Raw genomic sequence first — 228,447 nt, forward strand, 5'->3', positions numbered from 1 at the left:
CAAAGTGTAACGGAGGCGCGCGATGGTGGGCTCAGGTCGGTCGGACATCGACTGTTGAGTGCAATGGCATAAGCCCGCCTGACTGTGAGAGTGACAGCTCGATCAGAGACGAAAGTCGGCCATAGTGATCCGGTGGTCCCGCGTGGAAGGGCCATCGCTCAACGGATAAAAGGTACTCTAGGGATAACAGGCTGATCTCCCCCAAGAGTCCACATCGACGGGGAGGTTTGGCACCTCGATGTCGGCTCATCACATCCTGGGGCTGGAGCAGGTCCCAAGGGTTCGGCTGTTCGCCGATTAAAGTGGTACGTGAGCTGGGTTTAGAACGTCGTGAGACAGTTCGGTCCCTATCTGCCGTGGGTGTTGGAGACTTGAGAGGATTTGTCCCTAGTACGAGAGGACCGGGATGAACAGACCTCTGGTGCACCGGTTGTCGCGCCAGCGGCACAGCCGGGTAGCTAAGTCTGGACGGGATAATCGCTGAAAGCATCTAAGCGAGAAACCCACCTCAAAACCAGGTCTCCCCGAGGGCCGTGATAGACCATCACGTCGATAGGCCAGATGTGAAAGCGCAGTAATGCGTGCAGCTAACTGGTCCTAATCGCCCAAAAGGCTCACTCACACAGCCCGCTTAAACGCAGGCAACACACATGCACAGCAATCATCCACTCAACACTCAATACACACTCCTCAGCACCAACCTCTCACGCCCACTACACCCCATCAGGGTGGACTGGACGACCTGGTGGCCATGGCGGGGATAGCTCCACCCGATCCCATCCCGAACTCGGCCGTGAAATGCCCCAGCGCCTATGATACTGCGTCTCAAGACGCGGGAAAGTCGGTCGCCGCCAGGTCTTCCAATCCACCTACACCACCGCGGGGTGGAGCAGCCCGGTAGCTCGTCAGGCTCATAACCTGAAGGCCGCAGGTTCAAATCCTGCCCCCGCAACCATGAATTAAGCGACTGATATCGCACAGGAAAATCCGCCCTCACCGGCGGGTTTTTTGTTGCCTGAAATCCCACGCAGGAAACACATAAAAAACAAACGAAAAGGCTGATCCCTGCATGGTCGACATGGCAAGGTAGGTTGAAATTCTCGCCGCCGCCGGTCGCGGTCACCACGTTCCAGCCCGCGCGCCCACCGCTCAGTCGGTCCAGAGAGGCGATACGCCGGGCAAGGTTGTAGGGCTCGTTGAAGGTCGTGCTGGCCGTGCCGATCTGGCCGATATGACGCGACGTGACGGCCAGCGCCGTCAGAAGCGTGAATGTATCCCAGCGCGGCAGGCCCGGGCTGTTGGCCACGGCTGAGGGACCAGGCACCGGCAGGACGTTGTCGTAGAGGAAAAGGCTGTCGAATCGACCCTGTTCCAGAAGATCGGCATACGAGCGGTAGCGTGCGAAGTCGATATCCGCGTCGATATCCTCGCCCGGTGCGCGCCACGCATCCCCGTTGGTGGCAGAGCCGGTCAGATAGGCGCCGAGGACGAAGGAGCCTCCGGGAGGAGACATTGGGCGGATGCCGTTCAGGGTTGGAAGGTGAAACTGGAATCGACGATGCCGGCGGTATCGAGCCGGCGCGGGACCATGCGGGTCTCGGCCATGAAATCGGAGACCTGCTGCTGTTTGGCGATGATGTCGGGGGTAAGGGGCACCACGGTACCGACCAGGCCTCTGACGACATCACGGGCGACGGGAAGGGGCAGGCCGACATCGCGGCCCCAGACCTCGGCATAGGCGTCCTGATGCGTCAGCATCCACCGATGCGCGGCGCGGAAGCGGCGAAGATACGCCGTCAGGTCGTCCCGTCTGTTCCGTAGCGCCGCTTCGGTTGCCACGACGTAGCTGAGGCCACTCATCAGCTTGCCACCATTGACGATCTCGCGCGCGCCATCGGCGATCTTCGCGTCCGAGATATAGGGCCCCCAGGTGGCCCAGGCGTCGACGGCGCCGCTCTGCAGGGCCAGCTTGGCCGAAACCGGCGGAATGAAGACGAACGGTAAGCGTGAGCTGATCCCCACATAGCATTTGTTCGGTTGCTGGGCGGATGATGCTGTCGATTTCCGCAGGGTGGGCGACGGTCATGACACACGATGATTTTGGCAACGACGGTTTCGAGCCAGATATTTCAACTACCACTGGTATTATTGATAGTCATATGACGGGTCGTAATGACGGTCATATGACCAGTTCTTACGGGGCTGGACCGCGCGAGGAAATTGAAATCCGGCGCCGCGTCATCCGTCGTCGTCGCTGGAGCGATCAGGAAAAGGTTCGCATCCTCGAAGAGGCCTTTGCGCCGGGAGCAAGCCGCAGGGCTGTCGCGGAACAGTATGGGATCGCGCAAGCCCAGCTTTATATATGGCGCAAGCAGTTGATGATGTTTCCTGCCGCCGAGGGATTTATGCCGGTTCATGTCGGGGGCTTGGCGATGACGGCACGGCAGCCGGGCGCGTCGTCGCCTGTGGCGGCTGTCGAGATTGTTCTGCCGAACGGCATCAGCATCCGGACGGGCACGACGTTTGATCCCGACGCGGTGTGTCGGCTGGTTCTTGGCCTGGGACGGCCATGATCTGGCCATCGGGAGAGGTCAGGATCTGGCTGGCCTGCGGGGTGACAGACATGAGACGCGGGATCAACTCCCTGGCGTTGCAGGTGCAGACTACATTGGGCCGGGATCCTCACGATGGATCGATCTACATTTTCCGTGGGCGCAAAGGCGACACGATAAAAGTTTTGTTTTGGGATCGGCAGGGCATGTGCCTTGCGATGAAACGCCTTGAATCCGGGAAGTTCGTGTGGCCCCAGGCCAAAGATGGCTCGGTGTCCCTGACGACGGGTCAGATGGCGATGCTCGTTGAAGCCATCGACTGGCGCGCCACGGCCTGGACGGCAAGGCCGCAAGTGGTGGGGTGATGATGCGGTTTTTCTTGTACTGATCCCTTGCCTCCCTTACGATCGGGTCATGTCCGACCCCACGACAGATCCTGCTGAGGAATTGGCTGCGTTACGTGCCGAACTTGCGGCGACCCGTGAGGCTCTGGCCCGCGCGGAGGACAAATGCACGGCCCTGCAGTTACAGATCGAGCGCACACGGGAGCAGCTGGCCCTGATGCGGCGGCAGAAATACGGGCAGAAATCCGAGCGTCACCAGAAGGAGATGGACCAGCTCGAACTGGTGCTCGACGAATTCGAGGAGACGCTGGCCGAGGCCAGTGCCGAACGGGCGGCCCGGGAACGCGAAAAGGGCGAGACATCCACGCCACGCCGCAAGGCCATCCGCCGCCCGCTGCCCGAGCACCTGCCGCGCGAAGTGATCGAACTGGCGCCGGCGGTCGTGTGCGACTGTAGACGATGCGACCCCGAGCGCCTGGTGCGCATCGGCGAGGACGTGACGGAAGTGCTGGAGAAGATCACGGCGCCGCTGAAGGTTTTGCGCTATGTCCGCCCCCGCGTGGCCTGCCGCTCGTGCGAAAAGATTTTCCAGGCGCCTGTGCCGGATTTACCGATCGAGAAAGGGCGCGCCTCCGCCAGCCTGATTGCAAGCGTGATTGTCGCGAAATACTGGGACGGCCTGCCGTTGCATCGTCAGTCGGCGATCCTCGCACGCGACGGCGTGGAGATCGATCGCAGCACGCTCGCCGACTGGATCGGACACGGCGCGTGGTGGCTGGAACCGCTGCGGGATCGCATCCAGGCCTACGTCATGAACCGCGATGTCCTGTGGACGGACGACACCCCCATCAAGGTGCTGGCGCCGGGGCGCGGAAAGACGAAAGAAGCGCGGATCTGGTGCTATGGCCACGATCCCGCCACCTGGGGAAGCAACGAGCCGCCGGCGATGTTGTATTGTTACAGCGCCGACCGCAAAGGTGAGCGGCCTCGAACCCATCTTGAGCATTATGCCGGCTGGCTGCACTCGGACGCCTATGTGGGATACGAAAAACTGTTTGGCAACAAGGGCGGCAAGCCGTCACCGATCCGGCCGGTGGCCTGCATGGCCCATGCGCGCCGCTACTTTTTCGATGTCTACGCCACACAGCCGGCCCCCTTGGCCGAAGAGGCTGTGGCCCGGATCGGTCTGCTCTATGACATCGAACGTGAGATCGGAGGACTGCCGCCGGAACAGCGCCTGGCCGTCCGGCAGGCCCGGGCAGTTCCCATCCTGAAGGATTTCCATACCTGGGCAACGGCCCAGAAAGCACGGGTCTCCGGCAAATATGCTCTGGGCAAGGCGTTCCGTTACGCTCTGACGCGCTGGGATCGCCTGTGCGCCTATACGCTCGACGGCCGCCTCTCCATCGACAATAATTTCTCCGAACGTTGTCTCAGAAATATTGCGGTGACACGGAAGAATTTTCTGTTTCTGGGATCGGACCGGGGTGGAGAGCGAGCCGCGATCTTCTATACTCTCCTGACCACGGCAGCCCTCAACGGGCTGAATCCGGAACGCTGGATGGCTGATGTAATCGACCGCCTCGCGCGTGGGCATCCGATCAACCGGATCGACGAACTTTTACCCTGGAACTGGTCGCCACAGGCAAAGCAGAAACCCGCCTGAAAAGGCTTGATCCTGGCTGCCGGGAATGCTGCGCTACTACGCAGCATGCCGCCACAGACAAGACTCCCTCCCTATCTGCGTCAACTCGAACGCGTCCTCGCACGGCTCGAGACAGCCATGCTGTTGAGCGAACTGGACGGGTTCCTCGCCGGCGTCATCGTCTGTCCTGAGATGATCCTGCCCTCCGAATGGCTGCCCGTGGCGCTCGATCCCGACGAGGAGGGGGATCCTGTTCTCGAACACGAGAACGATGCTCGGTTGATCCTGCGCCATTACAACGCCGTGCTAAGGGATCTCGATCGCGGGCGTTATGCGCCTCTGTTCGATATCGACACAAGGCATGACGAAATACTCTGGGAACTGTGGATCGAGGGGTTCGAGCGCGCCATGACGCTGCGGCCTGAAGCGTGGGACAGCTTTTTGCTCGATCCCGACGAGGCGGTGCTCCGGGCCCTTGTCGGTCTACGCAAGCTCGTCGCCATGACCGATGCCCCAGCCGACAGCAGCGATGAACTCGGCGCCCTGCTGACGGAGACCGCGCCGGATCTCATCCCCGACTGGGTGCAGACACTCCATGCCGAGCGCCTGTCAAATTCCATGGACCACTTCTCGAACGCACCAGCCCTGTCGACAAAGGTCGGCAGAAACGAGCCCTGCCCCTGTGGCTCCGGCAAAAAATACAAGAAATGCTGCGGCATGAACTGAGCCAATCCAGCCCATAGAATGATGGAATGCAAGCGTGGGGATCAGCTCACGCTTACGACGAACGCGACGTCGTCATCCTTCATACCCGCCGCGCGCAGGGCTGCCAGGGTCAGGTAATGGCCGGTCTGGGCACGCAGGGTCGCCACACGCTTCCCCTTCAGGTCGCGCACGCTCCGAAGCGGGCTATTCTTCGCCACGACGATGGCGGTGGTCGTGCCGTCGGTCTGGATACCGGCAATCGCCTTCACCGGCACCCCACCCGCCTGGGCGAAAACAAGAGGCGCGTCCCCAATCACCCCGGCGTCCACGGCGTTCGCGGCCAGAGCCTGGATCAGCATCGGCGCGCCGGCGAACAGGCTCCATTGCACGGGCAGGGCTCCATCGGTCGTCATCCCCGCCGCCTCCAGCAGCGAACGCGCGCCGCCTTTCTGGTCACCGATCCGCAGCGGCGTATCCGCCCATGCCCGAGGGTGGTTCAGTCCCAATGAGGAGAGCAGGCCGGATGCGACACCCAGGGCACCAAGGACATGCCTGCGGCTTGGGCCAATGGGTTCCGGTAGTTCGGCCGTGTCCGTTCCAGTCGCGTCCTGCATGGTCATCCGGCCTGTTTCCCTTTGTCCGCCGCGTGACGGTTGACCGGGTAGGCCAGGCCGAGATTGCCGCGGAGAGTCGTCTGTTCGTAGTCACTGCGCAGCAGCTTGCGTTCCTGAAGGATCGGGACGACCAGATCCACGAAGGCTTCCAATTGCCCAGGCAGAGTTTCGAACAGATTGAAGCCGTCAGCACCGCCCTGCTCAACCCAGCGTTGCAGGGCGTCGGCCACAGTCTGCGGACCGCCGACGAAATCGCCCCGTGGGGTTGCCAGTTCCCTGGCGATCTGCCGGATGGAGAGATTGCCGCGCCGCACGCGTGCCAGGATGCGCTGCGCGGCGCTCTGGTTGCTCTGTTGTCCGATTGCGGCAACGTCGGGAAACGGACCGTCCAGGTCGTAAGCGCGAAAATCATGGTCGCTGAACGCCCGCGACAGGAAACCAAGCCCGGTGTCCAATGAGGTCAGTCCGACCAGTTCCTGGTAGAGCCGTTCGGCATCCGCGTCCGTCCGTCCCACGATCGGCGCGATCCCGGGCAGGATCAGGGGCAGGCCGGCTTCCCGTCCCAGCCGCGCGGCCCTTGCCTTGACGTCATGGTAATAGGTCTGGGCTTCCTCCAGGTCCTGCGGGCCGCAAAAAACGACTTCGGCATGCCGAGCGGCGAAATCGCGCCCATCTTCCGACGCCCCCGCCTGGAAGATGACCGGTTGCCCCTGGGGCGACCGGCCGATATTCAGCGGGCCCCGTACCTGGAAATACGGGCCGGCATGGTCCAGGCGATGCAGCTTGGCGGGATCCAGAAAGATGCCGTGTTCCTTGTCGCCGACCAGTGCATCGTCTTCCCAACTGTCCCATAGCCCCTGCACCACGGCCAGATGCTCGGCGGCAATGCGGTAGCGTTCATGGTGGGGCGGATGGGCGGTGCGGCTGAAATTTGCGGCGGTGTCCCCCAGCCAGGAGGTCACGACATTCCATCCCGCCCGGCCGCCGCTGATATGATCCAGCGAGGCGAATTGTCGGGCCACGTTGAAAGGCTCGGAATAGCTGACGCTCAGCGTGCCCACCAGGCCGATATGCTCCGTCGAGGCTGCCAGCGCCGAGAGGATGGTCAGCGGTTCGAAGCGGTTGAGGTAATGAGGGCTGGATTTTTCGTTGATCGACAGACTGTCGGCAACGAAGAGGAAATCGAACTTCCCCCGCTCCGCTGTCTGCGCCTGCTGGCGGTAGAAACGGATATTCGTGCTGGCGCGGACGTCGCGATCAGGGTGGCGCCAATCATCCCAGGTGCGCCCAACTCCGTGAAGGATCAAGCCGAGCTTGATGTGTCGATCCTGCGTCATGTCCCATCCTGGTCTTTCGTTGTGCGCAGCGTGGGCGGCGGGTGACGGCAGGACCAGCGAGAAATCATCAATTGGATGATGGATGAAACTAATCGATCATGATGTTGTCGCATGGGGAACAAAGGTATCGTCTTAAATTAACGAAAAAATCGACCATTGAGAAACCGTGGAAATATCGAAGTTTCTACACTATTCATGTTCTCTAGCGGCGCTCGCATAACCAACCTACGTTTTTTCTGGCAGCGGCGAGTGCCCTCTCTCTCGATGTGTACGCGACGTCAGAATAATAACTTATTGGTGTCCACGCTCCTTCGTCTTCTGGATCGCGACGAAATTCCTCAAAACCATATGTGCCGTCGGGACGAGAAAATAGGTCAACACATCTGTTGTGTTCGGCATTTTCAATGCTGTCCACAACTAACCAAGATTTATCTATTCGTTTTGACATGGCGTGCGGACTCATTTGTCTGTCATTCGATTGTCCAGTTATCTGACAATCTACAGTGCAGATACGTTTTCGATTTTTATGATGCTCGATATCACGCCGAGGTCGCCCATGGACGTCTTATGTTCCTCTTCGGTCGCTGCTGCACAGGCATCCTCAAGGACAAGTATATCATAGTCACGGTCATGTGCATCCCGTACCGCGCTCTGCACAGCCCAGGTGCTGCTGACGCCGGCTACGATAAGTCGACTAATTTTATTTGAACGGAGAACGGCTTCAAGTTTCGTGCAGTAGAAGGGGCTCACCCTGGGCTTTTCGACAATAATGTCTGAAAGATCAACGCGTAAATCGGGATGGAAATCCGTTCCGGTTGTACCAAGTTCGATCGCCCCGAACTTATGAGCTTGGCCGAACAACAAAGAGTTCTTGGGCTGCTCGACATATCCTTTTCCAAATCCAACCTTTACGAGAATGTTCAACCATTGTTTGGCTTTAGCCATCTCGAGTGCTTGGTTAGCTTTTGAAATGATTCCTCGTTGCTCTACTTGTCTGGCGACGCTGGATATTTTTCCGGAAGGATGGGCAATATCCATAATATAATCGAGTCCGATAAAGGCTGTAGACATATCTCGTTCCTTTATTATGCAGAGCGCAGCCATCGTAGAAGATGAGCGACAGTGTTCCGGGTCTGACGGCGGCCTCATGTTTCGAGTAATACCAAAGGACGTAGCCACTGACTCGTGTGTGAAGTGACGAACGGCGCCGGCTCTGATTCTCTTGATGCGGGAGGATCTGGCTGATGACGGCGGCGGTAAAGCTACGAGATGACTATTCGGCCTCTGATCTGAGGCGACTTGCGGCGCGCAGCCAGCAGGCGAACGCTGCGCGCCGGCTTCTGGCCCTGGCGGCGATCCGTGACGGGGCCAGCCGGGCGGATGCGGCCCGCGTAGGCGGCATGGATCGCCAGACATTGCGAGACTGGGTTCATCGCTTCAATGCCGAAGGACCCGATGGCCTGCGCGATCATCAGCACGCGGGGCCAGCCTGCCGATTGAACGGGGCACAGCAGGCCGAATTGAAGGCCCTGGTCGAGGCGGGCCCGGATCGGCAGCGCGATGGCGTGGTGCGCTGGCGCCGGGTCGATCTGCAACGCGTGATCGAGGAGCGCTTCGGCGTCGTCTACCACGAGCGGCACGTGTCCACTCTGCTGAAACGGCTTGGTTTTTCCCATGTCAGCGCCCGGCCACGCCATCCGGGTCAGGACGCTGGCGTCATGGAGGCGTTTAAAAAAACTTCCCCCGCATCCTGAACGCCCATATCGGCCATCTGCCTAAGGGCAAGCCGATCGAGATCTGGTTCCAGGACGAGGCCCGGATCGGCCAGAAGAACGGGATCGTCCGACAATGGGCCCGGCGCGGCACGCGGCCACGCCAGCCGGCCGACCAGCGCTACGAGAATGCCTGGCTGTTCGGGGCGATCTGCCCGGCGCGCGGCAAAGCCGCCGGCCTGGCGCTACCGTTCATCGGCACGGCCGGCATGCAACTGCATATCGAGGAAATCTCACGCTGCGTCGCCCGCGGTGCCCACGCTGTCGTGCTGCTCGACCGCGCAGGATGGCATACCACCGACAAGCTGAAGCTGCCCCGCAATATCAGCCTGATCTTCCTGCCGTCCCGCGCTCCCGAACTGAACCCGGTCGAGAATATCTGGCAGTTCCTTCGCGCCAACTGGCTGTCCAACACCGTCTTCGACGGCATCGATCACATCATCGACGCCGCCTGTTCCGCCTGGAACAATCTCGCCGCCCTCCCGGAAACCATCCGATCCATCGGACTCAGAAAATGGGCTCACACAAGTCTGTGTCTATAACCGTTGGTATAATTCATAGGCGCTGACGACTGACGGATCGAGGGTGCAGATATGTCCACGTGGTTAGTTTTTCTAACCGATCGCGTCCGATGTGAGCCTGGGGCGCAACCAATCCAAGTAGGTACGCATGGATTTTGTCTCCGGGAACTCTGACATAGTATGGAAATTTACCTGTCTTACGAGCGAAGTCGAACCAAAGCCGGGTAGAACTTTGATGCGGTTGGTGCTCAGTTCCTCTCGCATGATCGACGGAAACATTAGGGCAATTCCTAAACCGTCGACAGCAGCCTGAAGTGCAGCCAGTGGAGACGATAGCCACGTAATGCGCGGCGCCGGAGCAGCCATATTGTATTCCGTGCGAAAGAAGCGCTCTAAAGTGCTCCCCGATCTTAGGCCAGGGCGAGCTGGAAATTCCCGGGGTTAGGGCTCGACCGGCAAGCACGCCGGCAAGCTATTGAGCAGCGATATCGGCGGTTTATTGCCGATGGCACTGTGTGGGCGGACCTCGTTGTAGTCCTGACGCCAAGCCTCCATTTTTGCCCGGGCGTCGTCAAGGCTCATGAACCAGTGCGTGTTCAGGCACTCAGCCCGGAATTTCCCGTTGAAGGACTCGATAAAGCTGTTGTCGGTCGGTTTGCCGGGGCGGGAGAAGTCGAGCACGACCCCCTTCTGATACGCCCAGAGATCCAGATCCCGGCTGACGAACTCCGTGCCCTGGTCGACCCGGATGCTTTTTGGGTAACCCATCTGCGCACAGATCCGCTCCAGCGTCTGGACGACATCCTCGCCACGATAGCTGAACCGTGGATCGGTCGCCGGCGAGAAGCGGGAGAAAGTGTCGATCACCGTCAGGATCCTGATCTTGCGGCCCGTCGCTAGCTGGTCGTGCACGAAATCCATGGCCCAGGTGTCGTTATTATGGGCGGCCGGACGGCGATCCTCGCGCACCTTCGCCTTGACCCGGCGCCTGGGCACCTTGTTGCGTAACTGCAAGCCCAACTCCTTGTAAAGCCGATAGATCCGCTTCGGATTGACCGCCCAGCCATCGCGTTTCAACAGGACATGAACGCGCCGATAGCCATAGCGAACGCGCGTTTCACAGATCTCGCGGATCTTCTGTGTCAGTTCGGCCTGCGTGCCACGCTTCGACTTGTAGACATAGAGCGAGCGGTCGATCCGCAGCACCGCGCAGGCGCGTCGTGTCGAGACTTTCCAGTCGCCCTGCAGCATGTCCACGAGTTCGCGTTTGCGCGCAGGCCTTAAAGCTTTTTTGACAGCACGTCCTGCAGCATCGCCTTATCAAGCGACAGGTCCGCCACGATCCGCTTCAGCTTGGCGTTTTCCTCTTCAAGCACCCGCAGCCGCTTCATCTCGGACGGCATCAGACCCGCATATTTCTTCCGCCAATTGTAGAACGTCGCATCCGAAATGCCCGCCTTGCGGCAGACCTCGGCGACCGACGCTCCCCCTTCGGCCTGCTTCAGAACAAACGCGATCTGCGCCTCGGTGAACTTCGATGCCTTCATGGAACTCTCCTCATCCCGAGCACGGGATCATAAGTGGAAAATTCCAACTCGAACTGGTCCAATTTTCGGGGAGCACGTCAAGGCGCCATTGAGCTTCCGGAATACGGAATTTCATTTTTGATATCTCTTTTGAAAGAGATGGGGACGCGATGGGTATAATCTGTTCGCTAATTAGGGATTCATGGCGAATGTTAATATTGTCGTCGATCTCGAAGAAAAATGCTCCATCAATTGTTCCATCTAATAATTCATTCAGAGTGGTCGGGGTAATCATTCGTACTGTAATAGAAGGATAGAAGGCACGGAATGTGTCGAGATGAGGAAGAATGAGTCTTACGGCAATGCTGGATGAGGCGCCGATATGAAGGATATTGGACTCACCACCCATCAGTTTCATCCGGATGCCCATAATGGCGGCATTGGTTTGCGGAACTGGAGGAGCCTGACAATGCGCCGGACGCCGCGCGTGAACCAGGAGAGCCTGCTGCGGCTCATGTTCGCGGGTTGACGTCTGGGGCTTTTTTTTCGTCCGCTGATGGATTGGTTTGTGCGTCGCACAGGCCGGTGGAGACGGCGAAATACAAAGCGATACTCATCACCAGCACCAACCGGCCGAGACGTTCGGGGGAACGCAACTGACTGTGTTCGAGACCGAAGCCGCGCGATTTGAAGTCGGAGAACATGGGCTCGATGCCCCATCGTGCGCTGTAATCCAGTGTTGTCAGGTAGCTGGGGGTGTCGGACATCGCAATGATCCACGGCTCGGCATGGCCGGGCGCGTTGATGATGCCGATATTGGTGACAATACGCCGATGGGTGAGCGCGACGTCGGTCAGATAGGGACGCTTGTCAGTGACATGTTCGGCCAGGGAGGTTTTGTGGCCGCCCGCGGCGACCCGCAGATTGGACCTCACGCGCAGCCGATAACCCCAGCCTCGGGCGATGGCGAACGCGATCAGATCCGGCGTGCCGTAGAACCGATCCGCCATCAGGCAAATCTCGGCCTGGGAAGGCAGCCAGCCGGCAACCGCTTGGAGCAGGTCCTTCTGAACAGCGAACCCGATCGCCCCTTCCGTCGCCTCGACCCGCCAGGCCAGCGGCAACGCGCGCTCGCCAAAACGCAGCGAGAGCATCAGGATCTGATGGCGGTCATTGGCCTTGGTCTGGTCCATGATCAGCACCACACGCCCGTCTTCGGCGGCCTTGGTGAGCACCTCGCGCGCAAACGGTTCCATGACTTCATCACAGACCACGAGGGGGTTGTCGATGAACCGAGCGATCCACTGGTAACGCATGTCCGCTCGTTCTGCCGCGCGCGGCAACGAAGCCGCCAACACCATCAGATTGGCGCTGCGAACGTCCAGCATGGTGGCGACAAGCAGCGCGAGTTTGTCACGCTGGGTCTTGCGCTGTCCAGGCAACCGACGCTGCAAATCCGCCGCAATGCCAGCCGCCATTTCCACAATAGCCGGGGTCATGCCAAATCCGCTCCTCACAAGGGCAGAATCCTTGAATCACAGCCAGATTCAGCACGTCAATCCAGACTCCATAAAAACTGATGGGTGGTGAGGATATTGGATGCGTTTCGCCGAGTCAAAGTATGTGTCGCTGCTGAGATCACCTGAAATGCACGGTCCACTTCTGCTGCATAGGCTTCCGCCGCTTTCGTCAAGCGTAGGGAGCGAGAGCGTCGATCAAACAGCCGGACGCCGAGCGTGCCTTCCAGCCTCTGAATCTGCTGAGTGAGGGCTGCGTGGCTGACCCCCGCTTCTTCGGCCGCAGCACGGATGCCACCAGCGCGCGTGACAAGCCAGAACGCGCGAAGAGCGTGGAGCGGAGGTAAGCGGGTCATGATTCTCTCGGCATGCTGTTTTGATGATTGGTCAGATATGCCACGAGCGCCTGACCGGCCTGAAGGATATGTAACCGGAGTATCCGTTCTGCCTCCTCCACGTCACGGCGGCTCAGGGCAATGATGATGGCCCGATGCTCTTCGTCCGAATGGTGCTGCCAATCCAGCCTCTGCCATGTGGCGAACAGGAAACGCGCGCTCATGCGTTGGAGCTGATCTATATTTTCCAGCAGACGTGGCATCCCGCACGGCTGAAGAATGGTGCGGTGGAAGGCTTGGTTCGCCGCTTCCCACGTCATGATGTTTTCGCTGGCGTCATCCGCTTCAAGAGTGCGTGCCGCAGTCTCGATGGTCGTCGTCGTAATACGAGGTGCGGCATGACGCAGTGCAAGGGTCTCAAGTGCCGCGCGCATCTCGGTGATCTCGAATACGGAAGCGGGTTCGATGGCAGTGACCCTGACACCTTTTCGTGGTTCGCGGGTGACAAGTCCTTGCGCTTCGAGCCGTTGAAAGGCTTCCCGTACCGGCACGTGGCTGGACCGAAATTCTTCTGCGATATGATCCTGCCGCAAGGGCGTCCCCGGTTCGAGAGCGCCGGAGATAATGCGTCCGGCGAGTGCACGGGTGATCTGGCCTGCGATCGAACGATCGTCATCGGGGAGGGATTGCGTGATTGTCTGCCTCATGAAATCATAGATAATCTATTATATGAGGAAACGCCATGGTCCATATTCGCCCCGCGCGGTTGCGCGATATTGCCGGAATCGGCGTCGACCGGATGGGTGAAGTCGCGGACACATCTCAGCACGACTACCTTCGGCTGGAAAACCTGGATGTTGATATTCCGCCGGATCCGGAAGCCGTGGCGCGCACGAGGCAAGCTGCTTCCCGAGATGCCGACAACAGCTATCTGCCGTTTGTCGGACAGAGTCGGTTGCGGGAAATCGCGGCGGCGCATGTTTCGGCATTGACCGGCCTATCTTATGACGGACAGCAGAACTGCGTTATCTCGGCCGGCGGCCTCTCCGGCATCCTGAACGTGCTGCTGGCGACAATCGATGTCGGCGACGAGGTCATCGTGACCGATCCGACCTATGCCGGATTGATCAACCGCATCCGTCTGGCTGGCGGTGTGCCGCGTTTCGTGCCGTTCATCTTTCATCCGGGTGACGTCTGGACGTTCGATCGCGAAGCTCTGGCGGCCGTCATCGGTCCAAAAACGAAGGCGATGCTGCTCATGTCGCCCTCCATGCCGAGCGGCGCCATGCTGGACAGCGACGACTGGCAGGCCGTAGGCGATCTGTGCGTTCGGCACGATCTGCTGTTGATCATCGACAGCGCCATGGAGCGGCTGACCTTCGACGGGCGTGCTGTGCAGCATCCAGTTGCTCTGCCGGGTATGGCAGAGCGGACGATTTTTGTCGGATCGTCCGCAAAGGAACTGCGCATGATTGGTTGGCGTGTCGGTTGGATCGTGGCCCCCGAGGCGTTTCTGCCAGATATCGTCGCGGTATCGCTCGCCAATGTCGTGGTGCCGGTTGGTATAGCACAGGATGCCGTCGCTGTTGCGCTGGAGCGTGTCAGGCGAAGTGAGAAAGTGACCCCCTGTCGCAATGAGGAACTGACCCCCCTTCGTTTTTGAAAGGGGCACCGATGACGGAAGAAAAGAGCATGATTTCCGCATTGTCTGGAACGATGCGGGGAACGGGGATGCTGCAACCCGAGGAGGTTGCCGCGATGATGCGGCTGCACGGGCTTGGCTGGGGAGCCAAGCGGCTGGCGCGGGAGTTTGGCTGTTCGCGGAACACGGCGCGACGATATGTCCGTGCTGGCGGGGCGATCGCGTATCGGCAGCCTGAGCGGCGGTCGGCGTTCGATGGTCTGGACGATTGGCTTCGGGAGCGGTTCTTCCGGCACGACGGCAATGCCGACGTGATCCGCCAGGAACTGGCGAGCGAGCATGGGATCGTCATTGGGCTTCGCTCGGTCGAGTTGAAGGTCCGGCCGTGGCGGCGGGAGTTATTGGCCCGGAAGCGGGCGACGGTTCGCTTCGAGACGCCGCCTGGGCGGCAGTTGCAGATCGATTTCGGCGAGACGCGGGTGTGGATCGGCGATGAGCGGCTGCGGGTGTATCTGTTCGTGGCGACGCTCGGCTATTCGCGCCGCCTGCATATCCGCGCGTCGCTGAGGCAGGGACAGGCGGACTGGTTCGCGGGCATGGAGGGCGCATTCCTGCGGTTCGGCGGGGTTCCGGCGGAGATCCTGCTCGATAATGCCAAAGCTCTGGTCGAGCATCACGACGCGACGACGCGGGAGGTTCGTTTCAATGGGCGGCTGCACGCCTTTGCGCGGTATTGGGGCTTTGCGCCGCGTGCCTGCGCGCCGTATCGCGCCCGGACCAAGGGCAAGGACGAGCGCGGGGTCGGCTACGTCAAGAAGAACGCGGTCGCGGGACGGCGTTTCGCGAACTGGGCGATGTTCGAGGCGCATCTTGACCAATGGACGCGCGAGATTGCCGACCGGCGCGTGCATGGCACGACGGGCGTTGCACCGTCGGAGCGTTTCGCCGGCGAGGCCGAGGCCCTGCGCCCGCTCGGTGGACGCGCGCCGTTCGGCCAGTTGCGCGATCTGGTGCGCAAGGTTCAGGCCGATTGCGCGATCGACCTGGACACCAACAGCTACTCCGTGCCGTGGCGGCTGATCGGCGAGAGCGTCCAGATTGTGGTGCTGGGCGGACGCGTCGTCGTGCGTCATGCCGGGCAGGTCGTGGCGGATCATCCGCTTTGCGCGGGACGCCGGCAGCGGATCGTCGATCGCTCCCATCTCGCCGGCGTGGTCGGCGGACCGGCCGCGAACGGCCCATCACTTGCCGGGCTACCGACCCCGTTGCCCGACCTGCTCCGGCCGCTGGCCGAATATGAGGCTGTCGCGGGAGGGGCCTGGTGATGGCGGGCGTGGACCATGCGGCATTGGTCGGGATGCTGGACCGGCTCAAGCTGACGGCGATCCGCGACCAGCTGGACACGCTGCTCGACGAGGCGGCGCGCTCGGACATGACGTTACGCGAGGCACTGGCATTCCTGGTCGGGCGCGAGATCGCGCGACGCGACGAGCGCCGCATCGCCATGGCGAGCAAGATGGCGCAGTTCCCGTTCGTGCGGGAACTCGACGGCTTCGAGTTCGACGCCCAGCCGTCCCTCGATCCCCGGCAGGTCCGCGATCTGGCCGAGTGCCGCTGGGTCGCGCACGGCGATACGATCCTGCTGCTGGGGCCGCCGGGAACGGGGAAGACGCATCTGGCCGTGGCGCTCGGGCGCGAGGCGATCCGGCGAAACTACAGCGTGCAGTTCGTCACCGCCGCGACATTGGTCGCCATGCTGGCCAAGGCGCATGCGGACGGCGCGCTGGACAAGCAACTGGCGCTCCTATCGCGACCGAAGCTGCTGATCATCGACGAACTGGGCTATCTGCCGTTCGAAGCCAACGCCGCGCATCTGTTTTTCCAGCTCGTCTCAAGGCGCTACGAGCGCGGCTCGATCCTGCTGACCTCCAATCGCTCGGTCGGAGAATGGGGCGAGGTCTTCGGCGACCCGGTGGTGGCCACCGCCATCCTGGACCGCCTGCTGCACCATTCCACCGTGATCACCATCCGCGGCGACAGCTACCGTCTGCGGGAGAAACGACGCTCCGGCCTTCTGCAGAAGGCCGGAGCGTCCATCAGAGAAGCCGAGACAACCACTTCATGACGGGGTCAGTTCCTCGCTTCGCCAAAGGGGTCAGTTCTTCAATTCGTTTGACAGAGCGCTCTGCGGAGACGCTGCCACCTTACGTTGCTGAACTGAAAAGACGGCGTGACGTAATGCTGGATGAATTGGCGGGGCTGCCTGTAGGTGTTCCTGCCGGAGGGTGGTCGATGCTGCTACGGGTGTCCGATTTCGGCCTGGACGGTGCCACTATGTCGAATCGCTTGCTGACGCAAGGCGTGTGCGCAACCGGAATGCGGGGATGGGGCATGCAGCATGGGGAACACTATATCCGTTTCGTATTTGCAAATGAGCCCATCGAGCGTTTGGCAGGTCTCGGTAGCCGCGTCCGGATGGCGCTGGGTTTATAGCAGCGCCCGTCCAGCGGACCCAGCGCCCCGTCCCGTGCGTGCGCCGGGCCGAGGCCTCGGTCGCCTGCAGCGCGGGGTCGGTGTGGATCACGCGAAAGGCTTGCCGTTCGGGTCGTGCCGGATCGTTCAGGATGGCCAGGCGTCGCGCCACCCGGTCGACGATGTCGTCCGGTCCGGCGGTCGGCGTGGGGTGGCACGGGTCATATTGCTCTGTCGTCCTGGCGCGGCCGATCAGGCGACGAGGGGCAGTTCGCGCACCGTATAGCGATGGCGCAGGGTTATGCCAGTCTGCGGGTCGTACAGTTCGACGGTCCAGGCATCCGCGCGGAAAATGCCCGCGGCCGTGGGGACGGTGCCGCAGAACATCACGCTGCCGTCCTGGAACCGGCCGTTGTCTCGGGCGCGGCGGGTCTCGATCAGTTCCTCCGGCAGTAGAAGGGCAGACAGCACGCCTTCCTGATACAGGGATCGGGCGCCGTCGATTTCGCAGAAGGCACGAAGGACCAGGCTGTCCCAGCGGTCCCGGACATCGTCGAAATGCCAGAATTGCGTGCCCACGATCTTGGGGCATAATTGCTTCGACAGGGCGACGTTGTAGGCTTCACTGGCGCGGTCGGTATGGTCGGAGCCGACGCCCACCAGCAGGCCATCCGGCGACCAGACCAGGACGGGCTCGACCTCGCCGGACGTGTCTTTGCCGACGACCTCAATCGCCTCAGCCTGTGTGATGCGGTCGGCCGAGACCCGATAGAACAGCGGGGTGCTGGTCGGCGGAGCCACACCGATGGCGGCCAGTTCCTGGATGTGATGGTCGACGTCCTGCCGGTCGCGGCCGGCCCATCCGGCGATGACGACGTCTTGTACGGCAGGCAGGGATACGGAATAGGTCTTCATGGTCTTGTTCCGAACTGGATCGTTGTCCGATGGGATGAAGGAGCGTTGAGGCAGACCGTCAGGGATCGGTGTCGTCGCCATCCGGCATCCTGGCCGCCAGCAGCATTCCGGCGCCGCTGACCGCCAGCGCGGCGAGCGTGTACAGCGAGATGGCCAGGGTCGAGGACGTTTCCCTGAATAGGGTGGCCATGATCAGCGGCGCGAACGCGCCCCCGCCGGCCAGGCTGCCGAACGTGTATGCGATGGAGGCGCCGGTATAGCGGATGGCAGGTGGAAACTGCTGGGTGATGATCGCCCCCTGGACGGCGTACATCGCGGCGTGGACGCCCAGCCCCGCCGCCATGATCAGGACGATCAATGGGCCCTGCCGGGTGTCGGCCAAGGGAAAGAACGCAAATGCGACGGGAATTCCGCACAGCAGGCCGGCCGCGAAGATCGGGCGCGGTCCGATCCGGTCGCTCAGCCAGCCGTAAAGCATCGTCATGATCACGCCGCAGGCGGACCCGGCCAGCAGCGCCGTCAGGATGACGCGGCGCGACAACCCGTCGATCTGGTTGACATAGGTGATGCTGAAGACGACCAGCAGCGCATAGAGCACGTCCGGACCGACGCGCGAACTGGCGGCGGCCAGCAGCCCGCGCCTGTGCCGGCGCAACAGCAGGCCGACCGGCGACCGGATGACCGCGGCCCTGCGCTGCAGGTCCTGGAACATCGGCGTTTCGGCGATGGAGCGACGCAGGATGAGGCCAAAAATGATCAGCAGGCCGCTGAGGGCGAACGGAAAGCGCCATCCCCAACCGACGAACTGGTCGTTGTCGAGCGTCGCCGTCATCAGGCCTATCACCGCAGACGACAGGATCGTGCCCACGCCGGGGCCCACCTGCGCCCAGGATGCGTTCAGGCCGCGTCGGCCCGCGGCGCCGTGTTCCACGGTCAGCAGCACCGCGCCCGCCCATTCGCCGCCCAATGCGATTCCCTGCACCAGCCGCAGCAGGACCAGGATGACCGGACTGGCAATGCCGATGGTGTCAAAGGTGGGCAGCACGGCGATGAGGCTGGTGGACAGGCCCATGACGATCAGCGTCACCATCAGGATCTTGCGCCGGCCGATCCTGTCGCCCAGGCGGCCGAAGATGACGCCGCCGAGGGGCCGCGACAGATAGCCGACCGCATAGGTGGAAAACGCCAGGATCGTGCCGATCATCGGTACACTGGCCGGGAAGAACAGCTTGTTGAAGATCAGCGCCGCCATAGTGTTGTAGATCATGAAATCATACCACTCCAGCGCGGTACCGATCATGCTGGCCAACGCCAGGCGCACGCCGCCGGATCGCCTGTCGGTGTCGGGCAAGGCAGAAATATCCTTATGCTATGCTGGGTCCTGAAGAATCCATGCCACCCGTGGCAATATCATGCATTTCCGCAAGATCTCGATAGTAACGGCAGCCTTCCGGCACGTATTGACGGATGCCGCCGGCACGGTAGCGATCCACCTGCCGGCCAGGCAAGAAAGAATTCGGAAAGAGAGGTGATTACGTTTCCTTATCGATCCAGTGTGACGGCGAAACGTTCCCTCACGCGGATGCAATAGGCGCGTGTTTCCCGGCGCGCGGTCTCTCGGCAGGCCGACCGCGGCGGAAATGCCCAAGCGCGCGCAGTTGGCCGCCATGGCATGGCCCTGGTTGCCCGACGACCATGCCATCACCCCAACGTTTTTGGCCCGATATGAGGTGGCGTGATATAAAAATGCCTTATCGGTTGGGAGGCGCGAAAGATGGATTTCAAGAGCCTCGAGGCGGTGGTGTGGATCGATCGGCTGGGCGGATTCAAGGCGGCGTCGGAGGTCCTGCGCATGACGCAGCCGGCGATTTCGATCAGGGTCTCGCAGCTTGAGGCCCTGCTGGGAGCCCGGATATTCCATCGCGCCGCCAAGCGCGTGGTCCCGACGCCGGTCGGCCTGACCCTGATCCGCTATGCCGAGCGCATCCTGGAACTGCGTGACGAGGCGATCCTGACCATCAAGGGCCATAGCGAGGAAAACGGCATCCTGCGGCTGGGCGCGATGGAAACGGCCGTGCACACTTGGCTGTCGCGGCTGCTGTGCCGTATCGACGAAAAATACCCCAATATCACCGTCGATCTCGACATCAGTATTTCCGACGATATTCAGCGCAAGGTGGCGAAGGGGATGCTGGATGTCGGGCTTTTCATCGGGCCGGTCAATTCGCCGATGATGATCGAGACCCCGATCTGCAGTTTCGATGTCGGGCTGATCGCGCCGCGCGCGGTTGTGGACGAGCTGACCGGGCGCATCGACCTGGGCAGCCTGCCGTCGCTGCCCATCATGACCTTCTCGCGCAATACCGTGCCGCATTCGATGCTGCGCAACCTGCTGGCCCGACAGGGGATCGGCCATCATCGCGTCAATGCCATGAGTTCGGTGCCGACCATCGTGAATATGCTGCTGAACGGCACGGGACTGGGGTTGCTGCCGCCGGATGTCGTGCGAGACCACCTGGAGTCCGGCGCACTGTGCGTGCTGGACACCGGGCTGGTGCTTCCACCGCTCAATTGTGTTGCGGGCCGACTGATCAAGCACGGATCCAGCCTGGTGGAGGACATCGTCGTCATGGCGCAGGAGGTCGCACGCGAAGCCGGCACCAGGGGAGCGTGACACATGGGCTAGCCGGCCGGTGTGATGGAAACGACCGGCTGGTGACAGGCCACCGGTGCCCTGTCTTCCGCCAGACAGGGACCGATCGTTTCGGCCTGCGGCGCCGCCACGGACAGTAGGGTGTCGTTCACCCGCACGAAGGCCACGATGTCGCCCTGGGCCATTGGCGTGCCCTTGATGCCGCGAAGGTGAATCCTCCAGCGGGTGGCGCCGCACCAGCAGGCCGAGATCGGGGCTGACGGCCCTGTCAGTCCCCATGGCGAATAGAAGCGGCCGGGGCCGGGCCGGGCGCCGCCGGGCTCCGATCTTGTCGCCGATCTGCCGGATCAGGCGCGTCGGGCGTCTTCGATATCCGTGGTCGCGCCGTGCAGGCATCGAAGATCACCAGCAGGTTGTTGACGCCCGGAATCGCCTGGAGCATCCGGGGATCGTCACCCATGGTCCGTGCGGTCGACCAGATGCGCGCCGGGGATGACGGGACAAAACGCCCTCGCGCGGCGTCGAGGAACAGGCGGATACGCCGACCATGCTCAGTCGGCGGGCATCTGGGGGCTGCGTCACCGTCCGGGATCCCGAAACAAAAAAGCGTTGGCCATGCGTGATGCCGACCCCCCTGGCGGAACGGGCAGCCATGACGCGACGGCGTGGAGGCCAGGCGGCATTCAGCCCGTCAATGCGATATAGTAAAGAATTCGCCATTTGGCAAAAATAATCAAGCAAATCGTTATAAAATATTCTTATTCAGTTCTATATGTATAAATTATTTGCAATCAATCATCATGTATTCGTATTTGTTTCTGATGTGCTGCATTTTGCAGCGGGATCATGTGCCCGCAGGATGCAGGATGCATGATTATGAAGGGATGCAGGCCATGGCCCAGTCCGGCCCGGTGACGTTACCCTATTTCGATGCTTCTCCCGCCGAGGTTCGTCGCCTCTGCCGGACGGGCCAGGTCACGGATGTGACGGCCGGCATGGCCACTGGGTATATCCAGGCGAATATCGTCATGCTGCCGGCGGCTCTGGCCGATGCGTTCCATGAATTCTGCCTGAAGAATCCCAAATCCTGCCCGCTGGTCGGCATGTCGCGCCCCGGTGAATCCGGCATTCCCGCGCTGGGCGCGGACCTTGACCTCCGCACGGACCTGCCGCGCTACCGCATATGGCGGAACGGCGTCCTGACGGCCGAGGTGAGTGACCTGGGCGACTACTGGCAGGACGACCTGGTGACGTTCGCGCTCGGCTGCTCCTTCTCGTTCGAGAACGTGCTGACGGCCTGCGGAATCCCCATGCGCCACCTGCAGACGGGCAAGGGCGTGTCGATGTACCGCACGAACATCGCCTGCACGCCGGTAGGGCCGTTCTCCGGACCCGTCGTGGTGTCGATGCGGCCCTTCCGGTCCCAGGACATCATCAAGGCGGTGGAAATCAGTTCGGCCATTCCGCTGGCCCATGGCGCGCCGGTCCATATCGGTTTTCCGGCGGAAATCGGCATCGCGGACGTCAACGTGCCCGATTACGGCGACGTGACGCCGGTGGCCGAGAATGAACTGCCGGTCTTCTGGGCGTGCGGCGTCACCCCCCAGGCCGTACTGGCGGCCAGCATGCCGGAATTCGCCATCACCCACGCGCCCGGCGCCATGCTGGTGACGGACATGCCCATCGCCCATTATCAGGAACTGGTGGAGCGCCATCGCGGCGGCGTCATCTGACAAGCGACGGCATCGGGACGGCGCTCCGTCCCGGCTTCGCGACTCAGCAAGGATCAACGGCTTGACCGATCAGGCAGTACGTTCAACCGAATTTCCTGGCGGCCGGCCGGCCGCGCACGCCCCGGCGGAGGCCGACCTGTTTCGGACGGCCGCCTGGCGGATAATTCCGCTGCTGATCCTTTGCTACATGTTTTCCTACCTGGATCGGATCAATCTCAGCTTCGCGCGCCAGCCGATGGAGCGCGACCTGAATTTTTCCGACGCGACGTACGGCCTGGGGGCGGGGCTGTTCTTCGTCGGCTATATCGCCTTTCAGGTGCCCTCCTCGATGCTGCTGGTGCGCTTCGGGGCGCGGCGGACCATCGCCGCGATCATGATCGGGTGGAGCCTGATTTCGTTCCTGTTCACGATCGTGGATTCGGTCTGGCAGTTCTGCGCCCTGCGCGTGCTTCTGGGCGTGGCGGAGGCCGGGTTCTATCCGGCCGTGCTGTATTATCTGGCGCTTTGGTTTCCCCGGCACATGCTGGGCCGAGTCACATCGGGCTTCCTGATCGCCATTCCGCTGTCCGGCGCGCTGGGCGGCCCGGTTTCGGTCTTCATCCTGTCACGTCTCGACGGCGCGATGGCCGTGCCCGGCTGGAAATGGATGTTCGTGATCGAGGCGCTGCCCGCCCTGCTGCTGGGGTTCGTGCTGCTGCGGTGGCTGGATGACGGGCCGGCCGATGCTGGCTGGCTGGATGAATCACAGCGCCGCCTGCTGCTGGCTCACGCCCCGGCGGCGAGAAGCAGGGAACCTGCAGGCCCCGCCCTGCGCGCGTTCACGGTGCTGACGCGTCCGTTCGTGCCCCTGCTGATCGTGATCTGCTTCTGCCAGGCCGTGTGCAATTACGGGATCGTCTTCTGGATTCCGACCTTTATCGGGCAGGTGCTGGGCGTGCCGGCATCGGAGGTCGGGCTCTATACTAGCCTGCCCTTCCTGGCGGCGATCCTTGCCATGACGTTGAACGCGCGCAGTTCCGACCGGTGGCAGGAACGGCGCTGGCATATGGCCGGGCCCTTCCTGATCGTATCGGTGGTGCTGGTCCTGACCTTTCTATTCCACGGGTACGGCGTTGTCGCGCTGCTGCTGCTGACGGCGACGCTGGCGGCGACGCTGTGCATAACGACCATGATCTTCACCATTCCCGGTCTACTCCTGGAAAAGAAGACGCTGGCCACCAGCCTGGCCTGGATCAACAGCCTGGGCGCTCTTGGCGGCCTGATCGGCCCGTATGGAATCGGCTGGCTGCGCGTTCATACCGGCCAGCCGCTGGCCGGATTGTTGCTGGTGGCCGCTTGTGCCGGTGTCGGAGGCATCGCGACGCTACGCTTGCCGCGCTGACCGGGCGAGCGCCGGCGGTCAGCCATGGACCAGGGCTGAAATCAGTGCGTCCAGGTGGTCCGGCATGGATTGTCGGCCCGTCATCAGGCCAAGTTCCCGGTAGAAGACATCATCGCCGAGGGACAGGGCGACGACCCCCGTTGACATGGCGTCGTCGCCGGACAGGGGAATGATCGCGACGCCCAGTCCTGCTTCCACCATGTCGTGAATGGCGATGATGTCGTCCATCTCGACATAATCGTTCGCCGCCAGATCGTGCCGCCGCAAAAAGAGATCGACGGCACGGCCGCCGAACGATGTGCGTTCATAGCGGATGAAAGGCTGCGTCAGGACCAGCGTCCGCCAGTCGTCTCCCGGCATGTTCGCCGGTTTGATCAGGCGATAGCGCTGACGGACAACGGGGGACCACGCCAGCGCGGATGGGATGCCAAAAGGAGGCAGCACCATCAGCGCGGCGTCGATTTCACCCGTGTCCACCCTGTCGAGAAGACGTAGCGAGATGTCGGGGACGATGCGCAACTGGACATGGGGAAAGTCGCGCCGGAATGTCTGCATCGTCCGGGCCAGAAGCCCGTGGGCGCTGGAAATCGTGCCGACCCGCAGCACGACGGGGGCCGCATCGTCGTCTGTCGTGTCCGAAAGCTTCTGGAAGGCGGCGATGACGGCCTCGGCGCGGGCCAGAACGCGCTGGCCGTTCCGGTTGAGCGTCACCGCGCGCCCCGAACGATCGAACAGGCGAAAGCCCAGCGCGTCCTCCAGCCGCCGGATCTGTCCGCTGACGGCTGACTGCGTCAGGTTGACCCGCGAGGCGGCGGCGGCGAACGAGCCCAGTCGCGCGACATGGAGAAAGGTCTTGAGTTCGGTCAGCATCGATTCATCAGAAAAAAACGTTCTCAGATCGAATATATAACATTTTTCGTTCGCGCGATGCCGTTTTAGCAAGGGAGCCATCCTTTCCATCACGTCGCCGGAACGCCCATGACCGTCCAGTCCGATCTTCGTCCCTTTCACCTGGCCTTTCCCGTGAACGACATCGCGGAGGCGCGTCGCTTCTACGGCGAGCTCCTGGGCTGCCCGGAGGGACGCAGCGCGCCGGACTGGGTCGATTTCAATCTGCATGGCCATCAGATCGTGGCCCATCTGGCGCCGGAGGAAGCCGGCCAAGTGCAGCGGAACGTCGTGGACGATCACGGCGTGCCGGTCCGGCATTTCGGCCTGGTGCTGACCATGCCGGAATGGGAGGCCATGGCGGAGCGCATGAAGGCTGCCAATATTTCTTTCGTGATCGAGCCCTATATCCGCTTCAAGGGAGAGGTGGGCGAGCAGGCGACCATGTTCTTCCTCGATCCCAGCGGGAATGCTCTGGAATTCAAGGCGTTCGCGAACATGGACATGCTGTTCGCCCGTTGAGGCGCCGGCAGGTCCGGCCACCGTGCCGGACCGTTCATGAAGTAATGATGGCAAGAGAGAAGTACATATCGGATCGTTTGCAAACTCGGGAATCCGGCAGCGATTGAAGCAGGTGGAAGACAGGGTGGCATCGCACGGGCGACGTGACATTTTCCTTCTTGTATTCGGTTTTTTCACGGTTGCAGAATCACATTTCTTTATAAAATAAACTCTGTATGCCAACGACGTACCGAAAGTTCGATCCCGTCGGCGTTTCCAGCATGCTGTTTTTTTAGTTCGGAATATGTTCATGGATTTTTCCACGGAAGGCGCGGAAGCGGCGATCGGATTTCCGAGATCGGCGCGACGGCTTCAGGAATGATTCGTAGGAATTAAGCATAACAATTTCAATATGTTGATGATATAAGAGAAAATTATATCGAAAAATAAAGAAATAATCATTCCCGATTGGAAACGTACTTATTATGCTGAAAGACAGATAACGACCGACGGCGAACGAGAAGACTGTTCACATGAATTTCCTTTATCATTCGATTTCTTTCCGATCGGTATTGAAAGATGATCATTCAGGGGAAAGCGGTGCCGATGCGATCTGCCTGTCCGGCCTCGTGGACGGGAATGGAGGCAGGATGTGGGGCGGTATCGGAACGGGATGATAGATAAAAGCGATCACGTTTATTTCTGAATTCTGTCTTGTCCGTTCTTGTAATAGGTGCTTGATTTTCAATATCGAATCGAAAATTGGCGCCGGAGCAGGAAACCGGATGTGGAGCGCTCGCTTCCATCGGCCGCCACATCGAGACAATCGTTATTTATAAAGAATGTTTTATGACCATGCGGACGAGGTCTGCTGGACGGTCGTACGGGGCCAATCATGTTCGTCCCGGTATGGGATACAGAAAAGCGCTGGAGAGTCATATGCTGAAACTATGCCGGGCAGGTATGCGAGGTCGGAGCGGGTACACCGCATCATGCGCGGTATGGGTCATGATCGCCCTGTCGGGATACGCGGCGCAGGCGCGGACACAGACGCAGGCCGCCGCCCCGCGGAAGAAGGTGGCTTCGTCCCCGGCCTCTTCCACCATGGGGGCCGCAGAGCCGGCCGCCACGCATGGGCCGGTCGCCACCCGCCGTGCGGCTGCAATCAGGGCGCAGAGCGAGGCCATTACAGTTCAGGCCGTCGCCGTACCCGGCAATTCCGTCCTGTCGTCGTCGATGCGGGAACACAGCACCGTCCAGGTTTTTCGCTACAGTTCCGAACAATTGCGTGAAACCGGGCAGACCAACATTCTTGCCGCGATCGCCCAGCTTTCGCCGGCGGTGACGTCGTCGCCCTTCGGCGGCATCGGCGGCAACGGCTTCAACAAGACGATGCAACTGCGTAATCTCGGCGCCGACCAGACCCTGATGCTGGTCAACGGCAAGCGTCGCCATGTCGATGCCAATTTCAATTATTATCAAGCTGGTCCGAACTACGGCACGGATCCCGCGGATCTGTCGCTGATCCCTATGAGCGCGATCGATCATGTGGAGATCGTCACCGAGGGCGCCACGGCCCTGTACGGCCAGGACGCGGAGGCCGGTGCCGTCAACATCGTGCTGAAGCAGGATACACATGGCGGGACGCTGAACCTGCAGAACAGCGGCTATTATGTGGGCGACGGCCAGTCTTTCGACGGCAATGCCGATTACGGCATACGCCTGGGACATTCCGGTGGCTATATGAATTTTGCGGCACAGATCACCAACCAGCTCGCCACGAACCGCTCCGGCGATTATCCGGGCAATCTCTATTTCAGCGGAAATCCACTGAACAACACGGTCAGCCGCGACGTCCAGCGTCTGGCTGGAACACCGCGGACCCTGTTGGAAGCCGGCAGCATCAACATGGCGTATCCGATTACGCCGAAATTCGAATTCTACAATACCTCGACCTACGCGCATAAGAACGTCACCGAGACGGAAACATATCGCGCGCCGTCCAATGATAATGTCGTACGTGCCCTGCACCCGGATGGCATGGAACCGCTGTGGCTGGGAACGGAGAACGATTTCCAGGTCAATGATGGAGTTCGTTCGTCCGATTTCCTGGGCATGCAGTGGGACGCCTATGTGAATTATGGGCGCGACCAGATGAGCAACTGGATCACCAACACCGACAACCCCACCATGGGTCTTGCCAGCCCGACGACGTTCTATACTGGCCAGTTCATTTCGTCCGAGCTGTCGGTGGGATTGAAATCGACCAAATTCTTCCACACCGCCCTGCTGCCGCGCCCGATCAACCTGTCCTATGGCTTTGAATACCGGCGCGATACGTATCAGGTGAATGCGGGCGATGCGGCATCGGTCCTCGATGGCGGCGTGCCGGTGCTGGATGGTCCCGACCGCGGTGTTGCCGTTTCGGCCGGGGCTGTCGACAAATTCGGCGTTCCCACCGCCGCTGCCGGCACGCTGGCGCGCAACATCTATGACGGATCGTTGAATGTCGACCTGTACGCGACCAAGAACTGGGAATGGACATTCGGGGGCCACGCCGTCGGATACAGCGACGAAGGCGCCGCGGCGACGGGATCAATCGGTACCCGCTATAATTTCAGCAAGAATTTCGCCTTGCGCGCCAACGTGAACACGGGCTACCGCCCGCCGACCCTGGCCGAGGAAGCGTTCTTTGCGGAAACGACCTATCCGACTTACCGGACGGCCCAGTTGCCGGTGAATTCGCATTGGGCCAAAGTCCTCGGCGCGTCCCATCTGAAAGGCGAACAGTCGCGCAGCTTCAGCATCGGTATGGATGCGACCCTGCTACGGGACTGGACGCTGACGGCCAATCTGTATCGTATTGCGATCAATGACCGTCTGTTCAACACGTCGCAGTTTGGCGGGACGAATATCGAAAACATGCTGGCGTCCGCCGGACTGCCGGGCGTGCTGTATGCGTCCTATTACGGTAACCCGGTCAACACGACGACGAACGGCGGTGACATCACCACGGCCTATACGTGGCATGCGGGGAGGGCCGGGACCCTCCAGTTCCGCCTGGGCGTCAACATAGCGGACACGGAAATCAGCCACTACAACGCAACGCCTCCGATCCTGGCCAATCTGGGGCTCAGCACGTTCAACCGGACGAACAAGGAATATCTGATCCATTCGGCGCCGAAGAACATCGAAAACCTGACGGTCGTCTGGAGCAAGGGGCCGTATTCCGTTCGCGTGCAGGAACAGCGGTTCGGGTCTTATACCTGGGTCGCCTCACCCTCTCTGACGCAGACCCAATGGACTTATGCCGGCCCGTCCTACATCACGAATCTCGAACTGGGCTATGATGTCTTCAAGCGCTGGCATGTCGCCGTCGGTGCCTACAACCTTGGCAACCATTACCCGGCCAGGGCCAATTCCGCCTCCCGTGCCGCCCTGCAGAATTCCTTCATCTACGCGGGGAATTCCCCTTACGGCTTCAATGGCGGCATGTATTACGTCAAGACATCGCTGAAGTTCTGACGATCCTCACTTTCACGCTACCGGTGCGCGCCGCGTTGTATATGCCGATAACTTGGTGCGCGGATAATTGCCGCATATACAGAATTGCCCTGCGCTCCAGATGGCGTGGGCTGATCTTGTCATGGCTCATCTCGGGCCTCCTGAACGGCGCTGGGTCTGCGACCGCACACGTGATCGAAGATCAGGCGGGCCGCCATCGACTGCAAATCGTTCCGCGCCTGCTGGGGGGGGGCATTCCAGGTCAGGTTCGGACAGGGCGGATCGGCTCTCTTGTCGTCGAACAGATCCGGCTGCGTCGATATGGTCCCCCACACGGGAGCGCTGTCGTCCGTCATGTCGCATGGTCCTCTCTCCGATTCCGGTCGGGAGGGAAGCCTGCGTCGGTTTCAGGGGATGCGACGACAAAAAGTCCGTCAGCAACGATCGCCGATCATAAAGCGTCCCCAGAGGCGGATGGTGGGAATAAACTGCGCCGGTTGAAACCGTGACGGCAGGCTTGCAGACGGGGGCGATCTAGATGATTAAAATATACGCTAAATGATTAAAATATGTTCAAAAAATTTCCGACAAAAATGGAGTGGATCAGAATCCGGTCTTTTCTGACTGAATGGTCAAGTTATTTGTTGCGAGACGGATACCAACTCTGTCATCCTGATCGTGACGTACATGGTGGAGAGTTCTCGTCGTGGATCAGGCCCCTGACATCGCCGCAAGCCGCCTTTCGCCCGAGGAGCTTGCGCGCAATTTTGCCGATGCGCATCCGCCGCTGACCGATAACCAGGCGGTTATCGAGGCGGACCGGTGCTATTTCTGTTATGACGCACCTTGCATCGAGGCCTGCCCCACGGGCATCGACATTCCGGGGTTCATCAAGAAAATCGCGTCGGGCAATCTCGCCGGTTCGGCGCGGACGATTCTGGAATCGAATATTCTGGGCGGATCCTGCGCCCGTGTCTGTCCCACCGAAATCCTGTGTGAGCACGCCTGCGTGCGGAATGCTCAAGAGGAAAAGCCGATCGCGATCGGCGCCCTGCAGCGCCACGCCACCGATTGGCAGATGACGCATCGGGGGCAGCCATTCTCGCGCGCGGCGGCGACCGGCAGGCATGTCGCCGTCGTGGGGGCGGGGCCGGCCGGCTTGGCGTGCGCGCATCGCCTGGCCATGCATGGGCATGACGTCACGGTCTTCGACGCCCGGCCGAAGGCTGGGGGGCTGAACGAATATGGCATCGCCGCCTATAAGCTTCCGGATGATTTCGCCCAGCGGGAAATCGATTTCGTGACCGCGATCGGCGGCATCACGATCGAAGCCGGCAAGGTCCTGGGGCGCGACTTCACCCTGGCCGCGCTGGAGGCGGCCTATGACGCGGTCTTCCTCGGGATCGGCCAGGCCGGCGTACGGGCGCTCGGCATTCCGGGCGAGCAACTGGACGGCGTGCTGAACGCCGTCGATTTCATCGAGGCGGTGCGCCGGTCCTCCACCAGGGGCGACGTGCCTGTCGGGCGTCGCGTGGTCGTGATCGGTGGCGGCAATACGGCGGTGGATGCCGCCGTGCAGGCCAAGCGCCTGGGGGCGGAGGAGGTGACGCTGGTTTATCGGCGGGGCGCGGACACCATGTCGGCAACGCCTGTCGAGCAGGAATGGGCGCAGACGAACAACGTCGCCATCCGCTATTGGGCTGCGCCCGCCCGGATCGAAGGGACGAATGGCGCGGTCGGTTCGGTGACCTTTGCCCGCGGCCACCTGGTTGATGGCAAGCCCGACTATGCGCTGGGCGAATTCACGCTGGCGGCCGACATGGTGCTGAAGGCGGTCGGTCAGCTCTTCCTGCCCGATCCACTGGATGAGGATTGGATCGACGTCGCGAACGGTCGCATCATGGTCGATGCGCACGGACGCACATCCCGTGACGGTGTCTATGCCGGCGGGGACTGCACGCCGGGCGAGGATCTGACGGTCGCGGCGGTCCGCGATGGCCGCAATGCGGCGGAAACCATTCATGCCGACCTGATCGGCGCAGCAGGAGCCTGAACGATGGCCGATCTCCGCAGCAACCTGGCCGGTATTCGCTCGCCCAACCCGTTCTGGCTGGCCTCGGCTCCGCCCACCGACAAGGAGTACAACGTCCGCCGGGCCCTGGAGGCGGGATGGGGCGGCGTGGTGTGGAAGACGCTGGGCGAGGACCCGCCGGTGGTCAATGTCAGCAGCCGCTACGGCGCGTTCAACTATAATGGCGACCGCCTGGTCGGCCTGAATAATATCGAACTGATCACCGACCGCCCCCTGGCGGTGAATCTGGCCGAAATCAAATCGGTCAAACGCGACTATCCCGACCGTGCCATCGTCGTAAGCCTGATGGTGCCCTGTGTCGAGGAAAGCTGGAAGCGCATCCTGCCGCTGGTGGAAGAGACCGGCGCGGACGGCATCGAACTCAATTTCGGCTGTCCGCACGGCATGTCGGAACGCAACATGGGCTCGGCGGTGGGCCAGGTGCCCGAATATGTCGAGATGGTCACGCGCTGGGTCAAGCAGAACACCCGCATGCCGACCATCGTGAAACTGACCCCCAACATCACCAACATTTTGATGCCTGCGCGCGCGGCCCTGCAAGGCGGTGCGGATGCGGTGTCGCTGATCAATACGATCCAGTCCATTGTCGCGGTCGATCTCGACGCGATGGCGCCGATGCCGGTGGTGGGCGGGCTGGGCACCCATGGCGGGTATTGCGGGCCGGCCGTCAAGCCGATCGCGCTGCGCATGCTGGGCGAGATCGCCCGCACCCCGGAGACGTCCGTGCTGCCGATTTCGGGTATCGGCGGCATTTCGAACTGGCGTGACGCCGCGGAATTCCTGGTCATGGGGGCCAGTACGCTCCAGGTCTGCACCGCGGCCATGCATTACGGCTTTCGTATCGTCGAGGACATGATCGACGGCCTGTCCAACTGGATGGACGACAAGGGCTTTGCGACGATCGCCGACGTGACGGGGCGTGCCGTGCCGAATTTCGTCAACTGGAACCAGTTGAACCTGAAATTCAAGACGCTCGCCGAGATCGACCAGGATGCCTGCATCAAATGCGGCCTGTGCCACATCGCCTGCGAGGACACCTCCCACCAGGCGATCGCCAGGACCGGCGCCGGCGACGAGCGGCGCTATGAAGTGATCGACGCCGAGTGCGTAGGGTGCAATTTGTGCGCGCATGTTTGCCCGGTGGATCACTGCATCACAATGGTGCCTCAGCCGGTCGATGAGGTCTTGACCTGGCCCGATCATCCGAACAACCCCGCCCGCCTCGCCCCGGCGGAGGCCGGCTGAGGGGCGCGCGCTTCGTATAGGTGCCTGCCGGGAAGCAGGCATCGCCGATCCGATCGAGGATGGCCGGTCCACCGGACAGGGGTGTTGGCCGGTTATCCTTCCGCCTTCGCAGCGCATCCATGGTGCCGGGGACGCGGGGTGCGCGGCCCCGCTGTGCTCTCCCGAGTGGACCCTCCAGCGAATCAAAAAAACTGATCGTTTGGTCAGAAAAATGTTGTTATATCGAAATGAGAGGCGATAAGGTCATCTCGTTCTCGTGACGTAACGCGGGTCACAATTCATAGAACGTTACGCACGGAGATTCTCTCGTTCCAGAAAACTCGTATGCAGTGAAGGGTGTGTATAAGATGCGTATCTCGGTTCTTGCACTTCTTTCAGGGACGGTGCTCGCGTCCTCGGCGATCGCCGGACAGGCAGCCTCTGCCCAGACCGTCTCGCCGCAGCACGACCCCGCGAAAGCCACGACGAAAGCCGGCGCCGCTCCCCATGGTGAAGAGATCCAGGTTTCTGCGCATGTGACCCCGGGCGGCGTGACGCGGACGGCGGTCGGCGGCGGAATCATGCGTGTCGAGACGGCGCCCAAGACTGTGCAGACTCTGTCGCGCGATTACATCGCCAAGCAAAGCCCGACATCGAACCCGATCCAGTTGATGGCGATGCTGCCCGGCGCGAACGTGCAAAATGCCGATCCGTTCGGCTTCGGTGGCGGTACGGTCACGGTGCGCGGCATGACATCCGACCAGATCGGATGGCTGATGGAGGGCGTGCCGCTGAACGATATCGGCGGCGGCACGATGTACGCCAACGAAGTCATCGATGCCGAAAACTTGGAACAGATGTCCGTGCAGCCCGGGTCGGCCAATTTCGATACGCCGACCGTCGCCGCCTCGGGTGGCCTGGTCAGCATGAACATGCGCGACCCGGCTGCCGCGATGGGCGGATATGTCGATGCCGCATTCGGCAATTACAATACGTACAGACAATTTGCACGGTTCGACACGGGTGAGATCGGACAGAGCGGCGTGCGGGCCTTCGTCTCCTTTTCGCATGCGTTGGGAGACGATTGGCGCGGGCCCGGCGGCTATATCAAGCGCCACGTCGATTTCAAGCTCGTCAAGGATTTCGCTGGCGGCAGCCATACCGGGCTGGTCGTGGCCTGGAACAACCAGATCAACCAGCTCGATAACGGCGTCAGCCTGGCGGGTTGGAACAATTGTGGATTCGGGTGCAATTACGACGGACGACTGGATCCGAACAATCCTGGAATGTATTACAAATTCCATCGGAATCCGTTCAACAACGTCGTCGTTTCTCTGCCGACGCATATCCGGCTCTCCCGGACTCTCAGCATCGATGACACGGCTTATCTGTGGGCCGGCAATGGCGGCGGCGGCAGCGCCGGCATGATCGGGGGCGCGGGCGGCCAGACCTATTTCGGCAACACCCCGGTGACCGTCGCCGGCGTCTCCTATGCCGGGCCGGCCCAGCTTGTCTATAATCCCTACACGATCACTGAAAACCGCGCCGGCAATAACCTGCGCGCCACGCTCAAGACCGGAATCAACGAACTGACGGGCGGCTGGTGGTATGAATGGTCTGATCAGGACAACCAGCATCCCGTCGAATATCAGCAAAATGGAGACCCGTTGAACGTCTGGGGCAATGATAACAGCTATCGCTACCTGATGAGCAATGGTCAGTATTACGACGCCTATCATTATCACGTCACGACCGAGATCAACATGCTCTATGTCGGGGACTGTCTGCATCTGCTGCGGGACCACCTGCTGCTGGAGGCCGGGTTCAAGGACGCGATGATGTCGCGGCTGGTCACGAATGAGCAGCCCGGTGCGCCATTCCACACCAGGGGCAATGTCAACGAACCGCTGCCGCAGGTGGCGGCGAGCTATCGATTCAATCAGCATCATCAGGTCTATGTCACGGGTGCGACGAATTTTCGTATGCCGAATGCGAATTCGCTGGTCACCCAATATGACACGTCGGGCAACCTGACGCAGATCGCATCACTGCAGAAGCCGGAATATTCGATCGAGGAAGAGCTGGGATACCGTTATAACGGATCATGGCTGGTCGCGGACGTTGCGTTCTTCAACTATAATTTCACCAATCGCCAATATGGCTATACGGTCTACGACCAATTCGGCGGACAGCGGAGCGTCTCGGGCAACGCGGGCGGCCAGACCACGCGGGGCGTCGACATCCAGCTCGGCACCCGGCCGATCCTCTATCACCTGCGGCCATATTTGTCGTTCGAGTATCTGCATACGCGGGTGGACAATAATCTGATCCAGTCCAGCAACGCGGCAACCGGAATCACAACCTACTGGAACACGCGCGGCAATGTCGCGCCCGGCAGCCCCCACGCCATGGGGACGCTCGGTCTGGATTACGATGACGGGCATCTCTTCGGCAACCTGAACCTGAAATATGTCGGCTCCCAGTACGGCGACTTCATGAACACTGAAAAGATCCCCTCTTACATCGCCGATTCGATCACCGTCGGTTATCGCATGAACAATTTCGGCGTGCTCAAGACACCGCAGATTCAGCTCAACGTCTCCAACCTTGCGAATTCGCATTATCTCTCCGGCGTGAATGGCGCCGGCATCGATGGTGGCGCCTCGTACTATATCCAGGCTCCGTTCTCCATCGCAGGGAGCATTTCCGCCGGTTTCTGAATATTTTCAAGCCCGGCCGCGCGTCGTGGCTGGGCTCAATGACCGGCGCATATTTCGTGGAAATGCGATCATGACGATTTCGGCATCGTGTCCGAGGATCGGCGTCACGCCGTCTACCTGCTGGTTCAGGACACGGCGTCCACCGCGCAAGATGCCGCACCGACCCGTCTGCCTGGTCTTGATCCGGGATGCGGCTATCGCCTCGGTGCGCCGGCCCCGAACGGCATGCCATCGGCCATGGACCCACACCTGACGGCGGCGCAACGTGCCATCGCCGAAGGGAGGCTGCACATGGCGGTGGCACTGCTGATGAGCCAGATCGGCGTCGTCATGCCGAATCTCTGGCCACAGAGCGCGGTGATGCTGGAATGCCGCGCCCTTTGACGGGCTGGGCAACTCACCTGACGGAATTGGAATGCGCGCCCATCCGTACCAGGATGGCCAGCAGCGCGGCGACGGTTCCCAGAATGGTGACGGCGCCCCATCCCCCCATGTGCCAGACCCAGGTGGCCACCGCCGAACCGATGGCGCCGCCGAGGAACATGCCGGTCATGAAGATCGTGTTCAGGCGGCTGCGCGCCTGCGGACGCAGGGCGAAGACGACATGCTGGTGCGAGACCAGGGCGCCCTGAACCCCCAGGTCGAGCATGATGACGCCGACGACAAGACCCGCCAGGCCGTTCCACAGGCCGAAGATCAGCCACGCCAGCACGGTCAGCAGGGCGCCGGCCGAAATGGCCCAGTGGGGGCCGTGGCGATCGGCGACGCGTCCGGCAAGCGGCGCGGCGAAGACGCCGACGGCCCCGACAATTCCGAACAGACCGGCGATATCGGGGCCCATGTGAAAGGCGGGTTCCTGCAGGTGCAGGGCAAGAATGGTCCAGAATGCGGTAAAGGACGCGAAAAGTGCCGCTTGTGCGGCCGTGGCCCGCCGCAATACGGGTTCGTCCCGCCAGAGATGAAAGAGAGATTTCAACGCAAACCCATACCCGATATCCGCCTGCGGATGCTTGCGGGGGAGGACGACGAGCATGAGGCCGGCCGCGACCAGGGCCATCGGCACCCCCAGCCAGAACATCTGGCGCCAGCCGAAATGCGCGGCGACAAACCCCGCCAATGTGCGGCTGAGCAATATGCCGGACAGCAATCCGCTCATGACCGTTCCGACGGTGCGGCCGCGCTGTTCGGGCGTCGCCAGCGACGCGGCGAAGGGGACGATCTGCTGGGCGACCGTGGCGGCCGCCCCCAGCAAGGCCGAAGCCACGACAAGCAGCCCCGCCGTGGGGGCCATGGCGGAAACGATCAGGACCGTGGCCAGGGCGATGAACTGCGCGACGATCAGGCGACGGCGATCCAGCAGATCGCCCAGCGGCACCAGCAATACAAGACCGAATGCGTATCCGAGCTGCGTGGCGGTGGGAATCAGCGCGGGCGCCCCGGAGGACGGGAAGGCGTTTTCGATGACGCCAAGCATCGGCTGGTTATAATAGATATTGGCGACCGCGATCCCCGCGGCGGCGGCCATCGAGAACGTGACGGCCCGTCCGATCGGAACGGACAGGATCGACGGCGATAAGGTCTGTGCGTGGCTCATGGATGACGGCATTCCCCGAGTGGCTTGATATTGGGTGGTTTGATCTATGCATGGCCGTATGCATGGCCGAAGGACGTCTCGGCCATGGCTGACCATCGCCGCGGCGTTGCCTGCGCGGCGATGGTCTTGGCCCTTCAGGCAGGGTCCTTCAGATGGCCGGTCAGGCGGCGTCGACCAGGACGATTTCGGCGTCCTCCAGGGCGGTGACGCGCAGGGTGTCGGTTTTTGAGATTGCGGCGCCGTCGCGGGCATTGACCCGCACGCCGTCGATCTCGACCGCGCCCGTGGCGGGCACCAGATAGGCGAAGCGCTCGGTGCCCAGGACATACTCGACGGTCTGGCCGGCCTTCAGCGTCGCGCCCAGAACGCGGGCATCGGTGCGGATCGGCAGCGCGTCGGCATCGCTGTCATAGCCCGAAGCCAGGGTGACGAAATGACCGGCCCGGTTCTCCCTGGGGAACGGACGCGCGCCCCAGCTTGGCGCCTTGCCGTGCCCGGTGGGGATGATCCAGATCTGGAAGATCTGGGTCTCGCCGGGTTCCAGGTTGTATTCGCTGTGCGTGATGCCGGTACCGGCGGACATCACCTGCACATCGCCGGCCTCGGTGCGGCCCTTGTTGCCAGATTGTCCTGGTGGGTGATCGCGCCCTTGCGGACATAGGTGATGATTTCCATGTCGCGGTGCGGATGGGCGGGAAAGCCCGTGCCCGGCGCGATGGTGTCGTCGTTCCAGACCCGCAGATTGCCCCAATGCACGCGCTCGGGGTCGCGATATTCCGCGAAGGAGAAATGATGTTTCGCCTTCAGCCAGCCATGATCGGCTCCGCCCAGGCTGTCGAATGATCTGACGTCTATCATGTGATGCCTCCCGGCCGTATTGGCCTGCTACACGAAAAGAGATAGATCGCGGCGATCATCGTTTAAATGGAAATGACGGAAATGCATTGATTCCAAAAGATGCATGATCGAATGCCATGGATTTCCGGCCCCAGAAACGCCAAGCGCCGCGCGACCCATGGGTCACGCGGCGCAAGCCCGATGACTGGCGATTGCCTTATCCGCGGATGAAGGCCAGCAGGTCCTGGTTGACCAGGTCCTTATGCGTCGTGCAGGTCGCGTGCGGCGCGCCGGGATAGATCTTGAACTGCGCGCCCGGCACGATCCTGGCCGCCAGCGCGGCGGTGGGGGCAAGCGGCACCGTCTGATCATCGTCGCCATGGATGATCAGGGTCGGCACGCGGATATCGGCCATTTCCTTGCGGAAATCGGTTTCCGAGAACGCGGTGACGCAGTCGATGGTACCCTTGATCGAGGCCTGCAGCGCGATCTGCAGCGTCTGGGTCAGCACGCCTTTGGATACGGTGCTGTCCGGTCGGTTGGTGCCGTAGAAGATCGTGTTGAAGTCATCCAGGAATTGCGCGCGGTCGTTGGTGATTCCGGCACGGATGGCGTCGAATATCTCCGCCGGCACGCCGTCGGGATGGTCGTCGGTCCTGATGAAGAAGGGCGTGACCGCACTGATCAGGACCAGCTTGGAAACCCGGCTGTCGCCGTGGCGGGTGATATAGCGCACGATATCCCCGCCCCCCATCGAGAAGCCCACCAGGACGATGTCCCGCAGGTCCAGATGGTCGATCAGTTGGGCGATATCGTCGGCAAAGGTGTCGTAATCATAGCCGGTCCAGGGTTGGCTCGACCGGCCGAAGCCCCGCCGGTCGAAGGCGATGGCGCGATAGCCGTTCTGGGCCAGATGCAGCATCTGATGGTCCCACATGTCGGCGCTGAGCGGCCAGCCATGGCTGAACAGGACCGGCTGTCCCGTGCCCCAGTCCTTGTAATAGATTTCCGTGCCGTCACGTGTTGTCAGGATGGTCATGGCGGGTCTTTCTCGCATTCTGGAGGGAAGGGGGAAATCAGTCAGCAAGCTTGGCGGCAAGCTGTGCGACGCGCTGGCCGAGGAAATGCGCGCCATCGCGTTCGTTGGCACTGACCGCGCGGGAACCATCGCCGGCGGCGATGGTGGTCGCGCCATAGGGCGCACCGCCGGTGATCTCGTCCAGGCGCATCTGGCCCTGGAAATTATAAGGCAGTCCGCTGATGACCATCCCATGATGCAGCAGGTTGGTGATGATCGAGAACAGGGTGGTTTCCTGCCCCCCATGCTGTGTCGCCGTCGAGGTGAACGCCGCGCCGACCTTGCCGATCAGCGCGCCCTTGAACCACAAGCTGCCGGTCTGGTCCCAGAAGGCAGCCATCTGCGACGCCATGCGCCCGAAGCGGGTCGGCGCACCGACGATGATGGCGTCATAGGCTTCGAGATCGGCGGGAGTCGCGACCGGCGCGGCCTGGTCCAGCTTGAAATGGTTCGCGCGGGCGATGTCCTCCGGCACGGTCTCGGGCACGCGCTTGATATCGGCTTGCGCTCCCGCCGCCCGGGCTCCTTCGGCAACTGCCTCGGCCATCGTCTCCATATGGCCATATGTCGAATAGTAAAGAACAAGAACCTTGGTCATTTCTCTTCTCCTGACGGAACGGCGCCGGACGATGGCGATTGGCGTCTAAGGACGTGTTATCCCAGGTGCCGGGGTGCAAAAACAAAAATGAAAGAAAGTATTTGTTTCCGTTTTTTATCCGAAGCGCGGAAAGGCGGCAGCCCGCATGCGTCGCCGCATGGCCGACGGAAGGCGCCTTGTACCGATCCCCACCCGTATCGCCGGATATTCAGCCGAGCGCTGCGCGGTTTGGCGGGCTGTCCAGATCCAGCACCGGTCCCGCCGGGACCACGCCGTGAGGATTTATCGATCGGTGGCTCTGGTAATAATGGTTCTTGATGTGCGTGAAATTCACCGTGCCGGCGACCCCGGGGGTCTGGTACATGTCGCGCAGATACGCCGAAAGATGCGGATAATCCGCGATCCGGCGCAGATTGGTCTTGAAATGGCCGACATAGACGGCATCGAAGCGGATGAGCGTGGTGAACAGGCGGATATCGGCCTCGGTCATGGTCGGCCCGACCAGCCAGCGCCGCCGCGACAATCGTGCCTCCAGCCAGTCCAGCGTGTCGAACAGCGGCAGGATCGCGTCGTCATAGGCTGACTGGGTGGTTGCGAAACCGCTTTTGTATACGCCGTTATTGACCGTGTCATAGATGCGGGCATTGATCCGATCGATCTCGGGACGCAGCGCCTGCGCATAGAAATCGCCAGGTGCCGCGCCGATCCCGTCGAAGGCGCTGTTGAACATCCGGATGATCTCGGACGATTCATTGCTGACGATCGTCCCGCGTGCCTTGTCCCACAGGACGGGCACCGTGACGCGTCCGCTATAGCGGGGCGCGGCGGCGGTATAGATCTGGTGAAGAAAGGCCGCGCCGAAAAGCGGATCGGGCACCACGCCCGGCGCCGCGGCGAAGGTCCAGCCGTGCTCCAGCATCAGCCAATGGACGACCGACACGGAAATCATCCCTTCCAGCCCCTTGAAGGCGCGCATGATCAGCGTGCGGTGCGCCCAGGGACAGGCAAGGGAGACATAGAGATGGTAGCGTCCGGCCTCGGCCACGAAGCCCCCGCCGCCCGACAGGCCGGGACGCCCATCCGCGGTGATCCAGTTGCGAAAGGCGGCGTCTGTGCGGACGAATCGACCGCCGGTCGACGACGTGTCGTACCAGACGTCACGCCATTGTCCTTCAACGAGCATGCCCATGGATGATCTCCGGCACTCGGGTGTCGGGAGAAAGCTAGGCTTGGCCGGCCACGGTATCAATCGCGTCTGAACAGATGCCGTGTTCAGGAAAAACGGAAGACCGTAAGGCTCGCGTTGGCCGTATCATTTTGAAATAATAATATTCAAGAATGATCCGTGCCCAAGGTAGCAGGAATATGATATATAATTTTGAATAAGAAATGAATTAGGCTGGATTTGTAGACCCGGACCGATTGTGGGCCGGAATTCTTGTGGAAAGGAATATTGCGCCTGTTGCCAGTATGGCGCTGTCACAAAATCTTAAATTTGGAAAGCTCTGGAGCACCGCTTGCGGCGGCGGAGCCGGCATCGGCCGGCGGGCCGGGGCGGAATGAGGGGGACCAGGAAAAGTTTTCCCTGTTTTTCCAGGGCGACCATATGGACAGCCTTAAAGCTTCGCGCTAGGTTGTTAACGATTGCTTAACACGCACATTGCGGGGCGTGCGTTCCCGATGTCCTTTGAATCAAGGGCTTTTGTGTTTATATAAACAAGGAAAGTGTCAAGTAATGATGCAGTATCTGCAGACTCTGCTGAGTCTGAAGCGTGATCGGCGTGGCGTGACCATGCTTGAATATGGCCTGATCGCCGCGCTTGTGGCGGTGGTCGCGATCGGCGCGCTGACAACATTGGGTACCAATCTGAGCGGCGTCTTTTCTGCTATCAGCAATAAAGTCACAAGCTGATATTGTTCTCTGTGGTGGAACAGAACCGTATTCAGACGCGATTTTATGTTGTGTGACATGGGGGCATGTCTGGCGCAGGGGGTGGGTGCGGGCTTCGCTCTCCTCCTGCTGTGGGCCGCTCTTCGTGATATTGCGGTGCGGTTGATTCCCGATTGGCTTGTATCGCTTGTTGCGCTGTCAAGTATTTCCCTTGCGATCATCCGGCATCATGTGCTGGCGGGATTGATATCGGGGGGAATCCTGTTTTGCCTGGGCTTTGCCTGCTGGTCGCGCGGCTGGATGGGCGGTGCGGACGTCAAGCTGCTCGGGGCGGTCGGTCTGGCGATTCAGCCTCGGCAGATCCCGGACCTGGTTCTTGCCGTGACTTTGGCGGGCGGCGTTCTGGCTGTCCTTTATCTCATGGCCCGGACCTTTGTCGCCGAACGGGACGGCGGCGCGATACCGCGGGGGCGAATCGCGCGGGTGTTGCGAATCGAGCGCTGGCGGCTCCATCGCGGATGCCCGCTTCCCTATGTGTGCGCCATCGCAGTCGGAAGCGTTATCGTTCTCCTGTAGGGCGTGACTGATCATGTTTCGGCTGATTTTCTTCATTCTGATGGCTGTCGGCCTGGGTGGATTCGGGACCGTTGCATGGATCGCCACCCGGCCACCGGCGACCGCCCGGCCGGCGGCGCCCCCGACCCTGCAGATCCTGGCGGCCGCGCGTCCTCTGGATGCGGGGAATTTGCTGAAACCCGAGGATATCATTGCGATTCGGGTGCCGCAGGGCAAGGAGGGCGCCGACGTGACGCAGGACAGTGCCGAGGGGCGTGAGGCGCTGGCGGGTGCGATGCTGCTGCACGGCGTCGGGGCCCAGGCAATCCTTCGTTCGACCGATCTGCTGCGGCCGGGCGATCGCGGCTTTCTCGCTGCGGCGCTGCAGCCGGGCATGCGCGCGGTCACGGTCGGCGTGGACGCGATTACCGGGACAGCGGGCCTGATCTGGCCTGGCGATCATGTCGATCTGATCCTGACGCAGGCATTTGCCGGCTCGTTGCCGGCCGAACATCGCGTGGCCGCGGAAACCGTGCTGTCGAATGTCCGCGTGATCGCGATCGATCGCCGGCTGGTGCAGGGCGCGTCGGCCAGCAACGAGCCGCAGGCCCGCACCGTGACACTCGAAGTCACGCCTGACGATGCCGAGCGTGTGTCGGTGGCGGTCCATCTGGGGCGCCTGTCGCTTTCGGTTCGCTCCGCCCAGGTCGGGCCCGTGCCCCAGCCGGCTCCGCCGGCGGCGTGGGCCGGCGACGTTTCCGCCATATTGCATGACGACCACGCATCCGATCCGGCGGATGGTCGCTCCCTGACCCTTTACCAGGGGGGAGCGGACGGAAAGGAGATCCACTACTGATGTTCGGGAAATCCCGCCTGGCCGGCGCCCTGGTGCGGATTGCGGTCGCGACCTGCCTGCCGGCCGTCGCGCCCGGCCCGGCCGCGGCGGCGCATCGCGACGAAGCCGGCCCGGTCCGGGAACGCGCGGTCAGTCTCGAGGTCGGCGCCGGCCACATGGTCACATTGCCAAGAGCGGCGGCGAAGATTTTCGTGGTCGATCCCAAGGTCGCGCAGATACGGCCGGCCAGCGCGACCAGCATGTTCCTCTACGGCATGACGATCGGCCGGACGTCGGTCATGGCAACCGATGCCGAGGGGCACACGATCGCGCAATTCACGATCGACGTCCTGCCGTCCAGTTACGGGGCCGCGCAGGCCGAAGTCCGGATCGCCCGGCAGATGCCGGGCAGCCACATCACGGTTCAGACCGACGCGCGTGGCCTGACGCTCAGCGGTTCGGTGGCCTCGCCGGAAGATGCGGCGCAGGCCGAAGAAATCGCCCGGGGATATCTGGCCGAAGGGCAGGGGCTGCGCAACCGCCTGTCCATCCGCTCGGCGACCCAGGTGACGCTGAGCGTCCGGATCGCGGAGATGGACCGCAACGTGGTGCGCCAGTTGGGAATCAACTGGCAGGCGGTCGGCAATATCGGCAAGGTCGGCAGTTTTCCAGCCCTGACCCTGAATGTGAACGGCAGCAGCGCTGCCTGCGTCGCGACGCGTAATCCGTTCTGCCTGGGCAGCAACGTCAATGGCGTCATCGACGCGCTGTCGCAGGACAACCTGGTCCGGATGCTGGCCGAGCCCAATCTGACGGTCATGAGCGGACAAAGCGCCAGCTTCCAGGTGGGCGGGCAATATCCCATCCCGATGGCGCAACAGGCCGGCGCCATTTCGGTCGCCTTCAAGGATTATGGCGTCAGCCTGACCTTTTTGCCGACCGTCTTCAGCAATGGACGCATCAACCTGCATGTCGCCCCGGAAATCAGCCAGTTGAGCAACCAGAACGCGGTGTCGGTCACGACGTCCGGATCGACGTCGGTCATTCCGGCCCTGACTGTCCGGCGGGCCGAGACGACCGTCGAGATGGGCAGCGGCGAGACATTGGCCATCGCCGGCCTGCTGGAGGATTCGACTACCGATTCAAGCAACGGCATCCCCGGCGCCGGCGACGTGCCCCTGTTGGGGGCGCTGTTTCGTTCGACGAACTTCAACCGGCAGGAAACCGAACTGGTGATCCTGGTCACGCCTTATCTCGTCCGCCCGGTGGCGAACCGGTCGCGCCTGGTCGCGCCGACCGACATGGCGGGCGTCCCGACTGAAATCGAACGTCTGCTGCTGATGCGCCAGGTCGCGCCGCGACAGCGTGCCGAGCCCGTGCAGATTCCAGGCGATGCCGGGTTCTTCGTTCAATGAGGACCTGGGCATGAACGCGACAATCCTGTTCCGGGCGCGCAGGGGGCTTTCGTGCGTCCTGCTGTCATGCGTCCTGCCGCTGGTCGGCGGATGTGGCACGTTGGATCCGTATCACAAGCCTTATGCATGGCATCCGTCCGGCGCGAACGCGGCCAATCTTGCCGCCATGGTCGCCGACCCGCGCGATCTGAGGGAAGGGCATGGCGGCGAGGCGCCCGATGCGCAGGCGCCGGTCATGGCGGTCGAACGCATCAGGCTGGACAAACCCAAGGCGTTGCCGTCCACCAACGGCATTTCCGGCGTGAGCGGATCGTCGGGCAGTGGATCGGGCGGTGGATCAAGCGGGAGCCCGTCCGGCGGCGGAGGAAACTGAGCCATGATGGCCACGGCCGAAAAAGTGCAGCCCGAGCCCGCGAGCTCCGTTGTCGCCCGGCATGACCGGCCTTTCCTGGTGGGATACGTATCCGACGCGGCCACCGAGGCGCTGGTGCGCGACGGATTGACCGAAAGTGTCGGCGCCGCGATCGATATCCGGCGCGGCACCGTGCGCACGGCCGTGGCGGCGCTGCAGAAGCATTCGACCCCGCGGATCCTGATCATCGACCTGGCCGAGGAGAAGCATCCGATCAGCGCCCTGCGCGACCTGGCCCAGGTGGTGGAACCGGATGTCTCGGTCCTGCTGATCGGTTCGGTGGACAGCGCCGATTTCTACCGCGAGGTCACGCGCGGGCTGGGGGTTGCGGAATACCTGCCGCGCCCGTTGACGCGCGAGAAGATCGCAAGGCAATTCGGCCCCCTGACGCGGGGGCAGTTGCCCGAGCGGGATCTGGGCGGGCGCTGCGTGACGATCACGGGCGTGCGCGGCGGGGTCGGCGCCAGCACGGTCGCCGTCAATCTGGCCTGGCTGTTCGGCGCGGTCATGCATCGCCACACGCTGTTGCTGGATTCGGACCTGCATCGCGGAATGGCGGCGTTCCTGCTGGATGTCGGCGTGGGGTCCGGATTGCGGCGCGCGCTGGAAGCCCCGGACAGAATCGACGTCCTGCTGGCCGAACGGGCCACCAGCCCGGTCGCCGAACGCCTGCACGTGCTGGCCGACCAGATGGATTTCGCATCAGAACTGGATTATGCCGCCGGCGCGGCGCAGGCTTTGCTGCGGGTTCTGCGGCAGAGATATAATTTTGTCGTGGCCGACGTGCCCTTCGTATCGAACGCGCTGAATCGCGACCTGCTGGCGCAGGTGCATCAGCGTGTCCTGGTGCTGGAACCGACCTTGGCGTCGGTGCGGGATACGCTGCGCCTGCTGGACGTCCCGGCCGGACCGTTGCAGAAGCAGCGCCCGGTTCTGGTGCTGAACCGGCTGGGCCGCCCGGGTGCGCTGAGCCGCGGCCAGGTCGAAGAAGCGCTGAAGACCAATGTCGACATCACCATTGCCGACTTGCCGCGCCAGATCGGCAACGCCGCGACGCTGGGCGAGCCGGCGGTCGCCGCCCGGGGCGCCTTTCGTACCGCGATGATGGATCTGGCGCGGCAGGTCGATGCGGTGGGGATGCTGGACGTCACGACCGGGCACGGCGTGCCTTCGACCGACGCCGCGAAGCGCCGGTGGCTGCCTTTTGCGAGGCGCCCGTGACATATTTCGGGACCCCCATATTCGGCCGGCGCGCCAGTCGGACCGACGAGGGCGCCACCGCCAGGGCGGACCATCCCGCCCCGGCCGCCGCCCCGGCGGGCCCCGTTGCCGGCACGGAATCGGCGCCGAGCGTACCGCCGTCCATGATCGCCGAATTGCGGGTCACCTGCCTGGACCGCCTGGACCCCGCCGCCGTCGCGGTGCTGCCGCCGGACCGGCTGCGCGCTGACCTGGAACATCTGATTTCGGAACTCGCCACCGAGCGGCGGATCCAGTTGAACAGCCGCGAACAGCGGGCGCTGGCCGAGGAACTGGTCTTCGACATGCTCGGCCTGGGGCCGCTGGAACCGCTGCTGGAAAACGAATCCGTCAGCGAAATCATGGTGAACGGGCCGAACAAGGTCTTTATCGAGAATGGGGGCAGGCTGGTCCTGTCGGGGGTCCGTTTCCGTGACACGGCGCATCTGGCGAGCATATGCCAGCGCATCGCCTCGGCCGTCGGGCGGCGCATCGATGAATCCAGTCCGATGGCCGATGCGCGGCTGGCGGACGGCTCGCGCGTCAACATCGTCTTTTCTCCCCTGGCTCTGGACGGGCCTTATCTGACGATCCGGAAATTTGGCCGCAAGGTCATCGATTTTGCCCGGCTCATCGAATTCGGCGCCCTGACGCCTCCGGTCGCGCGGCTGCTCCAGACCGCGGCCAAGGCAAGGTTGAACATCATCGTTTCCGGCGGCACGGGGTCGGGCAAGACCACGCTGCTGAACGCGCTGTCCCGGATGATCGATGCCGGCGAGCGCGTCATCACCGTCGAGGACGCGGCCGAACTGCAGTTGCAGCAGCCGCATGTCGTGCGCCTGGAAACCCGCCCCGCGAACCTCGAAGGGCGGGGCGAGATCGCCCAGCGCGACCTGATGCGCAACGCGCTCCGCATGCGTCCCGACCGGATCATCATCGGCGAGTGCCGTGGCGGCGAAGCCTTCGACATGCTGCAGGCCATGAATACCGGTCATGACGGCAGCATGTCCACGGTGCATGCCAACACCACCCGCGATGCGCTGACGCGGATCGAGAACATGGTGCAGATGGGCAATATGGGCCTGCCGTCACGCGCGATTCGTACCCAGATCGTGGGCGCGGTGGACCTGATCATCCAGGTGGAGCGCCAGCGTGACGGCGGGCGCCGCATTACCCAGGTGACCGAAATATGCGGTATGGAGGGCGACGTGATCACCCTCAATGACGTGTTTCGCTTCGAAATCCAGGGCGAAGGCCATGACGGAAGGTTGATCGGCCGTTACAAGGTCAGCCGGGTCCCGCCCGCCTGCCAGCAGCGCCTCGCCTATTTCGGGCTGGAGCGGGAATGGTTCGCCGCCCTTGAACAGGCGGACGGCTGATGCTGGCGGGGCTGCTGGTCCTGTCCTGCCTGTCGCTGCTGGGCATGGTGGTCAGCGGGGTCCTGGTGTCGCGCATGCAGCGGCAGGCGCGGCGACGCGACGCGCGCCTGGCCGCCGTCTCGGTGCCCTACCGGGTCGTCCGCCCGCTCGAGCCCTCTGCCTTCCGGCCCCGGACACACGCCAGGCGTCCGATCGCGGAACGGCTGGCCGACCTGCTGGGGGTCGACATGGCCCGGGCCGACCAATACCAGGTGCCCTGGTGGATGGTGCCGATCGGCGCCTTCATCCTTGTCGCGTCGCTGTTTTCGATGGTCGCGGGCTTCCTTGGAATCCTGGGGTTCCCGGTGATGGTCGGCGTCTGGATCTTCCTGTGCCGCAGCGTCTTCGGCTGGATGATGGACAAGCGCCGCAATCGGCAGTTGCAGCAATTCCCCGATGCCCTGGCGATGATCGTGCGTTCGGTCGGGGTCGGGATTTCGGTGATGGAGGCGATGCGGACGGTCGCGCGTGAGGCCGCCGAACCGACCGGTCCGGAATTCGCACGCATGGCCGAGCAGATTTCGATCGGCATGTCCATGGAAGACAGCCTGCGCGAAATGGCGATGCGTTCCGGCCTGCCGGAATATCGCTTTTTCGCCACCGCCCTGGCCTTGCAGGCCCAGACGGGCGGGTCGTTGAGCGGCGCGCTCGACGGCCTGGCGGATGTCATTCGCAAGCGCCTGGCGCTGAAGGCGCGCGGTCATGCCCTGGCGTCCGAGGCGCGCGCCAGCGCGACCGTTCTGGGCATCCTGCCGGTGGCGCTGGGATTGATCCTGTGGGTCACGAACCCGTCTTATATCGGCACCCTGTTCACCGATCCGGCAGGCCATGTCCTGCTGGGTTTCGCGGCCGTGTCCCTGGGGATGGGCATATTGGTGATGCGCACGATCATTCGCAGGACGCTGTCGTGAACCGCCCGCTGCTGTTCGCCCTGGCCGGATCGATGGCCGCCATGCTGCCCTGCCTGGCCGCCGCGGCGCATCTGCTCGCGCAGCGGAGGCGCCTGCGGGCACGCATGCGCGGGCTGCGCGATCCCAGGGGCGGGAAGGCCGGCGCTAGGACCGGGGCCGACGGGATCCGCGAATTCCGGGCCTCTTCCGTGCGGCTGGTCTCGGCGATCGGACAGGTGATCGTCAAGCGCGGATTGCTGTCCACCGGCACGCTGGACGAACTGCGCGAGACTCTGACCTCGACCGGGGCGCAGGGTGCGAACGCGGTCAGCCTGTTCATCGGTGCCAAGATCCTGCTGGCGATCGGCCTGCCGCTGGTCGGTTTTCTGTTCCTGCCGCGGCTTGCAGGGATGCCGGTCCTGTTCCGTCACGTGCTGCCGGCCGCGCTGGCGATCGCGGGGTTGCTGACGCCGGACTATATCCTGCGGGCCAGGCGCAACGCCTATCTCAAGCAGCTCGAGGCCGGATTGCCCGATGCGCTGGACGTGATGGTCATCTGTACCCAGGCCGGCGTCGGGCTGGGGGCGGCGATCGTCCAGGTCAGCGTGGAACTGGAACATGCCAATGCGGCCGTCGCGGCCGAATTCGCCCGCACCGCCAACGAACTGAGCGTCATTGCCGATACGCGCGTCGTGCTGGGCAATCTGGGCGCCCGGTCCGGGGTGGACGGATTGCGGCGCCTGGCGACGACCCTGCTGCAGACGCAGCAATATGGTACGCCGATCACCGACGCGTTGCGCGGCCTGTCGGCCGAATTGCGGCATGAGATGCTGACCCGTTACGAGGCCGGCGCGGCGCGTCTGGGTGTACTGCTGACCCTGCCGACGCTGTTTTTCATCATGCCGTGCGTCTTCCTGGTGGCCGGCGGCCCGGCCGGGATTCAGGTCGCGCGTTCCTTTCACCATCATGGACGATCATGACCAGTTCATCATTTGCGGATCGCGTGCGGGTATGAAGCCGGGTTTCGTCGCGGCAGTGATCGCGTCCCTGGGGACCATGCTCCTGGGGGCCTGCGCGGCCGGTCCGTCAGGGACCTCGGGCACCAGCGTCACCGTGGCCCGTGCCGCCCTGGTCGGCGGCGCGCCGCAGATCGCCCTGCAGGCAACGGAAGCGATCCTGCGCACCGACCCGCAGAATGCCGAGGCGCTGCAGATCAAGGGAGACGCATTGACCGCGATGGGCCAACTGGGCCAGGCGGAATGGGTCTATCGCGCGGCGCTGCTGCGCGCGCCTCACCTGGTCGGGGCCCAGATCGGGCTGGGCCGCTGCCTGCTGGCCCACGATCCCGCCGCGGCCGAAGTCGCATTCCAGGCGGCGGCCGATCGTGATCCGCGCAACGCGGTGGCGCTGAACGATCTGGGGGTCGCCCGTGACCTGCTGCGCCGGCACCTGGATGCGCAGCAGGCCTATCGCCTGGCGCTTGCGGCGGATCCGGACATGATCGGCGCCCAGGTCAATCTGGCGCTGTCCCTGGCGATGAGCGGCGACGTAGAGGATGCCGAACGCCTGATGCGCCCTTATGGCGCGGATGCCAATGCGTCGCGCAAGCTGCGCCACGACCTGGCGGCGGTGCTCGCGATGGGTGGGCAGCGGGCCGAGGCCGCGCGCATCCTGTCGGCGGACCTGGGCCAGCGGCAGGTGGCGCAGGCCCTGGCCGACTATGCGGCGGCGCGCGACGCGCATTCGGGCCTTCAGCCCCCCGCGATTCTGCCTTGAACATGGTGGCCTGAACATGCGGGGCGCGGCGTTCCGTGGCGGCTTTCCGATCCCGGGGGCGCAACGTGGCGCGGTCGCGCTGCTGGTCGCGCTGGCGCTGCCGGTGCTGATCGGTATCCTGGGGCTGGGAATCGACGTCAGCTACTGGGCGATGACGCGCGTGGAATTGCAGCGTACCGCCGATCTCGCCTCGGTGGCCGGTGCGATGCGCTACGGGGTCAGTCAGCAGGTGTCCGACGCGCTCGGCACCGCGGCGACGGTGGCCGAACTGAATGGCCTGCCGGCCGGGACGCGCGGCGGCGCCGGAACCGATACGCTGACCGACATGTATGGCGCCTATGCCGCGACGGTGACATTCGCCGCGCCGTCCACGATCACCGTTTCCATCACCCAGGCCGTGCCGCGGATGTTCAGCGGTTTGTTCCTGTCCTCGGCCACCCAGCCGGTGTCGGCCCGGGCGGTGGCGAAGCTGGCGCAACGCAGCAACGGCGCCGTTGCCTGCGTCCTCGCATTGTCCAGCGTCAGCTTTACCGTTTTGAACGGAAACGCGTCGCTCCAGATGCCGGGATGCGACCTGCGCACCAACGGGTCTCTGACCATCAACGGCACGCCCAGCGTCAATGTATCAAATCTGATCGCCGGCGGCACGATCACGCAGAACGGCAATTCCACCTGTTCGGCTGTCACATGCGTGCAGGGCGCCCCGCAGGAGAGCGATCCCTATTCCAGCCTCTATAAAGACCAACTGAGCCTGCCGGCCAAGACGATCCAACTGCCGCAGGGCCAGACCACGCTCAATCCCCCACCGGCTGGAGACGCCTATTCATGGTCGCTGAACGGCGGGACCTATACGTTGAATCCTGGAATCTATTACATAAACGGGGATTTCAACGTGAATGGAAACGTGACGCTGACCGGCACGGGCGTTACGATCATCACCAACGGCAACGTCAATATCAACGGCAATGCCGACGTCAATCTGACGGCTCCCGCCACGGGGGGCACGGCCGGATTATTGTTCGGCTCGACCAATTCCGCGTTTCAACTGAATGGCGGTTCGGCCATCAGTATGACGGGTTCGATTTACGCCCCCAATGCGAACCTGATCGTCAACGGCAGCAATTCCGCGTCGGGGAACTGCCTGTATATCGTCGCCTCTACCGTAACCTTCAACGGAGGCGGCCAGTTTTCCGACAGCAATTGCCAGGCCTCCGGCATGACGCCGATCTATGACTTTTCCGGCGTCGCGAGTCTGGTGCAATGATGCCGGGCCGCGCCCGGGGACATGCACGGGCCGGCGTGGCGGCCGTGGAGTTCGCCCTGACTGCCCCCTTGCTCCTGATCATCCTTGCCGGGGTCAGCGATTTTCCGCTGGCCTTGTGGGACCGGATCGCGATGGCGGCGGCCGTCGAAGGGGGGGCGAATTATGCCTTCGCCATGGAACAGAATGCGTCGGGAAACAACGGTTCGGTTTCGCCGGCGGATGTCAGGAACGCGGTCCTGGCGTCCAGCAGCCTGGCCAACCTGACCGTGACGGTCAGCGCACCCGGCACGCATTGCGTGCAGTCCGGCCAGGGAAACACGCCGCCGGTCACGACCCTGACCGCGGGAACACCCGGCACGCCTTGTGCGGATACGACCATGCCCGGCACCTACATGACGATTTCGGCATCCTACAGCTATGCGCCGCTGATGCCGTTCTTCGCCATGCTCGCATCGACCACGTTGCAGGAGAACGCGATCGTGAGGCTGCAATGACGCGACCGGGCCGGAGGTGCGTAGCGCGTGATGGACGCGGAGCGGCGATCGTCGAATTCGCGATCGTCGGGTCGATTTTCATCACGCTGCTGGTCGGTACGATCGAAATCGGCCTGCTCTGCTGGACGCGCAATACGCTGCAGGTAACGGCCGCGCTTACGGCGCGCTGCGTCGCGCTTGCGACCTGCGCCGCCGATCCGGACGGTTTCGCGGCGGCCGAGGCCGCCGACTGGGGCCTGCCGAATGTGCTTTCCGGCGTCACCGTCACGGCCAACGCCAATCAGTGCAACGGGCAGACGACGGCGTCGGGGCAATTCGTCACGGTCGTGCTGCAATCGCAATATTGGGCTAACCTGCCGCCGCCGCTGTCCGCCGTGACCTTGCATGCATCGGCCTGCTACCCGATCGCATCGTGACTCTGCCTGATCAAGGAAAACAGGAATGAATGACCCCCTGTCAGTCGTCTGCATCGGTGCCGGTCCGGCGGGGTTGACCGCCGGCTACGTGCTCGGCAGGGGCGGGATCCGCGTGACCGTTCTGGAGCAGGACCCACATTATGTTGGCGGGATCTCCCGGACCGAGACCTATAAGGGGTTCGCTTTCGACATCGGCGGCCATCGTTTCTTCTCGAAGTCCGACGAGATCGAGGCGCTCTGGGATGAAATCCTGGATGAAGGATTTCTGGAGCGTCCCAGAAAATCGCGTATCTACTACAAGAGGGCTCTGTTCGATTATCCCTTGCGGGCGGCGGACGCGCTGTCCAAGCTGGGCGTCGTCGAGGCGGCACGCTGTGTCGCATCCTATCTTCGGGCGCGGCTGCGTCCGAACCCATCGCCGCGCAATTTCGAGGAATGGGTCACCAACCAGTTCGGGCGGCGCCTGTTCGAAATCTTCTTCCGGACCTATACGGAAAAGGTCTGGGGCATGGCCTGCCGTGACATATCCGCCGATTGGGCGGCCCAGCGCATCAAGGGCCTGTCGCTGGGCAAGGCGATCTGGCACGCGCTGAGGCCCCAATCGTCGCGCCGGCCGCGCGGGCAGGTGATCAAGACCCTGATCGACCGGTTCCGCTATCCCCGCCGCGGCCCTGGAATGCTGTGGGAGGCGGCGGCGCGCAAGGTCGAGGCGATGGGCGGCCAGGTGCTGATGGGGCGGCGCGTCTGTGCGCTGGAACGGCTGGATGGCGGGCGCTGGCGCGTCAGCGCATGCGACCAGCAGGGGCGGACGCATGATTTCATTTGCGATCATGTCATTTCCAGCATGCCCATGCGCGACCTGGCGCCAATCGTGACCCCGCCTTTGCCGCCAGCGGTCCTGGCCGCGGCAGGGGAGCTTCGTTATCGTGATTTCCTGGTCGTCGCCCTGATCCTGAAGAATGAGGGCCTGTTCGACGATAACTGGATTTATATTCACGATCCGGATGTCCAGGTGGGGCGTATCCAGAATTTCAAATCCTGGTCGCCCGATATGGTGCCGCTGCCCGGCCATGCCTGCTACGGGCTGGAATATTTCTGTTTCGAGCATGATTCGTTGTGGCGCATGCCGGATGCCGATCTGGTCGCCCTTGCGACCGACGAGCTGGTGCGGCTGGGGCTGGCCCGGCCCGAGGATATTCTGGACGGAGCGGTGGTGCGCCAGCCCAAGGCCTATCCGATCTATGACGACGGATACCAGGCACGCGTTGCGGCAATCCGCACCGCCCTGGACGCGACGTGCCCCGGCCTGCATCTGGTCGGTCGCAACGGCATGCATCGCTACAACAACCAGGACCATGCGATGATGACGGCGATATTGGTGGCACGCAACATCCTGGCCGGACAGGCGCTTTATGACGCCTGGAAAGTCAACCAGGACGCCGAGTATCACGAGGAAACGCGCCAGGCGCCGGACCAGCCCGCCGCGGCACCCGAACTCGCATTGGCCGGATGACCATGCCGGATGCGACCGATCCGCCCAGCGGCGTGACGGCGGATCGCGACGCCGTCGGCCGGCCCGACTGGTGGCGCGGGTGCCTTGTCGTCCTGCTGGTGCTCGTCCTGTGGGGCGCGGCCCGTCCCTATGGCGGGATCATAGGGGATGCGCGGCTCTATACCCTGCAAGCCCTCAGCCACATAATGCCCGGGCGATTCAATGATGATTTGTTCCTGCATTACGGGTCGCAGGACCGGTTTTCGGCTTTTTCTTATCTCTACAGTCCTTTTCTGCATACGTTCGGTATCGGGTACGGCAGCCTGGCGTTCTGCCTGCTGGGGTGCCTGTTGTGGCTGGGCGGGGTGGCCACGCTTGCGACGGGCCTGTTCCGCGATCGCGCCGTCGCGATACCCGCCATCGTGACGGCGGTCGCCATCCAGTTCGGCGGCGGAACGTTGGTCCGCCCGGGCGAGCCGATCCTGACCCCCCGCCTGTTTGCCGAAGCCGTCAGCCTGTTTGCCCTGGGGGCGATGCTGCGTGGCCGCAACGGTCTGGCCGCCCTGCTTCTGCTCCTGTCGCTCGCGATTCATCCATTGATGACATCTGGGGCGATTGCTGCGTTTTTCCTCTATCACGCCATGCGCCGTCCGGTTCTCTGGCTGGCGGGGGCGGGCGCGGCTTCGATCGTTATCGCCCTGGCCTTTTCGGGTGTCGAGCCCTTCGTCCGGCTGACGGTCCGGATGGACGGGGCATGGCTGGCCTCGGCCGGCACCCTGGACCCCCAGTGCTTCATCGCGGAATGGGGGGCGACCTACTGGCTTCCGCTCGTCGGCAGCTTCGCGCTCCTGCTTGCCGCGATGCGCTATGCCCAGCGCCGGGAACGGCGTTTTCTGGCTGCGACCGCCATGGCCGCGCTGGGCGGGATCGCGCTGACAGCGTTGGGTGGGGACCTGCTGCATAATGTGCTGATCATCGATATCCAGGCATGGCGCGCCCTATGGCTGCTGAATCTTGTCGTCTATCTGCTCGGCGGCATGCTCTGGGCACGCGTGATCAGGGCGCGCTGGGCGAATCCGACCGGCGTTCCGGCGGTGCTGGGCTTCACATACGGGTTGCTGATCCTTGCGAGCTTCGCTCCGGCCGCCGGGTTTGCCGCGGCCCCCATGGCGATCCTCGCCTGCCTGTTATCGTTTTACGAGCATCGTTATTGCCGTCCGGTTTCCGGCCTTTGCCGCATATTGGCGCGGCTGGTCGTCGCCTGTTGTCTCGCCTTCGCGCTGCTTGGCCTCCATTATGTCGTTCGCACGCAGGACCCGTTCTGGCGTCCGTTGTACGGTATCGGACTGGCGACGCCGGCACTCTGGGGCCTGTGGCGACTGCGCGGGGAATCGGCGCCCCGCCGGAGCCGGATCGGCGTGACCGTGCTGGCAGGCATATTGGCGCCGCTGACCGTGACGAACTGGGATCAATCGACGCCCTGGCAGCACTTCATCGACAAGGGCCAGGCTCCTCCGGCACTGACGCGCCTCCTCCCGCCGGAGGGCCCGGTCTATTGGGATGGCGACGTCACCGTTCCCTGGCTGGTGTTGCGGCGCAGCAGCTATTTTTCATGCGAACAAGGGGCCGGAATTCTCTTTTCCCGCGCGACCGCCGCGGCGTTTCGGCAGCGTTTCGATACGCTCAGCCGCCTCCACACGCTGGATTTCGACCTGCCGCCCTATTGCACCCTCGGCAAGGACCAACGCGTCCTGCCGCTCCGCCGGGCCGACCTCGCGACGGTCTGCGCGGCGTCACCCGGCCTTTCGGCCCTGATCGTGACGCGCCAGGCGATCGACGATCCCGGCGCCGCATGGACGCCCCCCGTGCCGTTCCCATGGGCGAACGAGCAGGGGCGAAAAATCAGCGTCGCGCGGTTTTTCATCTATCGTTGCGACGCATTGCGATAATGGCGCGCTGATCACAACACCCTCCAGGGGGCCTTACCGGCGGGCGAGGGGGCCGAGCGAGGCCCGCACGCCGAATTCCCCAGGCAGCGCGCCATGAGGAAACAGGATATTGACGTGCCCCATCTTGCGGCCGGGCCGGGCCGCGTCCTTGCCGTAAAGATGCGGCAGCAGGCCCGGGGTCGCGACGATGTCGGGCCATAACGCCATGTCGTCCGGACCGACCAGGTTTTTCATCGCCGCGTCGGAATGGCGGATCGCGGGCGGCAAGGGCAGGCCGGTCACGGCACGGACATGCATCGCGAACTGGTCGACCGGACAGGCATCCATCGTCCAATGGCCGGAATTGTGCGGGCGCGGGGCGATCTCGTTCACCAGCACCGTGCCATCGCGGTCCACGAACATCTCGACCCCCAGCAGGCCCACCAGATCCAGCGCGGTGGCAACCTGGACCGCGATCGCGCGCGCCTGTGCCGCTACGGCTTCGGGCACGCGCGCGGGGGCCAGGCTGAGATCCAGGATTCCGTCGCGGTGGCGGTTTTCGGTCACGTCGAACGTCACGACGCCGCCATCCAGGCCCCGCGCGACCATCACGCTGATTTCGCAGGCGAAGTCGATCATCGCCTCGCCGACCAGCGGATGCGGGGCGAGTGCCGCGAAGGCAGGGTGTGCGTCGTCGGCAGCCTGCACCCGGCATTGCCCCTTGCCGTCATAACCCAGCCGGGTGGTCTTCAGGATGAAGGGCAGGCCCAGCACGCCGATGGCCGTATCCAGGTCGCCCGCGTCATGGATCTCCGCCCAGGGGGCCACGGGAATCCCCGCGTCCGTCAGGAAACGCTTTTCGGCGATCCGGTCCTGGCTGATGCGCAGAATATCGCCCGACGGACGCACCGGCCGCAGTTCCGCCAGCAATTCCAGCCCGTCGGCGCTGACATTCTCGAACTCGAACGTCACCACGTCCACCGCCGCGGCGAAGCGGCGCAACGTATCGGCATCGTCATAGGCGCCGACCGTCACCGCATGGGCCACCTGGGCGGCTGGCCCCCGTGGTTCGTCGGTCAGGATATGGGCACGGAATCCCAGCCGTGCGGCAGCTATTGCCGACATGCGGCCCAACTGGCCGCCGCCGACGATTCCCAGCACGGAATTGGGGGGTAGGGCACCGGCGGGCAGGGTCATCGGATCGGCGCCTCGGCCACCGACCGGGTCTGCTCCGCCCGCCATGCGGCCAGCCGGGCGGACAAGGCCGCATCGCCCAGAGCCAGGATCGATGTCGCCATCAGCGCCGCATTGGTCGCCCCGGCCTTGCCGATCGCCAGCGTGCCGACCGGCACGCCGCCGGGCATCTGGACGATGGACAGCAGGCTGTCCATGCCCTTCAGCGCATGGGATTCCACCGGTACGCCCAGGACCGGCAGCAGCGTCCAGGCCGCGCACATGCCGGGTAGATGCGCGGCCCCCCCGGCGCCGGCGATGATGACGGACAGGCCGCGTCCCGCGGCGCCCCGCGCATAGTCGGCCAGCCGGTCGGGCGTGCGATGGGCCGAGACGATGCGGACCTCATGCGCGACATCCAGCGCTTCGAGCACCGTCGCCGCGTGGCGCATGGTCTCCCAGTCGGACTGGCTGCCCATGATGATGCCCACGCGCACGGCCAGGGCCGCGGAGGCGGGCTCGGATGGAGCCTGGGATTCAGGGGGAGGAGACATGTCGCTCACACGGCAGGCTTTCGGCGGAATGGGTTCGGATCAGGCGATGCTGTCGGGGATCAGGCGGCTCTCCAGCCAGGCGATCTCATCCTTCAGCAGCAGCTTGCGTTTCTTCAGGCGCTGAAGCTGGAGCTGGTCCATCGGATGCTGCGCCAGGCGGTTGATGACGGTATCAAGGTCGCGGTGCTCGCTGCGCAATTCGTGCAGTTTCCGCAGCATGGTGTCCCGGTCTGTCAGCATGGGGTCCGTCTAGCATGTGATCGCCAGGGCATTCTATCGATTCCCCGCCGGATGGCGAGATGCATGACCACCTCGCCAAGTCCTGCAAACATAGCATGTGCGGCCGCGGATCGTCGGGCTTAGTGTGCCTAAATCGTCTTTTCAGGCACCGGAGGCCTCATGTCCCACGAAGCCAGGATTCACAGTCTGCGACTGCGTCATGCCCGCCTCGACGACCGGATTTACGATGAAGACCGGCGGCCTTCCCCCAACAGTAGCGTGCTGCGCCGGCTGAAGCTGGAGAAGCTGCGCATCAAGGAAGAGATCGAACGCCTGTCCCGCCCGGCTTGACATCCACGCTTGGAATTCCAGCCTGAAATCCACAGGATTTCAGGCCAGGAAACGCGCGGGATCTCAAGCCGCCAGCGATCAGGTGACTGGGGATCAGGTCAGGCGACGTCTTCGTCGATCTCAAGCGGCGCGGGAACGGCGTGGCCTTCGCGGGCCAGGCGTTCGTTGGCGGCCTGGATCATGGCATTCAGGTCCGTCTGGCTGCACAGGCCCAGAATGACCGGATCACGCGGCTTGATGTTCGCGCTGTTCCAATGCTGCCGGTCGCGCACCTTGGCGATGGTGTCCTTGGTGGTGCCCAGCAGCTTGACGATCTGCTGTTCCGACAATTGCGGAAAATTGCGCAGGATGAAGGCGATGGCGTCCGGCCGGTCATTGCGCTTGGCGACGGGGGTATAGCGCGCGCCCTTCGAGCGGCGATGGATCGGGTTGGAGGACGCCATCAGCTTCAGCCGCTTCTCGGGATCGGCCTCGCAACGGACGATGTCTTCCTGCCGCAACTGATGATTGGCGACGGGGTCATAGCCCACGATACCCTGCGCGACTTCGCCATCGGCGATCGCCTGGACTTCCAGCGGATGCATGCCGCAGAATTCCGCGATCTGGGTGAAGGTCAGCGCCGTCTTCTCGATCAGCCACACGGCTGTGGCCTTCGGCATCAGGGGCAGTGCATTCATTATGACGGGTCCTAGCTCGGCAATGGGTGGCGCCACGCAGGCCCTCCTCCCATTCCGGCACCCCTTGCCGGGGCGCCATTTGCGTGCCTGCGGACGCGCAAAGACTTGGGCAAGGATATGGGCCCGGCCAGGGGGCGCGGTCAAGGGCTGATGGCGCGGTCAGGCGGTAAAAATCGGGCAGAAAAAAGGGGCCGGACCCTGGGCCCGACCCCTCTGATATCGTTCACGGGCATCGCCCATGGGCCCGAGTATGGGTCCGAGACGGGCCTGTTACGCGGCGTGGCCCGACGATGGCACGCCGCCGTCATTCGCCGCTGGCGCCTCGGCCTGATGTTCTGGGGCCTGATGCTCTGGCGCCAAGGATTCAGCCGCCACGGATTCGGACGCCGGGGGCTCGGATATCGCCGGCTGCGGCGCGGTCCCCCGCGCCACGCTGGATGTGACCGGGATACGCCGCGGCTTCAGCGCCTCGGGTACCACGCGCCTGACGGCGATGCGCAGCAATCCGTTCGTCAGATCCGCGCTTTCGACCAGGATCTGGTCGGCCAGAACGAAGCGCCGCTCGAACGCACGGTTCGCGATGCCGCGATGCAGCCATTCCCCGGCGGATGAAGCGGCCGCGACACGCCCGGCCACGATCAGCATGTTGTCCTGCACGGTCAGGTCGATATCGTCCGGGCCGAACCCGGCTACCGCCATCGTCAGCACATAGCTGTCATCGCCCAGCCGTTCGATGTTATAGGGTGGATAGGACGACGCTGCCGGGTTCTGCGCGGCATTGTCCACAAGGCGCGCAAGCCGGTCGAAGCCGATGGCCGTCCGGAACAGGGGCGCGAAATCATACGTCATGTCAACCTCCTCAACGGCAAGGTCCGGTATCAGCAGGCCGCCGATCGGTCCCTCGGCGAGCGGACCGCGGCCTGTCTGGCGGAAACCCGGATGGCGTTTCCGTAGCCCTGACGTGAGAAGCCCCGCCCCCCGTTTCAAGGGGGCGGGGCCTGTCGGATGACTGACTGGCGAAAAACTGACCGGGGCGGTCCGTGCGAACGGGCCGCCCGCCTGCGGGGTCAGGCTTTGGTGCGGCGTCCCAGACCACCGAATTTCTTGTTGAACTTCGCCACCTGGCCCCCGGTGTCCAGCATGCGCTGCACGCCCGTCCACGCCGGGTGCGATTTCGGGTCGATATCCAGGCGCAGGGTCGCGCCCGGCGTGCCGTAGCACGAGCGGGTCTTGTATTCGGTGCCGTCCGTCATGATGACGGTGATGTCGTGGTAGTCGGGGTGAATGCCGGATTTCATCGTCAAACCTTCATGTTGGGCCCGCCGATGCCGACCGGGGGCGTATCCGGTGGGCGTATAGACGAGCCCCGGCGCAGGATCAACGCCTATTCCGTGCCAGTTCTGTGCCGGATTCCGTGCCGGGGGCGGGGGCAGGCAGTGCGGCAATCACGCCACGCCGTGCGGCAGGGTTGCGGCCCGGATGGATTTCCTGTTTTCCGGCGGCCGGACGGATTGCTATTAACTCTCTGTCAGGTGGAGCAAAAAGGAGAAACCATGGCAAGCAAGGCCCCCTCCATCCACGCTCCGGGATGGGTTTCCGAATTCAAGGCGTTCCTGATGCGCGGGAACGTCGTCGATCTGGCGGTCGGTATCATCATCGGCGCCGCCTTCACCGCCATCGTCAACAGCCTGGTCAAGGACGTATTCACGCCCCTCATCGGCCTGCTGATCGGCGGTATCGACTTCACCAACTTCTTCGTCACCTTGCGCGGGCCGCATCTGCCAACCTTGGCCGACGCGCAGAAGGCCGGTGCCGTGACCATCAATGTCGGCCTGTTCCTGAACGCGGTGATCCAGTTCGTGATCGTCGGTTTCGCGATCTTCTGGGTGGTCAAGCTGGTCAGCAAGCTGACCGCCAAGCCGGCCGAAGCCCCGGCCGAACCGCCCCCGCCGCCCCGCAGCGAAATCCTGCTGACGGAAATTCGCGACTTGCTGGCGACCAGGGGCGCGGCGCCGTAAATCCCGGCCTTTCGCACCCGGGCCGGACCGCGCGGCATGCGCCGCGCGGTCCGGCCCGGGCGTGCTTGTGATGCGCCCGCGCTTGCGGAGTGCCGGGGCTGGGCATTAGCATCGCGGCCATGATGAACCGATGCCGCCCTTCGCGCACCTCGATCCGGCCGTCCGGGCGCGGCCTGGCGTGTTTTCTGGGCCTGGCGGGCTGCGTCATGGCCGCCGGATGCCAGGCGTCGCGGCCCGCGCCGGCGATCCAGCCGATGTCGGAACTGCCCCTGCCGCTGCAGGCCTATCTCAGCATCGATACCTATTTCATCGCCCAGGGCATGGTCAGCGGCCGCCTGGCCGATGGCGGCCTGATGCGCGACCAGGCCCGCGGCCTGGTGGCCGACACGCTCTATGCCCGCCATCTGGCGGCCGAGAACATGCTGCACCCGTCCGCCGATGGCCAGCACCATGTCCGGCAGGCGATCGAATCGATGCTGGCCTGCATCGGCCAGACCGACAGCGGATCGAAAGCCGCCTGCCTGCCGCCGGTCAGCGCGCCGGACGGGCGTCCCGCCGAAGCCGCTTCTCCCCCAGCAGAAGCAGCAGCGGCGCCGCGATAAAGATCGAGGACGAGGTCCCGACCACGATCCCGAACAGCATCACCCAGGCGAAGCCCGACAGGCTGGCCCCGAACAATGCCAGCGGCAGGGCGGCCAGAAACACCGTCGAGGACGTGCCCAGGGTGCGGCTCAGCGTCTCGTTGATCGACAGGTCGATCAGTTCGGCCAGGGGCATGGTGCGGTATTTGCGCAGGTTTTCGCGCACCCGGTCATAGACCACCACCTTGTCGTTGGTGGAATAGCCCAGGATCGTCAGGATCGCCGCGACCATGACCAGGTCGAATTCGAAATGCGTCAGCACCAGGAAGCCGATCGTCTTGGTCAGGTCCAGCACCAGGGTCACCACGGCGCTGACCGCGAACTCCCATTCGAAGCGAAACCAGATATAGGCCAGGATCATCAACAGGCTGACGCCCAGCGCCAGCATGCCGTTACGGAACAGCTCGGCCGAAACCGACGCGCCGACGGCATCGGCGCGCAGCACCTGCGCCCCGGGCAGGCTCGCCACGGCATGGCGCACGGAATCCACCAGGGCCTGGGTGCGGGCCTCGTGATCGGGGGCGTCGGCCGGCGGCGCATCCAGGCGGATCAGCACGTCGTCGGGCGCGCCGAAGGACTGGACGCCCGCCGCGTCGACATGCTGCGCGGCCAGCGCCGCGCGGATCTGCGCGAAATCGGCAGGGCCGTGCGTCCGGGTCTCGACCACGATGCCGCCACGGAAATCCAGCCCCAGGGTCAGGCCGGGATGCAGGAACAGGATCACCGATGCGATCGACAGCACCGCCGACGTCGCCAGGCCGACGAACCGGCCGCGCATGAAATTGATCCGGGTGCCCTTGGGCACGAAGCGCAGGAGGGGACGTGAGAACATGGCGATGCGCCTCAGACCGGCAGGATGGAGGGACGGGTGCGCGCATACCAGCGCACCATCAGCATCCGCGACAGCAGCAGCGTCGTGAACAGGGTCGTCACGATGCCGATCATGATGGTCAGGGCGAAGTTCTGCACCGGACCGCTGCCGAACACGAACAGCATGATATGGGCCAGCAGGGCCGTGGCGTTGCTGTCCAGGATGGTGGAGGTGGCGCGCTCGAAACCGGCCTGCATCGCGGCCAGCGCGGTGCGGCCCCTGGCCACTTCCTCGCGGATGCGCTCATTGATCAGGATATTCGCATCCACCGCCATGCCCAGGGTCAGCAGCATGCCGGCCATGCCGGGCAGCGTCAGCGTCGCCTGGAACAGCGAGAGGATCGCGACCATCAGCACCAGGTTGGCCAGCAGGGCGGTATTCGCGTACCAGCCGAACCGGCCATAGAACAGCGCCATGAACAGGATCACCAGCATGAAGCCGACCGCCAGGCTGATCATGCCGGCACGGATGGAATCGGCGCCCAGCGAGGGGCCGATCGACCGCTGCTCGATGACCGACAGCGGCGCCGGCAGCGCACCCGCGCGCAGCAGCAGCGCCAGGTCGGTGGCCGACTGCGCGTCGAACCCGCCCGTGATCTGCCCGTTGCCGCCGGTGATGGCGCTGCGGATGACCGGGGCCTGCACGACCTTGTTGTCCAGCACGATGGCGAAGCGGCGGCCGATATTGGCCCGCGTCGTCTCGGCGAAGGCGCGCGCCCCCGCGGAATCGAACGAGAAATTGACCGCCCATTCGCCGGTCTGCTGGTCGATCGCCGCGCCGGCATTGGTCAGGTCCGACCCGTCGACATCCACATGGTCCACGACCGGCAGCGTCTGGTTCGGATCGCTCGCCAGCGGCAGCAGGCTGACGCCCGGACCCGGCGCGGCCGACCCGACGGCACTGTCCTGCACCATGTGGAACGTCATCTTCGCGGTGGTGCCCAGCAGTTTCTTGACATGCTCGGGGTCGCTGACCCCCGGCAGTTCGACGATGATCCGGTCATCGCCCTGGCGGGTGATCTGCGGATCGACGGCGCCGGTCGCATCGATCCGGCGGCGGACGATCTCGATCGACTGGGTCACGGCCTCGGCCGCGCGCCGGCGCATCGCGTCGGGCGACAGCGTGATGACGATGCCGCCGTCGGCACGGCCGTCGACGGCGAATTCGCCGGGCACCACCATCGGCATCGCCCGCAGCGCCTTCAGGTCGGCGTCGCGTTCCGACGGGTCACGCGGGGTGAAGGATACGGTGCCGGCCTTGGCATCCGTCGTGATGTTCCGATAGCCCAGGCCCTTGTCCAGCAGCGCCTGCCGCGTTCCGTCGGCCAGGGTCTGCAGCCGGTCGGCGGTGATGCTGTTCATGTCGACCTGCATCAGCAGGTACGACCCGCCGCGCAGATCCAGCCCCAGATGGATCTGGCGCCACGGCACGCCGGGCGCGGGCTGGCGCAGGGTGTTGGGAAGGCAGAGCAGCACTCCCAGAAGGCATACGGCGATGACCGAGGCCATCTTGAGCCGGCTGTAATACATCATGGCTGAAAGGGGTGCTCCTCACGCCCGGCCGAGCCGGCTCCCTGTTCCTCTGTCCTGTGCCGCCGGGCGGCCGGCGACGGCGGGAACATGCCGGGCGATCGCGCAGGATGCAACCGCCCCCGGGCGGTCGGGGGCAGGAAATCATGCCGCGCCGGTCGCCTTTCGCGGCGCCCCGAGGTCCCGCGCCCGGCGCTCCGCGCTCAGAACAGCGCCAACTGCGCGTCCTCCCCTTGCGCGGGCGGGGGCGCGAAGCGCGTGCAATCCAGCGCGACGCCGCGTTCCAGGCCCAGGGCGCGCCGCGCTCGCAGAAAGCGCTGGCGCAGCAGGTCGGCGTGCACCCCCTGGCCACGGCCGCGCAGGCCGAAGGTCGAATCGTACAGCGCCCCGCCACGGGTCTCGCGCACCCGGCGCAGCACATGCTGCGCCCGGTCGGGATAATGGCGGTGCAGCCAGTCCTCGAACAGCGGCGCGACCTCCAGCGGCAGGCGCAGCAGCACATAGGCGGCATTGCAGGCCCCGGCAGCCGCGGCTTCCTTCAGGATCGCTTCCAGCTCGTGATCGTTCAGGGCGGGGATCATCGGTGCGGCCATCACCCCGGTGGGGACGCCGGCCCGCGCCAGGGCGGCCATCGCCTCCAGCCGCCGGGCCGGGGCGGCGGCGCGCGGCTCCATCCGCCGCGCCAGTTCCGGGTCCAGTGTCGTGACCGACAGGCTGACCTGCACCAGGCCGCGTTCGGCCAGCGCGCGCAGGATGTCGATATCGCGCAGGATGCCCGCCGACTTGGTGACGATCGTCACCGGATGGGAAAACCGTTCGAGCACTGCCAGGATCGACCGCGTGATGGCCTGGTCGCGTTCGACCGGCTGGTACGGGTCGGTATTGGTGCCCAGCGCGATCGGCCGGACCTGATAGGCCGGGCGGCGCAGTTCGCGTTCCAGCAGGCGTGCGGCCTCGGGCTTGCAGGTCAGCCGGGTTTCGAAATCCAGCCCCGGCGACAGGCCCAGCCACGCATGGGTGGGGCGGGCATAGCAATAGATGCAGCCATGCTCGCACCCCCGATAGGCGTTGATCGACCGGTCGAAGCCCAGATCCGGGCTGGTGTTGCGGGTAATGATGCTGCGCGGCGTCTCGAAGGACAGCTCGGTGCGCGGCCCCTTGCTTTCCCCCACCGGATCCTCCTCCGCCAGACTGCCCCAGCCGTCGTCGACAGGCGTGCCGTGCTGTGCGGCATGGCGGTCGGGCGGCGATATCGTGGCGCCGCGCCCGTGCCGGATACCGGCCAGGCCGGTCGAACGCGCATCCAGCGCGTGTGGGGCCGCCCGGGTCTTCTGGCCCCGGCCGATCCGGATGGGGGCGTGGTCGGACATGCGGCACTCCCTTGCCGATGGAACTGGAACAGGACGGGCCATCGTCGCCCGGGCGGCCGGGAGAGTCAAGAACATATCATGAACATCTCTTTCCATTCCGACGGCCTGCCACCAGGCCGCCCGCCGCCCTCTGGCCCATCGCGCGCTTGTGCTCTAACCGTTCGTCATCGCGACGATGGAGCAGGAATGATGGCGGGGCTTTTCGGCGGCGGAACCGCGCGGGGTGCAAAGGGGCGGCAATTGCGCGTCGGCGTGATTGGCGCCGGCCATTTCGGACGGTTCCATGCGCTGAAGGTCGCGGCATCGCCGCGTGAGACGCTGGTCGGCATCCATGATCCGGATATGGCCCGCGCGGCGTCGGTCGGGGCCGAGGCCGGCGATGCGCCGGCCCTGGACCTGGATACCCTTCTGGACCGGTCCGAGGCCGTGGTGATCGCCGCTCCGGCCGAACATCATTTCATCCTGGCCGATCGCGCGCTGCGCGCCGGACGGCATGTGCTGGTGGAAAAACCCATCGCCTCGACCCTCGACCAGGCCGACCGGCTGGCGGCGCTGGCGGCGGAAACCGGGCTGGTGCTGCAGGTGGGGCACCTGCTGCGCTATTCGGCCGAGCACCGCGCGATCACCGAACGGATCAGCCGCCCGCTCTATATCGAGGCCACGCGCATCGCGCCCTTCAAGCCGCGCGGCACCGATGTCTCGGTCATCCTGGACCTGATGATCCACGACCTGGACCTGGTGCTGGCGATCGTCGACAGCGAAATCGAGGATGTCGACGCGCTGGGGGCGGCCGTCAGCTCCCAGCACGAGGATATCGCCAATGCACGCGTGCGCTTCGCCAACGGATGTGTCGCCACCATCACCGCCAGCCGGATCTCGCTGAAGACCGAACGGCGGATGCGGCTTTTTTCCGAGGAAGGCTATCTGTCCGCCGATTTCGTGAAACGCGAACTGACGATGATCGGGCGCGAGACGGGCCTGCCCCTGCCCGGAACGGGTGGCTTCCGGCGCCAGGCCGTGACCTGGGACGACCACGACACGCTGGCGGCCGAGCACGCGGCCTTCGCGGCGTCCTGCCTGGACGGGGCGCCGGTGCTGGTGGATGCGCAGGCCGGACGCCGCGCCCTGGCCGCCGCCCTGGCGGTGACCGGCGGGATCCGGGCCGCCCGCGAACGGATGGAACGATCGGGCCTGGTCCGCATGTCCTGATCCGCCCTTCCTGACCTTCCGTCCAGACCTTCCGTCCAGACCGCCTGGCATCTCCCTGCCGGCGAAACAGGGGGCCGGACCATCAATGCGGCAGGGTCTCGATCCGTGCCGCCATGATGAAATCGTTGCGATGCAGGCCGCCGATCGCGTGGGTCTGCAGCGACAACCGCACATAGCCCCAGCCGAAGGCGATGTCCGGATGATGGTCGGCCGCTTCGGCCAGGGCGGCGATCCGCTCGACCAGCGCATAGGCGCCGGCGAAGTCCGGCAGGGTGAAATCGCGCAGCAAAACCGTCCCGTCGGGGGACAGCGTCCAGTTGGGCACCTGCGCCAGCAATGTTTCGGCCTCGGCGCGCGCCAGGGGCGGTGAGTTCCTGGGGCAGGGGCCGATCACCTCGCGGGCCAGGGCGGATGGGGTGGCGGTCGGCATGGCATGGAATCCTTCAGCCATTTGTCCGGGGACCGATAACGCGCCGGCCGCCCAACCGTACCCTGACGGTCAGGACGATCCCAGCGCCTCGCGCAGCATTTCCAGTTCCAGCCACCGTTCCTCGGCGGCCGTCAGTTCGGTCTCGGCACGGTCCAGCTTCGTGGTCGCGTCGGTAAACGCCTGCGGATCGCGGGCATAGAGCCCGGCATCGGACAGGACGGCGCGCAGCCGGGTGATATCCGCTTCCAGCGCCGCGATCTGCCCCGGAAGGCGGTCCAGGGCCAACTGGTCCTTATAGGACAGCTTGCGCGCCGGTCCCTTCGCCGCACCCTTCTCGGGGCTCCGCTCCGGGCGCTTCGCCGGCTGGCCGTCCCGGCCCGGTGGCGCCATGCCGCGGCGCTGCGCCAGCATGTCGCTATAGCCGCCGGCATATTCCACCCACCGCCCGTCGCCCTCGGCCACCAGCACCGACGTCGCCACGCGGTCCAGGAAATCGCGGTCGTGGCTGACCAGCAGCACGGTGCCGGAATAATCGTCCAGCATGTCCTGCAGCAGGTCCAGCGTTTCCAGATCCAGGTCGTTGGTCGGTTCGTCCAGCACCAGCAGGTTGGACGGCCGCGCCAGCGCGCAGGCCAGCATCAGCCGCCCGCGCTCGCCGCCCGACAGCATGCCGACAGGGGTGCGGGCCTGTTCCGGCCGGAACAGAAAATCCTTCATGTAGCCGATGACATGGCGCTTCTCGCTGCCGACCTGCACCATGTCGCCACCGCCGCCCGTCAGCGTATCGGCCAGGGTGCGGGCCGGGTCCAGCGTGCGGCGCTGCTGGTCCAGCGTGACGGTGGACAGGCTGGTACCGATGCGGATCTCGCCGGAATCGGGCTGGTCCTGGCCGGTCAGCAGCCGCAGCAGCGTGCTCTTGCCCGCGCCGTTGGCGCCCACGATGCCCAGCCGGTCGCCCCGCAGCACGCGCAGGTCCAGCCGGTCGACGATCCGCCGCGCGCCATAGGATCTGCAGACCTGCTCGGCGGTGGCGACCAGCTTGCCGGACAGGGTGTCCTCGCTGGCCTGCATCTTCACCCCGATGGGCGCGCGCACCGCCTCGCGCCGCGCCTGGCGCAGCGCGGCCAGTTCGCCCACGCGCCGCACGTTGCGCTTGCGCCGGGCCGTGACGCCATAGCGCATCCAGTCCTCTTCGCGCGCGATCTGACGGTCCAGCTTGTGCGCGTCGCGGATTTCCTGCTCCAGGACCTCTTCGCGCCAGGCCTCGAAACGTGCGAATCCCTGCTCCAGCCGGCGGGTCGTGCCGCGATCGAGCCACACCACGGTCCGCGACAGGGTTTCCAGCAGCCGCCGGTCGTGGCTGATGATCACCATGGCCGAGGACAGCGACAATAATTCGCGCTCCAGCCATTCGATGGTCGGCATGTCCAGGTGGTTCGTCGGCTCGTCCAGCAGCAGCAGGTCGGGCTCGGGCGCCAGCGCTCGGGCCAGCGCGCAGCGCCGCGCCTCGCCGCCCGACAGGCTGGCCGGAGTCTCGGCCCCCGTCAGGCCCAGCTCGCCCAGCAGCATGGCCGCGCGGTGCGCGGGGTCGTCGGGCCCCATCCCGGCGCGGACATAATCCAGCGCGGTGGCGAAGCCCGACAGGTCGGGCTCCTGCGGCAGATAGCGCACGGTGGTGCCGGGCTGCAGGAAACGGGTGCCGTCATCGGCCTGCAATTCGCCGGCCGCGATGCGCAGCAGGGTGGATTTCCCGCTGCCATTGCGCCCGACCAGGCAGATACGCTCGCCCGCCGCCACGCCGAACCCGGCCTTGTCCAGCAAGGGGGCCCCGCCGAGCGTCAGTGTGATGTCCTGGAGAAGAAGGAGAGGAGGCGACATGGATCGGGTTCTGGCCCATGCGTGCCACCCGGCGCAAGAGGCACGCGGCCGGCTGCCTCCGCCAGCCGATTTGACTAATCGATCTGCGGGCCGCCGGTGACCGCCTGATAGGTCGCGATCGCCAGCGTCGTCGGTTCGAACGGCTTGGTGATGACGAAGGTCGGCTCGACCGCCTCGCCGGTCAGCAGCCGTTCCGGATAGGCGGTGACGAAGATGACCGGCGCGTCATGTTGGCGCAGGATGCTGGCCACCGCGTTCATCCCGTCGCCGCCGGCGCCAAGATTGATGTCGGCCAGGATCAGCCCGGGCCGCGTCCGGCGCGCCAGCTCGATCGCGTCGGCCTCGGTCGCGGCGACGCCCGCGACCTGATGGCCGCAACTGCGGACCAGTTCCTCGATGTCCATGGCAATGATCGGTTCGTCCTCGATGATCAGGATCGAGGTCTCGGCGACCGTGCGTAGCCCGGCATGGGCATGCGCCAGAATGTCCGACGCGCGCTGGACCTCCGTCTCCAGAACCTTGGCGGCTTCGGAAACCGTCAGTTCCTCCAGCGCGGTCAGCAGCAGCAGCTTGCGCTCCACCCCACCCAGCCCGTCCCGCGTGCCGGAAGTGTCCTGCGGTTGAAATTGTCGTGAAATGCTCCGATACAGGCTGTGCCGGGGTGACATCTCCCCCGTATCCGAAACTGCCAGTTCACGCAGGCTTTCGGCGACCAGCAGGTCGCCGCGCGGTTGGCTGCCCGTCAGGGCGCGGGCATAACGCCTGGCGTAAGGAAGGGCACGGATCAGATCCTGCCGCCGCGAGAGGGGCATCGGACATTCAACTCCCATCGGATTATGTTACAGTTTGGAGCATGACAGTGTCACAATTGTCGGCAAGAAGGGAGGGGACACGTCCTGGCATCGGTCACCGGCTCGACGAGCGGCCGTACGGTATCGCAACTGCGGCGCGAGATCATGTCTCTTTTGCCGGATCTGCGCGGGTTCGCACGTTTTTTGACGCGGGATCCCGCGTCGTCCGACGACCTGGTGCAAGAAACGCTGGTCCGTGCCCTCGCGGCGCTGGAGCAGTTCCAGGCCGACACCAATCTCAAGGCGTGGCTGTTCACGATCCAGCGTAACGTCTTCTACGAGCAGCGGCGCCGCCATCTGCGCGAGCAGGTGGTGATGAACGATTACGCCGTCCAGGCCCAACGCCGGGCCGAAAGCCGCCCGGCCAGCGTCCGCGACGATGTCCGCGATCTTGAAAACGTGTTCTGGCTGCTGCCGCCTTTGCTGCGCGAGGCCCTGATCCTGGTCGGCGCCCAGGAGATGACTCACGAGGAAGCAGCCGGCATCTGCGGCGTTCCGGTGGGCACGATGAAGGCCCGCGTTTCGCGCGCGCGGGCGCAGTTGACCAAACTCGTGGCGAAAGCGCGCGGCGACATGCCGGCTCCGGATACCGAATAGGGGCCCGCATGGGCCCCGGCCGATGGCGTCCCGCCCGGCACGATGCATTACCTCACAGTTTCGTCATGAAAAAAATGCAACCTTGCCACAAGTCTGTTCATTGTTTCGCCGTGTGACGGGAAGTCGTGCGAAGGGAAACGAAATAATGTCCAACAGCTTTCATGATCAGGTCATCGCGATCCTTCCGCGGCTGCGGGTGCAGGCACTGGCCCTGACGCGCAATCGGACACTGGCCGAGGACCTGGTGCAAGATGCGGTCTGTAACGCGCTCGCCGCCCAAGAGAGTTTCATTCCCGGCACGAATTTTTCGGCGTGGATGCATCGCATTCTGCGCAACCGCTTCATCTCCGACCTGCGCAAGCGGCGCGAGACGACGGATATCGAGGACGTCCCCGCCGCGGCGCTGGCGACCGCGGCCGCGCACGAGGATCGGCTGGCGCTGAAAGACCTGGCCGAGGCGCTGGACCGGCTGCCCGAGGATCAGCGCGAGGCGCTGATCATGGTCGTCATGCACGGCATGAGCTACGAGGCGCTGGCCGACGCCACCGGCTGCGCTGTCGGCACGGCCAAGAGCCGCGTCTTCCGCGCCCGCCGCCAGTTGGAAGCCTGGATGGTCGGCGAGGGGGCCGAAAGCAACGCGCTCAAGGCCCGCGTCGCCCGGATGCGCAACCTGCTGGCCGAACGCGAGGCAGGGGCGCCGGTCCTCCATGCCTGAAACGGGGCCTGAAACGGGGGTGGGGAATTAGGTGGACCGGCGTTTCGCAAACGCTCATGCGCGACATCCGGCGGCTGGACGGTCGCCGAGCGGTGTTTTAGTCTCGAAGGAGAATTGTGCAACCGGAGCACATGCGCGAGAGTTTTGGCGGGGTATAAGTGGGCCTCAGGGATCAACGATGACGCCGCCCAAGGATGCACATTCTTCCAGGCAGCCCAAACCCGTCAGGAAAGCCCAGCAAGACGACCCGTTCGAACTCTGGCTCAAGCGCGGGCTGCATCAATTGTTCGACGAGATCGCGCGTGAGCCGGTACCCGAGGAACTGCTGCGTCTAATCGAGGAAGATCGCAAGACCAAGGAATAGATGGAGCGCGACAAGGGGTACCGCCGTCCGGGGGGCGAGACGCCGTATCCGGCACGAGTCTGGCGGCTGTTCGACACGGTCAGCACGCGCATGGTGATGATCATCCTGCTGTCCGCCGGGCCGATCGCCATCATCGGCGGGCTGCAGGCATGGAACAGCTATCGCCACACGCTGGCGGCGCCGGCCTTTCGCGCCGACATGGCCGTCAGCCGCATCGACCTGGAAATTCGCCACGACGTCGACCATGTCAGCGCCATGCTGTCATCCGTCAGCCGCATGGCCCTGGACGAACAGGGCGTGGGGAACACGCTGCAGCTCGCCCAGTCCCTGACCGGCCATTTCTACCGGCAGCTCGCGCTGCTGGATGACAGGGGGATGATCGTCGTGGCGGTGAACAGCGGCGCGCCATTGCCCTTGCCACCCCAGTTATCGACGGACGAACTGCCCAGCTTCAGCGGCGACGTGCGGATCGTGCCGCTGGACGTTCCCGGACAGGACCCGGACGGACGTTCCTATATCCGCATCACCATCGCCACCATGATCGCCGACAGTGGGGGCAATCCGGTGCGCCACGGTTTCCTGACCGCGATCATGCCGGTCGTCTGGACGCGCCATCACCTGCAGATCGGCGATCCGCGCCTGGATTTCATCCAGAAGGACGGCGCGATCGATGCCTGGATCGTCGGGCGGGACCATAATATCGCGCCGCTCTGCGGCGATTGCTGGCGCCCGCGTCAGCCACCCGCGCAGGTCATGGCCTGGGTCGCCGCCTTTCAGCCCGGTCATTACGGGCGCCAGGTGCTGTCCGTCGGCGACGCGGCCTATGCGTTCGGTCCGGTCGAGGGCGGCGTCGGCGCCCTGACGATGACCCGCCGCAACATGGCCGAGACCCACGCGCTGGTCATGTTCGTCATCTGGCTGTTCGTCATCATCGCCCTGCTGGGGTGCGGCCTGACCGGCGTGGCGATGAGCGCGAACGTGCTGCTGGTCGCGCCGCTGCGCCGCCTGACCAGTTCGGTCGAACTCTGGCAGGCGGATGGCGGCGTGTTCGACGCGCGCTATAGCTGGGCCATGCCGGTCGAGATCCGCCGGCTGGCCGCGGCCTTCACCAAGGCGACGCGCAGCCTGACCCGGCACGAGCAGCGGCTGGCACGCGCTTCGGCCCGGCAGGACCTGCTGCTGAAGGAAATGCATCACCGAGTGAAGAACAACCTGCAGATCGTCGCGTCGCTGCTGAATCTGCAAGGCAACCGCATCCGCCTGCCCGAAGCGCGCGAGGAATTCGCCCAGGCCCGCGACCGGGTGCGCGCCCTGGCGACCCTGCATCGCTATCTCTATTCCGACGGCGAACTGCTCAGCCTCAGCATGGAACAGTTCGTGACCGAACTCTGCCACCAGATCTTCCAGGCGGCGGGCGAGGACCAGGGCGGAAGGATCACGCTGTCCGTCGATGCCGAAGGGCTGGAACTCGGGCCCGACCAGGCCGTGCCCATGGCCCTGATCGTGACCGAAATCGTCAGCAACGCGATCAAATACGCCTTCCCCGACGGCCGCCACGGTTCGGTCGCCGTCATGCTGGCGCGTGCCGACGGCCGGCATGCGCGGCTCAGCGTCGCCGATGACGGAATCGGCCTGGCCGAGGGCCATCGCCGCTCGGCGGAACAGCGCAGCGGCCTCGGTACGCAACTGATTCGGGGCTTCGTCCGGCAGTTGGGCGGCGTCATGGATATCTCCGAGGAGAACGGCACGCGCTATGTGCTGCTCTTCCCGATACAACTGGCCCATGCGCGCGAGAAACGCGCCGCCGGCTGACATGTGCCGACATGTTCCGACACGGTACTGGCGGGAATGGGTGTCCCTGACCCCCCGCTTCGATTATAGAACGGGCTCATGAGCGGTGACAAAACAGTGATGCGGGCCTGGACCCGGGCCCAGTCCCGTATGGGGCGCGTACGGGCCCTGCCCGTGGTGGCGGCGGGCCTGTTGTCGGGCCTGACGGCGGTCGGGCAGGCGTGGTGCATGGCCGCGATCCTGGCGTCGGTGCTGGTCGGACCGGGGGGCGGCCGTGGTGCGGGCACGTGGCTGGCGGCGCTTGCCGTGCTGGCGGTCCTGCGCGGGCTGCTGGCCGTCGCGGGCGACGTGGCGGCGGCCGGCGCCGGTCGCGCGGCGCGGCGCCGCCTGCGGACCGACGCCCTGGCGGCGATCCTGCGCGGCGGTCCGGCGCTGCTGCGGCGGCAGCACAGCGCCGAACTGACCGCGCTGGCCGTCGACCGGATCGAGGCTCTGGACGGCTTCTTTGCCCGCTGGGTGCCCGCCTCGATCCTGTGGATCGCCGTGCCGGGCCTGATTGCCGTGCTGGCCGCCCTGGTCCAGCCCGGATCGGCCGCCATCATGGCCGTCTGCGGCCTGGCGGTGCCGGTCGGCCAGGCCTTGTTCGGCATCGGGGCCGCAATGGCGTCGCGCAACCAGTTCCTGGCGATGACGCGGCTGCAGGCACGGTTCCTGGACCGGGTGCGAGGCATCGCGACGATCGTCCTGCTGAACCGCACGGATGACGAGGCCGCGCGCCTGGCCGCCGCCGCCGACGAACTGCGCCGCCGGACCATGAAGGTGCTGCGCGTCGCCTTCCTGTCCTCGGCGTCGATCGATTGCGCCATGGTCGCGGCTCTGATCCTGATCGTGCTGCATGACGGCGGCACCGTGCTGGCGCTGCATCGGGCCGGCGCGGCATCGCCGGCGCTGGCCGGCAGCGCGATGCGCGGCCTGTTCGTCCTGCTGCTGGTGCCCGAATTCTTCGCCCCGCTCCGGGGACTGGCCCTGGCCTATCAGGATCGCGCCCATGCCGCGGGCGCCGCGTCCGCCATGGCCGATCTTCCCGCCGGTCCCGACAAGCCCGCCGCGGCGCAGACGGCGGGCCGGCCGGACATGCAGGCCACCATTCCCCAACGCACGGCCGGGGGCGTCGAACTGCGCTTTTGCGACGTGACGTTCGCATGGGATCCGGCACGCGGCGCCGTACTGCGCAATCTCAGTTTCGAGGTCCGGCCCGGCGAGACGCTGATTCTCGTCGGTCCGTCGGGATCGGGCAAGTCGACGATCATCGAAATGATCCTGGGCTTCATCGCACCCGACCAGGGCAGGGTGCTGATCGGCGGGGCGGATATCGCCGGCCTGCCGCCCGCGGCCCTGTCCGGCCTGATCTCGTGGATCGGGCAAAGGCCGGTGCTGTTCGCCGGTACCTTGCGTGAGAACATTCTGTTCGCCCGGCCCGACGCCACGGAAGACGCCGTGATGGACGCGGTGCGCGCGGCCGCGATCGACCGGTTCATGCCGGGCCTGCCGGACGGGCTGGACACCAGGATCGGCGAGGGCGGGTTCGGCCTGTCGGGCGGGCAGGCCCAGCGCGTGGCCATCGCGCGGGCCTACCTCAAGAACGCGCCGCTTCTGCTGCTGGACGAACCCACCGCTCACCTGGACCCGGCGACCGAGGCCGACATCTTCGCCAGCCTGCGCGCGCTGGCCCAGGGACGGACCGTCATCCTGTCCACCCATTCGGCAGCCGCCCGCGCGCTGCCGGGGGCCTGCCTGGACCTGGGCGCGCGCCAGAACCCCGGACAGGACGCCACCATATCCGAGGAGCCCGCCCATGCCGGATAAGATGCGGGACAAGATGCCGGACAACACGATGCCGGCTGTGCCCCGGCACGACCATGACGGGCTGGCCCCGGTCCTGCAGGTCCTGGCATTGTGGCGCGGCCGCGCGCCGCTGCTGCTCGCGGGGCTGTTCCTGTCCCTGCTGGCGCTGCTGTCCGGCCTGGTGCTGATGCGCGGTGCCGGCGCGCGCCTGGCCGCCACGGCGGCGGCCGGCGTGGTGGCGGGGGCGCTGCTGCTGCGCGTCTCGGGGGTGCTGCGCGTCGTACTGCGCTATGCCGAACGCCTGCTCACCCATGATGCGATGTTCCGCGCCCTGGCCGATATCCGCGTCTGGTTCTTCCGCCGGCTGGCCGGCGGGGCGGCGGCGGGGCTGGGGTTCCGCCGCGCCGGCGACCTGCTGTCGCGCCTGGTTTCGGACGTCGAAGCCCTGGACGGGCTGTATCTGCGGATCCTGGTGCCGCTGGCGGGGGCCTGCCTGGTCCTGCCCGTCCTCGTCTGGGCCTCCTACGGGGCCGATCGCGCGCTGGCCGCCATCCTGGGCGGGCTGTTCGTGACCGGCGCGTTCCTGATGCCGCTGGCCGCCGCCCTGCTGGGCCGGCGCGAGGCCGCGATGCTGGGCCACCGCCTGGCGGCGCTGCGGATCGGCGTGCTCGACCTGGTCAGCGGCCTGCGCGAGGTGCGGGCCTTCGGCGCCGAGGCGCGCATCCTGGCGCATGTCCAGGCACGCGACAGGTCCCTGCTGGACGGGCAGGCGCGGCAGGCGCGGCTACTGGCGCTGCTGGGCGGCGCTTCCTATCTGTGCGGCCAGGCGGCGGTCATCGCGGTCCTGGCGTCCGTGTCGGGGGTGGGGCTGGGCCCCGTTCCGGCCGTGCGTGGCGCCGCGCTGCTGTTTCTGGTCATCGCCGGGTTCGAAAGCGCCGCGGGGCTGACCCGCGCCGGCGCCCTGGCCGGCGGGATCAGCCGGGCGGCGGCCCGCGTGGTCTCGGCCGGCGAGGGCGGCCTGGCGAAGCGGGTTCCGCCGGCTACGCTTCCGGCGCCCGCCGGTACGGATATTCGCTTCGAGCAGGTCGGGTTTCGCTGGCAGGCCGATCGGGCCCCGGTATTCGACGGGCTGACCCTGGATATTCCGGCCGGGTCGCGGGTCGCGGTGCTGGGGCCGTCCGGAATCGGCAAATCCACCCTGGCGGCGCTGCTGCTGAAGGTCGCGGCCCCCGACACGGGGCGGATCCTGCTGGGCGGCCAGGACCTGGCCGCCCTGGATGACCGTTCCGTCCGGCGGCGGGTCGCCTGGCTGTCGCAGGCCACGCATCTCTTCGCCGATACGATCCGCGCCAATCTGCTGCTGGGCCGGCCGGATGCCGACGACGCCGCGTTATGGACGGCCCTGGACCGCGCGCAGGTCGGCGACGTGGTGCGCGCGCTGCCCGATGGGCTGGACACCTGGCTGGGCGAGGGCGGAACCGCCCTGTCCGGCGGGCAGGGGCGGCGCATCGCCCTGGCGCGCACGCTGCTCTCCGACGCGCCGATCCTGATCCTGGACGAACCCGCGACCGGCCTGGACGCCCGGACCGAACGCGACTTCCTGGAGACCCTCTATGCGGTGACAACCGGCCGCACGGTGATCCTGATCGCGCATCGCCTGGTCGGCGTCGAACGCCTGGACCGCGTCTGGCACCTGACCGCAGGCCACGCGCGCGCCGCCCCCGTCTGAAACGCCGCTCTGCTGACATGCCGGCGGCGAGAGGTTGACGGCGCGGCCGCCAGCGGGCACCAAGGCATTATCGTTACGTCGCTGACTTTTCCGCATTGTTGGCGGCCGATTCATCCATCAGCCGACACAAGGGGGAGGGCTGCCGATGCGTCGCCTGTCACTGATTCTGGGTCTCTGCCTTCTGGCGGGTTGCACGAACGGACCGTCTCGGAAATTCGTCGTATTCTTCACGCGTGATTCCAGCAGGCTGGACGATCCGGCCCGCTGGGTCGTCACGCATGCGGCCCAGCAGGCGGCGCTGTATCCGCAGGCATCCGTCAGTGTCGAAGGCTATGCCGCGGCCCATGGCGACCTGTCGGCCGACGCGCTGCTGGCCGTCGACCGGGCGAAGAAGGTGGCGGACCAACTGGTTGCCGACGGAGTCGCCCCCAGCCGTATCCGGCAGTCCCCCCGCCCGCCGTCGAACGAGGACGGCGCCGTCGGCGCGCGCCGGGTCGAAATCGAAATCGGTGCTTCCTGACCGCCGGCAGGCCGATGCGCCGGATGCCGGCATGACCGGCCATGTGCCCCCCGACTCGCCGCGCGCGATCCTGGCGCGGGTCTTTGGCTTCCCCGATTTCCGCGGCCTCCAGGAACAGGCGGTCGACGCGGTCATGGCCGGGCGCGATTGCCTGGTCCTGATGCCGACCGGCGGCGGCAAGAGCATCTGTTACCAGGTTCCGGCCCTCAGCCGTCCCGGCACGGGATTGGTGATCTCGCCGCTGATCGCGCTGATGGACGATCAGGTCGCGGCCCTGCGCCAGGTGGGCGTCAATGCCGGCGCGCTTCATTCCGAACTCGAGCCCGAGGACGCGGCCCGGGTGCGCGCGGACCTGGCGGCCGGCCGGCTGGACATCCTGTATGTCTCGCCCGAACGATTGCTGTCTCCTGGCACGCTGGAGCGTCTCTCCCGGCTCGCCATCTCGGTCATCGCGATCGACGAGGCGCATTGCATTTCGGCCTGGGGGCATGAATTCCGTCCGGAATACCGCGCGCTGGCCAGCCTGCCAGAGCATTTCCCCGGGGTGCCGCGCATCGCGCTGACCGCCACCGCCGACCCGCGCACCCAGGCCGATATTCTCGACGCGCTGGCCATGCCGGACGCGACCGTGCTGCGGGCCAGCTTCCACCGGCCCAACCTGGATATCGCGGTCCGGCCCAAGACCGCGGAAACGCGGCAGTTGCTCGACGTGCTGGACCGCCACGGCGGCGAGGCGGTGATCGTCTATTGCGGCAGCCGCAACAAGACCGAACGCGTGGCCCGCTCGCTGCGTGAGCGCGATTGGCCCGCCCTGCCGTTCCACGCCGGCCTGTCGCCGATCGAAAAGCGCGCGGCATTGCTTCGTTTTCGCTCGGGCGAACCGGTGGTGATCGTCGCGACCATCGCGTTCGGCATGGGGATCGATCGGCCGGATGTCCGGGCGGTGGTGCATCTGGACATGCCGTCCTCGCCCGAGGCCTATTACCAGCAGATCGGCCGGGCCGGCCGCGACGGCGAAAAATCGGACACGGTCCTGCTCTATGGCGGCGACGACATCGCCCGCGCCCGCCACTGGCTGGAGCAATCTAGCGCCCCCGACATCCAGAAACGGGTCATGAGCGCGCGGCTCGAGGCGATGATCGCGCTGACCGAAACCACCGGCTGCCGGACCCAGGCGCTGCTGGCCTGTTTCGGCGAGAACCTGGCCGAACCCTGCGGTCATTGCGACAATTGCCGCAACCCGGTGGCGTCGTTCGACGGCACGGTCGAGGCGCAGAAGGTGCTTTCGGCCATCTATCGCATCGGCCAGAAATTCGGCGCGGTGCATGTCGCCTCGGTGCTGCGGGGCAAGGACAGCGAGATGGCGGCGCGCCACAGCCATGACCGGCTGACCGTGTTCGGCATCGGCCGCGACAGGCCGGAACTGTTCTGGCGCGGGGTGATCCGGCAATTGATCGCGCGGGGCGCGATCCGGGTTTCGGGCGAATTCAACGCGCTGGCCTTGAACCAGGACGTGGCGCGCCCCATCCTGCGGGGCGAGGAACGGGTGATGCTGCGCGACGACGCGGCCGACGCCCTGCGTGCCGCGGGCAGCGCGCGCACCGGCCGGGCGGCCGGCGGCGGCAAGGTCGCCATCTCTCTGCCGCCCGAGGCCGAGGCCCCCTTCGCGGCCCTGCGCGCCTGGCGACTGGGCGAAGCCCGGGAACAGGAAATTCCGCCCTATGTGATCTTCCACGATGCCGTGCTGCACGACATTGCCGTCGAACGGCCGGCGACGCTGGACGCGCTGGGCCGGATCAAGGGCGTGGGCGCATCGAAACTGGACCGCTACGGCGCCGCCGTGCTGCAGGTGCTGGCCGGGTCCGGAGGGTAGGGCACGATGAGCCGCATCCCGACCGACGAACGGCATCGCGAGATCCTGTCGCTGGTCCGGCTGCGCGGCTATGTCTCGAACGAGGAACTGGCCCAACGGCTGCAGGTCGCGGTCCAGACGATCCGCCGCGATGTCAACCACCTGGCCGGCGCGGGGCTGGTGACGCGCCATCACGGCGGTGCGGGCCTGGTCTCGTCCATCGAGAATATCGCCTATACCGAACGCCAGATCCTCAACCGGCGCGAGAAGGAGGCGATCGGCCAACTGGCGGCGCGGGACATTCCCGACAATTCCTCGCTCTTCATCAATATCGGCACGACGACCGAGGCGTTCGCCCGCGCGCTGCTGCGGCACCGGGCGCTGCGCGTCATCACCAACAATCTGCACGTGGCGGCGATCCTGTCGCCGCAGGCCGATTTCCGCGTGGTGATCGCGGGCGGCTCCGTCCGCGCGCATGACGGCGGCATCACCGGCCCCACCGCCACCGCGATGATCGACCAGTATCGCGCCGATTACGGCGTGATCGGCATCAGCGGCATCGAGGAAGACGGCACGTTGCTGGATTTCGACCTGGACGAGATCGACCTGGCACAGGCCATCATGCGCAACGCGCGCAGGATCTTCCTGCTGGCCGATCATACCAAGTTCGCCCGCCGTCCGATGGGGCGGGTCGGAAACCTGTCGCATATCCACGCCCTGTTCACCGATCGCGCGCCGCCGCCCGCCATCCGCGCCCTGCTGGACGCGCATCAGGTCGCCCTGCACATCGCCGAGCCCTGAAAACGAACCAAAATATTCTAAAACGAACAATTTTGGTGCCGTCCTGCGCGAAATGTCACGAAAATGTGCCGGAAGCTTGCGGGGATTCCTGTTGAATGCACGAGTTATGTTCGTTTACGAACATTCTCGAGGAGAATGCAATGGGATCCGACACTGGAACCATAATCGCCGCCGACACGGTGTCCGCAGACACGGCGCTCTATGATCTGCTGATCGTGGGCGGCGGCATCAACGGCGCGGGCATCGCGCGCGATGCGGCTGGGCGCGGGGCCTCGGTGCTGCTGGTGGAGCAGCATGACCTGGCCAACCACACGTCATCGGCCAGCACCAAGCTGATCCACGGCGGCCTGCGCTACCTGGAATATTACGAATTCCGCCTGGTGCGCGAAGCGTTGATGGAGCGCGAGCGGCTGCTGCGCATCGCCCCGCACATCATCTGGCCGCTGTCTTTCGTCCTGCCGCATTCGCGCCTGGTGCGGCCGGCCTGGATGCTGCGGCTGGGCCTTTTCCTGTACGATCATCTCGGCGGGCATCTGGGCGGGCGCATGACCCTGCCGCGCTCGCGCGCCGTCCGGCTGCACGACGATCCGGCGGGCCTGCCGCTGCGCGACGAATACCGGCGCGGCTTCATCTATTCCGACGGATGGGTGCAGGACAGCCGACTGGTGGTGCTGAATGCGATGGATGCGCGCGCCCGTGGCGCGGAGATCCGCACGCGCACCACCCTGGTCAGGGCCCGCCGCGCCGGCACGGTGTGGGAGGCCGAGCTGGCCGACGCGCGGGGCGGGCCGGTCCGCACGGTGCGCGCGCGTGCCCTGGTCAACGCCGCCGGGCCCTGGGTCGACCGCGTGTTGCGCGACCGGCTGGGCGTCGCGACCACCAAGCATGTGCGCATGGTCAAGGGCAGCCATATCGTGGTGCCGCGCCAGTTCGACGGAGAACAGGCCTATATCCTGCAGAATCCCGACCGGCGCATCGTCTTCGTCATCCCGTACGAGCAGGATTTCACCCTGATCGGCACCACGGACGTGCCCTGGACGTCCGATCCGGGCCAGGTCGAGATCTCGCCCGAGGAAATCCGCTATCTGTGCGACAGCGTGAACCGCTATTTCCACAAGCCGATCGCGCCGTCCGATGTCGTCTGGTCCTATGCGGGCGTCCGGCCGCTCTATGACGACGCGGCGCAGAATGCGTCGGCGGTCACGCGCGACTATGTGCTGGATGTCGACGTCCCGGACGATGCTTCAGGCGCCACTCCGGGCGGCGCCCCCCTGCTGTCGATCTTCGGCGGCAAGATCACGACCTATCGCCGCCTGGCCGAACACGCGCTGGAAAAGCTGGCGCCGTACCTGCCCGTGGTGACGGGCGCGGGGTGGACGGCCGATCAGCCGCTGCCGGGGGGCGATCTGGGGCCGGGCGGTTTCGATGCTGTATTGGAGCGACTGCGCGCCGACGCGCCCTTCCTGCCGGAACGGACGGCCTGGCGGCTGGCGCGCAATTACGGCACGCGTGCCTGGGCCATCATCGGCGACGCGCGCCAGATGGCCGATCTGGGCGAGGAATTCGGCGCCGGACTGACGGCGCGCGAGGTGGATTATCTGCTCCGCGAGGAATGGGCGGAGACGGCCGACGACATCCTGTGGCGCCGCTCGCGCCTGGGCCTGCATGTCGGCCGCGACGACGCCGCCCGGCTGGAGCGATATGTGAACGCGCGCCGGACCGGCGCGCCAGGACCGTCCGGACAGGCGCCGATCGCGATGGCAAGCTGAACGCCCCGCGGCGCGCTGCCGCCCGAACGCGACATTTCCCCGACAACAACGGAAAAGAAGCGGGAACATGTTCAAGGACAGGCAATTCGTCGGAGAGCTGATCTCCGAATTCATCGCGGTCTTCATCATCGTCCTGATCGGTGATGCCGTGGCGGGAATGTATTTCCTCTACGATCCCAGTCCCTATCGCACCGCCTATTGGGGCGTGTGCATCGTCTGGGGGCTGGCGGTCATGATCGCCATCTACGTCACCGGGGCGGTGTCCGGCACGCACGCCAACCCGGCGGTCACGCTGGCGCTTGCGCTCTATCGGGGTTTTCCCTGGCGCAAGGTGCTGCCGTACAACGCAGCCCAGATCCTGGGCGGCGTGGCCGGAGCGGCGATCGTCTACGTGCTCTATGCGCCGGTGATCGACCATTACAACATGCTGCATCATTTCGACCGCATGCATGACGGCGGCGCGGCGGGCGTGTTCTTCACCCATCCCGGCGAGGCCATCACCCCGCTGCACGCCCTGGTCGACGAGATCATCCTGACCGCGATGCTGCTGCTGGGGATCTTCGCGGTCACGTCCGAATACAATACCCAGGCGCCGCAGGCGAATTCCGGCGCGCTGATCATCGGCCTGCTGGTCGCGGCGCTGGGCGGCTGCGCGGGATATCTCGAAGCCTGGGCGCTGAACCCGGCGCGCGATTTCGGGCCGCGCCTGTTCTGCTTCCTGGCCGGCTGGGGGCCGACGGCCCTGCCGTCGCCGGGCCATTACTGGTGGGTGCCGATCGTCGGTCCCCTGGTGGGCGGCGTGATCGGGGGCGGGGCGTTCCAGTTCCTCGTGCTGCCCTACATGCCCCGGCGCCGTCCGCCCAGCCAGATCGAATCCGGCCCCGGCGAACCCGCGAAGGTCGAACCCTTCCCCAGCCCGGACGCCGCCCCGCCGCCTTATATCGCCGCGCGCCGCTGACACCGACGAAGCCAAGTCAGGAGCAAGACATATGAACGACAAGACCACAGTCCTGGCGATCGACCAGGGAACGACGTCCACCCGCAGCATCCTGTTCGACCGCGATGCCGAGGAACTGGCTTCCAGCCGCCGCGAATTCGCCCAGCACTACCCCGACCATGGTTGGGTCGAGCATGATGCCGACGAGATCTGGCGCGATACGCTGGCCACGGCGCGCGAAACGATCGAGCAGGGCGGCGGCGCGGGGTCGATCGCCGCGCTGGGCATCACCAACCAGCGCGAGACGATCGTGGTATGGGACCGCGCGACCGGCGCGCCGATCCATCGGGCCATCGTCTGGCAGGATCGCCGCACCGCGCCGATGTGCGTCCGGATGCGTCAGGAAGGGCACGAGGACCTGGTGCGCCAGCGTACCGGCCTGCTGCTCGATCCGTATTTTTCGGCGACCAAGCTGGCCTGGATCCTCGATAACGTCCCGGGCGCCCGCCGCGATGCCGAAGCGGGAAAGCTGGCCTTCGGCACCATCGACTCCTTCCTGCTGTGGCGCCTGACCGGCGGCCGCGTCCATGCCACGGACGTCACGAATGCGTCGCGCACCCTGCTGTTCGATATCCACCGCCAGGTCTGGGACGACGATCTGCTGCGTCTGTTCGATATCCCGCCCGCGCTGCTGCCCCAGGTGCGCAGCAACAGCGAGATCTATGGCGAAACCGATCCCGCCTTGTTCGGGCGGGCAATTCCGGTCGCGGGCATGGCGGGCGACCAGCAGGCGGCCCTGGTCGGGCAGGCCTGCTTCCGGCCCGGCATGGCCAAGGCGACCTACGGCACTGGCTGCTTCGTCCTGCTCAATACCGGCGAAGCCGCGGTACAGTCGGCCAATCGCATGCTGACCACGATCGGCTATCGCATCGGCAACCGCACGGTCTACGCGCTGGAAGGCGCGATCTTCGTCGCCGGGGCCGCGATCAAATGGCTGCGCGACGGACTGCACCTGATCACCCATGCCTCGCAGACCGACGATCTGGCCACCCGGATACCGCACAGCCACGGCGTCTATATGGTGCCGGGCTTCGTCGGACTGGGCGCGCCGCACTGGGATCCCGAGGCGCGCGGGCTGATCTGCGGCCTGACCCTGGACGCCACGGCCGCGCACATCGCCCGCGCGGCGCTGGAATCGGTGGCCTATCAGACCTACGACCTGATGGCGGCGATGGCCCGGGATGGCGGCGGGGCGGTGACGACATTGCGCGTCGATGGCGGTATGGCGGCCAATGACTGGTTCTGCCAGTTCCTGGCGGACATCCTGCAGGCCCGGGTCGAACGGCCCCGCCATCTCGAAACCACGGCGACCGGGGCCGCCTATCTGGCCGGCCTGGCGACCGGGGTCTGGACCGATCTGGACGATGTCGCCGCCCGCTGGGCCCGCGGCCGCGTCTTCGACGCCGCGATGGACGCCACCCAGCGCGAGACGATGCTGAAAGGCTGGCAGCAGGCGGTGCGCCGCACCCTGACCAGCACGTTTGCCGCCGCGGCCTGAGGACGTGCCGGCCCGCGGCCCGCGACGGGAAAACGCCGCGCGGGCCGCGTCGGCAGGGGCCGTGCTACGGCGTCGCGTCGGTCTGGTCTGGGTTGGGCCGGATATCGAACGGCACGGTTCGCGTCGTGCCTCCCAGGAAATGAAACGTCACCGGAATGCGCCGTCCGGGCTGCACGCTGTCGTCATACCCGCTGCAGATCAGGTGATACCCGCCCGGCGGAAAGACCAGGACCGTCTGCGCCGGCAGCGCCAGATGGTCGAACAGCGCCGCGGTCTCCCCGGTGCTTTCCTGCTCTGTATGGTGGGCATACAGGGCATGGCAGGCCGGCGCGGTTACTCCGTTCAGCAGATGGGCGTCCTTGCCGCGATTTTCGATGGTGAAATAGCCGGTGGCGATTCGGCGGTCGGGCTGCAGGATCTGCATCCAGCTATCGCGTATGTCGATATCGGCGCCGGCGTCGGCCTGTCCAGGGGGGGGCTGTCCCGGCACCGCCGGCGAGGGGGCGTCTGCCGCCAGGGCCGGCCGGGCACCAACGGTACCCGCCAGGGCCAGCATTCCGACCAGCAGCGCGCGTCGCGTCATCATGGGGTCCTTGCCTGTTTGTTCGCTGCGACGTTACCAGCAGGAATATTACCAGCAAGCCTGAGTCGCCGAAAACCGGGCGATCGCACGTCCGGGCTTGCGCCCGGGCGATTTCATGCGCATTTCGTGCGGGCTACGCGCCGGGGCACGATTGGCGGCGGATTCCGCCACATGTTCCGCGATGACGAACTCGGGCGCCCGTCGGACAGCCGGCACGCGCCGCAACGCCGGTTGGGAAGCCCGCACGCATGCGATGCCCTTTTTGTGGTCACGAGGACACCCAGGTAAAGGACAGCCGTCCGCACGAGGACGGAACCGCGATTCGCCGTCGCCGTATCTGCGCGTCCTGCAGCCAGCGCTTTACCACCATCGAGCGGGTGCAACTGCGCGACCTGTATGTCGTCAAGGCCGACGGGCGCAGGGTGCCGTTCGAGCGCGACAAGCTGGCGCGCTCGATCCGCGTGGCCCTGCGCAAGCGCCCGGTGGACGAAGACCGGATCGACCGCATCGTCAACGGCCTGGTGCGCCAGTTGGAGGCATCGGGCGAGACGGACATCGCATCGCGCGACATCGGCAAGCTGGTGATGGACACGCTGCGCGAGGTCGATATCGTGGCCTATATCCGCTTTGCCAGCGTGCATTGGGATTTCCGTGAAACCAAGGATTTCGCGGCGATCCTGGAATCGATCCCGGTCGGCCCGGGCGAGGAGCGGCCGGCCGCGATCAGGGTCCCGGCCGCCGATTCCGGCGCTGCGGTCGCCTCGGGCTATGGACCTGACGGCATAAAGAGGCGATGAAGCCGCCTTTCACGGATCAGCGGCAGCAGGAGACAGGCCCATGAGCGGCGTACAGGACGAAGACGGCACACGCCACAAGCCCCGGTCGCGCACCGCGTCGCGCGTGGCGGTCGTGCAGGCGCTGTTCCAGATCGAGCAGGCCGACGACGCGCCCGAGACGGTGATCGCGCAGTTCCTGCGCCATCGGCTGGGACGCGTGCCCGGCGATCAGGCGGAAGATTATGAAGACGGTACGGTGCCCGAGGCCGATGCGAAATTGTTCGAGCAGGTCGCCCGCTCGGCCGTCGCCCGGCGCGAGCAGGTCGATGCGCTGATCGTCGACGTGCTGCCGTCATCCTGGCCGTTCGCACGGCTCGACCCGGTGCTACGCGCGCTGCTGCGGGCCGCCGGCGCCGAACTGGCGGTGGTCGAGGGCGTGCCGACCCGCGTCGTGATCAACGAATATCTCGACATCGCCCATGGGTTCTTTTCGGGAGACGAGCCGAAGATGGTCAACGGCGTGCTCGACGCGCTGGCCCGCCGCCTGCGCACTGCCGCGCCCGCCGCCAGCACGTCCGCCGACAACGCGCCGGAAGCCGAAGAGGCCTGACCGGGCGGCGCTCCCCAATGCCCAACCAACCATCCGATCCTCCAACCCCCGATGCGTTGCCGCCCGAATTCGGATTCATCAGGCGGCATTTCCGTACCCTTGCGGGCGAGGGGGCGTTGGGCCTGACCGACGACGCGGCGTTGCTGCGCGCGCCGGCAGGACGCGAACTGGTCGTCGCGGTCGATACGATGGTCGAGGGCGTGCATTTCCTGCCGGACGACCCGGCCGATACGGTGGGGCGCAAGCTGCTGCGCTGCAACCTGTCCGACCTGGCGGCAATGGATGCGGCCCCCCTGGGCTATCTGCTGTCGGTCACCAAGCCTCCGGCACGGGACGAGGCCTGGTTCGCCGCCTTCGCCGAAGGGTTGCATGCCGACCAGGCGCTGTACGGGCTCAGCCTGCTCGGCGGCGACACCACGGCGACGTCCGGCCCCCTGGTCCTGTCGCTGACCATCCTGGGCCATGTGGCGCCGGGCGGGGCGCTGCGCCGCAACGGCGCGCGCGACGGCGATGGAATCTGGATCACGGGCACGATCGGCGATGGCGCGCTCGGCTTGCGGGCGCTGCGCGGCGAACTGGCCGATCCCAGCGGTTTCCTGGCCCGCCGCTACCGCCTGCCCGAGCCCCGTCTGGGGCTGGGGTTGGGCGGCATCGCCCGGGCGGCGATGGATGTCTCGGACGGGCTGGTGCAGGATCTGGGCCACCTGGCGCGCGAAAGCGGTGTCGGCGCCCGGATCGACGCCGCATCCGTGCCCCTGTCGGAGGCCGCCCGCCAAGCGGGGCCGGACTGGCTGGCCACCTGCCTGACGGGCGGCGACGACTACGAATTGCTGCTCGCCGTCCCACCGGCGCACGACGACGCATTGCGCCGGGCCGCCGCCGCGCGCGGCGTGGCCGTGACCCGGATCGGCCGGTTCGACCGGACCATCTCCGGCGTCACGGTCCAGGGCCCGTCAGGCGAGACCATGGCATTCGCCCGTACGGGATGGAGCCATTTGTAAGAGACTGCCTCAATGGCCCCGCTGATGGCGCATGCAGGCTGGCGGCCGAACGGCGGCCAGCGGGCGTGCTCAAAACGGCAACGGATTGATGTTTCTTTTATCCTTGAGGTAACGGCCGCGCCTCCATAATTTCGGCCACAAACCGGTCCGGGAGGCGATCATTCGTCTTTCGCAGTAAAAAGGTCTATCAGGCTCCCCCGTTTCGGCATCATGCATGGCGCGAACCGGACGCGCGAAGGACGAAATGAAAAGGATCGAGGAATGACGTATCTCTCCCGCATGCCGGGACTGCGGGGCCGGTTGCAGGCCATGACCTGCCTGGCCGGCATGTTCTGTATCGCCACGGCGCCCCACCAGGGCGCGCACGCCGCAACCGGCCAGCAAGACCGTCATGCCTCGACCACCCGCCGGACCGCAACCGGCACGACCCCGACCGCTGCGCCACAGGTCCCCGCCGCTTCCTCGCGCGCCGCGACGGCGGAAGACATCTCGGTCACTTCGTCCCGGCAGGCGCTGAACGGGGGCGGCGGCATGATGCGTCTGGAGACGGCACCGCACACCGTGCAGACCGTCGCGAAGGAATATATCGACATGCGCGCGCCGACCAGCACGGCGTTGGACCTGATCAAGAATTTGCCCAGCCTCAGCGTCTCGACCCCCGACACCGCCGGCATGCAGGGCGGCATGATCCAGGTGCGCGGCCTGACCGACCTGGACATGGGGCTGATGGTCGACGGCGCCCCAGCGGCGGCGGCCAAATACATGGCCGAGGACATCGATTCCGAGAACCTGGAAGAAGTCAACGTCACCCCCGGCAGTTCGGGGACCGACCTGCCCGTCATGTCCGCCGCCGCCGGCGTGATGGACGAGCGCAGCCACGCGGCGGCGCACCAGTTCGGCGGGCTGATGGATTTCTCCTACGGCACCAACAATCTGTCGCGCGAGTTCCTGCGCCTGGAATCGGGCGAGATCGGCAATAGCGGCGTGCGCAGCTACCTCTCGTTCTCCAACACCCACAGCCGGTCGTGGATGGGATCGGGCATCAACGAACGCCGCCACCTGGATTTCGGTATCCAGAAGGACTTGCAGAACGGTTCGACCGCCAAGGTGTTCCTGTCGTGGAACAACGAGAACTTCACCATCGACAACTACCCGACCGCGCAGGAATTCTACCGGTACAAGCACACCGGCCAGGGCTGGGGGCGCTCGGACGATCCCAGGAACGACAATTACTGGCAGAACAGCAAGGATCACTGGAACCAGGTCTTCCTGACCGCGCCGCTGCACCTTGTCCTGCCCGCACGCCTCAGCTTCGACCTGCAACCCTATTTCAGCTTTGGCCAGGGCTGGGATGCCGCACCCGCCAACCCCATCTCCAACGACGACGGCACGCCCTACAGCGGCCCGAACCAGACCAGCTTCTTTCTGCAGAACGACACCCGGCAGGTGGGCGCCGTCGCCAAGCTGAGCTACCAGATCGACCCGCACAACGTATTGTCGCTCGGCTACTGGTACGAGAACAACTATACGAACCAGTCCTATCCCGGCGGCAACACCAGGGCGGACGGCACGCCGCCCAGCCCGTGGTATCTGTACAAGACCGGTGCCTTCACGTTCGGCCAGAACGCGGGGTATGAGATCCATTCGCTGTTCATCCAGGATACCGCGAAATATCTGCAAGACCGGCTGGTGATTCACGCGGGCTTCAAGTTCGCCATGATCAATAGCTGGACCGCCAGCTTTGCCAACATCGACGGCAGCAAGGTGAAGGGCTCGGTCTGCGACGACAGCGACAATTTCCAGCATTGCAGCAACAATCGGACCGAGCCGCTGCCGCAACTGTCGATCGGCTACACGTTCAACGAGCATCACCAGATCTACGTCAACGCCGAGGGCGATTACCGCCAGCCCAGCGCAGTGGATATGGGCTGGCTGCCGTCCGGCCCCAACTTCCTGAAGAACCAGTATTCCATCAAGGAAGAACTGGGATACCGCTATCACGACAAATACATCATCGCCGACCTGGCGCTGTTCAACTACAACGTCACGAACCGCATCGTGGACCAGTATGTGGGCATGAACAGCTTCTCGCCCATGTCGATCGGGAACCAGACGATGCGCGGTTTCGACGTCATGGTGTCCGGCCGCTCCATCCACGGTTTCAGCCCCTATGCGTCCTTCGAGTATCTGCACGCGACGCAGGACAGCAACGTGATGGACCCGTATACCAATACGCTGATCCATTCGAAGGGCACGCAGGCGGTGATGGCGCCGCACGTGATGGCGAATTTCGGCCTGACTTATACCCACAAGGGCTTCTTTGCCAACGGCAGCCTACATTACAGCGGCCCGCAATCGGTCAGTATCGCCGGTGACCAGCGCATGCCGGGCTATGTGACGGACACGCTGTCTCTGGGCTATCACTTCCCGGCGTTCCTGTTCGCGAAATCGCCGACCTTCCGCCTGAATTTCACGAATCTGACCGGATCGATCGTCCGCACCGGCGCCCTGGGCGTGGTCTATCGCGGCAGCGACCTGAACAGCCACTATGTCTATAGCGGCAGCATGCCTCCCACTCTGGGCTACGGCAATTCCTTCATGGTCGAACCCCGCTTCAGCATGACGGGCACCGTTTCGACCGCTTTCTGATTATCCGGCCGGCCCCTGCCATGGGGCCGGCATGGCCGGACGATTTTCAGTCGCGGCCCTCCAATCGCGGCGTGGTGCGCGGGGCTGCTGCCCCCGTACCCGGACGGGGGCAATCGTCCCCCTTCCACCTCCTCAGTCGGTCAGGCTGCGGTCATACACCCGGTAGCGCTTGCACGGTTCGGGCGCCAGCCGTTCGATCAGGCGGCGTACCGGCATGTTGGTCTCCAGGATCCAGCCCATCTCGACCATACGATAGGGCAGGGACCGGCCGCGCCGCATCAGCTCGGTGATCGCCAGCGCCGGCAGCATAGCGCCCAGCGCCGTGCCCTCGACCTTGGAGCTGACGCCCAGCAGAATGACGCGGGCGGAATGAAAGCGGTGCCGCAGCAGCCGCCCGCCCAGCTTGATCCAGCCCAGCGGCGAGGGCGCGCCACCCAGATCGCCCGCCACGTCGTACAGGTTGGGCACCACCAGCGCGACGGCCGCCGGCTCGCCCTTATGTTCGATCAGTACAAGGTGCTCGGACTTCAGGATCGGCTTCATCTGCGCGATCATGCCGCGCATCTCGTCGGCGGTCAGCGGCACGAAGCCCCAGTTGTTCCGCCAGGCTTCGTTATAGAGCCGACGCAGGATCTCGCCATCCTCGGCGATCTGCCGACGGCGCATGCCGCGCGTCGTCACGTCGCCCAGCTTGCCCTCGCCCATCCGCAGGCTGGCGGGTACCAGGTGCGCCTGCTCGGCGGCCGGGCCGATCTCCATCTGATAGGCCAGGAAATCCATCGCCTTGGCAAAGCCGCAAGCTTCGATCATCGCGGGCAGCCAGTGCGGATGCCAGGGCATGGCGATCATCGGCGGGGCATGCTGCCCGTCCACCATCATGCCCAGTTCGCCGTTCGAATTCAGGGTCATGGGCCCGCGGGCCAGGGGCATGCCCTGCGCGCGCAGCCACGCGCAGGCCGCATCCAGCAGGGCCGAGACGACCGCGAGATCGTCGATCGCGTCCAACGCCCCGAAAAAGCCAATTTTTTCGCCCAGCGTCTCGATGGCCAGATCATCGACATGGGCCGAAATCCGGCCGACCGGGCGTCCCGCGCGCATGGCCAGGAAATACTGGGCCCGGCCATGGCCGAAGAACCCGCTTTTGGCAGGATGCAGCAGATCCTTCTGCTCCATGTCCAGCGGCGGGACATAGCCCGGCAGGCCGGCATAAAGCCGGCGCGGCAGTTGAAGGAACAGTGACATCTGACGGCGGCCGGCGACGGGGATGATGACAAGTTGATCCGCTTGGTTCATGACCGGTCCGTACGATGCCGCAAAAGGGCGAATGAAATCAGGCGCCGACCAGCGCCGCCGGCCCCGTGGTGATGACACGGAACCGGCCTTGAAAGAAAGGGGCCCGATGGCCAGGAGGCGCCCAGGCGGCGAAATACGGTTCGATCCCGCGACGATCCTGATGACCGGGGCATCCAGCGGAATCGGCGCGGAAACCGCCCGGTTCTATGCGCGCGCCGGGCGGACGCTCATCCTGTGGGGGCGCGACGCGGGGCGGCTGGAACAGGTGGCGCGCGATTGCCGCGCGGCCGGCGCCACGGTGATCACGCGCGTGCTGGACCTGTCCGACGGGCAGGGGGCGCTTGCGGCATTCCGCCAGGACGATTCGGCGAATCCGGTCGACCTGCTGGTCCTGGCCGCCGGCCTGGGCGACATGCGCCCATCCGCCGACAAGACCGAGCGGGCGGAAACCGTGCTGGAACTCGGCCTGGTGAATTATGCCACCCCGGCCGCGCTGGCGACGGCGGCGGCCGAACGCATGGTGGCGCGGCGGCGCGGACACATCGTGCTGGTGGGATCGGTCGCGGCGTTCCACGCCCTGCCGTTCGCCGCCGGCTATTCCGGGTCCAAGGCCGGACTGACCCGCTTTGCCGAGGCGCTGCGCAACGGCATCGGCGACCATGGCGTGGGCGTGACCCTGATTTCCCCCGGCTTCGTCGACACGCCGATGAGCCGCCGCGTCGCCAGCGCCAAGCCCTTCCTGCAAAGCGCGCCCCAGGCCGCCCGCCTGATCGCCCGCGCGGTCGAGGAAGACCGCGCGCATCTGATCTTCCCTCGCCTGTTCGCCGGCTTGCGCCTGCTGGACCAGCTCCTTCCCGCCCCGGTGCGGTCGGCGATCCTGCGGCGCCTGAAGGCCGATCAGGCCCCCCGCCCGGCGGCATGACGCCCGCGACGCGAATCGAGACTTGACGGCTCCTCGGGAACGGGAAATCACTTTACGACGGATCACAAAAAAGTGCCCCGGCAGAGTGGGGCACCTCGGTCCCGGGCCGGGTAATAAAGGATCCAGGGAGTCGGAGACGACATGAAAGAGATCGTAGCGGTCGATATCGGCGGCACGCATGCGCGCTTTGCCATAGCCACTGTGGACGAGGGCCGGGTGACCGACCTGGGAAACGCCACGACCCTGAAATGCGCCGAACATGCCAGCCTGCAACTGGCATGGGAGTCCTTCGCCCGCCAGATCGGGCGTCCCCTGCCGCGCGCCGCGGGGATCGCCGTCGCCTGCCCGGTGCAGGGCGAGACGCTCAAGCTGACGAATAATCCGTGGATCATCCAGCCGGCGCAGCTTGGTGCCAAGCTGGGTGTGGACGAACATGTCCTGGTCAATGATTTCGGCGCGGTCGGCCATGCCGTGGCGCAGGTCGATCCGTCCTATCTGCGGCATCTGTGCGGTCCGGACCGGCCGGTATCCGATGCGGGCGTGACCACCATCGTCGGTCCGGGCACCGGGCTGGGTTCGGCCTATGTCGTGCGGCGCGGCGGCCGCTACATCGTCTGCGAGACCGAAGGCGGCCATGTCGATTTCGCGCCGCTGGATGTGGTCGAGGACAAGATCCTGCAGCGGCTGCGCCTGCGCTATCGCCGCGTGTCGACCGAGCGCATCGTCTCGGGACCGGGTTTGGTCAATCTCTACGAGGCGATCGCCGAGATGGAGGGCCTGCCCGCCCGCACGCGCGACGACAAGGAGTTATGGACCCTGGCGCTGGAGGGACGCGACCACATGGCCTCGGCGGCGCTGGAGCGATTCTGCCTGGCGCTGGGCGCCGTCGCCGGCGACCTGGCGCTGGCCCAGGGCGGGCACAGCGTGGTGATCGCGGGCGGGCTCGGCCTGCGCCTGGCGGACCATCTGCCCCGCTCTGGATTCGCCGAGCGATTCGTCGCCAAGGGACGGTTCGAGGCCATGATGTCCGACATGCCCGTCCGGCTGATCACCCACCCGCAGCCCGGCCTGTTCGGCGCCGCCGCGGCGTTCGCCGAACGCTTCACCTGATAAACGGACTTTCGGGCGGATTTCGGGGCGTTCGTCCCGGCCCATCGGCCGGGCCGGACGATTGCCGGTTGCATTCACGTTTTCGCGAATATCGGCGGTACTGGACATGCGCGCGTCCGGTGCCGTTTCCGATCGGAATCACGAAAAGAACGTCGCGAAAAGAAAGATTGAGGCGCCGGCGGGTCATGTCTGGAGGTCCGGGCGGGAATCGAACCCACATTCGCGGATTTGCAGTCCGCTGCATCACCATTCTGCCACCGGACCCGACCGGGCGCGTTGGCTATATCCACTCTCTGACCCGCGCGGTCAAGTCGTTGTGTGCGCAGGGCATGCTAGGCAGTTCGGCCCCAAGGACATAAAACAGGACGACATGAATCGGGCGGACATAAAATTGTGTGGCCGGGAACTCTTTGTGAAGGGAGCATCATGAACCAGTCCGCGCTTGGAGCCACCGCACTCGATTATGATGCCGCGCGGCAGCGGATGGTGGACGCGCAGATCCGCCCGGTGCAGATCAACGATCCCCGGGTCATCGCCGCGATGCGCGCCCTGCCGCGCGAACGCTGCGTGCCCCCGGCCCTGAAACCTTTCGCCTATGCCGATCAGAGCCTGGATCTGGGCAATGGCCGCGTGCTGACCGAGCCGCGCATCATCGGGCGCATGGTCCAGATCGCACAGCCCGAATCCGGCCGGCGCGCGCTGGTGGTGGCCGCCGGCACCGGCTACGCCGCCGCCCTGCTGGCGCGCCTGGGGCTGCGGGTGGTGGCCCTCGAATCGAATACGGCCCTCGGCGCGATCGGCAAGGCGTTTTGCGCAACCGAGGCCCCGGAGATCGTCTGGCGCGGGGGGGCGCTGGCCGAAGGCGACAGCGCGGACGCCCCGTTCGACCTGATCCTGATCGACGGCGCGGTGCGTGAGATCCCGCCGGCGCTGGCCGGCCAACTGGCCGAAGGCGGGCGGATCGTCTGCGTCCTTTCGCCGGCGGACGGGGTCGCCACCGCCTGCGTTGCCGAGCGTACGCCGCAGGGCCTCGCGGTGCGCCCGGTCTTCGACGTCGCCCTGCCGATGCTGCCGGAACTCGAGCCCGCGCCGGCCTTCGCCTTCTGACCGCGGCGTTCCATTCAGGCCGAATTTGGGTATAAGCGGCGGACCGGGCCCGGTCCGCCGTGCTTTTTTGGGCCGCCTATTCTCTAGTGTCCTGCCCGAGAAATTCTTATGAGAATTTCTCGGACCAGCAGGCCACTAAAATATTGATTCTAGTGTCCTTTCGATTCTGAAATTCGCTTGCGAATTTCGGAATCGGGACACTAGAGCGTCATACGACCGGATGGACCCATCCGGTCGGATAAAGATGCTCGTTAAAATAATGAGCTAGAGCTATATCCGTGAACCAGTGTGAATGGATATGGCTCTAGCTCCGCCCGTTTCTTGTCCATATGTCAGGTCTGGCTTTTGCGATGCTGAACAAGTCTTTCTCGCCCGGCGAGATCGAACCCGCCCTTTATGCCGAATGGGAACGCAACGGCGCCTTCGCCGCCGCGCCGGACAGCAACGCGCAGCCTTATGCGATCATGATCCCGCCGCCCAATGTTACCGGCACGCTGCATATGGGCCACGCGCTGACCATGACGTTGCAGGACACGCTGATCCGCTGGCGGCGCATGCAGGGGCGCGACGCGCTGTGGCAGCCCGGCACGGACCATGCCGGCATCGCGACCCAGATGGTGGTCGAACGCGCCCTGCAGCAGGAAGGCACCACCCGCCAGGCCCTGGGGCGTGAGGCGTTCGAGCAGCGCGTCTGGCAGTGGAAGGCCGAATCGGGCGGCACCATCACCACCCAGTTGCGCCGCCTCGGCGCCTCGCTGGACTGGCCGCGCGAGCGTTTCACGATGGATGAGGGCCTGTCGCGCGCGGTGCGCGAGGTCTTCGTGACCCTCTACCGCCAGGGGCTGATCTATCGCGACCGGCGCCTGGTGAACTGGGACCCGGCGTTCCGTTCCGCGATTTCCGACCTCGAGGTCGATAACCGCGAGGTCCAGGGCAGCCTGTGGTATATCCGCTATCCCGTCGAAGGGCTTGAAGGGCGCAGCATCACCGTGGCCACCACCCGGCCCGAGACCATGCTGGGCGACATGGCGGTCGCGGTTCATCCCGACGATTCGCGCTATGGCGACCTGGTCGGCCGGTCGGTGATCCTGCCGCTGACGGGGCGGCGCATCCCCATCGTCGCCGACCCCCATTCCGATCCCGAGAAAGGCAGCGGCGCGGTCAAGATCACGCCCGCGCACGATTTCAATGATTTCGAGGTCGGACGCCGGCACGGTCTGGCGATGCCCAGTGTCCTGGACGAGGATGCGCGCGTCACCCTGGCCGAAATTTCCGACGATCTGCGGACCGAGGACGGACTGGCCGACCCGGCCTTCGTGCGCGGGCTGGAGGGGCTGCAGCGCGACGAGGCCCGCAAGGCGATCGTCGCCGAACTGGACCGGCTGGGCTGGCTGGAGAAGATCGAGCCGCACCGCAACCAGGTGCCGCACGCCGAACGCAGCGGCGCCGTGGTCGAACCGCGCCTGACCACCCAATGGTATTGCGACGCCGCTGCCCTGGCCGGGCCCGCGATCGCGGCGGTCGAAACCGGGCAGGTCCGCTTCGTGCCCCAGCAATGGGAAAACACGTTCTTCGCCTGGATGCGCGGTATCCAGCCCTGGTGCATCAGCCGCCAGCTCTGGTGGGGCCATCGCATTCCCGCCTGGTACGGCCCCGACGGCCATGTCTTCGTCGCGCAGGACGAGGATGAGGCCCAGGCCCAGGCGCTGGCCCATTACGGACGCACCGAAGCCCTGGCGCGGGACGAGGACGTGCTGGATACCTGGTTCTCCTCGGCGCTGTGGCCCTTCTCGACCCTCGGCTGGCCCGACGAAACGGCGGACCTGGCGCGCTACTATCCGACCGACGTGCTGGTGACCGGCTTCGACATCATCTTCTTCTGGGTGGCCCGGATGATGATGATGGGCCTGCATTTCATGAAGGACGTGCCGTTCCGCACCGTCTTCATCCACGGCCTGGTCCGTGACGAGCGCGGCCAGAAAATGTCCAAGAGCAAGGGCAACGGCATCGACCCGCTCGAAATGATCGAGCAGTACGGCGCCGATGCCATGCGCTTTACCGTCTGCGCCCTCACGGGCCTGGGGCGGGACGTGAAGCTGGGGCAGAAACGGATCGAGGAACATCGTTCCTTCGTCACCAAGATCTGGAATGCCGCGCGTTTCTGCGAAATGAACGGCGTAGCCCCGGTCGCCGGCTTTCGTCCCGAAAGCGTCGCCTCGCCGCTGGGACGCTGGATCCTGGACGAGGCCGCCCGCGCGGTGGCCGACGCCGACGCCGCGCTGGAATCCTTCCGCTTCGACGAATATGCGGCGTCCTGCTACCGCTTCGTCTGGAACTGCTTCTGCGACTGGTTCCTGGAATTCGCCAAGCCGGTCTTCACCGGCGACGATGCGGCCCAGGCTGCGGAAATCCGCGCCGTGACGGCGCATGTGCTGGGGCTCGTCCTGCGGCTTCTGCAGCCGGTCATGCCCTTCGTCACCGATGATCTATGGGCGCATTTCGGGTTCGGCCCGACCGGCAGCCTGATGACCGCCGTCTGGCCCGATGCCGCGCGGCCCGCCGGCGGGGCCGATGCCGCGGCCGAAATGGACTGGCTGATCCGCTTCATCTCGGCCATCCGCACCGTGCGGGCCGAAATGAACGTGCCCCCGTCGCGTCTCGCCCCCGTGCTGCTGCGCGACGCACGGCCCGAGACGGTGGCCCGCGCGACCCGCTGGGCCGAGGCGATCGGCCGCATGGCCCGCGTATCCGACGTCGCGGTCCTGGACGGCGACATGCCGCAGGGGGCGGCTCAGCTCGTGGTCGACGAGGCGACGCTGGTCATGCCGCTGGCCGGCGTCATCGACCTGACGCAGGAACGCCAGCGCCTGGAGAAGGAGCGCAGCAAGATGGAAGACGAGATCGCGAAGGTCGAGCGCAAGCTGAGCAACGCCGATTTCATCGCTCGTGCCAAGCCCGAGATCGTCGAGGAAAATCGCGACCGCCTGGCCCAATGGCAGGGCGAACGCGACCGCCTGGCCGCCGCCCTGGCGCGCCTGGCCTGACCCGGTCGCGTCGCGAAGCTGTCGCAGGCTCGTCACCATCACGTCTCTTTCAATCCGGTGGCGGCCCTCACATCTTGTAGACGAGGCGCGCCCGTCCGCGGCGCGGGAAGGAGCTGGAACGATGGATGAAGCGACGCGCATGCCGCCCGGCCAGGACGTCGCCTACCTGGGCGGCGGCTGTTTCTGGTGCACCGAGGCGATGCTGAAGGAACTCCGGGGCATCCTCGGCGTGGTTCCGGGCTATGCCGGGGGCACCCTGGCCGACCCGACCTATGAACAGGTCTGCAGCGGCCGCACCGGCCATGCCGAGGTCGTGCGCGTCGCATTCGACCCCGCGATCCTGTCCTACGCCGACCTGCTGCGGATTTTCTTCACGATCCACGATCCCACGACCCCGGACCGCCAGGGGGCGGACATAGGCCCGCAATATCGCTCGGTGATCTTCACCGCCACGCCCGAACAGGCGCGGACCGCCCGCGCGGTGCGCGACCAGGTCGCGGCCGAACGGCTGTGGCCCGATCCGATCGTGACCGAAATCCAGCCCCTGGACCGGTTCTACGAGGCAGAATCCTATCATCACGATTATTTCGCCAAGCACCCGGAACGGGGCTATTGCGCCGCGGTGATCGCGCCCAAGGTGGCGAAGCTGCGCCGGACCTACATGTCCCGCCTGGCGCGGGCGCAGGGCTGACCGGGGTAGGCGCCGGGGGCGAATCGCGTCATCCCCGGCGCCGTCCGGGGTGACGTTTCACGCGATCTCGTCATCCAGGAACAACTGGTCCGCTTCCTCGTCATAATCGAACAATTCCGCATAGCGTCCCCAGCCGATCAGCGTCTGCAGGGTCTGCTTGGCGTAGTCGGGCGACATGCTGTCTTCCAACTCGCCGCGGAAGCGCTCGGCGCTGGCCCGGTGGTTCGGCCGCTCGTCCAGCACGGCGCGGATGGTGCGTACCATGGGCACGTTATGCAGCAGGCTGTGCCACAGGATCTGCCGCCGCTCGTCATGCGTGCTCTGGACGAAGCGCGCGCCCTCGGACGTCAGCAGGATGTCGCCGTCCTCAAGTTCCGCGAATTCAAGCAATTGCAGGGATTCGCCCAGGGGAAACAGGTCGTCCAGCTCCAGTTGCAGGCGCGACGCCAGAAGCGGCAGGTCGGCGCGCCCGTTCAGCGGATCGGCCGCCAGCGTCTCCATCATGCCGACCATCGCGTTCATCGGCAGGGACGGCAGCGCGACCTGGACCGGCGCGGCGGGCTGCGGCTCCTCGCTGGCCCGCAATTCGACCTCGGACACGATGGGCGCGCGGCGCGTCATCAAGGCATAGATCCGGTCGACCACCTGGCGGAAGGCAGGGTCTTCGCGGTTGCGCGGATGCGCAAAGGGTATGCTCACCTCATGCGCGACCCGGCCGGGATTGGATGAAAAGACCAGGATGCGGTCGCACATCAGCACCGCTTCCTCGATGCTGTGGGTGACCAGCATCAGCGACTTGACCGGCAGCTTGCCCTCGGCCCACAGCTCGATCAGGTCGGTGCGCAGATTTTCCGCCGTCAGCACGTCCAGCGCCGAGAACGGCTCGTCCATCAGCAGCAGGTCGGGTTGCACCACCAGCGCGCGCGCCAGCCCCACGCGCTGGCGCATGCCGCCCGACAATTCCTTGGGATAGGCGTTTTCATAGCCGCTCAGCCCGATCAGGTCGATCGCCGCTTCCCCCAGCCGGTCGCGCTCGGCCGGCGGAACGCCCTTGGCCTCCAGTCCCAGTTCGACATTCTTCTGCACCGTCAGCCAGGGAAACAGCGCGAAGGACTGGAAGACCATGGCGATCCCCGGCACCGGGCCGACGACCGGCCGGCCCTTCCACAGCACCTGGCCGGCGCTGGGCGGCAGCAGCCCGGCGATGATGCGCAGCAGCGTCGACTTGCCCGACCCGGACCGTCCCAGCAACCCGACGATCTCGCCCGACCGCAGGGTCAGGTTCACGTCGTCCAGCACCACCAGGTCGGCGGCGGCACCTTTGTGATAGGCCTGGCGGCAGTCGGTGATGCGGACCAGTTCCTCGCGCGCTGGGGCGGGCGAAGCTGCCGTGGACGGGGGTGCCGCGGATGGGGGCGCGGCGGAGCCTGCGGTCGGACTGGACGGGGGCGTGGTCATGGGCGCGGGCTCAACTGAAAGTGAAGTGACGGCGCGCATAGTCGGCGAGGGGACGCCACACCGCGCGGTTGAACAGCAGGACGAACGCCGCCATGACCGTCATGCCCAGCCCGACCTGGGCGGTGTTGCCGGCCGCGGTGGCGTGGGCGATATAGGCGCCCAGCCCGTGGGCGCTCAGCCTGACGTCGCCCCAACTGGCGACCTCGGCCGCGATCGCGGCGTTCCATGCCCCGCCCGACGCCGTGATCGCCCCGGTGATGTAATGGGGCACGATCCCCGGCAGGATGACCCGCAGCCACCACAGACGCCCGCCGACCTGCAGGCTGCGCGCGACCTCCAGCAGGTCCGCCGGATAGGACGCGGCGCCGGCCACGACGTTGAACAGGATATACCATTGCGTGCCCAGGACCATCAGCGGCGTCAGCCACACGTCGCTGCTGGCATGGAAATGGACGATCAGCAGGACGAAGACCGGAAAGAACAGATTGGCTGGAAAGGCCGCCATGAACTGCGCCACGAACTGGGTGCGCCGGGCACGTACCGGGTCCAGTCCCAGCCAGATCCCCACCGGCACCCAGATCAGCGATGCCAGCAGGACCATGGCCAGCACCCGCGCCAGGGTCAGCGTGCCCAGCGCGACGACATGCATCAGGTCGGCCGCGCTGAAGGTCGCCCTGGCATAGGACCAGACCTGCCACACCGCCAGGGCCGACAGCACGGACAGCAGGGCGATCCATAGCGCGTCATGGACCCGGTCGGGAATGCGCGGCGCGGGCCGCGCATCGGACGGGCGCCGGCCCAGTTTCAGCCCGCCGATCGCGGTCAGCCCGTCGCCGATCGCATCCGTGACCCGGCGCAGCAGGGCGGTGCGGCGCAGCAGCACCAGCATCCACGGATCGGACGAAGACGGCGACGCGATGGTCGCGAAACGCGCCGACCAGGCGACCAGCGGGCGGAAGACCAACTGGTCGTAGGCCAGGATCACCACCAGCATGGTCACGATGGCATAGAAGATCGCCCACAGGTCGCGCTGCGCGATCGCCGTGCCGACATAGGACCCGATGCCGGGCAGCAGCACATTGGTGTTCCCCACCGTGATCGTCTCGGAATAGACGACCATGAACCAGCCGCCGGACATGGAAATCATCGCGTTCCACACCAGGCCCGGCACCGCGAACGGAACCTCCAGCCGCCAGAATTTCTGCCACGCGGTCAGGTTGAAGCTGCGCGCGACCTCCTCCAGGTCCGGGGGGACGGTCCGCAGCGACTGATACATGCTGAAGGCCATGTTCCACGCCTGGCTGGTGAAGATCGTAAAGATCGCCGCCAGTTCCGCCCCCAGCACCCGCCCGGGGAACAGCCCCATGAAGAACACGACGGTAAAGGTCAGGAATCCCAGGATCGGCACGGATTGCAGCACGTCCAGGACCGGCACCAGGATCAGCCCCGCGCGCCGGCTCTTCGCCGCCCAGACCGCATAGGTAAAGGTGAACAGCAGCGACGCGGCCAGTGCTGCGAACATGCGCAGCGCGGTGCGGATCGCATAGCCCGGCAGCCAGGACGGCTCCAGGTGGATGCCGGCGGCATTCGGCGCCGACAGCGGCGCCAGCATGTGGCGTCCCGTGGCGGCCAGCGCCACCGCCAGCCCCAGCATGCACAGCAGGGCCGCCAGGTCGAACAGGTTGGGCCGGGCCGGATGGGCCGAGGGGGCCGGAAGCGAACGCGCCGTCATGAACCTCTTTCCTGTCATGCCCCTTTCCGCCGCGCCCCGCGCGGCCGGGGCCGGCCGGTCAGGCGGCGCCCGAACGGCCCGGGCCGGAACCGCCGAAGCCGGTACTGCCGAAGCCGCCGGCGGCGCGGGCGGTTTCGTCCAGCGTCTCGACCTCCCGCCAGCCGGCGCGCACGACGGGGGCCAGCACCCCCTGCGCGATCCGCATGCCGCGTTCGATCGTCAGCGGCGCCTCGCCGGTATTCAGCAGGATGATCCCGATCTCGCCGCGATAATCCTCGTCGATCGTGCCCGGCGCGTTCGGCAGGGTAATGCCGTGCTTCAGGGCCAGGCCCGAACGCGGACGGATCTGCAGCTCGTATCCCGGCGGCAGGGCGATGCACAGGCCGGTGGGCACCAGCATCCGCGCCCCCGGCGCCAGCACGACCGGCGCGCCGATCGCGGCCAGCAGGTCCATGCCGGCCGCGCCCTCGGTGGCATAGGCCGGCAGCGCGAGATCGGCGGCATGGGGCAGGCGGCGGACGGCGACGGGAATGGTGGGGGCGGTCATGCGGGGCTCCGGTCGGACGAAAAATATTGGGCGATCCGCAGGGCCAGGTGCCTGCCCACGGCCTGCTTGTCCAGGCGCGGCCAGCGTTCGGCGCCGTCGCGGGTGATCAGGACGATTTCATTCTCCGTCCCGCCCATGATCCCGGTTTCCGGCCGCACGTCGTTGGCGACGACCCAGTCGCAGCCCTTGGCCGCGCGCTTCGCGGCGGCATGGCGTTCGACGTCGTGCGTCTCGGCGGCAAACCCCACCACCAGGGCCGGACGATCGGGCCCCGGCGCGGACAGGCGCGCCAGGATGTCGGGATTGGGCAGCAGGGTCAGCACCGGCGGCGGGCTGCCGGCCGCTTTCTTCATCTTGCGCTCGGACCGCTGCGCGACGTGCCAGTCGGCGACCGCGGCGGCACAGATCGCGGCGTCGCAGGGCAGGGCGGCATCACAGGCGGCCAGCATCTGGGCAGCGGTCTCCACGCGGGTGACAGCGACTCCGGCCGGCGGCGGCAGGTCGACCGGTCCGCTGACCAGCGTGACCCGCGCGCCGCATTCGGCCAGCGCGGCCGCGATGGCGTATCCCTGCCGGCCCGAGGACCGGTTGGCCAGATAGCGCACCGGGTCGATCGGCTCATGCGTCGGGCCGGCCGTGACCAGCACATGCCGCCCGGCCAGCGCGCCGGCCGGCAGGGGCACCCGCCCGGCCGCGGCGAAATGGCCGAAGATCGCCTCGGCGATCGCCGCCGGTTCGGCCAGCCGGCCCGGCCCGGTCTCGTTGCAGGCCATCAGTCCGATCTCCGGCCCCACCACCATGACCCCCCGCGCGCGCAGCGTGGCCAGGTTCGCCTGCGTGGCCGGATGCTCCCACATGCGGACATTCATCGCCGGGGCGATCATCACCGGCTTGTCGGTGGCCAGCAGCACCGTGCTGGCCAGGTCGTCGGCCAGCCCCGCGGCCATGCGCGCCATGATGTCCGCGGTGGCCGGACAGACCACCAGCAGGTCGCCCGAGCGCGACAGCACGATATGCCCCATCTCGCTTTCATCGGTCAGCGAGAACAGGTCGCCGAACACGCGCTCGCCGGTCAGCGCCTGCAGGCTCAGCGGGGTGACGAACTGCGCGCCCGCCGCCGTCAGCACCGTGCGCACGCGCACCCCGCCCGCCGTCAGCAGCCGGACCAGTTCCAGGCTCTTATAGGCCGCGATCCCCCCGCAGACGATCAGCAGGACCGTGCGTCCACCGGTCGGGGGCGGCGTGTCGGTCATCGCCGGGAGCGGCGTGTCCGTCATCGTCAGATGCGCCAGCCGGAATGAATGGCCGCGATCCCGCCCGACAGGTTGCGGACCGACACGCGCTCCAGCCCCGCATCGCGCATCATGCCGGCCAGCGTCTCCTGGTCGGGGAACATGCGGATGCTTTCGGCCAGATATTGATAGCTGTCGCGGTCCCCCGCGATCGCCGCCCCCATGCGCGGCAGCACATGGAACGACCATGCGTCATAGATCGGCGCCAGCGCAGCCACCTGCACGCGCGAGAATTCCAGGCACATGAACTTGCCGCCCGGGCGCAGCACGCGCCGCGCCTCGCGCAGCACGGCGTCCTTGTCCGTGCAGTTGCGCAGGCCGAACGCGATCGAGACGCGATCGACCGACCGGTCCGGCAGGGGAATCGCCTCGGCATCCATGACCGCGAAGCGCAGGCCCGCAATCAGTCCCCGTTCCAGCGCGCGGCCGCGTCCGACCCCCAGCATGCTGGCATTGATGTCGGACAGGATCGCCTGCCCGCCGCCCGCGCGCAGCCAGCCGAAGGAAATATCCCCCGTGCCGCCGGCCAGGTCCAGCAGGGTCAGGTCGGGATGCGCGCCCAGTTCGGTGACGAAGATCTTCTTCCACGCGCGGTGGATGCCCAGCGACATGACGTCGTTCATGATGTCGTACCGGCCCGCGACGCTGTCGAACACGGCGCGGACCAGCGGTTTCTTTTCGGCCGTCGGCACGTTGCGGAAGCCGAAATCGGTCGTGTCGGCCCCGGCGGCGCGGGGGGCGGCATCGTCCGCGAACGGAGAGGGAGCGGTCTTGTCGGTCATGAATCAGGGATATAACCTCAGATCCACCCATGCCGGAACTCCCTGAAGTCGAAACAGTGATGCGCGGGATGCGATCGCATCTCGACGGCAGGCGGATCGCCCAGGTGGCGGTGCGCCGCGCCGACCTGCGCTTTCCCTTTCCCGCCGACCTGGCGGCCCGCCTGCGCGGCGCAAGAATCGTCGAACTGGCGCGGCGGGCGAAATATATCCTGCTGCGGCTGGATAGCGGACAGACCATGCTGCTGCATCTCGGCATGTCGGGCCGGGTGCTGCTGACGCCGCCGGGCGCAGCCAACGGCTTCCAGGACCGTCACGAGCATCTTGCCGTGACGATGGAGGACGGCACCCATTTCGGCCTGGTCGATCCCAGGCGCTTCGGCGCGGTGGACCTGATGCCGACATCGGCCGAGACCACCCATCGCCTGCTGGCGCATCTGGGGCCCGAACCGCTGGGCAACGATTTCTCGCAGCACTGGCTGCACCAGGCGATCGGGCGGCGGCGGACCACGATCAAGGCCGCGCTGCTGGACCAGGGAGTCGTGGCGGGGCTGGGGAACATCTACGTCTCCGAGGCCCTGTACCGCGCCGCGATCCACCCCGCCCGCCTGGCCTGTTCCCTGACCGCGCGCGAGGAAGCGGCCCTGGTGCGGGGGATCCGCGCCGTGCTGCGCGATGCGATCGCCGCCGGCGGGTCGTCCCTGCGCGACTATGTGCAGACGGACGGCACGCTGGGCTATTTCCAGCATGAATGGCGGGTCTATGGCCGGGCGGGCACCGGCTGTCCGGACTGTCCCGGCGCCCCCGTCTGCGGCGGCGTGGTCCGTCTGGAGCAGGCCGGACGGTCCAGCTATTTCTGTCCCATGCGCCAGCGCCCGCCCGACGGAACCGGGCGCGTGGCACATGCGCATGAAGACGTGTCTTGACGGACGATGACCGGTTGGACTAGATCGCCTGCCTGATCCGGATGTCCGCGCACACGGGGCGGACCTCGTAACCTGCTTTGTTGAACTGAGAACGATGGCGAACACTGCTTCCGCGCGCAAGCGCATCCGACAGAACGAGCGCCGCAACGCGCGCAACACGGCACGCGTCTCGCGCATGCGCACCTTCATCAAGAAGGTCGAGGCGGCGATCGCGGCCGGCAACAAGGACGATGCCCAGGCCGCCCTGCGCGCCGCGCAGCCGGAAATGCAGCGCGCGTCGGGCAAGGGCGTCGTGCATGCCAACACGGTCGCGCGCAAGCTGTCCCGCCTGTCCGCGCGGATCAAGGCCATCGCTGCCGCGTAACGGCCTCTCCGGCCTCCGTATTATTTCCCGTCGGGAAAGTAACGGAAAAGAAAATATCATAAGGTCGGGTCACGCGCCGCGGTGCGAGGCCCGGCTTTATTTTATTGTGCAAAGTGTCGATCGGTTTCCCCTGAAACCATAGACTGATCCCACCCTCCGGGTCACGCAATTTTAGCGTCCCGGCCGGGGCAGTTTTCCGTTGCCATCCGCCCGGTCCGTGACTTACTTTCGGCTCCTTCATGTTGTGGCGATGGATCGGCTTCCATGCTCGCGCCTTTTCGGGTGTCGGGCAGGCGGGGTAGTGCGCTCATCGTGCCGGGTGACCGGGGCATGTCGGGGCGGAAAGCAAGGGGGAACACGGTCCGGTCGACGGACGTACAGCCCTCGAAGGGCCGGGAGTGGAAATGTCGGGCGAACTGAGTGGATATGATGCCGTCGCGGAAGCCCGATCGGCCCGGAACGTTCTCGATATCCATTGGTCGCGAATCTGTACCCGGCTGCAGGCCGAGGTCGGCGAGGTCGAGTACCGGACCTGGCTGAAACAGATCACCATCGGTCCGCTCGACGGCGACGAAATCGTCCTCAACCTGCCCACGCGTTTCCTGCGCGACTGGGTGCGCAGCCAGTACGGCGACCGGCTGACCACATTGTGGAACGCCGAATTGCCGGCGATCCGCCGGGTCGAACTGCAGGTCGGCCGTGCCGGCGACGGCGCGGCGGCCGGCGGTGCGGCGATCGATGGCGCCGCTGCCGACGGCGCGTCGGGCAGGGCATCCACGCCGGCATCCGCGCCGTCCATCGTCCCGCCCGCCGAGGACCGCGCGGCCGAAAGCCGCAACGACCTGGCCGCCCCGCTCGACCCACGCTTTACCTTCGACAGTTTCATCGTCGGCAAGCCGAACGAATTCGCCTATGCCTGCGCGCGCCGGGTGGCCGAGCGCCCCTCCAGCCCCGGCTTCAACCCGCTTTTCCTGTATGGTGGGGTCGGCCTGGGCAAGACGCACCTGATGCACGCCATCGGGTCGGAACTGATGCGGGGCGGGGCGGTCTCGGTCGCCTATATGTCGGCCGAGAAATTCATGTACCGCTTCATCGCCGCCATCCGGTCGCAATCGACGATGGAGTTCAAGGAGCAGTTGCGCTCGGTCGACGTGCTGATGATCGACGACCTGCAGTTCCTGATCGGCAAGGACAACACGCAGGAAGAATTCTTCCACACCTTCAACGCGCTGGTCGATGCCGGACGGCAGATCGTGGTGTCGGCCGACAAGTCGCCGTCCGACCTTTCGGGGCTCGAGGACCGGCTGCGCACCCGCCTGGGCTGCGGCATGGTGGCCGACATCCACGCCACGACGTTCGAACTGCGCATCTCGATCCTGGAAGCCAAGGCCGCGGCCTCGGGGGTCGCGGTACCGGCCAAGGTGCTGGAATTCCTGGCGCACAAGATCACGTCGAACGTCCGCGAACTCGAAGGCGCGCTGAACCGCCTGATCGCCCATGCCAACCTGTTCGGCCGGTCCGTGACGCTGGAAGCGACGCAGGACGTGCTGCACGACATCCTCAAGGCGCATGACCGTCGCGTCACGATCGAGGAAATCCAGCGCAAGGTCTCCGAGCACTGGAATATCCGCCTGACGGACATGTCGTCGGCGCGGCGCGCCCGGGCCGTCGCCCGGCCGCGCCAGGTGGCCATGTACCTGGCCAAGCAACTGACCAGCCGGTCCCTGCCGGAAATCGGCCGCAAGTTCGGCAATCGCGACCATACCACGGTGATGCACGCCGTGGCCCGGGTGACCGAACTGATGGAACGCGACACCGCCTTCGCCGAGGATGTCGAACTGCTGCGCCGCATGCTGGAAAGCTGAGGGCGGGCGGCCCGGCGCGCGCCGGGCCTTTCCGCGTGCGGCGCGCGCTGCTAATGTTGCGCGCCGAACATCATGCGCGACCGTCGGACCGCATGCGAGGACCGCGATACACGATCCGCGTCACCCACCGCGCCGCAGACCCGATGGGGATCGCGCCGCGCCAGGACGGTGCCGGGCAAGGAGAGTCTCTACCTATGAAGCTGAAGGCTGACCGCGCGACATTGCTCAAGGCCCTGGCCCATATCCAGAGCGTCGCCGAGAAGCGGAACACGATTCCGATCCTGGCCAACGTCCTGATCAATGTTGCCGACGGTCGCCTGACCCTGACCGCCACCGACATGGAAATCGCGGTGGTCGAGGAAATCGGCGCCGAGACCACGCGCAACGGCGCCGTCACCGCGCCGGCCGCGGTGTTGTATGAGATCGTGCGCAAGCTGCCCGACGGGGTCGCGATCGAACTGGACCATGCCGGCGGCGACGCGCCGCTGGCGCTGCGGGCCGGGCGCTACGCCACCAGCCTGAACGTGCTGGATGTCGACGATTTTCCCTCGATGATGGCGGGCGCCCTGCCGCATCGCTTCAACGTGCCGGCCGTCCTCCTGCGCGGCCTGATCGACCGGACCCGTTTCGCGATCTCGACCGAGGAAACGCGCTATTACCTGAACGGCATCTATCTGCACGTCGCCACCGGCGATGACGGCCCGATGCTGCGCGCCGTCGCGACCGACGGCCATCGCCTGGCCCGCGTCGAAACCGAGGTTCCGCCGGGCGCCGAGGACATCCCGGGCGTGATCGTGCCGCGCAAGACGGTCGCCGAACTGCGCAAGCTGCTGGACGAGGGCTCGGAAGACGTGGCGATCGGCCTGTCCGATACCCGCATCCAGTTCACGGTCGGCACCGTCACCCTGACGTCGAAGCTGATCGACGGGACCTTCCCCGAATATGACCGGGTCATTCCCCGCGGCAACGACAAGATCCTGCGCGTCGGCAAGCGCGATTTCTCCGATGCCGTCGCCCGCGTCGCCGCGATCAGCCAGGAACGCTCGCGCCCCGTCAAATTGTCGCTGGGCCATAACCTGCTGACCCTGTCGGCGGTCAGTCCCGACCAGGGCACCGCGAAGGAAGAACTGGACGACAACAGCGTCACCTATGACGCAGCGCCCCTCGAAATCGGCTTCCAGGCCCGGTACCTGAACGACATCACCGACCAGATCGACCGCGATGTCGAATTCGCCTTCTCGGACAGTTCCGCTCCCACGATCGTGCGGGACGTCGGCAGCCCCTCGGCGCTGTACGTCCTGATGCCGATGCGGGTCTGACCGGGGGCGTTCCGTGCCGCGCCATGGCCCGTCTGGACCGGCTGGCCCTGACCGATTTCAGGAATTACCGGCATCTCGCCTGGCGGCCGGACTCGCCCGTCACGGTCGTGGCGGGCGAGAATGGCAGCGGCAAGACCAACCTGCTCGAAGCCCTGTCGCTCCTGGTCCCGGGGCGCGGGCTGCGCGGGGCGCGCGGGTCCGAGCTGGCGCGTCACGGCACGGCCTTGTGGGGCGTCGCCGCCCGTTTCGCGGCGCCTGGCGGTGCGCTGTCCGACATCGCGACCGGCAGTGACCCCGCGCGGCCCGAACGCCGGGCCTTCCGCCGCGACGGCCAGGCCCTGCGCAATCGCGCCGCCCTGGCCGACGACCTTGCCGCGGTCTGGCTGACCCCGCAGATGGACCGCCTGTTCCAGGACGGGCTGCCCGGGCGGCGGCGCTTTCTCGACCGGCTGGTCCTGGCGCTGGAACCCGGTCACGCCCGCCAGCTTGCGGCCCACGACCAGGCGATGGCCCAGCGCAACCGGCTGCTGGCCGGCGGCCGGGCCGACACGGCCTGGCTGAACGCGCTCGAGGACTCCATGGCGCGCCATGCCGTGGCGGCCTCGGCGGCGCGCCTGGCCCTGGTCGCGCAGATGAACCACGATGCGCTCCCGGCACCCGACGCCTTTCCGGCGGCGCGGATCGACATCCTGTGCCCGATCGCGGACCGGTTGCGCGGCCATCCGGCCCTGGCGGTCGAGGACTGGCTGCGCGGGCGTCTGGCCGCCGAACGCGGGGCGGATGCCGCGCGCGGCGGGGCAGGGGCGGGCGCGCATCGCGCCGACATGGCCCTGTCGGATCGCGCCACCGGCCGCCCCGCGGCCCAGGCCAGCACCGGGCAGCAGAAGGCGCTGCTGCTTGGCGTCGTGCTGGCGCATGCCGCGCTGATCGCCGGCATGCGCGGCGAGGCTCCGATGATCTTGCTGGACGAACCGCTGGTCCATCTGGACGAACGGCGCCGGGCCGCCCTGCTGGACCGCGTGGCCGGCTTCGCGACGACCGTGCTGATGACCGGCACCGACGCCGCGCACTTCGCCCCGTTGCGCGGCAAGGCCGGATTCGTCTCGGTCCAGGATGGGGCGATACGCCCATCGGACGCAATTCGGCCGCCCGATGCTGGTTCACATGACGCGAAGCCTGTATGATCGCCTTCCTCGATCCCGTTCCCAGCCTGGAGCCTCTGCCCGGTATGTCCGATCAATCCAATCCCGTTCACAAATCCGATATGGACATGGCCGGGATCTCATCCGACGATTCGGACTATGACGCCGCTTCGATTTCGGTCCTGAAGGGACTGGACGCCGTCCGCAAGCGGCCGGGCATGTATATCGGCGACACCGATGACGGCTCGGGCCTGCACCATATGGCGTTCGAGATCATCGACAACGCGGTCGACGAGGCCCAGGCCGGCTTCGCCACCGGCTGCACCGTCACGCTGAACGGCGACGGCAGCGTGACGGTGCGCGACAACGGCCGCGGCATCCCGACCGACATGCACATCGAAGAAGGCGTCAGCGCCGCCGAAGTGGTGCTGACCAAGCTGCATGCCGGCGGCAAGTTCAACCAGAATTCCTACAAGGTCTCGGGCGGCCTGCATGGCGTGGGCGCGGCCGTCGTCAACGCGCTGTCGGAATGGATGGAGGTGCGGATCTGGCGCGGCGGGCAGGAGCACATGATCCGCTTCCGTCACGGCGAGCGCGAGGCGCCCCTGGCGATCATCGGCCCGAGTGACGAGCCCCGTGGCACGCAGGTCACCTTCAGGCCCAGCGCCGCGACCTTCACCCGGACCGAATTCGATTTCGCGATCCTCGAACGCCGCATGCGCGAACTGGCGTTCCTGAATTCCGGGCTGCGGATCGAACTGCGCGACGAACGCCACACCCCGGTGCGCGAGGAGATTTTCCATTACGAAGGTGGCCTGTCGGCCTTCGTCGAATGGCTCGATCGCGGCAAGACCTCCATCGTCGATCCGCCGATCACCGGCAGCCTGCAGAACGACGACAACGGCATCAAGGTCGAATTCGCGCTGACCTGGAACGACAGTTTCCATGAAACGATGCTGTGCTTCACCAACAACATCCCGCAGCGCGACGGCGGCGCGCACCTGGCCGGCTTCCGCCAGGCGCTGACGCGGGTGGTCGGCAAATACGCCGAAAGCAACAGCAGCAAGAAGGACAGCCAGGCCCTGGTCGGCGAGGACATGCGCGAAGGCATGACCGCGGTCCTGTCGGTCAAGGTGCCCGATCCGAAATTCTCCTCGCAGACCAAGGACAAGCTGGTCTCCTCCGAAGTCCAGCCCGTGGTACACGCCGCGGCCGCTGACATGATTGCGCACTGGTTTGAAACCCACCCCAAGGAAGCGCGTGCCATCGTCGCCAAGGTGATGGATGCCGCCGCCGCGCGTGAGGCCGCGCGCCGCGCGCGTGAATTGACCCGCCGCAAGGGCGTGCTCGACGTCTCCTCGCTGCCCGGCAAGCTGGCCGACTGCCAGGAGCGTGATCCCGCCCGTTCCGAACTGTTCATCGTCGAGGGGGATTCGGCCGGCGGCACCGCCAAGCAGGGGCGCGACCGGCGATTCCAGGCCATCCTGCCGCTGAAGGGCAAGATCCTGAATGTCGAGCGCGCGCGGTTCGACCGCATGCTGGGCTCGGCCGAGGTCGGCACGCTGATCACCGCGCTGGGCACGGGCATCGGGCGCGGCGACGTCGAAAATGGCGGGTTCTCGGTCGACAAGCTGCGCTATCACCGCGTCGTCATCATGACCGACGCCGACGTCGACGGATCGCATATCCGCACGCTGCTGCTGACCTTCTTCTTCCGCCAGATGCCCGAACTGATCGAACGCGGGCATCTCTATATCGCCCAGCCGCCGCTCTACCGCGCCAAGCGCGGCAATGATGAACGCTATCTGAAGGACGACGCGGCGCTCGAACAGTACCTGCTGGACAAGGCGCTGGCCAATGCCGCCATGCGCTATGCCGACGGGCGGGAGGTGACGGGCGCCGACCTGGCCGCCGACATCACCTTCATCCGCGACGTGACGCGGGCCCTGCAGCGCCTGTCGGTGCGTGCGCCGATCTGGATCCTCGAACAGGCCGCGATCGCAGGCGCGCTGCATTCCGACCTGTCGGTCGTCCAGGGGCGCGTCGCCGGCCTGCAGGCCCGCCTCGACGACGTCTCGCTGCCGAATGAGCGCGGCTGGAAGGTCGTGGCCAGCGCCGACGGGCTGGAACTGGCCCGCTCGGTACGCGGCGTGGGCGAGGTCTATCGCCTGGACCCCGCCACCCTGCGCAGTGCCGAGGTTCGCTGGCTGGCCGAACGAAGCGGGCGGCTGGCGGCCGATTTCGGCGGCAAGGTCGAACTGGCCCTCGACAGCACGATGCGCCCGGCCGACGGTCCGGCTTCGCTCTACGAGCGCATTCTGGCCCAGGGCCGGCGCGGCCTGTCGATCAATCGCTTCAAGGGATTGGGCGAGATGAACGACGCCCAGCTTTGGGAAACCACGCTGGATCCGGCCGTCCGCACCCTGTTGCAGGTCAAGGTCGGCGACGTGGAGAACGCCGCCCAGGTGTTTTCGACCCTGATGGGCGACGTGGTCGAGCCTCGGCGTGATTTCATCGTCGGCAACGCCCTGAAGGTCGCGAATCTCGACGTCTGAAAATCCCCTTTCATGAATCGCATCCCGTCATGAATCGAGGAGAGCATCCGTTGTACCGTCCGCTATGCAAGCTGGCCGCGCTGGGGGCGGCTGTCGGCCTGTCGCTCCTGCCGGGCGCCGCGGCCCTGACACTCTCCGCTTTTACGGCCTCCGCTTTTACGGCCCCCGCCCTGGCCGCCGATTCTCCGCCGCAGATCGACCGGGTCTATGGCGTCTATGTGCACGGGTTTCGGGCACTGACCATCAACGCACGCTATGCCGTCACCAATGACGGCTACGCGGTGCGCTCGACGATCCGCAGCGGCGGATTCCTGAGCATGCTGCTGAGGATGAACTTCACGTCGCAGGCCACCGGACGGTTCGTCCCCGACGGCGTGCAGCCGCTCAGCTATGAAAGTTCGGGCTATACACGCGGCGCAGACCGGCATGTCGTGCTGGATTACAGCGACGGCCGTACCCGGATCGCCCTGCAGACCCCGCCCGAGCCCAGCCGCAATCCCATCCCGGCGAGCGACCTGGCGCCCGCTGTCGACTCGCTCAGCGCCCTGATGCGGCTGCAGCGGGCGGTGCGCGTCCACCATACCTGCGACGGCTCGGCCACCGTGTTCGATGGCGCGCGCCTGCTGCATATGGAATCCCATACGATCGGCCAGCAGGACCTGTCCGAAGACGACCGCCAGCCCTATCACGGCATGGCGCTGCGCTGCGACTTCACGGACCTGCAGATCGCGGGCTTCCGCAAGTCCGATGGCCCGGAATCCCCGGCCCGCAAGCCCGTCATCGGCAGCGTCTGGTTTCAGGACGTGCCGGGCGACGGGCTGACGGCGGTACGCATCGTCATGGAACATCCGCGCCTGGGCCACATGGTGGTGGTGCTGCTGCCCACCACCGCCTGACCCCGGCTCCGCCTACGGGGGCAGCAACCGGGCCGCGATATGGGGCAGTTCGGCCATCGAATCGGCACCGACCGTAGCTCCTGCCTCCATCTCCGGCCGCCCGTAGCCCCAGCGGGCGAAGACCGACCGTACGGCGGCTCCTTCGGCAGCCAGGACGTCGTTATGGTGGTCGCCGACCATGATCGCGCGCGCGGCCTGCCCGCCGGCAAGCCCGATCGTGCCCAGCAGGTGCGCCGGATCCGGCTTGCGGACCGGAAAACTGTCCCCGCCGCCGATCGCGTCGAACCAGTCCTCCAGCTCCAGCGCGGCGACGATCCGCCGGGCGGCCGCCACCGGCTTGTTGGTGCAGACCGCCATCCGCCACCCGGCCGCGCGCAATTGCTCCAGTGCATGAAGGGTGCCGGGGAAGGGGCGGGACAATTCCACCGCGCGAGGCGTGTAGTCGGCCAGATAGCGCGCCGTCGCCTCGTGCATGTCGATACCCTTCGCATCGTCCCCGGCATGGGCCAGCAGGCGGCGCACCAGCGCGGCCACGCCGTCGCCGATCATCGCACGCACCGCCTCGGGTGCGATTCCCGTCAGGCCATAGGATTTCAGCAGCCGATCGGCGCTCGCCGCCAGGTCCGGCAGGCTGTCCAGCAGGGTGCCGTCCATGTCGAAGACGGCGAGACGAGGTGGCGGGCTGCCGGACATGGCGTCTCCTGGCGAGAGCGAGGCGAAGAGGCGGGACGAAACGGCGGGCGAACCGCAGTATTTCGTAAACCTAAGTGATGGTCACGGATTGCGCCAATATTTGACAGGCATGTCACCTGCCCGCTACCCGCAGGGCATGACCGACTCCGCTCCCGCCGCCGCCCCGCCTCCGGCCGCCCATCGTCCCGCAACGGCCGTCATCCTGGCGGCCGGGCTGGGAACACGCATGAAATCCGACTGGCCGAAAGTCATGCATCCGCTCGCCGGCCGGCCGATGCTGCGCTACCTGATCGACAACGCGGCGCAGGTGTTCGACCGGATCGTCGTCGTGATCGGCCCGGGGATGGAGCAGGTCGCGGCCCTGGCCGCCCCGCACGCCACAGTCATCCAGCATGACCGGCTGGGCACGGCCCACGCCGCGCTGCAGGCCGCCGACCTGTTCGGCACGGGCGACGTCGCAGTGCTGTACGGCGACAATCCGCTGATCACCGCCGACAGCATGCGCCGCCTGCTGGCCTGCCGGCGGCAGGACGGGGCGGGCCTGGCCCTGATGGCGCTGCGCCCGGCCTATCCCGGCCGCTATGGCCGCGTCGTCACCGACGACGGGACCGACGGCGGCCTGGTGCAGCGCATCGTCGAATGGGCCGACGCCTCCGACGCCGAGCGGGCGGTCACCTTGTGCAACGCCGGCGTGCTCTGCGCGGGGGCCGAGACATTCCGCGGCTGGCTGCGTGCCGTGCGCAACGACAATGCGAAGGGCGAATATTATCTGGGCGACGTCGTCGCGATGGCCGTCGCCGACGGGCGGCAGGTCCGCGCCGTCATGGCGCCCGAGGACGAATTGCGCGGCATCAATTCCCGCGCCGAACTGGCCCTGGCCGAAGCCAGCGTGCAGCGCCGCCTGCGCCATGCGGCGATGGCGGCCGGAGTTACCCTGGTGGCGCCCGACACGGTGTTCCTGGCCGCCGACACGGTGCTGGAACCCGACGTGGTGGTCCAGCCCCATGTGGTCTTCGGTCCCGGCGTGACGGTGCGGCGCGGGGTGGAAATCCGTGCCTTCAGCCATCTCGAAGGCTGCGTGGTCGAACCGGACGCCGTGATCGGCCCCTATGCGCGCCTGCGCCCGGGCGCCGAGATCGGAACGGGGGCCCATGTCGGTAATTTCGTCGAGATCAAGGCCGCTTCCCTTGGGGCCGGGGCTAAGGCCAATCATCTGACTTATCTGGGCGATGCCGCGATCGGCGCGGGCACCAATGTCGGGGCCGGCACCGTCACCTGCAATTATGACGGCGTCTTCAAGCACCGGACCACGATCGGCGCCGGCTGCTTCATCGGGTCCGACGCCATCCTGGTCGCGCCGGTCACGATCGGCGACGGCGCGCTGATCGCCGCCGGCAGCGTGATCACCCAGGACGTGCCCGCCGACGCCATGGGCATCGGCCGGGCGCGCCAGGCCAATAAAGAGGGGCGCGCCGCTACCCTGCGCGCGGCCCTGGACAAAAAGAAGAAGGAGCAGGGCTGATGTGCGGGATCGTCGGCGTCGTCGGCAGCAGCCAGGCTGCCCCGGTCATTTTCGACGCGCTGCGTCGGCTGGAATATCGCGGCTACGATTCCGCCGGGATCGCGACCCTGGTCGATGGGCGGATCGAACGCCGCCGCGCGGCGGGCAAGCTGGATCACCTGGCCGCATTGCTGGCCCGCGAACCGCTGGCCGGCGTCACCGGCATCGGCCATACGCGCTGGGCGACCCATGGCGCGCCGACCGAAAACAACGCCCACCCGCACGGCACCGGACGCGTTTCCGTGGTGCATAACGGCATCATCGAGAATTTCGAGGCCCTGCGGCGTGAACTGGAAGCGGCCGGTCATGTCTTTTCGACCGAAACGGACAGCGAAACCATCGCCCAACTGGTCGATTTCCATCTGGCGCGCGGGCTTTCGCCGCGCGACGCCGCCTTCGCTGCTCTAGGCCGACTCGAAGGCGCCTATGCCCTGGCCATGCTGTTCGCCGGTCATGACGGGCTGGTCATCGGGGCGCGGCACGGCGCCCCGCTGGCCGTGGGGTTCGGCGAGCAGGAAATGTTCCTCGGCTCGGACAGCCTGGCCCTGGCGCCTTTGACCCGGCGCATCGCCTATCTGGATGACGGCGACTGGGTGGTGGTCACGCGCGGCGGCGCCGAATTCTTCGACGCGACGGGCGAGCGGGTCGAACGCGTGGCGCGCACCACGGCGTTGATGGCGGGTTCGGTCGGCAAGGACGGCTATCGCCACTATATGGAAAAGGAACTGCACGAGCATCCGGTCGTCATCGGCCAGACCCTGCAGCGCCTGATCGATCCGGCGACCCGCCGCGTGAGGCTGCCCGGCCTGCCTTTCGACCTGGCCCGGGTGCCCCGCGCCGTGGTCACCGCCTGCGGCTCGGCCTTCTATGCCGGGATGATCGGCCGCTACTGGCTGGAACGCATCGCGCAGATCCCCGTCGACATCGATGTGGCCAGCGAGATGCGCTACCGCGATCCGCCGCTGACGCCGGGCGGGCTGGGACTGCTGATCTCGCAATCGGGCGAAACCGCCGACACGCTGGCCGCCCTGCGCGGCATGCGCGCGCGCGGCCAGCACATCCTGTCGGTCCTCAATGTTGAACAGAGCACGATCGCCCGCGAAAGCGACGCCGTGCTGGGCACCGTGGCCGGTCCGGAAATCTCGGTGGCCAGCACCAAGGCTTTCACCGCCCAATTATCGGTGCTGGCCTGCCTGTCGATCGCCGTGGGCCGCGCCCGCGACACGCTGTCGGCCGAGGGGGAGGAGGCGCTGGTCGGGTCGCTGCTCGACCTGCCCGGCCGCGCGGGCGAAATCTTCGACCTCGCCCCGGCGATCCGCGAGATGGCGGCGGTCATCGCCGGCGCGCGCGACGTGCTGTATCTCGGCCGCGGCGCGTGCTTCCCGGTGGCCCTGGAAGGCGCGCTGAAGCTGAAGGAAGTCTCCTATATCCATGCCGAGGCCTATGCGGCAGGCGAGATGAAGCACGGCCCGATCTCGCTGATCGACCGGACGGTGCCCGTCGTCGCCTCCGTCCCCTCGGGCCGGCTGTTCGAGAAGACGGTCTCGAACCTGCAGGAGGCGCGCGCCCGCGGCGGCCGGCTGCTGGTCTTCACCGACACCCGGGGCGCCGAGCGCCTGCGCGGCCTGGCGGAAATCGTGGTCGCGGTGCCGACGGTCGATGAATTCACCGCACCGATCCTTCAGACCATTCCGGTCCAGATGCTGGCCTACGAGGTCGCGCTGCTGAAGGGCACGGATGTCGACCAGCCCCGCAACCTGGCCAAATCCGTCACCGTCGAATAATCCGCCGGGTGTTGTCAGGCACGGCGCCAGGATGTTTCCTCCGCTAGCACCATCTATCTCTATCAAGGATGGGCAGGGATGGGCGGCGGGAAAGGAGCACCGGACATGGAACAGGGCGAATCCGGCAGGGGATTGCGGGTTCTGGTTCGTGGCGGCGGGGTGGCGGGCCTGACCAGCGCGGTGACCCTGGCCGAACGCGGCGCGTCCGTGACCCTGTCCGAGACCGGTCCGCGAGTCGGATCCGGCGCGTCGTGGATGGCCGGCGGCATGCTCGCCCCCTGGTGCGAGGCCGAATCCGCCCCGCCCGAGGTCACCCGCGACGCGCACGAATCGATCGATTGGTGGGCCGCCCATGTGCCCGGCGTGGCGCGCCAGGGCAGCCTGGTCCTGGCCCCGCCCCGCGATGTCGGCGAAATCGCGCGTTTCGCGCGCCGCACCAGCGCGCACGACCTGATCGACGGCGCGCGCATCGCGGCGCTGGAACCCGATCTGGCCGGACGATTCGGCAAGGGATTGTTCTTCGCGCGCGAAGGTCATGTCGACCCGCGTGCCGCCCTGCTGGCCCTCCATGATCGGCTGCTGGCCCTGGGCGGGCAGGCGCATCTGAACGCGCCGCCCGATTTCCCCGACCGGGGATTCGACTGGGTGGTGGATTGCACCGGCATCGCCGCGCGCACCCGGTTGCCGGGACTGCGCGGCGTGCGGGGGGAAATGCTGCTGCTGCGCTGCCCGGACGTCGCGCTGCACCGCCCGGTGCGCATGTTGCACCCGCGCATCCCGGTTTACATCGTCCCGCGGGCGGACCATCTGTTCATGGTCGGCGCGACGATGGTCGAGAGCGAAAGCGGCGCCGGCATGACGCTGCGTTCGATGGTGGAATTGCTGACGGCCGCCTATGTGCTGCATCCGGCCTTCGGCGAGGCGGAAATCGTCGAAACCGGAGTCGGGCTTCGCCCGTCCTTTCCGGACAATGTCCCATCGGTCACCGTCGATGGCCGGATCGTGAATGTGAACGGGATGTACCGCCACGGTTTCCTGCTGTCGCCGGCCCGGGCGCGGCAGGCGGCCGACATCATATGCGGCACGCCGCCCAACGGGTGAGCAGGCAGTGGGGGTGAGGGAGGAAAGATGAGGATTCTGGTCAACGAGGAACCGCGTGACGTCGCCGCCGCGACCCTGGCCGCCGTGCTGGATGAACTGGGATATGGCGGGGCGCGCGTCGCCACGGCGGTGAACGGCGACTTCGTGCCTGCGGCGCGCCGCGGCGCCCTGCATCTGGACGAGGGGGCGCGGGTCGAGATCCTGGCCCCGATGCAGGGGGGGTGACCATGCTGTTCTACGGTACCGAACTCTCCTCGCGCCTCATGCTGGGCACAGCCCAATATCCCTCGCCGGACATTCTGGCGGGTGCCGTACGCGCGGCCAGGGCCGGCGTGGTGACCGTCTCGCTGCGCCGGGAATCGGCGGGGCTGCGGGCCGGCCAGGCTTTCTGGTCGATGATCCGCGGCCTGGGCGTTCCGGTCCTGCCCAATACGGCGGGCTGCCATACGGTCAAGGAAGCCGTCACCACCGCCCAGATGGCGCGCGAGATCTTCGACACCGACTGGATCAAGCTGGAAGTGATCGGCGAATCCGACACGCTGCAGCCCGACATGTTCGCGCTGGTCGAGGCCGCGCGGATCCTGACCGAGGACGGCTTCAAGGTCTTTCCCTACATGACCGAGGACCTGGTGGGCGCCGAACGGCTGCTGCAGGCGGGCTGCCAGGTGCTGATGCCCTGGGGGGCGCCGATCGGCTCGGGCAGGGGGCTGAACAATCTGTTCGGCCTGCGGGCCCTGCGCGCGCATTTCCCCGACGTGCCGCTGGTCGTCGATGCCGGCATCGGCCTGCCGTCCCACGCGGCGCAGGCGATGGAGCTGGGCTATGACGCGGTACTGATCAACACGGCGGTGGCCAAGGCCGGCGATCCGGTCGCCATGGCGGGCGCCTTCCGCCTCGCGGTCGAAGCCGGGCTGGCCGCCCGCTCTGCCGACCCGATGGAAGAGCGCGACATGGCGGTGCCTTCCACGCCCGTCCTGGGCCGGGCCGTCCTGGCATGAGCCTGCCGTCGCGGATCTACCCCATCGTTGACCGGGCGAATTGGGTCGAGCGGCTGGGCGGCGCCGGGGCGCGGCTGATCCAGTTGCGGGTTAAGGATCTGCAGGGTGATGCCCTGCTGGCGGAAATCCGCGCGGCCCGCGCCCATGCCGACCGGCACGGCGTGTGCCTGGTCCTCAATGATTACTGGCGCATCGCGCTGGACGAAGGGATCGGCTTCGTCCATCTGGGACAGGAGGACCTCGACGGCGCCGATCTCACGGCCATGCGCGCGGCCGGACTCCAACTGGGCGTCAGCACCCATTCGGCCGCCGAACTGGATCGCGCCTTGTCCGTGCGGCCCGATTACATCGCGCTCGGCCCGGTCTGGCCGACCCGGCTGAAGCAGATGCCCTGGGCGCCGCAGGGCGTCGAACGACTGGGCGAATGGAAGGCGCTGGTCGGCGACGTGCCGCTGGTGGCCATCGGCGGCATCACCCTGGCCCGTGCCGCCTCCTGCCTGGCCGCCGGCGCCGATTGCGTGTCGGCCGTGTCCGATTTCATCGCCCATCCGGACCCCGAGGGACAGGTCCGCGCGTGGCTGGCCGTGACCCGCGCCGCCGCCTGACAGGGGGCGGGCGGCATTCGGCCTTGTGTTTCAAGGGTGCAGCATAACGTGACCGGTGCGTGGCGTTGCCCCTCGGGCCGGTTCTGTGCTTTTTCGGACAGGACCGTGTGACCAACGCGCCGCGTCCGGCGGTGGCGCCGGCTTTTCCCGGCTCTGGACCGGCCCCGACCCTCGGCGGCGGGTTCCAGGCGGGCGCCCGCGGCCATCGGATGGTCATACTCGTCGGCAAGAATAATGTGGTCAGTCCATGCGACGATCGGGAGGCGATGAATGGCGGTGACGGGACTGGCGGCAGTACTGCTCGCGATCGCCCTGCTGCTGGTGGTCGTCAGTGCCGTACAGCCGCTTGCCCGCCGGCTGGAACTGTCCGAAACCGTGCTGCTGGCCGTTGCCGGCATCGTGCTGGGCGGCACGGCCGATCTGGTCCTGCGCAGCTCCCACACCGACCTGTTCAACGGCGCCGCGGAAACGCTGCTCTATTTCCCGCTGAACAGCGAAGCCTTCATGCTGATCTTTCTGCCCGCCCTGGTGTTTCAGGGGGCCCTGGCGATCGATGTCCGGCGCCTGGCGCATGAAACGGCGACGGTCCTGCTGCTGGCGGTGGTGGCGGTGGTCGTCTCGACCGCCACCATCGGGCTGGCGCTGTTTCCCTTCGCCGGCCTGCCGCTGGCGGTCTGCCTGCTGCTGGGATCGATCGTGGCCACCACCGACCCGTCCGCGGTGGCCGGCATCTTCCGCGAAATCGGCACCGCCAGCCGCCTGACCCGCCTGGTCGAGGGCGAGGCCCTGCTGAACGACGCGGCGGCGATTGCCATCTTCTCGATCCTGCTCGCGGCGGTGACGTCGCATCACCCCATTGCCCCCGGCGGCGCGGCGCTGGAATTCCTGGTCTCGTTCAGCGGCGCCATCGTCATGGGCATGCTGTTCGGCCGGCTGACCCTGATGCTGATCACCATGATCGGGCCCGCGCCGGCCGCCGAGATCACCCTGACCGTCGCGCTGCCCTATATTGTCTATATCCTGTGCGACGAATTCCTGGGCTTTTCCGGCGTGGTCGCGACCGCCGCCGCGGGCCTGACCCTGTCGGTTTACGGCCCGTCCACCATCCGGCCCCAGACCTGGCGCTTCCTGAACGAATTGTGGCAGCAACTGGTGTTCTGGGCCGGCTCGCTGGTCTTCGTGCTGGCCTCGATGCTGGTGCCCCGATTGCTGGTCGGCATGACGCGGTGGGACTGCGTACTGATCCTGATCGCCACCGGGGCGGGTCTGCTGGCGCGGGGCGCGGTGGTGTTCGGATTGCTGCCGGTACTCGCGGCCACGCGCCTGTCGCCGCCTGTGCCGGCTCCCTTCAAGGTCACGATGGTCTGGGGCGGCCTGCGCGGCGCCATCACCCTGGCCCTGGCCCTGGCGGTGACCGAAAACGAGCATGTCTCGACGCCGGTCGCCCATTTCATCGGCATCATCGCCACCGGGTTCGTGCTGATCACCCTGTTCGTCAACGGCACGACCCTGCGCTACCTGGTCCTGTTCCTGAAGCTGGACCAGCTCTCGCCGATCGATCAGGCCCTGCGCCACCAGGTCCTGGGCATCGGCCTGGGCGAGGTGCGCGACCGCACCCGCGAAATGGCGGACGAGCTCGGTTTCTCCCGCGCGGTCGTCAACCGGACCGTCGGCGCGCTGGACAAGCGCGTGGCCGAGGAAGAGCAGGCCAACACATTCGACACCGCGCTGGGCGACCGCCAGCGCGTGACCCTGGCCCTGATCGTGATCGCCAACCGCGAGCGCTCGATCCTGCTGGACCTGTTCCGCATCCAGGGGCTGTCGCGCCCGGTGATGGAAACGCTGCTGCGCTCCGCCGAGGCCATGGTCGACGGCGCGCGGCTGGAAGGGCGCTTCGGCTATGTCCGCGCGTTGCGGCGCCGGGTGCGCCCGTCCCTGCGTTTCCGGCTGGCCCAGGCGATCCACCATCGTTTCCATTTCGACCAGCCGCTGATGTCCTGCATGACCGAGCGGTTCGAAATGCTGATGATCGCCTATTTCGTCTCGCTTTCGCTGATCCGCTTCATGCGGACCCGCATGGAGCCGACGCTGGGCAGCCGCATCGGCGAAATCGTCGCCGAGGTCCTGGAGCGGCAACGCAAATTGCTGAACGAGGCGCTGCAGACCCTGCGGCTGCACTATCACGGCTATTCCGAGGCGCTGGAAGGCCGCCTGCTGCAGCAGGTCGCGCTGCGCCTGGAAAGCGAGGAATATGATTCGCTGATGGACGAGTCCCTCATCAGCGAGGAACTGCACCGCGAGCTGCACCGCGACGTCGAAGGCAGGCGCGGGCAGCTCGACGCGCCGCTGACCTTCAACATCAAGGCGGGGATCGAGGTCCGGCTGCGCGAACTGCCGGTGTTTCGCGGCGTGCCCGACGCCGCGCTGCACGACCTGGCCAGGCAGGTCTCGGTCCATTTCACCACGCCGGGCCAGCGCCTGTACAAGCGCGGGCGGAAGGTGCGGACCGTTTATTTCATCAGTGCCGGCCTGGCCGAAACCCACTACGCCGAACATGACGTGCGCTACGGCGCCGGCGACGTGGTCGGCGCGGCGGCGGCCCTGGCCGACGCACCCGCGCGGGCCATCAGCCGGTCGCTGCAATTCGGCCATTTCCTGACGATGAGCGCGCGCCGCTTCCGTCGCCTGGTCGCCGAATATCCGGTGATTCGCTCCAATCTCGACGAACTGGCCAGGGCGCGGGAAAAATCCGACCGGTCCGAGGTCCGGCTGCTGCCCGAGAACAGCGGCGCGCTGCAGTTTCCGTCGGACGACGCGATCACGCTGGCGACCGCCCCACTCTCCGATTCCCTGTCCGATACGCTGGGCACGCCCGAAGACAGGCATTCCACCGACGCGATCTAAGACGCGCGCCGTGACAACGCGGGTTCCATTCCCCGGCAATCTATTGTTATCAATGTCATGAGGTCGAGCCCGGCGATCCCTGCCACGGCCGGATTCCATACAGCCGGAGGATGCATGCTGACACTGCAGGTTAACGGCGCGTCGCATCAGGTGGACGTCCCCGACGACATGCCGCTGCTGTGGGTGCTGCGCGACGTTCTGGGCATGATGGGGACCAAGTTCGGCTGCGGGATCGGCGAATGCGGCGCCTGCACCGTCCATGTCGACGGCAAGGCGGTGCGCTCGTGCTCGCTGCCCGTGTCCCTGGTCGGGCCGCGGCCGGTCACCACCATCGAGGGCCTGGAAGGCGACACGCTCGCCGGCGGCGTGCAGCAGGCCTGGCTGGATATCGACGTGGTGCAATGCGGCTATTGCCAGACCGGGCAGATCATGGCGGCGGTGGCGCTGCTGAAGGCGAATCCGCACCCGACCGACGACGACATCGACCAGGCGATGTCGGGCAATATCTGCCGCTGCGGCACCTATCGCCGCATTCGCGCGGCCATCCGCAACGCGGCCGGAGCAGTCTGATGGATCAGGTCATGCTGTCGCGCCGCCAGGCATTGGGCGGGGCACTGGGTGGGGCAGGCGGGCTGCTGCTGGCGGCGATGCTGCCGCGCCGGGCCGCCCGCGCCGCCACCCGGATCGTCGAGGACCCGGCCGGCCCGTTCGCGCCCAACGCCTTTGTGAGCATCGCCACCGACGACACGATCACGCTGATCATGCCCAATGTCGAAATGGGGCAGGGGATCTATACCGGCGAGGCGATGCTGATCGCCGAGGAGCTGGATGTCGGGCTGGAGCAGATCCAGCTCGAGGCCGCGCCCCCCGACGCGGCCTACACGACCAAGCAACTGGGCGAACAGGCGACCGGCGGCTCGACCTCGACCATCGCCACCTGGACCAGCCTGCGTGAGGCCGGCGCCGTCGCGCGCACCCTGCTGGTCCAGGCCGCCGCCGCGCGCTGGTCGGTCGATCCCGCGACCTGCCGGACCGAGGGTGGGACCGTCCGGCACGATGCGACGGGCGCCAGCCTGACCTACGGCGCGCTGGCGGCGGACGCCGCGGCGCTGCCGGTGCCCAAGGGGCCCATCGCGCTGCGCGATCCGTCCCGCTTCCGCCTGATCGGCCATTCCCAGCACCGGCTGGACGCGGCGGCCAAGGTGGCCGGAAAGGCCGTGTTCGGCATCGACATCCAGGTGCCCGGCATGCGCGTCGGCACGGTCGCGGCCTGCCCGGTGATGGGCGGCGTGCTGCGCCATGTCGATGACCGCGCCGCGCGGCAGGTTCCAGGCGTGCACGACGTGCTGACGATCGGCAACGCCGTCTGCGTGGTGGGCGACCATTTCTGGGCGGCCCGCAAGGGGCTGGACGCGCTGGTGATCACCTGGGACGAGGGCGTCAACAGCGCGGTCGACACCCAGACGATCTATGGCCAGTTGCATGACGCGCTGGACGGGCCGGCGATCGTCGCGCACGTCAAGGGTGACGCCAAGGGCGCCATCGGCAATGCCGCCACCCGTGTCGAGGCCGTCTATCAGCAGCCGCTCCTGGCCCACGCGCCCATGGAGCCGATCAATTGCACCGTGCTGGTCGCGCCGGACCGCTGCGATATCTGGGTCGGGTCGCAGGTTCCGGCCCGCGCGCGCGATTCGGCGGCCGAACTGACCGGACTGGCCAAGGACCAGGTCCATCTCCACAACCAGTATATCGGCGGCGGATTCGGCCGGCGGCTGGAGCATGAGTACGTCACGCAGGCGGTGCAGTTCGCCCGCCAGGTCAAATATCCGCTGAAGATCGTCTGGACCCGCGAACAGGACCTGACCCTGGACCGCTATCGTCCGGCCTATGTCGATCATCTGGTCGGCGGCCTGGACCGCGACGGCCGCCTGGTGGGACTGTCCCACCGGATCGTCGGCCCGGCGGTGGTCGCGCGCTGGGCGCCCCAGGCCCTGCTGCCGAACGGCGTCGATGACGACCTGCTGGCCGCGACGGTCGAGACACCGTACGATATTCCCGCCATGTTCCTCGATTACGCGCGGCGCGAGGCGCCGGGCGTGGTCACCGCATGGTGGCGTGGGGTGGGCGGCACGCGCGGCGTCTTCGTCGTCGAAAGCTTCATCGACGAACTGGCTGCGGCCGCCGGAGCCGATCCGGTGGCGTTCCGCCGCAGGATGACCGAGGGCAAGCCCCGTGCGCGCGCCGTCCTGGAACTGGCGGCGGCCAAGGCCGATTGGGGTTCCCCGCTGCCGGCCGGGGTCGGGCGCGGCATCGCCCTGCAATATGTGTTCGGTTCCTACCTGGCGACGATCGCCGAGGTCGAAATGACCGACATGGGAGGCGTGCGGGTCCGGCGGGTGATCGTCGCCGTGGATTGCGGCCACCTGGTCAACCCCGACCAGGTGGTCTCGCAGATCGAGGGCGGCCTGATCTTCGGCATGAGCGCCGCCCTGTTCAATGAAATCACGCTGCTTCATGGACGGGTGCAGCAGGAGAATTTCAATTCCTACCGGATCATGCGCATGAACGAAGCGCCGGCGATCGAGGTGCATCTGGTCGACAGTACCGAAGATCCGGGCGGAATTGGCGAAACCGGCACGGCGGCCGCGGCGGCCGCTCTGGCCAACGCGATCGCGGCGGCAGGCGGTGGCCGCCGCCGCCGCCTGCCGCTGATGGGAGCCCAGGCATGACGCGCGCGGGTCACATCGTCAGCCTGCTGGCCCTGGCGCTGGTCTCGGCTGGGGCCGCGACGGCCCGGGCGCAGCAATCCGACCTGGTCAAGCGTGGCGAATATCTCGAACGCGCCGCGGATTGCGAGGTCTGCCACACCGCGCCCGGCGGCACGCCCTATGCCGGCGGCCGCGCCTTCGACCTGCCCGGGATCGGCCGGATCTACGCGCCGAACATCACCCCGGACAGGGAAACCGGGATCGGCGCCTATACGGATGCGCAATTCGAGTCCGCCGTGCGGATGGGCGTGGCGCCGGGGTGGAAACATCTCTACCCGGTCATGCCCTATGCGTCCTATGCCCGCATGACCCCGGACGACGTGCGGGCGATCCGCGCCTATCTGGCGACCCTGCCGGCGGTGCATGCGCCCGCCCCCGCCAATGTCGTGCGCTTTCCCTACAATATCCGCGCCGTGATGCTGGCCTGGAACCTGCTCTATCGTCCGTCGTCGCCGCTCGGGGACGAACCGGGCCGGTCGGCGGCGTGGAACCGTGGCCGCTATCTGGTCGAGGCCGCGGGCCACTGCGCCGAATGCCATTCGCCCCGCACGATGCTGCAGGCGACGTCCAGGGACCGGTCCTATGCCGGCGCCGTCACCAACGGCTGGATCGCCTATAACATTTCCTCCGACCCCGACAGCGGGATCGGGGCCTGGAACGATTCGCAACTGACGGACTATCTGTCCACCGGCCATGCCGACGGCAGGGGCACCGCGGCCGGCCCCATGGCCGAAGTCGTCGGGCACAGCCTGCGGTACCTGACGCCGCAGGACATCGCCGCCATGGTGACCTATCTGCGCAGCCTGCCGGCCCGCCCGGCGAACGAGACGATCACCGCCGTCGCGCCGGATGCGCTGGCCAGTGCCAGCCTCAGCCACAGCGACGGCGCCGGATTGTTCGCCGGCGCCTGTGCCGGCTGCCATCTGACGGACGGGAAGGGCCGGCAGGTCGATTTCGCCGCGCTCTGGGGCGCGCGTGCCTTCGGCGAAACCCGGGGGCGCAACCTGGTTCGGGTGATGCTGGAGGGGTCGCGGCTGGATACGGCGCACGGCGCGATGACGATGCCCGCCTTCGGCCCCGAATATCGCGATCAGGACCTGGCGGACATCGCCAATTTCGCGATCGGCCATTTCGGCAACCGGGTCGGGCATGTCACCGCGCACGACGTGGCCGAGGCGCGCGCGAGCCCGTCCGCGCCCTGAAGGCGCAGGCTGCCGCCAGCATCATCCCAGAACGGCGCGTCATCCGGAATTTTTCATGAAAATCGATCTACCGAGCCTGGCGCGCAAAATACCATCCCGGCTGCTGATGCCGCCGGTCTGGGTGGCCCAGCTCGCGACCGGCGCGAAATCGTTCCGCGACAACCCGATCATCGGCAGCCGCCGGCTCAACGCGCTCGGCCTGCATAACGCGCGCCAGGGCCTGGCCCACTGGCTGGCCGATCGCCGCCGCCGCCGCCTCGGCCAGGCCCTGGACGCCGATCATGCCGCCGCCTTCCGGCGTGACGGCTTCGTCCTGGTCCCGGATTTCCTGTCGCCCGACATGTTCGCCGCGGTGCTGCGTCAGGCCAGGGATTTCCGCGGATCGGCGCGTGAGACGATCCAGGGCGACACGATCACCCGCCGCCTGGCGCTCGATCCGGCGGCCCTGCGACGCATGCCCGCGCTCGGCCGAGTCCTCGATGATCCGCTCTGGCGCCGCCTGCTGCGTTTCGTCGGCAGTCATGATGCCGAGCCGGTCTGCTACCTGCAGACGATCCTCTCCGGCGCCGTCGACGGCCCGCCGGACCCGCAGACGGCCTTGCATGCCGACACGTTCCACCCGACCGTCAAGGCATGGCTGACATTGACCGACGTCGCGGAAGGCGCCGGCCCGTTCGTCTATGTCCCTGGTTCGCACATCCTCACGCCGGCGCGCCGGGCATGGGAACGCCGTATGAGCATGACGGCGCGCCACACCCCAGACCGCCTCAGCGGCCGCGGCTCGTTCCGGATCTCGGCCGAAGATCTGCGCCGCCTCGGCTATGACGCGCCACGCGCCTTCGCCGTGCCGGCCAATACGCTGATCGTGGCCGACACGTCCGGCTTCCATGCGCGCGGTCCCAGCCTGCAGCCCGGGATCAGGGTTGAAATCTGGGCATATGGCCGCCGCAACCCATTTCTTTCGCTTCCGTTTGACATCTGGCGGATTCCGGCGCTCGGCCGCCGTCGCGCACCCGTCTTCTGGGCGGTGTGCGACGTGCTGGACCGCCTCGGCCTGAAACGACAAACCTGGCGCCGCCGGGACGACAGGTCGGCGTTCGATCCGGCCTGATGCAAGGATCGCGCGTCGCTGCCATAAAGGGGGGGAATCCCGACGCATGGTAGCGGCGGACGGATTTGAACCGCCGACCAAGGGATTATGATTCCCCTGCTCTACCGCTGAGCTACGCCGCCATCGCGTCGGTGGTTGGGGAGATATCCCCCCCGTCATCCAAAGTCAACCCGTTGATCGCGATTGATGCACCTGTTGTCATCATGGTTAAAGAAAAAAGCCTTTTCCCTTGATATGGCGCCATTCATGGCGCGCCACCCGGCCCCGGCCGGGCCACAGACCGGAACGGATTTCGTGAAAAGCGCCTTTCTTGCTCTCCTGATCGACCTTCGCCGATCGTTCGGCTGGCTGCCCGGGATCGTGGCCTCGATCCTGGTCCTGTGCGCGGCCGTGCTGATGGCCGAGATCGTCAGCCGGATCACCACCAAGCTCGTCCTGCGCATCCCGGGGCAAAAGCGCGGGGCCTTCGTCCGTTCCTTCACGCTGGCGATGCGGCGTCCGGCGCGGATCACGCTGGCGATCATCTTCGTCGCGACCGCGCTGCCGGCGTCCGGCCTGTCCTATCGCATGATGCAGATGACGGGCCGGGGACTGCTGGTGCTGTTCGTGCTGATGCTGGGCTATGCGGCGATCGTGGCGATGCGCGTGCTGTCGGACGCCTACCTGGCGCGGATAGACGGCAAGGAAGATCGCGACGACATCCTGCTGCGCACCCATAAGACGCAGGTGCGCGTACTGCGCCGCATGGCGGATATCCTGATCGGTGTCCTGACCGTCGGCTCGGCGCTCATGACCTTCGAATCGGTGCGCGAATATGGCCTCAGCCTGTTCGCGTCGGCCGGCGCCGCCTCCCTGCTGGTCGGCCTGGCGGCCCGGCCGCTGCTGACCAACCTCATCGCCGGCATGCAGATCGCGATGACCCAGCCGATCCGGATGGAAGACCTGATCATCATCAATGGCGACTGGGCGTGGGTCGAGGAAATCACCGCCACCTATGTCGTGCTGCGTGTGTGGGACTGGCGGCGGCACATCGTGCCGATTTCCTATTTCCTGGAAAATTCCTTCCAGAATTGGACGCATAATTCGGCGGCGCTGATCGGCGTGGTGTTCCTGTATCTCGACTTCCACGCCCCGATGGACCGGATCCGCGCCCGGCTGCACGACATCGTGCGCGAAAGCCCGCTATGGGACGGCAAGGTGTTCGACGTCCAGGTCGCGGACTGTTCGGCGCAGGTGATGACGATCCGCGTGATCGCCTCGGCCCGCTCGGCCATGCAGAGCTGGGACCTGCGCTGCGACATCCGCGAGAAGATCATCCTCTTCCTGCGCGACCACTGCCCCGAGGCCCTGCCGCGCGAGCGCATGGCCCATGTCGCGTCGCAATCGGGGCAGGACGTGCTGACCGCACCGGGCGTGATCTCGCCGGCGATCGACCGCCCGCCGCCAGGCTCCTATACCGGCCCCGGCGCTGCCCCAGGGATGTGATGCCGGTGGGAACCGATTGCGGATCAATGGATTAATGCCAGCGCGTGTCATGCCAGCGCGTGTCATGATTGACCGTCTTGTTCTCTCTTTTTTCGGGCTCTCTTTTTCGGGGCGCTGCCCCGAACCCCGCCAAAGGCGGTGCCTTTGGAAACCGATTATTTATCAATGTAATGGGGTGCAGGGGCCCGTGGCCCCCGCCGGGTTCGGGCAGAGCCCGACCTGTCTTCCAAACGGTCAATGTCCAAATGGATTGGTATAAGTCAGGCGGCGTCCCCGTCCTGACTTGCAGGACTCATCTCCGGGCCGACAGGCCTCGTCGAGGCCCGCAAAATCAGACCGTGGCGGTTCGCTTGTCGCGGCCCAGGTGCGAATGGGAATGGCCATACAGGACATAGCCCAGCACCCCCAGGACGATATAGCCGCCGAGCAGGAGGGCCGGCAGCGGATTGCCGTCGGCCAGGGCACGGATCATGTCCAGAAAGAGCGGCCCGGCCATGATCAGGCAGAACAGGATGCCCAGGCTGGGCACCAGCCCGATCCAGACCCCGCCGACCCGCACCCCGCCCAGTGGCACGCTGAAGGGACGCGCCAGGTCGGGGCGGGCATTGCGCTGCCAGATGACGGTAAAGCACACGATGCCGAATGCCGCCGCCGTGCCCAGGCTGACCAGGTCGCTGATGATGTCGATCGGCAGCGTGGCGGTCGCCGCCGCCACGACCAGGCCCAGCAGGATGGTCCCGATCCACGGCGTGCGAAAGGTCGGATGCAGCCTGCAGAAAATCTTCGGCAGCAGCCCGTCCCGCGCGATGGTGAAGAAAATGCGGGTCTGGCCGTAAAGCAGCCCCAGGATCACCGAGCACAGGCCGATCACCGCCCCGACCTTGATCAGCAGCGCCAGCCAGGGCTGCCCGATCGCATCGACGGCGATCGCCAGGGGATCGGCGACGTTCAGCCGGCGGAACGGCACCACGCCGATCAGCACCACGGCGACGCACATATAGATCAGCGTGCAGATCAGCAGCGAGCCGATGATGCCCAGCGGCACGTCGCGCCGCGGATTGCGCGCCTCGGCCGACGCGGTCGACACCGTCTCGAATCCCACATAGGCGAAAAAGATGACCGAGGCCGCGCGAAAGATGCCCGGCACCCCGTAATGGAACCCGTCCTCACGCGGCGGGATGAATGGTTCCAGATAGGACGGGTGGATGTAACGCAGGCCGAACGCCAGGAACAGCAGCAGCACGCCGACCTTGACGAACACGACCAGCGTATTGATCCGCGCCGATTCCTGGATCCCCAGCACCAGCAGGAACGTCACCAGCAGGACCGAAGCCGCCCCCACAAGGTCCAGCCTGGGCGCGACCAGCAGGCTGGCGCCATGCACGGTCGGCTGGGTCTGCACCAGCGTGGTCGAGATGAACGCGGGCACATGCACGCCCAGATCGTGCAGCAGGCTGGTCGCATAGCCGGAAAAGCCGGCGGCGACCCCGGCGCAGGACACGCCATATTCCAGCAGCAGCAGCCAGCCCACCGCCCACGCCGCCCCTTCGCCCATCGAGACATAGGCATAGCTGTAGGCCGAACCCGAAACCGGCATCGTCGAGGCAAGTTCGCCATAGGACAGCGCCGTGAACAGGCACGCCAGGCCGGCCACCAGGAACGAGAGCAGGATGGCCGGCCCCGCATATTCCGCGGCGGCCGTCCCGGTCATCACATAGATCCCGGCGCCGATCGTCGAGCCGATCCCCAGCATCATCAGTTGGATCGGGCCAAGCGTCCGGTGCAGCCCGTGATCCTGGCTTTCCGATTCGATCTGCTGGATGGATTTCCGAAGCCGCAGGCGCCCCGGCGCGGAAGCGGGCGTAGGTGAATGAAGAGCCATGAAATTCAGGATAGCACATCGCATGCATGCTGTATCGCAACGATCGGCGGCACGCCGTTCAGTGCGGCCGGTCGCCCAGGATCGCCGCGACCGTAGGTTCGATCAGGCGTGCGATCTCCTGCTGCGCAGCGGTGGTGGGGTGCAGGGGCGGGTCCGGCGGCACCAGGCGCGGGTCCAGGAAACGGCCGGGGTCCGGCGCGCCGTCGCGCTCCAGCGCCGCGCCGGCATCCTGCAGGTGCAGCCACGGCCGGCCGATCCGGACCTCGGCCACCATCATGCGGTTCAGCGTCCGCGTATTCTCGCTCACCCAGGCCGAACGGATGGAGGGCAGCACCTCCAGCAGCAGCACCTGCGTCGCCGGCAGGCGGGCATGAATCTGGTCCACGATCCGCACGATGCCGGCATAGGTCTGGCGGGCATCGGTATGGACATGGCCGAAATTATTGGCGCCGATCAGGACGATGAACAGGCGCGGCGCCGTGCGGAACTCCAGCTCGCCATGCGCCAGGCGCCACAGGACATGGCACGTGCTGTCCCCCTTGAATCCCAGGTTGATGGCATGCCGGTCACCATAATAATGCTGCCAGACCGGGGCGAAATCCCGCCAGTCCTCGGGGCCGCGCCGCTCCCAGTTCTGGGTGATCGAATCCCCCAGCCAGACCAGGTCGTAGCGGCCATGCGCGATCTCGTCCTGTTTTTCCGCGAAGCGCTGGTGCCACCAGGGCGTATCCATGCGCGATATGGGCTGCACCGCCAGATTGGCCGGGGCGGCCGCCCCCAGACCCAGCAGGGCCAGCAGGGGCAGGGGGGCGGTCAGGCGTCGGACCATGTCGCGGATCACCGGCCCAGATAGAAAAAGCACGCGGCGCCGACCGCCAGGCAGTAATAGGCGAACGGGCTGAGCGCCCATTTTTCATGGTTGTGGAAATAGCGCATCAGGAATGCGGTGCTGGCCAGGGCGGTGATCGCGGCGACGACGGCGCCGATCGCGGCCAACTGCATCTGGCCCTGCGGGACGGCGACATGGCGAAGATGCATGGCCTCGCGCACCGTCGCCGCGAAGATCACAGGCTGCGCCATCAGGAACGAGAAGCGCGCCGCCCCTTCATGGTTCAGGTTGCGGAACAGCCCGCCGATGATCGTGGCGCCCGAACGCGAAATGCCCGGAAAAAACGCCGCGCACTGCCACAGCCCGATGATCGCGGCATCGGCATAGGTCAGCGACGCGATTGCCCCGCCCTCGGTCATGGATTGCCGCGCCTTGATCCGTTCGGTCAGCAGCAGCAGCAACCCGTTCAGGAACAGGAAGATCGCGGCAAAGCGCGCCGTTCCGAACAGGGTGCGCAGCCAATGTTCGAGCAAAAAGCCGATAATGACCGCCGGAATGGTCGCGACCACCAGCAGCGCCACGATATGGATGCTCTCGGCCTGGCGCTGGCTGCCGTCCCGGCCGGAGATGCCGCGCACGATCGCGGCCCAGTCCTTCCAGAAGAAGACCAGCAGCGCGATCGCGGTGCCCAGGTGCAGCATGACCAGAAACGGCAGGAACATGTCGCCGCTCGGGTCGACCACCCAGCCCAGCAGGGCAGGGACGATCACGGCATGTCCCAGGCTGCTGACGGGGAACAATTCCGTCGCCCCCTGAAGAATGGCGATCACTATGGCTTGGATGAGTGTCATTGTCCGGCCGTCCATGGTGAATTACAATATTGTGGTGCCTTACTTTCCTGGCCTTCGGCAAGCGGATAGCGTGCGCCGGGGCCGAAGTTCGGCACGGAATGGAGCAGGAGGAGCGCTTGGCGCGAGAAAATGGCAGCGCGATCGTGTTCAGCGGACTGGTTCTGCTGGTGGCCGGGGCGTTCTACGCCTATGCCCGTGCGTCGCAGGTCGATCTGGGCCATGACCGCTACCACCTGACCGCCCGGTTCATATCGGCCAACGGGCTGCATGTGGGGGCCGAGGTCCAGTTGGCGGGCGTGCCGGTCGGCCGCGTCACCGCCATCACCCTCGATCCGGTCAGCGCCATGGCCAATGTCGGCTTCACCGTCGACCGCGCCCTGCAGCTTCCGGCCGACAGCGCGGTGACGATCGGCAGCGCGACCATGACGGACGAGGACGCGCTGATGGTCCAGCCCGGCAAGGCGCCCACCCACCTGGCCCCCGGCGCCGTCATCACAAATGCGCAAGAGGCCGTCAGTCTCGAACAGCAGGTCAGCAATTACATCTTCGGTAATGGCGGCCTGCCCTCCGATTCGACGCCAGGATCGGATTGACCCGCGCATGCTCCAAGACGTTTGTTTTGCCGCGCATTTTCACGTGATGACATCGGTCCACCAAATCACGATCCGCTTGAGACGTCCGATTCGCCCCGAAATTCGCCCAGAGACTCGCCCCCAGATTCGACCGGACCGTCAGTCGTTCATCGGATAGGACGCCAGCAATTTCCGTTGCCGACGCCACGAGCGCAGCATGGTCAGCGCGCCGCTGGAACGCCATCCGGCCTTCTTCTTCTTGGCGCCGATTCGGAACGTCTCCCGGTAGTGGCTGAACTGCGCGGCGTAGGCCTCGCGCAGCGTCGTGCGCGAATCCCAGATATGGGTCGCCTCGGAGCCGACGCCGTTGATCTCGATGATCTCGAACCCCCGGCCCAGGCGCAGCGATGCGATGGATTCGAATTTCAGGTCGATCCGGCCGAAATGGAAATCCGGAATATCCTGCATGATCCGGTCGATCTGTTCGGTCAGGGCAGGGGTGATGTCGGACGCGCCGTTGCGGAAGATCGACCCCTTGCAGTGATTGCCGGCAAAGACCAGCCGCATCGGCTCTCCGGCCGGCAGCACGTCATGCACGCGCGCGCCCAGGCGCGGCAGGTACAAATGCGGCACCAGCCCGGTGCGTGCGTCCGCGTCGATCAGTTGCCGCACGGTGGACCGTCCGTCGCCGACGATGACCGGCGCTTCCTTATAGGTCAGCGAGGTAATCCGCCCGCGCGGCTCGTCCGGATGGCGGATATAGAACACCCCGGCCTCATGTTCGAAGGGGATCAGCCGCTGCAGCATCAGGCCCGTGCCGGGCGGAAACTGCGCCACGGCCCGGGCCAGCTCCGCCGGCGTGGCGGCCAGCTTCACGCCGGTGCCGTTGCAGCCGATATCGGGTTTCAGCACGATCGGCAGCGCCAGCCCGGCTTGCGCCAGCGCCTGCCGCGCCGCCGCTGCGTCCTCGGCGGAACCGGTGGTGGTCATGGTGGTGTAGGGCGCGATCCAGCGTCCGGCCGTCTCGCCGGCCATGTCCAGGATGGCCGTCTTGCTCTCTCCGCACAGGCCGCCGGTCTCGATCCGCGGATTGGCCGCCGTGGGCAGGCTGAAATCCAGGTGCCGCACCCCCATGGCGATCCAGTACAGCACGATCGGGGTATAGAAGATCCAGCCCGGCCAGAATTCGAACATCGACAGCGGCGATGCCGGCTGCGCAGGATTGGCCGGGGCAGGGGCGGCGGTCGAGGCATGGTTCATCGGGACGGACTCCGCACACTGGCCACGATCCGGCCGACAAGAAGGATAGTCAGCGCAAAACCGGCCATGCCCAGCCATTTCCATTCGCCCAGATGGTCGATCAGAAACTGGCCGACCCTAAGCGATACAGCGAACAGCAGCGTTGTCCAGATCAGCGTCGCCATGACCGCGGCAGCGGCGAAGCGGGCGATGCTGGCGTGAAAAAAGCCGCACGCCGTATAGAGCGGCAGCCGCGCGCCGGGGATGAAGCGGCTGATGAAGACGATGCGAAAAACGTTGCGGGCGAACCAGCGTTGCCCGTCATGGCCGCTCGGCAGGTTGACCCACCGCCGCGCGGGCGGCCAGAGCGCCGCCAGGCGCCCCAGGCCGTACAACCCCAGATCGCCGACGACGATGCCGACATACAGCGCCCCCAGCGCCAGCGGCATGGCGACCGGGCCCGACTGCACCTCCATCGCCGTCAGGATGGTCGCTGCATCTTCCAGGATGAAGGTGGCGACGATGATCACCGCCGCCTGAAACAGGGGCGAATTGCCGGCATCGGCCAGAAGAGGGGGAAGAGAGGGGAACATCATCATGAAGAACGGGCTGCCGGCCGTCGGTTCGGCCGGGGCGGACGGGTCGAAATCCTCACTGCATCAAGCCTCTCGCCCAAGCCTTTCGCTCACGGGGCCCGTTCCGCGCGGGCATTCGGGCGACGATCGCCGCCCCGGTCGCGGGTCCTTGTCGCACGCTTCGCCGCCACCGACAAATCATGGGGGCGGACCAGTGATAAATCATGAGACAAATCATGAGAGCCTGGCGGCGAGGATTGAAAGCCTGCCGGGGAATGTGGCACAGATTTCCCCATGACAGGACGTCGTGATTTTCTGATTTCGGCCGCTTCGGGCGCCGTGCTGGCCGCCGCGGCGCCCCTTCGCGCGCGCGCATCCCAGGCGGGATCCTACGCCGCCTTCCTGGCCGGCATCCGTGCCGACGCCCTCGCCCAGGGCCTGTCGCCCTCGATCGTCGGCCGGGCGCTGGCGCTCGAGGCGCCGAATGCACGCGTGCTGCAACTGGACCAGCATCAGCCGGAATTCACCCTGACCTGGGCACAGTACCGCCAGCGCGTCCTGACCGCCAAGAAGCTGGCCGACGGCAAGGCGGCATCCGCCATGCGGATGGGGCTGCTGCGCGCGGTCAGCCGGCGTTACGGCGCCGATCCGCAGCCGCTGATGGGCATATGGGGCCTGGAATCGGCCTATGGCACCCGGACGGGCAGCTTTCGCATCACCGACGCGCTGGCCACCCTGGCCTATGACGGCAGGCGGGCGTCCTTTTTCCGCGCCGAATTGATGAACGCGCTGCGCATCCTCGACCACGGCGACGTCGCGCCGGAAAACATGACCGGCAGCTATGCCGGCGCGATGGGGCAGCCGCAATTCATGCCCAGCGCCTATCTGCGCTACGCGGTCGATTATGCCGGCAACGGCCGCCGCGACATCTGGACCAGCGAGCCCGACGTCTTCGGCTCGATCGCCAATTATCTGGGCCGCTGCGGCTGGGTGCCGGGCGAACCCTGGGGGCAGGAAATCGCGGTGCCCCCCGTGCTCGCGCAATCCGAACTGGGCCGCGGCGCGGTCCGCACGCTGGGCGAATGGATGGATCGCGGGGTCACCCGCCTGGACGGGCGGCGCTTCTCGCGCACCGACATCAGGGGGGCGGTGATCCGCCCCGACGGGCCGGGCGGCGAGGCGTTCATGGTATACCGCAATTTCTCTGTCATCAGGCGCTACAACCCGTCCGATTTCTACGCGCTGGCGGTCGGCCTGCTGGGTCGCGACGTGACGTGACGCGCCCTGTGACGCGCCCACGCCTCGCGGGCCTGCTTGCCATGGAACTGCTGGTCCTCGGGCTCGCGGGCTGCCACCGCCGGGCCGAACCGCCACTGCCGCCGGCCGCGCCGCATTACGTGGTGGGTGCGCCCTACAAGATGGGCGGCGTCTGGCGCTATCCGCAGGAAGATTTCGCCTATCAGGCCACGGGCCTGGCGGTGGCCGACGCCGACCGCACGCCCTTCGTCACCACGGATGGCGAGCATTACGATGCCGGTGCCATGACGGCCAGCCATGCCACGCTGCAACTGCCGGCCATCGTCACGGTGCGCAACCTGGAAAACGGGCGCGAGATCACGGTGCGGGTCAATGACCGCGGCCCCGTCTCGCCCGGCCGGCTGATCGGCCTGACCCCGCGCGCCGCCGCCCTGCTGGGGATCGGCACGGCACCCGCCCGCGTCGCCGTCACCGGGCTCGAGGTCCAGAACGAACAATTGGCCGAGTCCCTGCCGGGCGGGCAGCACCTGGACGTCAGCGCGGCGCCGGTCGGACAGGTCCGCGCCGAATCGCTGGACGGCACGGGTGGCGGCACGATCGTCGCCGCGCCGTCCGGCGTGGCCGGCGCGGCGGACATCGCGCCCCTGATGGGCAGCCTGCCCCCGGCGGTGCGCCAGGGTTACGTCGAAGGCGGGCTGCTCTTCGTCGAGGTGGGCACCTTTTCCACCCTGCGCTACGCCGAAATCGCCGCGGCGCGCACCGGGGGGCGGGTCGTTCCGGTCCGCGCGCGCGGCCGCGCGATGTGGCGGGTCCATGTCGGCCCGTTCACGAATGTCCAGGCCGCCGACCAGGGGCTGGACCAGGTAATGGGTGCCGGAGTAACCGGGGCCCGGATCGTCGTCGAATAGGGATGAACGTGCAGACCCGAAGGTTCCTTCTGGCCGGAACCGCCGCAATGGCGGCGACCGGTTCCCAGGCGCTCGCGGCGCCCCGCCGGCGCCACGCGGCCCCGGCCCACGCCCACGCCGCGCATCCCGCGCCTGCGCCCGCGCCCGACGATTCGGCGCAGGACGGCGCGGCGCCCACCGGACCGCCGGCGGCGACCCCGGTCGGTCCGGTGGACACGCTGGCGCGCTGGGCCTGCATCCTGGACGTCACCACGGGCGCGACCCTGCTGGAGAAGGCGGCCGACGAGCGCATGCCCCCCTCGTCGCTGACCAAGATGATGACGGCCTATATCGTGTTCGGCATGCTGAAATCCGGCCGCCTGAAGCTGGACCAGGCCCTGCCGGTCAGCGAGAAGGCGTGGCGGATGCAGGGGTCCAAGATGTTCGTGCCGCTGGGCGAAAGCATCGCGGTGCAGGACCTGATCCAGGGCATGGTCATCCAGTCCGGCAACGATGCCTGCATCGTGCTGGCCGAAGGCGTCTCGGGGTCCGAGGACCAGTTCGTCGCGCTGATGAACGATGCGGCGTCGAAGATCGGCCTGACCAATTCGCATTTCATGAATGCCACCGGCTGGCCCGCCGACAATCACTACATGTCGGCGCGCGACGTGGCGGTCCTGGCCGTCCGGCTGATCCGCGACTTCCCCGAATATTACCATTTCTTCTCCGAGAAGGACTACCGGTTCAACAAGATCTCGCAGGGCAACCGCAACGTCCTGGTGGACAAGGGGCTGGCCGACGGGCTCAAGACCGGCCACACCGACGCTGGCGGATTCGGCCTGTGCGCCAGCTCCGATCGCGGCGGCAATCGGGTGGTGCTCGCCCTGAACGGCATGCCCTCCAGCAACGCCCGCGCGCATGAGGGCGAACGCCTGCTGGAATGGTCTTTCGCCAATTTCGAAAACGCCACCCTGTTCCGCAAGGGCGACGTGGTCGAGCACGCGCCGGTCTGGCTGGGCACGCAGCCCGGCGTCGCCCTGGTGGCGACGCGCGACATCGTCATGACCCTGCCCCATGGCTGGCGGACCCGCGCGCATATCGGGGTCGATTACCAGGCGCCGGTTCCCGCCCCGGTGGCGGCGGGCCAGGTTCTGGGCGACCTGGTGATCTCGAATCCCGGCCTGGCCGATATCCGCATGCCGCTGGTGGCGGGGCAGGACGTGGCGCGCCTGGGCCTGTTCGCCCGCGCCTCGACGGTGCTGGGCCAGAAATTCGGCCGGCACTGATCGCGGTGCCCGGGCTGTTCATCACGTTCGAAGGGGGCGAGGGGGCGGGAAAATCCACCCAGGTCCGGCACCTTGCGGCCCATCTGGGCGCCACCGGGCACGACGTGGTCTGCACGCGTGAACCCGGGGGCACCCCGGGGGCCGAGGCGCTGCGCGACTTCCTGCTGTTCGGCGGGCACGACCTGTCGCTGCGCGCCGAAATCCTGGGCCATTTCGCGGCCCGGTTCGATCATGTCGACCGGCTGGTCCGCCCGGCGCTCCGGCGCGGCGCCATCGTGCTGTGCGACCGCTTCGTCGATTCCACCCTGGCCTATCAGGGATATGGCCAGGGCCACGCCGATCCCGACATTCTGGACCTGATCGCGGCGCTGACCGCGCGGCTCGGGCTGATGCCGGACCTGACCCTGGTCCTGGCCGTGCCGCGCGCCCGCGCGCTGGAACGGCTGCGTGCCCGCGGCGGCGCGGCCGACCGCTACGAATCCGCCGACGAGTCCTTCCATGGCCGGGTCGCCGACGGGTTCGCCGCGGCGATCCGCGCCCAGCCCGGGCGCTGTCTTCCGGTGCCCGCCGACCGTCCGGCCGCGGACGTCGCCCGTGACGTCGCATCCCTGGTCGATGCCCGCCTGGCCGCCCCCCCACAAGCGTCCGGGACGGTCTAGGACGTGCCGCCGCAGCCGCGCGACACCCCGCAGCCGGTCGGCCACCATGACGCGCGCCTGGCCTTCCAGTCGGCATTGCGCGGCGGCCGGCTGCATCACGCCTGGCTGCTGACGGGGCCCGAGGGCATCGGCAAGGCGACGTTCGCCTTCTGGATGGCCCGTCTGCTGCTGAACGGCACCGACCCCGACAGCCCCGCCGGACGGCGCATCACCGCCGGCAGCCACGCCGACCTGCTCGGCATCGCGCGCGGCGTGGACGAGAAGCGCCAGCGCATGCGCGCCGAAATCGTGGCCGACGACGTGCGGCCGATCGGCCGGTTCCTGCACCGCACGGCGGCCGAGGACGGATGGCGGGTCGTGGTCGTCGACGGCGCCGAATACATGAACCGCAGCGCCGCGAACGCGATCCTGAAGATCCTCGAGGAACCGCCCCCCCGCGCGATCCTGGTCCTGACCTGCGCCGCCCCGGGCCGCCTGCTGCCGACGATCCGCAGCCGCTGCCGTATCCTGAAGCTCGGCCCGCTGTCCGCGCCGGACATGCAGGCGGTCCTGTCCCGGGTAAGCGCGGCCGATGCCGGGGACATCGCCCGCGTCATCCCGCTGTCCCATGGCGCGCCGGGCCGTGCGCTGGCCCTGCTGGCGGGCGACGGCGGCGCGCTGGGCGCCCTGGTCGAGCAGGTGCTGGCGGGGCCGGTGGGGGCAGGGATGATGTATGAGATTGCCGAGACGATCCTGAAGCGGGAGAATGGGTTTTCAGTCTTCTTCGATCTGCTGTGTGATGCCATATCGGTGCGCACGCGGACGGCCGCGCGCCTGCCCGCATCCGGCAATCCGGTGCCGCGGCCTGACCACGCGATCGATCTGTGGCGCGAACTGGTCCATCTGCGGGCCGAGACGGAACGATTCAATCTGGATAAACATCAGGCCATCCTGTCCGGCCTGTCGTTGGTGAGTGGAACATGACACGGCGCTATTACGTCACGACACCGATCTATTATGTGAACGGGGCGCCTCATATCGGCCATGCCTACACGTCGGTCGCGGCCGACGTGGTGGCGCGCTTCAAGCGCCTGGCGGGCCATGACGTCTTCTTCCTGACCGGCACCGACGAACACGGGCAGAAGGTCGAACAGGCCGCCCAGGCCGCCGGGGTCGAACCGATCGTCTTCGCCGACCGCGTCTCGGCCGATTTCCGCGCGATGTACGACGCGATGAACGTCTCGTACGACGATTTCATCCGCACCACCGAACCGCGCCACATCGCCGGCGCCTCGGCGCTGTGGGAACGGATCGCCGCGAACGGCCACATCTATCTCGGCGCGTACGAGGGCTGGTACGCCCTGCGCGACGAAAGCTTCTACAACGAGGACGAACTGCTCACCCGCCCCGACGGCACGCGGGTCGCGCCGACCGGCGCGCCGGTCGAATGGGTGCGCGAACCCTCCTATTTCTTCCGCCTGTCCGACTTCGCCGACCGGCTGCTCGCGCTGTACGAAACCCGCCCCGGCTTCGTCGAGCCCGCGTCCCGCCGCAACGAGGTCGCCAGCTTCGTCCGCCAGGGGCTGCGCGACCTGTCGATCAGCCGCACCAGCTTCCGCTGGGGCATCCCGGTGCCCGGCGACGCCGATCATGTGATGTATGTCTGGGTCGACGCGCTGGCCAATTACCTGTCGGCCGTCGGCTTCCCCGACCCCAATCACCCGCGCGCGCCCTTCTGGCCGGCCGACCTGCATCTGGTGGGCAAGGACATCCTGCGCTTCCACGCGGTCTACTGGCCGGCCCTGCTGATGGCCGCCGGGCTGGACCTGCCCGACTGCGTGTTCTCGCATGGATGGTGGACCATCGAGGGTGAGAAGATGAGCAAGTCGCTCGGCAACGTGGTCGACCCGCGCGAACTGGTCGCCGAATTCGGGCTGGATCCGGTCCGCTTCTTCCTGCTGCGCGAAATGCCCTTCGGCGGCGACAGCGACCTCAGCCGCAAGGCGATCATCAACCGGATGAATGTCGAGTTGGCGAACGACCTGGGCAACCTGGCGCAGCGCACCCTGTCGCAGGTCGCGCGCAATTGCGGCGGCCTCCTGCCCGCATGCGGCGCCCGGACCGAGGACGATCTGGCCCTGCTGGCCCAGGCCGACCTCCTGCCCACCCTGATGCACCAGCAGATCGACCGCCGCGCCCTGACCGACGCGCTCGAGGATGTCTGGCGGGCGATCCGCGCCTGCAACGCCTATATCGACCGTCAGGCCCCCTGGGCGCTGAAGAAGACCGATCCCGAGCGCATGGCGGTGGTCCTGCGCGTGCTGGCCGACGCCCTGCGCGTCATCGGCACGATGCTTCAGCCCTACATGCCCGACAGCATGGCCAGGCTGCTGGCCCAGCTCGGCGTGGCCGAGGACGAGCGCACGTTCGCCGCGCTGGCGACCCCGTTGCCGGCCGGCCGGGCGCTCCCCGCGCCGCAGGGCATCTTCCCCCGCTATGTCGAGGATACGCCGTCATGACGGGCCTGATCGATTCGCATTGCCATCTCGACCATTTCCCCGACGATGCGATCCCCGACCTGCTGGATCGCGCCCGCGCCGCGGGGGTCGAAGGCATGGTGACGATCGGCACCCGCCTGTCCCGCGCCGCGCAGCAGAAGGACCTGACCCGCTTCAGCCGGCCGGATTTGCGCGTCTGGTGCACGGTCGGTACCCATCCCGACCATGTCGAAGAGTGCACGGTGGCCGACGCGGTCGACATCGTGGCCCTGGCCGATGATCCGCGCGTGATCGGGATCGGCGAAAGCGGCCTGGATTACTTCCATGGCGCCGAGGCGGTGCGCCCGCTGCAGCAGGCGCGCTTCCGGGCCCATATCCAGGCGGCGCGCCGGATGGACCTGCCCCTGGTGATCCACGCCCGCGACGCCGATGACGACGTGGCGGCGATCCTGCGGGATGAGGTCGCGGCCGGCGGGCCGTTCCGCTTCCTGCTGCATTGCTTCGCCTCGGGGCCGGAACTCGCCCGGGTCGGGCTGGAACTGGGCGGCTATGTCAGCTTCTCCGGCATCCTGACCTTTCCGCGCTCGGACGCGCTGCGCGACGTCGCGCGGGCCATTCCGCCCGACCGGCTGCTGGTCGAAACCGATTCGCCGTACCTGGCGCCCGTGCCGCATCGCGGTCGCAGGAACGAACCCGCCTTCGTCGCCGACACCGCCGGGCGCCTGGCCGAACTCCGCGACATCGAGCCCGCGGCGCTGGCCGAGCTCACGACCGCCAATTTCCATCGCCTGTTCAGCCGGGCGGCCTGAGAGATGGAACTGGTGGTGCTGGGATGCGGCGGGTCCGCGGGGGTGCCGATGATCGGCGGCCCCGGCGGCGCCGGCGACTGGGGCGTCTGCGACCCGGCCGAACCGCGCAACCGGCGCAGCCGCGCCTCGGTCCTGTTGCGCGGCGCCGATGGCCGGGCGCTCCTGGTCGATACCGGTCCCGACCTCCGCGACCAGTTGCTCGCGCAGCGGATCGACCGGTTCGACGCCATTCTCTACACCCACGCCCACGCCGACCATATCGCCGGACTGGACGAGGTCCGGGGCATCAACCGCATCATCGACCGGCCGCTGCCGGTCTACGGCACGCCGTCCGTGCTGGCCGAGGTGGAAAATCGCTTCAGCTACGCCTTCCGGCCCTGGTCGCCCCCCGGCTTCTACCGGCCGGTCGTGGTGCCCCATATCGTGCATGCGGGCCAGACGATCGACGTCGCGGGCCTGCGCCTGACCCTGTTCGAGCAGATTCATGGCCGCACCCTGTCGCTGGGGCTGCGTTGCGGCAACATCGCCTATTCCACCGACGTGGTCGAACTGCCGTCCGAGGCCCTGGCGGCCCTCGAAGGGGTCGAGACCTGGCTGGTGGACTGCTTTCAGCGATCCGCCGCCCACAGCGCCCATGCCTGGCTGGACCGGGTCCTGGAATGGCGGTCGCGAATCGGTCCGCGCCGCGTGATCCTGACCCATATGGGCACCGACATGGACTGGGCCTGGATGGCCGAAAACCTCCCCCAGGGAGTCGAGGCCGCCTATGACGGCCTGCGCGTGGCCTTCCGCTAGGCGGCGCGCGCCCGGCCTCGGATCCGGTTTGCAAAAACCCGTGTAAGCTGGGGAGTGTTTCGGCCTATCGTGCGATTTAGGTTGAATCGCGACTATCTGCGGCGATACCGTTGGACGTGGCCACCCACAGAATCCGCTGCCCTGCCAACCCGCGACACCGCGTGCTTGCCGAGCCGCCTCTGCCCGGGGTCGCGGCATGCCAACCCGCCTGACAAGGGCTTGCCTGACAAGGGGATGAGCATTGGATGAAAAATTTGACCGTGACGGTAGAGCACATCATGCGCGGCTTGAAAAGCCGCAAGCATGAAATAGCTCTTCAATACAGCGAGACAGGCGCGCCCGCGCGGGGTCGCCCGCCAGGCGTTTCAGGCTGACATTCCTTCCCGGACGGGGATCGGTCTCCACCCGGGAAACATCGCCCATGATTGACGGTCGCCCGCCCGACGCGGATCGGGTCGCCGTTCGGAGACATCTGCCGATGGCTTCTGACACCACTGTGTTTTCCCTGGCCAACGCGATGCGCGATCAGCGCCGCGAGGTCGAGATGACCCTGTCGGACTATCTCGACCTGTGCCGGGCCGATCCGTCCTGCTACGCCACGGCGGCCGAACGCATGCTCAAGGCGATCGGCGAGCCGCGCACCGTCGATACGTCCCGCGACCCGCGCCTGTCGCGCATCTTCATGAACCGCACGATCCGGGTCTATCCGGCCTTCTCCGATTTCTTCGGAATGGAAGAGACGATCGAACAGATCGTGGGCTTCTTCCGCCATGCCGCCCAGGGGCTCGAGGAACGCAAGCAGATTCTCTACCTGCTGGGTCCGGTGGGGGGCGGCAAATCGTCGCTCGGCGAACGGCTGAAGGGCCTGATGGAGAAAGAGCCGATCTACGTGCTCAAGGCCGGGCGCCATCTCAGCCCGGTCTTCGAGAATCCGCTGGGCCTGTTCGATCCCGACCGCATGGCCCAGGCGCTCGAACGGCAATATGGCATTCCCCGCCGGATGCTGACCGGCATCGCCAGCCCCTGGGCGCTGAAGCGGCTCGAGGAATTCGACGGCGACCTGTCGCGCTTCACGGTGGTCAAGATGCATCCGTCGCGGCTGCGGCAGGTCGCCATCGCCAAGACCGAGCCGGGCGACGACAATAACCAGGACGTCTCCGCCCTGGTCGGCAAGGTCGATATCCGCCAGTTGGAGCATTACAGCCAGAACGACCCCGACGCCTACAGCTTCTCGGGCGGGCTGAACCGCGCGAACCAGGGGCTGCTGGAATTCGTCGAGATGTTCAAGGCGCCGATCAAGATGCTGCACCCCCTGCTGACCGCGACGCAGGAGGGCAACTATGTCGGCACCGAGAATATCGGCGGCATCCCCTTCATCGGGGTGATCCTGGCCCATTCGAACGAGGCCGAATGGCAGAGCTTCCGCAACAACCGTACCAACGAGGCGTTCCTGGATCGCGTCTGCGTGATCAAGGTCCCCTATTGCCTGCGCGTGGCCGAGGAAACCAGGATCTATGAAAAGCTGGTCCAGTCCTCCAGCCTGGCCGACGCGCCCTGCGCGCCCAACACGCTGGAAATGCTGGCCCGCTTCGCGGTCCTCTCGCGGCTGAAGCCGCACGCCAACTCGACCCAGTTCGCCAAGATGCGGGTCTATGACGGCGAAAATATCCGCGAGACCGACCCCAAGGCCCGCACCATGCAGGAATATCGCGACGCCGCCGGCGTGGACGAAGGCATGGACGGCATCTCGACCCGTTTCGCGTACAAGGTCCTTTCGGCCACCTTCAACCATGATTCGACGGAAATCTCGGCCGATCCGGTGCATCTGATGTATGTGCTGGAACAGGCGATCCGGCGCGAACAATTCCCGCCCGAGACCGAGGCCACGTACCTGGCGACGCTGAAGTCGGAGCTCGCCGGCCGCTATGCCGAATTCCTGGGCCACGAGATCCAGAAGGCCTATCTCGAAAGCTACAACGATTACGGCCAGAACCTCTTCGACCGCTACCTGGACTACGCCGATGCATGGATCGAGGACCAGGATTTCAAGGACCCCGACACCGGCCAGATGCTGAACCGGGAATTGCTGAACGCCGAGCTGACCAAGATCGAGAAGCCGGCCGGCATCGCCAATCCCAAGGATTTCCGCAACGAGGTGGTCAAGTTCTCGCTCCGGGCCCGGGCGTCCAACGGCGGCCGCAACCCGTCCTGGACCTCGTACGAGAAGATCCGCGACGTGATCGAGAAGCGGATGTTCAGCCAGGTCGAGGACCTGCTGCCGGTCATCAGTTTCGGGTCGAAAAAGGATGGAGAAACCGAACGCAAGCATGACGAGTTCGTCGAGCGGATGGTGGCGCGCGGCTACACGGAACGACAGGTTCGAAGGCTCGTTGAGTGGTACATGCGGGTGAAGCAGTCCGCCTGAACGGGAATGGTGCCGCCCAGTGGATATCATTGACAGACGTCCCAATCCCCATGGGAAGAATATCGAAAACCGCCGTCGCGTCCTGCAGCGGGCGCGCTCGGCAGTGCAGCAGGCGGTGCGCGACTCGGTCGCGCGCGGCAAGATCAGGGAGATCGGACAAGGCAACGCGGTCTCGGTTCCGTCCGACGCGCTGCACGAACCCACTTTTCACCGCGTCTTCACCGACGGCATGCGCGAGATCGTGCTGACCGGCAACAAGGAGTTCTCGCGCGGGGACAAGCTGCAGCGGCCGCAGGGCGGCGCGGGGCAGGGCGCAGGGGGCGACGGCCAGGCTGGCGAGAATGGCGGCGGCGAGGATTCCTTCCGCTTCGTGCTCAGCCGCGACGAATTCCTCGACCTGTTCTTCGACGACCTGGAACTGCCCGACCTGGTCAAGCGCGAGATCGCGACCACCGAATCCGGTACGCCCAGCCGCACCGGGCTCAGCAACGAGGGGTCGCCCTCGCACCTCGATCTGGGGCGGACGATGCGCCGCTCGATCGCGCGGCGCATCGGGCTGGGCCGCCCGAAGCCCGACGATCTGCGCGCCGTCGAAGCCCGGATCGCCGAGCTGGAAGACCAGCGCCCCCTGGGGGCCGATGCGCTCGATGAACTGGAAACCCTGCGCGAACAGCGCGGCACGATCCTCCGGCGCCTGGCGCGCATCCCCTGGGTCGATCCGGTCGATCTGCGCTATCGCCGCTATACGGTGCTGCCCCAGCCCGCGACCCGCGCCGTGATGTTCTGCATCATGGACGTCTCGGGCTCGATGACCGAACGCATGAAGGACCTGGCCAAGCAGTTCTTCCTGCTGCTGCACGTCTTCCTCGAACGGCGCTACAAGAAGGTCGAAATCGTCTTCATCCGCCACGCCGAAAGCGCCGAGGAAGTGGACGAGGACGTCTTCTTCCACGATCCGCGCACCGGCGGGACGATCGTCTCCTCGGCGCTGGAACTGATGTCCGGCATCCAGCGCGAGCGTTATCCGTCCGGCACCTGGAACATCTATGTCGCCCAGGCTTCGGACGGCGACAACGCGTCCTCGGACACCCAGCGGACGGCCAGCCTGCTGCAGGACGCCATCCTGCCGGTGGTGCAGTACTACGCCTATATCGAAATCACCGGCTCGGGCGCGGTGATCCGGGGCGAGACCGATCTGTGGCGCAGCTACCGCGCGATCGCCGATCACAACCCGCACCTGGCGATCCGCCACGTGGGCGACCGCAAGGAAATCTTCCCCGTGTTCCGCGACCTGTTTTCCCGCCAGCACGATACGGCCGAGGCATGATGGGCCAGATCACTCCCAATGGGCCGTCCGCCCGCCGGGGCGGGCTGCTCTACACCGGCAATGACTGGAACTTCCAGGTCATCCGGGACTGCTACGACGCGATCGAGGAGATCGCCCGGACCGAACTCGGGCTGGAAACCTACGCCAACCGGATCGAGATCATCACCTCGGAACAGATGCTGGACGTCTACACGGCGCACGGCATGCCGCTGGGCTACAAGCACTGGTCGTTCGGCAAGCGCTTCATCGGCCACGAAAACGCCTATCGGCGCGGGCTGATGGGCCTGGCATATGAGGTGGTGATCAATTCGGACCCCTGCATCTCGTACCTGATGGAGGAAAACTCCGCGACGATGCAGGCGCTGGTGATCGCCCATGCCGCGTTCGGCCACAATCATTTCTTCCGCAACAACCGCCTGTTCCGCGAATGGACGGACCCGTCGGAAATCCTCGGCTACCTGGAATTCGCCCGTGGCTACATCGCGCGATGCGAGGAACGGCATGGGCTGCGCGCGGTCGAACGCATCCTCGATGCCGCGCACGCCTTGCAGAACCAGGGGGTGCATCGCCATTCCGGCGCACGCAAGCTGGACCTCAAGGCCGAGCAGCAGCGCGCCCGCGACCGCCGCGCCTATGAAGACAGCATGTTCAACGATCTGTGGCGGACCCTCCCGACCGAGGACGCGCCGGGCGGCGACCATCGGGCCGAGGACGCGCTGTCCCGCCGCCGCCTGGGCCTGCCCGAGGAGAACCTGCTCTATTTCCTCGAAAAACACGCCCCCCGCCTGGCATCGTGGGAGCGCGAGATCATCCGCATCGTGCGCATGGTCGCGCAATATTTCTACCCGCAGCCCCAGGTGAAGATGATGAACGAAGGCTGCGCCACCTGGGTGCATGCCTACATCATGCGCCGCCTGCACGAACTCGGCCGGATCGATGACGCCGCCTATCTCGAAGTCATCCATTCCACGTCGAACGTCATTACCCAGCTCGGCTTCGACGCGGGCGGCGGCCCATCCTTCAATCCCTACGCGCTGGGCTACGCGATGATGACCGACATCGCGCGGATCTGCACCGAGCCGACCGCCGAGGACCGGACCTGGTTCCCCGACATCGCGGGCAATGGCGACGCGATCGGCACGTTGCGGCACGCCTGGGCCGAATATCGCGACGAAAGCTTCATCCAGCAATTCCTGTCGCCGAAGACCATTCGCGATTTCCGCATGTTCCGCCTGCGGGACGATACCAGCCAGCCCTATCTGCTGGTCGACGCGATCCATGACGAAGCCGGCTATCGCGACATCCGCCGCAGCGTGGCCCTGACCTACGATCCCGGCACGTTCTATACCGAAATCGAAATCGTCGATGTCGATCTGCTCGGCGACCGTACGCTGGTGCTCGAACATCGCAGCCGCGCCGGCCAACTGCTACAGCCCAACGATGCGCGCCAGACATTGAATTATCTTTCAACCCTATGGGGTTATGGCGTGATCCTGAAGGAAATCGACACCCAGACCGGTGCCGTGCTCACGACCCATACCGCCAATGTGCCCACCTGATGCTGGATCTGGTGTCGGATTGCCCGGCGATAAACAATCATCCGTAAAAACATAATTTTATGATGTTGTTTTCACTGCCGGCATCATCGGGTTCCGTTGATCGTCCGGTTTAAAAAATTCGAAATAAAAACTTCAAATACAATATGTTATAATATTTTCATGATATGTTCAACGAAGTTCCGCCCAGCGAATTTATCTCGTCCGGGAAACGGCTGGTCTTTTCTTCCAAAAATTTGTATCGCAATTCGATCGAGCCCGCGCATCCATTGCCGGGCGAGATTGCCAGGCAGCGTGGCCAGATAAAGTTGGAAGACAAGGTAGCTGGATGAAAATGATAGCTCTTTCGCCGGCCGGACGGGTTCATGTCGGCTGATCGGCGTCGCGGTACGAATCGGGTCCCGGCCGCCCCCGTTACATCCCCGCGTCCGGGTGGACCATGTCGCAAAATTGCCGCCGCCCTCGCAGTCTCCTGCCTGCTCGGCGCCGCCGCGCCCCATGACGCCGCGCGGGCAGCCGACCCCATCCTGCAGACCGAGGAAAGCGACATCGTCAAGCTGTCGCCCGGCGGCCCGCACCGCGTCCTGATCGAGGACGCCGTCTATCGCCACAATAAGGACGGCCGGGTCTATGTCGTGGACCTCGATACCGGCAGGCTGCTGGGCATGGTCCAGGCGGCCTATAACGCCAATGTCGCGGCCGATCCGGCCGGCCGGTCGTTCTATGTCGCCGAAACGACGTGGGAGCGCGGCAATCGCGGCAAGCGCCACGACATGCTGGTGGCCTACGACCCGCTGACCCTGCTGCCCACGATGGATCTCGACCTGTCCAGCCGGGCGCTGATCACGCCGAAGAAGCCCGATCTGGCGGTCAGCGCGGACGGGCATTACATCTATGTCTACGACACCAGCCCGACCAATTCGGTCCATGTGGTGGACGCTGCGAAGAAGACGGAAATCCAGACCGTCGACGTTCCGGGCTGCGGCCTGATCTTCCCGTGGGGGCCCGCCGGTTTCACGTCGGTCTGCGGCGACGGCTCGCTCGCCAATGTTCAGCTCGACGCGGCGGGCAAGCCCACCCTGACCCATACGGCGTCCTTCTTCGTCCCGGATCGCGACCCGGTCTACGAACACAGCCCCCAGGTCGCGGCCGGCGGCCATGTCTGGTTCATCAGCTATAGCGGCCTGGTCTATGACGCCCGGCTCGGCGCCCAGACCAGCGTCGCCGCCCCGTGGTCCATCCAGGCGGCGGCGGGGCTGAAACCCGCATCCGATGCCCGCGCGCCGTTCGACATCGCCTGGCGTCCCGGCGGCTGGCAGTTGGCTGCCGTACGGGCACGCGATTCGCACCTGTTCATCCTGATGCACAAGGGCACGTTCTGGACCCACAAGGACCCGGGCACCGAATTGTGGGAACTCGACCTGCCGTCCCACAAGCTGGTGCGCCGCATCCGCCTGGCCAAGCCCAGCACGATGGTCGGCGTGACCCAGGATGCGGATTCGCGCATCATGCTGACGGACGAAGCCGGCGACCTGAATGTCCTGAACGGCGCCGACGGCAAGCCCGTCCGCACGATCAAGGCGCTGGGCGACGCCATCATCTTCACGGTGGCGCCCGGGGAATGAGGCGCGACATGACGACGCCCGGCTTCCGCCCGGCCGGCCCGCCATATCCGGCGGCCCGGCAAGAACCTGACATCGCCAGCGTGACGGAGACCCTCGATGGCCAATCCTGATAATGCGGAAACGGGGGCGGACGCGGGGGCCGGCCGCGCCGGCTTCGACCGCGTAACCGAACGCATGACCCGTTTCCTGGCCGGCCGCTCCTCGCGCCGCAGCGCGCTGGCGCGCCTGGGGGGCTGGGCGGCGGCCATTCCGGCCTTCCCGCTGCTGCCCGTCTCGCGCGACGAGGCGCGTGCCGGCACCCTGCTGCGCGCGCCGTCGCCCTTCGCGGCCAAGGCGCAGGCCAAGGACGACAGCAAGTGCGATTACTGGCGCTATTGCGCGATCGACGGCAATCTCTGCACCACCTGCGGCGGCGGCGTGCATAGCTGCCCGCCCGGCACGCACCCGTCGCCCACCTCGTGGATCGGCACCTGCTTCAACCCGCAGGATCGCCGCTCCTACCTGATTGCCTATCGCGATTGTTGCGGCCAGGATGCCTGCAACGAAATGAACTGCCTCAGCACCGACGGTGAACTGCCGACCTACCGTCCGCAATCCAACAACGACATCATCTGGTGCTTCGGGACCGGTTCGCTTCTGTACAACTGCTCGACAGCCGTCATCGTAGGAACTGCCGAATGAAAAAACTCCTTGCCCTCGCCGTCTCCCTCGCCGCCGCCACGCCGGCCTTCGCCGCTCCGGACGGGCAGGCGCTGTATGGGGCCAATTGCGGCATCTGCCACCAGGGCGGCGGCGTCGGGGCGCCGGGGCAGTTCCCGCCCCTGGCCAACCGGATCGACAAGATCGCCTCCACGCCCGACGGCAAGAAATACCTGACCCAGGTGCTGATGAACGGCCTGTCCGGCATGATCGAGGCCGGCGGCGCGACCTATGTCGGCTTCATGCCCAGCTTCAAAAGCCTGCCGGACGACCAGGTCGCGGCGATCCTGACCTACCTGTCCGGGCTGGGCGCGACCAAGCCCGCGCCCGTCTTCACGGCGGCGGACCTGGCGGCGGCGCGCGCGGCGCCGATGTCCTCCTCGGCTGTCGCCGCGGCACGGAAGACGCTGAATGCGGCGCATCCCCTTCCGTAATCGCCCGGCTGCCGTCCGGCCGGTGCTGGCTCTGCTGGCGCTGGCCGGGCTTCTCCCTCCGGGCCAGCCGGCCCGGGCCCTGGACCAGACCCGCAGCACCTATCTGATGAAATGCGGCGGCTGCCACGGGATCGAAGGCCAGTCCGGACAGACCTATATCCCCACCTTGCGCGACCGGATCGGCACGCTGACCTGCACGCAGGAAGGCAGGGCCTATCTGCTGCGCGTCCCAGGCGTCTCGATGTCGCTGATCCGCGACGACGCGCTGATGGCGCAGGTCATGAATTTCGTGCTGTTCGACCTGGGCGGTTCCAGCACCCCGCGCGGCACGCCTCCCTTCACCGTACAGGAAATCCGCGCCCTGCGCGGCAACCCGCTGCGCACGACCGACCTGCCCAGCCTGCGCGCCGGCGTCTGGGGCCGCGCCGTCACCGCCTGCGCCGCCCGCACCGGCGGCGCGGCGCACCCTTATTGATACTGAAACCGGATCCGCCGCCTATCCAAGGCGGCGGGCCAGGTCCTCGGCGGCGATGCGGAACGCTTCGTAAAAATCGTCATGGACGGCGACGAACCCGCCGGACATGCGGATAAATCCCTCGATCATGCCGTTCTGCACCATGCCGTCCGAATGGGCCAGGATGCCGTCGGCATCCTCGATCGCGCCGGATTCCACGGGCGCGTCATGCGTCACCCGCTGGCGCAGCGCATCTCCCCAGGCCGTCAGGCGATAGGACGCGACCTTCTCGGGATAGAGCCGGCCATCGACCGTATAGCCGGCCAGCTTCTTGCCCTGCGCCATCATATAGCCGATCTCGACCGCCGTGCCGGGGTCCATGTCCGCCGCGCGGCGAAACGGATCGACGCAGAAGATGCCGCCCGCGCAGCGATCCATCAGGGCGCGGTCCGCCGCCACGATCTTCAGCGTGGTCTCCAGCCCCGGCGGCAGGGTCTCGATGCCCGCCTGACCGTCGAAGGGGGCCAGCCCTTCCAGTCCCACCGCCCGGCACAGCGCCCGCAGCCGGTCGAAGATCGCGATCGCGCCGGGGCGAAAGACCAGGTCCCCGGCCAGATAGACATATGTGTTTCCGCTCATTCCTCATTCGTCTCCGGCATGGTCGTGCGTCTTTTTCTTGCCACGGTCCGATTCGCATCTTATGTGGAAGCGCCAACGGTCGGGTACCCGCGGCTCTGGGACCCCTGCATGAATCGAGGAGGTTCCAGCACGATGTCTTCGCACAATAATCCGGCTTTTTCCGCCCGTGTCGATGACCGCATCCGCGAGGCCCTGGCCTTCGACGACGTGCTGGTCGTTCCGGCGCAGTCCAGCGTCCTGCCGGGCCAGACCACGACCCGCACCCGGCTGACCCGCCGCATCGGCCTGAACATTCCGCTGATCTCGGCCGCGATGGACACCGTGACCGAGGATTCGATGGCCATCGCCATGGCGCAGCAGGGCGGCATGGGCGTGATCCACAAGAATCTGGGCATCGAGGAGCAGGCCGAGCATGTCCGGCGCGTCAAGCGCTTCGAATCCGGCATGGTCGTCAACCCGGTCACCGTCTGTCCCGACCAGACGCTGGCCGACGTCAACGCCATCATGTCCCGCCACGGCATCAGCGGCCTTCCGGTGATCGAGCGCGAGACGAAGAAGCTGGTCGGCATGCTGACCAACCGCGACGTCCGCTTCGCCACCGACCCCGACCAGCAGGTGCGGGACCTGATGACCCGGGAGAACCTGGTCACCGTCCGGTCCGATGTCGGGCGCGACCAGGCGCGGCAATTGCTGCATCGCCACCGTATCGAAAAGCTGCTGGTCGTCGATGATGAGGGCCGCTGCATCGGCCTGATCACGGTAAAGGACATGGAAAAGGCCGTCCTGCATCCGCTGGCCAACAAGGACGATCTGGGCCGCCTGCGCTGTGCCGCCGCCACCGGCGTGGGCCAGGACGGGCTCGACCGGGCCCGCGCGCTGATCGATGCGGGGGTGGATGTCATCGTCGTCGATACCGCCCACGGCCATTCCGCCGGGGTGATGGACGCCGTGTCGCGGGTCAAGGCGATGGATGACAATATTCAGGTGGTCGCCGGCAACGTGGCCACGCCCGAGGCCGCGGTCGCCCTGATCGAAGCCGGGGCCGATTGCGTCAAGATCGGTATCGGCCCGGGTTCGATCTGCACCACCCGCGTCGTGGCCGGCGTCGGCGTGCCGCAATTCACCGCCGTCCTGGAAACCTCGGCCGCCTGCCATGAACGCGACGTGCCGTGCATCGCCGACGGCGGCATCCGGACCTCGGGCGACATCGTCAAGGCGATCGGGGCAGGGGCCGACGTGGTCATGATCGGCTCGCTCCTGGCCGGCACCGAGGAAGCGCCGGGCGAGGTCTTCCTGTACGAAGGACGGTCGTACAAATCCTATCGGGGCATGGGCAGCCTGGGGGCCATGGCCCGAGGCTCGGCCGACCGGTATTTTCAGCAGGAAATCAGGGAAACCCACAAGATGGTCCCCGAAGGGATCGAGGGCCGCGTCGCGTACAAGGGCGGCATGGACGCCGTCGTCCATCAGTTGGTCGGCGGCCTGCGCGCGGGCATGGGCTATACCGGCTCGGCGACGGTCGCCGACCTGCAGACTCGCGCGCGCTTCCGCCGCATCACCGGGGCCGGCCTGCGCGAAAGCCATGTCCACGACGTGGCGATCACGCGTGAGGCACCGAACTACCGCCGCGACTGATCCCGGCCCCACGCCCGATCGAGACGCCCAGACTGACAGGACGCCCATGACTCCCAGCGCGCGGCTCGCCGCCGCCATCGATCTGCTGACGGCGATCGAGGATACGCCTCGCCGCCCGGCGGACGCTGTCGCCAATGCCTTCTTCCGTGAACGACGCTACATCGGTGGCGGAGACCGCCGGGCGATCTCCGCCCGGGTCTGGGCCGCGCTGCGCCATTGGCGCCGGCTCGCCTGGTGGATCGAACGCGGTGCCGCCGTCCCGACGCCCCGTGCGCGGCTCATCGCGCTGCTGTCGCTGGCCCAGCCTTCGGAGATCCAGCCTCCGGGCGAAACCGTGCAGGACCTGTTCTCCGGCGATCGCTACGCCCCGCCACCGCTGACGGCGGGCGAACGCGCATTGGCGGCCGCCCTGCGCGGTCAGGCCATGGTCCATCCCGACATGCCCCGTGCCGTCGTCCTCGAAGTGCCCGACTGGCTGCTGCCCCGGCTCGAGGCCGCGTTCGGCCCGGATGTCGAGGCCGAGATCGCCGCCCTGGCCGGCGAGGCCACGCTGGACCTGCGGGTCAACCTGCTGAAGACCACCCGCGCCGAGGCCGCGCGCCTGCTGGCGGCGGACGGCATCGAGGCCCGGCAGACCGATCTGTCGCCCTGGGGCCTGCGGGTGCCCGGCCGCCAGCCGGTCACCGCGACCGCGGCATTCAAGGCCGGTCTGGTGGAAATCCAGGACGAGGGCAGCCAGATCGTGGTCGCCGCCGCCGACGCGCGTCCCGGCATGCGGGTGCTGGATTACTGCGCCGGCGCCGCCGGCAAGACGCTGGGCATGGCGATGACCATGCAGAATCGCGGCCACATCGTCGCCTGCGACGTCTCCGAACCCAGGCTGGAGGGCGCGGTTCGCCGCCTGCGCCGCGCCGGCGTGCACAATGCCGAACGGCATTTGCTGATCCCCGGTGATCGCTGGGCCCGCCGCCGCGCCGGCAGCTTCGACCGGGTGCTGGTCGACGCCCCCTGCACCGGCACGGGCACCTGGCGGCGCAACCCCGATGCCCGCCTGCGCCTGACCGAACAGGATGTGGCCGAACTGACGCGGAAACAGGCCGAAATCCTGGCCGTCGCGGCCAGCCTGGTACGCCCGGGCGGCCGGCTGGTCTACGCCACCTGTTCGATCCTGCCCGAGGAGAATCAGGACCGGATCGACGCCTTCCTGCGCGCCACGCCGCATTTCCGCCGCGCCGATTCCACCCCCGACTGCGGCCTGCCGCCCGGCCTGGCCCGGGACGGGATGATCGCGCTGTCTCCCCTGCGGCATGGCACGGACGGGTTCTTCGCGGCGATCCTGGAACGGACCGCCTGACAAGGCGGCTTTTTTTCTGGTCGGAAGACCGGATTTCTCCAATCATCATCTGATGCGTGCCCGCCTTGTCGGGCCCAAAATCCGGGAAGCGGGCATGCAGGACAACCTGGCCATCGGCATCTTGTGCGTACTGGGCGGCGGCATCGGCGCCCAATGGATCGCCTGGCGCTTCCGCTTGCCGGCCATCGTGCTGCTGTTCGCGCTGGGCCTGCTCTACGGCCCGGGCACCCGGCTGCTGCATCCCTCGGCGGCGATCGGCCGCTATTTCCACCCCATGGTCTCGCTCGCCGTGGCCTTCATCGTCTTCGAGGGCGGCCTGGCGCTGGATTTCCGGCAATGGCGCGCGGCGGGCGAGGGGGTACTGCGCCTTACGGTGGTGGCCCTGCCCATCAACTGGGTCCTCGGCGCCCTGGCGGCGCATTTCGTCGGACACCTGCATTGGGGGGCGTCCTGGCTGTTCGGCGCGATCATCGTGGTGACCGGCCCCACGGTGGTGCTGCCGTTGCTGCGCCACGCCAAATTGCGGCCGCGCGTCGCGGCCTTCCTGCGCTGGGAAGCCATCCTGAACGACCCGGTGGGCGCGATCCTGGCCACCCTGGTGCTGGAATTCCTTGTCATTCAGGGCAACCGGCATTCGGGCATGTTCATGGTCGAAATCGTGCCGCACCTATTGTTTTCCACCATGATGGCGCTGGGCTGCGGCGTGTTTCCGGCCGTGCTGGTCCGCTTCCTGACGGTGCGGGACCTGATTCCGGAAATCCTGCGCATTCCCATCATCCTGACCCTGGCGATGAGCGTCTTCGCGATCTGCAACTTCATCATGGAGGGGGCGGGCCTGATGGCGGCGACGGTGTTCGGCATTGCGCTGACCAATATGCGCGTCACCGGCATGTCGGAATTGCGCAGGATCAAGGAATCGCTGGGCGTGCTGGTCGTGTCCTGCCTGTTCGTCCTGCTGACGGCCGACCTGCATCGCGATGTACTGAAACGGCTCTCGCTGCCGATCGTGGCCATGACGCTGACGGTGCTGTTCGTGGTGCGGCCGGTGGGCATCCTGCTGTCGACCATGCGCTCCAATCTGTCCTGGCAGGAGCGCCTGTTCGTCGGCTGGATCGCGCCGCGCGGCATCGTGGCCGCCGCCGTCGCCGGCGTGGCCGGCCTGCAATTGCAGGAGGCCGGCTATCCCAGCGCCGACCTCGTGACCCCGGCCGTGTTCGCGGTCATCGCCACCACCATGATCCTGCACGGTTTCTCGCTGCGTCCCCTGGCCCGCACCCTGCGCCTGACCCTGTCGGATGAACCCACGCTGGCCATCGTCGGAGCCAATAGCTGGTCCACCGACCTCGCCGGGGTCCTGCACCGGCTGGGGGTGCCGGTCCTGCTGATCGACACTTATGCCGGCGCGCTGTCTCCCGCCATGCGCGCCGGCATCCCGACCCTGAGGGCCGAATTGCTGTCGGAAGAAGGGATCGAGATGCTCGAGGAACGCCCCGCCGACTATCTGATCGCGGCGACGCCCGACGCGATCTATAACGGCCTGGTCTGCGCCCGCCTGGCTCCGGATTTCGGACGCCAGCGGGTCTTTCAGGTCAGCCCCGGCGTTGCGCGCCTGGACCAGTATCGCGGGCTCAGCCGCGATTCGCGCGGCAAGGTGCTGGGCGAGCCGACCTGGAACTTCACCCTGTTCGACACGCTGTACGAACGGGGCTGGCGCTTCCGTGCCACCCCCGCCACCGCGCCGGCGCCCGGGATATCGCCGTCCTCGGCTTCGTCCCCGTCCTCGTCCTCGGCGGCCACCAGGGCCGCGACTCCCGCCGACGGCAACCGCCTGACGATCATGACGGTGCGCAAGGGCACCGCCATCCTGATCCGCTCGGTCGAGGACGAGATCCCGGCCGCTCCCACGCCTGGCGACATGATCATCGCCATGGAATCGCCCGCGCCCGCCGAATCGTCCTGAAAACACCCCCGGGCCGGTCAGGTTCCGATCGGCAGGTCGATCTCGGGCACCGCGATCTCGGTCAGCCCGGCGGCCAGCAGGCGCCGCAGGTCCGATTCGCGCAGGGCGATGCAGCCTTCGGTCGGGCGCCCGTCCGGCGCCTGCAGATGCAGGAAAATGGCCGAGCCCCGACCCCGTACCGGCGGCGAATCGTTGTAACCCAGCACGATCACGATATTGTAAACATCATCGTCGCGCCACATCCGCTCATGCCGCGCGGGGTGGGGCAGGGTGACCGGCCGGTTATAATCCGGATGGGTCGGATCGTCGCACCAGCCGTCATGCAGCGCCAGCGGTTCCACCGGCAGGGCGCAGGCCGGCGGTGCCACGCGATCGGCGCGGTACAGCACGCGGCGCAGCGGCAAAACACCGCTCGGCGTCGCAAGATCGCCTTCCTGCTTGAGAATTCGGATCCCTCCGGCACCGATCGCGGCCGGGACCTGCTCGCCTCTGCAATGCAGGCGTGCATCCGCCCCCGTATGCGTTTCCAGAACTGCGCGTATCATCGGGGTCTCTCCTGGCGGGTCGTTTTTTTACAAGAATCGGGCCTGGTGTCCCGAATCCGAGATCCGCTGGATGTCAGATTCATAGTGGACACCAGATAAAATAATATCTTAGTGGCCTGTTGATCTCCGAAATTCGCCTACGAATTTCGAAGGCTGGACTAGACTGATCGGCGTCCGTGCGTCTGTATGGTCGCGAATGCGGGCCCGGGACGGCGTGGTTCGGCGGGTGCCGATTCCGAATTGGGAACGATATAGGCTATAAGGCGCTATCCCCCCACTGGAAGGGGAAAGGCCAAAAATAAAAGAGGGTTCGATGGCAGGTGCGCGTCCCATATTGATAGTGGATGACGATCAGACATTGCGTCATATGCTCGTCGAACAATTGCAGTTGGAAGGTGAGTTCCAGGCGATCGAGGCCGAATCGGTCGCCGACGCGTGGGACAAATTGAACGCGCCGGGCGCGCGCTTCGACGCCATCATCCTGGACGTCACCCTGCCGGACGGGGACGGCCGCGATTTCTGCGCCGAGTTGCGCCGCCAGGGCAAGCGGATCCCGATCATCATCCTGACCGGCTCGGATGACGAGACGGACGTGGTACGCGGCCTCGATGCAGGTGCGAACGACTACGTCGCCAAGCCCTTCCGCATCGCCGAACTGCTGGCCCGCCTGCGGGCGCAGATGCGCATCTTCGAGAACAGCGAGGACGCCGTCTTCTCGATCGGGCCCTATGTCTTCCGCCCTTCGGCCAAGCTTCTGCAGGAGCCGACGCGCAACCGTCGCATCCGCCTGACCGAGAAAGAGGCGGCCATCCTGAAATTCCTCTACCGCGCCGGCACACGCCCGGTCCCGCGCCAGGTGCTGCTGAACGAGGTCTGGGGCTATAACGCCGCGGTAACCACCCACACGCTGGAAACCCATATCTACCGGCTGCGGCAGAAGATCGAACCCGATCCCACCAACGCGTCGCTGCTGGTAACCGAGGGCGGCGGCTACCGCCTGGATCCCGAAGGCGGCCTGCGCGGCTGACGTGGACAAGGCGGCCGGCCGTCAGGCAGGCCGCCGACAGACGCCCCGGGTTACCCAGACGCCCAGGGTGGTGCTGCCGGCCGCTAGGCCGAAAAATCCATGGCAACGGGCACATGGTCCGACGTGGTGGGCCAGTCCCGCGCATCGCGCAGTACGGTCATGTTCTGCAGCGATGCCGTCAGGTCGGACGTCACCCACACATGGTCCAGCCGCCGCCCGCGATTCGACGCCTTCCAGTCGCGGTTGCGATAGGACCACCACGTATAGAGCTTCTCCTCGGGCGGCACGAAATGCCGCATCGCATCGACGAAGCCACAGGCCAGCCAGGCCTGCAGGCGGGTGGTCTCCGGCGGGGTATGGCTGACCACGTCCAGCAATTGCCTGTGGCTCCACACATCCTGTTCCAGCGGCGCGATATTCAGATCACCGACCAGGATCGTCCGCCGGCTGGGCCGGCCGGTGAACCACGAGGTCGCCTCGTCGACGAAGGCCAGCTTGTGCGCGAATTTCGGATTCGCCTCGGGGTCCGGCACGTCGCCGCCGGCCGGCACATAGAAATTATGCAGCTCGACCGACGCCCCGCCCAGCGCGAAGGACGCCGCGATATGCCGGCAATCGCTGCGCGCGCACCAGTCGGGCGTGTCATCCAGCGGCGTCAGCGGCACGCGCGACAGGATCGCCACGCCATTATAGGATTTCATGCCGCGGTGCTGGATATGGGCATAACCCAGCGCGCGCACCGCCTCGTCCGGGAACAATTCGTCCGGAACCTTGGTTTCCTGCAGGCACACGATATCGGGGCGCAGTTCCTCGCCCAGCCGCTCCAGCAGCTTCAGGCGCAGGCGAAGCGAATTGATATTCCAGGTCACGATACGCATATCCGTGCCATTGCCCATCATGTGCCCTCTGGCAAGGCCGAATCGGCACGCAGGATGGAATGGCGAAAATTCCGTGGGATAAGGGAAACAGAACGGCAGTGGAATGACGAACAAAACGGGATCGAGTCGCGTCGGCGGGAAGAACAGGAGTCGGTGGATTTTGTCCACCTCGGGGATTGACTTCTTTATTTTCCAAGAGATTGCTCGATTTTCACATATCCGTAGTCGATCCCGGCCTATAATTTAGCGTAAAATCAATGGATTAAATGAATTGCTTCTTTTTTATGCAATCCAAGCCGGACACAGGAAAACCGCTGTCGCCACGATTCTGTCAGCGCCTGCTCCACAGACTTATCCACATAATCGGTGGATGAATGGACGGCCTGTCTGATGGACGGCGACAATATGGCGCCGCTGGCCGTCAAGGGGGTTGCGGCCATCCAGAAGGCGCTGCTGACCATGCCGCTTTCGCCCGGCGTCTACCGGATGATCGGCGAGAAGGGCGAGGTACTGTACGTCGGCAAGGCCCGGATGCTCAAACGCCGCGTGGTCTCCTACACCCATGTCGGCAAGCTGCCCGAACGGCTGCGCCGCATGGTGTCCGAAACGGTCACGATGGAAATCGTGACCACGCATACTGAGGCCGAAGCCCTGCTGCTCGAGGCCAACTACATCAAGCGCATGAAGCCGCGCTTCAACATCCTGCTGCGCGACGACAAATCCTATCCCTGGATCATGCTCACCGACGGCGACGCCTTTCCCCAGGTGACGAAACATCGCGGCAAGCCCGCCCGGGGCGCGTCCTACTGGGGGCCGTTCGCCTCGGCTTGGGCGGTCAACCAGACGCTGAACCTGATTCAGCGGGTCTTCCTGCTGCGCTCATGTTCCGATGCGGTCTTCACGGCGCGCACGCGCCCCTGCCTGCTGTACCAGATCAAGCGCTGCTCGGCGCCCTGCGTCGGCCGGATCGACCAGGCGGATTACGCCCACCTGGTCGAACAGGCACGCGCCTTCCTGTCCGGCCAGCGCACCGGCATCCACGAGGAGCTGGTGCACGAGATGGAGCAAGCGGCCGCGTCTTTGGAATTCGAACGCGCGGCGACCATTCGCGACCGCATCCGCGGTTTCGCCGCGATGCAGGATTCCTCGGTGATCAACCCCGCCTCGCTGGACGAGGCCGATATCGTGGCGATCGCCCAGGCGGCGGGCCATTCCTGCATCCAGGTCTTCTTCGTCCGCGGCGGCCGCAACAACGGCAACCGGGCCTTCTTCCCCGCCCATTCGCGCGACGAAACCCCCGCCGACATCCTCGGCGCCTTCCTGGCGCAATTCTATGACGACAAGCCGCCGCCGGCGCAGATCCTGCTGAACGGCCCCATCGCCGAGCACGCGCTGATGGCCGACGCGCTGGCGATCAAGCGCGGCCGAAAGGTCGAAATCCTCACCCCCCAGCGCGGCGAGAAGCGCGCCGTGGTCGATCACGCCGAAACCAACGCGCGCGAGGCCCTGGAACGCCGCCTGGCCGAAAGCACCGCGCAGGCGCGGCTGCTGGACGGCATGGCCGACCTGTTCGGCCTCGACGGCGCGCCGAAGCGGATCGAGATCTACGACAACAGCCATATCATGGGGGCGAATGCCTATGGCGTGATGGTGGTCGCGGGGCCTGAAGGCTTCGACAGGCGCAGCTACCGCAAATTCTCCATCCGCGGGCCGGTAACGCCGGGCGACGATTTCGCGATGATGCGCCAGGTCCTGGAACGGCGCTTCAGCCGCGCGCTGCGCGAACGGCAGGAAGGGCAGAATGCCGCCGACTGGCCGGACATCGTGCTGATCGACGGCGGCGCGGGCCAGTATTCGGCGGTCCGCGCCGTGCTGGACGATCTGGGCGTGAACGACGTGACCCTGGTGGCCATCGCCAAGGGGCCGGACCGCGATGCCGGGCGCGAATGGTTCCATATGGCCGACCGGCCGCCCTTCCAACTGCCGCCGCGCGACCCGGTGCTGTACTATCTACAGCGCCTGCGTGACGAGGCCCACCGTTTCGCGATCACGACCCATCGCGCCGGCCGCTCCAAGGCCCTGGTCCGGTCGGAACTGGACGATATTCCCGGCGTCGGTGCGGCGCGCAAACGCGCCTTGCTGAACCAGTTCGGCTCGGCACGCGGCGTCCGCCAGGCCGGTCTGGCCGAACTGGAAGCCACGCCCGGAATCAATCGCGAGACCGCCCGGGTGGTCTACGGCCATTTCCATCCCGGCTGGACCGGCGAGTGAGGGACGGGCAAGACAGGGGTGAGCAAGACGGGGGTGGGCAAGACAGGGACGGCATGCCCGGCCGGCATTGAGCGGATTCGTCATCAGACCGTCGTGATGGACCGTTCCTGTTCTACCCGTCTTGCTGTACTGTCCTTCGGTGATGCTGACTGACCTGCCCAACGTCCTGACCCTGTCGCGGATCGTGGCGATTCCCGTCCTGGTGGCCCTGGTGGCGATGGGGCGGCCGCTGACGGATAGCGCGGCGTGCCTGCTCTTCATCGCCGCCGCCTTCACCGACTATCTGGACGGCAAACTGGCCCGGGCCCGGCACCAATATTCCGACCTGGGCCGCATGATGGACCCCATCGCCGACAAGCTGCTGGTGGGGGCGTCGCTGATGGTCCTGGCCGGGACCGGCCGGCTGGCCTATGCCGCGCTCTATCCCGCCATCGTTATCCTGGCGCGCGAAATCCTGATCAGCGGCCTGCGCGAATTCCTCGCCTCCACCCGGATCAGCCTGCCGGTGACCCGCCTGGCGAAATGGAAGACCGGCATCCAGATGACCGCGATCGGTTTCCTGCTGGCGGGCGACAGCACCGGGGCGCTGCTGCATCTGCAATGGCTGCGGGTCGGCCTGGTCGGCGCTGCCCTGCTCTGGATCGCCGCGGGGCTGACGGTGATCACCGGATGGGACTATCTGCTGGCCGGGCTGCGCCATGTCGGCCGCACCGATGGCGCGTCCAAGATCGCGTCCTGACCCCCGCGCGTCACGGCCCGGCTGGCCATGGCCTCTCATCGCCCTGGCTCTCATGCCGGGCGCGCCGGTCGTGCCGGCGGAAGCCGCCGGGCCGCCTTCGCCGGGGCGTGCCGCCATCGCCTCCGGCCGTGAAATGCCCGAAGGGGCGACGATCAGCGCCGGCGAGCAGGCCGAAATCCGCGGAGGCGTCCCCCTGTCCGACTCCGGGCAGGGGGAGTCCGCGCCCGCGGATTATCCCCCGCCATCCGATTCCGGCATCGTCATTCCCAACGGCGACGGCACCAGCACGGTCATCGCGCCGGACGGCACGACACGGACGGTGAAGGGCACGCCCGCCGCTCCGGAACCCGCCGTCGCTCCAAGATAGGGCCAAAATAGGGCCAAGATAGGAACCTGCGGGCAAGGACGCTAAGAGAGTGGGCATGGTGACGATCCTCTATTTCGCATGGCTGCGCGACCGGCTGGGCCGGTCGACGGATTCGCTCGCGATTCCCGCACAGGGCTGCTCGGTGCGCGACGTGATGCAGGCGCTCGGGCAGCGTGACGCGGCTCTCGGCGCGCTCTTCGGCCCGGCTTCCGTCCCGTCCGGGGCGGGCGCGATCCGCTGTGCGGTGAACCAGGAATTCGCCGGTCCGGACGACCCGGTCCGGCCGGGCGACGAACTGGCCTTCTTCCCGCCGGTGACGGGGGGCTAGGCGATGCGGATCGACGTGCGGGTCCAGCCCGAATCGTTCTCGCTGGATGCCGAGATCGCGCATCTGGCGCAGGCCGGCCACGATATCGGGGGGATCGGCGCCTTCCTCGGGCTGGTGCGGGCCGAGGACGGGCTGCAGGCCCTGACGCTGGAACATTATCCCGGCATGACCGAATCCATGATGACCCGAATCGTCCGGCAGGCCGGCGCCCGATTCGGTCTGCTGGCCTGCACGGTCATCCATCGCGTCGGGCGCCTGCCGGTCGGCGCGCCGATCGTGCTGGTCCTGTGCGCCGCGCCCCACCGCGCGGCGGCGCTGGACGGCACGGCATTCGTCATCGACTGGCTGAAGACCCGCGCGCCCTTCTGGAAACGGCAGGATTATGCCGATGGGCGCACGAGCTGGGTCGAAGCCCGCTGTTCGGACGACGAGGCGACCGCGCGCTGGACGGAAACCGGCCTGATGTCCTGATTCCGATGGACCCATGCGGTCGGATAAAGATGCTCGATAAAACAATGAGCTAGTGGCCTGCTGATCCGAGAATTTCTCGGATCAGCAGGCCACTAAAATATTGATTCTAGTGTCTTTTCGATTCCGAAATTCGCTTGCGAATTTCGGAATCGGGACACTAGGGCCATATCCGTGAACCGGCGTGAACGGATATGGCTCCGGACTGAAACCCGGCGGCGGCCCCGAGTCGCAGCCGTGGATCGCGGCGGGCGAACGGCGGCGGGAAAGCGGCCGGTAAAAAAGATTCCCTCTTGATTTTGCAAAAGCCGAGGAAAGTCCTGTTCCCGTCGTCCCGGCACGCTCTTGCCGTTTAAGGATCTTCATATATCTAGTGTCCCATCAGTTGCCCGCACGCGATATATAGGGGCATAATCAAAACAAGGGACGAGGTGGCGTAGCCCGCTCCCGGCGATTTCCACGGAGATGATGCATGAGCCTGGACGACATATCCGGAACTGTATCTGATCGTCCCGCCGAAGAGCGCGACCTGTTTCAGGATCGCGACGGAGCCCAGGCTCGGGACATGAACCAGGACATGTTCGATGATGTGGTGCAGCTCCCCGGCCATCACCCGGTGCGGGTGAATCGCGCGCGCGACGCATTGCTCACGCCCTTCGGCAAGGCGACGCTCGATAATCGCTATCTGCTCGAAGGCGAAAGCTACCAGGACCTGTTCGGCCGCGTCGCATCCTATTACGGCGCCGATGCCGGCCACGCCCAGCGGCTGTACGACTATATCTCGCGCCACTGGTTCATGCCGGCCACGCCCGTCCTGTCCAATGGCGGCACGACGCGCGGCCTGCCGATCTCCTGCTTCCTGAACGAGGCGAACGACAGCCTGCGCGGCATCGTCGACCTGTGGAACGAGAATGTCTGGCTGGCCTCCAAGGGGGGCGGCATCGGCTCCTACTGGGGCAATCTGCGCTCGATCGGCGAGAATGTCGGCCGCAACGGCAAGACGTCGGGCGTCATTCCCTTCATCCGCGTGATGGACAGCCTGACCCTGGCCATCAGCCAGGGCTCGCTGCGCCGTGGCTCGGCCGCCGTCTACTTGCCGGTCTGGCATCCGGAAATCGAGGAATTCATCGAAATCCGCCGTCCCACCGGCGGCGACCCGAACCGCAAGGCGCTGAACCTGCATCACGGCGTGCTGGTGTCCGACGCGTTCATGCGCGCGGTGGCCGAGGACGCGGAATGGGCGCTGCTGTCGCCCAAGGACGGCGCGCATATCCGCAAGATTTCGGCCCGTTCGCTGTGGATCCGCATCCTGACCGCGCGGATGGAGCAGGGCGAGCCCTACATCATTTATTCCGACCACGTGAACAACGCGCGGCCCGAGCACCACAAGCTCGCGGGGCTCGAGGTCAAGACCTCCAATCTGTGTGCCGAGATCACACTGCCCACGGGCATGGATCACCATGGCAAGGAGCGGACGGCGGTCTGCTGCCTGTCCTCGCTCAACCTGGAAACCTGGGAGGAGTGGAAGGACGACCCGCGCTTCATCGAGGACGTGATGCTGTTCCTCGACAACGTGCTGCAGGACTTCATCGACCGCGCGCCCGACGACATGGAGCGCGCGAAATACGCCGCCGCGCGCGAGCGTTCGGTCGGCCTGGGGGTCATGGGCTTCCATTCCTTCCTGCAGGCCAATGACGTCCCGTTCGAAAGCGTGATCGCCAAGGTCTGGAACAAGCGGATCTTCAAGCATATCCGTCAGCAGGCCGACGCCGCCTCGCGCAAGCTGGCCGAACTGCGCGGCCCGTGCCCCGACGCGGCCGAATACGGCATGATGGAGCGTTTCTCCAACAAGCTGGCCATCGCGCCGACCGCGTCGATTTCGATCATCGCCGGCAATTCCAGCCCCGGCATCGAACCGATCGCCGCCAACGTCTTCCTGCAGAAGACGCTGTCCGGCTCGTTTACCGTGCGCAACCGGCACCTGCTCAAGCTGCTGATCGACAAGGGCCGGAACACCGACGATGTCTGGTCCTCGATCACCCTGAACAAGGGCAGCGTCCAGCATCTGGACTTCCTGACGCAGCAGGAAAAGGACGTGTTCAAGACCGCGTTCGAACTGGATCAGCGCTGGGTGATCGAACACGCCGCCGACCGCGCGCCGTATATCTGCCAGGCCCAGTCGATCAACCTGTTCCTGCCGGCCAACGTGCACAAGCGCGACCTGCACCAGATCCACTACATGGCCTGGAAGAGGGGCGTGAAGTCGCTCTATTACTGCCGTTCGCTGTCCATCCAGCGCGCCGACGCAGTCAGCAACATGGTGGGCAAGAGCGACATCATGGCCGGCGAGCCCGAGCCCGCCCCCCCCGTTGCCGCCCCGGCATCGACGACCAATTATGAGGAATGCCTGGCCTGCCAGTAAGGCGGATCCAACTCAGTTGGATCCAATGCGGCCGGACATCCGATCCGGCCGCCGGCATCGCGGAGAGTACCACATGACCGAGACCCAGAACGCACCCGAAACCGGGGGCGAGCCGCATTTCGACCTGCTGACGGCCAATCCGGTCTACAAGCCGTTTCGCTACCCTTGGGCCTACGATGCCTGGCTGACCCAGCAGCGCGTCCACTGGCTGCCCGAGGAGGTGCCGCTCGCCGACGACGTCAAGGACTGGCACCGCACCCTGACGGAAAGCGAACGGCATCTGGTCACCCAGATCTTCCGCTTCTTCACGCAGTCGGACGTCGAGGTGAATAATTGCTACATGAAGCATTACAGCCGGGTCTTCAAACCGACCGAAGTGCTGATGATGCTGTCCGCGTTTTCGAATATCGAAACGATTCACATCGCCGCCTACAGTCATCTGCTCGACACCATCGGCATGCCCGAGGCCGAGTATTCCGCTTTCCTTAAATATAAGGAAATGAAGGATAAATATGACTATATGCAAAGCTTCTCGGTCGACAGCAAATACGAGATCGCCCGTACCCTGGCCGCGTTCGGCGCCTTCACCGAGGGGCTGCAGCTTTTCGCGTCCTTCGCGATCCTGCTGAACTTCCCCCGTTTCAACAAGCTCAAGGGCATGGGGCAGATCGTCTCGTGGTCGGTGCGCGACGAAACCCTGCACTGCCTGTCGATGGCCCGGCTGTTCCGCGTCTTCATCCAGGAAAACCCGGAAATCTGGACTGAAAAACTGCGCGAGGACATCCGGCAGATCTGCCGCGACATCGTCGAGCACGAGGACGCATTCATCGACCTGTCCTTCGAGATGGGTTCGGTCGAAGGGCTGGATGCCGACCTGGTCAAGACCTATATCCGCTTCATCGCCGACCGGCGCCTGAACCAGTTGGGCCTGGACGCGCTCTACGACGTCCCCGGCAATCCGCTGCCCTGGCTGGACGACATGCTGAACGCCGTCGAACACACGAATTTCTTCGAAAATCGCGCCACGGAATATAGCCGTGCCTCGACGAGCGGCTCGTGGGAAGAAGCGTTCGAAGAGAGCGTCTTCCAGTAATATCGGGGACCGGCTGACCGTCCCACCGCCCCTTTTCGGCACGCGCTCTTCAGAAAAAACCGTTGATTTATCAATGAATTAAACAATCGGGGTCAAGGGGTCTGCGACCCCTTGCGGGTCGAGGGCAGCGCCCTCGCCTTGCCTCGCAAGAGGTATGCCTCCGGCACGGCATGCCGTCGCGTCATCCGCCCGGCGGATCGCACAGCGCGGCGCCGTCGCGCAGGACCGATTGCGCCTGCGGCGTAAAACATCCGTCTTCCCGATGCAGGACCAGGCCCGGATGCAGGACGGCCGGTCCCCGGCCGCCGATTCGACCCTGCACCAGCATGATTCGCGCCGGCCGCCCGGTCTTGGGCCAGAAGGGGAACAGCGACAGGCTGCCGATCGCGTTGTCGCGCATCGCGGCGATCGCGCAATCCAGCAACGCCGCCGGCAGCGCCAGCGTCAGCGTGCCGCGATGCCGCACCTGCCGCCCCAGGCAGCGGACCCAGAGTGCGATCATGTCCCGCGATTCCACGCGCCGGGCCAGGTCCCGCCGCGCATCGGGCGACGGCGTCGAATCGGCGCAATGCCAGGGCGGATTGGCGAAGGCGTGGTCGAAGCGGCCGCCATCGGGCGGAAAATCGGGAAGGCCGGGCAAGGCGGGCAGGGCGGCCTGGACGACCCGCAGACCGTCGAAGCCGTTCTGCGCAAAATTCGCCTCCGCCAGCAGCGCCGTCCGGGCATCGCGTTCCAGTCCCAGTCCGGACAGGCCCGGTACGCGATGGGCCAGACACATCAACCCGGCTCCCGCGCCGCATCCGCCCTCCAGCACCCGCTCGCCAGGCCGGGCCGGAATGGCGGCCGCCATCAGCACGGGCTCCAGCCCGGTGCGATAGCCGTCGCGATACTGGCGATAGAGGATGCGGCCACCCAGCAGAGATCCGGCGCCGATTGCCGCCGGATCGGGGGACGCGGACGGCAGGTTCTCGTCCACCCCGGCCGCGTGTTCCGCTTCCGCCATTACGTCCTTCGGCTTGACCGTCATACCCGCGCCGCTCATATGTTCTGCAGACCAACCCTACGGAACCGGGGAGTTTAACCTTTTGGGCGTCGCAGTCACTCTGCCGGATTCCGAGAAATCGGCAAACGCGAAGAATACCGGGGCCGGTAAACCATCGGCTAACGGTGCCGAGACGGCGTTGCGCGCCTTGTCGGACTATCTCGCCGACGACATGGCCGCATGCAACCACGCGATCGTGGCCAGGATGGACAGTCCGGTCGCGCTGATCCCGCAACTGGCGGCCCATCTGGTGGCCGCCGGCGGCAAGCGGCTGCGCCCGCTCCTGACCCTGGCCTCGGCGCGGCTGTGCGGCTACCCGGCCGACGACGCGAATCAGCGCCATGTCGGCCTGGCCGCCTGCGTCGAATTCATCCACACCGCGACCTTGCTGCATGACGACGTCGTCGATGAAAGCCAGTTGCGCCGCGGCCTGGCCAGCGCCAATGCCGTGTTCGGCAACAAGGCTTCGGTGCTGGTCGGCGACTTCCTGTTCGCGCGGGCCTTCCAGTTGATGACCGACGACGGCTCGCTGAAGGTGATGCAGATCCTCTCCTCGGCTTCGGCCACGATTTCCGAGGGCGAGGTCCTGCAGATGTCCACGCAGAATGACCTCTCGACCTCGGTCGACCAGTATCTGGAGGTCATCCACGGCAAGACCGCCGCCCTGTTCGCCGCTGCCTGCCGCGTCGGCGCCGTCGTCGCCGCGCGGCCCGAGGCCGAGGAACTGGCGCTGGAAGCCTACGGCACCAATCTGGGCATGGCCTTCCAGCTTGTGGACGACGCGCTGGACTACGCGGCGGACCAGGCCGTGCTGGGCAAGACGGTCGGCGACGATTTCCGCGAGGGCAAGATCACTCTGCCGGTCCTGGCCGCCTACGCGGCCGGCACCGAGGAGGACCGCCGGTTCTGGCGCCGGGTGATCGAAGACAGCGAACAGACGCCCGAAGACCTGGACCACGCGCTGGACCTGATCGCCCGGACGGACGCGATCGAAACCACCCTGGATCGCGCCGCCACCTACGCACGGGCGGCGCATGCGGCGCTGGACATCTTCCCCGACAGCCATCTGCGCCGGCTGCTGCAGGATACCGCCGCCTACACCGTCAGTCGGGGAAGCTGATATCCCGCCCCGCACGGCGGTACCATCGCATGGCCATATCGTCCGGTTCCATTCGTCGGCCGCGCAGGTCGCTGCGGCAGGTCACTCTGCCGAGTGCGCCGCTTGCATCGCGAACAGGGCAGGCGGGGCATAGCCCAACGGCGCGATGGCGGCGGTCAGACGTGCGCATTCCTCGGGCATGGCGGTAAAATAGGCGGTCTCGGGCCTGGCCTGGATGCCGCCGGCCGCGTCCCGCGTCCCGTGCGGCAGGCCCTCCAGAACGGCCGCGGCCTGCCGCGCCACGGCATCGGCGGGGTCGAGCCAGGTCGTCCCCCGAGGGGAGGCCGCGCGGAGCTGCTCCATCAGGAACGTGTAATGGGTGCAGCCGATCCCCACGACATCGATCGCGCCTCCGCCCGGCTGGCCGAACAGCCCGTCCAGTTCGCGCCGGATGGCCTCCTGCGGAATCGCATGCCCCCGGAACGCCCGCTCGGCCAGGTCGGCCAGGCCGCGCGCGCCATGGGCCAGCAGCGTGCAGTCCGGGGCATAGCGCCGCTGCAATTCACTGACATAGGGACGTCCGACCGTCGCCCGCGTCGCCAGCAGGCCGATGGTCCGCGTCCGGCTCAGCTCGCCCGCCCATTTTATGGGGGGCACGCACCCGACGAAGGGCGTCGCATACTGCGCGCGCAACGCTCCCAGGGCCAGGGTGCTGGCCGTATTGCAGGCTATGACCACCACGTCCGGCGACATGTGCGCGATCGCCCGGCCGACCAGCGCCACGATCCGCCGGACCAAGGCCTGGTCGGGCTGCTCGCCATAGGGATAGACCGCCGTGTCGGCCAGGTAATCGACCGGCACGCCGGGCAGCCGCGTCCGCAGGGCGCGGACGATGCCGAACCCGCCGATGCCGGAATCGAATGCCAGGATCCGCGGTGCGGCGGCGGGCGGCATGGGCGATCGTCAGCCCTGGCTCTGCGACGCACCCTTGAATGCCAGGGCTTCCTCGGCGCTGGCCACCCCGCCATGGCGCGCCGACCAGCCGCACGGATCTTCCAGGAAGCGCCGGACCTCGGCCGCCGCCTTTTCCGAGAAATAGGGCTGCCCGGCGCAGGCTTCCAGCACGTCCCACCAGGTGCACAGCGCATGCAGCGAGATGTTCATGTCCGCCAGCGTCCGCAGCGATCCCGGAAACACGCCATAGAAGAAGACGACGAACGTATGGTCGACAATGGCCCCGGCGTCGCGCAGGGCGCGGGCGAAGCGGATCTTGGACGATCCGTCGGTCGTCAGGTCCTCGACCAGCAGCGTGCGCATGCCCTCGGGCACGTCGCCCTCGATCTGCGCGTTCCGGCCGAATCCCTTGGGCTTCTTGCGGACATAGGCCATGGGCGCCATCATCCGGTCGGCGATCCACGCGGCGAACGGAATGCCGGCGGTCTCGCCCCCCACCACGGCGTCGATGCTCTCATATCCGACATGGCGGCCGATCTTCTCGACCCCCAGCTCGACGATCTTTTTTCTGGCGCGCGGGAAGAAGATGATGCGCCGGCAGTCGATATAGACGGGCGACTTCCAGCCCGAGGTCAGGGTGTAGGGTTCCTCCGGCCGGAAATTCACGGCCTTGATCTCCAGCAGCAGCTTCGCGGTGGTCAGCGCCGCGTCGCGATCCCACGCTGTGGAACCGGACGAGACGCCGGTGCCGTATCCTGTCGATTCGTTCATGCTGCCTGGTACTCCGGTCTGGGCATAGCGCATCTGGGCATAGCGCGTAAGATTCCGTGGCTTTAGCGGGAACGCATGCGAAAATCCATCGTTCGGCGGCAATTGCCGCAGCATCCCGCGCTGGCGCGCCGGCGGGGTTTTCCTTGCCTGCCGTCCGGCCAGCCGGTAATATCCCACATGTTGCAAATCATTCTCAAATATCGTTCTCAAAATTAAGGATGGGCATTGTGAGCGTCGAGACCGGCCGGATTGTGCGGAATTGCGAACGCGCGGTCGTGACCGCGTACCAGGAACTGCGCGAAATCGGGACCGGCGACGTGTCGGCCTTTCACGCCTGCACCACCTTATACCGCATCCACCATCCCGAGGCCTCGCTGAACGAGGCACGGCGTCTGGTCTCCGAGTGGATCGATCACCACATCATCCGCCGCGACAAGGGCCCGACCCAAGGGTGCGAATGTAATTGATCTGCGTCCCGAGCGGCGCAGCCATAGCCGCGCCGGGGAAGAGGGCAGTATAGGGCAGGGCGGCCACAGGCCGCCCGGTCCCGTCAGCCGCGCTGGTCGAACGGCACGAAATCGCGCTGCGCCGAGCCGGTATAAAGCTGGCGCGGACGGCCGATCCGCTGGGCCGGCTCCTCGATCATTTCCTTCCATTGGCTGATCCAGCCCACGGTACGCGCCACCGCGAACAGCACGGTGAACATGCTGGTCGGAATGCCCATCGCCTTCAGGATGATGCCCGAATAGAAATCGACATTCGGATACAGGCTGCGCTTGACGAAATAGTCGTCGTGGATCGCGATCTTTTCCAGTTCGATGGCCAGGTCCAGCAACGGATCGTCCTTGACCCCCAGTTCGCCCAGCACCTCATGGCAGGTCGCCTGCATGATCTTCGCGCGCGGATCGAAATTCTTGTAGACCCGGTGCCCGAAACCCATCAGGCGCACCCCGCTGTTGCGGTCCTTCACCTTGTCGATGAAGTCGGGAATGTTCTCCTTGCTGCCGATCTCGGCCAGCATCTTCAGCACGGCCTCGTTCGCCCCGCCATGGGCGGGGCCCCACAGGGCGGCGATCCCGGCGGCGATGCAGGCAAACGGGTTGGCGCCGGTCGAACCGGCCAGCCGCACGGTCGAGGTCGAGGCGTTCTGCTCATGATCGGCATGCAGGATCAAAATGCGATCCATGGCGCGCGCCAGTACCGGATTGACCTTGTACGGCTCCGACGGATGCGCGAACATCATCGACAGGAAGTTCTCGGCATAGGTCAGGTCGTTGCGCGGATACACGAACGCCTCGCCCTGCGTATATTTGTACGCCCAGGCCGCGATCGTCGGCAGCTTGGCGATCAGGCGCATGGCCGACAGGGTGCGGCTGGCCTCGTTCGAGATGTCGATGCCTTCATGGTAGAAGGCCGACAATGCGCCGACCGTCCCGCACAGGATCGCCATCGGATGCGCGTCGCGACGGAACCCGTTGAAGAAATTGCGGATTTGTTCGTGCAATAGGGTATGCGTCTGGATGGTCGCGACAAAGGCGTCATGCTGCACACGGTTCGGCAATTCGCCGTTCAGCAGCAGGTACGCCACCTCGGTGAAGGTCGCCTGCTCCGCCAGTTGCGAGATCGGATAGCCCCGATGCAGCAAAACCCCCTTTCCGCCGTCGATGAAGGTGATCCGGCTTTCGCATGATGCGGTCTCGCCATAGCCGGGATCGAAGGTGAACACCCCCAGATCGGCGGCGATCCTGCGCACGTCCAGCACCTCCGGCCCCAGCGTTCCCGAAAGGACGGGCAGCGTCGCTGTCTTTCCGTCCAGCGAGACGGTGGCCACTTTTCCTGACTCGGTCATCAAGCTCTCCTCCTGGTCGTCCGCCGCCGTGCGGTGCGGCGGTGTCTCGTCCCTCAGCCTGCGGGAAGCTGTCCTCTGCGTGACAATCATGCAATCACCCGGGCGGCCGTTCACCCGGGTTTTCCCGGGATCGTACCGGCCTCGGTGCGGCAGGCGTGCGCCGAGATAAAGACGAAACGATCCTTGTGGCAACTCCGCCCCGCGGGGGGCTTCACGCCGTCAATCGCATAGCACCCGGGTCAGGCTGACCCTCTTGCGCTTCAGCTTGTGCCAGGGGCCGCGCACGCCGAAGAACACCGTCGCCAGGGTTGGAAAACCGCGGGCAAGAACGGCCTTGTCCGGATCGTCGACCGACTTGCCCGCCAGGTCCAGAACCAGTTGATACAGGTCGGGATTATGGCCTACGACGATGATGTTCCTTGCTTTTTCCGGGGCCAGGCGCAGCACCTCCAGAATGCCGTCCGGGCCGTTCTCATACAGCCCGGCCTCCGTCCGCCGCAGGGGCGCAGGGCCGGCCGAAAGCGGCCCCAGCGCGTCATAGGTCTCGGCCGAGCGCACCGCCGGGCTGACCAGGATCAGATCGGGCACGAAACCGATATCGCGCAGTTGTGTTCCCCGCACATGGGCGTCCCGGCGCCCGGCCGGGGTCAGCGGGCGGGCCAGGTCCCCCTTCGCGCCATGCTCGTCGCGGGCGGCTTCCGCATGGCGCATCAGCACCAGCGTGCGCGCCAGATCGTCATCCTGATCATCATGGCCATCGCCCTGCATCAGCCTGCTCCGTTCATGCCTGCCCGTTCGTACCTGCCCCGTTACCTGATTGGCGCGCGATGGCCTCGTGATGGCGGATGACTTCCTTGATGATGAAGGCCAGGAACTTCTCGGCGAAATCCGGGTCCAGCCGCGCCGCGCCCGCCAGGTCGCGCAGCCGGCGTACCTGGTCGGCCTCGCGGGCCGGGTCGGCGGGGGGCATGTTGTGCCGTGCCTTCAGTTCGCCCACCGCCTTGGTATGGCGAAACCGCTCGGCCAGCATGTAGATCAGCGCGGCGTCGATATTGTCGATGCTCTGACGCAGGGCCAGCAGGCTCTGCCTGGCCTGCTGGTCGGCATCCTCGGTCGGCAGGGTCGTGGCGCCGGCGGTCCTGTCGTTCACGTAAACATGCTCCTGTCTGTCGATCATGCCGTTATACAGGCATTCATGTCTCCGCGGGCAAATCGATCCACGCCAGGTGCCCGCCTTTTCCGGCCCCCGTATCGACGAAGACCGACGTGCCGCCCGCGCGGCCGGCGCGCACCCACGGGCGCCCATCGGTCGAACGCCTGTCATGTCCGCAATAGACGGTATAGCCGGCCGGGATATGGTCCACCCAGTTCAGCCGCCGCTCGGGATAGCCGTCCTTCTGCATGCGTCCGGTGGTCTCGCCGAACAGGGCGCGCGACATCACCGGCGTCACGGCGCCCAGCGCGGGCGGCGGCGCCTCGCTCAGCATCCGGGTATGGAACCCGCCATGGACGAAGATCCGCCGTCCCAGCACGACCCAGGCCGGCGCATGCGCGATGTCGTCCAGCGCCCGGCCGCGCACGTCGGCGTTTTCCGGCGCGCGCAATTGCCGCAGCGTCTGGGTCAGGGGCTCGTCATGGCGCATCTTGTGCCCCGCCAGGGCGCGCGCCAGCTTGCGGTCGTGATTGCCCAGGATGAACAGCCCCCGCCGTTCGTCCAGCAGACGCTGCATCACGCGGAAGACGCCAGCGCTGTCCGGGCCATGATCCACCAGGTCACCCAGTTGGATGACGAAATGGTCCGTCGCCGCCGCATGCTCGAACGCCCGCAGGTCGCCATGCACATCCCCCACGACCCGAATCGGCCGCCCGGCGATCAGCCGCTCAAGCGCCAGCCGGCCGGCGGCGATGGCCAGCGGATCATGCGCCGAGGGATCATGCGCCGGCCCGGCGGATGGAACCGCCCTTTCGGCGTGGCTGGACGATGGTGCGGGCTGGTTCGGGGGCATGTCCGTCAGGTGGCAGCAGGATCAGGGGGGGCAGCGGGAAAAGAGGGCCGGATGATTGTTCATGAATATGGGGCACATTCCGCATTTCGCCATGCCCCGATCGTTCTTCGCGCCCCTTGACCCTCTTCCAGAGACCCTCCGTCCCTGTCCATGAATATTTCGGAATCCGGATATCTGTCTTTCACATCCTGCCATTTCCGCCGCGCGGCGGCATCGCGCGGCACCGGATCCGGATATGGAAACGTGACCGGGCCCAAGGGCCGGACATGCGGCGAACACGTGCACGGGCCGCATGGCGGCCGGATGGGTGATATTTAAAAACATTCGTAAATATCTGATAATATAAAAATCCGGATTCCGGATCCGCCACGCGGACCCACCCGCGCGCATGGCGTCCGGACGGGGGATCGGACCGCCGGACCGCCGGCATGCCGCCCGGGCCGTCATGTTTTTCCTTTAAAAACATCGCCGACTCATAACAGTCTTTTGTTGTGACGGCTCCGCCGTGAAAAAGAACAGATGGCGCGTCGGACCGGGTGCGGACCCGGCCGCCATGCCGAACGGCAGGAAGACAGCAGCAGAAAGAACTGCGGCAGAAAGTACTGCAGAAAGACTGGGGGAAACGCGTCCATGATCGATCATAGCCGGATCCGTAGCGCGGCCTTTCGGGCCAAGGTGACGTCGGCCGAACAGGCGGCCTCCTTCATCCGCCCCGGTGCCATGGTGGGCATGAGCGGCTTTACCGGCTCGGGATATCCCAAGGCCGTGCCGCAGGCGCTGGCCGCGATCATCGAGGCCGAGAAAAAGACCGGAGCCGAATGGACCGAAGCCGAAAGGACCGGAGTTGAAAGGACGGGAATTGAAAAAGCGGGGGAAAACCCCTTCCGCATCCGCCTGCTCACCGGCGCATCCACCGGGCCCGAACTGGATGGTGCCCTGGCCCGGGCCGACGGCATCGCCTTCCGCATGCCCTATAATTCCGACCCCGTCCTGCGCGGCCTGATCAACGCGGGCGCGGTCGACTATCTGGACATGCATCTCAGCCACGTGGCGCCCATGACCTGGCAGGGTTTTTTCGGCCGGATGGACGTCGCGGTGATCGAGGCCGTCGCGATCCGCGAGGACGGCACGATCGTCCCGTCTTCCTCGGTCGGCAACAACAAGACCTGGCTGGACACGGCCCGCCAGGTGATCATCGAGGTCAATAGCTGGCAGGACGCGGCGCTCGAAGGCATGCACGACATCTGGTACGGCACCGCCCTGCCGCCCGAACGCCAGCCGATCCCTCTGGTGCGGCCCGACGACCGGATCGGGCAGACGACCCTGCGCGTCGACCCGGCGAAAGTCGTGGCCGTGGTCGAAACCTTCGCGCCCGACCGCAACGCCCCCTTCGCCCCGCCCGACGACGCCGCGCGGGCGATCGCCGGCCACCTGATGGAATTCTTCCGGCACGAGGTCGCGCGCGGCCGCCTGCCGCCCTCCCTGCTGCCCCTGCAATCGGGGGTGGGCAACGTGGCCAACGCGGTGATGGCCGGGCTGGATGACGGCCCCTTCGAAAACCTGACGGCGTTTACCGAGGTCATTCAGGACGGCATGCTGGGCATGCTGGAATCCGGCAAGATGCGCGTCGCCTCGGCCACCGCCTTCTCCCTCAGCCCCGGGGCCGCCGAGGCCCTGAATGCCCGGATGCGCGAATTCCGCACGAAGATCATCCTGCGCCAGCAGGAAATCAGCAACCATCCCGAACTGGTCCGCCGCCTGGGATGCATCGCGATGAACGGACTCATCGAATCCGACATCTACGGCAACGTCAATTCGACCCAGATCATGGGCTCGCACATCCAGAACGGAATCGGCGGCTCGGGCGATTTCGCGCGCAACAGCTACCTGTCGGTCTTCATGACGCCATCGACCGCCAAGCACGGCCGGATCTCGGCCATCGTGCCGATGGCGTCGCATGTCGACCACATCACCCAGGACTCCCAGATCCTGGTCACCGAACAGGGGCTGGCCGACCTGCGCGGCCTTTCCCCCAGGCAACGCGCCGAGACCATCATCCGCAACTGCGCCCACCCGGACTACCGGCCGATGCTGCTGGACTATTTCCGCCGCGCGCGTGAAGGCTCCTATGGCCGGCAGTCGCCGCACCTGCTGGACGAATCCCTCTCCTGGCACCAGCGCTTCATCGAAACCGGCTCGATGCTGCCCGCCTGACCCGACGGTCCCCGGCCGCGCCGCGCTGAAGCGGCCGGGGCGCCCGAACGCTCTTCTCCCGAACGATCCGCTTTCCCGAACGTTCCGCCTACATGTCCAGGTCGGCGCGCGACTGTCCCGCCATGGTGGCGGCATGGTCCAGATTGACCGACAGCACCCGGCTGACCCCGCGCTCCTGCATGGTCACGCCATACAGCCGGTCCATGTGCGCCATGGTCAGTTGATGATGCGTCACCACCAGGAAACGCGTTCCCGCCTCGGCCGCCATGTCGGACAGCAGGGCACAGAACCGCCCGACATTGGCATCGTCCAGCGGCGCGTCGACTTCGTCCAGCACGCAGATCGGCGCCGGATTGCAGCGAAACACCGCAAAGATCAGCGACAGGGCCGTCAGCGCCTGCTCGCCGCCCGACAGCAGCGACAGCGTCGCCAGCTTCTTGCCCGGCGGCTGGGCATAGATCTCCAGCCCCGCCTGCAGCGGGTCGTCATTGCCGACCATGCCCAGATGCGCCCGCCCGCCATTGAACATGCGCGCGAACAGCGACTGGAAATGCTGGTCCACCTCGGTAAAGACCGCCAGCAGCCGCTCGCGCCCCTCCCGGTTCAGCGCGCCGATCGAACCGCGCAGCCTCGCGATCGCGGACTCCAGCTCGTCCTTCTCGTTGCGGATGGTGGTAATGCGGGTTTCCGCCTCGTCGGCCTCCAGTTCGGCACGCAAATTGACCGGCCCCATCTCCTCGCGCTCGCGCGTCAGGCGCGCGATCTTGCGGCGCAGGCTCGTCTCGGCGGCCTCGGTCAGGTCGGGCGGCACGATACCGGGCGGTTCCGGCGTATCGGCCAGCAATTGCGCCAGGATCGCCTCGGCCTGCTCATGGCGTCCTTCGGCACGCAGCAGGGCCTCGCGCGCCCCCGCCAGGGCCGCTTCGGCATCCCGGCGTCTCACCTGGGCGTCGGCCAGCGCGCGTTCCGCCGCCGCCAGGGCGCCGGCGGCATCGGCATGCCCGGCCTCGGCTTGCGCCAGCGCCTCGCGCGACGTCGCGCGCGTACGCGTCACTTCGTCGGGCAGCGCCGCCAGGCGCGCATGTTCGGCGCGGGTCGCCTCCAGGCGCGCCGTGCTCTGCGCCAGTTCGGCGATGGCGGCATCGCGCCGCGCCGTCCATTCGGCCAGCCCATCCTGCAGCCCGGCCTTGCGTCCCTGCGCGGCCTGCATCTCGGCCAGCAGGGCGGATCGATGCTGCCGGGCCGTATCCTCGGCTGCGCGGGCGGCCGCGACGCCCTCGCGCGCCGCCGCCAGCGCGGCGGCGATCGCGTCCAGGTCGGGCAGGGCATCGCGCTCGGCCGACACCCGCGTCAGTTGGGTTTCCGCCTCGTCGCGTTCCTGCTCCAGCGCCGTCAGGCGCGGCGCCTGCGCGTCCAGCGTGCTGCGGATCTCCAGCACCGACGCGCGCTGCCGCGCATGGGCGTCCTGCGCCTGCTCCAGCGCGCTCTCGGCCGCCTGGCGGGCGCCGCGCGCGTCCTCCTGCGCCTGGGCCGCCTGCCGCGCGCGCCGTTCGGCCGCCTCCTGCGCGTCCTGCGCCACCGTGACCGGCGGCAGTGCGGCCAGCGCCGCGTCCGCCTCGGCGCGCGCGGCCTCGGCGGCTTCGGCCTCACGGGCGATCCGCTGCAATTCGGGCGCGATGGTCGCCAGCCGCGTCTCGGCCTCGCCATGCCGCGCCGTCGTCTCGCTGTCGGCACGGCGGGCCTGCTCCAGCGCGGTCTCGGCATTGCGCCGGGCTTCGCGGGCGACCGCCTCGGCCGCCTGGGCGTCCTGCTCGCGCCGGCGCGCCGCCTCATGCACTCCGGCCAGGCTGGCGGCGTCGGGCAAAGCCTCCAGCGCGGTCCGGGCCGCGGCCAGTTGCGCTTCGGCCTCGGCCAGGGCCAGCGCCGCCTGCTCATGCTGGGGCAGCACGGTATCCAGCCGTGCCCGCGCGGTCGCGTCCAGCCGGCTGATCTCGGCTTCCTCCGCCCGCACCTCGCGCAGCATGGTCTCGACCTGCGCATTCCGGGCGCGGGCCCGGGCCAGCGCCGCGCCTGCCTCGGCCCGCGCGGCGTCCGAAACGGCCAGGGCGGCTTCCGCCGCCGGCAGTTCCGCGCGCTTCGCCGCGCGGGCCGCCTCGGCCTCGCGCAGCCGGTTGCGCTGCTGCATCAGCATGGCCGCGCGGCTGGGCTGGCCGGCCGCCATGCGATAGCCGTCCCAGCGCCACAGGCCGCCTTCCCGGTTCACCAGGCTCTGCCCGGGGTGCAGCGCGGCCTGCAACCCCGCGCCATCCGCCCCGTCGGCCAGCAGCCCGATCGCCGCCAGCGCACGGGCCAGCGCCGGCGGCGCGGTCACCAGGTCGGACAAGGCGATCGTCCCGTCGCCCGGCAGGGCTGGGGCGGGTTGGGCCAAGGCAGGCAGGGCCAAGGCAGGCAGGGCCAGGGCAGGTTGAAGCAGGGCAGGCGGCGACAGGTCGTGCCACCGGCACGGCGCATCCGCCTCCAGTGACGCGTCCAGCCCTTCGGCCAAGGCGGCGGCCAGCGCGGATTCCAGCCCTTCCGGCACGCTTATGTCATCCACGACGGGGCGGAAGGGCGACTCCCCTTGTCCGGTCGACAGGGCCTGGGCCAGCCCCTCGGCCTGGGCATCCAGGCGCGACAGGTCCGCCGTCATCGTCGCCAGGTGCTGCGCAGCGGCATCCCGGTCGGCCTGGGCGGCGCTCAACGCCGTCTCGGCGGCCGACAGGACCTGGCCAGCCTCGGCCAGGTCCCGCTCGCCGGTCTCGCGCGCGGCGCGGGCCTGGGCCAGCCGCTCCGGATCGATCGCGGCATCCCGTGCCTGCGCCAGTTCGCCATCCAGGGCCTGGCGGCGCGCCTGGGCGCGCGACTGGGCGGATTCGGCGGCGCGCAAGGCATTCTGCAGGGCAGTGCGGCGGGTGGCCGCTTCCTGCAGGCGCGCACGTGCCTCCATCTGCGCGGCCGACGCGGCCTGGCGCTCCAGCTCCGCCTGCTCCAGCGCCGCGCGCGCGGCATCCAGCGCGGCCTGCGCATCCGCCAGCCCGCCCCGCAACGCATCCCGTCGATCCCGGTCCACCAGTCGGGATCGAGCCTCCGCCTCGCGCCGCAGCAACGCGTCCTGCTCGTCGCGCAGCGCGCGGGCGCGCTGGTCGGCCTGCGTCAGGACACGGCGCAAATCCTCATGCCGGCGCCGGGCCTCGGCCGCCTGGTCGCGCGCCAGGTTCGCGGCCAGGGTCGCATCGGCATGCTCCTGGCCCGCCGCATCCTGGGCCGCCCGTGCCCGGGCCAGTGCCTCGGTCGCCGCGGCCAGTTCGGCGGCCTGGGCGTCCAGCGCCGCCTGGTCCGGCAGGCCGGCACGCAACGCCGCCAGTTCTGCCGCCAATTGCGTGCTTTGCGCAGCCAGGCGCGCGTGACGGGTCTCCGCCTCCCGATGGGTCTCGGCCACCTGGGCGGCGCGGGCCTGTGCCGTGGTGGCGGCGGCCGTCGCCTGTTCCAGCGCCTGCTCGCATGCGCGCACCTCCCCTGTCGCAGCGGCCAGCGCGGTGTCGGCGCGCCCGATCTCTTCGGGCAGCGCCGTCAGGCGCGCCTCCAGCGCCGCATGCTCCTTCTCCAGCCGGGCGACGGTTTCGCCGGCGTCAGCCGCGCGGGCCGAGGCGGCGCGATGATCGCTCTCGCCGTCCTGCAGCCGCGTCGCGGCGGCGCGCGCCGCGTCGGCCGCGCGCTGTTCTTCCTGGGCGATGTTCTCGGCCAGGATTTTCTGGCGTTCCAGCACGGTGCGGCTCTCATCCGCCCGGCCGCGCAGCGCCGGCAGGTCGCGATTGGCCTCGAATTCGACCATGACCGCGTTTTCGGCGGCTTCCTCGGCGTCGCCCAGGGCCTGCCGCGCCTGGCGCGCGGCCTGACCCGCGCGTTCCACCGCCAGGCGCGCCCGGGCATGCAGCAGGGCCAGCAGGCTGATCTCGGCCTCGCGCAGGCCCGACGATAATTCGCGATAGCGCCTGGCCTGCTGCGACTGGCCGCGCAGATTGTCCAGATGCCCTTCCAGTTGCACGCGCAGATCCTCGGCGCGCGCCAGGTTGGCTTCCGTGGCCCGCAGCTTCAGCTCGGCCTCGTGCCGGCGGGCATGCAGGCCGGTAATGCCGGCCGCCTCCTCCAGGATCGAACGCCGCTCCTCTGGCCGCGCATTGACCAGCGCCGAAACCCGCCCCTGGCTGACCATGGCCGACGACCGCGCGCCGGACGCCAGGTCGGCGAACAGGGTCTGCACGTCGCGCGCGCGGATCGGCTTGCTGTTGACGCGGTAATCGCTGCCGGCGCTGCGCTCGGCCCGGCGGCTGATCTGCAATTCGTCCTGGTCGTGCAGCGGCGGCGGCGCGATGCCCGTCGTGCCTTCCAGCGTCAGCGTCACTTCGGCCAGGTTGCGCGCCGCCCGCGCGGCCGTCCCGGCGAAGATCAGGTCATCCATCTCGCCGCCGCGCAGCGACCGGGCGGAACTCTCGCCCATCGCCCAGCGCAGCGCCTCGACGACATTGGACTTGCCGCAGCCGTTCGGGCCGACGATCCCGGTCAGGCCGGGCAGGATATCGACCGAGACCGGGTCGGCGAAGCTCTTGAATCCCGCGATACGCAGGCGGACGAAGCGGGCAGTCATCGGATGGTCATAGCGCCGGCAGCCGGATCAGGCGAGCGACGCGACCTTCTGCGCGAATTCGTCGTACGTCATTTCCTGCCCGACCTGCACCGTGTCGTTGAAGCGGAAGGTCGGCGTGCCTTCGATCTTGTACTGGGCCTGCGCGCGGTTTTCCTCGTCCATGATCGCCTGGCGCAGCGTGTCGTCGGCCAGCGTCTTCCGGAACAGCTCGGCGGGCATTCCGGCCAGCGCGGCCATCTTCTGCAATTCGTCCTGCGGATTGACGTCGCGGGCGAAGGCCCAGCGATCCTGGCTGGACAGCAGCGACAGCACGAAGGGCTCGTACCGCTCGGGCGGCAGGCTGCGCGCGACCATCGCCGCCGCCAGCGCCACCTGGTCCAGCGGGAAGTCGCGGAAGACGTAATAGACCTTGCCGGTATCGATCAGCTTGCTGCGGACCTCCGGAAACACCTCCATCGCGAATCGGGCGCAATGGGTGCAGGTCAGCGAAAACCACTCTTCGACATGCACCTTCGCGTTGGGGTTGCCGGCCGCGCGGACGGCCATGCGCGGGTCCGCGGCGGCACGGGCGCCGCCACCCCAACTCGCCATAAGGGCAGGGGGCACGGTCGCGATCAGGGTGCGGCGGGTCACGGGCATGGCTGAACTGGCTCCGGCATGCGGGTACGAACGGGACGGCTCACGTCAAGGAAGCGACAGAGCCCACAAAGCGGGCAGGCGTCAAGATGGCGCGGCCAGCGGGGTACTGGCCGGGGGCACCGGCCGCGACGGGTCGGTTCGTCAGGGGGCGGGCGCGGGGGAAGCGGCCGGCGGCGGGGGACGGACCCGGACCTTGCGGATATGCAGCGAATCCGCATCCAGCACCCGGAATACCAGCCCGCTCTCGTGGGTCAGCACCTCGCCCCGCGTCGGGACATGCCCGGCCAGATAGAACACCAGCCCGCCCACGGTCTCGATTTCCGCCTCGCGTTCGGCCTCCGTCAGGATCGACCCCATCCTGGCCTCGAACTCTCCCACCGGCAGCCGCGCATCCACGTCGAATGTCCCGTCCGGCCGTTCCTGGATCAGCACGGCGGTCGGCTCGTCATGTTCGTCGGAAATGTCGCCGACGATGGTCTCCACCAGGTCCTCGATGGTCACCAGCCCGTCGACGCCGCCATATTCGTCGATCACCAGCGCCAGGTGGACCCGGCGCTGCCGCATCTGCAGCAGCAGGTCCAGCACCGGGATCTGCGGCGCGACCATCAGCGGCTGGCGCAGCAGCGCCTCCACGCTGAACGCCTCGCTGGTGCCGGCATAGGCGATCAGATCCTTCACATGGATCATGCCCACGATGTCGTCCAGTTGCTCGCGATAGACCGGCATGCGCGAATGGTTCTCGCGGCGCATCAGCGCCAGCGCCTCGTCCAGGCTCAGCGTCACCGGCATCGCCACGATATCGGCGCGCGGCACCATCACGTCGTCGGCGGTAATGCCGCGCAGCCGCAGCACGTTGGCGATCAGCGCGCGTTCCTGCCGGTCCAGTTCCGAACCGCCATCCCCGCCGTCGCCTTCCGCGTCGTCGGCTTCCTGCACCAGGGCGGCGATCGAATGGCGCAATCCCTGCTCGACGCGCCGTCGGCCGAACAGCGACAGCAGCCCCTTTCCGCGCTGACGCTGCGGATGGGCCTCATCGGCCCGGCCCGGCCCGCCTTCGGGTGCGGCAGGGTCGGGCGAAGCGTGGTTCACTGTTCACCCCCCGCGATGCCCGCGCGGTATTTCCACGGGTTGGGCACGGACAGCCGGCCCAGGATCCTGGCTTCCGCCATTTCCATCCGCCTGGCCTCGCCGGCCTGGTGATGGTCATGCCCCCGCAGATGCAGGATGCCATGGACCACCAGATGCGCCAGATGGTGGCGGATCGGCCGGCCGGCGGCCTGCGCCTCGCGCCGCACCGTCTCCAGCGCGATCATGATGTCGCCGCCCGTCGGCCCGCCCGCATGTTCGCCGGGATAGTCTCCCGGATATTCGAACGTCAGGACATTGGTCGGCTTGTTCCGGTCGCGATGCCGGGCATTCAGCCGTCGGATGGTCCGGTCATTGTCCAGCGCGATCGTCACCGCCGCCGGCCCGGTGCCGGCCCAGGCGGCCAACGCCGTGCGGCGCACCAGCGCCGCCACGCCCGGCACGACTCCGTGCCAGCGGGCGTCGGCGATGATGACCTCGCATTCAGGTCCGTCCCGCAGGACAGAAGGAGGAAGGCCGGCGGCCAGACCGGCCGCCGGCGTTTTTCTAGGGACCCCGTCTGGTTCGACCCGGGTCTGACTACTTCGCGGTTCCATTGTTCTCCCGGCGCGCCCTGCTGCGGGACATATCCCGTTCGGCCGCCGCACGCTGATCATAGGCGTCCACGATGCGCGCGACCAGCGGGTGTCGCACCACGTCGCGGGATTCGAAGCGCATGATGCTGATTCCGGGCAACCCTTCCAGCGTGTCGACGGCATCGCGCAGGCCCGACGGCACGCCCGCCGGCAGGTCGACCTGGCTCAGGTCGCCGGTCACCACCATGCGCGTGCCGGCGCCCATGCGGGTCAGGAACATCTTCATCTGGGCGGTCGTGGTGTTCTGTGCCTCGTCCAGAATGACGAAACTATGGGCCAGCGTCCGCCCGCGCATGAAGGCCAGGGGCGCGACCTCGATCTCGCCCGTGCCCATGCGGCGCACCACCTGGTCGCCCGGCATCATGTCGTGCAGCGCGTCATAGAGCGGGCGCAGATACGGGTCGATCTTGTCCTTCATGTCCCCGGGCAGGAATCCCAACCGCTCGCCGGCCTCGACGGCCGGGCGCGACAGCACGATCCTGTCCACCTGCCCGGCCATCAGCATCGCCACCGCCTGGGCCACCGCCAGATAGGTCTTGCCGGTGCCGGCGGGGCCGACGCCGAACACCATCTCGGTCTGCGCCAGCATTTCCATATAGGCCGTCTGCCCGGCCGAACGCGGGGCGATCGCGCCGCGCCGCGTGCGGATCGCGGGCAGTTCCGGCAGCGTCAGCCGGTGCGGGTCGGGCAGGTGCGGGGCATCGTGCGGCATGCGCGTCCGTCCGTCGGATACCGTGTGGGTGGCCATCGTGTGCGGCCGGGTGTGATGGGCGGCGGCCATGCGGATCGCGGCATCGACCTCGCCGCTATCCAGCCCGTTCGCCCGTTCCAGCTTGTGATACAGCGCATTCAGCGCCGACCGGGCGATCTCCACCCGGTCCGGCGTGCCGCTGATGGCCACGCGATTCCCCCGGCAGGACAGCCGGACGTCGAATCCGCGTTCAAGGTGAAGCAGGTGACGGTCGTGATCCCCGACGAGCATCGCCAGCCTGGCATTGTCGTCGAATTGCAGGGTAATCGTCCGCGTGGCGCTCATGCCGCCATGGCGGGACGGATCGTGATGGTCGCGCACCCGGGTCGGGCGGCGGCCGGACAGGATTTCTGCTACCGTCTGTTCACTCAAGCGAAGGCTCTCTCCTGTACGAGGGTTCCACTCAACGAATTGGTGTATCGCTCACGGATCTCCACGTTGACGATCTGGCCGATCAGGCCGTCCGGCCCGTTCACATGCACGGGTTGAAGATAGGGCGAACGGCCGGCCAGTTGCCCCGCCTTGCGCCCGTGCCCGGTGAACAGGACCGGAACCACGCGCCCCACCGTCGCGGCATTGAACGCATCCTGCTGCTCGCGCAGCAGCGCCTGCAGCGCCTGCAGGCGGGCGTCCTTGACGTCTTCCGCGATCTGCAGCGGCGCGCCGGCGGCCGGCGTGCCGGGACGGGGGGAATATTTGAACGAAAACGCCTGCGCGAAGCCGACATCGCGGATCAGTTGCAGCGTCGCCTCGAAATCGGCGTCGGTCTCGCCCGGATGACCGACGATGAAATCCGACGACAGCGCGATATCCGGCCGCGCGTCGCGCAGCCGCAGCACGATGTCGCGGTACTCCGCCGCCGTATGGCCGCGATTCATCGCATCCAGAATCCGGTCCGACCCCGACTGCACCGGCAGGTGCAGGAACGGCATCAGCGCCGGCAGGTCGCGATGGGCCGCGATCAGCGCATCATCCATGTCGCGCGGATGCGACGTGGTATAGCGGATGCGCGCCAGGCCCGGGATGCCGGACAGCGCCTCGGCCAGCCGGGCCAGCCCCCAGCTCCGGCCGTCCGGCCCCTCGCCGTGATAGGCATTCACGTTCTGGCCCAGCAGCGTGATCTCGCGCGCCCCGGACTCGACCAGGCGTCGCGCCTCGCGCAGCACCGACGCCACCGGCCGGCTGGCTTCCGCCCCCCGCGTATAGGGCACCACGCAGAACGAGCAGAACTTGTCGCACCCTTCCTGGATGGTCAGGAACGCCGTCAGCCCGCCGGGCGTCTGCGGCGCCTGCGCGTCGGGCAGAAAATCGAATTTCTGCTCGGCCGGAAAATCGGTGTCGATCACCGCGCCGGCCGCCCGCGCCGCGCGCGCCACCATCTCCGGCAGGCGGTGATAGGTCTGCGGCCCCAGCACGATATCGACGAACGGCGCGCGCGCCAGGATCTCCCGGCCTTCCGCCTGCGCCACGCACCCCGCAACCGCCAGCACCGTCTCGCGCCCCTCGGCCGCCCGCGCCTCCTTCACCAGGCGCAGCCGCCCCAGTTCGGAAAACACCTTCTCGGCCGCGCGGTCCCGGATGTGGCAGGTATTCAAAATGATCATGTCGGCGTCGTCGGGCGCCGCGACGGGGCGATAGCCCAGCGGCCGCAGCACGTCGGTCATCCGCGCGCTGTCATAGACATTCATCTGGCAGCCCCAGGTGATGACATGCAGGCCCCGCGTCTCGGGCACGGCATTCTTTTCCATGGCAATGGGGCTGGCAGGCTGTTCGGTCACGGTACTGGCTTCCTGGTCGCGCCGCCGGACCATCCCGCGCAGGCGCGGGAACACATCATATGTGTCAAGCTTCGGGTCAAGGCCCGGTGCCGGCCATGCCGGGATGGAACAGGATCATCACGCGGCGAATCTCCCCCTGCGACACCGGGTGCTGCGAGCGTCTCTGCATTCGATCAGGCAAAGATACGGGGGGATTGTCAAGATGAACCTCCAATTCCCGCAACAAAAAACCGCCAGCCCCGTTTTTCTGTCGTCGCGTCAAATCATTGCCTTATAAATGGCATAGACACTGCGTCGGCGCGCGGCAGGTCCGCCGTGCGAGGAAACGGGCGGGACACGGCATATTGGCATGGTCAGGGCGGCGTCGCGCCGCATCGCGGGGCAGGGCGGACACGGCGGCGGCAAAAATCGTCATCAGGCGCCTTCAGGCATGCGCCGGCGCAGCCTGCGGCCTCGGCCTCGGCCTCTGTCCCCGTCCCATGCTCGGCGCCGACCCGCAAACCTACACCACGACGATTCGCCCGACCGGCCAGGCTGACCTGGACAGCGCCATCAACGCCTCTTCCAGCCTCCTGGCCCTGCAGAAGACCCGCGCGGTCAGCCCCTTCGCGCTGGCGGGGCGGATCCGCAACGATTACGCGCGCCTCGCGACGGCGCTGGACAGCTACGGCTATTATGCCGCGACTGTCCGCATCCAGGTCGGGCTGCGACCGGCCGGCAATGCCGTCCCCGGCGCTGCCATGGACGGCCGCAGCCCCCATTTGCCCGAATGGCTGCAGGCGGTGCCGCAGGGGCAGACGGTCCAGGTCACCATCACCCCGACCCGAGGCGCGCTGTTCCATCTCGGCCATGTCACGCTCAGGCCCGCGCCCGGCGACGGCCCGGCGCCGATCGTGCTCGACGCCCCCGAAAAGGCCGCGCTGGGCCTTGCCGCCGGCCAGCCCGCCATAGCCTCCGACGTGCTGGCGGCGGGTGCCAGGCTCCAGTCCCAACTGAAGGAGGAAGGCCACGCCCTGGCGCAGGTCGGCACCCCCACCGCATGGCTACGCCCCCAGACGCAGACCCTGGACGTGGAGTACGTGGTGCATCGCGGCCCGGTGGTGACGATCGGCACCATCACCCTGTCGGGATTGGTGCATACGCATCCGGCCTTCATCGCGCGACGCCTGACCATCCATCCGGACCAGCTCTACCAGCCCTCGAAGATCGAGGCCGCGCGCCAGGACCTGGCATCCCTGGGCATCTTCTCCGACGTGCAGGTCGCCGACATGCCCCCGCTGTCCGCTGACCGGCAGATGCCGCTGGATTTCGCCTTCACCGAAGGCAAGCGACGCCTGGTCGCGCTGCAGGCCGGCTTTTCCACCGATCTGGGCGGCCGCGCCGGCGTCAGTTGGACCCATGACAACATGTTCGGAAATGCCGAACAACTACGCCTGACGGCCCTGATCACCGGCCTGGGCGGTTCCGCCCAGCAGGGGCTGGGCTATGACGTCTATGCCGACCTGATGAAGCCGGATTTCGGCTCCCGCAACCAGAATCTCAGCGTCCGGGTCGAAGGCATCCGCCAGTTGCTCTATTCCTACCGCCAGACCGCGCTGCTGGTCCGCGCCGGCATCGTCCGCCGCCTCGGGCGCTTCTGGAACGTCTCCTACGGTGCCCAGGCCGAACAGGAACAGATCCAGCAGATGGGCATGACGAACGATTACACGATCGTCTCGCTGCCCCTCTCGGCCAATTTCGACAATACCGGCCTCAGCAACCCGATCGACCCGGCCACCCACGGCGCGCGCGTCTCGCTCGGCGCCACGCCATCGATGTCGCTGAACAGCCACACCGCCTTCTTCACCATTCTCCAGGCCACCGGTTCGACCTATTTCGACCTCGCGCATCTCGGGATCGCACGCCCCGGCCGCAGCGTGCTCGCCGTCCGCGCCGTCGTCGGCAGCGTGCAGGGCGCATCGACCTTCGATATTCCCCCCGATCAGCGCCTCTATGCCGGCGGCAGCGCCACCGTAAGGGGCTTTCGCTATCAGGGTGTAGGACCACAATTTCCCAACACGAAATTCGCCATCGGCGGCACCGCGATGGACGCCGGCTCGGTCGAATTCCGCCAGCGCCTGTTCAAAAGCTTCGGCGCCGCCCTGTTCGCCGACGCCGGCCAGGTCGCCACCGGCAGCGCGCCGTTCCACGGCACGCTGCGCGTCGGCGCCGGCGGCGGCGTGCGCTACTACACCCCGATCGGCCCGGTGCGCGTCGACGTCGCCATGCCGCTCAATCGGCCGCCGCACGGCGACACGTGGGAACTCTATATCGGCCTGGGGGAGACCTTTTGATGGTGCCGCCGCCCCAAATGCCCCGCCGGTCACGACACTGGACGCGGGTCGTCGCCTGGGTAGCCGGGCTGATCGTGGGAATTCCCGCCGCACTGGCCGTAATCGCGCTGGCCGTGATCCTGCTTCTCGCCAATACCGGCTGGGGCCGGCATCTCATCGAACGCCAGACCGCCGCCCTGACCGCGGGCAGCGTCACTCTCGAGGGGATTTCGGGCCGCTTCCCCGATGCGCTGCGCGTTCGCCATATTGCCCTGAACGACCCGAAAGGAACATGGCTCGCAATCGACGGGCTGGTGCTGGACTGGCGGCCGACCTATTTACTGGCGCGGCAGGTGCGTGTCGATCGTATTGCCATGGATCACTTGGCGATCCCCCGCCTGCCACAAGCCGCGACGTCCGGCCCGTCATCTTCTGCCGGCCAGAATATCGGTCCGGATCTCGGAATTGACATCCGGACCATCCATGTCAGCCGGATCGATGCCGGGGCCGATCTCGCCGGCACTGCGGCAGCCTTCGTACTGGACGGGCAGGCCCGGCTGGCCCATCTGGCAGCGATAATAAAGGGCGCCGACGTCGCGACCCTGCCCGACGCGACGATCGACCTCGCCCTCGCGCGATTGGACCATGACGGTAAGCTGAACCTGCATACCGCCATTCTCCCTGGACGACTGAGTTTACATCTGGCGGCGCAGGAAGGGGCAGGTGGCTTTGCCACCGCGGCCGGTCTTTCGCCGCTGGACCCGCTGCGCCTGACATTGGACATGGATGGGCCGCGCGATGCCAATCATCTGGCATTTTCTCTGAATTCCGGAAATATATCATCCAATATCGATGGAATATTGGATATTATTCATCAAAAAGCTCAGATATCGATGACAGCTCATGCGCCACGAATGGTGGTGCGGGATGGTATTGGCTGGCAGTCGGTCGCCTTGGACGCGCATCTTTCGGGTGACGTGCGTCATCCGGTTGGCCAGGGCCAATTGACCATCGATCAGCCATTGGCGGCGGGCGTCGGCGCCAATCATATCGCCGTCAGGTTCGATGGGCATGAAGCCTCCGGCAACCAGGCAGGCCTTGCTCGCCTTCACGCGATCATCGATGGGCTGTCGCTGCCAGGGCCACGCCCGAGCTTATTAGCGTCGGCCCCTCTTATGTTTGACGTGGTGCTGCACCCGGACGCAGCGGGTGCGCCACTGGACGTCACGCTTACGCACCCGTTGCTGCACTTGGCCGGCCAAATCATGACCGCACGTCCGGCCCACGGTATGATTGATCTTACAGTGCCTCAGTTGGCTCCATTCGCGGCGGCTGGATCTGCTAATGTAGCAGGACATGCTGCCTTGCATGGCGCGTTCGTTTTGCCGTCCCGACCAGATGGCGAAATGACCATCGGCCTGGATGGCACAGTTGGTATCACCGGCGGTATCGCACAGGCTGTCGGCCTGATCGGTCCGGATGGCAAGGTCTCGGCACGCATCGCCATTCGGCAACCGCATGGAGCGACAGGTGGCGTCGTGCGGATCGACAGCCTTACCCTGGACGGACAGGCGGCACATCTCTCTCTGGCAGGCACCCGGACGGATGGTGTCCTGGGCGGCGTAAGGGACGGGTCGCAAATCCTGAATGCCACGATGCATCTGGCAATCGACGATCTGCGGCATGTCCTGCCATCTCTGCGCGGCCAGGCGGCACTGAATCTCGCCGTGACCGGCCCGATGGCAGATTTTGCGGCAACTGGGCATCTCGATGGCCAGGTGGGGGGTACCGACATGCCGGTTGGCCCTCTAATGGCTGATATTGTTGCCCATCATCTGCCAACGGCGCCGCAAGGCACCATCATGGTCCAGGGCAGCCTGGACAGAGCGCCGCTTTCTCTCGCCGCGGATATGGCACAGGACGCCCAGGGCACCCGTACGCTCCATCTAACCCATCTTGATTGGAAAAGCGCGACCGGAAAGGCCAATTTTATCTTCAGTCCCGGCAAGCCGATCCCATTGGGCACCCTGGACCTGCAAATGACGCGCCTGGCTGACCTGTCGCGCGTGATCGGTCAGGACCTTTCCGGATCCTTCAAAGCGTCGTTTCACACCATCGACCCAGAGGGGACAGCCCCACCCAGTGTGGCGGTGCGCCTTGACGGCACAATGGCCAGTGCCCGAGCCAGCGTGCGCAAATTCACGCTGGCCGGCACCATCATGGATCCTCAGGGTCTGCCACGAAGCGATCTGTCGGCCAGGCTGGACGGCCTGACGACGCAGGCAGCCAGCGGAAACGCGGCCATCACGGTCCGGGGACCGCAGGACGCCCTGGCGATCAGCGCTACGGCCAGTCTGCAGAACTTCCTGGGGGAGCCGGCCAGCATGATGGCCGACGCCGTGCTGGACGTGCCGAAGCAATCGGTCGCCCTGCGTGTGTTTCGCGCCAATGCAAAAAGGGAAAATATCCGCCTGCTCGCCCCGGCACGCGTCGCTTTCGGCAATGCGATTGGCGTCGATCGGCTGCGTATCACCGTGGCGCCCGATGGCGTCGCACCGGCGCAGATCGACATTGCCGGCTCCGTTCGTCCTGCACTTGCACTTACTGCCACGATCGACGACCTGACCCCAGCCATCGCCCGGCCCTTTGTACCATCCCTCGAAGCCGACGGCACACTTTCTGTTCGCGCCGCGTTACGCGGTACGCTGGCCAGCCCGCAGGGAACAATGACCCTGATAGGGCGAGGCCTGAAATATGAGTCTGATCTCAGTGGCGGCATTCCGCCCGCCAATCTGGATGCGTCGGCGCAACTCTCCGGCAGTCGGGCGCAACTCGACCTTACCCTGCGTGCCGGCACGATGGCGGATCTGACTATACGCGGCCTAGTCCCGACCAATACCGCTGGCACTATGGCGCTCCAGACCACTGGTCGCATCAACCTGGCGGCCGCAAATGGCTATCTCGGGGCGCAAGGGCGACAACTCGAAGGTATGATGCAGTTGGCCATATCGCTGGCCGGCTCGCCCACCTCGCCTCGGGCCTCGGGCACCATGACCTTGTCCGGCGGACAAGTGCATGATTTCGCTCAGGGTGTGCAGTTGTCGAATATCCGAGGCACGATTACCGCACACGACGATCGTATGGTGCTCGACAATCTGACGGCACAGGCCGGTCCCGGGACGATCACGGTCGCCGGCAGCCTCGGGGCGTTTCAGCCCGGGTTACCTGTCGATCTGCATATCGTAGCCGATCACGCGCGGCCGCTGGCCAGTGATCTGGTGACGGCGGAAATCAATACCGACCTGACCGTGCGTGGCCAGCTTTCTTCCCGTGTCGATGTCGCGGGTAGCATTGTTATCCCCCATGCCGATATCACCATTCCTAACGCATTGCCGCCATCGATCGCGACTTTGAACGTCATACGCCCCGGCCAGAATCCAAAGTTTCAGCAGAACGCGGGCACCGGCCTGATGATCGGACTTGATATCACCGCCTCGTCGCCAGGCCAGATGTTCGTCCGCGGCCACGGTCTGGATGCTGAAATGAATGGGCGCCTCCATGTCGGTGGGACTGCCAATTCCCCGGTCGTCAGTGGCGGCTTCAATATGCGACGCGGCAGTTTCAATCTGGCTGGCATCTCGCTGGATTTCGCCAAGGGACGCGTGGCCTTCAACGGCGTCGGCGTTACCCAGGCCATTGATCCCAGCCTGGATTTCGAGGCCGACCGGGCAACCAATTCCGGGACTGCCAGGTTGTTGGTCGGGGGATATGCCAGCGCTCCCAAGATTTCCTTCGCGTCCACGCCGCCGCTACCGCAAGATCAGATCATGGCGATGCTGCTGTTCGGCACCGATGCCCAGTCCCTCTCTCCGACCCAGATGGCGCAAATCGCGGGAGCGGTCGCCACCCTGACCGGAGGCTCCGCTTTCGATCCGCTGAGCAAGGTGCGCAACACGCTGGGGTTGGATCGGTTGCAACTCGCAGGCGCGTCAGGGGTTGGCAACGGCACCGGAACGGCGGTCGAGGCCGGAAAATATGTCGTGCGCGGGGTCTATGTCGGTGCGAAGCAGGCCACATCCGGTTCGGGTACCCAAGCTCAGGTGCAGGTGGACCTGACACGGAAGTTGAAGTTGAACACGACCGTCGGTACCGGCGGCAACGTCACCGGTTTCACAACGCCGGAAAACGACCCGGGCAGCAGCATCGGGTTGTCTTATCAATTTCGGTATTAGTTTGCCGCCGGCTTGCCGACCCGTGAGGTCGGGTCGTCTCTGGGTGGGTTCGAGGCCGTGTTTTGGATATAGCCTGAGTCAGGTGGCCACTTGGGTTGCCATGTCGCCCAGGATCGCGGATACGCGTTCCACGACATCGGACCAAACGCGCGGCCGAGTCTGCCGCACGATGCGCAGCGTGGGATACCATGGGCTGTCCTCACGCTTGGACAGCCATCGCCAGCAATTGTCGTAGCGATCCATCATGATGACCGGCCGTCCAATCGCGCCCGCCAGATGGACCACAGCGGTATCAACCGACACGACCGCGTCCAGCGAAGCGATTAGCGCCGCGGTATCATGCATATCCCGGACCGCATCCATCGGGTCATACAGGCGCATCCCCTCCGGCATGTCAGTCATCTCGCGCGCAGACGGGCCCGCCTGCAGGCTGACTAGATTGATGCCCGGCACCCGTCCCAGCGGTGCCAGGGTATCCAGTCTGACGGACCGCTTCCGATCGACGATCTGTGCCTCCGCGATGTCGGGTCGCTGTGCGCCGGCCCAGACCAGTCCTATATTCAGCCGGCCATTGGATGGTAGATAAGACCGCCAATGCCGGATGCGGTTCGGGTCCGCGGTCAGATAGGGGGCGAGATCCCCCATCGGTGTCTCGGTTGCCGCAAATACCCGGGGCAGACTGATGAATGGGCAATGCCAGTCATGCGGCGGTATCGGCTGCGTATTGCAGATCACATGATGCACGCCGGGAATGCGCCGTACCAGCCCGGCCAGTGTCTCGGGCACCGATATGATCAATTGTGCTCCACGTCGTGCCAACGGCGGCAGGTAGCGCAGATACATCAGTGTATCGCCCAGACCCTGTTCGTGCGTCACCAGGATCCGTTTGCCCCGCAGGTTCAGATCCGGCGTCAGCGACCTCATGAGCGTCGCGGCTCGAGGGGCGCTCCGTCCAGGCAGGCGAAAACGCCATTCATGTTCGTGCCAGCCTGGCGCGTACTGACCGTCTTTCAACAGCGCGATCGAATGATTCAGCCTTACACGGGCGTCGTGCGGATTCAACGCAATTGCCTGGCGATAATGCGCCAGTGCCAGATCGGCAGCATTCTCCGTCGACAGCAGCGCGCCCCGGTTGGCGAGGGTGCGTGCATCATTCGGATATTCCGCCAGAATGGCGCGGAAAATGGCGTCGGCTTCGGCCAGTCGTCCCTGCTCCGACAGGCACGCCGCCATCAGGTTTCGTGCCGTGATATTGTCCGGGCGCAGCGCGACGGCTTTCTGCAGCCAGGCTGCGGCATCATCAAGCCGTCCCAACTGGATCAGCAGTTCACCCAGCGCCTCTAGGGCCCGACCATCGTGAGGCGTGCGCCGCACGACCTCCCGCAAGACCGGCTCGGCGTCCGCGCGACGCTTGCAGGCCGCTAGCATTTCGATCAGTTCATACGCTGGGTGAACAGCCTGCGGGTGGCGGTCGGCCAGAACGCAGAACAAGTTGGCCGCAGCGACGGGTTCATGGCTGCCTGCCAGGGCGTAGGCCATCAGCAGGTCCGCCCTCTCGTCACACCGCTCCGCCAATCTCTCCAGCAGGCTACGTGCCTCGGCAAATCGTCCGGCCCTGATGAGTTCCAGTGCCTGACGCAGGACAGCATTTGGCGTGGCGGGTAGCGTGTGGGAAAGGGTCATCAGGTTAAGAAATCCGGGTTGTCGGCCCCGTGTAGCATGGTGCGGATCCGCCTCAGGATTGCGGAGACTTCGAAAGGCTTCTCGACATAGCTATCGCGCTTGTCCCCGCCCGTCGATTCCCCATCGCGTGGCCAGGCGCCGGTCACGTAGAGCACCGGCAAATCCGGCCATTTCCTGCGGGCCGCAGCCGCAACGCCCACCCCATTGAGCATGCCCGGGATCTGTATATCGGTCACCAGGATCGATAATCGGGGGTACGCCTCAATGACCGCCAATGCTTCCGTCGCATCGTCAGCCTCGACTATCGTGAAGCCACCTCGTTCACGAAGATATGCTGCGAGGGTCGCGCGAATCAGGAAATCGTCCTCGACAAGCAGAATAGGGGCTATATCCATCGGATCGTGCCTCCGCCTCTGGCTGGGCAGAAGGAACGCGCAAAAACCATCATGTCTCCAACGTCGCATGTGGCCGCGGGTTCTGATCGCGGCGGGTGGAACCTTCCAGCCATGATGCGATAGATTGTGCGTCATGACACGTACGATGACAGGACCGATGGCATGATCGACCCGTTCACATGGCTCGCCGGCTGGATCCAGGAGAATTGGCTGATCCCTATTCTCTACCATTTCGGTTGGATGGAATGGGAAGATACGTCCTTCCTCTGGGCCATGTTCGCGATTTACGGCGTGTTGCAAGTGATCCTGAACTTGGTGATCTGCGTGCCCCTCGAACGCATCTGGCCGCTGCATAGATGGGAAAACCGCGACAATGTAACAATGGATATTGTCTATACCGTCATTGCGCGGATCGGTCTGTTTCCGCTGGTCACGTTCTTCGGATTTTATGAAATCCAGACCTGGTTGAATGGATTTCTGACTGATCACGGTTATATTCCACCCACTTTGGAATCGTTGTTTCCCTCCTTGATGGACTGGCCGGTCGCCACGTTCTTCCTCTACGCGGTGATCCTCGATTTCGCCGATTACTGGCGACATCGTCTGTCGCATGTCTTTGCCTGGTGGTACGGGTTGCATGCTCTGCACCATGCCCAGACGCACATGACCTTCTGGTCCGACGATCGCAATCACCTCCTTGATGACGTCATCTCTTATGCTTGGGCAATTGCGGTTGGGCTGCTGATAGGGGTGCCTCCACTACAATTCCCCTTGCTGATCCTCTTGTTGCGCTTGGTCGAAAGCCTGTCGCATGCCAATACCCGGGTTGGGTTCGGCTGGTTGGGCGAAAGGTTGCTGATATCGCCGCAATTTCATCGCGTACATCATGGCACACGCTCGGCAGGCCGAGATTCATGCAATTACGGGGCGGTCTTCCCCTGGTGGGACATGATGCTGGGCACCGCCAATTTCTCTCGCCATGTAGTCGAAACCGGCGACCCGAAGGCCGAAGCGGCCCTGGTCAATGGGGGGTGGCTGGCACAGCAGTGGGGCGGGTTGCGCCTGTCCTGGCGCCTGGCTACGCGACGCTGGCGGCGTGGCACCTCGGCCTCCGCTGAATCGTCCGAGTCTGCTGCACGCTGATCATGCGCACGATGGCCGATCGGATCCGCTATACGCTCCTGTACGAAATATTGGGGCTCGCGCTTGTCGTTCCGGGCGGCCGACTGCTGCTGGGAATCACCATGTTCGACATGGGCATGATCGGCCTTGGTTCCACCATTGTGGCCGTAAGCTGGAACTGTCTCTTCAGTTGGCTGTTCGATTACATAATGCTGCGAATAAAGGGAACGGCACGAAAAAGCCTGGCTGACCGCGTTATTCATGCCGTGCTCTACCAGGTCGGATTGATCGCCCTCCTGGTTCCGCCGATCGCGTTCTGTCTGGGGCGGGGACTACCGGCCGCCTTCCTGGCCAATATCGGTCTCACCCTATTCTACCTGGTTTATAATTTTATGTTCACCTGGGCTTACGACGTGCTCTTTCCGCCACCGGCTGCCATGATCGAACAGACATAAAAAAACTCCGGCGGGTAACCGCCGGAGCTTCGTGTCGTCGTGCTGGTCGTCCCCAGAACGATCAGGCCGATTTCATTGCCGACGTCAGGGCCTCCAGCACCGCGGCCGGTTCCTTACCTTCCAGCACCGCGACTTCGGCTACGAAACGCTCCTGCGCCGCTTCGAACAGCTTGCGCTCGCTGAAGCTCCCATCCAGACTGTCGACGTTCCGACGCAGGTCGCGCAGCACCTCGGCGATCTGCACAAGGTCGCCGGAATTGATCTTTTCCTGATAGGCCACGGCACGGCGTGCCCACATGCCACGGCTGACATGCGGTTTGCCCTTAATGATGGCCATAGCCTTGTCAACGATCTCGCGCGAAACGATTTTGCGCAATCCCGCCTTACGAGCTTTCGCCAGCGGAATGCGCAAGGTCATCTGATTGCCGGGAAATGAAATCTGGATCATTTCCAGCTTGGTACCCGCGATCTCGTCAACACCGATCCTGTCCACGCGTCCAACACCATGGGCAGCATAGACGATCGCGTCGCCTTCACGGAACGGATCTTCGTCCTTGACCTTGGTCTTGGCCTGCGCGGCAGTTGCGGCGGCGGCGGTACGGGCCATTGCATCGGTCACGCCGCCTTTGGGGGTCGTTCTGAACATGCTCATGCGGTTCCGTATACCACATTTTTCATATTCTGTCTTGATGCGCGAAAATCTCAGCCTTGAACGCCACGCACCGGTGGAATCGGGCCGCCCACCGGCTGCCCATCCGGCTGCAACAGGTCGATCTCGATCGTGCGCGCCATCGTCAGCATCGGCAGCGCATGTGGCGACCGTACGAACGGATTCTGCAGATCGTTTCCGATCTTGTCCAGCGCCACGAACAGCAACCCCACCAGAGATGATCCCAGCGGCGTGATCCAACCCAATGTCTGCACCATGGACAACGGCAGCACGACGCAGAACACGTTGGTAACCAGCCGCGGGATCAGAGAAAATTGGATGGCCAATGGCGTATTGCGAATCCGCTCCAGCCCACCCTGGGCGTTTGCCAGGTCGGATAATATCCGGTCTATCTGCCCGTGTACCGCGCCATCGATGCTCTGCCGGGCGACTTCCTCATTCACCGCCAGGCCGATCTGATACAGGATGGCGTTCGGCTGGTTCGTCCAGCCGCTGATTGCCTGGCGCATGGCGCGCGGCAATAGCCTCCCGACATCTTCCGAGCTGTCCAGCCGCCCCAGCGCGCCGCGCAATGCATAAGGGTAGGCCGCCATCGCCCGGGCCAGATCCGGACGGCCGCCCAGCAGCGTGCCGGCCTGCCTGCCGAAAGACCGGCAATTATTGGTAACCGCGCCCCATAATGTCCGCGCCTCCCACCAACGATTATAGGCGGCCGTGTTCCGCACGCTCAGGAACAGGACAAGCGCCGACCCGATCAATGAGATCGGCAGGGTAGGCTGCTCCATCCAATCCTGATGAAAGACCTGGAACATGACGACCACGAACACGTCCCATGCGGCCAGAACGGCCAGTGACAGCAGGCTTTCCCGCATCAGAATGAACAGGCCGATCCTTCGGTCCACTATCATCGCGGTTCATTGCCTCCTCTGCACGGATTGATGACGCGCGACCCGATCGACGCGTCACGACACCGTGGCTCGCATGACGGCGCAGGAAAGACAATGGCCTGACGAACCGGATGAATTTTGTGATGATCCCGACATCTTCTGTCGTGGGATGGAAACCGCTCCGGCGGAGATTGAACTCATTCGCCCCCGGATCCTTGATGGGTAAAGATTTATCGATGGAACAGATCAGGAAAGCGTCGACCGTGGACGTGGCGGGCAGTCCACGCGATGCAGGGCAGGGAGTTGATGCCCGACGGCACACAGAGCGATGTGCCTATAATCGTGGACTGGTGTATGGATGGCCGGGTTAATATTGACGACCTTGTCACTCCCTAGCTGCCGCTGGAGCGGATCAATGAGAGCTGCGATCTTGACGAGGCGGGGCGAGAGCATCCGCACTGTGGCCGAGTTCTGAGTCCGTGACGGTCAGCATCCGGTCCGAACGTCGTTGCTGTGACGGCACGATCGGCTCCTACAGCCACCTCTCGCAGGTTGCCTTGTTCCCGCCCGATTGTGCATGTGGAGAAGCGCCCACACCGATCGCCCATGTCCTTGCTCGGATGATCCGGCGCGCCACCAGGGTGCTGGTGGGGGGATTACTCATCCTGGGGCTGGCCGGTTGTGCCCGAACACCCATACCGGAGGGCAGCGAGGGTATTGCCCTACACCCTGCCATGCACGGCGATTTCGGACATTATACGTTGGCCCTGACGTGGCAGCCGGGCTTCTGCGCCCGTGGCGCCGGATGCCTGGCGGACCAACCCCATAAGCCATTGATCGGCCTGCATGGCCTCTGGGCCTCGCGCCCGCAGGATCTTGTGGATGCGGACGTTCCCCCGCAGCGCTGGTGGGCGGTCGGCTGCGATATTTATGGCGGCCAGGATCATTATGTGCCTGTTCGCATCAGTGATACGACCCGACGGGCATTGGCACAGACAGTCGCACATCTGCGCGATGACCTGGTGGCGCACGAATATCGTAAGCATGTGCAATGCTTTGGAATGCCGGCTGAAAATTTCTTTCACACGGCCTTGGTCATGCGGGCTCGGCTCGCGGATACGTCATTTGGTGTTTATCTCCGCGCTCAGGCCGGCCAGACTGTAACACATGCCGCGCTTCTGGGCGTCTTCCGCGACAGTTTTCACGTCGATATCGATCGGGCCTTGCAGTTGCAGTGTCAAACCGACCCCAATGGGGTGATTGTCCTGACTCAGCTATGGTTCACGATCCGCCGTCAAAATCTGACGGATTTTCCCCGGCCGGAATCCTTCATGCGTTCTCCGCAGTTACAGGACAATTGCCCGGCACGTTTCCAAATCCCCGCTTGGGCTCCCAAAGGCTGACATGCCTTTATTCGCCAATGAGATGTAGCACGATCTCGCGCCGGTGGGGATGGCGCCGGTGCTCAAACAAATAGAGCCCCTGCCACGTTCCCAGCACCAGCCGTCCATCGGCCACCGGGATCGAAAGCTGGGTTTGTGTCAACATGGTGCGCAAATGGGCCGGCATGTCGTCGGGCCCTTCATCGTCGTGGATATAGCGCCCAGGCGATTCCGGAACCAGCGCCTCGAAATACCGCTTGATGTCCTCCAGAACCGTCGGATCCGCATTCTCCTGCACCGTCAGCGACGCAGACGTGTGCCGGCACCAGATCGTCAGCAGGCCGTTTTCCATGCCGGTATCCGCGACCCACTGGCGGACCGCCTGGGTGAACATCACCAGACCCTTGCCGTGCGTGGCGATGCTCAGACGATGCAGAGCCTGGCGCATGGGTAGCTCCTATTTTACGAAACCGACAATATGTTCGGCTTCGCTGACGATCGGTTCGGCAATGGCATTGGCCCGCGCCGCACCGTCGCGCAGAACGGACAGAAGGTAATCCGGGGCATCCAGCAGGCGTTTCGTCTCGACGCCGATCGAACAGACCGTCTCGACCAGAATCTCGGTCAGCGCGGCCTTGAACGGGCCAAAACCCTCCCCGCCATGACGTGCCAGCACATCAGTCACACTCATGTCGGCCAGGGTGGCATAGATTTCAACCAGGTTCCGGGCCTCCGGACGAGTGTGCAAGCCTTCGATCTCGGTCGGCAGCGGTTCGGAATCCGTCTTGGCCCGGCGGATCTTCAACGCGATCGCGTCCGCGTCGTCCGTCATGTCGATCCGACTCTGCGCCGAGGGATCGGATTTTGACATTTTTTTGGTGCCGTCGCGCAGGCTCATGACCCGGGCCGCTCCGGAGGGAATGATGGCCTCGATCTCGGGAAAGAAATCCGTCCCATAATCATGGTTGAATTTCTGTGCGATATCATTGGCCAGTTCCAGATGCTGGCGCTGGTCGTCACCGACCGGAACACGTGTGGCCTTATAGGCCAGAATATCGGCAGCCATCAGGTTGGGATAGACATACAGGCCCGCAGAATGGTTCTCGCGGTCCTTCCCCGCCTTGTCCTTGAACTGCGTCATCCGATTCAGCCAGCCCAGTCGGGAGACACAGTTGAAAATCCAGGCCAGCCGGGCATGCGCGGACACGGCCGATTGATTGAACAGGATATGGGCTTTCGGATCGATCCCCGAGGCCAGCAGCACAGCCGTCTGGCCCAGAGTCTGCTGCCGCAGCGCCACCGGGTCCTGCCACACCGTAATTGCATGCAGGTCCACAAGGCAAAAAATGCACTCGTGATCGCGCTGCAGCGCGATCCAGTTGCGGATTGCACCCAGATAATTGCCAAGATGCGGAATTCCGCTCGGCTGAATGCCGGAAAAAATGCGTTGCATGAGCGTTCTTTTCAGGCGTTCGCCCCCATCAGGTCAAGCACACATCATATCGGAGCCGCTTGCGGCGGGGGATGAGGTCGATTCAATGACCGCCGCGCCGACGATCGAGAACACGGGCACGATATGATTATGCCCGCCGGCAACGCTCACAGGTCGAGAGACAGGAAGGAAATGTCTTCCCGCTGCCGACAGATATCAGGCCGCACCACCCCTGGAGAGATTGTACGGCGCGATTGGTCCAGTTGGCCAGTCGGACATGGCTCGCATTATCCCTGCTGCCCCCCCTTGGAGACGCCCAGCAACTGAATCCTGAAAACCAGCGGACTATCGGCAGGGATGATACCCATCGACCGATGTCCATACCCCAGTTCCGGCGGGACATAGAGCATCCAGGTGTCGCCGACATGCATCATCGGCAACGCTTCCATCCAGCCTTTGATCACCCCGTCCAGCGGCATTTGCATATAGGCGCCGTGGCCGTGCTGGTCCGAGCTATCGAAAATACCCCCGTCCGGCAGCCTGCCTTCATAGATGACCATCATCATGTCGCCGACGGCAGGGCTTTCCCCATCCTTCGGGCCCGATTCCAGTACTTTATAGGCCAGTCCGTCCGGCAGCGTCTTCACGCCGGGTTCCGCCCGGACCTTCGCCATGAACTGCGCAGGCGTCAGTTCGGGTTCATCTTCTTTGGCTGCGCCGCCACAGCCGGTCAGAGGAAGCAGCAGCGCCGACGCGAGAACGGCGGGAATGAAGCGGGACAGACGTTTCATAACACCTCGGTCACGAGTGCTGAAAAGATCGAAGGTCACTATCCTACCTCCGGAATTCGCAGCGAATCCCGGAGGGTGAAAGGTGATTAAAGCGTTGTTTTATATGGCTTTCTGCAAGTTTGAAACGAGTTTGAAATCTGAACGATCTCAGAGTCGGGCCGCGCTGGGGCGCGTGCTGGCGGGCTTACAGCGCGCCGCCGCGCCGCCCGATTTGTGCTCCCAGCCGCAGCCGCAGTGCATTCAGCTTGATGAAACCCTGGGCATCGGCCTGATTATAGGCGCCTTCATCATCCTCGAACGTCACCACCCGGGTATCGTACAAGCTATTGGGGCTTTCACGACCGACGCAGATCACATTGCCCTTGTACAGCTTCAGGCGGACCCGGCCGGTCACCGAATGTTGGCTTTCATCGATCAGGGCTTGCAGCATCCGCCGTTCGGGTGAGAACCAAAATCCATTATAGATCAATTCGGCATACCGGGGCATCAGGCTGTCTTTCAGATGTCCGGCTTCGCGATCCAGCGTGATGCTTTCCATGTTGCGGTGGGCGACCAGCAGAATGGTACCGCCCGGTGTTTCATAGATCCCGCGCGATTTCATGCCGACAAAGCGGTTCTCCACCAGGTCCAGTCGTCCGATCCCGTTCGTCTTGCCCAATTCGTTCAGGCGCGTCAGCAGGCTGGCGGGCGACATGGTGACACCGTTCAACGCCACCGGGTCGCCCGAGACGAAGTCGATCGCGATTTCGGTTGCGACATCCGGTGCGGCTTCAGGCGAGATCGTCCTCTGGAACACGATTTCATCCGGTGCCACCGCGGGATCTTCCAGGATTTTCCCTTCCGACGACGAGTGCAGCAAATTGGCGTCGACCGAGAATGGAGCCTCGCCGCGCTTGTCCCTGGAGATGGGGATCTGGTGCTGCTCCGCAAAGGCCAGAAGCTTGGTGCGTGACGTCAGGTCCCACTCGCGCCAGGGCGCGATCACCGTCACGTCGGGCTTCAGCGCATAATAGCTCAGTTCGAAACGTACCTGGTCGTTGCCCTTTCCTGTGGCGCCATGGGCCACGGCGTCGGCACCGACCGCCTCGGCGATTTCGATCTGGCGCTGCGCGATCAGCGGTCGGGCGATCGAAGTGCCCAGCAGGTATTGGCCTTCATACAGCGTATTGGCGCGAAACATCGGAAAGACGAAATCCTTCACGAAGGTCTCGCGTAGATCCTCGACGAAGATCTCTTTCACGCCAAACATCTCGGCCTTCTTGCGGGCAGGCTCCAGTTCCTCGCCCTGGCCCAGGTCCGCCGTAAAGGTCACGACCTCACACCCATAAGTGGTCTGCAACCAGCGGAGGATCACGGACGTATCGAGCCCGCCGGAATAGGCGAGAACGACCTTCTTGACGTCCTTTGCGGCCATAGGGGAAACGCTCCTGTCGTCTAGGCTTGTGTATGATGCGGCGCGACCCACATCCCATCTTGGCGTCCTAGCATCGGATGACGAGCTGTGCCAGCACGCATGCTGGAATTCCGGGTCCTGACCGCCGCCGCCGCATATCGGCTCCCTCAGGCGATCTGGCTGCGTCGTTCACGTTGGCTTTCTGTCCGCAACTGGCCGCATGCCGCCAGAATGTCGCGACCGCGTGGCATCCGGATGGGGGAGGCAAAACCCGCATCCATCACGATCTGGGCGAATTTCGCCAGTTGTTCACGTGTCGAGGGTTTGTACACGCTGCCAGGCCATGGATTGAACGGGATCAGGTTGACTTTCGCAGGAATGTCGGCAATCAGCCGCACCAATTCGCGGGCGTCGGCTTCGCTGTCGTTGATGCCGCGCAGCATGATATATTCGAATGTAATCCGCCGTGCGTTGCTCGCCGCCGGATAGCGGCGGCAGGCGGCGAGCAGTTCCTCGATCGGATATTTGCGGTTCAGTGGCACGATCTCGTCACGCAGATCATTGCGCACGGCATGCAGCGAGATCGCCAGATTGATCCCCAGCTCGGCGCCGCACTGGTCCATCATCGGTACCACGCCTGAGGTCGACAACGTGATACGCCGGCGCGACAGCGCAATTCCCTCGCCATCCATGATGATCTTCATGGCCTTGGCGACGTTTCCATAATTATACAGAGGCTCGCCCATGCCCATCAGCACGATGGTCGACAGCAGGCGCGGCGTCTCGCCCTTCGGACTGGGCCACTCGCCATAGCTGTCCCGCGCTGCCATGAACTGTCCGACAATCTCCGCGGCACCCAGGTTGCGGACCAGGCGCTGTGTCCCCGTGTGGCAGAAGGTGCAGGACAGGGTGCAGCCGACTTGCGATGAAATGCAGACCGCGCCGCGATCCTCGCGCCGGTCAGGAATATAGACTGTCTCGGCTTCCTGACCATCGCGAAAGCGGAACAGGAATTTGCGAGTTTCATCGGTCGAGGTCTGCACGGTCGTGGCCTCCGGCCGGCCTATGACGAACCTTTCGGCCAGCTTGGCCTGCAGCGGCCGGGCGATCGAACTCATCCGCTCGAAATCTGTCACCCCCTGGTGATAGATCCAGTGCCAGAGTTGCTTGGTGCGGAATGGCTTCTCACCGATCTCGGCCAGGGCCTGGCCCATTTCCTCGCGCGACAGTCCGACCAGGTCGCGCCGCCCATCCGGCAACCGGCCGGTCGGCGGCGCGAACAGTGCCGATTTCGCCAGAATCCGCCTGCGCTCGATATCCGTAAGTGACGCGGCCAAGCCGGTTTCGGCAGCGGGCTCGATCATCGGGGCGGTAACGGCGGTCATGGCCTGGCTATCATCCGGTTGGCATGCCGACGTCACTGCCGGCAGGTTCTGTGCAGAAACCGAGCTCCCTACCACATTTCCACGACAAAAGGGGAACTTTAGCTTCGTCGTGGAATCGAAGGAATCAGAGGGATCAGGAGGGGCGCTCAGTCGTATCCAGGCGCGCAGCGATCAGGAATTCCCGATTACCTTCCGGTCCGGTAATCGGGCTGGGCTCGATCCCCAGTACCGTCCAGCCGGGCAGGGCAGACCACCATTGTCGGATGGTTGCGCACACAGCCTCATGTACAGCGGGATCTCGGACCACGCCCTTGGCCCCGACCGCCTCGCGTCCGGCCTCGAATTGGGGTTTGATCAATGCCACCGCCCACGCACCTGGCCGGCAGAGAGCTAATCCGGCCGGCAGGACGGTCCGTAAGCCGATGAAGCTGGCATCACAGACCAAGGCATCGATCGGATCCGGAACGATCGACTGGTCCACCGCCCGGGCATTGCATTTTTCCAGCACGACCACGCGCGGATCGCTGCGCAGCTTCCAGGCCAACTGTCCGTGCCCGACATCGACCGCATAGACACGCGTGGCTCCATGGGTCAGCAATACGTCGGTAAAGCCGCCGGTTGAGGCGCCGATATCCAGGCAGATCGCTCCCTTCGCGGGCAGACTGAAACGTGCCAGCGCATGGGCCAACTTGATCCCACCTCGTGATACCCAGGGAAAGTCCTGTCCTTTCAGCAGCAGTGGTGCGTCCTCGGGTAGCTGGTCGCCGGCTTTGGCCACCCGCCGGTCGCCGGAAAACACGACACCGGCCAGAATCAGCGCCTGCGCCCGATTACGGGTTTCCACCAATCCTCGATCAACCAGCATTTGGTCCACCCGCCGCTTGGCCATGCCGATCGACCCGTCTTTGCCGATCAGGCCGTCTGCTGCGACGTCGCAACGCCCAGGGCGTTTCGCGCGCATGCGGCGATGGCCTGTGCGTCGAGACCTGCCTCGCGATATTGGGCGTCCTGAGTGTTGTGGTCGATGAAGCGGTCGGGGAGTGTCATGGGCCGGACGCGGACGGTGTCGAGCAGTCCGTTGCGGGCCAGATGGTGCATGACGAAGGCGCCGAATCCGCCCTCGGCGCCGTCCTCGACGGTCAGCAGCACGGCGTGGTTGCGGGCGAGGTTGTCGATCAGCGCGGTGTCCAGCGGCTTGGCGAAGCGCGCGTCGGCGACGGTGGGCGGCAGGCCCCCGGCGGCCAGCAGGTCGGCGGCCTTCAGCACGTCGGCCAGGCGGGTGCCCAGCGACAGGATGGCGATGCCGCCCTTTTCGCGCCCGGACTGGCGGCCCATCTCGCGGATGATCCGTCCGCGGCCGATTTCCAGCACGCTGCCCTGTTCGGGCAGGGCCAGGCCCAGCCCGTTGCCGCGCGGATAGCGCAGCGCGATCGGCCCGTCATCGAAGGCGCATGCGGTGGCCGTCATGTGCAGCAGCTCCAGCTCGTCGCTGGGGGCCATGATGGTCATGCCCGGCAGGCAGCCCAGATAGTTCAGGTCGAACGACCCGGCGTGGGTGGCGCCGTCGGCGCCGACCAGGCCGGCGCGGTCGATGGCGAAGCGCACCGGCAGGTTCTGCAGCACCACGTCGTGCATCACCTGGTCGTAGGCGCGCTGCAGGAAGGTGGAATAGATCGCGCAGAACGGGCGCAGCCCCTCGGTCGCCATGCCGGCGGCGAAGGTCACGGCATGCTGCTCGGCGATGCCGACATCGAAGAACCGCTCGGGGCAGGCGCGGGCGAAGGCGTCCAGCCCGGTGCCCGACGGCATGGCGGCGGTGACGGCCACGATCCGTTCGTCCTGCCGGGCGCAGCGCACCAGTTCGCGGCTGAACACCGCAGTATAGCTGGGCGGTCCCGGCGGGGCCTTGCTCTGCTCGCCGGTGACGACGTTGAACTTCGCCACGGCGTGATATTTGTCGCCCGCCGCCTCGGCCGGGCGATAGCCGCGGCCCTTCTCGGTGACGACATGCAGCAGGATGGGGCCCTTGTCGTCGGCGTCGCGCAGGTTGCGCAGGATGGGCACGAGCTGGCTCATGTCGTGGCCGTCGACCGGACCGACATAATAGAAGCCCAGCTCCTCGAACAGCGTGCCGCCGGTGATCATGCCGCGGGCATATTCCTCGGCCTTCTTGGCGGTGCGTTCCAGCCGGTCGGGCAGGCGGCGCACCATCTTGCCGGCCAGGTCGCGCAGGCCGAGGAACTGGCGCGAGGACATCAGCCGCGACAGATAGGCGGACATGGCGCCGACCGGCGGGGCGATCGACATCTCGTTGTCGTTCAGCACCACGATCAGGCGCGAGGCGCCGGGCCCGGCGGCCGCGGCATTGTTCATCGCCTCATAGGCCATGCCGGCCGAGATCGAGCCGTCGCCGATCACGGCGACGACATTGCGCTCGCGATAGGCGGGATCGTGGGCGGCACGCAGATGGTGCGCCACGGCCATGCCCAGCCCGGCGGAGATCGAGGTCGAGGAATGGGCGGCGCCGAACGGGTCGTATTCGCTCTCGGAGCGGCGGGTGAAGCCCGACAGGCCGCCCGGCTGGCGCAGGGTGCGGATGGCCGCGCGACGCCCGGTCAGGATCTTGTGAGGATAGGCCTGGTGGCCGACATCCCAGACGATCCGGTCGGCAGGCGTGTCGAACACCGCATGCAGCGCCACCGTCAGCTCGACCACGCCCAGCGACGCACCCAGATGCCCGCCCGTCGTCGATACCGCGTCCACCGTCTCGGCCCGCAATTCCTCCGCCAACTGCCTCAACTGCTCGATCGACAGGTTGCGCAGGTCCGCCGGATACGAAACCCGATCCAAAAGCGGAAAGCGCCCGCGCGTCGGAACCGCGCCCTCGCGCTCCGGTCCCCCAGCCTGTTGTTCGGACATCGCTCTCAGCTCCTGCGGTCAACCACGTATTGGATAAGGTCTCGCAGCCTGTCGGCCTCGGCACCAAAACAATCAAGATACGCCTGCGCCCGCTCGGCAACCCGGCGGGCCTCGCGCGCGGCCCCTTCGACACCTAACAGGGCGACATAGGTGGATTTGCCAGCGGCTTCATCCTTGCCTGCAGTCTTGCCCAGCTCTTCGGCACTGGCCGTGGCATCCAGCACGTCATCGGCAATCTGAAACGCCGCACCCAAATCGTGCCCATATGCCGCAATACGGGTGCGCAGAGACAGATCCGCGTCACCCAGGATGGCTCCCGATTCTGCTGCATAGCGAATCAGACAGCCGGTCTTGAGGGCATGCAGCCTCTCGACTTCAGGCAGGGAAAGGGCGCGACCTTCACCCGCCATGTCGATCATTTGCCCGCCAACCATGCCGGCTGCGCCTGATGCCGCCGCCAGGGCGGATACCAGGCCGATCCGAATGGCGGCATCAGAATGGGTTGCGGCATCGGACAGGATCTCGAATGCCATCGTCTGCAGCGCATCGCCAGCCAGGATGGCAGTGGCTTCATCGAACTTCCGATGCGTCGAAGGCTGGCCGCGGCGCAGGTCATCGTCATCCATGGCGGGCAAATCATCATGCACCAGCGAATAGGCGTGCAGCATCTCCACTGAAGCCGCGACCCGGTTGAAGCGGGCAGGATCGACACCGAACAGGCTGGCGACTTCCGCGGCCAGGTAACCGCGCAGGCGCTTGCCTCCCCCGAGGGTCGCATACCGCATTGCCTCCACGACCCGTCCCTCGGCACCCGCTGCAGGCGGCAGGAGTTGGTCAATGGTCGCTTCGACGGCCTTGGCCCGACTGGACATGGATTCCCTCAGCAACCTGGTGCGCAGCGCGGAATCCGGTGCGGGGGCGCTCACTGTTGTCTGGCTCATCAGGGCATCAATCCATTGAACTCGTCTCCAGCGTGCCGTCTGCGCGCTGGATGATCGCCTGAATGCGGGCCTCGGCCTCGCTCAGCTTGCTGTCACAATGCCGCCTCAAGGCGGCGCCACGCTCATAGGACGCAATGGCGTCCTGAAGCCGGAGTTGCCCGCCTTCAAGCTGACGCACGATCTCTTCCAATTGGGCCAGAGCGTCCTCGAAGGACAGTTTGGACAGATCATCCGTCATGGGTACGACATTTCCATCATGAGGCGGAGGAATTACCCCCTGACAGACGCATCTGCCAAGGGCATAGGGGGTATGGCATGAATTTGTGGTCGCTGTGGCTTTCGGGTCACGCGTCTAAAAAGCAATAAAAAATTAGAAAATCGGTTTTAATGTCGCACATCAGACGTCCGGAAACGTCGCCTGATTCGCTTCGACCGGCATGTCCGCTCGCCGCCGTATAACGAACGACAGAACGCCCGAATCCTCTCCGAAGGCAATCAACGCATGACCGGTTTCCCGACAAAAAGCCTGGAAATCCGCAACACTGGCACGATCCGTCGCAATGACCCGCAACCGCTCGCCCGGCTGCATGGATCGCAGTGCCCGATTGGCCTTAAGGACGGGAAGAGGGCAATTGAGCCCTTTGAGGTCGAGCACGGTCTCGCTCATGGCAGGAGGGGCTCCGGTAAATAGGCCGTGGTCAGCGTTGGTCAACGTTCAAGACCGTCTTTACGGCATGGACCAACCGACCATAGAAGAAATAACCAACATATAGAATATCACGGATCACGGGATGGACATGACCGACTATCGGATCGGGATCGATTTTGGCGGCACCAAGATCGAAATCGCGGCCCTTGCACGGGCCGATGGACATGAGATCATTCGGCGACGCATCGCAAATCCCGGCCATTACGATGGCGCGGTCCTCGCGATTCGCGACCTCGTCGCCGGCGTCGATGCCGAGCTGGGCGGCCAGGGAACGGTCGGGATCGGCATTCCGGGATCGATCAGTCCCGATACCGGCGTTATCAAGAACGCCAACGCGACGTGGCTGAACAATCAGCCATTCGGTCGCGACCTGACCGCTTCCGTAGGGCGTGAAGTTCGCGTCGAGAATGATGCCAACTGCTTCGCTCTGTCCGAGGCAGTCGATGGCGCTGGTGCCGGCCGCAGCGTCGTGCTGGGCGTGATTATCGGCACCGGGATGGGAGGCGGGATCATCGTCGACGGCAAGTTGCTGGCTGGTGCTCATCATATCGCCGGCGAGTGGGGCCATATACCTCTACCCTGGCCGCGAATCGAGGAAATGCCTCTGCCAAAATGTTTCTGCGGTAATGAAGGCTGCCTGGAACGCTATCTTAGCGGGTCGGCGCTGGCGCAGGATTGGCAGGGGCCGGGTCATCGCAGCACAGCGGGCATCGAAGCTGCGGCCGAAGCAGGCGACATCACTGCGATCGGTGCGCTTGATCGATATATGGACCGTCTGGCGCGGGCCTGCGCGATGGCAATCAATTTCCTGGATCCGGACGTTATCGTGCTGGGCGGCGGCGTCTCCAACGTGCAGTCGATCTACGAACGTGTCCCGTTGCTGATGCCGCGCTACGTTATTACCCCGCGCTGCAATACGCCTATCGTACGCAACGTGCATGGCGACAGTTCGGGTGTGCGCGGGGCGGCCTGGCTGTGGTCGCACGACGAACAATCTGCCTGATCCGGATCGGGGGCGCCCGCCAGACAGCGCGGGCGCTCTCGGGCTTCAGACCGTGGATCGGATCCGCTCGGGGCGGAAGCCGGTAGCTATAACATAAAGCTCGCTCGATTCCTTGCGGCTGGCCGGCGGCTTGGCATGGCGGACGGTCGCGAATGCTTGCTTCATCGGCAGCAGCATCTGTTTTTCGGACCCACCTTGGAACACCTTGGCGACGAAGGCGCCATTGGGTGCCAAGACCTTCATGGCGAAATCCAATGCCAGTTCAGCCAGGCCGATGATGCGCAGATGGTCGGTCGGCGCATGCCCGGTCGTATTCGGTGCCATATCCGATAGGACCAGATCGGCCGGGCCGCCCAGCAGCGCCATCAACCGGTCGGGCATGTCGGGCTCGTTGAAATCTCCCTCGATGATCGTCGCTCCGTTCACCGGATCCACCGGCAGCAGATCGACCCCGACCACGTTCGAGGCGCCGCGCTTGACGGTGACCTGGGTCCAGCCGCCCGGTGCTGCGCCCAGGTCGATTATCCGCATGCCAGGGCGAATCAGATGGAACCGATCATCCAGTTCAATCAGCTTGAATGCGGCTCGTGACCGCCATCCCTGCTTGCGCGCAGCCTGTACATAAGGATCGTTCAGTTGCCGGTTCAGCCAGCGCTGTTGGGCCGTGGTCCGGCCCCGCGCTGTGCGCAGAGAGACCGCATGCGTCCGACTCGATGCCACGGTGCCGGAGTCGGCGCTGGCATCCTTGCCACCCGGTGTCGCGCTGCTTTGCAGCGCCTTTCCAGGGACCCTTGATTTGCCGTTTCCGGCCGAAGGAGGCCGTTTCATGGATGGGACAGGTCTGCGGCCGAAAGGGGCGGAAAGCGCAAGGCAGAAGCAAGCGATGGCACGGGCATCGCCGTCGAATCGTGTATCATGCGCAGCAGCATACCATCGCGCAGCCCACGATCCGCTACGATGATCTCAGGAACGGGCCAAATCGCATGGATTGCCTCGAAGATCGCACATCCCGGCATGACGTAGACTGCGCGGTCCGGCCCTACGCATGGATGCTGGCGCAGGCCGGATGGCCCAAGAGCGGCGAGAGTACGAATCGCATCCAGCGCGGGTCCGGAAAGCAGGATGGTTCCGTCCACGGCCATGCGGCTATAGCGACTTAGCGACAATGCGATGCTGGCCAACGTGGTAACGGTCCCACTGGTCCCCATCAGGCTGACCGTGCCACGGCTGATTTCACGGCCGATGCAATGCACGTTCTCGAAGGTACGCAATTGCCGTGTGACCAGGTCGACCATCTGCCGATAGCCGCTATCGGTGAACGCCGATTCACCGAACTGCTCCGCCAGGGTGATGACCCCTGCGGGCAGGCTCAGATATCCACCCAGTTCCTGGCGACGAGCCCGCCGGTCCATCCGTACCCAGGCAATCTCGGTCGACCCTCCGCCGATGTCGAACAGGACGGCCCGTGTGCGTGATGGCGACAACCGGTCGTCATGCAGCAGTGGAGCGCAACTCTCCATTGCCAGTTCAGCTTCCTCGCGCGGCGAGATGACGGTGATGTCCAGGCCGGTCTCCTGGCGGACCCGCCGGATGAAGTCTGCGCCGTTGATAGCCCGGCGACACGCTTCGGTGGCTACCGCGCGATAGCGGCGAAGCCGCCGACGTCCCATTCGTGCAGCGCAGATATGCAACGCCTCGACTGTTCGGTCCATCGCTGCGGGACTCAAGCATCCGGTGCTTTGCAATCCTTCGCCCAGCCGCACGATTCGGCTAAAGCTGTCGACGACCCGGAAGCCGTTCGCGGTCGGGGTCGCGATCATCAGGCGGCAATTATTCGTCCCCAGATCAATCGCGCCATACATGCCTGCAGAGCCGTGATTCGGCCTAAACGCCGAGACGTGAGAGAGCCTTGCCTCCTCCTGGCCATCGCGCCAGGACATCGTGTTGTCCATCGGACGGACCCTTTGCCGCTATTCTATGCATTCTGGGTGCGGAGCCGCAGGAAGGGCAAGATAAATATGCCCCCAAGGAGAAAACTTGGCCATAAAGGCGCTTGTCACACCGCATCTCCGATGCTATCAGCCCCACACCGCACGGCAGCCAAGCCTTGGTTGTCTTGCTGGGGGATAGTTTAGCGGTAGAACTACCGGCTCTGACCCGGTCAGCCCTGGTTCGAATCCAGGTCCCCCAGCCAAAATTTCCCATTCCACAGGCATGATGGCTTCGGGGTGGAATAGGCTTTCCCGATATCAACCCAGCGCGTGGCCGAATTTCCGATGGTCGCGGCATTGGCCGAACTTCCTGCAGCATTCAGCCGCACCGGCTTTGGCGAAAGCCTTGGGGCAGGGCGCCCTGGACGTCCTGGTCGCGCCACCGCCATTGGCGGCAGATGATCCGCTTGGCACACCATGTGGTCGCCGTGCGGATCAGGGGCCGGTTCAGTGCTTGCGCAACGCTGCCGCGTCAGCGGCCCGGTTGCGGATTTCGATCACGTCCGGCGTTCCGGGCGGCACCAGCCAGGAACCGCCGATGCATCGGACCGCGGGCAGGGCAAGCCACTCCGGCGCCCGCATTTGGTCAATTCCGCCCGTTGGGCAGAATCGCGCAGCACCAAAGGGCGCCGCCAGGGCTTGCAACGCTTTGATGCCGCCCGATGCTTCCGCAGGGAAAAACTTGAAGCGGTTAAATCCTAACTCCAATCCGCGCATGATATCGCCTGCATTGGCGATCCCCGGCAGAAACGGAATGTTGCGTGCGATCGCGGCTTTGCCCAACGCGTCGGTCAGGCCGGGACTGACAATAAATCCTGCGCCGGCCTTGATGCTGGCATCCAGATCTGCCTCATTCAGGACGGTGCCGGCCCCGACAACCGCCCCCTCAACCTTTGCCATTTCCGCAATGACGTCCAACGCGATCGGCGTACGCAGGGTGACTTCCAGCACCCGCAATCCCCCGGCGACCAGCGCTTCCGCGATTGGGCGGGCATGGGCGAGGTCATGCACCACCAGTACCGGGATCACCGGCGACAGCGTCATAATGCGATCGATTCCAGACATATATCGTCTCTCTATTCTGGGCGTCCTTCAGGATGCCCGGTTCTCCATCGCCGCGAGCATGGCCGATGCGCCTTGTTCGGCACCATCTGCACCCGTACGCATGAATGAGAACAACTCCCGTCCTGTGCCGTCTTCCTGCTCCGGCTGTGTCGCAGGGATACGGGCACTCCATTCGGCCTGGTCAACCAGCACGTTTATGGAACCATCTCCAGCGCTCAGACGGATCGTGTCGCCATTTTGCACGTATGCCAAGGGACCGTTCGGCAAGGCCTCGGGTGTCAGGTGAATGACCGCCGGAACTTTGCCGCTGGCTCCCGACATGCGGCCGTCGGTCACCAGGGCCACGCGATATCCGCGGTCCTGCAGCACGCTGAGCGACGGCGTCAGCTTGTGCAGTTCGGGCATTCCGTTTGCAGCCGGTCCCTGGAACCGCACGACGACGATCACATCACGATTCAGTTCGCCCGCCCGGAAGGCACGCAGTACGTCTTCTTGGTCATCGAACACAGCCGCAGCCGCTTCGATGGTCCAGCGTTCCGGGGCAACTGCGCTGGTCTTGAAAATCCCGCGTCCCAGATTGCCCTGCATCAGCCGCATGCCGCCGTCGGCACGGAAGGGAGCCGTCGCCGGACGCAGGATGGTCTCATCACCAGAATGCACCCGCCGCTCGCCCCAGGTCAGCACGTCATCCTTCAACTCGGGCGTGCCGGCATAGGCATGCAGACCACCCGCCGCGACGGTCAGGATGTCATCGTGCAGCAATCCTTCATCCAGCAGCGTACCGATGACGAATCCCATGCCGCCCGCAGCGTGGAAACCGTTCACGTCCGCCGTGCCGTTCGGATAGATGCGGGTCAGAAGAGGCACCGCACTCGACAGGCGATCCAGATCCTCCCAATCGATGATGATCCCGGCGGCACGGGCGATCGCCGGCAGATGGATCGCCAGGTTGGTCGATCCTCCAGTCGCCAGCAGTCCGACCGCGGCATTGACGATCGCCTTCTCGTCGATGCATCGCGCCAGCGGACGATAATCATCACCTTCGGCGCCCATTGCCACCAGCCGATGCACCGCCTCACGTGTCAGCGCTTGGCGCAGCTTGGTATTCGGGGGAACAAAGGCCGCACCGGGCACATGCAGCCCCATGACCTCCATCATCATCTGATTGGTGTTGGCGGTGCCGTAGAACGTACATGTTCCAGGACTGTGGTATGATGCGGCTTCAGCTTCCAGCAATTCTTCCCGACCGACCTTTCCTTCCGAGAAAAGCTGGCGGATCTCCTGCTTGGCCTTGTTCGGCAGACCTGATCCCATAGGCCCCGCCGGCACCAGGATCATCGGCAGGTGGCCGAAGCGCAGCGCCCCCATCAACAATCCAGGCACGATCTTATCGCAGATGCCTAGCAGCGCCGCCCCCTCGAACATGCCGTGGCTCAACGCCACAGCCGTGGAAAGCGCGATCGTATCCCGGCTGAACAGAGAAAGCTCCATGCCTGGCTGTCCCTGTGTCACGCCGTCACACATTGCTGGCACGCAACCTGCTACCTGTGCGGTTGCTCCAAGTTCACGCGCGAACAGGCGCATCTGGTCGGGATACCGGCTATAAGGCTGATGCGCCGACAGCATGTCATTGTAGGCGCTGACAATGCCGATATTCATGCCGCTGCCGGCACGAATTGTCTGCTTGTCGTAGCCGGCCGCTGCGAAGGCATGAGCAAGGTTGCCGCAGGCCAGGCGCGGACGGTTGACACCGCGGTCCTGCTGGCGTGCAATCAGGTCCAGATACCGGCGCCGCGTTGGCGTGGATCGCTGGATAATCCGCCCGGTCACGCCCTCCAGGACAGCATTCAGGCTCATCGAATGCGCACCCGGGTCATGCCGGAAATGCTCCTCATGATCTGCATCTCCGCAACTCCCCCAAAGCAGGCGCCGAAAACATGCGGCGCACTATTTTCAAAACGACGACGATACAACGGGTGAGGGCGGACAGAGCCGAGACTGCCTGGCAGGATCGGGTCATGCCCACGACTTGCGCATGCCGCCGCACATTGGGCGTCCTTTACCCGGCCTGTCGGGGCGGTATCAAGCATTGTTTTCACGAAGGCGTGAGGCAAATTCCATCCGGGATTTACGGGCCCAGCGGTATGTCACGGCGTGGTTGGAGCGGGCAGGGACCATGACGTCAAAGCCGGGGGCATAACGGCCCCCGGCTCTCGCACGTCAGATAGTTCATTCGCTTACGGAGTAAGGTGTGCTTTCAGTGATCGGTCCAGCCGACATAGCTGCCGACATTGTCCCGAGTCACCAATATCGGCGGGATCAGGATCGTCTTTTCACTCGGGCGTTTACCACCCGCTATGGCTTCGGCAGTCTCTACCGCCAACACACCGATCTTGTACGGGTCTTGGGATGCCGAGGCCAGGATGTTACCCTTACCCGATTTCAGGGCTGCCACGATATCGGGCGCTCCGTCGACCGACGTGATGACTACCTTGCGATTCTGCTGGCGGGCAGCCAGATCCGAGCCGATAGCTTGCGGGTCGTTGATGGTAAACACTCCGGCCAGATTCGGAAAACGGATCAGATAGCCCAGCATGACCTGCATGCCTGCGTCACGCGCGCCCTGTCCGTTCTGATCGTCGCTAACGATCTGAATACCCGGCCATTTCTTCAACGAACTCTTGCAGCCCGCGACGCGGTCGAACACCGATGACACCGACGGACCATTCTCGATTGCGACCTCACCCTTGTGGCCGATCTTATCAGCCAGAAAGGCGCAGGAAATCTCGCCTGCCTTGGTGTTGTCGGTCATGATCGTGGCATCAGCACCGGCCGCCGCAACATCGGCCGCGATGACCACGATGCCCGCAGCTTGCGCGCGCTTGATTGCCGGCAGCACCGCCTGCGGATCGACCGCATTGATCACGATCAGCTTCACGCCGGATGCAATGAAATTATCTACCTGGGTGAATTGCTTGTTCAGATCGTAATCCGATGATACCGAGATGATTCTCGCATTCGGATTGGTCTTGCGTATCGTGTCGCCTACCGCCTTGGCCAACGTCACGAAATAGGGATTGCCAAGCGACCCCACGGTAATGCCCACAGCATCGAACGTAGCGGCGCGGGCAAGACCTACGCACCCGAGGGCCGACGTGGCAAAAAAGGCAGCGGCAATTAACCCGGTTTTAAACATTCTCATCGAGTCCTTGTTTTTATTGTTTTTTGTAATGACGCCGTCCCCCGGGGGCGGCGTCAGAACCCTTTTGCGACTCAGGTGCGCGCGCCCCCTTTTTGCCGGAACCGATCGAGCGAAACCGCGCCGATTATGACCAGGCCCTTGATGATGAACTGCCAGATATCGGAGACACCCATCAGGATCAGTCCGTTTGACAGGACGGCAATGATCAGAGCGCCCACCAATGTACCCCAGATCGAGCCGATGCCGCCGACAAACGACGTCCCGCCCAATATCACGGCCGCGATCGCATCCAACTCGTAGGATTGGCCGAGCTGCAGCCCGTTTGCTGCGAACAGCCGGGCGGATGACATCACTCCCCCCAGTCCGGCCAGCAGGCCTGAGAGACCGTAGACGAACAGCAGCACTGCGGCGACATTGATGCCAGCCAACCGTGCTGCCGCCGGGTTCCCGCCTACGGCATAAATCCGAACCCCCAGAACCGTGCGGCGCAGAACGTACCATGCCGCAACCACGACCAGCAGCGCGATGATCGCCAACCATGGCACTGTAAAGCCGGGCAGTCGCAGCCCATCATTGCCGATCCAGGCATAGGACAGGTCCGGGTTGAAGATGGTCTTGTCCTGCCCCAGCAGCCGCGCCAGACCGCGCACTGCGGTCAACGAGCCGAGTGTGACGATGAAGGGCGGCAATCCTCCCCATGCGACCAGCATGCCGTTGCCTAATCCGATCACCAAACCGGTGGCGAGGCAGGCGGGTATCGCGAGCCACCCCACCGAAATACTCAGCGAGACCATCAGCGCGATCATTGCCGATGCGGCCAGGATTGACCCAACGGACAGGTCGATGCCACCAGTCAGGATCACGAAAGTCATGCCGGTTGCCAGCACGATGTTGATCGAGGCTTGCTGCCCCACGATGGACAGGTTCTGCCCCGTCAGGAACCGATGGCCGCCCGCGAGGTGGAAGCCGACGGCGAGCAGGATCAAGACCGGCAACATGCCGGCGGATTGCAGGCCGGCACCCAATTTCAGGCGGCGCCTGGCTGCACGATCTGCCGGCACGTCAGGCTGGACAAGGGGTAAAGAGGGCATCGTCATGGGTACTGTTCCCCTTCAGGCCGCGACGAGTTCGCCCGCGGCAAGAGACATGATGGCGTGCTGGGTCGGCCGTGGTGCGTCTGGACCACCGACTTCGCCAACGATGTGGCCCTCGCGCATGACGAGGACCCTGTCACAAATGCCGATGATCTCGGGCAGATCCGATGAGATGACCAGGATCGCCACGCCCCGCTGGGCCAGGCTGTCGATCGTGCGGTAGATCTCGGATTTCGCTCCGACATCAACCCCGCGCGTCGGTTCATCCAGGATCAGTACCTTGGGTCCCGTCTCCAGCAAGCGGGACAGCAGGATTTTTTGCTGGTTGCCGCCCGATAGGCTGCCGACATTGACGGCCGGACTGGCTGCCCGGACGCGCAGGCTGGCAAAGGCCGCGCGTGCCCGCTCATGCAGGCGTCCCAAATTCAGGCGCCCTCCCACGCGCGCATCGCGATCGATGACATCCAGTGCGATATTGGTTTCGCACGACATATCCAGAAACAGCCCCAGTGCCTTGCGATCCTCGGTCAGATAGACCAGACCCGATGCGATGGATTCCGACGGCTTGCGTGGCGCGAATGTTTCGCCATCCAGCGCCATGCGCCCGCCCGCGGCGCGATCGGCGCCATAAATCAACCGTGCAAGTTCGGTACGCCCGGCTCCAACCAGACCCGAAAGGCCCAGAACTTCGCCGCGATGCAACGTGAAGCTTGCTGGGAACACGCGCCGGCCGCCATCGGTTAGGCCCGACACCTCCAGAACGGCCGCGCCGCGCACCGCTTCGGGGGTGTGCTGCTTCATATAGAAGGATGTCAGGTCGCGCCCGACCATCATGCGCACCAACGCATCTGACGAAATTTCGTCCCGAACCAGCGTGCCGACATAATGTCCGTCGCGCAGGACCGATACGCGATCGGCCAGTTCATAAATTTCGGCCATGCGGTGGCTGATATAGATCAGTGCGATCCCTTCGTCGCGCAACTGTCGGATCAGCGCGAACAATCGGTCGGTTTCGCGTGCCGAGAGCGTCGTGGTCGGCTCGTCCAGAACCAGGATCGCGGCGTTGCGATGCAGCGCACGCGCAATTTCGACCAGTTGCTGCTCGGCGATCGACAATGTCGAGACGATCGTCTCAGGCTCGAACGGCGCACCAAGCCGCTCCAGTACAGGCCGTGCTGACGCATTCATGGATGCGCGGTCCAACCGTCCACCCGGACGCGTGGGTTCCGAGCCCAAATGAATATTTTCGGCAACTGTCAGGTTGGGTGACAGCGCCAATTCCTGATAGATGATGGCGATCCCGGCTTGTCGGGCGTCGCGCGGCGCGGCAATCGCGACCGGCTTGCCCTGCACCAGAATCTCCCCACCCGGATCGGCCACATAGGCGCCCGAGAGGATCTTCATCAGAGTGGATTTGCCCGCTCCATTTTCTCCCATCAGGGCCAACACCTCGCCGCCCCACGCTTTCAGCGAGACGTTCGTGAGTGCCTTCAGCCCAGGGAAGGATTTGGAGATACCCCGCATTTCCAATGCTGGGCAAGGCGAGGGTTCTGTTTCTATTTGCTGCACCGATTTACCCGGCGTTTTATTGTTGTGTTGCCCATCACCTAATCAGAACTGGCCGCCGCGAACAAGGAAGATCCGGGTCACATTTACGCGGGTAGCACTGATCGAGGGTCTTTTTTCCGCCTGCATGTGTAGCGCAATTAATATTTTATTTTAAAAACAAAAAGATAACAGAAAACCGATATCACTCGGCGTCATGATTCCGCATGAGGGGAAAAAATACATATTGCAAGGAACCATTCTTTAATGGCTATCATGCATTGAATGGTTCCGAGGCGGAGCAGCACCATCCAAGGATTGATGAAAAGTGGACCCTAACCTCGTCCAGTTCAAAAAGGGGGTGCTGGAACTCTGTGTTCTCGCCCTTCTCTCGCGAAGTGATTCCTATGGCTACGACATCGCCAGCCGCCTCTCCGATGCAATCGATATGGGGGAGGGCACGATCTACCCCCTGATGCGCCGAATGCAGAAGGACGAGCTGGTCTCAACCTATCTGGTCGAATCCTCTTCGGGGCCGCCACGCAAATATTACCGGCTGACGGACAGCGGCCGAAGAAGCCTCGACGTCCAGAAATCAGCCTGGAACGATTTTACGCATTCGGTCGCCGCCATTTTGGATGGGCAGGAGAAGACACGATGAACGACCGGCAATTGTTCCTGCGGCGCCTGGCGGCGGGTCTCAAGGGAATGCCGAAATCCAGTATCGCGGACATTATGGCCGATTACGATGCGCATTTCGAAGCCGGCAACGCCGCGGGACGAAGCGAAGCCGATGTCGCGACAGCATTGGGCGATCCGGGGCGCCTCGCGCGTGAACTGCGTGCGGAAGTTGGACTCCGTCGATGGGAAGACGAACGCAGCATGGCCGCGGCTCTGGGTGTCATGGTCGGTGTTCTTGGACTGGCGGCACTCGACTTGTTCATCGTCCTGCCGTTGCTGGTCGGCGTGGTGGCCGCGCTCTTTTCTTTCTTCATTGTCGGGGTAGGCATGTGCCTAGGCGGTGGCGTGGCACTGCCTTTCGCGTTGATTGCCCATTTTCCGGGTTTCGCCGGCGATCACCTTCAGGCCGCGCTTCTCAGCCTCGGCTTCCTGAGCGGCGGCGCGTCCGTGGCGGCTTTCTGCGCGCTCTTCACGATCGGATTGATCAATCTCCTGGCACGCTATGGCCGGACACATTACCGGCTGATCACGGCACGACCGTCCATCTGAGTAGAGGGAATTACACATGATTCGTGGATTTTTACTGGTAGCGGTCGGCGGGGCAGCACTATCGATTGCCTCTTTCGGGATCGCTGCTGTCCGTGGCCCCGTATCGTGGCATACAGATATCGGGAACTTTTTCCTCTCCGATGATGGCGAGGAGCCGGCGGGGAGTGCCATATCGCGCACACTTGAGTGGAAGGGGGGCGACGAACTGGCGTTCCAGGTGCCGGCGACGATCATATATACCCAGGCCCCGTCTCCCGGCATCACAGCTATAGGGTCGAGGCGGGTCGTCGAAGCCCTCAGGCTCGACGGAAATGTGATTGATATGGATGACGCATCACTCCGTCACTGGCATTCCAGTCGGCTTCGCATCGTCGTGACTGCACCGCAACTCAAATCGATCACCGTTGAATCTGCAGGTGACCTGACCTTGAAAAATGTTGCGGTGGACCATCTGAGCTTGACTGTCAACGGGGCGGCAAATGTCGTCGGCTACGGTCGGGCCGATGCACTGACGCTCCGGGTCGCTGGTGCCGCGCATGCCGATCTGTCGGATATGGCGTTGGCTGATGCAGATATCAGTATCTCTGGGGCGGGGCATGTCGTGGCGGGTCCGACGGGGCATGTCTCTGCGCATATCAGCGGTGTGGGGGCTGTCGAACTTACCAGGCAACCAGCATCGATCAGCAAAGAGATCAACGGCATAGGCTCCATCGAGATTACCTCGCCGAAAGGGACCCGATTATAAAGGCAAATCGTCACTGTGGCTGAAGCGCCCATGCGAGCCAGCCGCAGTGACGGCGGTTGAGATACTCGCAGCCAAACATCGCATAACATATATTATGCCAATTTATGGCGACGTGTTCCAACTGGGGTGCCTGATTTTGGTTTCTCGGTTACAAACGAGCCATGAACATATCCACCGTCATGGGGTTCGCCCTTTCCGGCATCGACGCCATACCCGTTCGGGTGGAAGTACAACTCGCGTCTGGATTACCAACTTTTCTCATAGTCGGCCTCGCCGACAAGGCCGTGGCCGAAGCCCGCGAAAGGGTTCGTGCCGCGTTGTCGGCCATGGGGTTGGCTCTTCCCGCCAAGCGGATCGTCGTCAACCTTGCCCCGGCGAACATCGTCAAGGAAGGATCACATTTCGATCTGCCGATCGCCCTAGCGCTTCTGTCTGCAATGGGCGTGATTCCTCCCGAAGAGAGTGGTCGCCTGGCTGCGATTGGCGAGCTATCTTTGGATGGGCGGATAAACACTGTTCCTGGCGTCCTGCCGGCAGCTATGTGTGCTGTGGATCAATCGCGAACCTTGGTCTGCGCGGCGCAACAGGGTCATGAAGCACGGTGGGCGGGCGAAACGCTGGATATCCTTGCGCCTGAATCCTTGCTTGCCTTGGTAAATCATATGACCGGCGAGCAGGTGCTTCCCGCTGTCGAGTTGCAGGAACGCCTGCCGTTGGATCTTGACGGCGCGGGACCCGACTTGGCGGACGTGCGCGGAATGGAAACTGCGCGCCGCGCGCTGGAAATCGCTGCGGCGGGTGCGCATTCCTTGCTGATGACGGGACCGCCCGGGGCCGGTAAATCGATGCTGGCTGCGCGCCTGCCTTCGCTGCTGCCGGATCTTAGCAGTGCGCAGATCCTCGAGATAAGCCGCATTCACAGTGTCGCGGGCCAGCTTCCCATGGGGTTGCCGGTGTTTCGTCCGCCTTTTCGGGATCCGCATCATTCCACGAGCCAGGTCGCCTTGGTTGGCGGAGGCAGCCGCGTCCGACCGGGCGAGGTCAGCCTGGCACATCGTGGTGTGCTGTTTCTCGACGAATTGCCGGAATTTTCACGCGGCGCCTTGGAGGCGCTGCGCCAGCCCATTGAAACCGGGACGATTACCGTTGCGCGCGCGTCCGCCCACGTCACCTACCCTGCTCGCTTCCAACTGGTGGCGGCGATGAATCCGTGCCGGTGTGGGTATCTGGGCGATGCAGCCCAGGAGTGCCGTAAGGCGCCGCGGTGCGGAGAGGATTATCTGGCGCGGATTTCCGGCCCGATGCTCGACCGGTTGGACATGGCGGTGCATGTCGAGCCCGTGACGCCGGGGGAACTCGCGGCTTTGCCGACCGGTGAGAGTAGCGCGGTGGTTGCGGCGCGGGTGGAGGTGGCGCGGGAGCGGCAGATGGTGCGCCAGGACGGGCAGACCAATGCGGAAGCATCGCCGGATCGGTTTCCGATCGAGGCGGCGGCGCGGGACTATGCGGTGCGGGTGGCGGATCGGCTGCGGCTTTCGGCGCGGGGATTTACGCGGCTGCTGCGGGTGGCGCGGACGATTGCCGATCTGGCCGGGCAGGACGATATCCAGCAGGCGCATGTCGCGGAGGCGGCGGGATATCGGCTGCGGCGGCCGGATCGTCACTGATTGAGCACGTCCAGTCCGTTCGAGAGGTCGGCGATCAGGTCTTCGGGGTTTTCCAGTCCGATATGCAGGCGGAAGGCGGGACCGGAATGTGGGGTTTTGTTGTGTTTGGACGAGCGAACGATGCCGCCGGTGGTCGGCAGGACCAGGCTTTCATAGCCGCCCCAGGATGCGCCGATTCCAAATAACGTCAAAGAATCTATCATCGATATCATGGATGATTGACTGTATTCGTCACGCAATATGACCCCGAATAGGGCGGATGCGCCGGTAAAATCTCGTTTCCATAAGTAATGACCGGGACAGGATGGCAGGGCCGGGTGGAGGACGCAGGCGATTTCGGGCCGGTCGGCCAGCCAGAGGGCCACGTCGAGCGCGTTGCGCGACTGGCGTTCGAGCCGCGCGCCCATGGTCCGCAGGCCCCGCAGCGTCAGCCAGCAATCGTCGGGGCCGGCGAGCTGGCCGAGCTGGATGGCGGTGTCGCGCAGGGCCTGCCAGTCCTGGTCGTCGGCCACGGAAATCGCGCCGATGATGCTGTCCGAATGGCCGGACGGGTATTTGGTCAGCGCCTGGATCGAGATGTCGACGCCGTGCGCGAAGGGGTGGAAGATGCCGATGCCCCAGGTATTGTCCAGCACCAGCCGCGCGCCGCCTTCATGCGCGATGTCGGCGATCATGGCCACGTCCTGGACTTCGAACGTGTGGCTGCCGGGGCTTTCGGCGAAGACGATCTGCGTGTTCGGGCGCATGAGCGCGCACAGCCCGTCGCCGTCGATCGTGGGGGGGTAGTAGCTGGTCTCGACCCCGAAGCGGCGGAGCAGCGTGTTGGCGAAGCGGCGCGTCGGCCCATAGACGGAATCCGGCAGCAGGCAATGGCCGTTCTTGCCTAGAAAGCCCAGCAGCGCCGTCGAGCAGGCCGCCAGGCCCGACGAGACGATCTGGGTATGGCGCGCGCCCTCGATCGCCGCGATCGCGGCTTCGAGCTGGTGCTGGATCGGCGTGCCCATCGCCCCGTAGATCAGTTCGTGATCGTAGCGGCGATTGCCGTTTTCGTTCATGTCGGCGACGGTGGGGAACAGCACGGTCGAGCCGCGCGTGGGGGGCGCGTTGACGAGCGTGCCCTGCGGGTCGGGCGGCAGGTCGCGCGCCAGGTGGACGAGCAGCGTGCCCATCTGGCGCCAGCCGCGGGAGACGGCGTCATGCAGTGCCTGGCGGTCGGTCATGCCGGTCATGCCGCCCGGGTCTCGGTACCCGTCTCGGCGCCCGTCTCGATCGGGGCGCCCGGCGTGGTGCCCCATTCGGCCCAGGATCCGTCATAGAGCGCGTCGCCTTCGCGCCCGCAGAGGGCCAGGCCGAGCGACAGTACGGCGGCGGAGACGCCCGAGCCGCAACTGGTGACGACGGGCCGGTCGTCGGTGACGCCGGCGGCGGCGAAGCGCGCGCGCAGTTCGGGGACGGGCAGGAACGCCTTGTCGGCATCGAGCAGCGTGCCGTAAGGCAGGTTGCGCGCGCCGGGCATGTGGCCCGAGGCGACCCCGGGGCGCGGTTCCGGCGTGGTGCCGGCGAAGCGGCCGGCGGCGCGGGCGTCGAGGATCAGCGCGCCGCGACCGGCGACGATATGGCGCATGTCACCCAGGCCGCGGACGCGCGCGAAGCGCGGCGCGGGGCGGAAGGTGCCGGGGGACGGCGTGGCGGGCGCCCCCTGCCCCACCGGGCCGCCGGCCCGCTGCCAGGCCGGCAGGCCGCCATCGAGCACCTGGACCCGATCGGCGCCGAACAGGCCGGCCAGCCACCAGGCCCGGGCGGCGGAGGCGGCGTTGCCCTGGTCGTAGAAGACGATGTGGGACGTGTCGGACAGGCCGAGCGCGCGGGCCAGTTCGCCGAATCGGGACTGGCTCGGGATCATGTGCGGCAGCGTGGCGTCGGGATCGGAGAAGAGTTCGATATCAAAAGCGCGCGCGCCGGGGATGTGCGCCTGCCGGAATCGCTGTGCCGGGTCGAAATCCTCGCCCGGGAGCGCCATCGTGGCGTCGAGCGTGACGAGATCGGGCGCGTCGAGGCGGGCGAGCAGTTCGGCCGGCGAAATCAGAGGATGCATAGGCGGGGGTCCTTTGCGGCACCATATCCAACGGTCTGGTGGCTATCGGTCGGGCGCTTGCCCGGCGAAGTCAAGCGGGACATGATCGCCGGGCGCCGGAGTGCCGCCGGCGGCGTGAGCGATGGCGGGAGAGCATGGCCGAGCGCATCATGATGGGGCTGTTGCTGGGAGGCGTGGCCTTCGGCTGCGGTGCCATCCTCTATCCGTTCCTGTCGGCCCTGCTGTGGGCGGCGATCCTGACCTTTTCGACCTGGCCGGTCTTCGCCCGGCTGCGGCGCCGGTCCGGCCCGGTGATCGCCGCGATCGGCATGACCGTGCTGACGGCGCTGGTCGTCGCCCTGCCGCTGGCGGTGGTGGTGAGCACCAGCATCGCCGACCTGCCCGGCACGATCGAGGGGCTGATCGGCACCCTGGCGCGGTCGATCCAGCTTCCGCCCCCGCCGGCCTGGCTGGCGCGCATTCCGCATGTCGGGCCTGACCTGGTGGATCTGTGGTCCCAGTGGAGCACGGACCTGGGCCATGCCGAGCGGTTCATCCGCCCCTATGCCGGCAGCATCGCGCAGTCGATGCTGTCCGGGCTGATGCATGTCGCCAGCGGGCTGGTCAATCTGGGCATGGCGCTGTTCATCGCGTTCTTCTTCTGGCTGGGGGGCGATGCGCTGGGCGCGACCTTCTGCGCGCTGATCCGGCGCATTGCCGGAGCCTATGCCGAGCGGATCCTGAGCATCGTCGGCCGCACCATCCGCGGCACCGTCTACGGCATCCTGGGCACCGCGATCGTGCAGGGTATCCTGACCGGGCTGGGATTCGCGGTGACCGGGCTGCCCGAGCCGGTGCTGTTCGGCGTCATGACCGCGTGCGTGGCGGTGCTGCCGATCGGCGCGCCGCTGATCTGGATACCGGGGGCGCTGGTGCTGATCGTGTCGCACCATATGGGGTGGGGGATCTTCCTGCTGGTCTATGGGGTGCTGGTGATTTCCGGCGCCGACCACGTCATCCGGCCGATGTTCATCTCGCGCGGGGCGCAACTGCCCTATCTGCTGACGGTGCTGGGGGTGCTGGGCGGGGTGTGGACCTTTGGCGGGCTGGGGATTTTCCTTGGTCCGGTCCTGTTGGGGGTGGGCTATACCCTGACGGCGGAATTCGCGGCCGACGGCCAGGCGCCCGCCGGGGACACGGGGTCGATAGAGGAGAATTTCATCGAGTCATGAATGTCGCCCCGATGTCCGCCCTTCCTGGGCACACGTCTCATGGCACCGAGCGCAAGATCGTGAGCTGGAACCTGCTGCGCCTGGTCGGCGCCACGCCGCGCGACGTCGCGCAACTGGTCGCGGAGGAACGGCCCGACCTGCTGCTGATGCAGGAGGCGACGGCGGATTTCGATGCGCTGCCGCGCCTGATCGGCGGCCATTATGCGCGCAGCCCCCTGCCCGGCCGGATTCATGGCGTGGCATGCTGGAGCCCTGCCCCGTTCCGCCGCCACCCGGTCGCCTGCACCCTGCCCTCGGGCCCGCTGGTGCGCCGGGTGGCGCAGATGATCGAGTGCTCGACCTTCGGCTTTACGGTCGCGAACGTGCATCTGTCGCACGGCCAGATCATGAACCGGCGGCAATTGCGTCGGCTGGGCGAGATTCTGCCGGCCCATGCGGCGGTGCTGGGGGATTTCAACCTGGTGGGGCCGACCCTGATGCCGCATTTCCACGATGTGGGGCCGCGCGCGCCGACCCACCGGATGGTCGACATGCTGCCGATCCGCATCGATCGCTGCATGGTGCGGGGCCTGACCTGCCGGGAGGCGCGGGTGCTGGAGAACTACGCGTCGGACCATCGGCCGATCACCGTGCGGCTGGAACGGTCGAGTAGTCACAGATAGGCAGTCACAGATAGGGCAGCAGCAGGCGGGCCGCCGCGTCGCGCAGCCTGACCGGCAGGGGGCGGCGGTCCAGGTCGTAATGGGTCAGCCGGTGACGGCGGTGGGTGATGATGAAATCGTCGATCAGCCGCGCGGTGGCGGTGTCATAAGCCTCGATATTGACTTCGAAATTCAGGCGCAGGCTGCGGACGTCGAGATTCGAGCTGCCGACGAAGGTCCAGTGGCGGTCGACCACCATCAGCTTGGAATGGTTGAAGGGCGGGCTGGCCTGCCAGACGCGGCAGCCGGAATCGAGGAAACGCTGGAGATTGGCGGCGCGGGCCCAGTCGATCAGCGTATGGTTGCTGTGGCCGGGCATGACGATGTCGACCTCGATCCCGCGCAGGGCGGCCAGGGCCAGTTCGGTCAGGAACCGTTCGCCCGGCAGGAAATAGGGCGTCATCAGGCGGATGGAGCGGCGCGCCATCGTCATCGCCTGGAGCATCGTATATTCGATCTTCTCGAGGTCGGAATCCGGGCCGGCGGTGACGATGCGGGCCGGGACGTCGCCGGTCGGGGCCAGTTCGGGGAAGAAGGGGTCGGCCGGCAGGTCCTCGCCGGTGGTAAAGGCCCAGTCCTGGGCGAAGGCTTCGGCCAATTGGTGGACGACCGGGCCTTCGATCCGGAAATGCGTGTCCGACACCGGATGGTCGGGGTGGTGGGCGACCAGGTTTTCCTGGCCGATATTCAGGCCGCCCATGAAGCCGAGGCGGCCATCCACCACCAGGATCTTCTTGTGGTTGCGCATGTTGATGAAGGGCATGCGCCACGGCAGCATGGAGTGCATGAAGCGGCCGACCGGCACGCCCGCCCGGCGCAGGGCATGGGCGGCCGGGCTGCGGAAATAGCCGCTGCCGATGCCGTCGACCAGCACGCGCACCGCGACCCCCCGGCGATGGGCGGCGATCAGCGCGGCGATGAACCGGTCGCCGGCGTCATCGGCGCGGAAGATGTAGGAGCAGAGCAGCACGGAGCTGCCGGCGCCGCCGATCGCGTCGAGCATCTGGGGGTAGGCTTCGTCGCCGTCATGGAGCATCTGGACGAGGTTGCCGCTCATGAGCGGGCGGCCGGTCAGCTTGCCGACCATGTCGGCCAGCGGCGCGAAGCCGCCTTCTTCGGTGCGTTTCCAGCGCGAGGAGACGGTGCGGCTGTGCCAGCTCTGCCGACCGATCAGCTTGCGGGCGCGGCGATGCACGCGATTGATGCCGAACATGACATAGAGCGCGCCGCCGGTGAACGGCATCAGCGCCGTGATGCCGATCCAGCCGATCGCGGCGCCGACCTCGCGCTTGTTCAGCAGGACGTGCATTGTCACGCAGGCCGCCACACAGACCCGGGCCGCCAGGGCGAGCATGACGAGCGTATGCCAGGACATCAGCAGCATGGGGTCATGGTGAAGCGGGACGGGTCAAAGGGCAGTGAACGGGCAATGCGGCGGAATGGGGGGACGGAGTGGTACGCGACGTCATGAATGATGATGGGCGCAGGCGGGCGCGCGGCGCGGGCGCCTATCGCCGGGGGGTGCGGGCGGAGCAACTGGCGGCGCTGTGGCTGCGCGATGCGGGCTGGACGATCCTGCTGCGGCGCGCGCGGACCGCGTGGGGAGAGATCGACCTGGTGGCGGCGCGGGACGACATGCTGGTGTTTGCCGAGGTCAAGAGCCGGCCCCTGTATGACGACGATGTGACGGCCAGCGAAGGCGCGATCCTGGGCGCGCGCCAGGCCGGGCGCCTGATGAACGCGGCGGCGGCGCTGTGCGCGGCCAATCCGCACTGGCGTTATGCGGAGATGCGTTTCGACGTTCTGCTGGTGACGGCGGACGATGCCGTGCACCGGATCGAAGACGCGTTCAGGCTGGAATAGCCGGGTGGCGCGCAGGGTCCGTCAGGTCCGGTGATGGCCCCCGTGCGACGCGGCCCCCCAATGTCCCCCGGCCCTGGATGCCCCGTGGCGGCCGGATGCGGCGACGTGCGGATGATAGGCGACGGTGCGGACGATGGCGCGTGGCCGCGTGGCCATGCGATAGGCATGGGCGTGGGCGGCGGGGACGCCGTAGGACGCGTGGAAGGCGCGGTGATAGGCGATGTGGCGCACCGGCGGCGGCGGCGCGGTCAGGGCGTCCAGGGTCAGGCGTCCGGCCTCGTCATCCGTGATGACGCGCTGGGCGTGGGCGGCGGAGGATGCCAGCAGCGTGGCGCCGGTTCCCAGCACGCAGGCCCCCAGCATGCAGGAAACGGCCCTTGCGATTGCGACCCTGACTGCGATGCGACGCATGAACCACCCCATTTTTTGACCCGGTGGCCAAAAGCTACGCGAGATGTCCGGGCGGGGACAAGGGGCTGTCTGGGATGGGAACGAAAAAAAGCGGGCCGGATCAACGATCCGGCCCGCTTTCCTGAGATGATCGGGCCCGAGGCAATCGGGTCGGGGGCGATCGGGCCGGGGATGGGCGCGCGTCAGGCCGAGGCCGG

At 65.8% G+C, this 228,447-nt stretch carries 206 protein-coding genes, 4 tRNA genes, 2 rRNA genes and 3 pseudogenes (2 of these 215 running past the window's edge); 124 read left to right on the plus strand and 91 right to left on the minus strand.

Translation table 11 applies throughout. The features are described from left to right. The 3 genes from AAC691_RS01510 to AAC691_RS01520 form a co-directional block, all read left to right on the plus strand. Positions 1-622 (plus strand): 23S ribosomal RNA (locus AAC691_RS01510) (it extends 2,117 nt beyond the left edge of the window). Between the two features lie 119 nt (positions 623-741). After that, positions 742-857, plus strand: a 5S ribosomal RNA gene (gene rrf / locus AAC691_RS01515). A gap of 21 nt (positions 858-878) precedes the next feature. After that, a tRNA-Met gene (locus tag AAC691_RS01520) sits at positions 879-955 on the plus strand. Between the two features lie 171 nt (positions 956-1,126). Here AAC691_RS01520 and AAC691_RS22245 read toward each other — a convergent pair. After that, a pseudogene (locus AAC691_RS22245) lies at positions 1,127-1,513 on the minus strand (LLM class flavin-dependent oxidoreductase); the annotation flags it as partial. A 14-nt stretch (positions 1,514-1,527) separates the two neighbouring features. Further along, complete coding sequence (locus tag AAC691_RS01525) at positions 1,528-2,022, minus strand: hypothetical protein (protein WP_342627164.1); 495 nt, start codon at positions 2,020-2,022, stop codon at positions 1,528-1,530. A 26-nt stretch (positions 2,023-2,048) separates the two neighbouring features. On the opposite strand from AAC691_RS01525, the gene tnpA reads away from it, so the two are divergent. Genes tnpA through AAC691_RS01545 form a run of 4 tightly spaced genes read left to right on the plus strand, consistent with a single transcriptional unit; the run spans position 2,049 to position 5,267 of the window. After that, a complete protein-coding gene (gene tnpA / locus AAC691_RS01530) occupies positions 2,049-2,573 on the plus strand; it encodes an IS66-like element accessory protein TnpA (protein ID WP_342627162.1) in 525 nt (174 codons plus the stop codon). After that, on the plus strand, positions 2,570-2,917 hold the full coding sequence (tnpB, locus tag AAC691_RS01535; RefSeq protein ID WP_070402454.1) for an IS66 family insertion sequence element accessory protein TnpB: 348 nt from the start codon (positions 2,570-2,572) through the stop codon (positions 2,915-2,917). The genes tnpA and tnpB overlap by 4 nt, the downstream gene beginning before the upstream one ends. A 49-nt stretch (positions 2,918-2,966) precedes the next feature. Continuing rightward, the gene (tnpC, locus tag AAC691_RS01540; protein WP_342627163.1) at positions 2,967-4,562 is read left to right on the plus strand and encodes an IS66 family transposase; all 1,596 of its coding nucleotides are present in this window, start codon (positions 2,967-2,969) and stop codon (positions 4,560-4,562) included. A 6-nt stretch (positions 4,563-4,568) separates the two neighbouring features. Then, a complete protein-coding gene (locus AAC691_RS01545; RefSeq protein ID WP_342627626.1) occupies positions 4,569-5,267 on the plus strand; it encodes a UPF0149 family protein in 699 nt (232 codons plus the stop codon). 41 nt (positions 5,268-5,308) lie between these two features. Here the strand turns inward: AAC691_RS01545 and AAC691_RS01550 are convergent, their stop codons facing one another. The 3 genes from AAC691_RS01550 to AAC691_RS01560 form a co-directional block, all read right to left on the minus strand. Beyond that, positions 5,309-5,866 carry an ABC transporter substrate-binding protein gene (locus AAC691_RS01550; protein WP_342628715.1) on the minus strand — a complete coding sequence of 186 codons (558 nt, stop codon included), beginning with the start codon at positions 5,864-5,866 and terminating at the stop codon, positions 5,309-5,311. Further along, positions 5,863-7,197, minus strand: a complete 1,335-nt coding sequence (locus tag AAC691_RS01555; protein ID WP_342628716.1) for an LLM class flavin-dependent oxidoreductase — start codon at positions 7,195-7,197, stop codon at positions 5,863-5,865. Before AAC691_RS01555 ends, AAC691_RS01550 begins: the two co-directional genes overlap by 4 nt. Positions 7,198-7,695: 498 nt before the next feature. Next, complete coding sequence (locus AAC691_RS01560) at positions 7,696-8,268, minus strand: isochorismatase family cysteine hydrolase (RefSeq protein WP_342628717.1); 573 nt, start codon at positions 8,266-8,268, stop codon at positions 7,696-7,698. A 173-nt stretch (positions 8,269-8,441) separates the two neighbouring features. Between AAC691_RS01560 and AAC691_RS01565 the strand changes: the two genes are divergently transcribed. After that, positions 8,442-9,511 (plus strand): IS630 family transposase gene (locus tag AAC691_RS01565; protein WP_342628718.1). Its coding sequence is split into 2 segments (ribosomal slippage): positions 8,442-8,928 and positions 8,928-9,511, totalling 1,071 coding nucleotides; the frame shifts between segments, so codons are not numbered across the junction. A 72-nt stretch (positions 9,512-9,583) separates the two neighbouring features. On the opposite strand, the pseudogene AAC691_RS22250 reads toward AAC691_RS01565, so the two are convergent. The 6 genes and pseudogenes from AAC691_RS22250 to AAC691_RS01590 form a co-directional block, all read right to left on the minus strand. Continuing rightward, a pseudogene (locus AAC691_RS22250) lies at positions 9,584-9,886 on the minus strand (hypothetical protein); the annotation flags it as partial. Positions 9,887-9,931: 45 nt separating this feature from the next. Next, positions 9,932-11,037 (minus strand): IS3 family transposase gene (locus AAC691_RS01570; protein ID WP_342627084.1). Its coding sequence is split into 2 segments (ribosomal slippage): positions 9,932-10,785 and positions 10,785-11,037, totalling 1,107 coding nucleotides; the frame shifts between segments, so codons are not numbered across the junction. Between the two features lie 10 nt (positions 11,038-11,047). After that, positions 11,048-11,425 (minus strand): LysR substrate-binding domain-containing protein, encoded by a 378-nt coding sequence (locus AAC691_RS01575; protein ID WP_342628719.1) that lies wholly within the window; start codon positions 11,423-11,425, stop codon positions 11,048-11,050. Positions 11,426-11,528: 103 nt separating this feature from the next. Further along, positions 11,529-12,515, minus strand: coding sequence for a transposase (locus tag AAC691_RS01580; RefSeq protein ID WP_342627340.1), 987 nt, complete (start codon positions 12,513-12,515; stop codon positions 11,529-11,531). 56 nt (positions 12,516-12,571) lie between these two features. Next, complete coding sequence (locus AAC691_RS01585; RefSeq protein ID WP_342628720.1) at positions 12,572-12,889, minus strand: LysR family transcriptional regulator; 318 nt, start codon at positions 12,887-12,889, stop codon at positions 12,572-12,574. Next, on the minus strand, positions 12,886-13,575 hold the full coding sequence (locus tag AAC691_RS01590; RefSeq protein WP_176639018.1) for a GntR family transcriptional regulator: 690 nt from the start codon (positions 13,573-13,575) through the stop codon (positions 12,886-12,888). The genes AAC691_RS01585 and AAC691_RS01590 overlap by 4 nt, the downstream gene beginning before the upstream one ends. A 35-nt stretch (positions 13,576-13,610) precedes the next feature. Here AAC691_RS01590 and AAC691_RS01595 point away from each other — a divergent pair, with 35 nt between their 5' ends. The 4 genes from AAC691_RS01595 (at position 13,611) to AAC691_RS01610 (ending at position 17,003) form a co-directional block, all read left to right on the plus strand. After that, positions 13,611-14,531, plus strand: a complete 921-nt coding sequence (locus AAC691_RS01595; protein WP_342628721.1) for a pyridoxal phosphate-dependent aminotransferase — start codon at positions 13,611-13,613, stop codon at positions 14,529-14,531. 11 nt (positions 14,532-14,542) lie between these two features. Beyond that, a complete protein-coding gene (gene istA, locus AAC691_RS01600) occupies positions 14,543-15,835 on the plus strand; it encodes an IS21 family transposase (protein WP_176639677.1) in 1,293 nt (430 codons plus the stop codon). Further along, the gene (istB, locus tag AAC691_RS01605; RefSeq protein ID WP_342626975.1) at positions 15,835-16,635 is read left to right on the plus strand and encodes an IS21-like element helper ATPase IstB; all 801 of its coding nucleotides are present in this window, start codon (positions 15,835-15,837) and stop codon (positions 16,633-16,635) included. Before istA ends, istB begins: the two co-directional genes overlap by 1 nt. A gap of 113 nt (positions 16,636-16,748) precedes the next feature. After that, positions 16,749-17,003: a hypothetical protein gene (locus AAC691_RS01610; RefSeq protein ID WP_342628722.1), complete on the plus strand. Its 255-nt coding sequence runs from the start codon at positions 16,749-16,751 to the stop codon at positions 17,001-17,003. A gap of 231 nt (positions 17,004-17,234) precedes the next feature. Here the strand turns inward: AAC691_RS01610 and AAC691_RS01615 are convergent, their stop codons facing one another. Both AAC691_RS01615 and AAC691_RS01620 read right to left on the minus strand, forming a co-directional pair. Next, positions 17,235-17,897, minus strand: a complete 663-nt coding sequence (locus AAC691_RS01615) for a DUF2848 domain-containing protein (protein ID WP_342628723.1) — start codon at positions 17,895-17,897, stop codon at positions 17,235-17,237. Between the two features lie 58 nt (positions 17,898-17,955). Further along, positions 17,956-19,248, minus strand: a complete 1,293-nt coding sequence (locus tag AAC691_RS01620) for an MFS transporter (protein ID WP_323990926.1) — start codon at positions 19,246-19,248, stop codon at positions 17,956-17,958. Positions 19,249-19,671: 423 nt separating this feature from the next. Here AAC691_RS01620 and AAC691_RS01625 point away from each other — a divergent pair, with 423 nt between their 5' ends. After that, a complete protein-coding gene (locus tag AAC691_RS01625; protein WP_323990927.1) occupies positions 19,672-20,571 on the plus strand; it encodes a LysR family transcriptional regulator in 900 nt (299 codons plus the stop codon). Positions 20,572-20,579: 8 nt separating this feature from the next. On the opposite strand, the gene AAC691_RS01630 is transcribed toward AAC691_RS01625, so the two are convergent. Then, positions 20,580-20,735 carry a hypothetical protein gene (locus AAC691_RS01630; RefSeq protein WP_342628724.1) on the minus strand — a complete coding sequence of 52 codons (156 nt, stop codon included), beginning with the start codon at positions 20,733-20,735 and terminating at the stop codon, positions 20,580-20,582. Between the two features lie 681 nt (positions 20,736-21,416). On the opposite strand from AAC691_RS01630, the gene AAC691_RS01635 reads away from it, so the two are divergent. After that, entirely contained in the window at positions 21,417-22,283 is an 867-nt protein-coding gene (locus tag AAC691_RS01635) for a putative hydro-lyase (protein ID WP_342628725.1), read from the plus strand. Between the two features lie 61 nt (positions 22,284-22,344). Further along, on the plus strand, positions 22,345-23,664 hold the full coding sequence (locus AAC691_RS01640) for an MFS transporter (protein ID WP_342628726.1): 1,320 nt from the start codon (positions 22,345-22,347) through the stop codon (positions 23,662-23,664). Between the two features lie 18 nt (positions 23,665-23,682). Here the strand turns inward: AAC691_RS01640 and AAC691_RS01645 are convergent, their stop codons facing one another. Then, a complete protein-coding gene (locus tag AAC691_RS01645; RefSeq protein WP_342628727.1) occupies positions 23,683-24,534 on the minus strand; it encodes a LysR family transcriptional regulator in 852 nt (283 codons plus the stop codon). 108 nt (positions 24,535-24,642) lie between these two features. On the opposite strand from AAC691_RS01645, the gene AAC691_RS01650 reads away from it, so the two are divergent. Together AAC691_RS01650 and AAC691_RS01655 are read left to right on the plus strand one after the other, a co-directional pair. Then, complete coding sequence (locus AAC691_RS01650; RefSeq protein ID WP_323990932.1) at positions 24,643-25,074, plus strand: VOC family protein; 432 nt, start codon at positions 24,643-24,645, stop codon at positions 25,072-25,074. 987 nt (positions 25,075-26,061) lie between these two features. After that, positions 26,062-28,578 (plus strand): TonB-dependent receptor domain-containing protein, encoded by a 2,517-nt coding sequence (locus AAC691_RS01655; protein WP_342628728.1) that lies wholly within the window; start codon positions 26,062-26,064, stop codon positions 28,576-28,578. 119 nt (positions 28,579-28,697) lie between these two features. On the opposite strand, the gene AAC691_RS01660 is transcribed toward AAC691_RS01655, so the two are convergent. Further along, complete coding sequence (locus AAC691_RS01660; protein WP_342628729.1) at positions 28,698-28,913, minus strand: hypothetical protein; 216 nt, start codon at positions 28,911-28,913, stop codon at positions 28,698-28,700. A gap of 350 nt (positions 28,914-29,263) precedes the next feature. On the opposite strand from AAC691_RS01660, the gene AAC691_RS01665 reads away from it, so the two are divergent. The 4 genes from AAC691_RS01665 to AAC691_RS01680 all read left to right on the plus strand — a co-directional run bounded on the left by AAC691_RS01665 (position 29,264) and on the right by AAC691_RS01680 (position 34,977). Further along, complete coding sequence (locus tag AAC691_RS01665; protein WP_342628730.1) at positions 29,264-30,610, plus strand: NAD(P)-dependent oxidoreductase; 1,347 nt, start codon at positions 29,264-29,266, stop codon at positions 30,608-30,610. 3 nt (positions 30,611-30,613) lie between these two features. Then, a complete protein-coding gene (gene preA, locus AAC691_RS01670; protein ID WP_176639013.1) occupies positions 30,614-31,894 on the plus strand; it encodes an NAD-dependent dihydropyrimidine dehydrogenase subunit PreA in 1,281 nt (426 codons plus the stop codon). Positions 31,895-32,241: 347 nt separating this feature from the next. Then, on the plus strand, positions 32,242-34,593 hold the full coding sequence (locus AAC691_RS01675; protein ID WP_342628731.1) for a TonB-dependent receptor domain-containing protein: 2,352 nt from the start codon (positions 32,242-32,244) through the stop codon (positions 34,591-34,593). An 87-nt stretch (positions 34,594-34,680) separates the two neighbouring features. Continuing rightward, on the plus strand, positions 34,681-34,977 hold the full coding sequence (locus AAC691_RS01680; protein ID WP_342628732.1) for a hypothetical protein: 297 nt from the start codon (positions 34,681-34,683) through the stop codon (positions 34,975-34,977). Positions 34,978-34,990: 13 nt separating this feature from the next. Here the strand turns inward: AAC691_RS01680 and AAC691_RS01685 are convergent, their stop codons facing one another. The 6 genes and pseudogenes from AAC691_RS01685 to AAC691_RS01705 all read right to left on the minus strand — a co-directional run bounded on the left by AAC691_RS01685 (position 34,991) and on the right by AAC691_RS01705 (position 39,889). Beyond that, positions 34,991-36,187, minus strand: a complete 1,197-nt coding sequence (locus AAC691_RS01685; RefSeq protein WP_342628733.1) for an MFS transporter — start codon at positions 36,185-36,187, stop codon at positions 34,991-34,993. Positions 36,188-36,347: 160 nt separating this feature from the next. Beyond that, entirely contained in the window at positions 36,348-36,770 is a 423-nt protein-coding gene (locus tag AAC691_RS22255) for a pirin family protein (RefSeq protein WP_408906086.1), read from the minus strand. Further along, a pseudogene (locus AAC691_RS22260) lies at positions 36,753-37,045 on the minus strand (pirin family protein); the annotation flags it as partial. The pseudogene AAC691_RS22260 and the gene AAC691_RS22255, both read right to left, overlap by 18 nt. Positions 37,046-37,241: 196 nt before the next feature. After that, positions 37,242-38,063 carry an alpha/beta hydrolase gene (locus tag AAC691_RS01695; protein ID WP_342628734.1) on the minus strand — a complete coding sequence of 274 codons (822 nt, stop codon included), beginning with the start codon at positions 38,061-38,063 and terminating at the stop codon, positions 37,242-37,244. A 37-nt stretch (positions 38,064-38,100) separates the two neighbouring features. Further along, positions 38,101-38,700 carry an NAD(P)H:quinone oxidoreductase gene (gene wrbA, locus AAC691_RS01700; RefSeq protein WP_323990939.1) on the minus strand — a complete coding sequence of 200 codons (600 nt, stop codon included), beginning with the start codon at positions 38,698-38,700 and terminating at the stop codon, positions 38,101-38,103. Between the two features lie 208 nt (positions 38,701-38,908). After that, the gene (locus AAC691_RS01705; protein WP_342628735.1) at positions 38,909-39,889 is read right to left on the minus strand and encodes a glutathione S-transferase family protein; all 981 of its coding nucleotides are present in this window, start codon (positions 39,887-39,889) and stop codon (positions 38,909-38,911) included. Positions 39,890-40,435: 546 nt separating this feature from the next. On the opposite strand from AAC691_RS01705, the gene AAC691_RS01710 reads away from it, so the two are divergent. The 15 genes from AAC691_RS01710 to AAC691_RS01780 are packed head-to-tail and all read left to right on the plus strand — an operon-like array spanning position 40,436 to position 54,746. After that, positions 40,436-40,612, plus strand: a complete 177-nt coding sequence (locus AAC691_RS01710) for a Flp family type IVb pilin (protein ID WP_218064189.1) — start codon at positions 40,436-40,438, stop codon at positions 40,610-40,612. Between the two features lie 57 nt (positions 40,613-40,669). Further along, positions 40,670-41,167 carry a prepilin peptidase gene (locus tag AAC691_RS01715; protein WP_342628736.1) on the plus strand — a complete coding sequence of 166 codons (498 nt, stop codon included), beginning with the start codon at positions 40,670-40,672 and terminating at the stop codon, positions 41,165-41,167. A 13-nt stretch (positions 41,168-41,180) separates the two neighbouring features. Then, positions 41,181-42,002, plus strand: a complete 822-nt coding sequence (gene cpaB / locus AAC691_RS01720; RefSeq protein WP_323990943.1) for a Flp pilus assembly protein CpaB — start codon at positions 41,181-41,183, stop codon at positions 42,000-42,002. Beyond that, a complete protein-coding gene (locus AAC691_RS01725; RefSeq protein WP_342628737.1) occupies positions 42,002-43,396 on the plus strand; it encodes a type II and III secretion system protein family protein in 1,395 nt (464 codons plus the stop codon). Before cpaB ends, AAC691_RS01725 begins: the two co-directional genes overlap by 1 nt. A 10-nt stretch (positions 43,397-43,406) precedes the next feature. Further along, on the plus strand, positions 43,407-43,769 hold the full coding sequence (locus AAC691_RS01730) for a hypothetical protein (RefSeq protein ID WP_342628738.1): 363 nt from the start codon (positions 43,407-43,409) through the stop codon (positions 43,767-43,769). Positions 43,770-43,772: 3 nt separating this feature from the next. Then, the gene (locus AAC691_RS01735; protein ID WP_176639854.1) at positions 43,773-45,029 is read left to right on the plus strand and encodes a cellulose synthase operon protein YhjQ/BcsQ; all 1,257 of its coding nucleotides are present in this window, start codon (positions 43,773-43,775) and stop codon (positions 45,027-45,029) included. After that, positions 45,026-46,426, plus strand: coding sequence for a CpaF family protein (locus AAC691_RS01740; protein WP_342628739.1), 1,401 nt, complete (start codon positions 45,026-45,028; stop codon positions 46,424-46,426). Before AAC691_RS01735 ends, AAC691_RS01740 begins: the two co-directional genes overlap by 4 nt. Further along, positions 46,426-47,376 (plus strand): type II secretion system F family protein, encoded by a 951-nt coding sequence (locus AAC691_RS01745; RefSeq protein ID WP_342628740.1) that lies wholly within the window; start codon positions 46,426-46,428, stop codon positions 47,374-47,376. Before AAC691_RS01740 ends, AAC691_RS01745 begins: the two co-directional genes overlap by 1 nt. Then, positions 47,373-48,335, plus strand: coding sequence for a type II secretion system F family protein (locus tag AAC691_RS01750; protein ID WP_342628741.1), 963 nt, complete (start codon positions 47,373-47,375; stop codon positions 48,333-48,335). The genes AAC691_RS01745 and AAC691_RS01750 overlap by 4 nt, the downstream gene beginning before the upstream one ends. A gap of 31 nt (positions 48,336-48,366) precedes the next feature. Beyond that, positions 48,367-49,131, plus strand: a complete 765-nt coding sequence (locus AAC691_RS01755; protein WP_342628742.1) for a hypothetical protein — start codon at positions 48,367-48,369, stop codon at positions 49,129-49,131. A 16-nt stretch (positions 49,132-49,147) separates the two neighbouring features. After that, complete coding sequence (locus AAC691_RS01760; RefSeq protein WP_342628743.1) at positions 49,148-50,395, plus strand: pilus assembly protein TadG-related protein; 1,248 nt, start codon at positions 49,148-49,150, stop codon at positions 50,393-50,395. Beyond that, on the plus strand, positions 50,392-50,889 hold the full coding sequence (locus tag AAC691_RS01765; protein WP_342628744.1) for a TadE/TadG family type IV pilus assembly protein: 498 nt from the start codon (positions 50,392-50,394) through the stop codon (positions 50,887-50,889). Before AAC691_RS01760 ends, AAC691_RS01765 begins: the two co-directional genes overlap by 4 nt. Beyond that, the gene (locus tag AAC691_RS01770) at positions 50,886-51,305 is read left to right on the plus strand and encodes a TadE/TadG family type IV pilus assembly protein (RefSeq protein WP_342628745.1); all 420 of its coding nucleotides are present in this window, start codon (positions 50,886-50,888) and stop codon (positions 51,303-51,305) included. The genes AAC691_RS01765 and AAC691_RS01770 overlap by 4 nt, the downstream gene beginning before the upstream one ends. A gap of 25 nt (positions 51,306-51,330) precedes the next feature. Further along, the gene (locus AAC691_RS01775) at positions 51,331-52,818 is read left to right on the plus strand and encodes an NAD(P)/FAD-dependent oxidoreductase (RefSeq protein ID WP_342628746.1); all 1,488 of its coding nucleotides are present in this window, start codon (positions 51,331-51,333) and stop codon (positions 52,816-52,818) included. A gap of 2 nt (positions 52,819-52,820) precedes the next feature. Next, a complete protein-coding gene (locus tag AAC691_RS01780) occupies positions 52,821-54,746 on the plus strand; it encodes a hypothetical protein (protein WP_342628747.1) in 1,926 nt (641 codons plus the stop codon). A gap of 33 nt (positions 54,747-54,779) precedes the next feature. Here the strand turns inward: AAC691_RS01780 and AAC691_RS01785 are convergent, their stop codons facing one another. Genes AAC691_RS01785 through AAC691_RS01795 form a run of 3 tightly spaced genes read right to left on the minus strand, consistent with a single transcriptional unit; the run spans position 54,780 to position 56,692 of the window. Then, positions 54,780-55,922 (minus strand): 5-(carboxyamino)imidazole ribonucleotide synthase, encoded by a 1,143-nt coding sequence (locus tag AAC691_RS01785; protein WP_342628748.1) that lies wholly within the window; start codon positions 55,920-55,922, stop codon positions 54,780-54,782. Then, on the minus strand, positions 55,919-56,452 hold the full coding sequence (purE, locus tag AAC691_RS01790; protein ID WP_342628749.1) for a 5-(carboxyamino)imidazole ribonucleotide mutase: 534 nt from the start codon (positions 56,450-56,452) through the stop codon (positions 55,919-55,921). The genes AAC691_RS01785 and purE overlap by 4 nt, the downstream gene beginning before the upstream one ends. A gap of 39 nt (positions 56,453-56,491) precedes the next feature. Then, positions 56,492-56,692: a YdcH family protein gene (locus tag AAC691_RS01795; RefSeq protein WP_176640566.1), complete on the minus strand. Its 201-nt coding sequence runs from the start codon at positions 56,690-56,692 to the stop codon at positions 56,492-56,494. A 159-nt stretch (positions 56,693-56,851) separates the two neighbouring features. On the opposite strand from AAC691_RS01795, the gene AAC691_RS01800 reads away from it, so the two are divergent. Continuing rightward, positions 56,852-57,022: a YdcH family protein gene (locus tag AAC691_RS01800; protein WP_176640565.1), complete on the plus strand. Its 171-nt coding sequence runs from the start codon at positions 56,852-56,854 to the stop codon at positions 57,020-57,022. 98 nt (positions 57,023-57,120) lie between these two features. Here AAC691_RS01800 and AAC691_RS01805 read toward each other — a convergent pair whose 3' ends face one another. The 3 genes from AAC691_RS01805 to rpmE all read right to left on the minus strand — a co-directional run bounded on the left by AAC691_RS01805 (position 57,121) and on the right by rpmE (position 58,997). Further along, complete coding sequence (locus AAC691_RS01805) at positions 57,121-57,699, minus strand: DUF1013 domain-containing protein (protein WP_176640564.1); 579 nt, start codon at positions 57,697-57,699, stop codon at positions 57,121-57,123. Between the two features lie 270 nt (positions 57,700-57,969). Then, positions 57,970-58,548, minus strand: a complete 579-nt coding sequence (locus tag AAC691_RS01810) for an Hsp20 family protein (protein WP_342628750.1) — start codon at positions 58,546-58,548, stop codon at positions 57,970-57,972. A gap of 218 nt (positions 58,549-58,766) precedes the next feature. Beyond that, a complete protein-coding gene (gene rpmE / locus AAC691_RS01815; RefSeq protein ID WP_176640562.1) occupies positions 58,767-58,997 on the minus strand; it encodes a 50S ribosomal protein L31 in 231 nt (76 codons plus the stop codon). Positions 58,998-59,252: 255 nt separating this feature from the next. Between rpmE and mscL the strand changes: the two genes are divergently transcribed. Both mscL and AAC691_RS01825 read left to right on the plus strand, forming a co-directional pair. Continuing rightward, positions 59,253-59,717: a large-conductance mechanosensitive channel protein MscL gene (mscL, locus tag AAC691_RS01820; protein ID WP_342628751.1), complete on the plus strand. Its 465-nt coding sequence runs from the start codon at positions 59,253-59,255 to the stop codon at positions 59,715-59,717. A 119-nt stretch (positions 59,718-59,836) separates the two neighbouring features. Beyond that, the gene (locus AAC691_RS01825; protein ID WP_342628752.1) at positions 59,837-60,319 is read left to right on the plus strand and encodes a hypothetical protein; all 483 of its coding nucleotides are present in this window, start codon (positions 59,837-59,839) and stop codon (positions 60,317-60,319) included. On the opposite strand, the gene secF is transcribed toward AAC691_RS01825, so the two are convergent. From secF to AAC691_RS01840, 3 genes are all read right to left on the minus strand, one after another. Next, complete coding sequence (gene secF, locus AAC691_RS01830; protein ID WP_342628753.1) at positions 60,249-61,190, minus strand: protein translocase subunit SecF; 942 nt, start codon at positions 61,188-61,190, stop codon at positions 60,249-60,251. The two genes, AAC691_RS01825 and secF, sit on opposite strands and share 71 nt — an antisense overlap. Before the next feature lie 11 nt (positions 61,191-61,201). Continuing rightward, positions 61,202-62,761, minus strand: a complete 1,560-nt coding sequence (secD, locus tag AAC691_RS01835) for a protein translocase subunit SecD (RefSeq protein WP_342628754.1) — start codon at positions 62,759-62,761, stop codon at positions 61,202-61,204. 200 nt (positions 62,762-62,961) lie between these two features. After that, positions 62,962-64,128 (minus strand): PA0069 family radical SAM protein, encoded by a 1,167-nt coding sequence (locus AAC691_RS01840; RefSeq protein WP_342628755.1) that lies wholly within the window; start codon positions 64,126-64,128, stop codon positions 62,962-62,964. A 189-nt stretch (positions 64,129-64,317) separates the two neighbouring features. Between AAC691_RS01840 and AAC691_RS01845 the strand changes: the two genes are divergently transcribed. After that, positions 64,318-65,337, plus strand: a complete 1,020-nt coding sequence (locus AAC691_RS01845; protein WP_342630110.1) for a Gfo/Idh/MocA family oxidoreductase — start codon at positions 64,318-64,320, stop codon at positions 65,335-65,337. Between the two features lie 82 nt (positions 65,338-65,419). Here the strand turns inward: AAC691_RS01845 and AAC691_RS01850 are convergent, their stop codons facing one another. The 3 genes from AAC691_RS01850 to AAC691_RS01860 form a co-directional block, all read right to left on the minus strand. After that, positions 65,420-65,767, minus strand: coding sequence for a 4a-hydroxytetrahydrobiopterin dehydratase (locus AAC691_RS01850; protein WP_176641816.1), 348 nt, complete (start codon positions 65,765-65,767; stop codon positions 65,420-65,422). A 69-nt stretch (positions 65,768-65,836) separates the two neighbouring features. Next, positions 65,837-67,645 (minus strand): ATP-binding cassette domain-containing protein, encoded by a 1,809-nt coding sequence (locus AAC691_RS01855; RefSeq protein ID WP_342628756.1) that lies wholly within the window; start codon positions 67,643-67,645, stop codon positions 65,837-65,839. A 74-nt stretch (positions 67,646-67,719) separates the two neighbouring features. Further along, positions 67,720-68,457: a response regulator gene (locus AAC691_RS01860; protein ID WP_342628757.1), complete on the minus strand. Its 738-nt coding sequence runs from the start codon at positions 68,455-68,457 to the stop codon at positions 67,720-67,722. A gap of 144 nt (positions 68,458-68,601) precedes the next feature. Here AAC691_RS01860 and AAC691_RS01865 point away from each other — a divergent pair, with 144 nt between their 5' ends. The 12 genes from AAC691_RS01865 (at position 68,602) to glpK (ending at position 82,974) form a co-directional block, all read left to right on the plus strand. Beyond that, positions 68,602-69,093, plus strand: coding sequence for a sigma-70 family RNA polymerase sigma factor (locus tag AAC691_RS01865; protein WP_323990969.1), 492 nt, complete (start codon positions 68,602-68,604; stop codon positions 69,091-69,093). A gap of 145 nt (positions 69,094-69,238) precedes the next feature. Further along, the gene (locus AAC691_RS01870) at positions 69,239-69,808 is read left to right on the plus strand and encodes a sigma-70 family RNA polymerase sigma factor (protein ID WP_176640230.1); all 570 of its coding nucleotides are present in this window, start codon (positions 69,239-69,241) and stop codon (positions 69,806-69,808) included. Between the two features lie 178 nt (positions 69,809-69,986). Further along, a complete protein-coding gene (locus AAC691_RS01875; RefSeq protein ID WP_176640231.1) occupies positions 69,987-70,172 on the plus strand; it encodes a hypothetical protein in 186 nt (61 codons plus the stop codon). Continuing rightward, a complete protein-coding gene (locus tag AAC691_RS01880; RefSeq protein WP_342628758.1) occupies positions 70,173-71,984 on the plus strand; it encodes a sensor histidine kinase in 1,812 nt (603 codons plus the stop codon). A 78-nt stretch (positions 71,985-72,062) separates the two neighbouring features. Further along, positions 72,063-73,829: a thiol reductant ABC exporter subunit CydD gene (cydD, locus tag AAC691_RS01885; protein ID WP_342628759.1), complete on the plus strand. Its 1,767-nt coding sequence runs from the start codon at positions 72,063-72,065 to the stop codon at positions 73,827-73,829. A gap of 28 nt (positions 73,830-73,857) precedes the next feature. Continuing rightward, the gene (gene cydC, locus AAC691_RS01890; RefSeq protein ID WP_342630111.1) at positions 73,858-75,537 is read left to right on the plus strand and encodes a thiol reductant ABC exporter subunit CydC; all 1,680 of its coding nucleotides are present in this window, start codon (positions 73,858-73,860) and stop codon (positions 75,535-75,537) included. A 145-nt stretch (positions 75,538-75,682) separates the two neighbouring features. Next, positions 75,683-76,057, plus strand: a complete 375-nt coding sequence (locus tag AAC691_RS01895) for an OmpA family protein (RefSeq protein ID WP_342628760.1) — start codon at positions 75,683-75,685, stop codon at positions 76,055-76,057. Between the two features lie 31 nt (positions 76,058-76,088). Further along, entirely contained in the window at positions 76,089-77,930 is a 1,842-nt protein-coding gene (gene recQ / locus AAC691_RS01900) for a DNA helicase RecQ (protein ID WP_323993667.1), read from the plus strand. Positions 77,931-77,936: 6 nt separating this feature from the next. Beyond that, complete coding sequence (locus AAC691_RS01905; RefSeq protein WP_176641292.1) at positions 77,937-78,710, plus strand: DeoR/GlpR family DNA-binding transcription regulator; 774 nt, start codon at positions 77,937-77,939, stop codon at positions 78,708-78,710. A 140-nt stretch (positions 78,711-78,850) separates the two neighbouring features. After that, positions 78,851-80,479 carry a glycerol-3-phosphate dehydrogenase gene (gene glpD / locus AAC691_RS01910; protein ID WP_342628761.1) on the plus strand — a complete coding sequence of 543 codons (1,629 nt, stop codon included), beginning with the start codon at positions 78,851-78,853 and terminating at the stop codon, positions 80,477-80,479. 67 nt (positions 80,480-80,546) lie between these two features. Beyond that, positions 80,547-81,437 (plus strand): MIP/aquaporin family protein, encoded by an 891-nt coding sequence (locus AAC691_RS01915; RefSeq protein ID WP_176640649.1) that lies wholly within the window; start codon positions 80,547-80,549, stop codon positions 81,435-81,437. A 31-nt stretch (positions 81,438-81,468) separates the two neighbouring features. Continuing rightward, positions 81,469-82,974, plus strand: coding sequence for a glycerol kinase GlpK (gene glpK, locus AAC691_RS01920; protein ID WP_342628762.1), 1,506 nt, complete (start codon positions 81,469-81,471; stop codon positions 82,972-82,974). Positions 82,975-83,038: 64 nt separating this feature from the next. Here the strand turns inward: glpK and AAC691_RS01925 are convergent, their stop codons facing one another. Further along, positions 83,039-83,560, minus strand: a complete 522-nt coding sequence (locus AAC691_RS01925; protein WP_342628763.1) for a copper chaperone PCu(A)C — start codon at positions 83,558-83,560, stop codon at positions 83,039-83,041. A 245-nt stretch (positions 83,561-83,805) separates the two neighbouring features. Between AAC691_RS01925 and nrdR the strand changes: the two genes are divergently transcribed. The 4 genes from nrdR to AAC691_RS01945 all read left to right on the plus strand — a co-directional run bounded on the left by nrdR (position 83,806) and on the right by AAC691_RS01945 (position 88,593). Then, positions 83,806-84,354 carry a transcriptional regulator NrdR gene (nrdR, locus tag AAC691_RS01930; protein WP_176641241.1) on the plus strand — a complete coding sequence of 183 codons (549 nt, stop codon included), beginning with the start codon at positions 83,806-83,808 and terminating at the stop codon, positions 84,352-84,354. Positions 84,355-84,394: 40 nt separating this feature from the next. Continuing rightward, complete coding sequence (gene nusB, locus AAC691_RS01935; RefSeq protein WP_342628764.1) at positions 84,395-84,943, plus strand: transcription antitermination factor NusB; 549 nt, start codon at positions 84,395-84,397, stop codon at positions 84,941-84,943. Between the two features lie 17 nt (positions 84,944-84,960). Continuing rightward, the gene (gene thiL, locus AAC691_RS01940; RefSeq protein WP_342628765.1) at positions 84,961-85,944 is read left to right on the plus strand and encodes a thiamine-phosphate kinase; all 984 of its coding nucleotides are present in this window, start codon (positions 84,961-84,963) and stop codon (positions 85,942-85,944) included. A 261-nt stretch (positions 85,945-86,205) separates the two neighbouring features. Next, on the plus strand, positions 86,206-88,593 hold the full coding sequence (locus AAC691_RS01945) for a TonB-dependent receptor (protein ID WP_408906044.1): 2,388 nt from the start codon (positions 86,206-86,208) through the stop codon (positions 88,591-88,593). A gap of 132 nt (positions 88,594-88,725) precedes the next feature. On the opposite strand, the gene AAC691_RS01950 is transcribed toward AAC691_RS01945, so the two are convergent. After that, positions 88,726-89,886 carry a hypothetical protein gene (locus AAC691_RS01950; RefSeq protein WP_342628766.1) on the minus strand — a complete coding sequence of 387 codons (1,161 nt, stop codon included), beginning with the start codon at positions 89,884-89,886 and terminating at the stop codon, positions 88,726-88,728. Between the two features lie 106 nt (positions 89,887-89,992). On the opposite strand from AAC691_RS01950, the gene AAC691_RS01955 reads away from it, so the two are divergent. Next, a complete protein-coding gene (locus AAC691_RS01955) occupies positions 89,993-90,808 on the plus strand; it encodes an SDR family oxidoreductase (protein ID WP_176639983.1) in 816 nt (271 codons plus the stop codon). A gap of 141 nt (positions 90,809-90,949) precedes the next feature. Further along, entirely contained in the window at positions 90,950-91,918 is a 969-nt protein-coding gene (gene glk, locus AAC691_RS01960; RefSeq protein ID WP_342628767.1) for a glucokinase, read from the plus strand. Between the two features lie 190 nt (positions 91,919-92,108). Here the strand turns inward: glk and AAC691_RS01965 are convergent. Beyond that, positions 92,109-92,182: transfer RNA gene (locus AAC691_RS01965), tRNA-Cys, on the minus strand. A 162-nt stretch (positions 92,183-92,344) separates the two neighbouring features. On the opposite strand from AAC691_RS01965, the gene AAC691_RS01970 reads away from it, so the two are divergent. The 3 genes from AAC691_RS01970 (at position 92,345) to msrA (ending at position 96,760) form a co-directional block, all read left to right on the plus strand. Beyond that, on the plus strand, positions 92,345-93,025 hold the full coding sequence (locus AAC691_RS01970) for a protein-L-isoaspartate O-methyltransferase (protein WP_323990980.1): 681 nt from the start codon (positions 92,345-92,347) through the stop codon (positions 93,023-93,025). Between the two features lie 350 nt (positions 93,026-93,375). Then, positions 93,376-96,069 carry a valine--tRNA ligase gene (locus AAC691_RS01975; RefSeq protein ID WP_342628768.1) on the plus strand — a complete coding sequence of 898 codons (2,694 nt, stop codon included), beginning with the start codon at positions 93,376-93,378 and terminating at the stop codon, positions 96,067-96,069. Between the two features lie 121 nt (positions 96,070-96,190). Beyond that, the gene (gene msrA, locus AAC691_RS01980) at positions 96,191-96,760 is read left to right on the plus strand and encodes a peptide-methionine (S)-S-oxide reductase MsrA (RefSeq protein ID WP_342628769.1); all 570 of its coding nucleotides are present in this window, start codon (positions 96,191-96,193) and stop codon (positions 96,758-96,760) included. 57 nt (positions 96,761-96,817) lie between these two features. Here msrA and AAC691_RS01985 read toward each other — a convergent pair whose 3' ends face one another. The 5 genes from AAC691_RS01985 to AAC691_RS02005 are packed head-to-tail and all read right to left on the minus strand — an operon-like array spanning position 96,818 to position 102,571. Continuing rightward, on the minus strand, positions 96,818-98,218 hold the full coding sequence (locus AAC691_RS01985) for a nitrate/sulfonate/bicarbonate ABC transporter ATP-binding protein (protein ID WP_342628771.1): 1,401 nt from the start codon (positions 98,216-98,218) through the stop codon (positions 96,818-96,820). Between the two features lie 10 nt (positions 98,219-98,228). Next, positions 98,229-99,950 (minus strand): ABC transporter permease subunit, encoded by a 1,722-nt coding sequence (locus AAC691_RS01990; RefSeq protein ID WP_323990984.1) that lies wholly within the window; start codon positions 99,948-99,950, stop codon positions 98,229-98,231. A 58-nt stretch (positions 99,951-100,008) separates the two neighbouring features. Further along, positions 100,009-100,497, minus strand: a complete 489-nt coding sequence (gene dut / locus AAC691_RS01995; protein WP_323990985.1) for a dUTP diphosphatase — start codon at positions 100,495-100,497, stop codon at positions 100,009-100,011. Beyond that, complete coding sequence (gene coaBC / locus AAC691_RS02000; RefSeq protein ID WP_342628772.1) at positions 100,494-101,774, minus strand: bifunctional phosphopantothenoylcysteine decarboxylase/phosphopantothenate--cysteine ligase CoaBC; 1,281 nt, start codon at positions 101,772-101,774, stop codon at positions 100,494-100,496. Before coaBC ends, dut begins: the two co-directional genes overlap by 4 nt. 2 nt (positions 101,775-101,776) lie before the next feature. Next, on the minus strand, positions 101,777-102,571 hold the full coding sequence (locus tag AAC691_RS02005) for a class I SAM-dependent methyltransferase (RefSeq protein ID WP_176640660.1): 795 nt from the start codon (positions 102,569-102,571) through the stop codon (positions 101,777-101,779). A gap of 29 nt (positions 102,572-102,600) precedes the next feature. Between AAC691_RS02005 and mutM the strand changes: the two genes are divergently transcribed. The 7 genes from mutM to AAC691_RS02040 all read left to right on the plus strand — a co-directional run bounded on the left by mutM (position 102,601) and on the right by AAC691_RS02040 (position 111,635). Beyond that, entirely contained in the window at positions 102,601-103,494 is an 894-nt protein-coding gene (gene mutM / locus AAC691_RS02010) for a bifunctional DNA-formamidopyrimidine glycosylase/DNA-(apurinic or apyrimidinic site) lyase (RefSeq protein ID WP_342628773.1), read from the plus strand. Between the two features lie 94 nt (positions 103,495-103,588). Next, positions 103,589-103,858, plus strand: a complete 270-nt coding sequence (rpsT, locus tag AAC691_RS02015) for a 30S ribosomal protein S20 (RefSeq protein WP_176640662.1) — start codon at positions 103,589-103,591, stop codon at positions 103,856-103,858. Between the two features lie 404 nt (positions 103,859-104,262). After that, complete coding sequence (gene dnaA / locus AAC691_RS02020) at positions 104,263-105,723, plus strand: chromosomal replication initiator protein DnaA (RefSeq protein ID WP_342628774.1); 1,461 nt, start codon at positions 104,263-104,265, stop codon at positions 105,721-105,723. Between the two features lie 194 nt (positions 105,724-105,917). Beyond that, the gene (dnaN, locus tag AAC691_RS02025; protein ID WP_342628775.1) at positions 105,918-107,042 is read left to right on the plus strand and encodes a DNA polymerase III subunit beta; all 1,125 of its coding nucleotides are present in this window, start codon (positions 105,918-105,920) and stop codon (positions 107,040-107,042) included. Between the two features lie 23 nt (positions 107,043-107,065). After that, positions 107,066-108,226, plus strand: coding sequence for a DNA replication/repair protein RecF (gene recF, locus AAC691_RS02030; RefSeq protein ID WP_342628776.1), 1,161 nt, complete (start codon positions 107,066-107,068; stop codon positions 108,224-108,226). An 80-nt stretch (positions 108,227-108,306) separates the two neighbouring features. Further along, a complete protein-coding gene (gene gyrB / locus AAC691_RS02035; protein WP_342630113.1) occupies positions 108,307-110,739 on the plus strand; it encodes a DNA topoisomerase (ATP-hydrolyzing) subunit B in 2,433 nt (810 codons plus the stop codon). A gap of 50 nt (positions 110,740-110,789) precedes the next feature. Further along, positions 110,790-111,635, plus strand: coding sequence for a DUF3108 domain-containing protein (locus AAC691_RS02040; RefSeq protein WP_342628777.1), 846 nt, complete (start codon positions 110,790-110,792; stop codon positions 111,633-111,635). Between the two features lie 12 nt (positions 111,636-111,647). Here the strand turns inward: AAC691_RS02040 and AAC691_RS02045 are convergent, their stop codons facing one another. Then, a complete protein-coding gene (locus tag AAC691_RS02045; protein WP_342628778.1) occupies positions 111,648-112,328 on the minus strand; it encodes an HAD-IA family hydrolase in 681 nt (226 codons plus the stop codon). Positions 112,329-112,464: 136 nt separating this feature from the next. Here AAC691_RS02045 and glmU point away from each other — a divergent pair, with 136 nt between their 5' ends. From glmU to AAC691_RS02100, 11 genes are all read left to right on the plus strand, one after another. After that, entirely contained in the window at positions 112,465-113,850 is a 1,386-nt protein-coding gene (gene glmU / locus AAC691_RS02050) for a bifunctional UDP-N-acetylglucosamine diphosphorylase/glucosamine-1-phosphate N-acetyltransferase GlmU (RefSeq protein WP_342628779.1), read from the plus strand. Next, complete coding sequence (gene glmS / locus AAC691_RS02055) at positions 113,850-115,673, plus strand: glutamine--fructose-6-phosphate transaminase (isomerizing) (protein ID WP_342628780.1); 1,824 nt, start codon at positions 113,850-113,852, stop codon at positions 115,671-115,673. The genes glmU and glmS overlap by 1 nt, the downstream gene beginning before the upstream one ends. 105 nt (positions 115,674-115,778) lie before the next feature. Further along, the gene (locus AAC691_RS02060; protein WP_342628781.1) at positions 115,779-116,774 is read left to right on the plus strand and encodes an FAD-dependent oxidoreductase; all 996 of its coding nucleotides are present in this window, start codon (positions 115,779-115,781) and stop codon (positions 116,772-116,774) included. Between the two features lie 27 nt (positions 116,775-116,801). Beyond that, the gene (gene thiS / locus AAC691_RS02065; protein ID WP_176641090.1) at positions 116,802-116,999 is read left to right on the plus strand and encodes a sulfur carrier protein ThiS; all 198 of its coding nucleotides are present in this window, start codon (positions 116,802-116,804) and stop codon (positions 116,997-116,999) included. Between the two features lie 2 nt (positions 117,000-117,001). Further along, complete coding sequence (locus AAC691_RS02070; RefSeq protein WP_342628782.1) at positions 117,002-117,772, plus strand: thiazole synthase; 771 nt, start codon at positions 117,002-117,004, stop codon at positions 117,770-117,772. Beyond that, a complete protein-coding gene (locus tag AAC691_RS02075; RefSeq protein ID WP_323990994.1) occupies positions 117,769-118,377 on the plus strand; it encodes a thiamine phosphate synthase in 609 nt (202 codons plus the stop codon). The genes AAC691_RS02070 and AAC691_RS02075 overlap by 4 nt, the downstream gene beginning before the upstream one ends. Before the next feature lie 270 nt (positions 118,378-118,647). Then, positions 118,648-121,281 (plus strand): sodium:proton antiporter, encoded by a 2,634-nt coding sequence (locus AAC691_RS02080; protein WP_342628783.1) that lies wholly within the window; start codon positions 118,648-118,650, stop codon positions 121,279-121,281. 114 nt (positions 121,282-121,395) lie between these two features. Continuing rightward, the gene (locus AAC691_RS02085) at positions 121,396-121,851 is read left to right on the plus strand and encodes a (2Fe-2S)-binding protein (protein ID WP_176640554.1); all 456 of its coding nucleotides are present in this window, start codon (positions 121,396-121,398) and stop codon (positions 121,849-121,851) included. Continuing rightward, complete coding sequence (locus AAC691_RS02090; protein WP_342628784.1) at positions 121,851-124,010, plus strand: molybdopterin cofactor-binding domain-containing protein; 2,160 nt, start codon at positions 121,851-121,853, stop codon at positions 124,008-124,010. Before AAC691_RS02085 ends, AAC691_RS02090 begins: the two co-directional genes overlap by 1 nt. Further along, on the plus strand, positions 124,007-125,251 hold the full coding sequence (locus tag AAC691_RS02095; protein WP_342628785.1) for a cytochrome c: 1,245 nt from the start codon (positions 124,007-124,009) through the stop codon (positions 125,249-125,251). Before AAC691_RS02090 ends, AAC691_RS02095 begins: the two co-directional genes overlap by 4 nt. A gap of 55 nt (positions 125,252-125,306) precedes the next feature. Continuing rightward, positions 125,307-126,362, plus strand: a complete 1,056-nt coding sequence (locus AAC691_RS02100) for a phytanoyl-CoA dioxygenase family protein (protein WP_342628786.1) — start codon at positions 125,307-125,309, stop codon at positions 126,360-126,362. A gap of 47 nt (positions 126,363-126,409) precedes the next feature. Here the strand turns inward: AAC691_RS02100 and AAC691_RS02105 are convergent. Beyond that, positions 126,410-126,484 (minus strand) — tRNA-Met (locus tag AAC691_RS02105). Positions 126,485-126,656: 172 nt separating this feature from the next. On the opposite strand from AAC691_RS02105, the gene AAC691_RS02110 reads away from it, so the two are divergent. Then, the gene (locus tag AAC691_RS02110; protein WP_342628787.1) at positions 126,657-127,847 is read left to right on the plus strand and encodes a mechanosensitive ion channel family protein; all 1,191 of its coding nucleotides are present in this window, start codon (positions 126,657-126,659) and stop codon (positions 127,845-127,847) included. A gap of 331 nt (positions 127,848-128,178) precedes the next feature. Here the strand turns inward: AAC691_RS02110 and AAC691_RS02115 are convergent, their stop codons facing one another. From AAC691_RS02115 to AAC691_RS02125, 3 genes are read right to left on the minus strand one after another with little or no spacing between them, the layout of a single operon-like run. Continuing rightward, a complete protein-coding gene (locus AAC691_RS02115) occupies positions 128,179-129,729 on the minus strand; it encodes an amino acid permease (protein WP_342628788.1) in 1,551 nt (516 codons plus the stop codon). Between the two features lie 58 nt (positions 129,730-129,787). Next, positions 129,788-130,558 carry a GDSL-type esterase/lipase family protein gene (locus AAC691_RS02120; protein ID WP_342628789.1) on the minus strand — a complete coding sequence of 257 codons (771 nt, stop codon included), beginning with the start codon at positions 130,556-130,558 and terminating at the stop codon, positions 129,788-129,790. 8 nt (positions 130,559-130,566) lie between these two features. Further along, positions 130,567-131,409: an undecaprenyl-diphosphate phosphatase gene (locus AAC691_RS02125; protein WP_323991001.1), complete on the minus strand. Its 843-nt coding sequence runs from the start codon at positions 131,407-131,409 to the stop codon at positions 130,567-130,569. Positions 131,410-131,525: 116 nt separating this feature from the next. Between AAC691_RS02125 and AAC691_RS02130 the strand changes: the two genes are divergently transcribed. Then, complete coding sequence (locus AAC691_RS02130; protein WP_323991002.1) at positions 131,526-132,002, plus strand: MlaD family protein; 477 nt, start codon at positions 131,526-131,528, stop codon at positions 132,000-132,002. 138 nt (positions 132,003-132,140) lie between these two features. Here the strand turns inward: AAC691_RS02130 and AAC691_RS02135 are convergent, their stop codons facing one another. Beyond that, positions 132,141-133,241: a D-alanine--D-alanine ligase gene (locus tag AAC691_RS02135; RefSeq protein ID WP_342628790.1), complete on the minus strand. Its 1,101-nt coding sequence runs from the start codon at positions 133,239-133,241 to the stop codon at positions 132,141-132,143. After that, the gene (locus AAC691_RS02140) at positions 133,238-133,813 is read right to left on the minus strand and encodes a VTT domain-containing protein (protein ID WP_323993678.1); all 576 of its coding nucleotides are present in this window, start codon (positions 133,811-133,813) and stop codon (positions 133,238-133,240) included. The genes AAC691_RS02135 and AAC691_RS02140 overlap by 4 nt, the downstream gene beginning before the upstream one ends. A 276-nt stretch (positions 133,814-134,089) precedes the next feature. On the opposite strand from AAC691_RS02140, the gene AAC691_RS02145 reads away from it, so the two are divergent. The 15 genes from AAC691_RS02145 to AAC691_RS02215 all read left to right on the plus strand — a co-directional run bounded on the left by AAC691_RS02145 (position 134,090) and on the right by AAC691_RS02215 (position 150,506). Beyond that, a complete protein-coding gene (locus tag AAC691_RS02145; protein ID WP_323991004.1) occupies positions 134,090-135,073 on the plus strand; it encodes a lytic murein transglycosylase in 984 nt (327 codons plus the stop codon). Between the two features lie 8 nt (positions 135,074-135,081). After that, on the plus strand, positions 135,082-135,960 hold the full coding sequence (locus tag AAC691_RS02150) for an RlpA-like double-psi beta-barrel domain-containing protein (RefSeq protein ID WP_342628791.1): 879 nt from the start codon (positions 135,082-135,084) through the stop codon (positions 135,958-135,960). A gap of 2 nt (positions 135,961-135,962) precedes the next feature. Further along, positions 135,963-137,225: a D-alanyl-D-alanine carboxypeptidase family protein gene (locus tag AAC691_RS02155; protein ID WP_408906045.1), complete on the plus strand. Its 1,263-nt coding sequence runs from the start codon at positions 135,963-135,965 to the stop codon at positions 137,223-137,225. 5 nt (positions 137,226-137,230) lie between these two features. Continuing rightward, entirely contained in the window at positions 137,231-137,884 is a 654-nt protein-coding gene (tmk, locus tag AAC691_RS02160; RefSeq protein ID WP_342628793.1) for a dTMP kinase, read from the plus strand. Between the two features lie 3 nt (positions 137,885-137,887). After that, entirely contained in the window at positions 137,888-138,847 is a 960-nt protein-coding gene (locus AAC691_RS02165) for a DNA polymerase III subunit delta' (RefSeq protein ID WP_342628794.1), read from the plus strand. After that, positions 138,844-140,382, plus strand: coding sequence for a methionine--tRNA ligase (metG, locus tag AAC691_RS02170; protein WP_342628795.1), 1,539 nt, complete (start codon positions 138,844-138,846; stop codon positions 140,380-140,382). The genes AAC691_RS02165 and metG overlap by 4 nt, the downstream gene beginning before the upstream one ends. After that, positions 140,379-141,170: a TatD family hydrolase gene (locus tag AAC691_RS02175; protein WP_342628796.1), complete on the plus strand. Its 792-nt coding sequence runs from the start codon at positions 140,379-140,381 to the stop codon at positions 141,168-141,170. The genes metG and AAC691_RS02175 overlap by 4 nt, the downstream gene beginning before the upstream one ends. A gap of 3 nt (positions 141,171-141,173) precedes the next feature. Beyond that, complete coding sequence (locus AAC691_RS02180) at positions 141,174-141,965, plus strand: MBL fold metallo-hydrolase (protein ID WP_342628797.1); 792 nt, start codon at positions 141,174-141,176, stop codon at positions 141,963-141,965. A gap of 478 nt (positions 141,966-142,443) precedes the next feature. Next, positions 142,444-144,390 (plus strand): PrkA family serine protein kinase, encoded by a 1,947-nt coding sequence (locus AAC691_RS02185; RefSeq protein WP_342628798.1) that lies wholly within the window; start codon positions 142,444-142,446, stop codon positions 144,388-144,390. A gap of 19 nt (positions 144,391-144,409) precedes the next feature. Then, positions 144,410-145,717: a YeaH/YhbH family protein gene (locus tag AAC691_RS02190; protein WP_323991013.1), complete on the plus strand. Its 1,308-nt coding sequence runs from the start codon at positions 144,410-144,412 to the stop codon at positions 145,715-145,717. Further along, on the plus strand, positions 145,717-147,276 hold the full coding sequence (locus tag AAC691_RS02195; protein ID WP_408906087.1) for a SpoVR family protein: 1,560 nt from the start codon (positions 145,717-145,719) through the stop codon (positions 147,274-147,276). The genes AAC691_RS02190 and AAC691_RS02195 overlap by 1 nt, the downstream gene beginning before the upstream one ends. Positions 147,277-147,638: 362 nt before the next feature. After that, a complete protein-coding gene (locus AAC691_RS02200; RefSeq protein ID WP_342628800.1) occupies positions 147,639-148,898 on the plus strand; it encodes an amine dehydrogenase large subunit in 1,260 nt (419 codons plus the stop codon). Positions 148,899-148,994: 96 nt separating this feature from the next. Continuing rightward, complete coding sequence (gene mauA, locus AAC691_RS02205; protein ID WP_342628801.1) at positions 148,995-149,579, plus strand: methylamine dehydrogenase (amicyanin) small subunit; 585 nt, start codon at positions 148,995-148,997, stop codon at positions 149,577-149,579. Further along, positions 149,576-150,031, plus strand: coding sequence for a cytochrome c (locus AAC691_RS02210; protein WP_176641566.1), 456 nt, complete (start codon positions 149,576-149,578; stop codon positions 150,029-150,031). The genes mauA and AAC691_RS02210 overlap by 4 nt, the downstream gene beginning before the upstream one ends. Next, the gene (locus tag AAC691_RS02215; RefSeq protein ID WP_323991017.1) at positions 150,009-150,506 is read left to right on the plus strand and encodes a cystathionine beta-lyase; all 498 of its coding nucleotides are present in this window, start codon (positions 150,009-150,011) and stop codon (positions 150,504-150,506) included. Before AAC691_RS02210 ends, AAC691_RS02215 begins: the two co-directional genes overlap by 23 nt. 21 nt (positions 150,507-150,527) lie before the next feature. On the opposite strand, the gene AAC691_RS02220 is transcribed toward AAC691_RS02215, so the two are convergent. Continuing rightward, positions 150,528-151,124, minus strand: a complete 597-nt coding sequence (locus tag AAC691_RS02220) for a nucleoside 2-deoxyribosyltransferase (protein ID WP_323991018.1) — start codon at positions 151,122-151,124, stop codon at positions 150,528-150,530. A gap of 132 nt (positions 151,125-151,256) precedes the next feature. Here AAC691_RS02220 and guaB point away from each other — a divergent pair, with 132 nt between their 5' ends. The 3 genes from guaB (at position 151,257) to AAC691_RS02235 (ending at position 156,073) form a co-directional block, all read left to right on the plus strand. After that, a complete protein-coding gene (gene guaB, locus AAC691_RS02225; protein WP_323991019.1) occupies positions 151,257-152,759 on the plus strand; it encodes an IMP dehydrogenase in 1,503 nt (500 codons plus the stop codon). A gap of 46 nt (positions 152,760-152,805) precedes the next feature. Next, positions 152,806-154,113: an RsmB/NOP family class I SAM-dependent RNA methyltransferase gene (locus AAC691_RS02230; protein WP_342628802.1), complete on the plus strand. Its 1,308-nt coding sequence runs from the start codon at positions 152,806-152,808 to the stop codon at positions 154,111-154,113. Between the two features lie 94 nt (positions 154,114-154,207). Beyond that, positions 154,208-156,073 (plus strand): sodium:proton antiporter, encoded by a 1,866-nt coding sequence (locus tag AAC691_RS02235; protein ID WP_176639631.1) that lies wholly within the window; start codon positions 154,208-154,210, stop codon positions 156,071-156,073. 17 nt (positions 156,074-156,090) lie between these two features. Here the strand turns inward: AAC691_RS02235 and AAC691_RS02240 are convergent, their stop codons facing one another. Beyond that, a complete protein-coding gene (locus tag AAC691_RS02240; RefSeq protein WP_342628803.1) occupies positions 156,091-156,618 on the minus strand; it encodes a L,D-transpeptidase family protein in 528 nt (175 codons plus the stop codon). A gap of 313 nt (positions 156,619-156,931) precedes the next feature. On the opposite strand from AAC691_RS02240, the gene AAC691_RS02245 reads away from it, so the two are divergent. Then, positions 156,932-157,645 carry a response regulator transcription factor gene (locus tag AAC691_RS02245; protein ID WP_176639629.1) on the plus strand — a complete coding sequence of 238 codons (714 nt, stop codon included), beginning with the start codon at positions 156,932-156,934 and terminating at the stop codon, positions 157,643-157,645. 83 nt (positions 157,646-157,728) lie between these two features. Here the strand turns inward: AAC691_RS02245 and AAC691_RS02250 are convergent, their stop codons facing one another. Beyond that, on the minus strand, positions 157,729-158,523 hold the full coding sequence (locus AAC691_RS02250; RefSeq protein ID WP_342630114.1) for an exodeoxyribonuclease III: 795 nt from the start codon (positions 158,521-158,523) through the stop codon (positions 157,729-157,731). 390 nt (positions 158,524-158,913) lie between these two features. Here AAC691_RS02250 and uvrC point away from each other — a divergent pair, with 390 nt between their 5' ends. From uvrC to AAC691_RS02285, 7 genes are all read left to right on the plus strand, one after another. Next, complete coding sequence (uvrC, locus tag AAC691_RS02255; RefSeq protein WP_342628804.1) at positions 158,914-160,794, plus strand: excinuclease ABC subunit UvrC; 1,881 nt, start codon at positions 158,914-158,916, stop codon at positions 160,792-160,794. Between the two features lie 142 nt (positions 160,795-160,936). After that, positions 160,937-161,533, plus strand: coding sequence for a CDP-diacylglycerol--glycerol-3-phosphate 3-phosphatidyltransferase (gene pgsA, locus AAC691_RS02260; RefSeq protein ID WP_342628805.1), 597 nt, complete (start codon positions 160,937-160,939; stop codon positions 161,531-161,533). A gap of 52 nt (positions 161,534-161,585) precedes the next feature. Beyond that, complete coding sequence (locus tag AAC691_RS02265) at positions 161,586-161,900, plus strand: hypothetical protein (protein ID WP_342628806.1); 315 nt, start codon at positions 161,586-161,588, stop codon at positions 161,898-161,900. 55 nt (positions 161,901-161,955) lie between these two features. Beyond that, positions 161,956-162,228: a MoaD/ThiS family protein gene (locus AAC691_RS02270; RefSeq protein WP_176639069.1), complete on the plus strand. Its 273-nt coding sequence runs from the start codon at positions 161,956-161,958 to the stop codon at positions 162,226-162,228. A gap of 3 nt (positions 162,229-162,231) precedes the next feature. Then, entirely contained in the window at positions 162,232-162,699 is a 468-nt protein-coding gene (locus AAC691_RS02275; RefSeq protein WP_342628807.1) for a molybdenum cofactor biosynthesis protein MoaE, read from the plus strand. A 469-nt stretch (positions 162,700-163,168) separates the two neighbouring features. After that, positions 163,169-165,118: a ribonucleoside-diphosphate reductase subunit alpha gene (locus AAC691_RS02280; protein ID WP_342628808.1), complete on the plus strand. Its 1,950-nt coding sequence runs from the start codon at positions 163,169-163,171 to the stop codon at positions 165,116-165,118. Positions 165,119-165,191: 73 nt separating this feature from the next. Beyond that, positions 165,192-166,211, plus strand: a complete 1,020-nt coding sequence (locus AAC691_RS02285; protein WP_176639072.1) for a ribonucleotide-diphosphate reductase subunit beta — start codon at positions 165,192-165,194, stop codon at positions 166,209-166,211. Positions 166,212-166,392: 181 nt separating this feature from the next. Here the strand turns inward: AAC691_RS02285 and AAC691_RS02290 are convergent, their stop codons facing one another. Continuing rightward, positions 166,393-167,214 (minus strand): tRNA1(Val) (adenine(37)-N6)-methyltransferase, encoded by an 822-nt coding sequence (locus tag AAC691_RS02290; RefSeq protein WP_408906088.1) that lies wholly within the window; start codon positions 167,212-167,214, stop codon positions 166,393-166,395. An 82-nt stretch (positions 167,215-167,296) separates the two neighbouring features. Between AAC691_RS02290 and AAC691_RS02295 the strand changes: the two genes are divergently transcribed. Then, positions 167,297-168,373 carry a polyprenyl synthetase family protein gene (locus AAC691_RS02295; RefSeq protein ID WP_374729254.1) on the plus strand — a complete coding sequence of 359 codons (1,077 nt, stop codon included), beginning with the start codon at positions 167,297-167,299 and terminating at the stop codon, positions 168,371-168,373. Positions 168,374-168,454: 81 nt separating this feature from the next. On the opposite strand, the gene AAC691_RS02300 is transcribed toward AAC691_RS02295, so the two are convergent. After that, positions 168,455-169,306: an aspartate/glutamate racemase family protein gene (locus tag AAC691_RS02300; protein WP_342628810.1), complete on the minus strand. Its 852-nt coding sequence runs from the start codon at positions 169,304-169,306 to the stop codon at positions 168,455-168,457. Positions 169,307-169,315: 9 nt separating this feature from the next. Continuing rightward, positions 169,316-170,077 carry an orotate phosphoribosyltransferase gene (locus AAC691_RS02305; RefSeq protein ID WP_323991031.1) on the minus strand — a complete coding sequence of 254 codons (762 nt, stop codon included), beginning with the start codon at positions 170,075-170,077 and terminating at the stop codon, positions 169,316-169,318. A gap of 218 nt (positions 170,078-170,295) precedes the next feature. Here AAC691_RS02305 and AAC691_RS02310 point away from each other — a divergent pair, with 218 nt between their 5' ends. Next, on the plus strand, positions 170,296-170,544 hold the full coding sequence (locus AAC691_RS02310) for a hypothetical protein (protein ID WP_218064195.1): 249 nt from the start codon (positions 170,296-170,298) through the stop codon (positions 170,542-170,544). 83 nt (positions 170,545-170,627) lie between these two features. Here AAC691_RS02310 and gltA read toward each other — a convergent pair whose 3' ends face one another. The 4 genes from gltA to AAC691_RS02330 form a co-directional block, all read right to left on the minus strand. After that, positions 170,628-171,926 (minus strand): citrate synthase, encoded by a 1,299-nt coding sequence (gene gltA / locus AAC691_RS02315; protein ID WP_342628811.1) that lies wholly within the window; start codon positions 171,924-171,926, stop codon positions 170,628-170,630. Positions 171,927-172,145: 219 nt separating this feature from the next. After that, positions 172,146-172,694, minus strand: coding sequence for a histidine phosphatase family protein (locus AAC691_RS02320; RefSeq protein ID WP_342628812.1), 549 nt, complete (start codon positions 172,692-172,694; stop codon positions 172,146-172,148). A gap of 13 nt (positions 172,695-172,707) precedes the next feature. Then, positions 172,708-173,046: a chorismate mutase gene (locus tag AAC691_RS02325; protein WP_323993689.1), complete on the minus strand. Its 339-nt coding sequence runs from the start codon at positions 173,044-173,046 to the stop codon at positions 172,708-172,710. 73 nt (positions 173,047-173,119) lie between these two features. Continuing rightward, positions 173,120-173,932 (minus strand): metallophosphoesterase, encoded by an 813-nt coding sequence (locus AAC691_RS02330; RefSeq protein ID WP_176639079.1) that lies wholly within the window; start codon positions 173,930-173,932, stop codon positions 173,120-173,122. 630 nt (positions 173,933-174,562) lie between these two features. Between AAC691_RS02330 and AAC691_RS02335 the strand changes: the two genes are divergently transcribed. After that, the gene (locus AAC691_RS02335) at positions 174,563-176,146 is read left to right on the plus strand and encodes an acetyl-CoA hydrolase/transferase family protein (protein ID WP_342628813.1); all 1,584 of its coding nucleotides are present in this window, start codon (positions 174,563-174,565) and stop codon (positions 176,144-176,146) included. Between the two features lie 88 nt (positions 176,147-176,234). On the opposite strand, the gene AAC691_RS02340 is transcribed toward AAC691_RS02335, so the two are convergent. The 6 genes from AAC691_RS02340 to miaB form a co-directional block, all read right to left on the minus strand. Beyond that, the gene (locus tag AAC691_RS02340; RefSeq protein WP_342628814.1) at positions 176,235-180,830 is read right to left on the minus strand and encodes an AAA family ATPase; all 4,596 of its coding nucleotides are present in this window, start codon (positions 180,828-180,830) and stop codon (positions 176,235-176,237) included. A gap of 27 nt (positions 180,831-180,857) precedes the next feature. Further along, positions 180,858-181,469 carry a thioredoxin domain-containing protein gene (locus AAC691_RS02345; protein ID WP_342628815.1) on the minus strand — a complete coding sequence of 204 codons (612 nt, stop codon included), beginning with the start codon at positions 181,467-181,469 and terminating at the stop codon, positions 180,858-180,860. Positions 181,470-181,610: 141 nt separating this feature from the next. Next, the gene (locus AAC691_RS02350) at positions 181,611-182,468 is read right to left on the minus strand and encodes a hemolysin family protein (protein WP_342630115.1); all 858 of its coding nucleotides are present in this window, start codon (positions 182,466-182,468) and stop codon (positions 181,611-181,613) included. A gap of 86 nt (positions 182,469-182,554) precedes the next feature. Then, on the minus strand, positions 182,555-183,151 hold the full coding sequence (gene ybeY / locus AAC691_RS02355) for an rRNA maturation RNase YbeY (protein WP_342628816.1): 597 nt from the start codon (positions 183,149-183,151) through the stop codon (positions 182,555-182,557). Beyond that, positions 183,135-184,208, minus strand: coding sequence for a PhoH family protein (locus AAC691_RS02360; RefSeq protein WP_408906089.1), 1,074 nt, complete (start codon positions 184,206-184,208; stop codon positions 183,135-183,137). The genes ybeY and AAC691_RS02360 overlap by 17 nt, the downstream gene beginning before the upstream one ends. 101 nt (positions 184,209-184,309) lie before the next feature. Next, on the minus strand, positions 184,310-185,689 hold the full coding sequence (gene miaB, locus AAC691_RS02365) for a tRNA (N6-isopentenyl adenosine(37)-C2)-methylthiotransferase MiaB (protein ID WP_342630117.1): 1,380 nt from the start codon (positions 185,687-185,689) through the stop codon (positions 184,310-184,312). 509 nt (positions 185,690-186,198) lie between these two features. Here miaB and AAC691_RS02370 point away from each other — a divergent pair. Further along, on the plus strand, positions 186,199-188,052 hold the full coding sequence (locus AAC691_RS02370; protein ID WP_342628817.1) for a BamA/TamA family outer membrane protein: 1,854 nt from the start codon (positions 186,199-186,201) through the stop codon (positions 188,050-188,052). After that, on the plus strand, positions 188,052-192,263 hold the full coding sequence (locus AAC691_RS02375) for a translocation/assembly module TamB domain-containing protein (RefSeq protein ID WP_408906046.1): 4,212 nt from the start codon (positions 188,052-188,054) through the stop codon (positions 192,261-192,263). The genes AAC691_RS02370 and AAC691_RS02375 overlap by 1 nt, the downstream gene beginning before the upstream one ends. Positions 192,264-192,341: 78 nt before the next feature. Here the strand turns inward: AAC691_RS02375 and AAC691_RS02380 are convergent, their stop codons facing one another. Together AAC691_RS02380 and AAC691_RS02385 are read right to left on the minus strand one after the other, a co-directional pair. Next, a complete protein-coding gene (locus AAC691_RS02380; protein WP_342628819.1) occupies positions 192,342-193,946 on the minus strand; it encodes a tetratricopeptide repeat protein in 1,605 nt (534 codons plus the stop codon). Beyond that, a complete protein-coding gene (locus AAC691_RS02385; protein WP_246285350.1) occupies positions 193,946-194,341 on the minus strand; it encodes a response regulator in 396 nt (131 codons plus the stop codon). The genes AAC691_RS02380 and AAC691_RS02385 overlap by 1 nt, the downstream gene beginning before the upstream one ends. Before the next feature lie 162 nt (positions 194,342-194,503). Here AAC691_RS02385 and AAC691_RS02390 point away from each other — a divergent pair, with 162 nt between their 5' ends. Further along, positions 194,504-195,484 carry a sterol desaturase family protein gene (locus tag AAC691_RS02390; RefSeq protein WP_342628820.1) on the plus strand — a complete coding sequence of 327 codons (981 nt, stop codon included), beginning with the start codon at positions 194,504-194,506 and terminating at the stop codon, positions 195,482-195,484. A gap of 2 nt (positions 195,485-195,486) precedes the next feature. Continuing rightward, on the plus strand, positions 195,487-195,918 hold the full coding sequence (locus AAC691_RS02395) for a PACE efflux transporter (protein ID WP_342628821.1): 432 nt from the start codon (positions 195,487-195,489) through the stop codon (positions 195,916-195,918). A gap of 61 nt (positions 195,919-195,979) precedes the next feature. Here the strand turns inward: AAC691_RS02395 and AAC691_RS02400 are convergent, their stop codons facing one another. After that, positions 195,980-196,570: a CarD family transcriptional regulator gene (locus tag AAC691_RS02400; protein WP_176639024.1), complete on the minus strand. Its 591-nt coding sequence runs from the start codon at positions 196,568-196,570 to the stop codon at positions 195,980-195,982. A 50-nt stretch (positions 196,571-196,620) separates the two neighbouring features. Beyond that, on the minus strand, positions 196,621-197,496 hold the full coding sequence (locus AAC691_RS02405; protein ID WP_342628822.1) for a bestrophin family ion channel: 876 nt from the start codon (positions 197,494-197,496) through the stop codon (positions 196,621-196,623). A gap of 458 nt (positions 197,497-197,954) precedes the next feature. Here AAC691_RS02405 and AAC691_RS02410 point away from each other — a divergent pair, with 458 nt between their 5' ends. Next, complete coding sequence (locus AAC691_RS02410) at positions 197,955-198,878, plus strand: ribonuclease T2 family protein (protein ID WP_342628823.1); 924 nt, start codon at positions 197,955-197,957, stop codon at positions 198,876-198,878. 7 nt (positions 198,879-198,885) lie between these two features. Here AAC691_RS02410 and AAC691_RS02415 read toward each other — a convergent pair whose 3' ends face one another. The 10 genes from AAC691_RS02415 to AAC691_RS02460 all read right to left on the minus strand — a co-directional run bounded on the left by AAC691_RS02415 (position 198,886) and on the right by AAC691_RS02460 (position 208,385). Further along, a complete protein-coding gene (locus tag AAC691_RS02415; protein ID WP_342628824.1) occupies positions 198,886-199,305 on the minus strand; it encodes a secondary thiamine-phosphate synthase enzyme YjbQ in 420 nt (139 codons plus the stop codon). 9 nt (positions 199,306-199,314) lie between these two features. Next, on the minus strand, positions 199,315-200,310 hold the full coding sequence (trpS, locus tag AAC691_RS02420) for a tryptophan--tRNA ligase (protein WP_342628825.1): 996 nt from the start codon (positions 200,308-200,310) through the stop codon (positions 199,315-199,317). A gap of 266 nt (positions 200,311-200,576) precedes the next feature. Beyond that, entirely contained in the window at positions 200,577-201,080 is a 504-nt protein-coding gene (locus AAC691_RS02425; RefSeq protein ID WP_176639031.1) for an FKBP-type peptidyl-prolyl cis-trans isomerase, read from the minus strand. A gap of 184 nt (positions 201,081-201,264) precedes the next feature. Further along, a complete protein-coding gene (locus tag AAC691_RS02430; RefSeq protein ID WP_342628826.1) occupies positions 201,265-202,494 on the minus strand; it encodes an argininosuccinate synthase in 1,230 nt (409 codons plus the stop codon). Between the two features lie 146 nt (positions 202,495-202,640). Further along, positions 202,641-203,858 carry a 23S rRNA (adenine(2503)-C(2))-methyltransferase RlmN gene (rlmN, locus tag AAC691_RS02435; RefSeq protein ID WP_408906047.1) on the minus strand — a complete coding sequence of 406 codons (1,218 nt, stop codon included), beginning with the start codon at positions 203,856-203,858 and terminating at the stop codon, positions 202,641-202,643. 133 nt (positions 203,859-203,991) lie between these two features. Continuing rightward, entirely contained in the window at positions 203,992-204,747 is a 756-nt protein-coding gene (locus AAC691_RS02440) for a TlyA family RNA methyltransferase (RefSeq protein WP_342630119.1), read from the minus strand. Between the two features lie 23 nt (positions 204,748-204,770). After that, complete coding sequence (gene dxs, locus AAC691_RS02445; protein WP_342628827.1) at positions 204,771-206,777, minus strand: 1-deoxy-D-xylulose-5-phosphate synthase; 2,007 nt, start codon at positions 206,775-206,777, stop codon at positions 204,771-204,773. A 5-nt stretch (positions 206,778-206,782) separates the two neighbouring features. Beyond that, positions 206,783-207,718 (minus strand): polyprenyl synthetase family protein, encoded by a 936-nt coding sequence (locus AAC691_RS02450; RefSeq protein WP_342628828.1) that lies wholly within the window; start codon positions 207,716-207,718, stop codon positions 206,783-206,785. Between the two features lie 7 nt (positions 207,719-207,725). Then, positions 207,726-207,956, minus strand: coding sequence for an exodeoxyribonuclease VII small subunit (locus tag AAC691_RS02455; RefSeq protein WP_176639046.1), 231 nt, complete (start codon positions 207,954-207,956; stop codon positions 207,726-207,728). A gap of 159 nt (positions 207,957-208,115) precedes the next feature. Next, complete coding sequence (locus AAC691_RS02460) at positions 208,116-208,385, minus strand: sulfurtransferase TusA family protein (RefSeq protein ID WP_342628829.1); 270 nt, start codon at positions 208,383-208,385, stop codon at positions 208,116-208,118. Between the two features lie 130 nt (positions 208,386-208,515). On the opposite strand from AAC691_RS02460, the gene AAC691_RS02465 reads away from it, so the two are divergent. Continuing rightward, on the plus strand, positions 208,516-209,430 hold the full coding sequence (locus AAC691_RS02465; RefSeq protein WP_176639058.1) for an ROK family protein: 915 nt from the start codon (positions 208,516-208,518) through the stop codon (positions 209,428-209,430). A 45-nt stretch (positions 209,431-209,475) separates the two neighbouring features. On the opposite strand, the gene AAC691_RS02470 is transcribed toward AAC691_RS02465, so the two are convergent. Both AAC691_RS02470 and AAC691_RS02475 read right to left on the minus strand, forming a co-directional pair. Further along, positions 209,476-210,258 carry an RlmE family RNA methyltransferase gene (locus tag AAC691_RS02470; RefSeq protein WP_342628830.1) on the minus strand — a complete coding sequence of 261 codons (783 nt, stop codon included), beginning with the start codon at positions 210,256-210,258 and terminating at the stop codon, positions 209,476-209,478. Continuing rightward, complete coding sequence (locus AAC691_RS02475; RefSeq protein ID WP_342628831.1) at positions 210,255-211,382, minus strand: Ppx/GppA phosphatase family protein; 1,128 nt, start codon at positions 211,380-211,382, stop codon at positions 210,255-210,257. The genes AAC691_RS02470 and AAC691_RS02475 overlap by 4 nt, the downstream gene beginning before the upstream one ends. 168 nt (positions 211,383-211,550) lie before the next feature. Between AAC691_RS02475 and AAC691_RS02480 the strand changes: the two genes are divergently transcribed. Continuing rightward, positions 211,551-211,624, plus strand: a tRNA-Gln gene (locus AAC691_RS02480). A gap of 244 nt (positions 211,625-211,868) precedes the next feature. On the opposite strand, the gene eda is transcribed toward AAC691_RS02480, so the two are convergent. The 5 genes from eda to AAC691_RS02505 all read right to left on the minus strand — a co-directional run bounded on the left by eda (position 211,869) and on the right by AAC691_RS02505 (position 218,306). Then, positions 211,869-212,486, minus strand: a complete 618-nt coding sequence (gene eda, locus AAC691_RS02485; protein ID WP_342628832.1) for a bifunctional 4-hydroxy-2-oxoglutarate aldolase/2-dehydro-3-deoxy-phosphogluconate aldolase — start codon at positions 212,484-212,486, stop codon at positions 211,869-211,871. A 27-nt stretch (positions 212,487-212,513) separates the two neighbouring features. Next, the gene (edd, locus tag AAC691_RS02490; RefSeq protein WP_342628833.1) at positions 212,514-214,343 is read right to left on the minus strand and encodes a phosphogluconate dehydratase; all 1,830 of its coding nucleotides are present in this window, start codon (positions 214,341-214,343) and stop codon (positions 212,514-212,516) included. Between the two features lie 400 nt (positions 214,344-214,743). Then, positions 214,744-215,682 (minus strand): substrate-binding domain-containing protein, encoded by a 939-nt coding sequence (locus AAC691_RS02495; protein WP_342628834.1) that lies wholly within the window; start codon positions 215,680-215,682, stop codon positions 214,744-214,746. A gap of 77 nt (positions 215,683-215,759) precedes the next feature. Next, positions 215,760-216,785, minus strand: coding sequence for an ABC transporter permease subunit (locus AAC691_RS02500; protein WP_246285355.1), 1,026 nt, complete (start codon positions 216,783-216,785; stop codon positions 215,760-215,762). 15 nt (positions 216,786-216,800) lie between these two features. Beyond that, positions 216,801-218,306: a sugar ABC transporter ATP-binding protein gene (locus tag AAC691_RS02505; protein WP_342628835.1), complete on the minus strand. Its 1,506-nt coding sequence runs from the start codon at positions 218,304-218,306 to the stop codon at positions 216,801-216,803. Between the two features lie 349 nt (positions 218,307-218,655). On the opposite strand from AAC691_RS02505, the gene AAC691_RS02510 reads away from it, so the two are divergent. The 4 genes from AAC691_RS02510 to AAC691_RS02525 all read left to right on the plus strand — a co-directional run bounded on the left by AAC691_RS02510 (position 218,656) and on the right by AAC691_RS02525 (position 221,969). Next, entirely contained in the window at positions 218,656-218,988 is a 333-nt protein-coding gene (locus tag AAC691_RS02510) for a PadR family transcriptional regulator (protein ID WP_176639054.1), read from the plus strand. Continuing rightward, entirely contained in the window at positions 218,985-219,557 is a 573-nt protein-coding gene (locus tag AAC691_RS02515) for a DUF1700 domain-containing protein (RefSeq protein WP_176639055.1), read from the plus strand. Before AAC691_RS02510 ends, AAC691_RS02515 begins: the two co-directional genes overlap by 4 nt. A 16-nt stretch (positions 219,558-219,573) precedes the next feature. After that, positions 219,574-220,302: a GIN domain-containing protein gene (locus AAC691_RS02520; RefSeq protein WP_176639056.1), complete on the plus strand. Its 729-nt coding sequence runs from the start codon at positions 219,574-219,576 to the stop codon at positions 220,300-220,302. Positions 220,303-220,463: 161 nt separating this feature from the next. Then, positions 220,464-221,969, plus strand: coding sequence for a YifB family Mg chelatase-like AAA ATPase (locus AAC691_RS02525; RefSeq protein ID WP_342628836.1), 1,506 nt, complete (start codon positions 220,464-220,466; stop codon positions 221,967-221,969). Here the strand turns inward: AAC691_RS02525 and metC are convergent. Continuing rightward, positions 221,963-223,189, minus strand: a complete 1,227-nt coding sequence (gene metC / locus AAC691_RS02530) for a cystathionine beta-lyase (RefSeq protein WP_342630120.1) — start codon at positions 223,187-223,189, stop codon at positions 221,963-221,965. The two genes, AAC691_RS02525 and metC, sit on opposite strands and share 7 nt — an antisense overlap. A 5-nt stretch (positions 223,190-223,194) precedes the next feature. Beyond that, entirely contained in the window at positions 223,195-224,064 is an 870-nt protein-coding gene (locus AAC691_RS02535) for a sulfurtransferase (RefSeq protein ID WP_342628837.1), read from the minus strand. A 134-nt stretch (positions 224,065-224,198) separates the two neighbouring features. Between AAC691_RS02535 and AAC691_RS02540 the strand changes: the two genes are divergently transcribed. Further along, positions 224,199-225,275 (plus strand): AI-2E family transporter, encoded by a 1,077-nt coding sequence (locus tag AAC691_RS02540; protein ID WP_342628838.1) that lies wholly within the window; start codon positions 224,199-224,201, stop codon positions 225,273-225,275. Positions 225,276-225,286: 11 nt separating this feature from the next. Beyond that, a complete protein-coding gene (locus tag AAC691_RS02545; RefSeq protein ID WP_342628839.1) occupies positions 225,287-225,937 on the plus strand; it encodes an endonuclease/exonuclease/phosphatase family protein in 651 nt (216 codons plus the stop codon). Positions 225,938-225,941: 4 nt separating this feature from the next. Here AAC691_RS02545 and cls read toward each other — a convergent pair whose 3' ends face one another. Next, positions 225,942-227,360, minus strand: coding sequence for a cardiolipin synthase (cls, locus tag AAC691_RS02550; protein ID WP_408906048.1), 1,419 nt, complete (start codon positions 227,358-227,360; stop codon positions 225,942-225,944). Between the two features lie 83 nt (positions 227,361-227,443). On the opposite strand from cls, the gene AAC691_RS02555 reads away from it, so the two are divergent. Continuing rightward, the gene (locus tag AAC691_RS02555; RefSeq protein WP_176639989.1) at positions 227,444-227,839 is read left to right on the plus strand and encodes a YraN family protein; all 396 of its coding nucleotides are present in this window, start codon (positions 227,444-227,446) and stop codon (positions 227,837-227,839) included. Between the two features lie 21 nt (positions 227,840-227,860). Here AAC691_RS02555 and AAC691_RS02560 read toward each other — a convergent pair whose 3' ends face one another. Together AAC691_RS02560 and grxD are read right to left on the minus strand one after the other, a co-directional pair. Then, positions 227,861-228,250: a hypothetical protein gene (locus AAC691_RS02560; protein WP_342628840.1), complete on the minus strand. Its 390-nt coding sequence runs from the start codon at positions 228,248-228,250 to the stop codon at positions 227,861-227,863. A gap of 182 nt (positions 228,251-228,432) precedes the next feature. Continuing rightward, on the minus strand, positions 228,433-228,447 hold the end of the coding sequence (gene grxD, locus AAC691_RS02565; RefSeq protein ID WP_176639990.1) for a Grx4 family monothiol glutaredoxin. It continues 321 nt past the right edge of the window; the window shows 15 of its 336 coding nt (coding positions 322-336); its start codon lies beyond the right edge, outside the window — the gene reads right to left on this strand; its stop codon occupies positions 228,433-228,435.

The organism is Nguyenibacter vanlangensis (genome assembly GCF_038719015.1).
GTDB lineage: Bacteria > Pseudomonadota > Alphaproteobacteria > Acetobacterales > Acetobacteraceae > Gluconacetobacter > Gluconacetobacter vanlangensis.

Coding starts and splice junctions, on each gene's coding strand:
- tnpA (WP_342627162.1), top strand. CDS start 2,049: ATGATGCTGTCGATTTCCGCAGGGTGGGCGACGGTCATGACACACGAT.
- tnpB (WP_070402454.1), top strand. CDS start 2,570: ATGATCTGGCCATCGGGAGAGGTCAGGATCTGGCTGGCCTGCGGGGTG.
- tnpC (WP_342627163.1), top strand. CDS start 2,967: ATGTCCGACCCCACGACAGATCCTGCTGAGGAATTGGCTGCGTTACGT.
- AAC691_RS01550 (WP_342628715.1), bottom strand. CDS start 5,866: ATGACCATGCAGGACGCGACTGGAACGGACACGGCCGAACTACCGGAA.
- AAC691_RS01555 (WP_342628716.1), bottom strand. CDS start 7,197: ATGACGCAGGATCGACACATCAAGCTCGGCTTGATCCTTCACGGAGTT.
- AAC691_RS01560 (WP_342628717.1), bottom strand. CDS start 8,268: ATGTCTACAGCCTTTATCGGACTCGATTATATTATGGATATTGCCCAT.
- AAC691_RS01575 (WP_342628719.1), bottom strand. CDS start 11,425: ATGGGTGGTGAGTCCAATATCCTTCATATCGGCGCCTCATCCAGCATT.
- AAC691_RS01580 (WP_342627340.1), bottom strand. CDS start 12,515: ATGACCCCGGCTATTGTGGAAATGGCGGCTGGCATTGCGGCGGATTTG.
- AAC691_RS01585 (WP_342628720.1), bottom strand. CDS start 12,889: ATGACCCGCTTACCTCCGCTCCACGCTCTTCGCGCGTTCTGGCTTGTC.
- AAC691_RS01590 (WP_176639018.1), bottom strand. CDS start 13,575: ATGAGGCAGACAATCACGCAATCCCTCCCCGATGACGATCGTTCGATC.
- AAC691_RS01595 (WP_342628721.1), top strand. CDS start 13,611: ATGGTCCATATTCGCCCCGCGCGGTTGCGCGATATTGCCGGAATCGGC.
- istA (WP_176639677.1), top strand. CDS start 14,543: ATGACGGAAGAAAAGAGCATGATTTCCGCATTGTCTGGAACGATGCGG.
- istB (WP_342626975.1), top strand. CDS start 15,835: ATGGCGGGCGTGGACCATGCGGCATTGGTCGGGATGCTGGACCGGCTC.
- AAC691_RS01610 (WP_342628722.1), top strand. CDS start 16,749: ATGCTGGATGAATTGGCGGGGCTGCCTGTAGGTGTTCCTGCCGGAGGG.
- AAC691_RS01615 (WP_342628723.1), bottom strand. CDS start 17,897: ATGAAGACCTATTCCGTATCCCTGCCTGCCGTACAAGACGTCGTCATC.
- AAC691_RS01625 (WP_323990927.1), top strand. CDS start 19,672: ATGGATTTCAAGAGCCTCGAGGCGGTGGTGTGGATCGATCGGCTGGGC.
- AAC691_RS01630 (WP_342628724.1), bottom strand. CDS start 20,735: ATGGCCCAGGGCGACATCGTGGCCTTCGTGCGGGTGAACGACACCCTA.
- AAC691_RS01635 (WP_342628725.1), top strand. CDS start 21,417: ATGCATGATTATGAAGGGATGCAGGCCATGGCCCAGTCCGGCCCGGTG.
- AAC691_RS01645 (WP_342628727.1), bottom strand. CDS start 24,534: ATGCTGACCGAACTCAAGACCTTTCTCCATGTCGCGCGACTGGGCTCG.
- AAC691_RS01650 (WP_323990932.1), top strand. CDS start 24,643: ATGACCGTCCAGTCCGATCTTCGTCCCTTTCACCTGGCCTTTCCCGTG.
- AAC691_RS01655 (WP_342628728.1), top strand. CDS start 26,062: ATGATCGCCCTGTCGGGATACGCGGCGCAGGCGCGGACACAGACGCAG.
- AAC691_RS01660 (WP_342628729.1), bottom strand. CDS start 28,913: ATGACGGACGACAGCGCTCCCGTGTGGGGGACCATATCGACGCAGCCG.
- preA (WP_176639013.1), top strand. CDS start 30,614: ATGGCCGATCTCCGCAGCAACCTGGCCGGTATTCGCTCGCCCAACCCG.
- AAC691_RS01675 (WP_342628731.1), top strand. CDS start 32,242: ATGCGTATCTCGGTTCTTGCACTTCTTTCAGGGACGGTGCTCGCGTCC.
- AAC691_RS01685 (WP_342628733.1), bottom strand. CDS start 36,187: ATGAGCCACGCACAGACCTTATCGCCGTCGATCCTGTCCGTTCCGATC.
- AAC691_RS22255 (WP_408906086.1), bottom strand. CDS start 36,770: ATGTCCGCCGGTACCGGCATCACGCACAGCGAATACAACCTGGAACCC.
- AAC691_RS01695 (WP_342628734.1), bottom strand. CDS start 38,063: ATGACCATCCTGACAACACGTGACGGCACGGAAATCTATTACAAGGAC.
- wrbA (WP_323990939.1), bottom strand. CDS start 38,700: ATGACCAAGGTTCTTGTTCTTTACTATTCGACATATGGCCATATGGAG.
- AAC691_RS01705 (WP_342628735.1), bottom strand. CDS start 39,889: ATGGGCATGCTCGTTGAAGGACAATGGCGTGACGTCTGGTACGACACG.
- AAC691_RS01710 (WP_218064189.1), top strand. CDS start 40,436: ATGATGCAGTATCTGCAGACTCTGCTGAGTCTGAAGCGTGATCGGCGT.
- AAC691_RS01715 (WP_342628736.1), top strand. CDS start 40,670: ATGGGGGCATGTCTGGCGCAGGGGGTGGGTGCGGGCTTCGCTCTCCTC.
- cpaB (WP_323990943.1), top strand. CDS start 41,181: ATGTTTCGGCTGATTTTCTTCATTCTGATGGCTGTCGGCCTGGGTGGA.
- AAC691_RS01725 (WP_342628737.1), top strand. CDS start 42,002: ATGTTCGGGAAATCCCGCCTGGCCGGCGCCCTGGTGCGGATTGCGGTC.
- AAC691_RS01730 (WP_342628738.1), top strand. CDS start 43,407: ATGAACGCGACAATCCTGTTCCGGGCGCGCAGGGGGCTTTCGTGCGTC.
- AAC691_RS01735 (WP_176639854.1), top strand. CDS start 43,773: ATGATGGCCACGGCCGAAAAAGTGCAGCCCGAGCCCGCGAGCTCCGTT.
- AAC691_RS01745 (WP_342628740.1), top strand. CDS start 46,426: ATGCTGGCGGGGCTGCTGGTCCTGTCCTGCCTGTCGCTGCTGGGCATG.
- AAC691_RS01755 (WP_342628742.1), top strand. CDS start 48,367: ATGAAGCCGGGTTTCGTCGCGGCAGTGATCGCGTCCCTGGGGACCATG.
- AAC691_RS01760 (WP_342628743.1), top strand. CDS start 49,148: ATGCGGGGCGCGGCGTTCCGTGGCGGCTTTCCGATCCCGGGGGCGCAA.
- AAC691_RS01765 (WP_342628744.1), top strand. CDS start 50,392: ATGATGCCGGGCCGCGCCCGGGGACATGCACGGGCCGGCGTGGCGGCC.
- AAC691_RS01770 (WP_342628745.1), top strand. CDS start 50,886: ATGACGCGACCGGGCCGGAGGTGCGTAGCGCGTGATGGACGCGGAGCG.
- AAC691_RS01775 (WP_342628746.1), top strand. CDS start 51,331: ATGAATGACCCCCTGTCAGTCGTCTGCATCGGTGCCGGTCCGGCGGGG.
- AAC691_RS01780 (WP_342628747.1), top strand. CDS start 52,821: ATGCCGGATGCGACCGATCCGCCCAGCGGCGTGACGGCGGATCGCGAC.
- AAC691_RS01785 (WP_342628748.1), bottom strand. CDS start 55,922: ATGACCCTGCCCGCCGGTGCCCTACCCCCCAATTCCGTGCTGGGAATC.
- purE (WP_342628749.1), bottom strand. CDS start 56,452: ATGTCTCCTCCCCCTGAATCCCAGGCTCCATCCGAGCCCGCCTCCGCG.
- AAC691_RS01795 (WP_176640566.1), bottom strand. CDS start 56,692: ATGCTGACAGACCGGGACACCATGCTGCGGAAACTGCACGAATTGCGC.
- AAC691_RS01800 (WP_176640565.1), top strand. CDS start 56,852: ATGTCCCACGAAGCCAGGATTCACAGTCTGCGACTGCGTCATGCCCGC.
- AAC691_RS01805 (WP_176640564.1), bottom strand. CDS start 57,699: ATGAATGCACTGCCCCTGATGCCGAAGGCCACAGCCGTGTGGCTGATC.
- AAC691_RS01810 (WP_342628750.1), bottom strand. CDS start 58,548: ATGACGTATGATTTCGCGCCCCTGTTCCGGACGGCCATCGGCTTCGAC.
- rpmE (WP_176640562.1), bottom strand. CDS start 58,997: ATGAAATCCGGCATTCACCCCGACTACCACGACATCACCGTCATCATG.
- mscL (WP_342628751.1), top strand. CDS start 59,253: ATGGCAAGCAAGGCCCCCTCCATCCACGCTCCGGGATGGGTTTCCGAA.
- AAC691_RS01825 (WP_342628752.1), top strand. CDS start 59,837: ATGATGAACCGATGCCGCCCTTCGCGCACCTCGATCCGGCCGTCCGGG.
- secF (WP_342628753.1), bottom strand. CDS start 61,190: ATGTTCTCACGTCCCCTCCTGCGCTTCGTGCCCAAGGGCACCCGGATC.
- secD (WP_342628754.1), bottom strand. CDS start 62,761: ATGATGTATTACAGCCGGCTCAAGATGGCCTCGGTCATCGCCGTATGC.
- AAC691_RS01840 (WP_342628755.1), bottom strand. CDS start 64,128: ATGTCCGACCACGCCCCCATCCGGATCGGCCGGGGCCAGAAGACCCGG.
- AAC691_RS01845 (WP_342630110.1), top strand. CDS start 64,318: ATGGCGGGGCTTTTCGGCGGCGGAACCGCGCGGGGTGCAAAGGGGCGG.
- AAC691_RS01850 (WP_176641816.1), bottom strand. CDS start 65,767: ATGCCGACCGCCACCCCATCCGCCCTGGCCCGCGAGGTGATCGGCCCC.
- AAC691_RS01855 (WP_342628756.1), bottom strand. CDS start 67,645: ATGTCGCCTCCTCTCCTTCTTCTCCAGGACATCACACTGACGCTCGGC.
- AAC691_RS01860 (WP_342628757.1), bottom strand. CDS start 68,457: ATGCCCCTCTCGCGGCGGCAGGATCTGATCCGTGCCCTTCCTTACGCC.
- AAC691_RS01865 (WP_323990969.1), top strand. CDS start 68,602: ATGTCTCTTTTGCCGGATCTGCGCGGGTTCGCACGTTTTTTGACGCGG.
- AAC691_RS01870 (WP_176640230.1), top strand. CDS start 69,239: ATGTCCAACAGCTTTCATGATCAGGTCATCGCGATCCTTCCGCGGCTG.
- AAC691_RS01875 (WP_176640231.1), top strand. CDS start 69,987: ATGACGCCGCCCAAGGATGCACATTCTTCCAGGCAGCCCAAACCCGTC.
- AAC691_RS01880 (WP_342628758.1), top strand. CDS start 70,173: ATGGAGCGCGACAAGGGGTACCGCCGTCCGGGGGGCGAGACGCCGTAT.
- cydD (WP_342628759.1), top strand. CDS start 72,063: ATGAGCGGTGACAAAACAGTGATGCGGGCCTGGACCCGGGCCCAGTCC.
- cydC (WP_342630111.1), top strand. CDS start 73,858: ATGCCGGCTGTGCCCCGGCACGACCATGACGGGCTGGCCCCGGTCCTG.
- AAC691_RS01895 (WP_342628760.1), top strand. CDS start 75,683: ATGCGTCGCCTGTCACTGATTCTGGGTCTCTGCCTTCTGGCGGGTTGC.
- recQ (WP_323993667.1), top strand. CDS start 76,089: ATGACCGGCCATGTGCCCCCCGACTCGCCGCGCGCGATCCTGGCGCGG.
- AAC691_RS01905 (WP_176641292.1), top strand. CDS start 77,937: ATGAGCCGCATCCCGACCGACGAACGGCATCGCGAGATCCTGTCGCTG.
- glpD (WP_342628761.1), top strand. CDS start 78,851: ATGGGATCCGACACTGGAACCATAATCGCCGCCGACACGGTGTCCGCA.
- AAC691_RS01915 (WP_176640649.1), top strand. CDS start 80,547: ATGTTCAAGGACAGGCAATTCGTCGGAGAGCTGATCTCCGAATTCATC.
- glpK (WP_342628762.1), top strand. CDS start 81,469: ATGAACGACAAGACCACAGTCCTGGCGATCGACCAGGGAACGACGTCC.
- AAC691_RS01925 (WP_342628763.1), bottom strand. CDS start 83,560: ATGATGACGCGACGCGCGCTGCTGGTCGGAATGCTGGCCCTGGCGGGT.
- nrdR (WP_176641241.1), top strand. CDS start 83,806: ATGCGATGCCCTTTTTGTGGTCACGAGGACACCCAGGTAAAGGACAGC.
- nusB (WP_342628764.1), top strand. CDS start 84,395: ATGAGCGGCGTACAGGACGAAGACGGCACACGCCACAAGCCCCGGTCG.
- thiL (WP_342628765.1), top strand. CDS start 84,961: ATGCCCAACCAACCATCCGATCCTCCAACCCCCGATGCGTTGCCGCCC.
- AAC691_RS01945 (WP_408906044.1), top strand. CDS start 86,206: ATGACGTATCTCTCCCGCATGCCGGGACTGCGGGGCCGGTTGCAGGCC.
- AAC691_RS01950 (WP_342628766.1), bottom strand. CDS start 89,886: ATGAACCAAGCGGATCAACTTGTCATCATCCCCGTCGCCGGCCGCCGT.
- AAC691_RS01955 (WP_176639983.1), top strand. CDS start 89,993: ATGGCCAGGAGGCGCCCAGGCGGCGAAATACGGTTCGATCCCGCGACG.
- glk (WP_342628767.1), top strand. CDS start 90,950: ATGAAAGAGATCGTAGCGGTCGATATCGGCGGCACGCATGCGCGCTTT.
- AAC691_RS01970 (WP_323990980.1), top strand. CDS start 92,345: ATGAACCAGTCCGCGCTTGGAGCCACCGCACTCGATTATGATGCCGCG.
- AAC691_RS01975 (WP_342628768.1), top strand. CDS start 93,376: ATGCTGAACAAGTCTTTCTCGCCCGGCGAGATCGAACCCGCCCTTTAT.
- msrA (WP_342628769.1), top strand. CDS start 96,191: ATGGATGAAGCGACGCGCATGCCGCCCGGCCAGGACGTCGCCTACCTG.
- AAC691_RS01985 (WP_342628771.1), bottom strand. CDS start 98,218: ATGACCACGCCCCCGTCCAGTCCGACCGCAGGCTCCGCCGCGCCCCCA.
- AAC691_RS01990 (WP_323990984.1), bottom strand. CDS start 99,950: ATGACGGCGCGTTCGCTTCCGGCCCCCTCGGCCCATCCGGCCCGGCCC.
- dut (WP_323990985.1), bottom strand. CDS start 100,497: ATGACCGCCCCCACCATTCCCGTCGCCGTCCGCCGCCTGCCCCATGCC.
- coaBC (WP_342628772.1), bottom strand. CDS start 101,774: ATGACGGACACGCCGCTCCCGGCGATGACCGACACGCCGCCCCCGACC.
- AAC691_RS02005 (WP_176640660.1), bottom strand. CDS start 102,571: ATGACCGACAAGACCGCTCCCTCTCCGTTCGCGGACGATGCCGCCCCC.
- mutM (WP_342628773.1), top strand. CDS start 102,601: ATGCCGGAACTCCCTGAAGTCGAAACAGTGATGCGCGGGATGCGATCG.
- rpsT (WP_176640662.1), top strand. CDS start 103,589: ATGGCGAACACTGCTTCCGCGCGCAAGCGCATCCGACAGAACGAGCGC.
- dnaA (WP_342628774.1), top strand. CDS start 104,263: ATGTCGGGCGAACTGAGTGGATATGATGCCGTCGCGGAAGCCCGATCG.
- dnaN (WP_342628775.1), top strand. CDS start 105,918: ATGAAGCTGAAGGCTGACCGCGCGACATTGCTCAAGGCCCTGGCCCAT.
- recF (WP_342628776.1), top strand. CDS start 107,066: ATGGCCCGTCTGGACCGGCTGGCCCTGACCGATTTCAGGAATTACCGG.
- gyrB (WP_342630113.1), top strand. CDS start 108,307: ATGGACATGGCCGGGATCTCATCCGACGATTCGGACTATGACGCCGCT.
- AAC691_RS02045 (WP_342628778.1), bottom strand. CDS start 112,328: ATGTCCGGCAGCCCGCCACCTCGTCTCGCCGTCTTCGACATGGACGGC.
- glmU (WP_342628779.1), top strand. CDS start 112,465: ATGACCGACTCCGCTCCCGCCGCCGCCCCGCCTCCGGCCGCCCATCGT.
- glmS (WP_342628780.1), top strand. CDS start 113,850: ATGTGCGGGATCGTCGGCGTCGTCGGCAGCAGCCAGGCTGCCCCGGTC.
- AAC691_RS02060 (WP_342628781.1), top strand. CDS start 115,779: ATGGAACAGGGCGAATCCGGCAGGGGATTGCGGGTTCTGGTTCGTGGC.
- thiS (WP_176641090.1), top strand. CDS start 116,802: ATGAGGATTCTGGTCAACGAGGAACCGCGTGACGTCGCCGCCGCGACC.
- AAC691_RS02070 (WP_342628782.1), top strand. CDS start 117,002: ATGCTGTTCTACGGTACCGAACTCTCCTCGCGCCTCATGCTGGGCACA.
- AAC691_RS02075 (WP_323990994.1), top strand. CDS start 117,769: ATGAGCCTGCCGTCGCGGATCTACCCCATCGTTGACCGGGCGAATTGG.
- AAC691_RS02080 (WP_342628783.1), top strand. CDS start 118,648: ATGGCGGTGACGGGACTGGCGGCAGTACTGCTCGCGATCGCCCTGCTG.
- AAC691_RS02085 (WP_176640554.1), top strand. CDS start 121,396: ATGCTGACACTGCAGGTTAACGGCGCGTCGCATCAGGTGGACGTCCCC.
- AAC691_RS02090 (WP_342628784.1), top strand. CDS start 121,851: ATGGATCAGGTCATGCTGTCGCGCCGCCAGGCATTGGGCGGGGCACTG.
- AAC691_RS02095 (WP_342628785.1), top strand. CDS start 124,007: ATGACGCGCGCGGGTCACATCGTCAGCCTGCTGGCCCTGGCGCTGGTC.
- AAC691_RS02100 (WP_342628786.1), top strand. CDS start 125,307: ATGAAAATCGATCTACCGAGCCTGGCGCGCAAAATACCATCCCGGCTG.
- AAC691_RS02115 (WP_342628788.1), bottom strand. CDS start 129,729: ATGGCTCTTCATTCACCTACGCCCGCTTCCGCGCCGGGGCGCCTGCGG.
- AAC691_RS02120 (WP_342628789.1), bottom strand. CDS start 130,558: ATGGTCCGACGCCTGACCGCCCCCCTGCCCCTGCTGGCCCTGCTGGGT.
- AAC691_RS02125 (WP_323991001.1), bottom strand. CDS start 131,409: ATGACACTCATCCAAGCCATAGTGATCGCCATTCTTCAGGGGGCGACG.
- AAC691_RS02135 (WP_342628790.1), bottom strand. CDS start 133,241: ATGAACCATGCCTCGACCGCCGCCCCTGCCCCGGCCAATCCTGCGCAG.
- AAC691_RS02140 (WP_323993678.1), bottom strand. CDS start 133,813: ATGTTCCCCTCTCTTCCCCCTCTTCTGGCCGATGCCGGCAATTCGCCC.
- AAC691_RS02145 (WP_323991004.1), top strand. CDS start 134,090: ATGACAGGACGTCGTGATTTTCTGATTTCGGCCGCTTCGGGCGCCGTG.
- AAC691_RS02155 (WP_408906045.1), top strand. CDS start 135,963: ATGAACGTGCAGACCCGAAGGTTCCTTCTGGCCGGAACCGCCGCAATG.
- metG (WP_342628795.1), top strand. CDS start 138,844: ATGACACGGCGCTATTACGTCACGACACCGATCTATTATGTGAACGGG.
- AAC691_RS02175 (WP_342628796.1), top strand. CDS start 140,379: ATGACGGGCCTGATCGATTCGCATTGCCATCTCGACCATTTCCCCGAC.
- AAC691_RS02180 (WP_342628797.1), top strand. CDS start 141,174: ATGGAACTGGTGGTGCTGGGATGCGGCGGGTCCGCGGGGGTGCCGATG.
- AAC691_RS02185 (WP_342628798.1), top strand. CDS start 142,444: ATGGCTTCTGACACCACTGTGTTTTCCCTGGCCAACGCGATGCGCGAT.
- AAC691_RS02195 (WP_408906087.1), top strand. CDS start 145,717: ATGGGCCAGATCACTCCCAATGGGCCGTCCGCCCGCCGGGGCGGGCTG.
- AAC691_RS02200 (WP_342628800.1), top strand. CDS start 147,639: ATGTCGGCTGATCGGCGTCGCGGTACGAATCGGGTCCCGGCCGCCCCC.
- mauA (WP_342628801.1), top strand. CDS start 148,995: ATGGCCAATCCTGATAATGCGGAAACGGGGGCGGACGCGGGGGCCGGC.
- AAC691_RS02210 (WP_176641566.1), top strand. CDS start 149,576: ATGAAAAAACTCCTTGCCCTCGCCGTCTCCCTCGCCGCCGCCACGCCG.
- AAC691_RS02215 (WP_323991017.1), top strand. CDS start 150,009: ATGCGGCGCATCCCCTTCCGTAATCGCCCGGCTGCCGTCCGGCCGGTG.
- AAC691_RS02220 (WP_323991018.1), bottom strand. CDS start 151,124: ATGAGCGGAAACACATATGTCTATCTGGCCGGGGACCTGGTCTTTCGC.
- guaB (WP_323991019.1), top strand. CDS start 151,257: ATGTCTTCGCACAATAATCCGGCTTTTTCCGCCCGTGTCGATGACCGC.
- AAC691_RS02230 (WP_342628802.1), top strand. CDS start 152,806: ATGACTCCCAGCGCGCGGCTCGCCGCCGCCATCGATCTGCTGACGGCG.
- AAC691_RS02235 (WP_176639631.1), top strand. CDS start 154,208: ATGCAGGACAACCTGGCCATCGGCATCTTGTGCGTACTGGGCGGCGGC.
- AAC691_RS02240 (WP_342628803.1), bottom strand. CDS start 156,618: ATGATACGCGCAGTTCTGGAAACGCATACGGGGGCGGATGCACGCCTG.
- AAC691_RS02245 (WP_176639629.1), top strand. CDS start 156,932: ATGGCAGGTGCGCGTCCCATATTGATAGTGGATGACGATCAGACATTG.
- AAC691_RS02250 (WP_342630114.1), bottom strand. CDS start 158,523: ATGCGTATCGTGACCTGGAATATCAATTCGCTTCGCCTGCGCCTGAAG.
- uvrC (WP_342628804.1), top strand. CDS start 158,914: ATGGACGGCGACAATATGGCGCCGCTGGCCGTCAAGGGGGTTGCGGCC.
- pgsA (WP_342628805.1), top strand. CDS start 160,937: ATGCTGACTGACCTGCCCAACGTCCTGACCCTGTCGCGGATCGTGGCG.
- AAC691_RS02265 (WP_342628806.1), top strand. CDS start 161,586: ATGCCGGGCGCGCCGGTCGTGCCGGCGGAAGCCGCCGGGCCGCCTTCG.
- AAC691_RS02270 (WP_176639069.1), top strand. CDS start 161,956: ATGGTGACGATCCTCTATTTCGCATGGCTGCGCGACCGGCTGGGCCGG.
- AAC691_RS02275 (WP_342628807.1), top strand. CDS start 162,232: ATGCGGATCGACGTGCGGGTCCAGCCCGAATCGTTCTCGCTGGATGCC.
- AAC691_RS02280 (WP_342628808.1), top strand. CDS start 163,169: ATGAGCCTGGACGACATATCCGGAACTGTATCTGATCGTCCCGCCGAA.
- AAC691_RS02285 (WP_176639072.1), top strand. CDS start 165,192: ATGACCGAGACCCAGAACGCACCCGAAACCGGGGGCGAGCCGCATTTC.
- AAC691_RS02290 (WP_408906088.1), bottom strand. CDS start 167,214: ATGGCGGAAGCGGAACACGCGGCCGGGGTGGACGAGAACCTGCCGTCC.
- AAC691_RS02300 (WP_342628810.1), bottom strand. CDS start 169,306: ATGCCGCCCGCCGCCGCACCGCGGATCCTGGCATTCGATTCCGGCATC.
- AAC691_RS02305 (WP_323991031.1), bottom strand. CDS start 170,077: ATGAACGAATCGACAGGATACGGCACCGGCGTCTCGTCCGGTTCCACA.
- AAC691_RS02310 (WP_218064195.1), top strand. CDS start 170,296: ATGGGCATTGTGAGCGTCGAGACCGGCCGGATTGTGCGGAATTGCGAA.
- gltA (WP_342628811.1), bottom strand. CDS start 171,926: ATGACCGAGTCAGGAAAAGTGGCCACCGTCTCGCTGGACGGAAAGACA.
- AAC691_RS02320 (WP_342628812.1), bottom strand. CDS start 172,694: ATGCAGGGCGATGGCCATGATGATCAGGATGACGATCTGGCGCGCACG.
- AAC691_RS02330 (WP_176639079.1), bottom strand. CDS start 173,932: ATGCCCCCGAACCAGCCCGCACCATCGTCCAGCCACGCCGAAAGGGCG.
- AAC691_RS02335 (WP_342628813.1), top strand. CDS start 174,563: ATGATCGATCATAGCCGGATCCGTAGCGCGGCCTTTCGGGCCAAGGTG.
- AAC691_RS02340 (WP_342628814.1), bottom strand. CDS start 180,830: ATGACTGCCCGCTTCGTCCGCCTGCGTATCGCGGGATTCAAGAGCTTC.
- AAC691_RS02345 (WP_342628815.1), bottom strand. CDS start 181,469: ATGCCCGTGACCCGCCGCACCCTGATCGCGACCGTGCCCCCTGCCCTT.
- ybeY (WP_342628816.1), bottom strand. CDS start 183,151: ATGGAACCGCGAAGTAGTCAGACCCGGGTCGAACCAGACGGGGTCCCT.
- miaB (WP_342630117.1), bottom strand. CDS start 185,689: ATGGAAAAGAATGCCGTGCCCGAGACGCGGGGCCTGCATGTCATCACC.
- AAC691_RS02370 (WP_342628817.1), top strand. CDS start 186,199: ATGCTCGGCGCCGACCCGCAAACCTACACCACGACGATTCGCCCGACC.
- AAC691_RS02375 (WP_408906046.1), top strand. CDS start 188,052: ATGGTGCCGCCGCCCCAAATGCCCCGCCGGTCACGACACTGGACGCGG.
- AAC691_RS02380 (WP_342628819.1), bottom strand. CDS start 193,946: ATGACCCTTTCCCACACGCTACCCGCCACGCCAAATGCTGTCCTGCGT.
- AAC691_RS02385 (WP_246285350.1), bottom strand. CDS start 194,341: ATGGATATAGCCCCTATTCTGCTTGTCGAGGACGATTTCCTGATTCGC.
- AAC691_RS02390 (WP_342628820.1), top strand. CDS start 194,504: ATGATCGACCCGTTCACATGGCTCGCCGGCTGGATCCAGGAGAATTGG.
- AAC691_RS02395 (WP_342628821.1), top strand. CDS start 195,487: ATGCGCACGATGGCCGATCGGATCCGCTATACGCTCCTGTACGAAATA.
- AAC691_RS02400 (WP_176639024.1), bottom strand. CDS start 196,570: ATGAGCATGTTCAGAACGACCCCCAAAGGCGGCGTGACCGATGCAATG.
- AAC691_RS02405 (WP_342628822.1), bottom strand. CDS start 197,496: ATGATAGTGGACCGAAGGATCGGCCTGTTCATTCTGATGCGGGAAAGC.
- AAC691_RS02415 (WP_342628824.1), bottom strand. CDS start 199,305: ATGCGCCAGGCTCTGCATCGTCTGAGCATCGCCACGCACGGCAAGGGT.
- trpS (WP_342628825.1), bottom strand. CDS start 200,310: ATGCAACGCATTTTTTCCGGCATTCAGCCGAGCGGAATTCCGCATCTT.
- AAC691_RS02425 (WP_176639031.1), bottom strand. CDS start 201,080: ATGAAACGTCTGTCCCGCTTCATTCCCGCCGTTCTCGCGTCGGCGCTG.
- AAC691_RS02430 (WP_342628826.1), bottom strand. CDS start 202,494: ATGGCCGCAAAGGACGTCAAGAAGGTCGTTCTCGCCTATTCCGGCGGG.
- rlmN (WP_408906047.1), bottom strand. CDS start 203,858: ATGACCGCCGTTACCGCCCCGATGATCGAGCCCGCTGCCGAAACCGGC.
- AAC691_RS02440 (WP_342630119.1), bottom strand. CDS start 204,747: ATGGCCAAGCGGCGGGTGGACCAAATGCTGGTTGATCGAGGATTGGTG.
- dxs (WP_342628827.1), bottom strand. CDS start 206,777: ATGTCCGAACAACAGGCTGGGGGACCGGAGCGCGAGGGCGCGGTTCCG.
- AAC691_RS02450 (WP_342628828.1), bottom strand. CDS start 207,718: ATGAGCCAGACAACAGTGAGCGCCCCCGCACCGGATTCCGCGCTGCGC.
- AAC691_RS02455 (WP_176639046.1), bottom strand. CDS start 207,956: ATGACGGATGATCTGTCCAAACTGTCCTTCGAGGACGCTCTGGCCCAA.
- AAC691_RS02460 (WP_342628829.1), bottom strand. CDS start 208,385: ATGAGCGAGACCGTGCTCGACCTCAAAGGGCTCAATTGCCCTCTTCCC.
- AAC691_RS02465 (WP_176639058.1), top strand. CDS start 208,516: ATGACCGACTATCGGATCGGGATCGATTTTGGCGGCACCAAGATCGAA.
- AAC691_RS02470 (WP_342628830.1), bottom strand. CDS start 210,258: ATGAAACGGCCTCCTTCGGCCGGAAACGGCAAATCAAGGGTCCCTGGA.
- AAC691_RS02475 (WP_342628831.1), bottom strand. CDS start 211,382: ATGGACAACACGATGTCCTGGCGCGATGGCCAGGAGGAGGCAAGGCTC.
- eda (WP_342628832.1), bottom strand. CDS start 212,486: ATGTCTGGAATCGATCGCATTATGACGCTGTCGCCGGTGATCCCGGTA.
- edd (WP_342628833.1), bottom strand. CDS start 214,343: ATGAGCCTGAATGCTGTCCTGGAGGGCGTGACCGGGCGGATTATCCAG.
- AAC691_RS02495 (WP_342628834.1), bottom strand. CDS start 215,682: ATGTTTAAAACCGGGTTAATTGCCGCTGCCTTTTTTGCCACGTCGGCC.
- AAC691_RS02500 (WP_246285355.1), bottom strand. CDS start 216,785: ATGACGATGCCCTCTTTACCCCTTGTCCAGCCTGACGTGCCGGCAGAT.
- AAC691_RS02505 (WP_342628835.1), bottom strand. CDS start 218,306: ATGCGGGGTATCTCCAAATCCTTCCCTGGGCTGAAGGCACTCACGAAC.
- AAC691_RS02515 (WP_176639055.1), top strand. CDS start 218,985: ATGAACGACCGGCAATTGTTCCTGCGGCGCCTGGCGGCGGGTCTCAAG.
- AAC691_RS02520 (WP_176639056.1), top strand. CDS start 219,574: ATGATTCGTGGATTTTTACTGGTAGCGGTCGGCGGGGCAGCACTATCG.
- AAC691_RS02525 (WP_342628836.1), top strand. CDS start 220,464: ATGAACATATCCACCGTCATGGGGTTCGCCCTTTCCGGCATCGACGCC.
- metC (WP_342630120.1), bottom strand. CDS start 223,189: ATGACCGACCGCCAGGCACTGCATGACGCCGTCTCCCGCGGCTGGCGC.
- AAC691_RS02535 (WP_342628837.1), bottom strand. CDS start 224,064: ATGCATCCTCTGATTTCGCCGGCCGAACTGCTCGCCCGCCTCGACGCG.
- AAC691_RS02540 (WP_342628838.1), top strand. CDS start 224,199: ATGGCCGAGCGCATCATGATGGGGCTGTTGCTGGGAGGCGTGGCCTTC.
- AAC691_RS02545 (WP_342628839.1), top strand. CDS start 225,287: ATGTCCGCCCTTCCTGGGCACACGTCTCATGGCACCGAGCGCAAGATC.
- cls (WP_408906048.1), bottom strand. CDS start 227,360: ATGCTGCTGATGTCCTGGCATACGCTCGTCATGCTCGCCCTGGCGGCC.
- AAC691_RS02555 (WP_176639989.1), top strand. CDS start 227,444: ATGAATGATGATGGGCGCAGGCGGGCGCGCGGCGCGGGCGCCTATCGC.
- AAC691_RS02560 (WP_342628840.1), bottom strand. CDS start 228,250: ATGCGTCGCATCGCAGTCAGGGTCGCAATCGCAAGGGCCGTTTCCTGC.